This window comes from Paenibacillus sp. JGP012, assembly GCF_014203995.1.
GTDB lineage: Bacteria > Bacillota > Bacilli > Paenibacillales > Paenibacillaceae > Paenibacillus > Paenibacillus silvae.
Genome location: NZ_JACHKG010000008.1, coordinates 1 through 226,440, shown reverse-complemented (window position 1 = coordinate 226,440; position 226,440 = coordinate 1). Strand labels below are relative to the sequence as shown.

At 43.3% G+C, this 226,440-nt stretch carries 208 protein-coding genes, 3 pseudogenes and 2 riboswitches; of the genes and pseudogenes, 34 read left to right on the top strand and 177 right to left on the bottom strand.

The window, feature by feature from the left end:
* Positions 1 to 233: 233 nt before the first annotated feature.
* Together HNR77_RS13135 and HNR77_RS13130 are read right to left on the bottom strand one after the other, a co-directional pair.
* Positions 234 to 1,088 carry an NAD-dependent epimerase/dehydratase family protein gene (locus HNR77_RS13135; RefSeq protein WP_184184748.1) on the bottom strand — a complete coding sequence of 285 codons (855 nt, stop codon included), beginning with the start codon at positions 1,086 to 1,088 and terminating at the stop codon, positions 234 to 236.
* A gap of 57 nt (positions 1,089 to 1,145) precedes the next feature.
* Positions 1,146 to 2,384, bottom strand: a complete 1,239-nt coding sequence (locus HNR77_RS13130; protein ID WP_184184745.1) for an MFS transporter — start codon at positions 2,382 to 2,384, stop codon at positions 1,146 to 1,148.
* A 165-nt stretch (positions 2,385 to 2,549) separates the two neighbouring features.
* Between HNR77_RS13130 and pdxR the strand changes: the two genes are divergently transcribed.
* Positions 2,550 to 3,941: a MocR-like pyridoxine biosynthesis transcription factor PdxR gene (gene pdxR / locus HNR77_RS13125; RefSeq protein ID WP_184184742.1), complete on the top strand. Its 1,392-nt coding sequence runs from the start codon at positions 2,550 to 2,552 to the stop codon at positions 3,939 to 3,941.
* A gap of 336 nt (positions 3,942 to 4,277) precedes the next feature.
* Here pdxR and HNR77_RS13120 read toward each other — a convergent pair whose 3' ends face one another.
* From HNR77_RS13120 to HNR77_RS13100, 5 genes are all read right to left on the bottom strand, one after another.
* On the bottom strand, positions 4,278 to 5,111 hold the full coding sequence (locus HNR77_RS13120; protein ID WP_184184739.1) for a DMT family transporter: 834 nt from the start codon (positions 5,109 to 5,111) through the stop codon (positions 4,278 to 4,280).
* Positions 5,112 to 5,157: 46 nt separating this feature from the next.
* On the bottom strand, positions 5,158 to 6,132 hold the full coding sequence (locus HNR77_RS13115) for a hypothetical protein (RefSeq protein ID WP_260410556.1): 975 nt from the start codon (positions 6,130 to 6,132) through the stop codon (positions 5,158 to 5,160).
* Positions 6,133 to 6,499: 367 nt separating this feature from the next.
* Positions 6,500 to 7,030: a DinB family protein gene (locus HNR77_RS13110; protein WP_184184797.1), complete on the bottom strand. Its 531-nt coding sequence runs from the start codon at positions 7,028 to 7,030 to the stop codon at positions 6,500 to 6,502.
* Between the two features lie 42 nt (positions 7,031 to 7,072).
* Positions 7,073 to 7,756, bottom strand: a complete 684-nt coding sequence (locus HNR77_RS13105) for a TetR/AcrR family transcriptional regulator (protein WP_184184736.1) — start codon at positions 7,754 to 7,756, stop codon at positions 7,073 to 7,075.
* Positions 7,757 to 7,809: 53 nt separating this feature from the next.
* Positions 7,810 to 8,982 (bottom strand): FAD-dependent oxidoreductase, encoded by a 1,173-nt coding sequence (locus tag HNR77_RS13100; RefSeq protein WP_184184733.1) that lies wholly within the window; start codon positions 8,980 to 8,982, stop codon positions 7,810 to 7,812.
* Between the two features lie 268 nt (positions 8,983 to 9,250).
* Here HNR77_RS13100 and HNR77_RS13095 point away from each other — a divergent pair, with 268 nt between their 5' ends.
* Entirely contained in the window at positions 9,251 to 10,105 is an 855-nt protein-coding gene (locus HNR77_RS13095) for an oligosaccharide flippase family protein (RefSeq protein ID WP_184184730.1), read from the top strand.
* A 357-nt stretch (positions 10,106 to 10,462) separates the two neighbouring features.
* Here HNR77_RS13095 and HNR77_RS13090 read toward each other — a convergent pair.
* From HNR77_RS13090 to HNR77_RS13075, 4 genes and pseudogenes are all read right to left on the bottom strand, one after another.
* Positions 10,463 to 10,981 (bottom strand): annotated as a pseudogene (locus HNR77_RS13090) (RCC1 domain-containing protein); the annotation flags it as partial.
* A gap of 150 nt (positions 10,982 to 11,131) precedes the next feature.
* Positions 11,132 to 11,563 (bottom strand): universal stress protein, encoded by a 432-nt coding sequence (locus tag HNR77_RS13085; RefSeq protein WP_184184727.1) that lies wholly within the window; start codon positions 11,561 to 11,563, stop codon positions 11,132 to 11,134.
* 5 nt (positions 11,564 to 11,568) lie between these two features.
* Positions 11,569 to 12,795, bottom strand: a complete 1,227-nt coding sequence (locus HNR77_RS13080) for a CynX/NimT family MFS transporter (protein WP_184184724.1) — start codon at positions 12,793 to 12,795, stop codon at positions 11,569 to 11,571.
* A 216-nt stretch (positions 12,796 to 13,011) separates the two neighbouring features.
* Entirely contained in the window at positions 13,012 to 13,572 is a 561-nt protein-coding gene (locus HNR77_RS13075; RefSeq protein ID WP_184184721.1) for a helix-turn-helix domain-containing protein, read from the bottom strand.
* 75 nt (positions 13,573 to 13,647) lie between these two features.
* On the opposite strand from HNR77_RS13075, the gene HNR77_RS13070 reads away from it, so the two are divergent.
* Entirely contained in the window at positions 13,648 to 14,595 is a 948-nt protein-coding gene (locus HNR77_RS13070) for an NAD(P)-dependent oxidoreductase (RefSeq protein ID WP_184184718.1), read from the top strand.
* A 68-nt stretch (positions 14,596 to 14,663) separates the two neighbouring features.
* The gene (locus HNR77_RS13065; protein ID WP_184184715.1) at positions 14,664 to 15,722 is read left to right on the top strand and encodes a MerR family transcriptional regulator; all 1,059 of its coding nucleotides are present in this window, start codon (positions 14,664 to 14,666) and stop codon (positions 15,720 to 15,722) included.
* A 110-nt stretch (positions 15,723 to 15,832) separates the two neighbouring features.
* On the opposite strand, the gene HNR77_RS13060 is transcribed toward HNR77_RS13065, so the two are convergent.
* Positions 15,833 to 17,266, bottom strand: a complete 1,434-nt coding sequence (locus tag HNR77_RS13060; RefSeq protein WP_184184712.1) for an alpha/beta hydrolase family protein — start codon at positions 17,264 to 17,266, stop codon at positions 15,833 to 15,835.
* A 100-nt stretch (positions 17,267 to 17,366) separates the two neighbouring features.
* Positions 17,367 to 17,756, bottom strand: coding sequence for a winged helix-turn-helix transcriptional regulator (locus HNR77_RS13055; RefSeq protein ID WP_184184709.1), 390 nt, complete (start codon positions 17,754 to 17,756; stop codon positions 17,367 to 17,369).
* Between the two features lie 137 nt (positions 17,757 to 17,893).
* Here HNR77_RS13055 and ahlS point away from each other — a divergent pair, with 137 nt between their 5' ends.
* Positions 17,894 to 18,742 carry an AhlS family quorum-quenching N-acyl homoserine lactonase gene (gene ahlS, locus HNR77_RS13050; RefSeq protein WP_184184706.1) on the top strand — a complete coding sequence of 283 codons (849 nt, stop codon included), beginning with the start codon at positions 17,894 to 17,896 and terminating at the stop codon, positions 18,740 to 18,742.
* A 94-nt stretch (positions 18,743 to 18,836) separates the two neighbouring features.
* On the opposite strand, the gene HNR77_RS13045 is transcribed toward ahlS, so the two are convergent.
* Together HNR77_RS13045 and HNR77_RS13040 are read right to left on the bottom strand one after the other, a co-directional pair.
* Positions 18,837 to 20,231, bottom strand: a complete 1,395-nt coding sequence (locus HNR77_RS13045; RefSeq protein ID WP_184184703.1) for a sensor histidine kinase — start codon at positions 20,229 to 20,231, stop codon at positions 18,837 to 18,839.
* The gene (locus HNR77_RS13040; protein WP_184184792.1) at positions 20,228 to 20,944 is read right to left on the bottom strand and encodes a response regulator transcription factor; all 717 of its coding nucleotides are present in this window, start codon (positions 20,942 to 20,944) and stop codon (positions 20,228 to 20,230) included. Before HNR77_RS13040 ends, HNR77_RS13045 begins: the two co-directional genes overlap by 4 nt.
* A gap of 183 nt (positions 20,945 to 21,127) precedes the next feature.
* Between HNR77_RS13040 and HNR77_RS13035 the strand changes: the two genes are divergently transcribed.
* Positions 21,128 to 22,570, top strand: a complete 1,443-nt coding sequence (locus HNR77_RS13035) for an alpha/beta hydrolase family protein (RefSeq protein WP_184184700.1) — start codon at positions 21,128 to 21,130, stop codon at positions 22,568 to 22,570.
* A gap of 35 nt (positions 22,571 to 22,605) precedes the next feature.
* Here the strand turns inward: HNR77_RS13035 and HNR77_RS13030 are convergent, their stop codons facing one another.
* Positions 22,606 to 24,900 (bottom strand): PAS domain S-box protein, encoded by a 2,295-nt coding sequence (locus HNR77_RS13030; protein ID WP_184184697.1) that lies wholly within the window; start codon positions 24,898 to 24,900, stop codon positions 22,606 to 22,608.
* 264 nt (positions 24,901 to 25,164) lie between these two features.
* Here HNR77_RS13030 and HNR77_RS13025 point away from each other — a divergent pair, with 264 nt between their 5' ends.
* On the top strand, positions 25,165 to 26,922 hold the full coding sequence (locus tag HNR77_RS13025) for a methyl-accepting chemotaxis protein (protein ID WP_184184789.1): 1,758 nt from the start codon (positions 25,165 to 25,167) through the stop codon (positions 26,920 to 26,922).
* A 97-nt stretch (positions 26,923 to 27,019) separates the two neighbouring features.
* Here HNR77_RS13025 and HNR77_RS13020 read toward each other — a convergent pair whose 3' ends face one another.
* Positions 27,020 to 28,639: a sensor domain-containing diguanylate cyclase gene (locus HNR77_RS13020; RefSeq protein ID WP_184184694.1), complete on the bottom strand. Its 1,620-nt coding sequence runs from the start codon at positions 28,637 to 28,639 to the stop codon at positions 27,020 to 27,022.
* Between the two features lie 345 nt (positions 28,640 to 28,984).
* On the opposite strand from HNR77_RS13020, the gene HNR77_RS13015 reads away from it, so the two are divergent.
* Both HNR77_RS13015 and HNR77_RS13010 read left to right on the top strand, forming a co-directional pair.
* Positions 28,985 to 30,340 (top strand): DJ-1/PfpI family protein, encoded by a 1,356-nt coding sequence (locus HNR77_RS13015; RefSeq protein WP_184184691.1) that lies wholly within the window; start codon positions 28,985 to 28,987, stop codon positions 30,338 to 30,340.
* Positions 30,341 to 30,545: 205 nt separating this feature from the next.
* Positions 30,546 to 30,811: pseudogene (locus HNR77_RS13010) on the top strand (alpha/beta hydrolase); the annotation flags it as partial.
* Here HNR77_RS13010 and HNR77_RS13005 read toward each other — a convergent pair.
* From HNR77_RS13005 to HNR77_RS12995, 3 genes are all read right to left on the bottom strand, one after another.
* Entirely contained in the window at positions 30,812 to 31,924 is a 1,113-nt protein-coding gene (locus HNR77_RS13005) for an L-dopachrome tautomerase-related protein (RefSeq protein WP_184184688.1), read from the bottom strand. It lies immediately after the preceding pseudogene.
* A gap of 174 nt (positions 31,925 to 32,098) precedes the next feature.
* On the bottom strand, positions 32,099 to 32,566 hold the full coding sequence (locus HNR77_RS13000; RefSeq protein WP_184184685.1) for a phage tail protein: 468 nt from the start codon (positions 32,564 to 32,566) through the stop codon (positions 32,099 to 32,101).
* Between the two features lie 23 nt (positions 32,567 to 32,589).
* A complete protein-coding gene (locus HNR77_RS12995; protein WP_184184682.1) occupies positions 32,590 to 33,069 on the bottom strand; it encodes a GyrI-like domain-containing protein in 480 nt (159 codons plus the stop codon).
* Positions 33,070 to 33,206: 137 nt separating this feature from the next.
* Between HNR77_RS12995 and HNR77_RS12990 the strand changes: the two genes are divergently transcribed.
* Positions 33,207 to 34,175 carry a helix-turn-helix transcriptional regulator gene (locus HNR77_RS12990; RefSeq protein WP_184184679.1) on the top strand — a complete coding sequence of 323 codons (969 nt, stop codon included), beginning with the start codon at positions 33,207 to 33,209 and terminating at the stop codon, positions 34,173 to 34,175.
* Between the two features lie 38 nt (positions 34,176 to 34,213).
* On the opposite strand, the gene HNR77_RS12985 is transcribed toward HNR77_RS12990, so the two are convergent.
* Positions 34,214 to 35,035, bottom strand: coding sequence for a GNAT family N-acetyltransferase (locus HNR77_RS12985; protein ID WP_184184677.1), 822 nt, complete (start codon positions 35,033 to 35,035; stop codon positions 34,214 to 34,216).
* Positions 35,036 to 35,335: 300 nt separating this feature from the next.
* Here HNR77_RS12985 and HNR77_RS12980 point away from each other — a divergent pair, with 300 nt between their 5' ends.
* Together HNR77_RS12980 and HNR77_RS12975 are read left to right on the top strand one after the other, a co-directional pair.
* Positions 35,336 to 36,082, top strand: a complete 747-nt coding sequence (locus HNR77_RS12980) for a YqcI/YcgG family protein (RefSeq protein WP_184184675.1) — start codon at positions 35,336 to 35,338, stop codon at positions 36,080 to 36,082.
* Positions 36,083 to 36,263: 181 nt separating this feature from the next.
* Positions 36,264 to 36,905, top strand: a complete 642-nt coding sequence (locus HNR77_RS12975) for a LysE family translocator (RefSeq protein ID WP_184184786.1) — start codon at positions 36,264 to 36,266, stop codon at positions 36,903 to 36,905.
* Positions 36,906 to 37,292: 387 nt separating this feature from the next.
* Here HNR77_RS12975 and HNR77_RS12970 read toward each other — a convergent pair whose 3' ends face one another.
* The 4 genes from HNR77_RS12970 to HNR77_RS12955 are packed head-to-tail and all read right to left on the bottom strand — an operon-like array spanning position 37,293 to position 40,055.
* Positions 37,293 to 37,571, bottom strand: a complete 279-nt coding sequence (locus HNR77_RS12970) for a barstar family protein (protein WP_184184673.1) — start codon at positions 37,569 to 37,571, stop codon at positions 37,293 to 37,295.
* Between the two features lie 28 nt (positions 37,572 to 37,599).
* Positions 37,600 to 38,019 carry a phosphate-starvation-inducible protein PsiE gene (psiE, locus tag HNR77_RS12965; protein ID WP_111271958.1) on the bottom strand — a complete coding sequence of 140 codons (420 nt, stop codon included), beginning with the start codon at positions 38,017 to 38,019 and terminating at the stop codon, positions 37,600 to 37,602.
* Between the two features lie 25 nt (positions 38,020 to 38,044).
* The gene (locus tag HNR77_RS12960; protein ID WP_184184671.1) at positions 38,045 to 39,373 is read right to left on the bottom strand and encodes a HAMP domain-containing sensor histidine kinase; all 1,329 of its coding nucleotides are present in this window, start codon (positions 39,371 to 39,373) and stop codon (positions 38,045 to 38,047) included.
* Positions 39,360 to 40,055 carry a response regulator transcription factor gene (locus HNR77_RS12955; RefSeq protein WP_184184669.1) on the bottom strand — a complete coding sequence of 232 codons (696 nt, stop codon included), beginning with the start codon at positions 40,053 to 40,055 and terminating at the stop codon, positions 39,360 to 39,362. Before HNR77_RS12955 ends, HNR77_RS12960 begins: the two co-directional genes overlap by 14 nt.
* Positions 40,056 to 40,335: 280 nt before the next feature.
* On the opposite strand from HNR77_RS12955, the gene HNR77_RS12950 reads away from it, so the two are divergent.
* On the top strand, positions 40,336 to 41,556 hold the full coding sequence (locus HNR77_RS12950) for a DUF418 domain-containing protein (RefSeq protein ID WP_184184666.1): 1,221 nt from the start codon (positions 40,336 to 40,338) through the stop codon (positions 41,554 to 41,556).
* A 299-nt stretch (positions 41,557 to 41,855) separates the two neighbouring features.
* On the opposite strand, the gene HNR77_RS12945 is transcribed toward HNR77_RS12950, so the two are convergent.
* The 3 genes from HNR77_RS12945 to HNR77_RS12935 form a co-directional block, all read right to left on the bottom strand.
* Positions 41,856 to 42,746: an aldo/keto reductase gene (locus HNR77_RS12945; protein WP_184184663.1), complete on the bottom strand. Its 891-nt coding sequence runs from the start codon at positions 42,744 to 42,746 to the stop codon at positions 41,856 to 41,858.
* Between the two features lie 210 nt (positions 42,747 to 42,956).
* Positions 42,957 to 43,730: an SDR family NAD(P)-dependent oxidoreductase gene (locus tag HNR77_RS12940; protein WP_184184660.1), complete on the bottom strand. Its 774-nt coding sequence runs from the start codon at positions 43,728 to 43,730 to the stop codon at positions 42,957 to 42,959.
* Positions 43,731 to 43,789: 59 nt separating this feature from the next.
* Positions 43,790 to 44,278, bottom strand: coding sequence for a GNAT family N-acetyltransferase (locus tag HNR77_RS12935; protein ID WP_184184657.1), 489 nt, complete (start codon positions 44,276 to 44,278; stop codon positions 43,790 to 43,792).
* A gap of 291 nt (positions 44,279 to 44,569) precedes the next feature.
* Here HNR77_RS12935 and xerS point away from each other — a divergent pair, with 291 nt between their 5' ends.
* Positions 44,570 to 45,661, top strand: a complete 1,092-nt coding sequence (xerS, locus tag HNR77_RS12930; protein ID WP_260410552.1) for a tyrosine recombinase XerS — start codon at positions 44,570 to 44,572, stop codon at positions 45,659 to 45,661.
* Positions 45,662 to 45,972: 311 nt separating this feature from the next.
* Here xerS and mobB read toward each other — a convergent pair whose 3' ends face one another.
* Together mobB and HNR77_RS12920 are read right to left on the bottom strand one after the other, a co-directional pair.
* Positions 45,973 to 46,578: a molybdopterin-guanine dinucleotide biosynthesis protein B gene (gene mobB, locus HNR77_RS12925; protein WP_184184651.1), complete on the bottom strand. Its 606-nt coding sequence runs from the start codon at positions 46,576 to 46,578 to the stop codon at positions 45,973 to 45,975.
* A gap of 6 nt (positions 46,579 to 46,584) precedes the next feature.
* The gene (locus tag HNR77_RS12920; RefSeq protein ID WP_184184783.1) at positions 46,585 to 47,853 is read right to left on the bottom strand and encodes a molybdopterin molybdotransferase MoeA; all 1,269 of its coding nucleotides are present in this window, start codon (positions 47,851 to 47,853) and stop codon (positions 46,585 to 46,587) included.
* A gap of 177 nt (positions 47,854 to 48,030) precedes the next feature.
* Here HNR77_RS12920 and HNR77_RS12915 point away from each other — a divergent pair, with 177 nt between their 5' ends.
* On the top strand, positions 48,031 to 48,327 hold the full coding sequence (locus tag HNR77_RS12915; protein ID WP_184184648.1) for an HNH endonuclease: 297 nt from the start codon (positions 48,031 to 48,033) through the stop codon (positions 48,325 to 48,327).
* A gap of 111 nt (positions 48,328 to 48,438) precedes the next feature.
* Here the strand turns inward: HNR77_RS12915 and HNR77_RS12910 are convergent, their stop codons facing one another.
* The 5 genes from HNR77_RS12910 to lpdD all read right to left on the bottom strand — a co-directional run bounded on the left by HNR77_RS12910 (position 48,439) and on the right by lpdD (position 51,426).
* Entirely contained in the window at positions 48,439 to 49,188 is a 750-nt protein-coding gene (locus HNR77_RS12910) for a DUF4247 domain-containing protein (protein WP_111271967.1), read from the bottom strand.
* 11 nt (positions 49,189 to 49,199) lie between these two features.
* Positions 49,200 to 49,706 carry a DUF4178 domain-containing protein gene (locus tag HNR77_RS12905; RefSeq protein WP_184184645.1) on the bottom strand — a complete coding sequence of 169 codons (507 nt, stop codon included), beginning with the start codon at positions 49,704 to 49,706 and terminating at the stop codon, positions 49,200 to 49,202.
* A 23-nt stretch (positions 49,707 to 49,729) separates the two neighbouring features.
* Complete coding sequence (locus tag HNR77_RS12900; RefSeq protein ID WP_145401887.1) at positions 49,730 to 50,131, bottom strand: DUF350 domain-containing protein; 402 nt, start codon at positions 50,129 to 50,131, stop codon at positions 49,730 to 49,732.
* 96 nt (positions 50,132 to 50,227) lie between these two features.
* Positions 50,228 to 50,899, bottom strand: coding sequence for a PspA/IM30 family protein (locus HNR77_RS12895; RefSeq protein WP_111271969.1), 672 nt, complete (start codon positions 50,897 to 50,899; stop codon positions 50,228 to 50,230).
* Between the two features lie 149 nt (positions 50,900 to 51,048).
* On the bottom strand, positions 51,049 to 51,426 hold the full coding sequence (gene lpdD, locus HNR77_RS12890) for a prenylated flavin chaperone LpdD (protein WP_184184642.1): 378 nt from the start codon (positions 51,424 to 51,426) through the stop codon (positions 51,049 to 51,051).
* Positions 51,427 to 51,581: 155 nt separating this feature from the next.
* Here lpdD and HNR77_RS12885 point away from each other — a divergent pair, with 155 nt between their 5' ends.
* On the top strand, positions 51,582 to 52,388 hold the full coding sequence (locus HNR77_RS12885; protein ID WP_184184638.1) for a polysaccharide deacetylase family protein: 807 nt from the start codon (positions 51,582 to 51,584) through the stop codon (positions 52,386 to 52,388).
* Positions 52,389 to 52,501: 113 nt separating this feature from the next.
* On the opposite strand, the gene HNR77_RS12880 is transcribed toward HNR77_RS12885, so the two are convergent.
* From HNR77_RS12880 to HNR77_RS12870, 3 genes are all read right to left on the bottom strand, one after another.
* Positions 52,502 to 53,173, bottom strand: a complete 672-nt coding sequence (locus HNR77_RS12880; protein WP_184184635.1) for a 3D domain-containing protein — start codon at positions 53,171 to 53,173, stop codon at positions 52,502 to 52,504.
* A 2-nt stretch (positions 53,174 to 53,175) separates the two neighbouring features.
* A riboswitch (cyclic di-AMP (ydaO/yuaA leader) is annotated at positions 53,176 to 53,369 on the bottom strand.
* Between the two features lie 229 nt (positions 53,370 to 53,598).
* Positions 53,599 to 54,321 (bottom strand): amino acid ABC transporter ATP-binding protein, encoded by a 723-nt coding sequence (locus tag HNR77_RS12875; protein ID WP_184184632.1) that lies wholly within the window; start codon positions 54,319 to 54,321, stop codon positions 53,599 to 53,601.
* Positions 54,308 to 55,744 (bottom strand): ABC transporter substrate-binding protein/permease, encoded by a 1,437-nt coding sequence (locus HNR77_RS12870; protein ID WP_397366725.1) that lies wholly within the window; start codon positions 55,742 to 55,744, stop codon positions 54,308 to 54,310. Before HNR77_RS12870 ends, HNR77_RS12875 begins: the two co-directional genes overlap by 14 nt.
* 228 nt (positions 55,745 to 55,972) lie before the next feature.
* Between HNR77_RS12870 and HNR77_RS12865 the strand changes: the two genes are divergently transcribed.
* Positions 55,973 to 57,148: a M20 family metallopeptidase gene (locus tag HNR77_RS12865; protein WP_184184626.1), complete on the top strand. Its 1,176-nt coding sequence runs from the start codon at positions 55,973 to 55,975 to the stop codon at positions 57,146 to 57,148.
* Between the two features lie 229 nt (positions 57,149 to 57,377).
* On the opposite strand, the gene glgA is transcribed toward HNR77_RS12865, so the two are convergent.
* On the bottom strand, positions 57,378 to 58,808 hold the full coding sequence (glgA, locus tag HNR77_RS12860; RefSeq protein ID WP_184184623.1) for a glycogen synthase GlgA: 1,431 nt from the start codon (positions 58,806 to 58,808) through the stop codon (positions 57,378 to 57,380).
* Positions 58,805 to 60,844: a 1,4-alpha-glucan branching protein GlgB gene (glgB, locus tag HNR77_RS12855; protein WP_184184620.1), complete on the bottom strand. Its 2,040-nt coding sequence runs from the start codon at positions 60,842 to 60,844 to the stop codon at positions 58,805 to 58,807. Before glgB ends, glgA begins: the two co-directional genes overlap by 4 nt.
* Positions 60,845 to 61,040: 196 nt before the next feature.
* On the opposite strand from glgB, the gene HNR77_RS12850 reads away from it, so the two are divergent.
* Positions 61,041 to 62,267: a glucose-1-phosphate adenylyltransferase gene (locus tag HNR77_RS12850; protein ID WP_184184617.1), complete on the top strand. Its 1,227-nt coding sequence runs from the start codon at positions 61,041 to 61,043 to the stop codon at positions 62,265 to 62,267.
* A 131-nt stretch (positions 62,268 to 62,398) separates the two neighbouring features.
* On the opposite strand, the gene HNR77_RS12845 is transcribed toward HNR77_RS12850, so the two are convergent.
* The 5 genes from HNR77_RS12845 to HNR77_RS12825 all read right to left on the bottom strand — a co-directional run bounded on the left by HNR77_RS12845 (position 62,399) and on the right by HNR77_RS12825 (position 67,965).
* Complete coding sequence (locus HNR77_RS12845; protein ID WP_260410551.1) at positions 62,399 to 63,931, bottom strand: sensor histidine kinase; 1,533 nt, start codon at positions 63,929 to 63,931, stop codon at positions 62,399 to 62,401.
* Positions 63,928 to 64,626: a response regulator transcription factor gene (locus tag HNR77_RS12840; RefSeq protein WP_090916668.1), complete on the bottom strand. Its 699-nt coding sequence runs from the start codon at positions 64,624 to 64,626 to the stop codon at positions 63,928 to 63,930. The genes HNR77_RS12845 and HNR77_RS12840 overlap by 4 nt, the downstream gene beginning before the upstream one ends.
* Complete coding sequence (locus HNR77_RS12835) at positions 64,619 to 65,938, bottom strand: hypothetical protein (protein ID WP_184184614.1); 1,320 nt, start codon at positions 65,936 to 65,938, stop codon at positions 64,619 to 64,621. Before HNR77_RS12835 ends, HNR77_RS12840 begins: the two co-directional genes overlap by 8 nt.
* A gap of 27 nt (positions 65,939 to 65,965) precedes the next feature.
* Positions 65,966 to 66,691 carry a phosphonate ABC transporter ATP-binding protein gene (locus HNR77_RS12830; RefSeq protein ID WP_145401876.1) on the bottom strand — a complete coding sequence of 242 codons (726 nt, stop codon included), beginning with the start codon at positions 66,689 to 66,691 and terminating at the stop codon, positions 65,966 to 65,968.
* An 83-nt stretch (positions 66,692 to 66,774) separates the two neighbouring features.
* On the bottom strand, positions 66,775 to 67,965 hold the full coding sequence (locus tag HNR77_RS12825; protein WP_184184611.1) for an MFS transporter: 1,191 nt from the start codon (positions 67,963 to 67,965) through the stop codon (positions 66,775 to 66,777).
* Positions 67,966 to 68,177: 212 nt separating this feature from the next.
* Here HNR77_RS12825 and HNR77_RS12820 point away from each other — a divergent pair, with 212 nt between their 5' ends.
* Positions 68,178 to 69,098 carry an ArsR/SmtB family transcription factor gene (locus HNR77_RS12820; protein WP_184184608.1) on the top strand — a complete coding sequence of 307 codons (921 nt, stop codon included), beginning with the start codon at positions 68,178 to 68,180 and terminating at the stop codon, positions 69,096 to 69,098.
* A 46-nt stretch (positions 69,099 to 69,144) separates the two neighbouring features.
* A complete protein-coding gene (locus HNR77_RS12815; RefSeq protein WP_184184605.1) occupies positions 69,145 to 69,909 on the top strand; it encodes an HAD family hydrolase in 765 nt (254 codons plus the stop codon).
* Between the two features lie 137 nt (positions 69,910 to 70,046).
* On the opposite strand, the gene HNR77_RS12810 is transcribed toward HNR77_RS12815, so the two are convergent.
* From HNR77_RS12810 to pdhA, 9 genes are all read right to left on the bottom strand, one after another.
* Positions 70,047 to 72,356: a type IA DNA topoisomerase gene (locus HNR77_RS12810; RefSeq protein ID WP_184184602.1), complete on the bottom strand. Its 2,310-nt coding sequence runs from the start codon at positions 72,354 to 72,356 to the stop codon at positions 70,047 to 70,049.
* A gap of 126 nt (positions 72,357 to 72,482) precedes the next feature.
* Positions 72,483 to 72,974, bottom strand: coding sequence for a ferric iron uptake transcriptional regulator (gene fur, locus HNR77_RS12805; protein WP_221443823.1), 492 nt, complete (start codon positions 72,972 to 72,974; stop codon positions 72,483 to 72,485).
* Between the two features lie 319 nt (positions 72,975 to 73,293).
* A complete protein-coding gene (locus HNR77_RS12800; RefSeq protein WP_145401870.1) occupies positions 73,294 to 74,781 on the bottom strand; it encodes a glutamate synthase subunit beta in 1,488 nt (495 codons plus the stop codon).
* A 608-nt stretch (positions 74,782 to 75,389) separates the two neighbouring features.
* Positions 75,390 to 75,884: a dihydrofolate reductase gene (locus HNR77_RS12795; RefSeq protein WP_184184599.1), complete on the bottom strand. Its 495-nt coding sequence runs from the start codon at positions 75,882 to 75,884 to the stop codon at positions 75,390 to 75,392.
* 95 nt (positions 75,885 to 75,979) lie between these two features.
* On the bottom strand, positions 75,980 to 76,774 hold the full coding sequence (gene thyA, locus HNR77_RS12790; RefSeq protein ID WP_184184596.1) for a thymidylate synthase: 795 nt from the start codon (positions 76,772 to 76,774) through the stop codon (positions 75,980 to 75,982).
* A 251-nt stretch (positions 76,775 to 77,025) separates the two neighbouring features.
* Positions 77,026 to 78,441, bottom strand: coding sequence for a dihydrolipoyl dehydrogenase (lpdA, locus tag HNR77_RS12785; protein WP_111271696.1), 1,416 nt, complete (start codon positions 78,439 to 78,441; stop codon positions 77,026 to 77,028).
* 3 nt (positions 78,442 to 78,444) lie between these two features.
* Positions 78,445 to 79,767: a dihydrolipoamide acetyltransferase family protein gene (locus HNR77_RS12780; RefSeq protein WP_184184593.1), complete on the bottom strand. Its 1,323-nt coding sequence runs from the start codon at positions 79,765 to 79,767 to the stop codon at positions 78,445 to 78,447.
* 176 nt (positions 79,768 to 79,943) lie between these two features.
* Positions 79,944 to 80,921 (bottom strand): alpha-ketoacid dehydrogenase subunit beta, encoded by a 978-nt coding sequence (locus tag HNR77_RS12775; RefSeq protein ID WP_111271698.1) that lies wholly within the window; start codon positions 80,919 to 80,921, stop codon positions 79,944 to 79,946.
* 105 nt (positions 80,922 to 81,026) lie between these two features.
* A complete protein-coding gene (pdhA, locus tag HNR77_RS12770) occupies positions 81,027 to 82,094 on the bottom strand; it encodes a pyruvate dehydrogenase (acetyl-transferring) E1 component subunit alpha (protein WP_145401862.1) in 1,068 nt (355 codons plus the stop codon).
* A gap of 256 nt (positions 82,095 to 82,350) precedes the next feature.
* Between pdhA and HNR77_RS12765 the strand changes: the two genes are divergently transcribed.
* On the top strand, positions 82,351 to 83,082 hold the full coding sequence (locus HNR77_RS12765; RefSeq protein WP_184184590.1) for an alpha/beta hydrolase: 732 nt from the start codon (positions 82,351 to 82,353) through the stop codon (positions 83,080 to 83,082).
* 218 nt (positions 83,083 to 83,300) lie between these two features.
* On the opposite strand, the gene HNR77_RS12760 is transcribed toward HNR77_RS12765, so the two are convergent.
* A complete protein-coding gene (locus HNR77_RS12760) occupies positions 83,301 to 83,768 on the bottom strand; it encodes a low molecular weight protein-tyrosine-phosphatase (RefSeq protein WP_184184587.1) in 468 nt (155 codons plus the stop codon).
* Between the two features lies 1 nt (position 83,769).
* Entirely contained in the window at positions 83,770 to 84,465 is a 696-nt protein-coding gene (locus tag HNR77_RS12755; protein WP_145401858.1) for a trimeric intracellular cation channel family protein, read from the bottom strand.
* 189 nt (positions 84,466 to 84,654) lie between these two features.
* On the opposite strand from HNR77_RS12755, the gene HNR77_RS12750 reads away from it, so the two are divergent.
* Complete coding sequence (locus tag HNR77_RS12750) at positions 84,655 to 85,296, top strand: thiamine diphosphokinase (RefSeq protein ID WP_184184584.1); 642 nt, start codon at positions 84,655 to 84,657, stop codon at positions 85,294 to 85,296.
* A 303-nt stretch (positions 85,297 to 85,599) separates the two neighbouring features.
* A complete protein-coding gene (locus HNR77_RS12745) occupies positions 85,600 to 86,100 on the top strand; it encodes a C40 family peptidase (RefSeq protein WP_184184582.1) in 501 nt (166 codons plus the stop codon).
* A gap of 213 nt (positions 86,101 to 86,313) precedes the next feature.
* Here the strand turns inward: HNR77_RS12745 and HNR77_RS12740 are convergent, their stop codons facing one another.
* The 26 genes from HNR77_RS12740 to metH all read right to left on the bottom strand — a co-directional run bounded on the left by HNR77_RS12740 (position 86,314) and on the right by metH (position 113,949).
* The gene (locus HNR77_RS12740) at positions 86,314 to 87,054 is read right to left on the bottom strand and encodes a response regulator transcription factor (RefSeq protein WP_184184579.1); all 741 of its coding nucleotides are present in this window, start codon (positions 87,052 to 87,054) and stop codon (positions 86,314 to 86,316) included.
* Between the two features lie 76 nt (positions 87,055 to 87,130).
* Complete coding sequence (locus tag HNR77_RS12735) at positions 87,131 to 88,180, bottom strand: ThiF family adenylyltransferase (protein ID WP_184184575.1); 1,050 nt, start codon at positions 88,178 to 88,180, stop codon at positions 87,131 to 87,133.
* Entirely contained in the window at positions 88,177 to 88,944 is a 768-nt protein-coding gene (locus HNR77_RS12730) for a thiazole synthase (RefSeq protein WP_184184573.1), read from the bottom strand. The genes HNR77_RS12735 and HNR77_RS12730 overlap by 4 nt, the downstream gene beginning before the upstream one ends.
* Before the next feature lie 53 nt (positions 88,945 to 88,997).
* Positions 88,998 to 89,201 (bottom strand): sulfur carrier protein ThiS, encoded by a 204-nt coding sequence (thiS, locus tag HNR77_RS12725; RefSeq protein ID WP_111271708.1) that lies wholly within the window; start codon positions 89,199 to 89,201, stop codon positions 88,998 to 89,000.
* Positions 89,198 to 90,475, bottom strand: a complete 1,278-nt coding sequence (gene thiO / locus HNR77_RS12720) for a glycine oxidase ThiO (RefSeq protein WP_184184570.1) — start codon at positions 90,473 to 90,475, stop codon at positions 89,198 to 89,200. The genes thiS and thiO overlap by 4 nt, the downstream gene beginning before the upstream one ends.
* 27 nt (positions 90,476 to 90,502) lie before the next feature.
* On the bottom strand, positions 90,503 to 91,231 hold the full coding sequence (locus tag HNR77_RS12715) for a thiamine phosphate synthase (RefSeq protein WP_221443822.1): 729 nt from the start codon (positions 91,229 to 91,231) through the stop codon (positions 90,503 to 90,505).
* 228 nt (positions 91,232 to 91,459) lie between these two features.
* A riboswitch (TPP riboswitch) is annotated at positions 91,460 to 91,569 on the bottom strand.
* 45 nt (positions 91,570 to 91,614) lie between these two features.
* Complete coding sequence (locus tag HNR77_RS12710) at positions 91,615 to 93,168, bottom strand: ABC-F family ATP-binding cassette domain-containing protein (RefSeq protein ID WP_184184564.1); 1,554 nt, start codon at positions 93,166 to 93,168, stop codon at positions 91,615 to 91,617.
* 217 nt (positions 93,169 to 93,385) lie between these two features.
* On the bottom strand, positions 93,386 to 94,408 hold the full coding sequence (locus HNR77_RS12705) for a hypothetical protein (RefSeq protein ID WP_184184561.1): 1,023 nt from the start codon (positions 94,406 to 94,408) through the stop codon (positions 93,386 to 93,388).
* Positions 94,395 to 94,949 (bottom strand): hypothetical protein, encoded by a 555-nt coding sequence (locus HNR77_RS12700; protein ID WP_184184559.1) that lies wholly within the window; start codon positions 94,947 to 94,949, stop codon positions 94,395 to 94,397. The genes HNR77_RS12705 and HNR77_RS12700 overlap by 14 nt, the downstream gene beginning before the upstream one ends.
* Positions 94,942 to 95,343 (bottom strand): hypothetical protein, encoded by a 402-nt coding sequence (locus HNR77_RS12695; protein ID WP_184184557.1) that lies wholly within the window; start codon positions 95,341 to 95,343, stop codon positions 94,942 to 94,944. Before HNR77_RS12695 ends, HNR77_RS12700 begins: the two co-directional genes overlap by 8 nt.
* A 16-nt stretch (positions 95,344 to 95,359) precedes the next feature.
* A complete protein-coding gene (locus tag HNR77_RS12690) occupies positions 95,360 to 95,845 on the bottom strand; it encodes an ABC transporter permease (RefSeq protein ID WP_111271715.1) in 486 nt (161 codons plus the stop codon).
* 75 nt (positions 95,846 to 95,920) lie between these two features.
* A complete protein-coding gene (locus tag HNR77_RS12685; RefSeq protein ID WP_184184555.1) occupies positions 95,921 to 97,987 on the bottom strand; it encodes a hypothetical protein in 2,067 nt (688 codons plus the stop codon).
* Positions 97,984 to 99,810, bottom strand: a complete 1,827-nt coding sequence (locus tag HNR77_RS12680) for a P-loop NTPase family protein (RefSeq protein WP_184184553.1) — start codon at positions 99,808 to 99,810, stop codon at positions 97,984 to 97,986. Before HNR77_RS12680 ends, HNR77_RS12685 begins: the two co-directional genes overlap by 4 nt.
* A 7-nt stretch (positions 99,811 to 99,817) precedes the next feature.
* The gene (locus HNR77_RS12675; protein ID WP_184184551.1) at positions 99,818 to 100,648 is read right to left on the bottom strand and encodes a CpaE/TadZ family protein; all 831 of its coding nucleotides are present in this window, start codon (positions 100,646 to 100,648) and stop codon (positions 99,818 to 99,820) included.
* Positions 100,645 to 101,361, bottom strand: a complete 717-nt coding sequence (locus HNR77_RS12670) for a hypothetical protein (RefSeq protein WP_184184549.1) — start codon at positions 101,359 to 101,361, stop codon at positions 100,645 to 100,647. Before HNR77_RS12670 ends, HNR77_RS12675 begins: the two co-directional genes overlap by 4 nt.
* Before the next feature lie 29 nt (positions 101,362 to 101,390).
* Positions 101,391 to 102,407, bottom strand: a complete 1,017-nt coding sequence (locus HNR77_RS12665; RefSeq protein WP_184184546.1) for an SAF domain-containing protein — start codon at positions 102,405 to 102,407, stop codon at positions 101,391 to 101,393.
* Positions 102,408 to 102,433: 26 nt separating this feature from the next.
* The gene (locus tag HNR77_RS12660) at positions 102,434 to 103,918 is read right to left on the bottom strand and encodes a serine/threonine protein kinase (protein WP_184184543.1); all 1,485 of its coding nucleotides are present in this window, start codon (positions 103,916 to 103,918) and stop codon (positions 102,434 to 102,436) included.
* Positions 103,919 to 104,103: 185 nt separating this feature from the next.
* Positions 104,104 to 105,153 carry a 23S rRNA (cytidine(2498)-2'-O)-methyltransferase RlmM gene (locus HNR77_RS12655; RefSeq protein WP_184184540.1) on the bottom strand — a complete coding sequence of 350 codons (1,050 nt, stop codon included), beginning with the start codon at positions 105,151 to 105,153 and terminating at the stop codon, positions 104,104 to 104,106.
* Positions 105,154 to 105,159: 6 nt separating this feature from the next.
* Positions 105,160 to 105,939: an ABC transporter ATP-binding protein gene (locus tag HNR77_RS12650; RefSeq protein WP_221443821.1), complete on the bottom strand. Its 780-nt coding sequence runs from the start codon at positions 105,937 to 105,939 to the stop codon at positions 105,160 to 105,162.
* The gene (locus tag HNR77_RS12645) at positions 105,936 to 106,253 is read right to left on the bottom strand and encodes a thioredoxin family protein (RefSeq protein ID WP_184184537.1); all 318 of its coding nucleotides are present in this window, start codon (positions 106,251 to 106,253) and stop codon (positions 105,936 to 105,938) included. Before HNR77_RS12645 ends, HNR77_RS12650 begins: the two co-directional genes overlap by 4 nt.
* Positions 106,250 to 106,591 (bottom strand): cyclic-phosphate processing receiver domain-containing protein, encoded by a 342-nt coding sequence (locus HNR77_RS12640; protein WP_184184534.1) that lies wholly within the window; start codon positions 106,589 to 106,591, stop codon positions 106,250 to 106,252. The genes HNR77_RS12645 and HNR77_RS12640 overlap by 4 nt, the downstream gene beginning before the upstream one ends.
* 19 nt (positions 106,592 to 106,610) lie before the next feature.
* Positions 106,611 to 107,459, bottom strand: coding sequence for a deoxyribonuclease IV (locus tag HNR77_RS12635; RefSeq protein ID WP_184184531.1), 849 nt, complete (start codon positions 107,457 to 107,459; stop codon positions 106,611 to 106,613).
* Positions 107,449 to 108,270, bottom strand: coding sequence for an Fpg/Nei family DNA glycosylase (locus HNR77_RS12630; protein WP_184184528.1), 822 nt, complete (start codon positions 108,268 to 108,270; stop codon positions 107,449 to 107,451). The genes HNR77_RS12635 and HNR77_RS12630 overlap by 11 nt, the downstream gene beginning before the upstream one ends.
* Positions 108,271 to 108,277: 7 nt before the next feature.
* The gene (locus HNR77_RS12625) at positions 108,278 to 109,087 is read right to left on the bottom strand and encodes a TIGR01457 family HAD-type hydrolase (RefSeq protein ID WP_184184525.1); all 810 of its coding nucleotides are present in this window, start codon (positions 109,085 to 109,087) and stop codon (positions 108,278 to 108,280) included.
* A gap of 395 nt (positions 109,088 to 109,482) precedes the next feature.
* Positions 109,483 to 110,433: a ribonuclease Z gene (rnz, locus tag HNR77_RS12620; RefSeq protein WP_184184522.1), complete on the bottom strand. Its 951-nt coding sequence runs from the start codon at positions 110,431 to 110,433 to the stop codon at positions 109,483 to 109,485.
* A gap of 75 nt (positions 110,434 to 110,508) precedes the next feature.
* On the bottom strand, positions 110,509 to 113,949 hold the full coding sequence (gene metH, locus HNR77_RS12615; RefSeq protein ID WP_184184519.1) for a methionine synthase: 3,441 nt from the start codon (positions 113,947 to 113,949) through the stop codon (positions 110,509 to 110,511).
* Between the two features lie 178 nt (positions 113,950 to 114,127).
* On the opposite strand from metH, the gene HNR77_RS12610 reads away from it, so the two are divergent.
* The gene (locus HNR77_RS12610) at positions 114,128 to 114,673 is read left to right on the top strand and encodes a cupin domain-containing protein (protein WP_145401808.1); all 546 of its coding nucleotides are present in this window, start codon (positions 114,128 to 114,130) and stop codon (positions 114,671 to 114,673) included.
* Between the two features lie 157 nt (positions 114,674 to 114,830).
* Here HNR77_RS12610 and HNR77_RS12605 read toward each other — a convergent pair whose 3' ends face one another.
* On the bottom strand, positions 114,831 to 115,505 hold the full coding sequence (locus tag HNR77_RS12605) for a GntR family transcriptional regulator (RefSeq protein WP_145401806.1): 675 nt from the start codon (positions 115,503 to 115,505) through the stop codon (positions 114,831 to 114,833).
* Between the two features lie 461 nt (positions 115,506 to 115,966).
* On the opposite strand from HNR77_RS12605, the gene HNR77_RS12600 reads away from it, so the two are divergent.
* Positions 115,967 to 116,467, top strand: a complete 501-nt coding sequence (locus HNR77_RS12600) for a DUF4830 domain-containing protein (protein ID WP_260410550.1) — start codon at positions 115,967 to 115,969, stop codon at positions 116,465 to 116,467.
* A gap of 176 nt (positions 116,468 to 116,643) precedes the next feature.
* On the opposite strand, the gene HNR77_RS12595 is transcribed toward HNR77_RS12600, so the two are convergent.
* From HNR77_RS12595 to HNR77_RS12565, 7 genes are all read right to left on the bottom strand, one after another.
* A complete protein-coding gene (locus tag HNR77_RS12595; protein WP_397366688.1) occupies positions 116,644 to 118,287 on the bottom strand; it encodes an ABC transporter substrate-binding protein in 1,644 nt (547 codons plus the stop codon).
* A 40-nt stretch (positions 118,288 to 118,327) separates the two neighbouring features.
* A complete protein-coding gene (locus HNR77_RS12590; RefSeq protein WP_184184516.1) occupies positions 118,328 to 119,200 on the bottom strand; it encodes a carbohydrate ABC transporter permease in 873 nt (290 codons plus the stop codon).
* A 12-nt stretch (positions 119,201 to 119,212) separates the two neighbouring features.
* Positions 119,213 to 120,142, bottom strand: a complete 930-nt coding sequence (locus HNR77_RS12585) for an ABC transporter permease (RefSeq protein WP_260410554.1) — start codon at positions 120,140 to 120,142, stop codon at positions 119,213 to 119,215.
* Positions 120,143 to 120,785: 643 nt separating this feature from the next.
* Positions 120,786 to 121,577 (bottom strand): HAD family hydrolase, encoded by a 792-nt coding sequence (locus tag HNR77_RS12580; protein WP_184184510.1) that lies wholly within the window; start codon positions 121,575 to 121,577, stop codon positions 120,786 to 120,788.
* Between the two features lie 28 nt (positions 121,578 to 121,605).
* Positions 121,606 to 122,118: a vitamin K epoxide reductase family protein gene (locus tag HNR77_RS12575; protein WP_145401804.1), complete on the bottom strand. Its 513-nt coding sequence runs from the start codon at positions 122,116 to 122,118 to the stop codon at positions 121,606 to 121,608.
* Between the two features lie 132 nt (positions 122,119 to 122,250).
* Positions 122,251 to 122,460 carry a DUF896 domain-containing protein gene (locus HNR77_RS12570; protein ID WP_110896779.1) on the bottom strand — a complete coding sequence of 70 codons (210 nt, stop codon included), beginning with the start codon at positions 122,458 to 122,460 and terminating at the stop codon, positions 122,251 to 122,253.
* Between the two features lie 96 nt (positions 122,461 to 122,556).
* Positions 122,557 to 122,934 carry a LysM peptidoglycan-binding domain-containing protein gene (locus HNR77_RS12565; protein ID WP_184184507.1) on the bottom strand — a complete coding sequence of 126 codons (378 nt, stop codon included), beginning with the start codon at positions 122,932 to 122,934 and terminating at the stop codon, positions 122,557 to 122,559.
* A 475-nt stretch (positions 122,935 to 123,409) separates the two neighbouring features.
* Here HNR77_RS12565 and lexA point away from each other — a divergent pair, with 475 nt between their 5' ends.
* Positions 123,410 to 124,036, top strand: a complete 627-nt coding sequence (gene lexA / locus HNR77_RS12560) for a transcriptional repressor LexA (protein ID WP_090916776.1) — start codon at positions 123,410 to 123,412, stop codon at positions 124,034 to 124,036.
* 148 nt (positions 124,037 to 124,184) lie between these two features.
* On the opposite strand, the gene HNR77_RS12555 is transcribed toward lexA, so the two are convergent.
* The 14 genes from HNR77_RS12555 to HNR77_RS12490 all read right to left on the bottom strand — a co-directional run bounded on the left by HNR77_RS12555 (position 124,185) and on the right by HNR77_RS12490 (position 145,686).
* Positions 124,185 to 125,486, bottom strand: a complete 1,302-nt coding sequence (locus tag HNR77_RS12555; protein ID WP_184184504.1) for an aldehyde dehydrogenase — start codon at positions 125,484 to 125,486, stop codon at positions 124,185 to 124,187.
* 193 nt (positions 125,487 to 125,679) lie between these two features.
* Positions 125,680 to 126,024 (bottom strand): hypothetical protein, encoded by a 345-nt coding sequence (locus HNR77_RS12550; protein ID WP_184184501.1) that lies wholly within the window; start codon positions 126,022 to 126,024, stop codon positions 125,680 to 125,682.
* Between the two features lie 373 nt (positions 126,025 to 126,397).
* Positions 126,398 to 127,876 carry a family 43 glycosylhydrolase gene (locus HNR77_RS12545; protein ID WP_184184498.1) on the bottom strand — a complete coding sequence of 493 codons (1,479 nt, stop codon included), beginning with the start codon at positions 127,874 to 127,876 and terminating at the stop codon, positions 126,398 to 126,400.
* 274 nt (positions 127,877 to 128,150) lie between these two features.
* The gene (locus HNR77_RS12540; RefSeq protein WP_184184495.1) at positions 128,151 to 131,195 is read right to left on the bottom strand and encodes a family 78 glycoside hydrolase catalytic domain; all 3,045 of its coding nucleotides are present in this window, start codon (positions 131,193 to 131,195) and stop codon (positions 128,151 to 128,153) included.
* Between the two features lie 124 nt (positions 131,196 to 131,319).
* The gene (locus tag HNR77_RS12535) at positions 131,320 to 132,402 is read right to left on the bottom strand and encodes a hypothetical protein (RefSeq protein WP_184184492.1); all 1,083 of its coding nucleotides are present in this window, start codon (positions 132,400 to 132,402) and stop codon (positions 131,320 to 131,322) included.
* Positions 132,403 to 132,467: 65 nt separating this feature from the next.
* A complete protein-coding gene (locus HNR77_RS12530; RefSeq protein WP_184184489.1) occupies positions 132,468 to 134,981 on the bottom strand; it encodes a discoidin domain-containing protein in 2,514 nt (837 codons plus the stop codon).
* Positions 134,982 to 135,099: 118 nt separating this feature from the next.
* Entirely contained in the window at positions 135,100 to 136,818 is a 1,719-nt protein-coding gene (locus HNR77_RS12525) for an extracellular solute-binding protein (RefSeq protein WP_311768615.1), read from the bottom strand.
* Positions 136,819 to 136,847: 29 nt separating this feature from the next.
* Positions 136,848 to 138,515, bottom strand: a complete 1,668-nt coding sequence (locus HNR77_RS12520; protein ID WP_184184487.1) for a response regulator — start codon at positions 138,513 to 138,515, stop codon at positions 136,848 to 136,850.
* A 16-nt stretch (positions 138,516 to 138,531) separates the two neighbouring features.
* Entirely contained in the window at positions 138,532 to 140,265 is a 1,734-nt protein-coding gene (locus HNR77_RS12515; RefSeq protein ID WP_184184484.1) for a sensor histidine kinase, read from the bottom strand.
* Between the two features lie 66 nt (positions 140,266 to 140,331).
* Positions 140,332 to 141,219, bottom strand: a complete 888-nt coding sequence (locus tag HNR77_RS12510; protein ID WP_111271746.1) for a carbohydrate ABC transporter permease — start codon at positions 141,217 to 141,219, stop codon at positions 140,332 to 140,334.
* An 18-nt stretch (positions 141,220 to 141,237) separates the two neighbouring features.
* The gene (locus HNR77_RS12505) at positions 141,238 to 142,095 is read right to left on the bottom strand and encodes an ABC transporter permease (protein ID WP_111271800.1); all 858 of its coding nucleotides are present in this window, start codon (positions 142,093 to 142,095) and stop codon (positions 141,238 to 141,240) included.
* A gap of 316 nt (positions 142,096 to 142,411) precedes the next feature.
* The gene (locus tag HNR77_RS12500; RefSeq protein WP_184184481.1) at positions 142,412 to 143,167 is read right to left on the bottom strand and encodes a hypothetical protein; all 756 of its coding nucleotides are present in this window, start codon (positions 143,165 to 143,167) and stop codon (positions 142,412 to 142,414) included.
* 261 nt (positions 143,168 to 143,428) lie between these two features.
* The gene (locus tag HNR77_RS12495; protein WP_184184478.1) at positions 143,429 to 144,022 is read right to left on the bottom strand and encodes a copper amine oxidase N-terminal domain-containing protein; all 594 of its coding nucleotides are present in this window, start codon (positions 144,020 to 144,022) and stop codon (positions 143,429 to 143,431) included.
* 758 nt (positions 144,023 to 144,780) lie between these two features.
* Positions 144,781 to 145,686 (bottom strand): LysR family transcriptional regulator, encoded by a 906-nt coding sequence (locus HNR77_RS12490; protein ID WP_184184475.1) that lies wholly within the window; start codon positions 145,684 to 145,686, stop codon positions 144,781 to 144,783.
* Positions 145,687 to 145,824: 138 nt separating this feature from the next.
* On the opposite strand from HNR77_RS12490, the gene HNR77_RS12485 reads away from it, so the two are divergent.
* Both HNR77_RS12485 and HNR77_RS12480 read left to right on the top strand, forming a co-directional pair.
* The gene (locus HNR77_RS12485; protein ID WP_184184472.1) at positions 145,825 to 146,415 is read left to right on the top strand and encodes a LysE family translocator; all 591 of its coding nucleotides are present in this window, start codon (positions 145,825 to 145,827) and stop codon (positions 146,413 to 146,415) included.
* 695 nt (positions 146,416 to 147,110) lie between these two features.
* On the top strand, positions 147,111 to 147,317 hold the full coding sequence (locus tag HNR77_RS12480; protein ID WP_397366680.1) for a tyrosine-type recombinase/integrase: 207 nt from the start codon (positions 147,111 to 147,113) through the stop codon (positions 147,315 to 147,317).
* A gap of 636 nt (positions 147,318 to 147,953) precedes the next feature.
* Here the strand turns inward: HNR77_RS12480 and HNR77_RS30850 are convergent.
* Positions 147,954 to 148,205, bottom strand: a pseudogene (locus HNR77_RS30850) (fibronectin type III domain-containing protein); the annotation flags it as partial.
* An 873-nt stretch (positions 148,206 to 149,078) separates the two neighbouring features.
* Here HNR77_RS30850 and HNR77_RS12470 point away from each other — a divergent pair.
* The 4 genes from HNR77_RS12470 to HNR77_RS12455 all read left to right on the top strand — a co-directional run bounded on the left by HNR77_RS12470 (position 149,079) and on the right by HNR77_RS12455 (position 152,683).
* Positions 149,079 to 149,711, top strand: a complete 633-nt coding sequence (locus HNR77_RS12470) for a TetR/AcrR family transcriptional regulator (protein ID WP_184184469.1) — start codon at positions 149,079 to 149,081, stop codon at positions 149,709 to 149,711.
* Positions 149,712 to 149,744: 33 nt separating this feature from the next.
* Positions 149,745 to 150,641, top strand: a complete 897-nt coding sequence (locus HNR77_RS12465; protein ID WP_184184466.1) for an alpha/beta hydrolase — start codon at positions 149,745 to 149,747, stop codon at positions 150,639 to 150,641.
* Positions 150,642 to 150,748: 107 nt separating this feature from the next.
* Complete coding sequence (locus HNR77_RS12460; RefSeq protein WP_184184463.1) at positions 150,749 to 151,420, top strand: SOS response-associated peptidase; 672 nt, start codon at positions 150,749 to 150,751, stop codon at positions 151,418 to 151,420.
* 144 nt (positions 151,421 to 151,564) lie between these two features.
* Entirely contained in the window at positions 151,565 to 152,683 is a 1,119-nt protein-coding gene (locus HNR77_RS12455; protein ID WP_184184460.1) for a fibronectin type III domain-containing protein, read from the top strand.
* 323 nt (positions 152,684 to 153,006) lie between these two features.
* Here HNR77_RS12455 and HNR77_RS12450 read toward each other — a convergent pair whose 3' ends face one another.
* On the bottom strand, positions 153,007 to 153,663 hold the full coding sequence (locus tag HNR77_RS12450; RefSeq protein WP_184184457.1) for a stalk domain-containing protein: 657 nt from the start codon (positions 153,661 to 153,663) through the stop codon (positions 153,007 to 153,009).
* Positions 153,664 to 153,780: 117 nt separating this feature from the next.
* On the opposite strand from HNR77_RS12450, the gene HNR77_RS12445 reads away from it, so the two are divergent.
* Complete coding sequence (locus HNR77_RS12445) at positions 153,781 to 153,987, top strand: hypothetical protein (protein ID WP_184184454.1); 207 nt, start codon at positions 153,781 to 153,783, stop codon at positions 153,985 to 153,987.
* Positions 153,988 to 154,672: 685 nt separating this feature from the next.
* Here HNR77_RS12445 and HNR77_RS12440 read toward each other — a convergent pair.
* From HNR77_RS12440 to HNR77_RS12115, 66 genes are all read right to left on the bottom strand, one after another.
* Positions 154,673 to 154,831 (bottom strand): aspartyl-phosphate phosphatase Spo0E family protein, encoded by a 159-nt coding sequence (locus HNR77_RS12440; protein ID WP_184184451.1) that lies wholly within the window; start codon positions 154,829 to 154,831, stop codon positions 154,673 to 154,675.
* 125 nt (positions 154,832 to 154,956) lie between these two features.
* Complete coding sequence (locus HNR77_RS12435; protein ID WP_184184448.1) at positions 154,957 to 155,109, bottom strand: hypothetical protein; 153 nt, start codon at positions 155,107 to 155,109, stop codon at positions 154,957 to 154,959.
* The gene (locus tag HNR77_RS12430; RefSeq protein WP_184184446.1) at positions 155,106 to 156,479 is read right to left on the bottom strand and encodes an XRE family transcriptional regulator; all 1,374 of its coding nucleotides are present in this window, start codon (positions 156,477 to 156,479) and stop codon (positions 155,106 to 155,108) included. The genes HNR77_RS12435 and HNR77_RS12430 overlap by 4 nt, the downstream gene beginning before the upstream one ends.
* A 242-nt stretch (positions 156,480 to 156,721) precedes the next feature.
* Positions 156,722 to 158,023, bottom strand: coding sequence for a competence protein CoiA family protein (locus HNR77_RS12425; RefSeq protein ID WP_184184443.1), 1,302 nt, complete (start codon positions 158,021 to 158,023; stop codon positions 156,722 to 156,724).
* Positions 158,024 to 158,077: 54 nt separating this feature from the next.
* Positions 158,078 to 158,578, bottom strand: a complete 501-nt coding sequence (locus HNR77_RS12420) for a hypothetical protein (RefSeq protein ID WP_184184440.1) — start codon at positions 158,576 to 158,578, stop codon at positions 158,078 to 158,080.
* A 340-nt stretch (positions 158,579 to 158,918) separates the two neighbouring features.
* Complete coding sequence (locus tag HNR77_RS12415) at positions 158,919 to 159,875, bottom strand: DUF4238 domain-containing protein (protein ID WP_184184437.1); 957 nt, start codon at positions 159,873 to 159,875, stop codon at positions 158,919 to 158,921.
* 363 nt (positions 159,876 to 160,238) lie between these two features.
* On the bottom strand, positions 160,239 to 160,724 hold the full coding sequence (locus HNR77_RS12410; RefSeq protein ID WP_184184434.1) for a hypothetical protein: 486 nt from the start codon (positions 160,722 to 160,724) through the stop codon (positions 160,239 to 160,241).
* Positions 160,725 to 161,032: 308 nt separating this feature from the next.
* The gene (locus tag HNR77_RS12405) at positions 161,033 to 161,353 is read right to left on the bottom strand and encodes a hypothetical protein (protein ID WP_184184431.1); all 321 of its coding nucleotides are present in this window, start codon (positions 161,351 to 161,353) and stop codon (positions 161,033 to 161,035) included.
* Between the two features lie 14 nt (positions 161,354 to 161,367).
* A complete protein-coding gene (locus HNR77_RS12400; RefSeq protein WP_184184428.1) occupies positions 161,368 to 168,129 on the bottom strand; it encodes a polymorphic toxin-type HINT domain-containing protein in 6,762 nt (2,253 codons plus the stop codon).
* 48 nt (positions 168,130 to 168,177) lie between these two features.
* Positions 168,178 to 169,713 (bottom strand): fibronectin type III domain-containing protein, encoded by a 1,536-nt coding sequence (locus HNR77_RS12395; RefSeq protein ID WP_184184425.1) that lies wholly within the window; start codon positions 169,711 to 169,713, stop codon positions 168,178 to 168,180.
* A 688-nt stretch (positions 169,714 to 170,401) separates the two neighbouring features.
* Entirely contained in the window at positions 170,402 to 171,601 is a 1,200-nt protein-coding gene (locus tag HNR77_RS12390; RefSeq protein ID WP_184184422.1) for a vWA domain-containing protein, read from the bottom strand.
* A gap of 171 nt (positions 171,602 to 171,772) precedes the next feature.
* Positions 171,773 to 172,867 (bottom strand): AAA family ATPase, encoded by a 1,095-nt coding sequence (locus HNR77_RS12385; protein WP_184184419.1) that lies wholly within the window; start codon positions 172,865 to 172,867, stop codon positions 171,773 to 171,775.
* An 80-nt stretch (positions 172,868 to 172,947) separates the two neighbouring features.
* Complete coding sequence (locus tag HNR77_RS12380) at positions 172,948 to 173,844, bottom strand: DUF6744 family protein (RefSeq protein WP_184184416.1); 897 nt, start codon at positions 173,842 to 173,844, stop codon at positions 172,948 to 172,950.
* A gap of 82 nt (positions 173,845 to 173,926) precedes the next feature.
* On the bottom strand, positions 173,927 to 174,478 hold the full coding sequence (locus tag HNR77_RS12375) for a hypothetical protein (RefSeq protein ID WP_184184413.1): 552 nt from the start codon (positions 174,476 to 174,478) through the stop codon (positions 173,927 to 173,929).
* 232 nt (positions 174,479 to 174,710) lie between these two features.
* Entirely contained in the window at positions 174,711 to 175,151 is a 441-nt protein-coding gene (locus HNR77_RS12370; RefSeq protein WP_184184410.1) for a hypothetical protein, read from the bottom strand.
* A gap of 592 nt (positions 175,152 to 175,743) precedes the next feature.
* Positions 175,744 to 176,277 (bottom strand): hypothetical protein, encoded by a 534-nt coding sequence (locus HNR77_RS12365; RefSeq protein ID WP_184184407.1) that lies wholly within the window; start codon positions 176,275 to 176,277, stop codon positions 175,744 to 175,746.
* A gap of 20 nt (positions 176,278 to 176,297) precedes the next feature.
* Positions 176,298 to 176,708, bottom strand: a complete 411-nt coding sequence (locus HNR77_RS12360; protein WP_184184404.1) for a hypothetical protein — start codon at positions 176,706 to 176,708, stop codon at positions 176,298 to 176,300.
* A 334-nt stretch (positions 176,709 to 177,042) separates the two neighbouring features.
* Positions 177,043 to 177,459 (bottom strand): gas vesicle accessory protein GvpU, encoded by a 417-nt coding sequence (gene gvpU / locus HNR77_RS12355; RefSeq protein WP_184184401.1) that lies wholly within the window; start codon positions 177,457 to 177,459, stop codon positions 177,043 to 177,045.
* 190 nt (positions 177,460 to 177,649) lie between these two features.
* Complete coding sequence (locus HNR77_RS12350; protein ID WP_184184398.1) at positions 177,650 to 178,159, bottom strand: hypothetical protein; 510 nt, start codon at positions 178,157 to 178,159, stop codon at positions 177,650 to 177,652.
* Between the two features lie 6 nt (positions 178,160 to 178,165).
* Positions 178,166 to 178,423 carry a hypothetical protein gene (locus HNR77_RS12345; RefSeq protein WP_184184394.1) on the bottom strand — a complete coding sequence of 86 codons (258 nt, stop codon included), beginning with the start codon at positions 178,421 to 178,423 and terminating at the stop codon, positions 178,166 to 178,168.
* 18 nt (positions 178,424 to 178,441) lie between these two features.
* Positions 178,442 to 178,981: a hypothetical protein gene (locus HNR77_RS12340; RefSeq protein ID WP_184184391.1), complete on the bottom strand. Its 540-nt coding sequence runs from the start codon at positions 178,979 to 178,981 to the stop codon at positions 178,442 to 178,444.
* Positions 178,982 to 179,189: 208 nt separating this feature from the next.
* Positions 179,190 to 179,678, bottom strand: a complete 489-nt coding sequence (locus HNR77_RS12335; RefSeq protein ID WP_184184389.1) for a JAB domain-containing protein — start codon at positions 179,676 to 179,678, stop codon at positions 179,190 to 179,192.
* A gap of 108 nt (positions 179,679 to 179,786) precedes the next feature.
* Positions 179,787 to 180,146 (bottom strand): hypothetical protein, encoded by a 360-nt coding sequence (locus tag HNR77_RS12330; protein ID WP_184184386.1) that lies wholly within the window; start codon positions 180,144 to 180,146, stop codon positions 179,787 to 179,789.
* 133 nt (positions 180,147 to 180,279) lie between these two features.
* A complete protein-coding gene (locus HNR77_RS12325; RefSeq protein ID WP_184184383.1) occupies positions 180,280 to 181,161 on the bottom strand; it encodes a hypothetical protein in 882 nt (293 codons plus the stop codon).
* 15 nt (positions 181,162 to 181,176) lie between these two features.
* A complete protein-coding gene (locus HNR77_RS12320) occupies positions 181,177 to 181,854 on the bottom strand; it encodes a PD-(D/E)XK nuclease family protein (protein WP_184184381.1) in 678 nt (225 codons plus the stop codon).
* Positions 181,851 to 182,282, bottom strand: coding sequence for a hypothetical protein (locus HNR77_RS12315; protein WP_184184378.1), 432 nt, complete (start codon positions 182,280 to 182,282; stop codon positions 181,851 to 181,853). Before HNR77_RS12315 ends, HNR77_RS12320 begins: the two co-directional genes overlap by 4 nt.
* Before the next feature lie 36 nt (positions 182,283 to 182,318).
* Positions 182,319 to 182,777 carry a single-stranded DNA-binding protein gene (gene ssb, locus HNR77_RS12310; RefSeq protein WP_184184375.1) on the bottom strand — a complete coding sequence of 153 codons (459 nt, stop codon included), beginning with the start codon at positions 182,775 to 182,777 and terminating at the stop codon, positions 182,319 to 182,321.
* Positions 182,771 to 183,124, bottom strand: a complete 354-nt coding sequence (locus HNR77_RS30300; protein WP_260410547.1) for a hypothetical protein — start codon at positions 183,122 to 183,124, stop codon at positions 182,771 to 182,773. The genes ssb and HNR77_RS30300 overlap by 7 nt, the downstream gene beginning before the upstream one ends.
* A 322-nt stretch (positions 183,125 to 183,446) precedes the next feature.
* Positions 183,447 to 183,779 (bottom strand): hypothetical protein, encoded by a 333-nt coding sequence (locus tag HNR77_RS12300; protein ID WP_260410546.1) that lies wholly within the window; start codon positions 183,777 to 183,779, stop codon positions 183,447 to 183,449.
* Positions 183,776 to 184,687: a hypothetical protein gene (locus tag HNR77_RS12295; protein WP_184184369.1), complete on the bottom strand. Its 912-nt coding sequence runs from the start codon at positions 184,685 to 184,687 to the stop codon at positions 183,776 to 183,778. Before HNR77_RS12295 ends, HNR77_RS12300 begins: the two co-directional genes overlap by 4 nt.
* A gap of 14 nt (positions 184,688 to 184,701) precedes the next feature.
* Positions 184,702 to 184,881 (bottom strand): hypothetical protein, encoded by a 180-nt coding sequence (locus HNR77_RS12290; protein ID WP_184184366.1) that lies wholly within the window; start codon positions 184,879 to 184,881, stop codon positions 184,702 to 184,704.
* Between the two features lie 108 nt (positions 184,882 to 184,989).
* Positions 184,990 to 185,325, bottom strand: a complete 336-nt coding sequence (locus HNR77_RS12285; protein ID WP_184184363.1) for a helix-turn-helix domain-containing protein — start codon at positions 185,323 to 185,325, stop codon at positions 184,990 to 184,992.
* Positions 185,318 to 185,800 (bottom strand): hypothetical protein, encoded by a 483-nt coding sequence (locus HNR77_RS12280; protein ID WP_184184361.1) that lies wholly within the window; start codon positions 185,798 to 185,800, stop codon positions 185,318 to 185,320. The genes HNR77_RS12285 and HNR77_RS12280 overlap by 8 nt, the downstream gene beginning before the upstream one ends.
* A gap of 400 nt (positions 185,801 to 186,200) precedes the next feature.
* Entirely contained in the window at positions 186,201 to 186,905 is a 705-nt protein-coding gene (locus tag HNR77_RS12275) for a hypothetical protein (RefSeq protein ID WP_184184358.1), read from the bottom strand.
* Between the two features lie 14 nt (positions 186,906 to 186,919).
* On the bottom strand, positions 186,920 to 187,738 hold the full coding sequence (locus HNR77_RS12270) for a S1 RNA-binding domain-containing protein (RefSeq protein ID WP_260410545.1): 819 nt from the start codon (positions 187,736 to 187,738) through the stop codon (positions 186,920 to 186,922).
* A gap of 65 nt (positions 187,739 to 187,803) precedes the next feature.
* Positions 187,804 to 189,336, bottom strand: coding sequence for a type IV secretory system conjugative DNA transfer family protein (locus tag HNR77_RS12265; RefSeq protein WP_184184352.1), 1,533 nt, complete (start codon positions 189,334 to 189,336; stop codon positions 187,804 to 187,806).
* Between the two features lie 9 nt (positions 189,337 to 189,345).
* A complete protein-coding gene (locus HNR77_RS12260) occupies positions 189,346 to 189,831 on the bottom strand; it encodes a hypothetical protein (protein WP_184184349.1) in 486 nt (161 codons plus the stop codon).
* A gap of 42 nt (positions 189,832 to 189,873) precedes the next feature.
* A complete protein-coding gene (locus tag HNR77_RS12255) occupies positions 189,874 to 190,923 on the bottom strand; it encodes a replication-relaxation family protein (protein WP_184184346.1) in 1,050 nt (349 codons plus the stop codon).
* Between the two features lie 265 nt (positions 190,924 to 191,188).
* Positions 191,189 to 191,818, bottom strand: coding sequence for a hypothetical protein (locus HNR77_RS12250; protein ID WP_184184343.1), 630 nt, complete (start codon positions 191,816 to 191,818; stop codon positions 191,189 to 191,191).
* 116 nt (positions 191,819 to 191,934) lie between these two features.
* Positions 191,935 to 193,188: an FtsZ/tubulin family protein gene (locus HNR77_RS12245; protein ID WP_184184340.1), complete on the bottom strand. Its 1,254-nt coding sequence runs from the start codon at positions 193,186 to 193,188 to the stop codon at positions 191,935 to 191,937.
* A complete protein-coding gene (locus HNR77_RS12240; RefSeq protein ID WP_184184337.1) occupies positions 193,185 to 193,556 on the bottom strand; it encodes a hypothetical protein in 372 nt (123 codons plus the stop codon). The genes HNR77_RS12245 and HNR77_RS12240 overlap by 4 nt, the downstream gene beginning before the upstream one ends.
* Positions 193,557 to 193,622: 66 nt before the next feature.
* Complete coding sequence (locus tag HNR77_RS12235) at positions 193,623 to 194,009, bottom strand: hypothetical protein (protein WP_184184334.1); 387 nt, start codon at positions 194,007 to 194,009, stop codon at positions 193,623 to 193,625.
* Between the two features lie 93 nt (positions 194,010 to 194,102).
* Positions 194,103 to 194,591: a prepilin peptidase gene (locus HNR77_RS12230; RefSeq protein ID WP_184184331.1), complete on the bottom strand. Its 489-nt coding sequence runs from the start codon at positions 194,589 to 194,591 to the stop codon at positions 194,103 to 194,105.
* A gap of 368 nt (positions 194,592 to 194,959) precedes the next feature.
* Positions 194,960 to 197,395, bottom strand: a complete 2,436-nt coding sequence (locus HNR77_RS12225; protein ID WP_260410544.1) for a CARDB domain-containing protein — start codon at positions 197,393 to 197,395, stop codon at positions 194,960 to 194,962.
* A 57-nt stretch (positions 197,396 to 197,452) separates the two neighbouring features.
* A complete protein-coding gene (locus HNR77_RS12220; RefSeq protein ID WP_260410543.1) occupies positions 197,453 to 198,409 on the bottom strand; it encodes a copper amine oxidase N-terminal domain-containing protein in 957 nt (318 codons plus the stop codon).
* Between the two features lie 168 nt (positions 198,410 to 198,577).
* Entirely contained in the window at positions 198,578 to 199,099 is a 522-nt protein-coding gene (locus HNR77_RS12215) for a hypothetical protein (protein ID WP_184184328.1), read from the bottom strand.
* A gap of 62 nt (positions 199,100 to 199,161) precedes the next feature.
* Positions 199,162 to 203,928 carry a fibronectin type III domain-containing protein gene (locus HNR77_RS12210; RefSeq protein WP_184184325.1) on the bottom strand — a complete coding sequence of 1,589 codons (4,767 nt, stop codon included), beginning with the start codon at positions 203,926 to 203,928 and terminating at the stop codon, positions 199,162 to 199,164.
* 39 nt (positions 203,929 to 203,967) lie between these two features.
* Entirely contained in the window at positions 203,968 to 204,708 is a 741-nt protein-coding gene (locus HNR77_RS12205; protein ID WP_184184322.1) for a CpaB family protein, read from the bottom strand.
* Positions 204,709 to 204,722: 14 nt separating this feature from the next.
* On the bottom strand, positions 204,723 to 205,148 hold the full coding sequence (locus HNR77_RS12200) for a hypothetical protein (RefSeq protein WP_184184319.1): 426 nt from the start codon (positions 205,146 to 205,148) through the stop codon (positions 204,723 to 204,725).
* Between the two features lie 15 nt (positions 205,149 to 205,163).
* Positions 205,164 to 205,586 carry a DUF4320 family protein gene (locus HNR77_RS12195; protein WP_184184316.1) on the bottom strand — a complete coding sequence of 141 codons (423 nt, stop codon included), beginning with the start codon at positions 205,584 to 205,586 and terminating at the stop codon, positions 205,164 to 205,166.
* Between the two features lie 36 nt (positions 205,587 to 205,622).
* A complete protein-coding gene (locus HNR77_RS12190) occupies positions 205,623 to 205,883 on the bottom strand; it encodes a hypothetical protein (RefSeq protein WP_184184313.1) in 261 nt (86 codons plus the stop codon).
* 19 nt (positions 205,884 to 205,902) lie between these two features.
* The gene (locus HNR77_RS12185; protein WP_184184310.1) at positions 205,903 to 206,796 is read right to left on the bottom strand and encodes a hypothetical protein; all 894 of its coding nucleotides are present in this window, start codon (positions 206,794 to 206,796) and stop codon (positions 205,903 to 205,905) included.
* A 15-nt stretch (positions 206,797 to 206,811) separates the two neighbouring features.
* Positions 206,812 to 207,678 (bottom strand): type II secretion system F family protein, encoded by an 867-nt coding sequence (locus HNR77_RS12180; protein ID WP_184184307.1) that lies wholly within the window; start codon positions 207,676 to 207,678, stop codon positions 206,812 to 206,814.
* Between the two features lie 4 nt (positions 207,679 to 207,682).
* Positions 207,683 to 209,029: an ATPase, T2SS/T4P/T4SS family gene (locus HNR77_RS12175; RefSeq protein WP_184184304.1), complete on the bottom strand. Its 1,347-nt coding sequence runs from the start codon at positions 209,027 to 209,029 to the stop codon at positions 207,683 to 207,685.
* The gene (locus tag HNR77_RS12170; RefSeq protein ID WP_184184301.1) at positions 208,977 to 209,708 is read right to left on the bottom strand and encodes a hypothetical protein; all 732 of its coding nucleotides are present in this window, start codon (positions 209,706 to 209,708) and stop codon (positions 208,977 to 208,979) included. Before HNR77_RS12170 ends, HNR77_RS12175 begins: the two co-directional genes overlap by 53 nt.
* Before the next feature lie 103 nt (positions 209,709 to 209,811).
* Positions 209,812 to 211,098 (bottom strand): DNA-binding transcriptional response regulator, encoded by a 1,287-nt coding sequence (locus tag HNR77_RS12165; protein WP_184184298.1) that lies wholly within the window; start codon positions 211,096 to 211,098, stop codon positions 209,812 to 209,814.
* Entirely contained in the window at positions 211,076 to 211,501 is a 426-nt protein-coding gene (locus HNR77_RS12160) for a hypothetical protein (RefSeq protein WP_184184296.1), read from the bottom strand. The genes HNR77_RS12165 and HNR77_RS12160 overlap by 23 nt, the downstream gene beginning before the upstream one ends.
* A gap of 147 nt (positions 211,502 to 211,648) precedes the next feature.
* Positions 211,649 to 213,358 (bottom strand): M23 family metallopeptidase, encoded by a 1,710-nt coding sequence (locus HNR77_RS12155; RefSeq protein ID WP_184184293.1) that lies wholly within the window; start codon positions 213,356 to 213,358, stop codon positions 211,649 to 211,651.
* Between the two features lie 18 nt (positions 213,359 to 213,376).
* The gene (locus HNR77_RS12150; protein WP_184184290.1) at positions 213,377 to 215,569 is read right to left on the bottom strand and encodes a hypothetical protein; all 2,193 of its coding nucleotides are present in this window, start codon (positions 215,567 to 215,569) and stop codon (positions 213,377 to 213,379) included.
* A 1-nt stretch (position 215,570) separates the two neighbouring features.
* Positions 215,571 to 217,556 carry a VirB4 family type IV secretion system protein gene (locus tag HNR77_RS12145; protein WP_311768614.1) on the bottom strand — a complete coding sequence of 662 codons (1,986 nt, stop codon included), beginning with the start codon at positions 217,554 to 217,556 and terminating at the stop codon, positions 215,571 to 215,573.
* Positions 217,557 to 217,572: 16 nt separating this feature from the next.
* The gene (locus tag HNR77_RS12140; protein ID WP_184184287.1) at positions 217,573 to 218,391 is read right to left on the bottom strand and encodes a hypothetical protein; all 819 of its coding nucleotides are present in this window, start codon (positions 218,389 to 218,391) and stop codon (positions 217,573 to 217,575) included.
* Positions 218,392 to 218,719: 328 nt separating this feature from the next.
* The gene (locus HNR77_RS12135; protein WP_184184284.1) at positions 218,720 to 219,121 is read right to left on the bottom strand and encodes a hypothetical protein; all 402 of its coding nucleotides are present in this window, start codon (positions 219,119 to 219,121) and stop codon (positions 218,720 to 218,722) included.
* 179 nt (positions 219,122 to 219,300) lie between these two features.
* Positions 219,301 to 219,759, bottom strand: coding sequence for a metal-dependent hydrolase (locus tag HNR77_RS12130; protein WP_184184281.1), 459 nt, complete (start codon positions 219,757 to 219,759; stop codon positions 219,301 to 219,303).
* The gene (locus tag HNR77_RS12125; protein WP_184184278.1) at positions 219,756 to 220,298 is read right to left on the bottom strand and encodes an HD-GYP domain-containing protein; all 543 of its coding nucleotides are present in this window, start codon (positions 220,296 to 220,298) and stop codon (positions 219,756 to 219,758) included. Before HNR77_RS12125 ends, HNR77_RS12130 begins: the two co-directional genes overlap by 4 nt.
* 30 nt (positions 220,299 to 220,328) lie before the next feature.
* Positions 220,329 to 220,775 carry a hypothetical protein gene (locus tag HNR77_RS12120; protein WP_184184275.1) on the bottom strand — a complete coding sequence of 149 codons (447 nt, stop codon included), beginning with the start codon at positions 220,773 to 220,775 and terminating at the stop codon, positions 220,329 to 220,331.
* A 9-nt stretch (positions 220,776 to 220,784) separates the two neighbouring features.
* Complete coding sequence (locus tag HNR77_RS12115; RefSeq protein WP_184184272.1) at positions 220,785 to 221,096, bottom strand: stage V sporulation protein S; 312 nt, start codon at positions 221,094 to 221,096, stop codon at positions 220,785 to 220,787.
* 484 nt (positions 221,097 to 221,580) lie between these two features.
* Here HNR77_RS12115 and HNR77_RS12110 point away from each other — a divergent pair, with 484 nt between their 5' ends.
* Positions 221,581 to 222,621, top strand: a complete 1,041-nt coding sequence (locus tag HNR77_RS12110; RefSeq protein ID WP_184184269.1) for a beta family protein — start codon at positions 221,581 to 221,583, stop codon at positions 222,619 to 222,621.
* On the opposite strand, the gene HNR77_RS12105 is transcribed toward HNR77_RS12110, so the two are convergent.
* The 5 genes from HNR77_RS12105 to HNR77_RS12085 all read right to left on the bottom strand — a co-directional run bounded on the left by HNR77_RS12105 (position 222,597) and on the right by HNR77_RS12085 (position 226,073).
* Positions 222,597 to 223,466, bottom strand: coding sequence for a sce7726 family protein (locus HNR77_RS12105; RefSeq protein WP_184184266.1), 870 nt, complete (start codon positions 223,464 to 223,466; stop codon positions 222,597 to 222,599). The two genes, HNR77_RS12110 and HNR77_RS12105, sit on opposite strands and share 25 nt — an antisense overlap.
* Before the next feature lie 153 nt (positions 223,467 to 223,619).
* The gene (locus tag HNR77_RS12100; protein ID WP_184184263.1) at positions 223,620 to 224,036 is read right to left on the bottom strand and encodes a DUF5348 domain-containing protein; all 417 of its coding nucleotides are present in this window, start codon (positions 224,034 to 224,036) and stop codon (positions 223,620 to 223,622) included.
* A 140-nt stretch (positions 224,037 to 224,176) separates the two neighbouring features.
* Complete coding sequence (locus HNR77_RS12095; protein ID WP_184184260.1) at positions 224,177 to 224,638, bottom strand: DUF2538 family protein; 462 nt, start codon at positions 224,636 to 224,638, stop codon at positions 224,177 to 224,179.
* 346 nt (positions 224,639 to 224,984) lie between these two features.
* Complete coding sequence (locus HNR77_RS12090; RefSeq protein ID WP_184184257.1) at positions 224,985 to 225,191, bottom strand: hypothetical protein; 207 nt, start codon at positions 225,189 to 225,191, stop codon at positions 224,985 to 224,987.
* A 228-nt stretch (positions 225,192 to 225,419) separates the two neighbouring features.
* Positions 225,420 to 226,073 carry a hypothetical protein gene (locus HNR77_RS12085; protein ID WP_184184254.1) on the bottom strand — a complete coding sequence of 218 codons (654 nt, stop codon included), beginning with the start codon at positions 226,071 to 226,073 and terminating at the stop codon, positions 225,420 to 225,422.
* Between the last annotated feature and the right edge of the window lie 367 nt (positions 226,074 to 226,440).

Genomic DNA, 226,440 nt, shown 5'->3' with positions numbered 1-226,440 from the left:
AGCTTCTCCATCACGTATACGCCATCTTGAAAAAGGGCGAGCCCTATACACATTAATACCCATAATTATCCAAATAACCTCCACGCCAATGGAGGTTATTTGGGGTACAGAGAAAATTATATCAGTTTCTTGTAGTCCAGCCAAGACAATAAGGCTTGACAAACATTAGCTGGTTTTTTGTAATATGTTTATTCGGATTAGGATTCAGGGCGTCGCTATTCACGACGGTATTTCTATTGTAATGACTTGGAAAAACCCGATCTCCAAGTAGGATATTGAAGAATCCATCCACGTTCGTTTTTGGCTTTATGATTCGAAGCCCCTCTCTCCCACGGGGCTGCTCCCGATTGAATGTCTGGTACTGGTGCACCCAAGGCTTGAGCGTATACAGGGAGCCATTCTATCCCTTTGGCCGGTTCATCATCCACAATGTTATACGTACCCGTTGGCCAATCCAGCGCCAGCAAAGCAGCATTCGCAGCATCTTCGACATGAACAAAAGAAGATACCCCATCCGTTGCCTTCATTTCTTGGTTCATGACCTTTTTTGCTGTATCCCCATTTTTATCATACCAGGTTGCAGGTCCATATAAGGTACCATATCGTAAAATAACATACGCAGGAATTTCTTTTACAGCTTCCTCCAGGGCCACAACACCGTTAATGGTTGTATTTCTAGGCATAGGAGCAAAACTGTCCAATGCTGTTTCTTCTGCCGCAGGAGTTGGACCAGGTTCATATGCCCATGAGATACTCTGTGCGATGATTTTTTGAACTTTCACCTGTTTTGCTGCATCTACCAGATTTCGGGTTCCTTCAATGCGAATGCGCGCATTTTCTGCCGAGCTGCCTTGACTTAATGAGGTTAATTGATGAATTACAACATCAGGTTTAACTTCTGTTAGAATATTCACCATTTGCTCACGATCGAACACATCTGCAACAATGGCTTTGGCTCCTGTTTGTTCAATAGCCCCTCTTTGCTCTTCTTTCCGTGTCATGCCAAAGACATCGTGACCAGCCTGTACGAGTTGCGGCAGCAACAATCTTCCGATAACACCACTTGCACCAGCTACGAAAATTTTCATAAAAATAGACCTCCAGATTCTTTTTTTGCGTTCTATTATTTTGACATTTCTTAACCTTTATTTTGATAAAATCAATGAATCTTCTTTAGACATCATCGTTAGGGAAAGGATTCCCATCGCTATAGAGATGAATACCATTGCCAATACTCCTGCATTAAAATGACCCATACGATCATGCAAATAACCAGTCAAGAATGGCCCGGACGCTCCAATCAGAAAGCCTATGCACTGCGTCATAGCCGCCCATGAGGCCGCCTCTTCAGGCGAAGTAGTCAGTTCAACCGGAAGCAAGTTGAGCAGTGCAAACAGCATCCCCGATCCCAAACCACAAATGAACACAGCAAGCCATAAATAAGTGGAAAAGAAAATAAGCAACAGACCAGCAGCTTGCATCATGGAGGATACGATGAGCCAGTTTCGTCTTGAAGCATGCCTTTTAAGAAGCTGCTGCACAACGGTACCACTCGGAATTTGTATCAATGCGAACAAGGTAACCATAAGCCCGGCGTGAAGTTTGGATGCACCTGCTCCAATAAGGATTAAGGGAAGCCAACCTAAAAGGGAATAAAATACAAGGGATAACATTCCGAAATGCATAGCCAGAATCCATGCTTTTCCCTTTTGCCAAGGTAGTTCTAACGATTTTCTGTATGAAACGGTTGAGTTCAGTTTAGAGCTAGTAGGCCGTCGCTTCAGTACATTAAACCATAGCGGCAAAGCGAGAATGGCAGGTATCACCCAGAACGATAATGACATTTGCCACGAATGAAACCTCCAATGCAAGGGTGAAGTAAGGCTCGAACCAAGTGCCGCACCCAATGCTAGAGCCATAGAATAGATTGCAATCATGGAGGGTGCCCTGTCAGCCATATGCTTTTTAATAAAGCCGGATAACAAAGGTCCCATCATAGCAACACCTATACCGGATAACAATGTAGTGAAGAATAACAATGAAGCGGAATGGATAAACAGGCGTAAAAGTGTACTGCCTCCGATCAGCGTCAGGGAGAAGGTGATGACCTGTTCAATCCCCAGTTTTTCACTCAATTTTACAGAGAACGGAGCAAGTATTCCCATACATAACACCGGAATTGAAACGAGCAAGCTGGATACAGCCCCGCTTAGGCCGAGATCATGTTGAATGCTTCCCAAGACAGGTGCAATAGATGAAACAATGGGTCTCAGGTTTAGTGATGCCATAAACAGTGCGGTAACGCATAGCCAACGATTCAATTCGTACTCTTTGTCATTTGATATGATTGGTATGGGAGATATACTCTCAGCTGCTGCGCTCATCGTTGGTGCTCTAAGCCGGTTAGTTCTACGGTTTCTCATACGATTCGCTTCTTTCTATAGGAATGGAATTTGGCATGACTTATAATATCATGATATATTGGTCATCATTAGATCCATTTTTGATGCATTTTGACCATACCACTTTATAATAAAAGGAGATCTCTCATGCAATCCGGACGGAATGAAACGAAAACCAGACAGGTATACTCGTGGATCAGAGACCGAATTATGCAAGGCAGCTACAGGGCAGGAACCTCTCTTCCCTCCACCCGGGAGCTTGCTAAAGAACTTGGGGTCTCACGCGCCCTTATTGTGGAGGTGTATGAGCAGTTAACAGCTGAAGGATTTTGGGAAGGTAAACAAGGCTCGGGAACCTTTGTAAGAGATATAGGTGCAAGCAGACCGCTGCATGTACAATCTGAGGAACTTGTTGACAGGCATGAAAGTGTCTCCCCAGTCTGCGAGAATCATGTATCCTGTATTGATTTTCGTCCCAGCTTTCCTGCTCTCGAGCATGTACCCCTACAGAAGTGGAAAAGAGTTGCACTGGATGTGTATCATGATCTTCCTCCTTCTATGCTTGGATACCCGGAGGATATGGCTGGCGATATTGAGCTTCGACATGCCATTTGTGAACATCTTCTCCATATCAAAGGCCTTCACTGTCAGCCATCGCAAATTATTATTACGGCTGGCGCAACTCAGGCTTTTTCGATACTTGGCAAGCTTTTATTAACGCCTGGTGAAACGATTGCCATGGAAGACCCGACGGCAACATTCATTCATAATCTTTTCGCTGAAACGAACGCCCGGATTATCCCTGTGCCCGTCGATGCCGATGGTTTATGTGTAGAGCGGCTGCCAACCGATGTAAAGCCCAAATGCATCTTTGTAACACCTTCTCATCAATTTCCGTTTGGGAGCATTCTGTCGATCAGCAGGCGCCTCCAATTACTTGACTATGCTCGAAGCACAGGTGCCTACATTATAGAGGATGATTATGACAGCGAGTTCCGTTATGGGGGAATGCCTGTTCATGCCCTGCGAGAGCTGGATGCTGAGCGGGTAATCTACGTAGGAACGTTTAGTAAAAACATGTTCCCTGCACTAAGGCTCGGTTATATTGTAGCCCCGAAAGAGCTGGTGAAATCGATCGTGCAGCTCAAACGTACGACCGATATGCAGTGTCCTGCTTTATCACAATTAACATTGGCCCGATTTATGAACGAAGGGCATTTGAAACGTCATATTTTGCGAATGAAACGAATCTATCATAAACGAAGAACTCATCTGATTCATGCGTTGAAGGATACGTTCGGAGAGAAGGTTCAAATATCGGGTGATGCTGCGGGTTTGCATCTGATCGCAACTTGGCCAGGACGAAACGCCGATCTTTTGACTGCACTGGAGCTTGAGGAGCATCGTATCAAAATCTACCCGGCCGAGCGATACACGATTCGCAAGGATCAGTACAATGATAGCCTTATCATGGGGTTTGGCAATGTGAACGAGGCTCAGATTTCCGAAGGAATTCAAGCTCTTGCGCGATTTATATAATACTGCAAGCCGTTATTACAGTTCAGACGATCTAAACGTTGCAAGCAAAAAGGAAGGGCCTCTGCCCTTCCTTATCTAAAATTCGTTTCATTGTACAATCAGATGATCCCTTCATCGTAATAGGATACCTGCACATTTTTTCGGACGATCTCTTGCAGGCTTTCCTCGTAAAATGGCATCAGTGCATCCGCTTCTTCAAGACGAATCCAGGCTATTTGTCTGATCTCATCAGGTCACGTCTCTGAGCCTGTATTTTGAACCATTAATAGATGTGAATCATTCGCATCGGTAATTAATGAATAGACGGTGTATACTCTGTTCATCCTATAATCCTTTCTAGATGCTTACGATAATGACCCCGAGAAGAATAATGGCAATGCCCGTCCATTGACTCTTCGTCAGCTTTTCTTTTAAAATCCAGCCAGCCATAAGTATGGTAACGACACTATATAAAGAAGTAAGGGCCGTGGTGCTTGTGGTATAATCAACGGTTTGTCCCATATTAAAAGAGAGTAAAGCTCCTGTATCCAGCAGTGCAGCTACAATGAGAATCAAACTGGTAGACAGGTTTATGCGCGGGAGTTTAATTTTTTTAACCCGTAGAAGTATAAACGCACAAAAAAACTGTATGATGCGTGTGACGAGTACAGGAAGCATTACACCCAGATGAGGAGTAATGTATCCGATCGCCCAAAAATAAAAACCGATGCAGATTGAGGCGATAATGGCCTCGGGTATGCCCGATAATGTCACTTGTTGTCCGATGCTTTTGCTTAATCTCGTAACCGTCAACACACCAGTAACCAGCAGCAGGACACCGATAATCGAATTGATCGGCAACCGCTCACCGCCTATAAAAGCGAGAATAGCAGTCACCACTGCAAATCCCGAGCCGATCGGTGAAACGATGGATAAGGTCCCCTTTTCAAAAGCTCGATATAACAATAACGTGCCTGCAAAGTTGACTACAGAGATGCCGGCTATTCCAATCCAAACCATAGCGTTTTGGTCAATATGAGGTGATTGCGTAAGTACATAGCCTCCCAGCAAAAGTGAAGCAACAAGCTGAATCCCGAGCAAGGCAGGCAACGTTTGCACCTTTCTGGTGGCCTGGGTAACCATAAAGTCCGATAGACCAAAACAAAGTGCTGCAATCAAGCCAAATATCATACGTTTATCCTCCAAATTTTGCTTTCTGCCAATGCACCCGAGTTATTTATGATTTAAATTGACGACACAGATTTCTGGTCGCAGCCCTCATTTTGTTCCGGCTTATGTCTACGGTACAAAGTCCTCTTTCCCCGTATTTGTATAACAATATAAAGCTGAACATAAACAAACTTGCAAAAAGTGTGACAAGAGGTAAACTCCACACTTTTTCTTCGGGAAATACAAAGGTCAGTAGCGGTATAGCGTACAAGGCAGGAATTCGGGCATGAAAAAGACGTGATATCACGACGACTAAAATCATATCGATGAATGCAGCCAGCACCTGCGAATCCACCTGTATAAAAATGAGAGTGCCAACAGCAGCAGATATCGTTAGCGTAAATCCTTGCTTAAACGCCATTTTTGCTGTGTAGATCGGCTTTTGGAGCGATTCGTAAACGACAACAAAAATAGGTGGAATCACTGCCATGTGTTCATAACCCAGTAACCAGCAAACACTGAGCCAGCATAGTGAGATAGCCAGGAAGATCACCATGTATTTGTATTGGATTATCGACTTTGCTGCGAGATTTTTATGAAGCTGAAACACGACAACTCCGGCCATTAAGGTCAATGTGAATGCAAAGACGATCGATACAAATGACCAATCCTGTGTATGAATGGCGAGTGGTAATAGACCTGTAGCAATGGCGGGAGCGAGGTTAGAGCGTATTAAACTCAGAAATAACATCATTATAAATAGGGTAAGCATTACCTTTATCGGATAAATGATTTGGAACTGATTCATGGTCAGACCGATCGCAGCTGTCACCGTCGGTGCAATGAAAATGACGGAAGGACGTCTGATCCACCCTGGTTCTCTGTATACCCACATGGCTATAGCCATCGCTGCAACCTCTGGTAAAATAATCTCTGCATGTTGTAACCATACGGATAAACTAACCATCAATAGAATAAATGATATCGCAAGAACGTAAGGCAGCTTGCCTATGTTGTTCGTTGCGGGATTTGCTGCATTCATATGCTCCCCTTTCATTCCAACTTCAAACGATTGCTGCTGTTGGATCATCATAGCTATGATTAATGTGCAGTTGTACAGCATGCTGTTAGATTTATGCTAACATGAACATTTTGAATGTTTTAAGTACCACTCTATGCATTTTTTTGCATACCAATTTTTGAATTACAGCAAAAGAAAACTCATGAATATAATGAGCTTTCTCCTTTATCTTTTGAGGAAAGTGATGTTGTGATAACGAAAAATAAAAAAAGTCGCTAAGTTAGCGACTTTAATCGAAGTATGTTCATTCCTCGTATGTTCATTCCTCAACAAAATTCTCTATATTAATTCTAGTCTCTGCCTCACGGTCTAACCTGAACTGAAGAAATCAACTTCTTCTGTTCAAAATGCCTAAATATGCACTCCAAGGTCCAACATCCGTCCTGTATCTCTCCGCCATGACCCTAACAATTTGCGTAATATGTGTAAAATCATGAACGACCCACGCAGAGAGCAGCTCCCTCAACTTCACGCTGCCGAATTCCGGATGCAAGCCAGTCTTCTCCAGATCAGGATTAGAATAAATGATATCCTTGAGTGTGGAGATATTTTTCATTCTGATGCTACTGAACTCCTGTAGTGCTTCTTCAACGCTTCGTTCAGGTATCTGCTTCAAGTGGGAGAAACGGTCAAAGGCAGGGAACTGATGAGGTTCACCCTCCAACACGATGGATTCCACTCGCGGAATCCAGTTATGCTTCTCCGCTTCAATGAAATGTTCAATCACTTCGTGTGCATTCCAGGTTCCTTCACCTTCATTACATTGCAGCCATGCTTCCGACAGACCAGATAAGAAACGCTCCAGAGTTTGCGGCGTGCGCTCCAGAATTTCAATAGCTTCATTTACATGAAAATTAATGTTAATGCACCCCTCTGTTTGACATCTGCCATTTTTGGATTTTTAACTGCTGCCTCTCTGCTGCATCTGCAGAATTCCTTGTAATATCACTTCAATTCCCCAGAAGAATCTTTCCTTAGAGTCAATATCCCCCGAGAAAAATTCTTTTTTAAGACTATTCATCAGTGGAAAACGAACCGGATCTGCTTCATTATAGTAATTCTGGGTGTTTTCCATTTGCTCGCTTGATCTGGCAGCCTTCTCCAAAGCAACAGAAGAAACATACAGAAGCAAAAGATCTGTTCCCCAAGCCGCGGAGGCAGAAAAAATTCCACCCTTTTGCAATACGGCAAGCAAATATTCATTCAGGCGAAAAGCATTATCACCGATAGGAATCGTTCGAAGAGACAGCTCAGCCAACCCGGGTTGTTCAATAAGTAACATGGCATAGCCATATAACGTTTGGGACAATTGCTCCTTCCAGTTATCGTCCGTAAGCTCAGGCAGGTGCAGCTCTCCAAGACCAAGGTCAAGCACATACGAGCTTAATTCCTGTAAATTTTTAACGTAAACATAGAGTGAAGATGGGCCTGTGTCCAGCTGCTTGGCGATCTTCCTCATGCTCATGCCAGAGGTTCCTTCCTCCTTTAACAAATCATAGGCGGTCTTTACAATCAGTTCATGACTCAATGCTTCTTTCGCTGGTCGGTTACGTCGACTCACAATTTCACGTTTAGGTTTCATCATACTTTTCTTATAACATGCCAGAAGACAATAGTAATACATAGCGTAAGATCACATTATGCCTGCTGCTCATACTTGTCGTGATAAGACTGCATTAAATGAGACAGGTTTGGTGCGGCATGATCCGAGAAGCAAAGGATGAGATTTTGATTGGATTCGTCTGCTTTTTCTGAGGAATACTTGAACATTTTCTCCTCATATTCTTCAATGGCTTCCGCTGTATTCTTATTTCTTACAAGGGCAAGAGCTAGCTCCAATGCATCCAGCATAGCCAGGTTCACACCTTCTCCGGCAAATGGTGACATGACGTGAGCCGCATCTCCGATCAACGTGACACCAGAGTTTCGTTCCCATCTGAAGCCGACTGGCAGCATATAAATCCTTCTTGGTAAAATAACATCCTCCGCATACCGAATATAATTTTGAAGCGATTCATTCCAATCGTGAAAAAGCTCAAGCAATGTTGCTTTCATTTCCTGCGGTTTATCGTTCCGAATGTGGTCTAACCAGTCTCGTTCGACCTTGAAACTTGCATATACTTTGATGCGTCCGTCACCATTCAATTGCCCTAATATGCCTTTATGATCGTCCAGTGCAAACATCTTCCCACGTGAATTGAACGCTGCTAAATCCGGGTGATCGTCTGCAGTAACGTTAAGCTCCAGCATAGTCAGACCTGAGTATTCTACATCGATATCCGTAAGCAGAGGACGAACACGTGAAAATGCGCCATCTGCACCAATGACAAGGTCGGCTACCTCTACATTTCCATTCTCAAAATGAAGCTCGGTCTTGCCTGCGCCTAAAGAAACAAGCTTCTCAAGTTTATAGCCATATCGTATTTTAGACTGATCTAATTTGTTTAAAAGCAAATCACAAAGCACACCACGGTCAATCTCAGGTCGATGGTGTCCTTCCGACATATCTTCATCGGCCACTTCATCAATATAAATTTTCCCTGTTTTGTCCATTAATCTGAAATCTTCACCCTCAACCCGTGCGGCTTGCTGAAAAGCTTCATATAAACCAGCTTCTTTCAACGCTAGCTGCCCGGAGTCTTCATGAATATCTAGAGATCCTCCTCGTTCATGACTTTTGTCCTCTTGCTCACGCTCGTAGATAACCGATTGAATTCCATGTTTCTGTAAAATAAGGGCAAGCGTTAATCCTCCGGGTCCACCTCCGATTATTGCGATACGACGTTGTTCTTTTGAATTAACTGTTTCCATTTGTAAACATCTCCTTAGTATATTCTCTTTTATTGTGTCAGCTTAAGTTCAACATTCGAGCAATCTGCTTTACCTCCGATCATGGGAATCAGGACAGCATCTGTGCGCTTATCATTTGTTATATTTATAACATTACGAACACTGTTCGTCAAGAACGGTGTTCGTAATAGGTGATCGATAGTTACACAAACTACAACCATTTAGGCGGGGATTGTACCAATTTTTGCCTCTCAGGTTTTGGGTGGCACGCGAACATGGGTACAGACCGATGCGTTCAAGCACTTCCTCTTGGTATGCTCAACGCATTGTTTTTGGGAATACAAACAGCTATTATTTTCTTCGGGCTCTTGCTCCAGCACTTGTCATCGTACCCCTGCTGGCTCTGTTTCGAGGGTATCTTCAAGGTCTTGAAAAATATGAAGCGATTGCGTTTTCCGAAATTGCTGAACAATTTGTCAGGGTTACTGTTATGCTGGCGTTATGTATCTTTTTACTTCCACAAGGGGCCATGTTTGCCGGAGGTTTAAGCATGCATGGCACCAGTTTAGGCGGGATTACTGCTTTTCTAATACTTCTTGTCTTATACACTAGAAATACAGCCAGCTCTACATACAAGGAAACCATGCCTGTACCATCTAAAGGGGAAATGTCATGGTTTGTTCGAAGTTCAATAGCCATCTGTCTTACACGTTTGCTGATTCCGCTTTCCGATATAACTGATGCCTTAATTATTCCCGCCAGATTACAGCAAGCCGGTTATTCTTCCAATAAGGCAACTGCCATGTTTGGTGTACTCACAGGTATGGCGCTTCTCATTGCTTACATGCCGACACTGGCAACGGCTGCCCTCTCACACACCATGACCATGAAACTGGTATCCGCTTGGAAAGAACAGCAATACGTTTTATTTCAGAATCTCAGTTTAAAGACCGTTCGATTCGCCTGGTCCTGGGGCATCGCCTCTACCCTCTTCTTATCGGTGTATGCGGAAGAACTGGCTTTTTTTCTATTTCATTCAACAGAGGCAGGTCGCTTGATCAAAAGCTTATCTCTCATCCCTTTTATAGTAGGAGTGAGAGAAATAACGACCAGCATCCTCTGGGCCAAAGAGCAAAAAAAATAACCTTTGCGGCTACCGCCATCGGGATTTTTTTCGCTATATGCTGTCATTATTTCCTCATCCCGCTCCCTTATATGCAGCTGTATGGAGCCGTTATAGGCATTCTGCTAGTGGAGCTGATTGTACTGGGTGCCAATGTTTGGGCACTTGGATCATTATTGTGTAGGATGCGTATTGGAAAAATGATTGCTTCTGCTCTATTCTTTATTTCAGTAGGCATTCCGCTAGGATATGTGATTCGTGCTTGCAGCCTTAACTTTTACCCGGGAACCTTAGGTGGAGTATTAGGCATGCTGATCTACGGAGGAGCGTTGCTTCTCATACATGTTTGGATGAATCAGCGGACATCGACATCCGCATAACTGCCAAAATATCGCTCCAGTCGTTTACGCTGCATTGGTTATACTTATTGTTACCAACAGCTGTTACTGTACCGTCTAATTTTAGACCAACGGTATGCCAGTCCCCCGCAGTGACCGTTACAATATTATGCCAGCTGCTCACGTTGCATTCACCTTCATTATTTCGACCTACCGCAACCACCGTGCCATCTGATTTAACTCCAACAGTACGGCACCAACCTGCAGAAACGGATACAATATCCCGCCATTTGCTTACATTGCATTGGTCATGCTTATTCCAACCTGTAGCTATTACCGTACCATCTGATTTAAGACCAACGGTATGGGCATTGCCTGTGTTTGTAGCCATGTGAACATTACCAGCAACCACTGCTACGATATCGCACCAATCGCTTACGTTACATTGGCCGTATTTATTATCACCAACAGCTGTTACAGTACCATCGGACTTAAGACCAACGGTATGACGGCGACCAGCCGCTATAGTAGATGCACGGAACTGTATCGTCTCAATCACCCCTCCCGTGAATTATAATCGCAGGCATCTAAAAGATTTAGAAACAGCGGCATCGAAGGATACGAATATCCTGAAATGCCGCTGCTTGATTCATACGATAAACGCTGCTTCATCAGTGTAACAACGCATATCTCAGTAGTTCCTAAGGAGTTAATGCACAATGAGGACCGGGCAACTTGATAATTGTGAAACCTTGTGGCTGACACTTCCAAGCATCATTCCTTTTACGCCCATTAGTCCACGGCTTCCGATAATAATAAGTTGCTGCTGGGTTTCCCTTGCATAATTCAATATTTCGTATGCAGGATCTCCCTTAAGATGAACAGTTTCCGGATTTATCCCCGCAGACTTTAGTTTAGATTTGGCTTGGTGCAACAGCTCCAAACTTGCCTTTTCCATTTCGTTCAGCAGGTCTTCCAAAAAATTCTCAGGTACATATGTCATTCCGTTCGACACATAATCCTGGCTTACATTAACCAAGGTAATTTGAGATTGTTTATTTTGAGCTATTTCAATGGTTGCATCAAGGAGTTTATTTGTTATTTCAGCTTTATCAATGGCCACCATAACTTTGTCGAACATCGTTATCATCCTTTCCGCGGCAGCTCGTTACGATTCCGGCTACCTACAATACGACTACTTGCTGCCCCTATACCAACTAAAAAGAGCAGAACCGAAGCTCCCAGCAAAATGAAAAGTGGCAGGTTCCAGCTATTTGTTGCATCATGCAGATATCCAATAAGGGCTGGACCCATAGCGGCAAGAAGATATCCGATCGATTGCGCCATGCCAGATAGTTCCGCTGCCTGATGCGCATTTTCAGTGCGCAACCCGAAAAACATCATGGACAAACTAAAGGCGAAGCCTCCACCAATTCCGAGCATGATGATCCATAACAGAATGATATTGGAGTTTCCGTATAAAAGTCCGAGTGTTCCCGTTAAAAGCAAAATGGTTGTGATGACCACTAACAAACGTTGATTAGACATACGCCCCGCAATAACAGGAACAATAAAAGTAAATGGAAGCATCGCTAACTGCATGATGGATAGGAACCATCCTGATTGGTTGGGGTCAATCCCCTGCTGCTTTAAAATTTCAGGCAACCAAGCGATTAAAACATAGAATATCATGGACTGTATTCCCATAAACAAGGTTACTTGCCAGGCGAGCGGGGATTTCCAGACATTCACATCGTAGCTGGCCATCCTTTGACTCGTCGTGGCTGTTTGCTTTGTTTGTTTTCTTATTTGGGGCAGCCAACAGAGGATCGATACAAAGCTTAGAATCCCCCATATTCCCAATGCTCCCTGCCATTGTAGACCGGCGTTCACGGCCAGGGGTACACTGATTCCCGATGCGATTGCTCCGCATAAATTCATTGAAATAGAGTAAACACCTGTCATAGAGCCAATTTTATCTGGAAAATCTCTTTTGATTATACTTGGCAATAATACATTACATATAGCAATTGCGAATCCAAGAACTGCTGTCCCGATAAACAGATGAATTGCGCCAGATAATGAACGTATAACAATACCAGCAGTCAGAAAAATCAGGGCAATCAAAATGATACGCTCCACCCCATATCTTCGTCCTAATTTTGGTACTAGGGACGACAATAAAGCAAAGGCGAGCAAGGGTACTGTTGTGATCAGGCCTGCTAATGTATTTGAAATATGAACGTCATCCCTTATGAGACTCACTAAAGGACCGACTGAGGTCAAAGGAGTACGTAAATTAGCTGCAATAACTATAATGCCGAGAATGATCAGCGCCATAGAAGACTGTACGTTTTTTTGTTTAATCGGCATTCTTCATTTCTCCTTCCTGAATGGTTACGTATGATATGCTTCATTCTGATGAAACTTTGCTATAACATTCGCGCGAATAACGAAAGTATATTATAATATACTTATTTAAACAATAAGTAATTTAAAATATACTAAATTTTATGTGTGAAAAAAAATACAACTCTGAATTTCCGTCATGGAAATCAGAGTTGTATTTAACAAGCGGATTTTTGAAATTTAGAAACCATATTTTAAGGAGATATGGAGAACGGTTTGGCTATTGGTATGATTGGTATAAGAGTGAGGAGAATCTGCACGAAAACTGATCGTATCATATTGATTCAGTGTGTAAACCTCTCCATCGACTTGTATCTCAATGGAGCCAGTCATCACTGTTGCAATTTCAGTTGTATTTACGTGATGCCCTTCAGGGCAATACGAGCTATTTGGATGTAAGTATGCCCGACACATTTCAATGTCATTGCTTTTAAAGACCGGTTCAATCATCCAATTTTTTTCATCATCAGAAAACCGTAATCCTTCGCCTGCTCGATACAAACTAACAGGGTTCTCTGATTGGAACAAAGCCAATAGCGGTAAAGATATGCCTTTTGAAATTTTCCATATCATTCCCAAGGTTGGATTTGTCTCGCCACGTTCGATATTTCCCAGAGTAAGTTTGCTTACGCCTGTTAATTCAGATAAGTCGTCTAAGGTTATGTTTTTTTCTTTTCTGTACTTTTTCAATGCTCCACCGATTTGTAATACCATTTGTTTTGATTCATCGATTTCATCCATTTGATATTCACCTCAACAATAAACTGTTATAACTAGTATATGGTTTATCTAGATATTATGAAAGGTGGTTCAGCAATGAAGATTCTAATTGTTGGGTATTTTAGCGAGACCTCAAAATCAAATATTGTAAGGTATTTTCCGCAAGAATGGAACGTTGTCATTGTCCCGCCTGGAGAAGAAATTCTGCATCATATTGAAGAATGCCATGTGCTCATTCCTGAACATATTCAAGTGAATCACAGCCTGCTTTCTATCGCCAAAACATTAAAATTGGTACAGACAGGCGCAGGATTTGATAATGTAGATGTCCCTGCCTGTACAGAGCTCGGGATTTGGGTAGCCAATGCAGCAGGCGTGAATGCACAGGCAGTGGCCGAGCACGTCATGGCGCTGATATTGTCTTATTATAAAAACATACCGTTACTTGATACCTTCATGAAAAACAAGATGGATGAAAATCATTTGGAATATAGAGGTAGTGAATTAGAAGGCAAAACAATCGGCATTATCGGTTTGGGCGCTATCGGAAAAAAAGTAGCTGCATTTTGCAAGGCTTTTGACATGAATGTTCTGGCTTATGCGAGAAATGCGAATGTACAATCGGACGGTTTTGTGACAATGACGGATTTCGATACTCTTGTAAGCACATCGGACATCATCAGTGTACATATACCGTTGAATCAGCAAACCAAACAGCTGATCAACAAAGCGGTATTCAAGAAAATGAAGAATACAACTCTGTTTATCAATACCTCCCGCGGCGGGGTTGTCAACGAAAGAGACTTGATTGATGCATTAAAAAACGGGGATATTTCAGGCGCATGCCTGGATGTGTTTGAATCTGAACCACTTCCTGTGGACAGTGAGCTCCGGAATATGGCTAATGTAATACTTACTCCTCATACAGCCGGAATGCCTGATGGTCGGAAATTTCATAAAAAAAGATATGAATTTTTTATAAAGAATATAAAACGTGTAGAAAATGGTGAAGAGCCTGAAAGCAAGCTCAATCAGTTATTATAGTTTTGCAGTTATCAGAGCTCAAAAAGTTGTCGTATTGAGTCTCCCCTAACAGGAGATGATATACTACAATGACAGAGGTGAAGTTTATGCAGCATAAACAAAATGAGCTATCTAGTATGCAAACATTAAAACAAGAAGCAGCAGACAGTGATTTATTCTCCATTGGAGAGACTGCGCAAATGATAGATTCTACAGTAAAAACGGTTCGTTATTATGATGAAATACAACTAGTAAAAGCATCCTTTGTAAATAACCGCGGGTACCGCTTTTACACAACAGAGACCATATGGCGTCTACAGCTTGTTAAAACACTTCGTGAACTAAGATTCGGAATTGATGATATCAAGAAACTGCTTTCCGGGGAAATATCGATAGAGACCTCCCTGGATTGGCAAATAGAAACGTTACAAACGGAGGTTCAAGCACTGAATGGCATGATTGCGATATTGAATAATGCCAGAAGTATAGTTAATGATTACAGTAAGGATTCCAAGACAACCCCCTCCCCTTTTCTTTCGCACATTCATGAATTAGTTCATATCCAGAAGCAAAATCAACAAAGCAGACAGCAATTTGTTTTAACCAAAATAGAAGAAATCGGATTTATGTCAGATATTCCAGCAGAATGGCAAGATGCTTTTTTCCATTACTTCAACAAGTACATTCTTCATCCGGAAAATTTGTCTGCCAAGCAACTCATGGCATGGAAGGAGTTAAAAGAGCTGATTAGCTCCCCTGAATTTATTGCCGATCTCCAAAGTGTGGAGTTTCTGTTTGTTAACATCGCTCAGCATCCAATTTACGAGACTAAGGAATGGGTCCGGCTCATGCAGAGCATTCAGAAACGATTAAGTACTGCCTTGAGAAACAACTACGAACCTCATAGCAGCTATGTTCAAGCCGTCGTTGACGATGCAATACAGCTATATTCCCATTCTAATGCGGCGTCTAACAGCCAGGAGATTCTTCAAATGATAGAAGTCCATATAGAAAAACTCGAAACCAAAAATTTCAAACGATCTGTTATGCTTTGCTCCAACCTTAGTCCAGAATTTGAACAATTGTCCCAAAGAGACAACTTATTATTTCGGGGCTTGAGATGGAAGCTTCAGCAGATTAACCTGTAAGAAACCATAGAGAAGTCAGTCACCGTCAACTGAAAACCATTGGTCAGAACAACTTCTGACAGCTCGGTTGCAGTTTAGAATGACTGGCTTTTTACTTCCAGCTTTTCAGCTTATTTCTCGCCTTTTTCTAACGTAAACAGCGTATGCTCGCCTATATTTTGATCAAGCAGCTTCAATGGCTCCTGCTTCAAAAAGTGATTAAAGAAATCCAGCGTGTATGCATTGATAATCGGATATGATTTGTTCAAGCTTGTACCTCCCATCCATTCAAATAATGGCGAGGTCAGATACAGATCGGAAAAGCCCATATGCGACATATTACGCAGTGTTAGCCAGTAATTTCCGCCATCTGTAATATGATCATATCGTTTGAACAAATCTGTCAAAGAGGCAGTGAGTGCAGGATCTTGAATATATTGCTCAAAATATCTGGATTGATCCGCACTCATCATAAGAAACGGTTTATTAAAGCCCCCCTCAGGCACTCGCAGCTTTCCATAAAGCACACCATCCATATTCAAAGCTGCCTTGATTCGAGGATCGGACATTAACATTTGTGTACTTGTTGCCCCGCCAAAGGAATGTCCAAACATTCCGATACGCTGCAAATCCATTCGGCCTGTAAAACGAAGATCTGGATCATGAGCAGCCAGTTCTTCCACCTGATCTAAAACAAATTTGGCGTCCTCTACCCATATTTTATTGGTTTGATCCATCATCTCGACCGTCTCATCCTGACCTGGAGTAAAGTAAGCAACCGTACCGTCGGAAAATTGGGAAACCGTACTGTTATAGGTATGGTCAATACCTACGACAATATAGCCGTGACTGGCAATTTCCTCGATTTGGAATGTATTTTGATTTTTATGACCATTAAAGCCATGTGAAAAAATCAAGACGGGGTAAGCTGCTTCCTGATCTGAGATGTCCACATTCTCAAGTGAATGCGTTTTTACATAGCGTATACTGTTAAATAACTGCTTTGGCATACCTAAAAGTCGGTGATAACCTTCCGCCAATAATACCCCGTCTTGTACGTATGGGCTTATTTCTCCCTTTGAATCCTTATTAGCAGGGTACCAAATTTGTATCTTAAGTTTACGCTTATCACCATCTTTTGGAGTAAACGTTTCCTCTCTTGTTGCGTCTGTCCACTCGTAAGATGTGGTTCCTACCTTATAAACTCCTGTTGGCTCGGAAAAAGTAAAAACCGGCAGTAGCATTGGCAGCGCTACAGCTACAAAAGCATAAATGACAGCTGCCGCCATTCCAATGATCCTTTTCATTACGCTTGATTTAGAGTTTTTTGGCAGTGTAGACCATGGGAGTCTAGCTCGCACAAGGATATAAAGAGGTACAACAGCCAGGGCGTAAGCAGGAATGAGCTGCCAACGCATGCCTTCCAGTATTCCTTGAAGAAGAATGACAATAACCGATATGCCAAGGCTAATAATTAAGCCTCGCTCCTTTTTCTCTTTTCCAACCAAAATCCATCCCAAAACCGCAATGTTCCATAGGATGACGATAGCCTCCAGATTTCTCATATACCCAGCTCCTTTGTCGTGTTGCGACTAACTACTTAAGAGCAAGTATATGGTCTCCTGTAAAGGGAGACTCAACCCCTGTTTTGAGCGATCACTCAGGCTATCCTTGATAGGTATAAGCAGAATCATACTGAACTCGCGCCTCTACAACTTGAGTGTAATGTTCTCTTCCCCACTGTCTTAACTCTTTCATCGGCTGAAGCAGGGTTTCCCCTAATGTTGTTAGAGAATACTCGACAGTTATAGGTACTGTAGGTGTAATGTGTCGTTGAACCAAACCATCACGCTCCAGCTTGCGCACCGTTTGGGTAAGCATTTTTTTAGATATTCCCTCAACTCTCCGCAGCATTTCTCCATATCTGATTTTACCGTTTTCCATGGCATATATAACAAGTGCAGTCCATTTGTCAGAGATAATGTCAAGAACTTTGCTATAGCCGCAATTGGATAACGAAATATCAGATTGTTTCGTTTTTGCTGAATGTGCCAAACCGTTCCCCTCCTATGCACGCTGAAGTTCCCAGGACACTTTAAAGTGCCTACTTATATCATTTTATTTTTTGGATTAATGTATGTCTATACCAGGGGTTGCCCTGTACTATATTCCTTCAAAGGCAGGTAAATAACATGACAAACATCATTAATAAGCGTCCCAAGTTATATGTATTGGATAACGGTCGAATGAGCATGGATAAAAACTGGATCATCTCCATGCATAATCCGGCAACCATCCATAATCCGAATGCCCAGACACAATTTGTTGAATTTCCAATCTATACGGTACTGATCGATCATCCTGAAGGTAAAATTTTATTTGATACTGCCTGTAACCCGAATTCGATGGGCGCTCAAGGGCGCTGGGCACAGTCGACCCAACTGTCGTCTCCGTGGGCAGCAAGCGAGGAATGTTACCTGCATAATCGTCTGGAGCAGCTTAGGGTTAGACCGGAGGAAATCAAGTATGTCGTTGCCTCCCACTTGCATCTGGACCATGCAGGATGCCTCGAGTTGTTCACAAATGCGACCATTATCGTGCATGAGCATGAATTTAATGGAGCGCTGCAGACCTACGCCCGTAATGAGAAGGAAGGAGCCTATGTGTGGGACGATATTGATGCATGGATCAAGAACCAGCTTCAATGGAAAACAATCAAACCGGGAGAAGACAATCTCGAATTGGTAGATGGTATCAAAATCTTGAATTTCGGAAGCGGCCATGCATGGGGAATGTTAGGTCTCCAGATCGATATGCCAGAAACCGGCGGAATCATTTTAGCTTCCGATGCCATCTATACTGCGGAAAGCTTTGGTCCTCCAGTTAAGCCCCCCGGAATAATTTATGATCTGATCGGCTACCGAAACACCGTGGAGAAAATTCGCACTCTGGCCGCTCGCACGAATTCCCAAGTGTGGTTCGGGCATGATGCGGATCAATTCAGCGGCTTGAGAAAATCTACTGAAGGATATTATGAATAAATCAGGCGTGGAAAAACACCTGAATTGTTGGAAAACAGCAGCTTATCACATTGATCAGCTGCTCTTTCCAGGCATATTCAGACAGCCAGAACGCTTAGAAAGGGAAGTAAATGGAGATCACTGTGCCCTTTGCCTTGCGATCCATGCAAACGACGCCGTTATGCTTTTCAACCGCGCTTTTTACAATGGACAGACCTAATCCGGAACCACCGTCATTGCGGCGCGCCCGGTCTCCGCGTACAAACGGCTCGAATACCGAACCCAATAAGTCTTCAGATATCCCTGGGCCATCATCCCCTACTATCAAAAGCAAACCTTCCGCCCTTTCTTCCAAGCCAAGCCATGCATGCGCTCCGTGAGTATTGTACTTTAAGGCATTCGCGAGCAAATTATGAATGATTCTTCGGAATAATCCCTCATGAAAATGAAATAAAATAGGCTTATCAGGTATCGTAATATCTAAATGAATGCCTTTCTGCTCAAAGAAATCGTACATATCAGCCGCTTCTGTGCGGCATATTTCGGCCAGATCACCCTTTACTCGTTGATAAGAGAACGATTCGCTTTCGAGTTTGGTCAACTCCAACAGATCATTAACGAGAGCACCAATAAAAAGAGCTTTTCGATGTATGTATCCCGCATATTTTTTGCGCTGAAGATCGTCCTGCTCGAGTCCTGAACGCAAGACCTCCGCATATCCCTGAATGGTGGTAATGGGTGTTTTCAAGTCGTGCGAAATGTCCATAAACATGCGTGTACGGTCATTTTCCAACCGCCGCTTGTCTTCGCGAGCTTTTTGCAGCCTGGTTATCATCCGGTTGAAATTCAGCTGAATTTCCATGAGTTCCTTATTGGCCTTGATTTGAAGGAATTCCCCTTGCTGCTCTTCAGATACTGCCGCCAGTCTACTCGAGACGGCTCGGAGTGGGAGCGTTATTTTTCTGGCGGTAATCCAGCTGTATAACCAGAGAATAAGACAAAATGCTGCAGTAAACACAACAAATCCAATGACAATCAGTCTGACGAAATATGCAGTCTGTTCCCGATCTGTTCTGACCATTCTGCTTTCCTTCATGATCCCCCCTCCGGGGATGGAAACTAGCAAATGATACTTTTCTCCTGTTTTTGTAAATTGCGGTGCAATGGAGTAATAACCTGAATCAGAAGACTCATAGAACAGACTTAACAGTTCTTCTTCTGTGTAACTTTTAGGAGATTCTGCATCTGTATGTCCTCGAGTAAAAACAACCTGGTAATTTTCATCCAGAACCTGAACATAGCCACCAAAAGATGCTGCGGTTTCATAGGGGATTTCTTCCCATTGGTCCCGAACCAGATTGTCCGCCTCCACCATGGGCAAAGTTTGATTCATATATTCATCCCGGGCATCGTACATAACGCTGTACACCAGATAACAAATCAGAGCAAACATGATGGTAAACCATACATAATGGATCATCAGGCTCGAATGCATGCTGCGCGTTCTCATGTGTTGGTCACCTGGCTGATCCATTTATATCCCAATCCCTTGATCGTCTGAAGATAGCGAGGATGCTTCGGATCGTTCTCAATCTTATCTCGAAGTCTGCTGATTTGAACCATAACGGTGTTGCTATCCTCAAGGTACGGCTCGTTCCATACCGCTTCATAGATTTGTTTCTTGGTATAGATTCGTCCCGGTGAATTCATGAACAGGTTTAACAACTTATATTCTAGGGGCCCAAGCACAATGCCCTGATTCTCTCGGTAAAGCATGCAGGAAGCATGATCCAACTGTAATGAACCGCATACGCTTCGAGCAGGCTTTATTTCAGCGGCAGGTTGAGCACCAAGCAGGTCATAATATCTCCGCAGCTGTGCTTGGATTCGTGCCACAACCTCAATCGGGCTGAAAGGTTTCGCTATAAAATCATCCGCACCAAGTCCGAGTCCTGTAACTTTGTCTACATCCCCGGTTTTAGCCGAAATGATGATGACTGGCAGCCTCAGCTTCTCGCGAATACGGCTGATTAACTGATAGCCATCCATTCCAGGCATCATAATATCCACGAGTGCCAGGTCTATATGTTCCCGCTGGAGAAGGGCCCAAGCTTCTTCCCCGCTGCCCGCTTCCCTCACAGCATAATCTTCCTTTTTAAGGAAAATTCTCAGCAGTTCCACAATCTCTTCTTCGTCATCTACGATCAGGACTGTGCGTGTCATATTTAGGTTATGATTCATCTCTGTGTTCCTCCAAGCTAACTTTCTCCTACCATTACTATACATGTTTATTATCGGTTGAGGTTCTCTGCAATTCAATTGTAAGGATGATGTAAGATTGGCTACAGGGTCTTTACAGTTATGTGTAGTAATCTTTAATTTACAATACATATTCCAGGAGGCTTTATGCGAAATATTGAAATGGTGCTTTTCATTGTTAATATGATTTTACTCTTCGTTTGTGCATTCCTGCCTCTCCCCAAAAAGGCTCTGCTGCAAACAATGGGTGCCGGAATTTCGATAATATGTGCAGGAGTCCAAATTCTAGTTGAAGGCTATCGCTGGCAAAATATTGCTCTATACGGATCAGCTTTAATTATCGGTTTAATGGCTTTCCAGTCGTACAGGGCTAGAAAATCAGGACAACCGATACAAAAATCATCTATATCAAAAACAAGAACGTGGTTGAAACAAGTGTTCATCGTTCTGGCCCTGGCTGTTTATACCGGCGCCGCCGCCCTCTTGCCAACAATTTTGCCGGTCTTTGCCTTCTCAGAACCGACTGGCTTCTTTCCAGTAGGAACAACAACACTCTTCATGGAAGACATGACGAGAGGCGAGCCAGCAACGGACGACCCCGATGATCATCGGAAGCTCATGGTTCAGATATGGTACCCTGCTGAAGCTTCTTCAGAGGTACCAGACGCAGATTATATCGAGAATGTGCCAGTTGTATTATCCGGAATTCGGGAAGCCATGTCTTTGCCGCCCTTTTTACTTTCTCAACTTCGTTATGTAAAAACACATGCCTATACAGATGCCCAAATATCATCTGCGCAAGAACGTTTTCCTTTACTGTTGTTTTCTCCGGGTTTAACCGGTTTTCGTAACCAAAACACATTTCAAGTGGAAGAGCTGGCCAGTCAGGGGTATATCGTGGTGGGCATTGACCATCCTTATGATGCGGCAGCCGTTATATATCCTGATCAAACGACGGCTTTGCTCAAATTGGAAGGTTTATCGGGCTTTGAAGATTATAAAACGAAAATGAGTTATTGGGTGGATGACACCAAATTTGTTCTCGATCAGATCGAGGCCATGTCCTCGACAGCAAAGTCGGGAATTTTCTCGGGAAAAGTGGATATGAATCAAGTTGGGGTATTTGGCCATTCGTTCGGAGGTGCAGCGGCAGCTCAAATGCTGATGAAGGATTCTCGGATTCAAGCGGCTCTGAATATGGATGGAATCCTTTACGGTGATTCCGTTCCCGAACGAGGTTTCAATAAACCGTATTTACAGATGAATGCAGCGCAGAGCATCGACTACGAATGGTTTGCGCAATCTCTGGATCAAGCCGTTGAAGCTTCCGGGTATGACCGGAACCATTATGAGCGATTTTGGGCTGAGTCTCAGGAAAGACGCAAAAGAGCAGCTGTGGGAAAGGACGCTTACTTTGTCGTTTTTGACCATGCCAATCATATGAGTTTTACGGACTTTTATCTATTCTCCCCATTACTGCCGCCGGGCGGGGCTGAGCCAAGACGTGTACAGACCTGTATTAATGAACTGTCGATTGCATTCTTTGATAAATACCTGAAAGGAAAGAAAGCATCCATCTTCCATCGATGAATGCTTTCTTCCTTTTTTTTATTTTTGTATTGATTTCATCTATTCATCTGTTTCTTGTTATAATACGTCTCTATCACTTGATAAATAGATTCACTTTTGATGGGTTTACTAATGTAATCATCCATTCCTGCCTTCAAGCATCGATCCCTATCCCCTCTTAGAGCATTTGCAGTCACTGCAACAATATAAGGACATTCTTCAGAAGACAGATTCTCTTTGATTGCTCGAGTCGCTTCAAATCCATCCAAGTTGGGCATGTGCACATCCATAAACACAATATCATATGCATTCCGCTTGACTGCATCAATAGCTTCTTTTCCGTCCACGACATGATCTACGAAGTGTCCCTTTTTTTCAATCATTTTACTAAGGACAAGCTGATTCATTTCATTATCCTCAGCAATCAGAATATGGAGAGGGGTGCCTCTGCTCATTTGTTGAGAGAACTCTATGCGTTGGTCAACTTCCTCATTGTTCATTTTAAAGCAGGCTGTGAATATAAACGTTGTGCCAGGTTCAACTGAATCCTCAATCCATATATCTCCATGCATGAGTTCTATCAATTTTTTGCTGATCGCCAGTCCCAATCCCGTTCCTTGCGTTTTGCGTGTCATAAAGTTGTCCAATTGATAGAATGGCTCAAATAATTGTTGCCGTTTCTCTGCTGGAATCCCCACTCCCGTATCTTTGACTTTAAACTTGAGATACACGTTTTCCTCACATTGCTCTTTAACTCTTACTTCAATGTCTACGCTGCCTTCCGGAGTAAACTTCACAGCATTACCGATGATATTAGTAAGTACTTGTTTTAAACGAGATGCATCACCATACAGCGGAACTGGAAGCATCTCATCTATACAAATATGAATATCTAACTTCTTTTCGCGGATCAAAGGTTTTACGATTTGCACCGTTTCTGTCACAATTTCTTGAAGATCAAAAGGATCAACTGCTAAATCGGTTTTCCCGGACTCGATCTTAGAAAAATCCAGGATGTCATTGATAATAGTAAGCAAGGAATCTCCACTTTTTTGGATAATCTGTATATATTCCTCTTGCTCCTGGCTCAGTCCCGGGGTATCTAGAAGAAGATCTGTCATTCCGATCACACCATTCATAGGTGTTCGTATTTCATGACTCATCATCGCCAAAAAATCGCTTTTCGCCTGATTCATCCTTTCAGCTGTTTCTTTGGCAACGAGAAGCTTTTTCTGCTCCGTAATGTCCTTGGCTATTAAATAGTAACCGACATTGACATTATTAATAATAATTGGAGCAAGCGTTGCCAATACTTCCGTTTCACGGCCGTCCCTGTGCAAAACAGCGTTCATTTTCTTCTCAGCCAAATCATAGCGACTCCGCAGAATGAGGCCCAGATTACTGGCTCCAATAAATCTTCCTATACTTTTCCCAACCATTTCGTTTACTGTACAACCTGTCATCTTTACGGCTGCAGGATTAGCGTTCATAATGTTTCCACTCATGTCGAATGAAATAATAGCGTCATGATTATATTTTTTGAGCGAGGTGTAACGTTCAATGGTTTCTTGAAGCCTGAATTCGACCTGCTTCTGTTCGGTAATATCCTGAAGTACACCTTTTAACTCTATGGGCTGTTGGTGTTCGTCATAAATGATTAGTCCACGTAATTGAATATATTTTACTCTGCCTTTGGACCGAGCGTATTTAAATTCAAAAACAAAAGGATCTCTTTGCTCTTCGTCTCTTATTTTTTCTCGCAAAGATGCTGCATCTGCCGTACTCATTACCTTATAGATATCTTTTGCGCAATAATATTGGTTTGTACGGTCAAGTTCAAAGATTTCCAGTACCTGTTCAGAAATGGTGATCTGATCATGAACTACATCCCATTTCCAACTTCCAATCTTCGCCAAGCGTTCGGCATTTGCTCTAATGCGTTCACTGTGCGAAAGTTTCCGTTCAGCTCGGATGCGATCAGTGATATCTACAATAAAGCAAATGAAGTAATCGGGTTCAGACGTTCCTTCGTCACTGACTGGAGTTACATGCAATGAACACCATAATTCTTCGCCATTCTTTTTAATGAAGCGCCTTTCATATATGTTTTCTTTTACTTTGTTATCCAAAAGTCCAGCTTCTTCAACATTATCCTTCGAGGAATCCTCCGGATGCGTTAAATCCTGACAGCGGAGCTCCATCAATTCTTCACAAGTGAAACCGGTCATATGGCAAAAAGCAGGATTCACTTTCAGCCAATTTCCTGCCGGAGCTATGAGAGCAACTCCAATCGGTGTTTGGTTGTATACTTGCTCGAAGAATTCGTGATGATTAACCCTCTGAACCGGCATTGAAAGCTCTCCCCTATACTTCATTTTATGATATAGAATCATTTTCCCAAAAACATTATTCTTTGTAAATCAAAATTAAACGGGATAACACTTTTTAGAGTGATACTTCGTTATCTCATTTCCAATTTAATCTCCATTAACGGACAAGATGAAACTGAATTTAGCTTTGGACTACATTTTACTCCTCCATTTTACGATAAATAGTATAGATTTATATATAATTATGCTTTATTTACTTCCGAGGGGGAACAGAACGTGAAACACATGCGCAACAAAAGAATGGATTTACGCCTCAAACTCTACTTGATCATACTCGTTCCGTTATTGGCTATGGGCGGTTTGATCCTGTGGGCCACGATCCACTCCAGTGAAAATGCCTCATTAATGACGATGCAGTATAACAACCAGCAGCTCGCAGTGAATATCGCTGCCCAACTGGGAGAGGAATCGACATCAATCAGGTCCTTATATACAACTTCTTCAGAGCAGAGTTCCGAATACAAAAAGTTAAGGGATCAACTCATTCAAGCTCGTCATCAATCAGGTGCTCTGTATATTTATATGTATAATAAAACATCCGATGGATGGATCTACACTGTTGACGGAGCAGATTGGGGAGATCCGGAATATAGTTCTTACGGGACAACATTTGAACTTGATTCCCAGATTCTAGAACGCTTGGCACGTGGCGAAGTAGTAACCACAGGCATTGTAGACGTCCCTATTTGGGGACAACTGATGTCCACTTTTACACCCATAAAGGATTCGCAAGGTGTAGTTACGGGGTATTTGGGCATTGATGTCTCTGCTGCTGAAATTAATCGCGTTTCCGCAACAACGCTGAACAATACGTATCGTAGTGTTATTCCTATTTTTGTAGTTGTTCTTGTTTTATCACTGTTAGTGATGCTCTTTGTCGTAAGAGGTATCCTCCGCCAAGTAAATGATATTAAGTTAAGTCTGGATCAGGTATCGAATGGAAATCTAAACATTGTATCCAGACATATGACGAATGATCAGCTTGGTGACATCAGTAACTTAATTAATGTTATGGTGAATCAATTAACGAACATTTTGAACGGAATACAACAGGGCTCCAGCATGCTGCAGCAATCCTCAAAAGAAATTGCAGGAGCATCCCTGACAAACCATCGTCAGTCTGAGGAGCTTTCCAGAGCCATCGAGGAAATTGCCATAGGCTCCATGAAACAAGCTGAAGAGACAGAACACTCCGTCCAGCATTCAGAGAATCTTGGCAATATTATGAATGAAGTCGGTTCTTATGTGGAACAGTTCACCGGTACATCCGAGCAGTTATCTGCATTGCAAGTACAAGTGACACGTCAACATGAGGTTCTGCTTGAAAAGAGCCGTGAGAACGCCAAACTTGTTGAGGATCAGCATAATATTTCCAAGTTGCTGACGACTCGTTCAGAACTCGCTGCTTCCATCAGTGGACAGATTTACAACATTTTAAAACAAACTCAAATTTTATCGTTAAATGCTTCAATTGAAGCGGCTCGTGCTGGTGAAGCGGGTAAAGGTTTTGGAGTTGTTGCTAATGAGATGGGACAGCTGGCTCAGCAATCCGAACGTTCAATTCAGGAGATTGATGGCATACTCAGTTCATTTGTTCAAGAAATCCACCGTATGGAAGCTCATCTGGATACCAATATGTTGGCTGTCAAGGAGCAGGAAGAACAAATCGCTGAATGTCTTCAAAGCTTCAGACAAGTAAGCCAGTTATCCACTGAAGTGCGCGAGCTTGCTCAGCGTTTGGAAAATCGCACGATCCATATGCAATCCATTCGCCAGGAGGTAGAGCAGCATTTGAGTTACATTGCTTCCGCAACCGAGGAAACATCAGCCATGTCCGAAGAAGTGTCTGCCAGTGCTGTCGAACAGCAACGTTCCGCCAATGAGTTATCAGACATTTCCGGACAGCTAACCCTCCTTGCTGACAACCTCAAATCGTATTCAGATCAATTTCAGATTGCATCTCACAAATCAGATGCGGAATAGAATAGAAAACCCTGTAGCCTGTTGAAAACAGGCCGCAGGGTTTTCTTTCGTGCGAGATAAGGGATATCGATCTTCCTTATAAATTCAACTCTTAAGTTTATGATTTAGAAGCCTGTTGAGCTATGATTGTTCGATTACGTCCTTCCTGTTTTGCCTGGTATAATGCATTGTCTGCTAATTGAAAAAGCTCAGTCGCTGACAACGAGTGAAGAGGAAACTCGGTGATGCCTGCGGATATTGTAACCAAATGATTAGTAACCAGAACACTTTCTTTTACCGATATGCGAATGTATTCTGCTATTAGATAAGCCATCATCGAATTGCTATCATGCAGCAATATAACGAACTCTTCACCCCCAAAGCGGGAGCAGATATCTTCTGGTCTGACAGATGCCTGAATTAACTGGGCTATCTTTTTTAGAACCTCGTCTCCAACGGAATGACCGAAGGTATCATTAATTATTTTAAAGTGATCGATATCTAGCACAATCATGGCAAAGGGAGTTTCATCCTGAATCCATTGCTGAATGACTTCCTCGAATGTTCTACGATTATTCAGGCCAGTTAACACATCCGTTCTCGCATCAATCACCAACTGATTTGTTTTGTTTTTGAAAATTTCCATAAATGCAAAAATTTTAAGATTGAGCATGTTTGCTTCTCTGTTCCAGTGTGGTTTCACAGGAGGCAGCTGCGTTTGCCCCGCGGCCACTTGGTTTATGAGATTAGTCAGAAATACAAAAGGTTGGGTTAGTTTTCGAGCGACCCTTAAAACAATCAAGATCAATATTAAAAACGGGCCCAAGGTGTAGAGCAACAGCAACTCAATTTGGCGGTTTAACTGATCAAATACGGTTTGGGTCGGGGTAACGATCACCATGCCCCAATTGTTCGCTGGAACTTTGTAATAGCCAGCAAGAGAGTCGACACCTGATAGATTGACATATCGTTCTTTCCCGGTCTGATCCTTTATTAATTTCTGCACGACTTTGTTCTGGCTGATATCTTCCCCGATAAGGTTGATATTTGGATGAAAAAGCAATGTTCCTTTATGATCAACAATAAAAAAATAAGATCCATCGCTTCTTTTCAGCTGGTTTCCAAATGAAAGGTTCAATATGTTATTTTGTTGCAAAAGTATGCTTCCACTCAATATACCTTTATACTTCCCCTCCTTATCAAAGATGGGTTCACTGAGAAAGATAATCCTGTTTTTTGTATATGGTGTAATGTAAGCTTCCGATATGTAGGAGGCTCTGGCCTTAATTGCAGCTTTAGCATCTTCTGAACGAATATGTTTACCCACACTGACCAAAGAATACGGAGACATGCTTAATAAAAGTCCCGTCTCATCGGTCAAGGCTACGCTGTTAAAATAGTCACTGCTATTCTGAATCAAACTGAGTGTGTTATTCAGCTTCAACTTGTGTGTGAAATCGGTATCTTGAAGATGTGAGGCACCATACTTCAAACTTTGTTGCATCGACTGGAATAGTAAATCCAGGGTTTGACTCATCTGGACTGCACTTTCATAGTTCAGCGCAAGAACGTTATTGATAAGGGATTGCTTCTGTGAAGTATATGAGGAGATAACCATGATCGTCAGGGTCATCAGAGTTGAGATGATAACCAGTCCACTAAGTAATGTAGTAAGGCTGATTTGTTTAAGATTATTGATTTCTGTACGCAACCTGTTTTTTTTGTTCTGTATAGTCATTTTGCTTCTCCCGGTTTACTAAAACGATTATATTTATAGTGTTATAATATAATATTTCTTGTTGAACATGGATTAAAAAAGTATGCTAATCATACCATTTTTTAAGACTATAAAGATAGCCAAGTCACTGTTTCACGTTCGCTGTTCTTCACGTAAGAGCTAACATCTCAAACGAGGAGTATAGCTCTAACGGGTCTTGCAGAAAAAACAGAACAGACTTAAGTCCAGTATCTCTTCCACCCGCAGCCCAGGGCTGCAATCCGTCCTTGGGCAGGTGTGTATTTGATCCTCGATTGGTATATTTTTTGAGGTAAAATATTATTTAGTTGGAAGGGGAACGGGTAAGTGAAAGTTTTGCTGCGCATTTTTATGTATGTTTTTGTAGTTATCATTATTGTGGGAGGAGCGGGTGTGTTCGGTTTCATTCATACATCCAATGCTGGAATGTCCTTATATAATCAAAATAATCCTCCTGCACTGGATCAGGTAAAGATACCTGCATATGATGCTAACAAGCCAACAGTAGCTGTTCTACTGTCTAATGAAGTAACGGAAGTTTTTGATTTTCTAGTCCCGTATGAGATGTTTGCTCTTACAGGAAAGTACAATGTATTCAGTGTTGCACCGGATTCGGGAATCAAATCGTTAACCGGAGGATTGGATGTCATTCCCCATTATTCTTTTGCTGATATGGACCAAATGCTTGGCAAAAGTCCAGATATTATCGTTATCCCTTATATGCCGATCCTGGATGAGAAAAAATATGCTCCCGTCCGTGAATGGATTCGCAAGCATTCGAGTGAACAAACGATTCTATTGTCCATATGTAATGGCGCAGAGAATCTGGCCGATACCGGATTGCTGAACGGTAAAAGTGCTGCGACACACTGGGGAGACATTCAACGTTTGATTAAAAGTTACCCGGAAATTCAGTGGGTAAAAGATCAGCGTTATGTTCCCCAAGGTAACATCGTCTCTTCAGCTGGTCTTACATCCGGAATGGATGCAACCCTTTATGTCATTTCGCAGCAGTTAGGTGAGGCAGCCGCGAAGCAGGTAGCGAATGAACTCAATTATCCTTCCTACCATTATGTCATTGATCCGAAAATGGAACCTTTCACGGCAGGATTGAGTGATATTACGTACATTTTGAATCAATCCTATCAATGGAACAAGACCAAAGCAGGCGTACTGCTATATCCAGGTGCAGATGAATTAGATTTGTCGGCTGCCTTTGATACCTATGGAGCATCCGGAACAACGACAACTTTAACGATATCACGTGAAAATCAACCGATTGTAACCAAGCATGGCTTGAATTTGGTTGCGCGTTATCAGATGAACGAAGCTCCCTCTCTATCCAAGATGATTGTGGTCGGCTCTCAAGCCGAGACAACAGCTGCTGAGGATATTGGGCAATGGAAACAATTGAATAACGATACCGAATTGTTATTGTTACACAAAAATATGCAGGGAAGATTTGCAATGGACCCTGCGTTTGAAGATTTATCTAAACAAGAAGACGTCATGACTGCTCAATTTGCTGCCAAACGTCTCGAATATCGTGCGACAGACCATTTAAAACTGGAAGGAGCACCCTTCTCTAAAGAATCGTTTGGAATACCCGTTATACTTGTTGTGCTCTCACTGTTGGCAGGTTATTTCCTGGATCGGCAATTATTTGTTAAAAAGCGAAAGTAGCTTGGGGAGTTCGCATCGCATTTAGGTAGACCTTACAAAACAGAATGAAGGCTATCTTCATATAGTCCTTTTTAGGTATTCAATCGGTATAAGTTCATGTTCTTGGCTCGGGACACGAACTTGTACCGATAGATAAAAATGCCGCTGAAATAGCGACTTCAATGGGCAAAAAGGGCATTTTTCCTCTAAGACAATTTTAAAGCTGTGTTATGACGACCTTGCTCTCTTCGGGGAACAGAAGCGCTATCCGGTTTTGTTCTATGTTTGCGGCGGTGGCGGTTCTCCGGAATGGGATTTCCCATCTTTAAGGACAGATTGTTGCTAGACATTGGCATGGGCATCGTCGAACATTCTTATGGAGGGCATACGACAGCGATGGTTTGCCGGAACGACGACCGGTTCTCCTGCGGGATTGGCCTGGATAGTGGTGCGTTTGGCCTTCTTGACAGCGACCTTAAAGGCTTCTATTTATCATAAGGTCGGTGCAGGTAATTCATCAATTCTCAAACGTAATAAACTATACGGTTTTTTGCGCAGGTCTTTTCCATAATGAAATCTTGCCTGTCTATGTAACTGGTTCACAATTACATATAAATATTGATCCGGACCAATAGAAAACGTATCTGGCCATAAAATTCGGGGATCATGCGCGATGGTTTCCATGATTCCATTCGGCAATATTTTTCGAATACTATCGTTTTCATAATCTCCAGCATAAACGTTTCCTTGCGCATCCGTGATCATGCCATCCGATGCACCCTTTTCTCCCCAATACTGCACAAAATCACTTAACTTGAAATCCGGTATTGCTCTGTCTCTTAAAGATTCTGTTGAAATCGAATATAACTGGCGGCTGCTTAAAGGACAATAGAATAGCATTTTTCCATCAGGGGAAATGGCTATACCATCAGAGGCCAATCGAAAGGGAGATGTCGAACCATCTGCGTTTCGATTCATCAAAATTCTACCTTCCACTTTCGGTACAAAATACGGATCGGGTGAGGTTGAGCTTGCTCCATTCAACCGTCTATACGCATTTCCGTTTTCTAAATTCACGACGATAATAGCGCCTGGACCATTGGAAGAAGAATCGGTTATATATGCGTAACCTGCTTTACCTACACGAAAGTCAAATCGGACATCATTCAGATACGTTGTCGGCAAGACTACATCTTCTTCAAATGTATATACCTTTCTTATCGTATTTGTTTTTAGATCTACAGCAACTAATTTTGCCCCTCCCTTAATAGGCTCAGAAAAATTTGGTGCAGCCGGATCCAGTACCCACAGGGTTCCCCTTCCATCTGCAACTACACTTTGCACACTGATGAAGGACATCGTGAGATTCGAAGGATTGAACAAATTCGTTTCTAAATCAGGATAAGGCTGTAACTGACTCTCAACAATCTCCGCTACCGTAAATCTGACATCATCTCCCCACTTCGGAAAACAAATAAAAATACGCCCGGTTTCGGATACACTAACGCCTGTAGGCATAGCCCCATAAAATGAATGAACGAGTTCTAACTTACCAAAATACTCCTCCATAGGTAACATTGGTTTTATGATGTCCTCCTTAACCATAGTTAAATAGATATTACCTATAATATGTTCAAGACTTTTTCTAATACCTGGCCTTTAATCATTCTTTTTCCGCATGTTTTTGAAAAGGTCCGAGAAATCTAAAAAATAAAAAAGCCGCTAAAATAGCGGCTCTGCCATCAGATAAAACTGTATTTTCGAACTTCGAACTATGTTTTAATACTCTCCCTTAATCACAAAGAACGTACCACGAATTGTTCCAGCCAGTTTGGACTTTTGTCTAGCGAATTTAAACTTCTTTTCTTCCAGCTCTTTAGGCACGTCCATTCTTTCTGAAAGCTTGAAACCAACGGCCCGCTTTTTCGGGCCATCCACCGTATACAAGACATTGACTGCTAGACCATCCTCATAAAAGACAAAGGCCCACCTGATATTTTCCACTTGAAAGCGAGATGTCTCCAATGGTTTGGCCGCAAACTCAATACCACGTTCTTCTTTCAAAATTCGACTTACATACTCCAGCGTCTCTTCGCTCTCGCTGGCTGGCACGACCGTAAACTCATGCTTATATTTGTTCATAAAATAACGAGCTTCATTTGCTCGCAGGCCAGCAAGCTCTTCTGCAACTGGTGAAGATTCCAGACCAACGGTGGACACATTTTTAAAATCTACGATAGCGGACATGCTCGTTCCTCCTCTGATTTCATTTATTTCTTCACAACCGGAATCCACATTTCACCGAATACAAGGCCGTCTCGATGCTCCATCTCAACAGTTGTATTGGGCCCGCCAACATAAGCAAAATCGTCAGCTGCTGGCAAGACTTGACCAAAAGCGATACCGGTCAGCTTGTTACTCAACTCATCAGCCGTCCTCCCTTCCCCTTTAACGACGAGATATTGTCCCTTGGGGAATTGAATTACTCTGTGTTCTTCTTGTAATGATGCTTCTGTCATAACACCTGCATAATACATCATCTTATGATTTACTGCCTCGCTCACGGCAAAGATATAGTCGTTTGTTGCGATAGCCTTTAATTTGTCCAGCCTTCCATCCTCCGTCACAGTCTGCCAAAACGCCATCTTCTCTTTGTTTATACCCACGTAGTCCGTGTAATCGCTCTTCAGCTCCGTTCCGATCCCTAACACAATAAAGCCGTCTTTTTCCTCAAGAGTGTATGCTGACATTATTCAAGCTCCTTTTATGAAATGGATTTTTCAACGGATGCACACTGTCATGTTTCTTTAAAGATTTGTTTTTCCGCTTGATACGTTTATAATAGCCATAAATCATGTCAAAATATGATACTGTTTAGAGGGCCCCTATGAAAAAAGTGGAACGGATTAACATAATAATGCGGTATATCAATAACCGTGCTCATTTTACCATTTCGGAGATCATGCGAGAATTTAACATCTCTCGATCAACGGCTATTAGAGATATTCGGGAAATTGAAGCCATGGGAATGCCTCTTGTCGCCGAAGTAGGAAGAGACGGGGGCTATTTTGTCATGAACAACTCTGTCCTCCCGACTGTCCGCTTTACGGATAATGAGATTAAAGCGCTGATTATTGCTTTCATGGCTACCAAAAATCAACAACTGCCTTACCTCAAAAGTCGTCATTCTTTAGCAGAAAAATTATTAGGACTCATCTCGGAAAGTCAACAGGATGATCTCGTCTTGTTAAATCAGGTTCTCTTGTTTGAGGGGACCAACCCCCACAATCCTGATCTGCTTGATTTGTCTGATTTGCCCCATCCTATGTTGGAACAACTGATCCAAATTATTCTTGCAGACCGCTATTTATTGCTTTCCACCGAGGAAGCCGATGAAGTAAAGTCATATCCCATCTATTTGTTACATCTTTATCGAGAAAAAAACGCATGGCAAATTGAAGGCTTTGATCTCGAACAGCACAAGAGGCGCATTATTCCAGTCGACCTTCTCACAGATGTCAAACCCTATTCAGAGAAAAAAAGAATCCATGCAAAGAAGATTGCAGAACGACTAAACAAACGGGAAGAAGCCATCAACCTTGTCTTAGAACTAGGGCCAATGGCGATTGCGCAGTTCAAAAAATACCATCCCTTAAAAATTTCAATGGCATACACCAACCCTTTTCAGACTACAGCAATTTTAAAAACTTTCATCAACGTTCATCATCCGGATGAGTTAGCCGAAATCACAAATTGGATTCTTTTCCTGGGGCGGGATATCCGGATCAGGGAAATGCCCAAAGAAGTTAGGGAAAGTATTCATGAAACGATGTTTTCTTTATTCGGGGAATCTTAAAGCTCTTGATCCATAGCACTACGGCTGCGCCTTTCATATTATTTAAATGGTACCCAAACAGATCGGGTCCACGCGATTTGCATGCCGACTCGTTCCATATTGTTTTGACTGGAGCTGCCAAAACTTGCTTGAGCAACAACCAGTTCACAGTTCGCTTTATATGCTTCGTACATTCGCCACATCAGCAGGGCAGTTTGTAAACCTTTTCGTCTATACTCAGGAGCGGTTGCGGCTAATGTGAAAGAGGCAATATTGCTGCCGCTGCCGATATGCATAACAGCAACAGCGGCTGGTACGTCATCCCATGAGGCTAAGAATAATTTCCAACCAGGGCGATGAAGCAAACCGATATTGTTATTTACAAAATGATGTTTATGGACGATATCCATCCCGGACCCGACACAATGTATGCCTGCAAAGAGATCAAAATCCGCCTCATGTTCAATTGCACGAATGGTTATATTGGAAGGCAGGTTCGGTAATTCGCTTCTTGGCAGACCATACAGAACGGAATGAAAGCTTTCTTGATATAATCCTTTTTCCGTTAACCGTCTAAACATTGCAGGATTAGTACCCGCAGGGTTGATATCTAGCTGAAATGCTCTATTTCTTTGATCATAGAATTCCATGATTTCTTCCAGCTTGTCAATATCGTCCTGCGAGAAGCCCTTTACTGAATTGAATAAGCCCCAAGGCATCGATTGGATATAAAAAGCAGTAGTATCTCCGAGCTGTTTAATCTCCACTCCTTCCGGATTGCCACTTCGTTCGCCAATTGATCTGATCCTTGAGGTCAAGTAATCGGTTTCACAATTCACAATACGTTTAGCAAGTTGTTCATTAATCATTGGCAATTTCACTATTGCTCACATCCTCTTCATGTATTCATTTCAGCTTAAAATAATCAGCACTATGCTCAATAAGCATTTTCGCTATCTCTACTAATGTCATATTACTATTAAATTGAAACGAATGTCCAAAGATTCTTCACGGTGTTCCTTTCCTGTTCATCCATTAAACAAAGCCTCAGAGAGAAACGGGCAGATCGGGATGCAGAGTTGTTATATCTGTTGCTCCAATTGAAAAAGATCCCCCTATGCAATGGACAGTCACCAATTTGCTTCCGGGCCGATATCCTGTAAGTAAAAGGAGGACTGTTGATGCAACTGTTGTTTTCTTCTGCTGACATTGAACATAACGGAGACACTCTTGATCTCTGGAAAAAAGATGCTCACCATCTTTTCTCCAAGAAGATGAGTGACCGGGAAGCCCGTTTTCCATGCATTCCTGCTACACAGGCATATGCATTAGGCCACCTGCGCTATGGATTTATAACCCGATCCGGCAAAGCAACCCCGGCTGAGCAGCTGTCTCGTATCGTGCAGGAATACGGAGCTTCCTCACGTACATTCGGAGATTACTCATCACTGGTCATTTTTTTCGAGCAAGAGGAGCATACCCAGGATGTTCTTACTTATGAAATGTCGTTCTGGAATCTGTTAAGTGAGCTTCGAAGCATGGACAACACACCTTGGCCAGAAGACATTCCAGAAGACCCCGAAAATCCGCTCTGGGAATTTTGTTACAACGACGAACGTTACTTTGTGTATTGTGGTACACCAGCACATGCTGCAAGACAAAGCAGACATTTTCCATACTTTATGCTGGCTATGACCCCGCGCTGGGTACTCGATTTGTGGAATGAGCAGCCGCAGCGAGCTGCGGCAATCGGGCCTAGAATTCGTGCTCGTCTGGCTGCGTACGATACAATTCCCGCACATCCGGAATTGAAGCAATACGGAGCCGAGGGAAATCTGGAGTACAAACAGTATTTTCTTCGCGACGATGATACGGCTCCCACTAAATGCCCTTTTCTGCGATCCCTGCAGCAGCAGGAAAAAGAATAATATCATTCGTAAGCCAGGTATTCTGGTATTCTAAACAAGCTCTTCCCTGAATAAGCTGTATACCAGCCGATGGCATAAGGAGAGCTTGTATTTTTTTACTAACTACTTAAACAGTCATTATCTTTTAACTGTTGGACAAGCTTTCTTTTCGTCAGCTCATCTCACTGGAAAGGGTATGACTATGGAAATCTATATCAAGTTCATTCTTATTGGTTTGGCTGTTGCCATGCCTGTCGGAGCAATCACCGTTGAGATGACCAAGCAGGGATTAAGAAATGGATTTACACATGGATGGGCTGTAGGTCTGGGTGGTATGACCGTGGATGCCGCTTTAATCCTGGCTATGTACTTTGGTTTTGCTTCCCTGCTATCGCTTCCCTACATACAGATACCGCTATGGCTTGCGGGTGCGGGGGTTCTTGCCTATCTGGGCTACGATTCCATCCGTCACTCGGATCTTCCTCTGAACAGTGCAGCGGATAAGACAGGCAAAACCAATGCATCTTTTTGGCGAACCTATCGGAACGGTTTATTTGTCGCTGTCTCCCCGGGTAATCTCATTTTTTGGATTTCTGTTTTCGGTACAGTTCTGTCGGATTCCTATCAATCCACGGGTCAGCTCAGCTTTATGATCGCGGCAATCGGCATATTATGCGGTATTTTACTTCATGATCTGGGGCTGCTCTCCATTGTGTCCGTTACTCGCAAAATGATGAGCTCGCGAATGATTCAGCTCGTATCCAGCCTGGCAGGCGTACTGTTAATCGGTTTTTCCTTTTACTTTTTGTACAAGTTTGTCATGGCCCTCTGGCAGTATATTTAATACATCTCTTTTCGCTCATCTATGTCTCAACCTTTGCCAATCTCCCATCGTTTGTACATGGTTTATTTAGAGGGGCTGCTCTTTCATCTTGAAAGAAGCAGTCCTTTCATTATGGTTACTTTCGAATGAAGCTAAGCTGAGCCGTGGATAAATAGAGGTTGACTCTAGCTTCTGAGTGTGAGACTTCCTTTTTACGAGTTGTACGAAGATATGGAGAGCTGCAGTTTCTTTTTGGTGTGAAGAAGCAAGGGAGATTAGCGCTCAATTATTGTGAATTTTTCATATATTGAAATAGCATAAATAAACTGCATACAATTAAAAAGGCAAGTCTTTTAAAATCGACTTTGCCTTTTCGTTGATTTATTATTTTTCCAGTATACTCTAATGCTAAAATTTCAGTCGAAAAGTAAACAGTTCCTCCAACTGGTCCTGCACTTCATAGAACACATTCAATACTTGATCGGCATAAGCACCAAGGGCATATCTGCAGACGGTATAATGTGTCCATTCTACTGTTATTGGCACTGGAACATGCCACATTAACCCATCTCTTAATGTATCCAAATTTTCAAAATACAATTTCTCCAGACCAAACTGTTGTTGAAAAATGCTGTACAGCTCTTCCCGTGAGGTTATGTCGCAACCTTGAATAATAATCTTCTTCATATCGTTTGTCCTCTGATGTTATTCAATTCTAGTCATGTTCTCCTACCGTTTTTCGGCGATTGGCAATAAAGAGCGCAGCAATCATGACCAGGATGGCAATAGACCACCAGAATGTTTTGAGTGCATCATCATAATCAACGATGATTAATCGAATGACGGCTGTAATGCCAATGTAAATAAAGTAACGGAGCGGAAAATGAAAACCGGACTTGAAGTATTTGATAATTAACGCGATGAACTCGAAGTATAAGAAAAATATAAGCAATTCGGACAACATTTCATAATAACTATCCGCTCTGTTAAACAAGGACTTATATACGAAGGTCACAATGTACCACGTCTCACTGATTAGAAGTACGCTCAAAGCAATGGCGAGAAAGAAGAGACATAAGTTTAATAAACCTTGTAACAACTGTGGCACTTTCTGGAATTGGAAAGGAATCTTCATCATTTTTGCTCCTATATTCATTTTTTCATGGTGTCTTTTCAGCAAGCTGAATCCGGGTATTCCAGAAACGAAGCACGGTCTTATAGATCGTATTGTCCTGTGAGCTATAGAATTGCCCCTGCATCCGCGACATCATCCTAGCTATGCTTCGTTCACCAAGACGGGTGCTTTCAGTGGTGCTGTCTGTTGCTTTAATTGTATTACTAATATGAATTTCGAATTTTTCCCGATCAGAACCAAAGGTGATATTAATCGTTTCCTGCCGATCCGCATATTTCAACAGATTGGACATGATATTATCGAAGACACGGCCCAGTTCCTCCATATTTACATCGATAAACGTATCTGGCAGCTCCCCCGTAATATTGACTCGAAATTGCTCCTGGTGAAGAATCGACATCTGATCCGAGATCAGATCATAGATCACTTCCTTGACCGCAACACTTTCCAGATCGGCCGCATGTTCTTTATCCAGCAGGAAATAATCAAAGAGATTATCGGATAACGTCTTTAGCTGCAAAGCTTTTCCATATGCACTCGCAATATAACGTCCTTGATCTGTTACGATCGGAACATCCTCTTGCTTGGCGAACTCCAGATACATGATCAACGAAGTCAGCGGTGTACGCATATCATGCGACATTTCTGTAACCAGGCTTCTGCTCTCTGCTTGCAGCTTCTCAATAGCCAAAAGTTTGTCCAGAAAAGCTTTACGCAATTCTTCGATGCTTTCGGCAATCAGCGCGATTTCATCATGGCCTTTGACCGTCATCTGGTAGTCCATTTCTCCGCCCTCCAGCATGTGAATCTCCTGATTGATTTGCCTCAAATAACGAACTCTGCGGCGAATGCCAAGTAAAACAACAGTTAAAAAGATAAGGGTAGCCCCGATCAATTCTGCTGTAAAGGCCAGGTCATAGTAGCGAGAAGAGTAAAAGCCATCAATGATAACTCTCCCTTCACCATCACTGAATTTAACCGGATGTGAGTGATTCTGCACGTATTGATTGACCTTCTCTTTTCCGTACGCTGCTTCATCTGCAGTCATGTAATTGGAGTCATATTGCAGCAATTGGTCTTTAAAGATCGTAAGCATAATGTAGTTTTCCTTGCGCACCCACTCGCCAAAAGCTTTCCGATCCGTCGAAGCCAGCTCATTCAATGAAACATACTGGCTGAACCGCTTAATATATCGTGCAGATGTCTCTTGATAATACTCGTCAGAGTTCATATAACTGTCGATTAAGTCATTGCTGATCTTTTGCAGGGTCAGAAAAACGATACCACTTGCGAAGGCAGCCACCACAATCAGTAAAGCCAGTTTTTGATTCAATGTAAATTTACGATGTGCCAAAGCGGTAGCCTCTTCCCCATTCCGTTAGTATATAAACCGGTTGTGCCGGATCATCCTCGATTTTTGCGCGCAGCTTGCGAATATGAACCATCACTGTGTTATTGGAGCAATAAAAATAGGGCTGGCCCCACACGCTTTCGTATATATTTTGTGCGGAAAATATTTTGCTCCGTTTGCTCATCAACAATTTGAGAATGCGATATTCCAGATCAGACAGCCTGAGCTGCTCGTTCTCCTTCCAGACTTCATTAAACTGATCACTCACTCGCAATTTGCCCGCAACATGAAAAGTCTCCTCATGATCCGTTTTTTCCTGATATACGGTATATCTTCTTAACTGTGCAATGACCCTGGCATGCAGCTCCTCTTCCGAGAACGGTTTGCTCATATAGTCGTCACCACCAGCTAACAGCCCTTCCGTTTTGTCCAATACGCTTGATCTGGCTGTCAGGAATAATATAGGCACATTGGATGTCCTTCGAATCTGCTTGCAAGTATCAATGCCCGACATACCAGGCATCATGATATCCAGAATAACCAGTCCTAGTGAACTGTCCACGAATTGCAGAGCTGTCTCCCCATCTGTTGCTCTTAACACCTCATACCCTGCTCTTCTAAGCGATTCCTGCAGCAGATCCCCGATATCCCGATCATCTTCTACGACTAATACTCTATGGCTCATACTTTCTCACCTCATGCTCTTGATGATGCAATTGATTGTGTGTCCTAACTATATTTCGTCAATACGATAGGTATTCATTACAGGTTACATCGTAAATCTTAACAGTTTATGAAACGGAGAGATTGACATTGATCTGTCACAAGTTCTGAGAAAAATATGGAGCCTTCATAAACGGTTAAGATTTTTTTCTTATATTTACCATTGTAAGGGTCTTGCTTACGCCTCTAGCAGATCCGAACAACCCTTTTCAATCATAATAATATAGAAAGGAAGTATGGATATGACTTTATTGAAAGACGGCCATGGACAGCCCATGGGTCTGCAGGAACGCCTTCATTTTCTGGATATCGTACGTGGCTTTGCCATGCTGGGTATCATTATTGTTAACTATTTTCTCATCGTCGATTCTGTAAAAGGGTTCGAGATTTCGTCGGATGATCCAGTACATAATCTGGTCTCCTGGTTTGTTGAAGGTAAGTTTATTACACTGTTTTCTTTCCTGTTCGGGGTTGGATTTATGATTTTTATGGATCGAGCAGCACAGAGGGTAGCGCATCCAAACAGGCTTTTCATCCGCAGATTGATGATTCTGTTCGGTTTTGGTCTGTTGCACATTACTTTTGTATGGGTCGGTGACATATTGAGCTATTATGCGATTGCAGGTTTGCTGCTGCTTGTTTTCTACAACCGTTCAGCACAAACATTGCTGCGCTGGATCATCGCATTCATTGTTGTTCAATGTCTGGCCCCGGTGCTTGGTTTGATCCTCAAAGCGTTCAATAGCAGCAATCCCACTGATCTGAATTTTGCAGATTTTTCCCTGAACAGTCATAGCAGCGGACTTTCCTATTTCCAATCCATCGGTGCTCGCTGGGCTGACATGTCGTTTATGGCTTCAAGTTCTTTTTTTACCGTCTATTCTATGTTCATTATGTTTCTGCTGGGCATGTATTTTGTCAAAATGAAATTGTTTCAGAACATGGAGCAAAAAAAACAGACTTGGAAGCGAATTTTTCTTATTAGCCTCATCGCTTATCTCATTACGCTGAGCAGCACACTGCTCGGCACACTTGTTCCTTTTGACAATACACTTATGATGGAGCTTTCCTCTGTACAAGTTCAAATCAGTGGATTGACTGGAAGTATGTTTTACATGAGCACACTTGCCATGCTCTTCCTGTATGCTCCCTTACTACGCCGTGGACTCATGATTTTTGGCCGAGTAGGACGGATGTCGTTAACATGTTATCTACTTCATTCGATTATCGGTACGATTCTTTTTCTGGGTTATGGCTTTGGACTTGCTGAGAAGGTTCAGCCGATTCATGTACTGTTCATTAGCTTTGGAGTATACGCCCTGCTGGTCGCCTTCAGCACGTTCTGGCTTAATCGTTATAAGAGTGGCCCGATGGAATGGATCTGGCGCAGATTAACATATGGAGGTGTGAAAACAAGTCCCTCCGCCTCCAGACCTCATGTCATTCCGTCCATTCACAAATAAGCGTTACAGTGTGCGAACACGCCCCCTCTTCTGTTCAGGGGGCTTACTCTTTATAGGTTTGCTGAAATGGATTTGATTCTTGGTGGAGAAGGTGGAAAGGACCTCCTTATAACGGATTATATTTTTTGCTATATTATTGTGAATTTTTCATATGTTGAAAATAAACAATATTGTATGACGTTTAAGCTTAACATGTCGTTTGGCGTTTTAACACATAAAAATCCCCTCGGCCTTATTGCCAAAGGGATTTTGCACTTGTTCATATACTGTTTGCCTTTGTTTCACGCCACTCTGACCGTTCAGATCCGGCCTGCCCAATCCTTGGCTGCAACCTGCTTCCATCGCGCTCGGATTGCATCATATTGTTCCTGTGGAAGCGGCCCTCTCGCCGTCAATGCGGCATTCTGCTGCCAGCGATCCGGCTTGGCTGTACCTACAATTGCAGTATCGATTCCTTCGGTGCTCAGTGTGAAGCGTAGTGCGATTTCCACCACTTTCTGTGTTTCTTCATTCAGGAAATCATACTGCAGCTTTTTTAACCGCTTCCAATAGTGATAAGCATAGTCTTCCTCTGTGACTGAATCATAGGTCCATGCCGCATTTGCAATGGGTCTTTTGGCGATAATGCCCATATTTCTTTTACGTGCCTCAGGCAAAGTCAGCTCAATGGCTTCCTGATCTGCAATATTTAATGAGGTCTCCAGGCTGTCAAATACACCTGTTTGAATTGCATATAAAGCATCTGTTGTATCCCCGCTGTATCCGATAAACCGGGTTTTGCCTGCCTCCTTGGCACGCTGTAACACCTCGATTACTTCACCCTGCCGCAGCACTTCCTCCGAGCAGCTGTGCAGGTGCACCACATCCACATATTCCGTCTTCAAACGTTTGAGACTGCGATCGATGGTTTGCGCGAGCACTTTAGCATCCCAGTCCGGGCCATCCACGCCCGCTGCATGTCCACATTTGGTAAAAAGGTAATATTCATCGCGGCGATGGGCCAGCACTTCACCAATCTTCTCCTCGCTATCTCCGTAACATTCCGCCGTATCAATCACATTCAAGCCCGCATCCAGCGCACGGTTTAACAACAGCTCGACATCTGCTCTCGATGCATCACGAATCTCAGATCCGCCAAAACCAAGTGTACTGACTTTCATGCCGGTATTTCCATAATTACGCAGCTCCATCGTGATCGTCCTCCATATCAAATTAGTGAACTATGCAGAATCCATGCATCATGTAATACAAATTACGTTGAAGTCACCATCGTTTCATGACTTGTCTCTGTCTCATCGTTGTCATATGTTATTAACCTATTATACGCAACGCGGCACAACTTTTTATTTATCTTTTTTGGGCTATAGATTCATAAGGTTACGCTTTCCCGCTTCTCTACCCTAAAAACCATAGATCGACATCCCGCCATCCACCAATAGGGTTTGTCCTGTAATATACCCCGCTGCATCTGAAGCAAGAAAAACAACGGGCCCCACCACTTCTGGCAGCTCACCCACACGGCCAAGTGGTGTTCGGCTGACAATCTCCTGCAAATACTGGGCATCATCGAGCAGGTTCTCGGTCAGCGGCGTTCTGAAATACCAAGGGCCAACTGAATTCACACGAATACCGTATTTCCCCCACTCCATCGCCAGTACCTTTGTCATATGAATGAGCGCCGCTTTCGTGGAGCCGTATACTACGCCTGTTCGAAGCGCGGTATGTCCTCCTACCGATGAAATGTTGATGATTTTACCATCTCCATAAGCCTTCATATGCTGACCCGCTAATTGCGAAGCAAAAAAAGCCGATTTGAGGTTCGTTTGCATAATGGTTTCCCATTGCTCCTCTGTCACGTCCAGCGCAGGCGTGCGAATATTCATCCCCGCATTGTTCACAAGAATATCAATACGCCCCATCTCGGAAATAGCCTTCTGAAATGTGACCTCCAGCTGCTCTTTGCTTGTCACATCAGCGCTTAGCGCCAGAGTTTTACGCCCTGTTCTCTCCGCAATGTATGCTGCTGTTTCTTCAATTTCCTTCATTGTACGGGATACAAGCACCACATCGCTTCCCGATTCCGCCAGTCCGATGGCAATTGCTTTACCAATGCCTCTACCTGCACCCGTCACCAGTGCGGTTTGTCCATCAAGTTGAAATGCCGGCGCATTCATTGTTTATAAGCTCCTTTTATCTATAGTTCGATAACCGTTTCATCACAGGTTCATATGTATCAGGTCAGAAAATACTGGCTGGGATTACCAAGCTCGGGATGAAACTTTTCACGGAAACGTCCCCCGGTATAATCTCCAATAATCTTACGCCAGAACGCCTGCGCAATCACATTGTTTCGTACTTGTGTGACTTTCCATCTCCCCGGAAAACGTCTGAATAATTCGTACGCTGCACTGGTCCCTACCCCGCTCCGTCTGTACTTTTGCATTACAAAAAACTCGGTCAAATAATAATCGTTATCCTTGCTCCCCGGATCTAATTTCTCTACGAGGGCGAACCCTGCCGGTGTTCCATCACTTGTAATCAGAAAAGGATATTTACGATCCTTCTCTGTCCAAAAAGCGTCCAAACCCGGATACTCTGGAAAAATACCATCCTGATCTACATCAATATTCAGATACTTCGTAAAATCATACAAATAAAACTGCATGAGATGCCGAATGACCTGACTACGTTCACGGGGAACCAGCTCGATCTGTATATTCATTAGGTCCGCCTCCTTTTGTGTCTGTATATTTACAACTGTAAAGCTTAATTGGTTGAAGGGCAACCATGGGCCAACATTAACGCTGCAGAGCCTGATTCGCAAAGCATAAAAGACTGATCATTCTTGACCTGGAAGCAAATCAAGCCAGATGATTCATGTAAATTATGGTACACTAAATAGAGCTTGCCTCATTCGACTGGTTTAGATTTTCCTCTTAGCGAATAGTCTTGATAGAGGAGTACGTTTTCATTTTTATTTGATAAAAAACATGTACACATGGAGGTGCCGAACTTGACCAACGTGCAAAAAGAGATTGACCGACGCAAACTGGATGAAAAGCTGCCTTCTATGCCCTGGTTTGTTCAGCAATTCATTGACTATAAATTACCCGATCTGTCGCCGTCCACGCTGCTTGAATATTTAAGAGACTATGATACTTTTTTCACCTGGTTACGTGCGGAAGGTTTGTCTCAGGCTGACTCGAATCAAAACGTGACCTTAACCGAACTTGAGGTGCTGCGTATGGATTCCGTTACGTCCTATCGGTTATATCTCACCACCAGACGCGAGGGAACGAACTCGAGAATTACCGTTTCACGTAAATTGTCCTCTCTTCGCTCCTTATTTCATTATTTAAGCCAGATTGCGGAGGATGAAGACTTCTATCCACTGCTTAAACGGAACATCATGGCCAAAATCGAAATCAAGCGCACGCATAAACCGAAGGACACCGCTGCTAAACTCAAAGGCAAAATTCTCGAAGAAGACGAGTTGCTTGAATTCATCGGTTACATCCTGGAAGGCTATGCGGCAGATATGCAGAAGAACAAACAGGCATTATATTCTCATGAGCTAAACAAGGAACGCGATGCTTGTATTGCCAGCCTCATTTTGAACTCGGGTCTGCGGGTATCCGAAGTGGTCAACCTGAATGTGGACGATCTGGACCTGGGTAACAAGCTGCTTTATGTTTACCGCAAAGGTAACAATGATGAAACGTTCAAAACGCCCGTTTATTTCAGGGAGCAAGCCAAAGATGAGCTCGCAACCTACATGAGCCTGCGACAGACACGTTACCGCACCCCTAAACGGGAAAAAGCACTGTTTATCGCGCTACGCAATGGAGAATCCGAAGGCAGCCGCATGACCAAACGCGCGATTCAGGCCATGATTATGAAATACGCCAAATGTTTTGGCAAGCCTTACCTGACGGTTCATAAATTACGTCATTCCTTCGCAACAGACTATTATTTGCAAAATGATATCTATAAAACAAAAGAGCAGCTCGGACATGCTTCCACCGAAACAACCGAGATTTATGCTCATCTGACCGATAAAACGATGTCTGAAGCGATTGAACGTCGTCTGGAAGATAACGCGTAATGCGTTATTCTTCCAAGCTTGGACGTAAACATGTGAATCTACTCTTTCGGTTTACTCTGAAACCTGAACATTTTGTATTATCTAATTTAGTCAGCATATTTGTTTACATAACAATAGTTACGTATAATTTTGGTTTAATTCGTTTAATTCAGATCAATAACCGCTTATCTGCTCACAGTATCTGGCACATCCAACTTCATATTACTTTTCATAACCCGTTCGGCATGAAGTGTGAAGTTCCCCACTCGCGTATTATGGGACACAAAACTCCATGGCCGTCAGATCAATACTCTATGCTCCATCATCTTTATCTATATCATATCATCATCTTCATTAAAAGCGTGCATTGTACCCGCTTCTTTACCCGCCAGCCTATTCAGTTGAAACACTGCTTCTACAATGGTCTGCTTGTCATTAAACAAGAAGCTTGAGTGACTCTTATCCCCTCTGCTTTCGGCTTCCTCCAATAAGTTCGGTGACCAAAAAACAATGCCAACGACAGATTGAAGCTGGCTCAGCAGCTTCAGGTCATCCTCATGTCGCACCATCACCAGTTTGGGATAAGCAGCTTGCTTGAACCCTTCCACCACAACCCAATCATATTGAGAAAATTCCTTCAGCATGTCCTCCAGGCTGGTGTGCTCTTGTTTCAGAATTGCCGTTCTATTGGGCGACATTACAGCAACGGCAGTCGCACCGGCATGACCAAACTGATCCGAGTCCGTGCCCTCCTGATCCATCTCAAAATGGTCATGGCCATCATGCTTGACCGCGGCAACCTTCAACCCTTTGGCGGCAAGTCCCGCGATGAGTGAAGCGGTCATTGTGGTTTTACCTGTATTTTTGTACCCGACAATTTGAATGATTTGGGGTGAGCCAACATCTATTCCAGCGTCTGTTCCCTTCTCCTTCATCATCACCAGCTACCTCGCTTGCCCGGCGGGAAGCCTGAGGATGGTCACCTGTTCTCCTGCGGCAATGCCTCTTTTCTCAGGTGGAACAACAATCAGACAATCGCTATCTTTAATCGTAATCATGACGCTGGATTCATCTACACGAGCAGCAGCCGGCACAGCGTAGACTTTGCCATCACGAATGATCGTACGTCCGCGTACAAAACGTGTGAAATTGTTGACTTTATCGTAGCCATCCTGCAGAATTGCCGTCCATTCCTCCAGATAAGGTTGAGCATCCGCCTGCATCGCACGCAGAGTCGGACGAACAAACAGATTAAAACCGACAAAACAGGCCCCCGGATTACCTGATAATGCAAATAATAGCTTGTTCTTATACACAGCAGCCGTGGTCACACTTCCGGGTCTCATGGTGACTTTATTGAAAAGCATCTGCATCTGCTCTTCCAGTACAAGCTCCCCCATAATATCGTAATCGCCAACAGACACACCGCCCGTTGTAACAACAAAATCATTGTCGCGGATCGCTTCCTCCAGCTTGGCTCTTGCTGTGTTCACATCATCGGCAATCGCTCCGTACATCACTGGCTCTCCACCAGCTTCAACCACAAGAGAACGCAGCATGTAACTGTTACTGTTGCGTATCCGGCCGGGCTGCAGCGGCTCATGCACTTCAAGCAGTTCGGTTCCTGTTGCAAAAATTGCCACCTTCGGGCGCTCAAACACAGGTACATCGGCTACCCCAAATGTCGCCAGCACAGACTGTTCACCTGCCCCGATTACCGTACCCGCTTCAAGCAGCAGCTCCCCCTCCTGAACCTCGAGCCCGATCGGGGTAGTATTCGCTCCCGCCTGAATCTGACGTTTCAAAGCAATCCAGTGCTCACCTTGCTCCTGTTTGCTTTCGGTCATCTCCATCATCACTACGGCGTCCGCACCTTCCGGCACTTGTGCCCCTGTCATGATTCTGGCTACTGTTCCAGATGTAATGATATGTTCAGAAGTGTATCCGCACGGAATCTCATCAATTACACGAAACCATACTGGACGCTCACTTCCAGCCTGGACAGTATCTGCGCTTTGAATCGCAAAACCATCCATACCTGATCTGCGGAAAAAAGGATATGCATGTGGTGCTGTAATCGTATTGGCCAGCGTGCGACCGTGCGCATCTGCAAGGGAAACATATTCGATTCGGCCTGTTGCAACATGGGAAGCAATTCTGGCCTGTGCCTCATGTACTTGTACAGCTGTACGCTGGAATTTTGCGGTGGTCATCTCATAGGAATGCGAACTTGGTTTCACTGTAAAGTACCTCCTGAAGTGGTGATCTCATTTAAGAAAGTGTATCCCGAATACGTGTGGATGACAAGTCGATACCTCACTGCATCCCACGCCAAAATGAAAAACGATCGTACTGCACATAATAGCATTCGTTAACAGGAGGTGAATACCATGAATATAAGCAATCATTGTGAGTTATGCGGCAGAGAGCCCGTCGAGACAACGGTACATCATCTGACTCCGAAGGAGATGGGCGGTACGTTTATGCCTACAGCCAATCTATGCATCCCTTGTCACAAGCAGATTCACTCGTTATACACCAATCGTGATCTGATCACACTCGGTCTGACCACACTGGAGTCACTGCGAGCGGATGATCGTATCGTTCCATACCTGCGCTGGATACGTAAACAACCCGCTTCCACGATACCTCGTGTACGGAAGTCTCATCACGTCCGCAAAACATAAAAAAACAGTAACACGATGCTTGCTGACACATTTGTCAGCTCACCATGTTACTGATCCTTATTTTGCTCTTAGCTTTATGCTGACTCTCATCAGCGCCCTGGTCTCAGACCGTCATCTTCGCCTCATAATCCGGCCGCCGCCAACGCGAGTTTTTGGCTTTTTATAGGATTTTTTCGGAGAATCAAACAAACCGCCCAAGCCGCCGCTGCTTTTGTTACGATCGATGCTGCCTCTGCTCTGCTCCTTCTTTCGGTCGAACAAACCGCCGCCAGAACCAACGCTTGTATCCTTGTCACTTCCACGTCTCGTAATTGAACCTTTGCGTTCAACGGTGAGTGGCGGAGCCAGTTTTTTATCATTGCTCGTAGGTGCCCGGTATGATCCGGCGCTCGGTTTATACGTATCACGTTCCGTATAACCCCGATAGTTGCCAGACCCACGCCCGCCGAAAGTATCAAACAGATTACCGATTAGCGTTGCTGTCAGATACCCTTGTAAAAAGGAAGAGCTGTAGTTCTGCCGAACATATTCCTTGGAATCCACCTCAACCAGTGTATCTTCCGGTTTCTTGGGGTCCTGCTGCAAATGGTAATATTGATCCGAATACACCAGGAACATTCGCTCCGTGCTCTCGGCCGAGATTTGATCCGGCTTCCGCTGATCGGAAAGCTCCTGAGCAACCTCTGGCACGGTGCGGTCAGCAGCACGGTACACATAAGATGTGGATTGGCCGCTGCCGCTGACCGATTCAAGCGGGTAGTTCTCCTGAACCGAAGGGGCTGCCCCGCACGCAGACAGCAGAGACATCACAAGGCTGAGGACCAGCATTAATTTTAATCCATGTGCCAAGCGTTTTTTCATTGGAACCTCTCCTAGTTCGAACGAATCACTTTGATATCCGCAGGAAGAATGGACTCACCCTCATACAGGTTAAACCTTCTGTCTTGCCATTCCACACGAAGAAGTTTGTTATCATCCGATTGATACTGCCATACCAGCTGTTCGCCAGCCTGACCATAAGGTGTTCTGCCCACCGTTTGAACCATTCCCCCATACTCCTCCTCCAAATGACATACATGATCATCCAGCTCAAGAATGGTCGGCACTTCATCTGGAGCATCAAGCCTGCCGTCAATAGGAATGTACAGAGCATAACGCGTGATTTCCCGCTCTTCCACATGCAAATACCGGAATGAACTGCCATCCTGCAGCGTAAGCACGACGGCATTGCGTGCCCGATTCTGCACCCTGCCAACAACTTCGTACGTAACGAGGGACACTTCACAGATATCGCCAGGTCCGAGCTGAAGCATCGTTTTCTCTGCCTTAGGCGGTTCAGGTTTAGTTAGTATTCCTTTAATGCGTTTCCATACACTCATGCCAATTACTCCTGTTCCTTATCTTATAGACAAGCTGCAATAATCAGTGCGCCCACGATATGTAAAGCGCCTGAGAAAAGTCCATATCCCGTTTTGCCCTGCTGAATCCCCGTATCCAGATCCAAAGCAGCCCACCTGCGAATGACGAAATGAACAATACTTTCCAGAATCAACAAAATAACAAAGGAAACGACAGAAACGAGAAGTGCTTCCCCAAGATGTCCAGCCGTAGAGATGGATGTTGCAAGCACATACCCTTGTGCAAACAGCTTCATAACCATCCGGGTGGTGACTGCCATATTGCCAGCCTTTACCTCAGCAAAATCTTTATATTTTGTAAAGAGTGAATCCACGTACATCAGCAAAAAAAGCAAAACCGAACCCGAAGCAGTCCAGACCAGCATCGCCAAAATGTTCAAATCCATTTACACAGCCTCCACTTATCAACATGATTCGCATTTAAAAGCGAAGGAGAAACTTTGTTCTCCTCCGCTGATTAACCCTGCTGACTGCCAAGGTGTTTAGTTTTTGTTTTCGTACTGCTTCATCAGAGCAGCAAGTTCGTCTTCAACTGCGGCATCCTTGCCCAGCTTTTCGAACTCTTCATCCAGTGATTTGCCTTTGGAAGACATCTCGTTGCTGGCTTCCGCCTGAGCTTCCATTTGCATCATTTTCTCTTCCATACGTTTCATGCCTGCACTTGCTGTGTCAGAGCTGAATCCGTTCAGCGCTTTGTTGATCTCGGTTTGAGCCTTCGCCGCATTGTAACGGGCAACCAGCGTTTCACGTTTGTTTTTCATTTGTGTCAGCTGTTTACGCATCTCATCCAGTTTGCCGCGAAGATTGTCAGCAGAAGCTTTGTTCTGATCGTAGCTAGCTTTGTACTCCACCATTTTTTCTTCAGCTGCTTTTTTCTCTTCCAATGCCCGGCGCGCCAGATCCATATTCTGTGCACGAGCTGCTGTGTGGGCCTGCTCTTCACGTTTTTTCACGAGAGCTTCCTGCTCTTCATACAGCTGCTTGAACTTTTTCTCAATGGCAATCTGAGCGGCTACTGCCTTCTCGGCATCCTCCAGATCTTCTTGCATGTCACGGATATATTGATCGGTCATCTTGATTGGATCTTCAGCTTTGTCGATAATCGCGTTAATATTGGACATCGTCAGGTCACGTAATCTTTTGAAAATGGACATTAGGTTATTCCTCCTAGTGATAGTTCATCGTATATATAGATACATACGCAGCATTCTGTAACTCGTTTCAATTTTAGCACAAAAAAATTAAAACAAGATGAAAGCCTGGTTACCAGAAGCAATTTCTACATCCTATTTATATTCGTTTGTTAGTTCGGCTGCTCTTCCTGCAATTCCTCGGACAGCTCCGTTTGCTCCGGCATCCTGCTCAGATGTTCGTCCATAAGCCTCTCTGCAGTGTGCACGATTTCGTCGATTTGCATGCGTGTGATGCTGTCAAAATGAATGCCCATAATTACCGTAACGGTTACCTTTAATTGAAGAGCTGCCTTTCGGGCAAGCCGCTCACATAGCTCCTGCTCCTTATGACCCGGGATATGCACCGTCGTGCCGCTTACGCGCTCCTGCTCCACATAGAAGGTCGATACAGCCCCAATATGAGCTTTCCCTCCAGTAACCAGAAATACTTTGTCCACTCCGGCTTCAATAACCTCTAATCGAATGGATTTCAAATCATATGTATTCATCCCACTCCACCTGTCCTTCTCTATATGTGATATATGGTGGAATTATGACTTTCAATACATCTACTGTGCAATGAGACTTCTCACACACGCATAAAAGCCCCTGTCACAGGGCATACCATAGAGAACGTCATTTTTGAAAAAGGAGGCCGTCACATATGCGTTTACGCCTCATCATTCTTGTGTTTATTACGTTTATGAGTTTTGGAGCTTTGCAGCTTTCCCCAGCTCATGCTTACATGCCAACAGAAAACACTGAGAAACAGTCACATACCCCTGCATCCACTTCGGATACCGGAGAAGAGCAGCTGACCTTGGGACAACTGCGGCAGAAATATGCGGACACCTTCAAAACAAACGGTCCATCCACCAAGCAGGTTGCGCTTACTTTTGATGATGTTCCCGATCCGCGATTTACCGGTCAGGTGCTGGATGTATTAAAAAAATACAAGGTGCGCGCAACATTTTTTGTTGTAGGCAGCCGGGCCGAGAAACATCCAGATCTGGTGAAACGTATGGTGAAGGAAGGGCATGTTATAGGCAACCACAGCTATAATCATCCCGAATTCAGCAAGTTATCCATGACCGCTTTCCGCAGGCAAATTTTACATACTGGAGACATCATCCAGCGTCTGACCGGATACACGCCGAAAATGATTCGTCCCCCATATGGGGATATTAACGAGGAACAGCTTCGCTGGGCTCGAAAGCAGCGTTACAGCATCGTCAACTGGAATGTTGATTCTCTGGATTGGAAGGGCCTTCCGAAAGAGCAAGTGAAACACAACATTCTTTCTGCGGTCAGACCCGGCTCCATCGTACTGCAGCATGCCGGTGGAGGCACAGGGTCCAATCTGAATGGTACCGTTGAAGCTTTGCCTGAAGTGATCGAGGAACTGCGGAATCGAGGATATGATCTCGTTACTTTGGATGAAATGCTGAAGCTATCTAAGGAAAAGCAGTAAATATAGCTGACTGCAAATAAACAGGGTGTTCCTTGGCGTTAACATGACAACATATCATGATAACACCTGAGAACACCCTGTATCTGTTCGTTATTCAAGTCCGATGCAAGCAGCTATTTTAAAATGTAAAGCTCAACATCCTGAAAACCAAAAGTATTTACAAACTGCTTGCTGCCCGGAATGAAAATATCAATGCGATTGCCTTTAATAGCACTTCCTGCATCGAGTGCCGTAGCTACGAAAGCTTGCTTTGGCAGCCCCGGATGTGAATGACCCGTTACCAGTACTTTTGTGCCAAAAGGAATGACCTTCGGATCTACCGCAATGGTTCCAAGCTCCAGTGGATTGCCGAAATAATCGACAGCACCCCATCCTCCATTTTCAGAAGCATCCGCGGAGTATGCTGTAGCCTTCACATTGATGGTTTTGCTGTAATCAAAGGTTTTACCCCAGGCTTGTACAACTTTATTCTCGGCATTCACATCCAGACTTGCGGCTTTAACCGTATTTTCTTGAGCTTTCATCTGTGCTGGTGCCGCTCCTGCTTTATTTTCCTGCCCTGGAATCGTAATTTTCAAACCACCATAGATGTTATAGGGTGAAATATTTTTATTGGCATTCATTAATTTGTCTGTGGAAACGCCATACTGCTTCGATAACGTAAAGAACGTATCTCCCTCTTTAGCGACATGTACAGATTCTGCGTGAGCGGGAACAGCTTGAATCAATAATACGGATGTCAGTAGTGCAATGGCTGCTTTTGATATGCGTTTGTGGTTAAACATGGTCTTCCTCCTCATTATGCCTGCGAAGTTAGTTGTCGGATTCGGATGGAGGAACCCACCCTATAGGCTGTACTGAACATGCTGATGCATTATGTATTCCTAATTCACCCCTAGCAGTGTGCTGTCCATATGACAGGACAACTGCATTGTTACATCCCCCGCATTTCCTCTCCGGAAATTTCGGCCGCATTCAATATATCACAATTTTGTAACCATGAGCTGTAGTAAATGTTACCATTTTGCGATTCACCAGCCTGATCTAGTCTGCTTTTCATAAGAAATTTACTGTTTTATAGCCCTTCCCACAGTATTTTCATTAGCGTCCAGGTAACAGAAACGTTACATTTCTTGATCGAAAATTTAAAAAAGCGTTACCGACACATCAGGTCGATAACGCTTTGATTCGAATGGAATATAAAAATCAATCAGAGAACTTTTGCAAGAAAATCACGGGTCCGTGGATGCTTGGGAGCGCCAAACACCTCATCAGGTGTACCTTCTTCAACAATAACTCCGCCGTCCATGAACAGGATGCGGTCACCCACCTCACGTGCAAAGCCCATCTCATGTGTAACAATCACCATCGTCATGCCACCTTCGGCCAGTCGTTTCATAACTTCCAGCACCTCTCCGACCATCTCAGGGTCCAGAGCTGATGTAGGCTCATCAAACAGCATTACATGCGGCTGCATGGCCAGTGCTCTTGCAATCGCAATCCGCTGCTTTTGTCCACCAGACAGCTGATTGGGATACACCTCTTTTTTGTCAGCCAAACCGACCGTCTTTAGAAGATCCTCGGCGATTTTGTTGGCCTCCTCCGTCGATTGTTTCTTCACCTTAATCGGGGCAATTGTGATGTTTTGCAGCACCGTTTTATGTGGGAACAGATTAAAATGCTGGAACACCATGCCCATCTTTTCACGAGTTGTGTTGATATTGTGCTTGGGGTCGGTGATCGACACACCCTCGAATTCAATCTGGCCTGAGGTTGGCTGCTCCAGCAGGTTCAGACAACGCAGAAACGTACTTTTCCCTGAACCGGAAGGACCGATTACCACAACAACCTCACCTTTGGCGATGGATACGTCAATTCCCTTCAGTACATCATTTTTTCCATAAGATTTGTGTAATTGTCTAACGTCTATCACTTGCACCCAACTTCCTTTCCAATCGACCCAGCAGCTTGGACAAAATAAATGTCATTACAAAATAAATCGCTGCCGCAATAAGGAATGGATTCATTCCCTGGTACGTAATGTTTTTGACTACACTTGCCTGATACATAATATCCACCATACCGATGACCGAGATAATGGAAGATTCTTTAATGATGGTCACAAACTCGTTACCGATCGCCGGCAACACGGCTTTGAAGGCCTGTGGCAAAATAATATAACGCATCGCAGCGCCTCTGCCCATACCAAGTGAGCGGGCTGCCTCCAATTGACCACGGTCCACGCCTTGAATCCCTGCACGGAAAATCTCCGCAAGATACGCCCCACTGTTAATGGAAAGTGTCATAATACCTGCTTGAAGTGCCGAGAAATTAATGCCAAAAGTCAAGGAAACACCATAATAAATAATCATGAGCTGCACCAGCATTGGCGTACCCCGAATGACTTCAACATAAGCTGTACCGATCCAGCGCAATACTGCCATATTATGAAGACGGAAGAGACAGATAATCAGACCGATGATCACCCCGAACAATACACCCAATGCCGATAACAGCAGCGTATAACCGATACCTGTTGCATAGAAGCTTTTATACTGCCAGAATACTTCAAAAATATTTTGTGATTTGTTAACTCTGTCAGCCATCAGGAGACTTGCGTCCGTTACCATCTGGTTGATCTTGTCTTCGCTTTTCAGTCGGTCTAACGTTTTGTTTACAGCAGTTAACAACTCCGTATTACCTTTACGAATCCCGATTGCTGCCTCAGCCTGTTCCTCGTCCGGAACCGCCGGTGCAAGACCAATCATATCATCAAGATATCCGGCAGCTACGGTATCCTCCACAATCGCCGCATCCACACGTTTCGTTTGCAGCTGAAGCACGATGTCGGAGATTTTATCCAGGGAAGTCAGCTTCGCACCTGGGATCTTCTGTCCAATCGTTTCCTGGATGGAGCCCTTTTGTACGCCGATTTTGGCGTTTTCCAGCGCCTTCATATCCGGGTATTTGTCCTTGTCAACGTTACGGACCATAATGACTTGCTTTGATTTATAATATGGCTCTGAGAAATCAATGCTTTGCTTACGCTCATCTGTCGGTGTCATACCTGAGATGACCAAATCCACACGACCACTCTGCAGCGCAGGCAGGAGTCCGTCAAAGCCCATATCCTCAATGACAAGCTCTGCCCCCAGGTCCTTGGCAATTTCTTTGGCAATCGCAATATCAAAGCCAACGATTTCATCTTTACCATTAATTACTTTGTGAAATTCATAGGGTGCAAAATCGGCACTCGTCCCGAGCACCAGCTTCTTGCCGCCTGAGCTGTTTGTAGTTCCGCTCGCCAGCGCCGCAGGTGCAGCCGCCGTCAGAAAAAGAAGAAACGTCAACAGCATTACGGTATAACGACTTATTAATTTCAACCTTGTTCTCCCCTTACAATGCTATAATTACTTTTACGTACTGATTCGTCAGTCAATGTGTTGATGACTGAGTCATTATAAAGTACAATGCATGATTATGCAATGCATTTTCGAGATTGAATTTTGATGTGTTTCTGAAAATGACATTGCAAATATGTTATGATTACAAGATCATTTTCATTTTACCAAAGGAGTTTACCTATGACACCAGATAAAACCCGAATATTTAACGTGATTGATCAATATGCTTCCCGTTTCAAAGACATTTCATCATATATCGGAGCACATCCTGAACTTGGAAATGAAGAATATTTGGCCTCTGCCCGTCTGAAGGAGGAACTGTCCTATCATGGATTTGAAGTTCAGGCGCCGGTGCTTGGACTGGAGACTGCCTTCATCGGAACTTACACTGCTAGCAAACCCGGCCCTACGATTGCGCTGCTCTGTGAGTACGACGCCTTGCCTGAGATCGGCCATGCCTGTGGTCACCATCTGATCTGCATGATGAGCCTTGGTGCAGCTGTCGGCTTGAAAGCTGTTCTTGACGAATTGGGCGGGACAATTAAAGTTTTTGGTACACCTGCGGAGGAAACACGTGGAGCGAAGGTTCCAATGGCGGAAGCCGGTTTATTTGAACCATGTGATGTAGCCCTGATGGCCCATCCGTTCTATGCGTATGAAAAATCAGGCAGCTCCCTTGCGATTGATGCGGTGCAATTCGAGTTTCACGGAAAAGCTTCCCACGCTGCTGCCAGCCCGCATGAAGGTATCAATGCACTGGATGCCGTCATTCAAACCTTTAACGGAATTAACGCGTTCCGTCAGCAGGTCAAAAGCACTGTTCGCATTCATGGCATTATTAACAGCGGCGGACAAGCGGCAAACATCATCCCGGATTATGCTTCCGCTCAGTTTTACGTTCGCGCTGCTACCCGCAAGGAATTAAACGTGCTAACCGAACGTGTCATTCAAATTGCACAAGGAGCCGCTCTCCAGACAGGCTGCAGGCTCGTAACATCCAATTATGAAACGTCTTATGATGAGATGGTAACCAATGAAACCTTTTCTAACGCGTTCAGCCATAATTTGATCGAGCTTGGCATTCCGGAAGAAGAGATTATTAGCGGAAACGATCATGGCTCGATGGATATCGGCAACGTATCGCTGCGTTGTCCAGCCATCCACCCTTACATCAAAGTGGTGGACGAAGTGCATACGCTGCATTCGATTGAGTTCCGTGATCTCGCCTTGCAAGAACGGGCCCTGGATGGCATGATTCTTGGTGCCAAAGCACTTGCCGGAACTGCGTTTGACGTTATCAACCAACCCGAGCTGCTGCAAGCTATTCGCGCAGAATTCGAGCAGGCCGTTCGGTAAGCAGCCACCTCACTAAGATCAGAGTTAGCTTGAAATGAACAGACAAGAATTATTCAATTCACAGCTGTTCTCATCTCAAGCTGACTCTTTTCAATTTTCACCATTCCGACTTCGTCAAACAGACCTCTAGCTCACTCTAAACATGCTGTGAAATGGAAAAACCGCAGTTTCAACACTGCGGCATTACTAAGCTCTCTGAGCATAAACAAGACAAGCCCAACGAGACGGTCTAAACCTGAATACGACGGTAAATTTCCATGTATTCCTCTGCTGACACATCCCAGCTGTACTCTCCACCCATTGCATTTTTAACAATCTTCTTCCAGTGATCCGGCTGACGATAGAACTCCTCTGCACGGCGAATGGTGTTCATCATGTCGTGGGCATTGAAATTCGTAAAGGAAAAGCCGTTCCCTTCCCCGGTAAACTCATTATAGGCCTGCACTGTATCGTTTAGTCCTCCAGTTTCCCTTACCAGCGGTACACTGCCATAACGCAGTGCCAGCAGCTGGCTGATACCACATGGCTCAAACTTTGATGGCATCAGGAAAATATCACTGCCTGCGTAGAAGCGGCGAGACAAACCATCGTTAAACGTAATTTGCGCAGACATTTTGAGAGGATACCGATTGGCCGCTTCCCGGAACCAATGCTCGTATGCTTCATCTCCAGTTCCCAGCACCGCAAATTGAATATCATCATAATAAAGCAGTTCATCCAGCACACGACATACGAGATCCAGACCCTTTGAATCCACAAGTCTTGTCACCATCACCATCAGAGGAGCATCCGGGCGAACAGGAAGCCCCAGTTCCTTTTGCAGCTCGATTTTATTTTCAACCTTTTTGGACAGGCTGGTTCTGTATTTAACAGCAATTTTATTATCGGTTGCCGGGTTATAACTTTTGGTATCAATCCCGTTCACTATGCCACTAAAACGGTCTCCCAATGAGCTGAGCAGTCCATCGAGACCGTATCCGTAATGTGAAGTCTGTACCTCTCTTGCGTATGTCGGGCTTACGGTAGTCACATGATCCGAGAACACTATGCCTGCTTTTAGAAAATTCACATTTCCGTAATACTCGGCACCATCCATCGTGAAATAACGGTCATTCAGCTCCATAATCTCACTAAACAATTCGTGCGGGAACACACCTTGATACAGCAAATTATGTATAGTGAACACCGTTCGCATCTCACTATAGAACGAATCGTGGGCATAATGTGCCTTCAAAAGCAGAGGGATCATGCCCGCATGCCAGTCATGCGTGTGCAGAACATCTGGCTTGAAGCCGAGCTGCGGCAGCACCTCCAGCACAGCACGATTAAAAAATGCAAACCGCTCACCATCATCCATATATCCATAAACCCCGTCCCTTGCAAAATAATACTCATTATCTACAAAGTAGACCGGAATTCCATCATGCTCCAACATTTCAATCCCGCAATAAGGTCTGCGCCACCCCAGTGGAATATCCGTTACAAGCACAGGTTTCATCGCCTGTTTATATTCGTCAGGAATACCTTTATACTTCGGCAAAATCACACGTACATCTGCTCCATTTTTTTTCAAGGCCTGAGGCAGAGCACCAATGACATCGGCCAGTCCTCCTGTTTTGATAAACGGATGTGCTTCCGCTGCGGCAAATAAAATGTTCATGCTTTTGTCCCCCTTTTCGGTTTAAGCGTGCTGTCCTCCGGGATAGCTTTCACTTTGGTCATTTTCTCTTTTTTTTCTGTATTTTTTTTCGATTTCACGGAAGCGCTACCTTCAGCGCTGGGCTCCGTTTTCCGACGTGTCATCTTCTTTAAAATGACAACGCTGAGCGGCGGCAAATCCAGTTCCAGGCTGTGTCCATGCCCGTGAAAAGGAATCTTTTGCGTAGGCAACTGCATATTATTAGTTATCCCTGAACCACCGTAATCAATATGATCACTGTTCAGAACTTCGGTATACATACCGGGACGCATGACGCCAATCCGGTAACGCTCCCTTTTGACAGGCTGGAAATTAATGAGCACCAGGAGTGTATCCGCAGGTTTTTTTCCTTTGCGTACGTATGAAATGACACTTTGGCCCTGATCATCCGGAGTGATCCATTCATAACCGTCAAAGGAATGATCAAGCTCCCACAAAGCTTTTTCACGGATGTACAGATTAGACAGCTCCCGTGCAAACCTGTGCAGGCTGCGGTGACTGTCATAATCGAGCAAAAACCAGTCCAGTTGATCCTCATCTTTCCATTCGATGAACTGGCCGAACTCTCCGCCCATGAATAACAGCTTTTTGCCCGGGAATGTCATGAAATAACCGAGAAACGCGCGCATACCCGCGAATTTCTGCTCATAACTTCCTGGCATTTTGTTCAGAAGTGACTTTTTACCATGCACCACCTCGTCATGAGACAGAGGAAGCACATAATTTTCAGAAAAGGAGTATACAACCGGGAATGTCAGCAAATGATGTTTGGAAGCACGTTCATGAAAGTCAGATTCCATGTAGTCCAACGTATCGTTCATCCAGCCCATGTTCCACTTATAGTTAAAGCCCAGACCGCCTTTGTCCACCGGCATCGTAACCATCGGCCATGCACTGGATTCTTCAGCCATCATTAAAGCATAGGGGAAATATTCAAAAACCGTAGTATTTAATTGCTGTAAAAAGGCTACCGCTTCTTTGTTTTCCAGTCCGCCTTCATCATTGGTACGATACTGACCGGGCTGCTTTTCAAAATCAAGTCTCAGCATGCTCGTTACCGCATCTACCCGAAGTCCGTCAAAATGATACATTTCCAGCCAATACAATGCATTGGAGATGAGAAATGAACGAACCTCCGGTTTGGAATAATCAAAGCTGAGTGTGCCCCATCCCGGCTTCTCGGCTAACATCGGATCTGCGTATTCATACAGCTGTGTTCCGTCGAACAGACGCAGACCATGTGCATCTTTGGCAAAATGAGCAGGCACCCAATCCAGCAATACGCCAATACCCGCCTGATGTAAAGTATCCACCAGATACATCAGATCTTTTGGATGCCCATAACGGCTGGTTGGCGCGTAAAACCCGGTGTTTTGGTATCCCCATGACAGATCATACGGATGTTCACTGAGCGGCATCATTTCGACATGAGTGTAATTCATCTCCAATAAATAAGGAACGAGCAAGTCTGCCATCTCACGATAGCTGTATAAACTTCCGTCGTCTTTCCGCTTCCAGGTGCCCAGATGCATTTCATAAATATGTAAAGGCTTATTGAAGATCGTGCGCTGCTTGCGTCTCCACGCACCGTCATTCCATTTGTAGCCTTGGATCGAACTTGTAACAGATGCCGTTTGAGGGCGTACCTCGGCCTGGAATGCATAAGGGTCGGCTTTGAGCATTTCGGTGCCGTCTTCCGTTAAAATGCGAAATTTGTATAAAGTACCTTCTTCAATTCCCGGAAAAAAACGACTCCAAAATCCTGATTCGGGTATCTTATATAATGGTTCCATTTCACCCTTCCACCCATTACGGTCCATAGCCAGTCCAACTTCTACGGCGTTTGGTGCCCACACGGTAAAGCGGAACCCTTGACGGTGATCGCGAGTCTCAGGCTGCGCGCCCAACATTCGATAACTGTGATGAAGATTACCTTCATGAAATAAATAAATATGCTCCGGCAAAATATCCGGATGTGTCAGCGGTTGAATAGCCAAGAGATCACCTTCTTTTCTGCAGAAAATAGATATAACGCTAACCATTACCCCATTTTAGCCAAGTTGAAAAGAAAAATGCGTTATTTAAAAAAATGATGTAGTTTTTCAGAATTTTTACAATAACAATAGTTTCACAGGCCCTGCTTTCGTTTACTAATGTACTACAATGCACAAATATTTTGGGAGGGAAACGATCATGTTTAATAAAGATTGCATCGCTATGCTGTTGGCGGGAGGAGAAGGAAAGCGATTAGCTCCTTTAACCTCGAGAATTGCAAAACCCGCTGTACCGTTTGGCGGGCACTACCGTATCATCGATTTTCCTCTCAGTAACTGCGTTAACTCAGGAATCGACACTGTAGGAGTTCTGACGCAGTACCAAGCGGAATCGTTGCACGAACACATTGGTCAAGGAGAACCGTGGTCACATGGTGATTCAAAAAAGACCGGAATCTCCTTGCTTCCATCTTATCATACAGGAAATGACGAATACTTGGGAACTGCGGATGCCATATTTAAAAATATGGACTATATTGACCAGCAAAACCCCGAAAATGTGCTGATTTTGTCGGGTGATCACATATATCATATGAACTATCGCGAGATGCTTGAGGCACATCAGGCTAACAACGCTGCTGCGACGATTTCCGTTATGGAAGTGCCGTGGAACGAAGCTCATCGTTTTGGCATTATGGCCGCAGATGAAAATCTGCGCGTAACTGAATTTGCCGAGAAACCTGCTGAACCAAAAAGCAACCTCGCTTCTATGGGCATTTACATGTTTAATTGGCAATATTTGAAACGACATCTGCTTGAAGATGCTGCGAATCCAAACTCAAGTCATGATTTTGGCAAGGATGTCATCCCGCAGATGTTAAAAGAAACAAACTCTCTTTACGTTTACAACTTTGATGGATATTGGAAAGACGTGGGTACGGTGAAAAGTCTTTGGGATGCACATATGGATCTGCTGTACAACGAGGAGAACTGGAGCCTGCAGCGAGAAGACTGGCCGATGTTTACCCGTGAATGGCGCTCTAAACCGAGTGCAATCAAAACAAGACAACCACAAGTGGAGCATATCTCCTCTATGGTTCACGACTCATGTGCCATTGAAGGTCGTGCAGAGCGCTCCGTCATTTTCTGTGGTGCAGAAGTTGGCAAAGGCTCCGAAGTGCTTGACAGTGTTATTATGCCAAATGCACGCGTAGGCCGCGGCGTTCATATTGAACGTGCCATTATCGGTGAAGGAGCGATCATCAAGGATGGTGCCATTGTTAAAGGTACAGCTGATGAAATTGTTGTTGTTGGACCAAATGAAGTCGTAGCACCTAAACCAGCTGTTCGCACACAGCCGGTGCGTATACTGAAAGAAGTTTACGAAAAAAGCGGTCGTCTCCGTACAGGTGGATTATCCTCATAATGTATGGATTTAAAGGATTCAAACATAAATAACAACTTAAGAACATGCGATATGATAAAAAGGCGAGCCATGACGGCTCGCCTTTCGTTTTTCACTATATCATCCTGGTAAGTAAGATTAACCCACAATGATCATTTCTTCTCTTGACCAGACCAATCTTGAACTGAACGCTGCTGCTCCGACTGAGCAAGAGCATTGCCCGATTCAGGCTTCACTTCCGGCTCTGTACTTGTCACATTTTGTTCAGCCAGCGAATTCTCCTCGTTAAGCATAGGCAAGGTTACCGTAACCGTTGTTCCTGATCCAAGCTCGCTTTGCATCGTAATGGTACCCTCATGAAGCTCCACAAGTTCTTGTGTGATGGCAAGCCCAAGCCCGGTTCCACCATTTTGATGGTTGACCTGAAAAAAGCGATCTCTTACCTTGATCAAATGCTCCTCGCTAATACCGATACCCGTATCCTGAACGGAAGCAACAATCTGCCCGTTCTCCTCTCTGACAGACAGAAAGATCCAGGAATTCTCATGCGAGAACTTGATCGCATTGTCCACGATATTCAGAAAGACCTGTTTCAGACGATTCCCGTCGCCATACACATTGTAGGCACGCGTCTCATCCGTCTCCAGCTTCAGATGAACCTGCTTTTGCTCTGCTTTGGCCCAAACATTCAGCATTGTCTCCTGTACAATCTCACGGATATTCACTGTACCTTTAACCAGCTTCATCTGATTTTGCTGCAGCTTGGAGAAATCAAGCATTTCCTCCACAAGCCCAATCAACCGCTCGGTTTCCTTGGCGATGATTCCCATACCAATGCGTGTTTCTTCCGGGTCATACCCGCCCGAGTCGAGTGTCTCACTCCATCCCTTGATACTGGTCAGCGGCGTTCGCAGTTCATGTGATATGGAGGAAATAAAGTCATCCTTGATCTGGTTACTGCGCACAATCTCATGGGCCATGAAATTCAGCGTTGAAGCGAGTTCGCCGAGTTCGTGTTTGTAATTGCCCTTGACTCGCACATCCAGTCTGCCTTTCGCCATCTGTGCGGATACCGCTGTAATGCTGTTGATTGGACGTACAATCGAGTTAGCCATACCTATACTGATAATTAACACGATGGCAAGTACGCCAACACCGACCGCAATAGCCAGCAGTCCCATGACGAGCAGCTTCGAGTTGACTGATTCCAGAGAGGTCAGATAACGCACAATGTAAGTGTTCTCCCCGCCCAGATCGAATTTGTTAGCCACCGCCATGACCGATTCACCCGTATTCGGCTGCCTGCCGATCCAGCGTCCCATATCGCCGTTCAGCGCCTGCATAATATCACTTGTCTGCAGTACTGCCCGATCTGATTCAAATGCTGTCGAACTTGCTAACACCCGCCCGTTCAGATCCAGAATCTCCAGCTCCGTGTTGTCTAACGCAAGGCGAACGAGCAGTGTGGACAAATTGTTATTGCCGTCCTCCCCATTGTTCGCTCTGGCAATCGGCTCAAGAAAATCTCTGTTGTTGGTGATGTGGGTGCTAATCGTATTGTAGATACTCTCGTAATAAAACCGCTGCACGGCCAGCATAAATACAAATTCAACCAGTACGAGTGCGAGAAATACTACAATAAAATAATGCAGCACAATCTGCCGCGTAATACCTTTTTTTATCATTGATCCCGGCCCTTCCATTTGTACCCGTGACCCCATACAGTTTGCAGGTATTCAGGCTCGGAAGGATTGTTCTCGATTTTTTGACGCAGACGACGGATGTTAACATCCACAATTTTAGGATCACCCATGTACTCTTTGCCCCATACGTGATCCAGCAGCAGATCCCGGCTCAGCGGCGTATTTTCTTTTTCAAGGAAGAACTGTATTAAAGAGAACTCTGTAGGCGTCAGCTCGATCGCTTCATTATTCTTTTTAAACTGTTTGGAGATTAAATCCAGAGAGAACGGTCCGGATTGGAACGTTACCTTGGCGGCGGTTTCGCGATGTACGTTGACCCGGCGCAGCAAGGATTGAATACGTGCAATCAGCTCGGTCGGACTGAACGGTTTGCTTACGTGATCATCTGCCCCGACTGACAGAGCGTATACTTTATCCTGTTCCTGAACCTTTGCCGTCAGAAAAATAATGCCAAGCCGTTCGTTCGTTTCACGAATGCGTCTGCATACTTCAAACCCGTCAATTCCCGGCACCATAACGTCCAGCAGCGCCAGATCAATATCCGGAACGGATTGTAGAATGCGCAGCGCTTCATGCCCATCCCCGGCTTCCAGCACTTCAAATCCGTTTCTTTTCAAGTTAATGACGATAAAACTACGGATGGATTCCTCATCCTCAAGAATAAGTACTTTACTCATTAAGTTCTTCCTTTCTATTCAGCTGAGAAGTTTTACTTAATGCATCCTTGCCCGCCTCCGCTTGTGCAACACGTGATGCAATTACCCGATCTTTCGTTCGCGTAATTTCCTTCCAGCTTTTCCCCTTTTCAAGATCCCACTGTGAAAATGTAAAATATTTGACCTCGGCCACGGTTTCATCCGTTTTGATCATTTTGAACCGGATATATTTTTCCTTCTCCGATTTGGTGTCAATTGTGATCTTGCCGTACCATTCCGGCTTCAGGTTCAGATGGAACAGGTCTGCATCATCCCGGAACTGGAACGACACAAACTTCTTGCCCTCTTTGCCATCCCACTGGTAGAACGTATAGAACCACATGCGTGAATCAAACACGTAATGCTCCCAGCCCTTTGGTGTTTCTTTTAATCCAAACTCAATAATACCATCATTATTCACATCACCGCTTAAAATTTTGTCATCTCTGTACGTTTGATCCGGTGATTTAAAAGCGCTGACGAGTTTGTTGTCCTGAACATACATAATTTGTGTGAAGGAACTGCGATCATCGAGGTCTGCATCCAGCACGATGCCCATTTTTCCGTCAGTAATCTCGCCGCCTAGAGCATTGTATACTTCTTTCACCGTATAGTCCGTAACAACCTTGTCTATTTCCTTAAAGCTGTCGTCCTGATACTGGTACAAAGCAATCGTGGCGAATCCACTGGCATTCAACGAAACAACGACAAAATCACTTTTGCCGTCACCGCTTAAATCAAGCGCATCGCCCTGCATATCATCAATAATCACCTGATTATATGGAACGCCACCCAGTACCTGCTCCAGAACGCCTCCCTTGTAGGAATAAGCCGTCAAGGCTTTCTGATCCTGCAGGCTGACTCCCACCACGATGTCGGGATTGCCATCATTCGTAATATCCATTACTTTAAAAGATTCCAGTTCGTTACCCGGTACATCAAACGTCAGTTTTTTGACCCAGGAGCCACCCTGCTCCTCCAAAATCATGCCATGGATACGCACATTTTCATTCGGCGTCTCATAGAAAACACTCGCCTCGCGAATACCGTCGCCATTCAGGTCCTCGACACGAATCATGCTCGTGTTGCTCATGTCCTTAGGACGAATCAGCTTGCTTTCGGGCGGAGTTTCCTTTTGCACAATATTATACAGCTTCTCTTTGTCCGTAGACATCATCGGCGGCTTCATCAGAAGCTTGGGGTCGCTAATTACTGTACAGCCACTCAGCACCGCTCCAAGCAGAACAGCCATTGAACCTGCTGCTACGCAGCGCCCCCAACGCGAATTAAGCAATCTCATCACTCTTTTCATTTATATCGGTTAAATCTGATTTTTTTCCTGCTGTGTCAATCTGCGTCCGCGTATATCAAACACAATCCGGCCTTCCGCAATGCCCCAGATTCGTGAAGCATGCTTCTCCGCGAGTTCAATCGGAAGCACGGTAATTATGGTGGCTCGTTCCTCTTCACATAATTTGCGCAAAGTCTCCAGTACGGCGTCAGCGGTGTGGGGATCAAGCCCGATGACCGGTTCATCCGCCAGAACAACCTTGGCCCCGTGTGCAAGAGCACGTGCAATGGCAACACGCTGTTTCTCTCCGCCGCTCATCTTCTCGGCAGTCTGATGAGCCTTGTCCAAGAGACCAAGGCCTTCGAGATGATCCATCGCTCCCATGTAGTCGTCTGAACGCACCATGCCTGTTGCCATCCTCCATAACGGCGTCTGACCAAAACGTCCAATAAGTACGTTTTTAAGCGCCGTTTTTCTCGGATACAACTGCGGGTTCTGCTCCAAGTATGCCCATTCTCTTCTGATTTTCTGTTTACCGGACCAGCCCTCTTTCAAAATATCGATGCCATCGACCGTGAAACTGCCGGAATCCCACTTTTCTTTCATCGCCAAACATTTCAGCAGCATGCTTTTGCCGCTCCCGCTGGAGCCGACCACCGCAATCATCTCTCCTTGCTGCATATCAAAACGAATATCACGCAGGATGGGAATACGATCCACTCCAACGGATTTACTCAAGTTCTCCACTCTGATCATCGCGATGTCTCCTCTTGTCCATGTTTTTCCCTGCTACTAGTGTACTCGGAAATGGACATCAATTTCCATGCGAACACCCGCTTCTATTTTAACACAAATTCCGCTTCACGTTTACGCTGAAATAATACACCCGTGATGCCAAAAATGATATAAAGGCAGCCAAGCATCGTAAACATGCTGCCAGGGGACACCCAATTAATCAGCTGCCCTCCCAGATTGGGGCCAACGATGCTTCCGATCGTAAAATGAAATGAGGCGACTACATTAGCTGCTGGCAGCAAGGCTTTCGGCAAAATATCTGCGGCATACGCCAGACCGAGAGAAAAAAAGGAACCGACAAGCCCGCCCGCAATGAGTATGAGTATAAGCGTTAACCAAAAATGCGTGCCTACAAAAGGAACTAGCATAAACGCAAGGCCTCCTCCTATACCGGCTGTCATCAGAACATGTTTTCGACCATATCGGTCACTTAACATGCCAAGCGGAAGCTGAAGAAACAATCCTCCGATGCCTATAAAAGGAAGCAAGGAAGAAATCTCGTTTGCATCATATCCGATTCGGAGCCCATACACCGGGAAATTGCTGTTCATGCCAGCCTCCATATAACCGTATAATAGTGCCGGCAGCAAGGCATACCATGCCCAGGCGAAGCTACGGCGAAAACGCCGTTCTGGCAAATGACCATGCTCTGCTTTTTCTGGCCTGGTATCTGGCAGCTTCAGCATGACCAGAACAAGCACTGCGGCCATACCTGCAAACAGCACCAGAAACGGAACAGCATCACCGAACGTGAGCAGTTTAATTCCTAGCGGGCCAATACTGAAGCCCAGTCCATAAGACATACCATATAGCGATATGTACCGCCCCCGCTTCTCAGGTGCCGTGACCAGCAGCACCCATAGCTGGGCAGCATAATGCAAGGCACTATCTCCAATGCCAACAATCAGGCGAAGCACAAACCATATTTTCAGTCCAGGAAAGTAAGGAAACAACAGTAAAGGCAGCATGACCAAAATCAAACCGCCAACAATCAGCTTTTTAAATCCCAATGCCCCAAGCAGACGCTCGGCAACCAGTGTCATGGCAAAGGAGCCCACATAGAGCGCTGCAGCATTTAGCCCATTCACCCCGGGGGAAACGCCCTGCTGCTCCAGGAAAATGGATAGCACAGGCAGCAACAGCCCTTGGCTGACTCCTGCTGCAACAATCACTGTAATCAGGATCAAATAGTTTAATGTGGAAGGTGATATTTTAGATTTGAATAGGGATGTCACAATAATTTATTCCTCCTGCAAGCGCAAACAAAGAAAAATCGCCATCGCTGACGATCTTTAGTCTGTCTTTATATAGGTGTATACTTTAACGATTGTGTCGCTATATAACCCCGAACTTGAACATTATAGTGGACAACGCCCTGCAAAACAAGCCATAATAGTACATAAGTCGCTGTGTATATCTAGATGTGACGGGAGGATTCTGCATCATTATGGCTTATCACGTTAAAATTGATGTCTCACCGATATATGAGATGCTTAACAGCTTTCTGGTCTATGTTACTAAGAAATGGATTCAGCACTTGGACATTGGTCCTGAATGGATTCAGGACGTTGAAGGCAAGCTAAGCTCCAATGTGAGAGCCGCACTTGCACCAGCCGCAACGTGGCCCTTTGACGATTTCGATGTTCTGTTTGCATGGGCAGCTTATCAGAATACAACCTCGGAAAACCAGGACTTTCTGAATATGCTCTCTGAACTTTCAGCAGAAGAATTGTTTGCACGCGTATCTCCTTTAATGCCTGAGCTTACAATGGAAGAATCCACGCGTATTCGGAACAGCTATGTCCCATTATTGCGACTATGGGATCAGCATTACTGCCAGAATATAAGCGAGGATCATCGTGTATGGCTTGAAGAAGACGCTGAAGAAAAACGTATTTTGCTTGAAAAGATGGGGCCTGAATTATTAATTGAATATGCCACAGCAGGCGTAATCGTCGAACCGATGCCCGGACTTAACGAAGTTATTCTGTTCCCGACCGTGCATAACCGTCCAATTAACATGTACTGTTTCTATGAAGGCATGATGATTATACAGTATCCTGTAGATACACCCGAGGAGAGCGAGGACGAGCCGCCAACATGTTTGCTTCGATTCACGCATGCGTTGGCAGATCCCGAAAGACTTCGCCTGTTAAGATATGTATCGGACGAGCCCAAGTCGCTTGCAGAGATGTGTGAAGAGCTTGGCAAAGATGAAGACCCTGTGAAAGATCAGGTCATGGCCCTTCGTATTGCAGGTCTGCTGCGTACGCATCTGCTTGGAAGCAATCGTAAAGAAAAATACAGCATTCGGCCGGACGGCGTATCTGAATTAAATATGTTTCTGGAATCCTATATTCGCATCTGAATGATGTGAGCAAGAGAAGTTTGCCGGCTGCAAGGAGTGAGTAACTATGGCTTTAATTAAACAACATATTTTGTTTGATCTCGATGATACCCTTGTGTATTGTAATAAATACTTTAATCTGGTTCTGGGAGAGTTCTTTGAGAACATGATGCAATGGTTTGATGGACATCCCCTGACCACACAGCAGATTCGGGAGAAACAGCTTGAAATAGACGTGACTGGTGTAAACAAGGTCGGGTTCGCAAGCCACCATTTTCCACAGTCCCTGATTGATACGTATCGTTACTTTTCCAAAAAGTATGCCCGGCCTACTTCAACCAAAGAAGAAACATACCTGAGCAAGCTGGGCATCAGTGTATACACACAGGAAGTTGAACCTTACCCCCATATGGTAGAAACGTTAGAAGACCTGAAGTCCGCTGGACATTCGCTCTATCTGTACACTGGCGGGGAAACGGTGATTCAGCAGCGTAAAATTGATCAGATGAAGCTTTCCATTTATTTTGATGACCGCATTTATATTCGTCAGCACAAAAATATCGAAGCACTTGAGGGTATTCTCGCGAGCGGCACATTCGACCGGCGTGCAACCTGGATGATCGGCAACTCGCTTCGCACAGACATTATGCCTGCCGTGAATGCCGGAATCCACAGCATTTACATTAAACAGCCCAATGAATGGCAGTATAATATCGTTGAGCTGCAGCCAAATCCCGAAACCTCCATGTATACGATCACTGCGCTGGAAGAGGTCCCTAAAGTGATTCATGAAAATATACAACAGCAGCAGAAGCAAAGAACCCATGGTTAATGGGTTCTGCAAATGACAAGAAACCCTGCTTTCTGGCGAATGCATCCTTTGCCTGAGGACATTTCACCGGAAACACGGGTTTCTTTTTCATTGTGTATACGGACGGGATTTTCAGATTTTCAGATTTTCAGGATTTTTCAGGTTTCCTGCTTCTCCCCTGATAACTCGCCCGTCGCAGCATTCTTCAAAATGATACGTGCCTTCACCGTGCTGCCGTCCTTGCGTTTGAACGAGAGCACCTGCGTGCTGCCCTTCTCCACTAACGACTTCAACATGCTGCTTGTAATCTTTTTACCCGCATACTCTTTCCAGATGACAAACGTACAGCCTTCTTTGAAACGAGAACAGCCATACCCCTTCTTGCCTTCTATGATTTGCCCGCTGCACCCGGGAGAAGGGCATGAAGCAAGAACCTCTCTCACACCTGATTGCGGTGAAGCGCTTGTTCGTACAGCCGTTTGTGTACTTGAGCTTGTGCTGGCTGCGGAAGCTTTCCTGGAACCGGCACGATTCGTGGAAGTGTTTGCTGCCGATGACTTGCGAGCCGAATTCCCTTTTCCCCTGCCCTTACCTCCACGTGTATCTTCACCAAAAGCATTGGCCGCAGCCGGAGTCTGAACACGCACCTTCTCAATAATGGACAACGTAAATTTTTTGACGTTTTCCATGAACTTGTCCTGTCCTGCCTCACCTTTGGAAATCTGGTGCAATCGGCGCTCCCACTGCCCGGTCATCTCAGGGGAAGTCAGCAAATCTACACCTGCACGACGAATTAGCTCGATGGCTGTTCTCCCTTTCAGAGTCAACTGCATCTTTTTCCCCTGCATCGTGATATAGCCTACATTTTTGAGTCGCTCAATCGTTGCGGCACGTGTCGCCGGGGTACCCAGACCGCTGTCCTTCATCGCATCCCGCAGCTCTTCATTCTCGATCTGTTTGCCTGCACTCTCCATCGCCTTGAGCAGCGTTCCCTCCGTATAACTTTTGGGCGGCTGGGTTGCTTTCTCTTTAAACTCACTCTTTGTACAATGAACAGGCAAGTCAGGCTGTACGGCAAACGCTTTGTCCGTCCACTCCTCGGCGTCCTCTTCTTCATTGCCGTTTTTTTTGCTTTTTTTCTTGCCCGAAGCCCCTTGCTCCGAATCATTGGAACCCAGGACGACTTTCCAGCCAAGCGACAACAGCTCTTTGACAGACGTTTTGAACTCATGCTTTTCAACTTCCGTCAGCACGGTATGCTGCTTGTACTCCGCTGGTGGATAGAAATGAGACAAAAAACGTCGCACAATCAGATCGTAAATGTTTTGTTCATCCTTGGACAGCGTTCCCGGGCGTTTCAACGTTGGCAGAATCGCATGGTGATCCTCCACCTTGGTCGGGTTGCAGACCCCTTTATTGTTCTTGTGCACCAGCTCAGGCTTTGCACCCAATGCCAGCTCGCTGTAGGTTCCATTTTTGAGCAGCTGCAACGTTTTGTACATGCCTTCGATGTTCTGCTCCGTCACATAGTTGGAATTGGTACGCGGATACGAAATGACTTTATGTTTTTCATATAACGCCTGCGCGATATCCAGTGTTTTTTTGGCCCCGTAACCATACTTCGCATTCGCCTCCCGCTGCAAAAGAGTAAGGTCATACAGCCGATACGGATACTCCTTCGTTTGTTTGGCTTCATATTTCACGATGTGCCCTGTCTTGCCCTTCACGCTGACCGCTATGGCCTCTGCTGCTTCAGCATCCGTAAGCTTGTCGCCTTGACGTACCCCCCGATACTCGACACCCTCCTGTCGAAACCAGGCTGCTACTTCATAGAACGTCTGTGATTGAAAAGCCTCAATCTCGATCTCCCGATCGTAGATCAGCGCGAGCACAGGTGTCTGCACACGACCTACAGACAAAAGAGCATTATGCCTTGTCGTGAACGCCCTGGAGGCGTTCATGCCAATCAGCCAGTCCGCTTCACTTCGCGCACGAGCTGCATGTGTCAGATTTTCAAATTCAGATGCATCTTTAAGCCCGTCAAATCCACGCCGAATGCTCTCGGCCGTTAAGTCCGATATCCATAAACGTTTGACAGGCTGGCGCAGCTTCAACTGTTGCTGAATGAGGGCAAAAATATACTGCCCTTCCCGCCCGGCATCGCAAGCATTCACGATAGAAGAAGCCCGCTTTGCAAGTTCCCCGATCGTTTTGAGCTGGTCCTTTGTCCGTGGATTGGGCACAATTTTGAATTGCTCCGGGATGATCGGCAGGTCCGCAATGTTCCAGCGCTTGTACTTCGAATCATAGGCATCCGGTTCAGCCAATCCGAGCAAATGTCCAATCGCCCAGGTGATGATATAATGCTCACCTTCCAGATATGTCCGATTATTTTTGGCTTTTGGTTCTATGACGGCGGCAATGGTTCGACCCATGTCGGGTTTCTCCGCGATAACCAGTGTCTTCATCCGTCCATCTCTCCTCCTTCACCGCCTTGTATGACGGCAAAAAGGGGCCTTCCGCCGACGGAAGCCCCTTGCTTCTGAAACTTATTATATCAGATTTTGGATTCAAGATCACCTACCGGAAATGAATTATCCAGCCGCTTGCTCATCCAGCTTATGTTTTTCTCTGCATTCTTTGCAGACTCCCTGAAAATCAAGCCGATGATCTGTGACCGCAAATCCATACTGGAGCAGCACCTGCTGCTCCAGTTTAAGCAGCCCATCTTCCATAATTTCCTCGACACTTCCACATTCGGTACAGATCAGATGGTGATGATGATGAGAGCCGTCTGTGCTGCGCAGGTCGAAACGAGCCGCTCCATCCCCAAAATTAATTTTCTCAACAACCTGAAGGTCACTCAGCAGCTCCAGTGTTCGATAGACGGTTGCAAGCCCGATCTCCGGGAACTTCTCCTTGACCAGCAAAAATACTTCCTCTGCGCTGAAATGATCCTTCTCATGTTCAAGCAGCACACGTACTGTCACTTCACGCTGCTGCGTTAACTTATAACCTTTATCAACCAATTGATTTTTAATTTGATGAATTTGCTCTGTAATGGACTTGTCCCGATTGCCTGCCATGCGGGTGCACCTCCGTTAATAATTCTCACCTTAATTTACTTAAACGTATGTTGATCGATATACTCACATTTTTATCATGGTCATGGTTCATACAACTTATCATCTTATTTATAATAATTATAATCTAATAATAAGTCTTTATCTTGTAAAAAGCAATGCTTTCAATCACACTTTCACAACAAATAAGGCAAAGATTGCAGTGTTATATAATGAACGACAAACAGCCCCCGCATCTGCGAGGGCTGATCTTTTATGCAATATCTATTTACTTTGACTTCTTAATAAGCAGTAATAATAACAGCTCATTTATGGAGCAGTATTAAGCAAGCACCGTTGCACCCATCAAATATTTATCAACTTCACGAGCTGCTTCACGGCCTTCATTGATTGCCCATACAACCAGGCTTTGACCACGGCGCATATCACCCGCTGCAAATACTTTGTCCACATTGGTGTTGTACTTGCCATAACGCGCTTTAACGTTTGTACGGCGATCTGTTTCCAGTCCAAGCTGCTCAACCAGCGTTTGTTCCGGTCCATCGAAACCAATTGCAATCATGGCCATCTGAGCAGGGAATACACGCTCTGTACCCGGGATTGGCTGGTAGATTTTGCGGCCAGTCTCATCAACAATACGCTCGATTTGAATCGTGTGCAGCTCTTTGAGATTGCCCTCATCATCACCCACAAATTTTGTAGTCATGATCGAGAACTCACGCGGGTCTTGACCAAACAAAGCTTTTGCTTCTTCTTGTGCATAGTCCAGCGTATATACGTTAGGGAATTGCGGCCAAGGGTTGTTGATACGATCACGCTCCATTGGAGCTTGCGTGTGTGTACCAAATTGCGTAATGGTACGGCAGCCATGACGAAGCGATGTTGCAACACAGTCAGAACCTGTGTCCCCGCCACCGATTACAATCACATCTTTATCCTTCGCTGAAATATAATTGCCATCTTCCAGGTTGGAGTCCAGATAACTCTTGATGCTGCCATTCAAGAAGTCCATGGCGTAATGTACGCCCTTCAGCGTAGAACCTTCGATGTTAAATTCACGTGGTTTGGTCGCTCCGCCACACAGAACCACTGCATCATACTCATCAACAAGCTGCTGAGCAGGAATATCTTTTCCGATCTCGGTATTCGTAATAAACTGAATGCCTTCCGCTTCCAGCAAATCTACGCGACGCTGTACCACTTTTTTATCCAGTTTCATCGTTGGAATTCCGTACATCAGCAATCCGCCGACACGGTCCGAACGTTCATATACGGTTACCGAATGTCCGGCTTTGTTCAGCTGAGCTGCTGTTGCAAGTCCCGCTGGACCTGAACCAACCACAGCTACACGTTTGCCTGTGCGTTTCTCCGGCGGCTGTGGAACTACCCAGCCTTCTTCGAATCCTTTTTCGATAATCGCTTCTTCAATCGTTTTAATGGTTACAGGCTGACCAATGAGTCCGACTGTACAAGATCCTTCACAAGGAGCTGGACAGATACGACCTGTAAATTCCGGGAAGTTGTTCGTTTTGTGAAGGCGTTCAAGCGCTTCTTTCCACAAACCACGATAGACGAGATTGTTCCACTCTGGAATCAGGTTATGAACCGGGCATCCCGACGTCCCGCCAATCATATCTATACCTGTATGACAATACGGGGTACCACAATCCATACATCGTGCACCTTGTGTTCTGAGCTCTTCCTCAGCCATATGTTTATGAAACTCTTCCCAATCCTTGATGCGCTCCGCTGGCTCTCGATCGGCAGGGAGCTGCCGTTTGTATTCCATAAATCCAGTAGGTGTAGACATCTTACGTTTCCCCCATCCGTTCTTGTCTTAATCCCTTCATGCGCATGGCTTTATATGAAATGGATTACTCGTTTACCTGAGTTTTTGTCTATTGTATCACAAAATCTACTCAAAGATATTTCAATTATAGTAGCATTTATGGCAATGAATATTAAATGGATTATCCGCATAATTATTTGTATTTTATTCATCATAGCGTTCAAATCAACATATGGTCAATAGCAGAAATTTGGTCTTAAAACAGAAGATACCCTGTGTGATAACCGATAGTTTCAGAGATAATTCTTAAGAACGTTATATAAATGTAAGATAAATTACCATTAAAATCAACAGTTTTGAAAAAACAAGCTCAATTACCGAAACGGAAACATGATTTAAAGCTTTACAACGTTGAAATCCATTGTTTTTACACTTTTTAACCAAAACCGCAATCAAAGCTACTGTATATTATGCAAATTCACCCAGTCCACGTGTCACATTAATGTCATATGATAATGCTGCTTCAATTTTAACTATCCATGAAAAATAAAAAGGCACCGTTCACGAAAAATTCGCAAGTCGATGCCTGTTGTTCTAATTGTATTCTGGACGCAGATCACACGATACTTTCACGCCTGTTGTTTACGCTCGTAAAATTCAAACGTGAAGGGATAGACGTTTTTCTCATCCTGCTCGCCTTCGATCTGCTTCTTCAATTCCCATTCCGACCAATCCACTTCAGGAAAGAAGGTATCGCCCTCAAATTGCGCATGAATTCTGGTCACAACCAGACGGTCGGCAAACGGTAAAAACTCCCGATACACCTGGGAACCACCGATAACACAGAGCTCCTCGCCCCGAGCAGCAGCAAGACCTTCTTCAATCGTATGTACGATCTCCGCCTGATCCGCTTTGTAATTCAAGTCCCGGGTCACAACAATATTACGACGCTGGGGAAGCGGCTTGCCGCCAAAAGACTCCCATGTATTACGCCCCATAATAATTGTTTTGTTAATCGTTTGCTGTTTGAAGAAAGCCATATCTTTCGGTAATCGCCAGGGGAGCGAATTGTTAAGCCCGATAACACCGTTCTCTCCCATAGCCCATACAAGTTCAATACTCAACAAACGTCCCTCCTTCCATTGAATGAGAATAAGCAAAAATTTATATCTGCTCTTGCTTAATGCTGCATGTTCACTCCAGTCTGCACAGCAGCCTGTTATACCGCTATTGGTGCTTTGATGCCCGGGTGATGCTGATAGTTCTCGAATTCGAAATCTTCAAACTTGTAGTCAAAAATGGAATCCGGCTTCCGCTTGATAATCAGCTTAGGCAGGGCCAAAGGCTCACGCTCCAGTTGGGTTTTCACCTGCTCCACATGATTGGAATAGATATGCACATCTCCACCCGACCAGATAAACTCACCAACCTCAAGGTCACATTGCTGAGCAATCATATGTGTCAGGAGCGCATAACTGGCAATGTTAAAGGGAAGTCCAAGGAATGTATCCACAGATCGCATCGTCAGCATACAGGATAACTTACCCTCAGCTACGTAAAATTGAAACGCAAAATGACAAGGCGGTAATTTCATGTTGTTAATCTCGGCCACATTCCATGCACTTACCAGATGACGGCGGGAATCCGGATTATTTTTAATGGAATCCACCACAGCAGCAATCTGATCTATTTTCTCCCCGTTGGGCGCTTCCCATGTACGCCACTGTGAGCCATACACCGGGCCAAGATCACCGTTCTCATCGGCCCAATCATCCCAGATCTTCACACCGTTTTCCTTCAGATAAGCGATATTCGTATCACCGCTCAAGAACCACAGCAGCTCATGAATGACCGATTTCAGGTGAATTCGCTTGGTCGTCACCAGCGGGAATCCCTCGGACAAGTCATAACGGAGCTGTCTGCCAAACACGGATTGCGTGCCTGTTCCGGTACGATCCCCTTTATGAACGCCGTTATCCAATATATCTTGTAATAAATCGAGATAGTTTTTCATGTTGGTATCTCCTCGCATCTCTATATATGTTGCTCACTAATAACCAAATGGGCTACAGACGTTTCAGGTCTGATCATTTTAATAGTGTACCATACTGCGCAGCATGTAAAAAGACTTGAAACATTCTGCGCTCCTACAACCTTAAACCGTATATCAAATACCTAAAAAAAGAGACGAGCTACGCAATTAGCGCCACTCGTCTCTTTCAAATCTATCATATGATGCCGGACGAATCCGAGCTTTAGCTGATCTTAGCGGGAGATGATGTGGATCGGGTGACCCATTACCAGTTCCGCTGCTTCCATTACGATTTCGCCCAAAGTTGGGTGAGCGTGAATAGTAAGCGCCAGATCTTCCAAAGTTGCACCCATCTCGATTGCAAGACCAAGCTCAGCAATCAGGTTGGAAGCTTCCAGACCAACGATTTGGCAACCCAGTACAAGGCCGCTTTCTTCGTCAGCAACGATTTTCACGAAGCCTTCAGCATGGTTCAAAGATACCGCACGGCCGTTACCCGCATAAGGGAATTTGCCTGCTTTTACTTTGTAGCCTTTTTCTTTTGCTTCTTTTTCAGTGTAACCTACGCTGGAGCACTCAGGATCTGTGAACACAACAGCTGGCATACATTTGTAGTCAACTACAGACGGTTGTCCAGCGATTGCTTCAGCAGCCACTTTACCTTCGTAAGAAGCTTTGTGTGCCAGAGCCAGACCAGATACGATATCACCAATTGCGAAGATGTGTGGAATGCTTGTGCGACCTTGGTGGTCAACTTTAACGAAACCACGCTCGTCAACGTCAACACCGATCATATCAAGACCCAGTTCTCCGTCTGTGTTAGGACGACGTCCAACAGTAACAAGCAGGTAATCTGCAGTTACTTCTTTGGACTCACCATTTACAGAATATTTAACAGTAACATCTTTATCTGTTTGCTCAGCGCTTTCCGCTTTTGCACCCGTTACGATTTCGATGCCTGTTTTCTTCATGTTTTTAGCAACAAGGCTAGTCATGTCTTTATCGAAGCCTGGCAGTACAGTATCCAGACCTTCGATGATTGTTACTTTTGCACCGAATTTGGAGTACATTTGACCAAGCTCAGCACCGATGTAGCCGCCGCCGATAACGATCAGGCTTTTAGGTACTTCAGGCAGGTTCAATGCTTCTGTCGAAGACAAGATACGTCCGCCAAACGGGAAAGGTTTCAGTTCGATTGGACGGGAACCTGTTGCGATAATTGCATTTTTGAATTTGTAACGCGGGGATTCGTGATCGTTGAATACACGCGCTTCGTTTTCGTTGATGAACATGCACTCACCGTTGAAAACTTCAACTTTGTTGCCTTTGAGCAAGCCAGCTACGCCGCCAGTCATTTTCTTAACAACGCCGTTTTTGAATTCTTGCGTTTTAGCGAAGTCTACTTTTACGTTCTCAGCGGAGATACCGAAAGCATCGCCGTGAAGTGCAGACTCGTATTGGTGTGCAGCAGAGATCAGAGCTTTGGATGGGATACATCCGCGGTTCAAACATACGCCGCCCAGCTCGGATTTGTCTACGATCAATACGCTTTGGCCCAGTTGTGCAGCGCGGATGGCAGCTACATAGCCGCCAGGTCCCGCACCAATTACTAATGTGTCGATATTGAGAGAAGCGTCGCCTACTACCATATCTTACACCTCCATAACAAGCAGCTCAGGGTTAGCGAGCAGCTGTTTAATGTAATTCATAAAGTTTTGTGCTGTAGCGCCATCGATAATACGGTGGTCGAAGCTCAAGGACAGTGCCATTACTGGTGCTGCAACAACTTCGCCGTTTTTGATAACCGCTTTTTCGCTGATGCGTCCTGTGCCCAAGATTGCGACTTCTGGGAAGTTGATGATTGGAGTAAAGAACATACCGCCAGCAGAACCGATGTTACTGATGGAGATTGTGCTTCCTTTCATTTCGTTCGCGCTCAGTTTGCCTTCGCGTCCACGAGCTGCCAGATCACGGATGGAATCAGCAATCATCCAGATGGATTTGCGATCAGCATCTTTGATTACAGGAACGATCAAGCCGTTGTCTGTATCTGTAGCGATACCGATGTTGTAGTATTTTTTGTATACAATTTCATTTGCTTCTTCATCGATCATTGCGTTCAAAGCAGGGAATTGACGGGAAGCCGCAACCAATGCTTTAACGATGAATGGCAAGTAAGTAACTTTTGTACCTTTTTTCTCTGCAATTGGTTTCATGCGAGTACGGAAAGCAACCAGCTCAGTTACATCTACTTCGTCCATGATTGTAACGTGCGGTGCAGTGTAAGCCGATTTAACCATCGCATTGGAGATTGCTTTACGGATACCTTTGAATGGTACGCGCTCTTCTTCAAGGCGTTGATCAGCTGCTGCAGCTGCAGGTGCTGCGGATTTTTTCTCTTCTTGAGCCGGAGCTTCGGAAGACACCGCTGCGGAAGAACCGCCACCGTTTTTGAAGGATTCCACATCTTCTTTGGTTACTTTACCGTTGTTGCCAGTTCCGTTAACCTGAGCAATGTCTACACCTTGCTCACGAGCAAATTTGCGAACGCTTGGCGTAGCCAGAACGTCTTTTGCAGGTACAGCAGGAACACTGTTGCTGCCACCTTCTTGCGCTGCATTGGAGCTGGAAGCTGCTGCAGAAGAACCGCTAGTATCAGCTCCGCCTTGTGCTGCGTCTTTTTCTTGTGCACCTTGGTCGCCAGCAGGAGCATCGTCTTGCTCAGGCAGTTCGCCTTCTGCATCGATTACCGCTACAACTTCACCAACGTGGCAAATTTGACCGTCTTTAGCGAAAACTTCAGTTACTGTGCCGTTTACCGGACAAGGAACTTCAACAACCGCTTTGTCGTTCTGTACTTCCATGATGATATCGTCATCAGTTACTTTGTCCCCGACTTTGATGTGCATCTTGATGATTTCGCCTTCGTGAAGGCCTTCGCCCAGTTCAGGGAATTTATATTCAAATTTAGCCAACTGAAAAACCTCCTTGATTATTTGCTCAATCCTGAAAACAACCCTTAGCTCCAAAAACCAACTGTTACTGCGAGTGCAAATAACTGTCAATCAAGGGGCTAATGGCTGTTTACAGTGCAGCCTGAGCTGCGATGTGAATCACCATACTGCGCCTTGCGGCATGTCAGATGATTGAATTAGAAGTTCATGACTTTGTTAACCGCTGCAACGATACGCGCAGGGTTAGGCAGCCATGTATCTTCGATTTGTGCAAATGGATATACCGTATCCGGACCAGCTACGCGCAGAACCGGTGCTTCCAGATGCAGGATTGCTTTTTCATTGATTTGTGCAATGACTTCAGCAGCAACACCTGCGCTCTTCTGAGCTTCTTGTACAACAATTGCACGGTTTGTTTTCTTAACAGAAGCAACTACCGTATCGATATCGATCGGGCTGATCGTACGAAGGTCGATAACTTCAACTTTGATGCCTTGTTTTTCAAGCTCTTCAGCAGCTTTTACAGAAGTATGAACCATCATACCGTAAGTAATGATCGTAACGTCAGAACCTTCACGAACAACGTTTGCTTTACCAAGCTCAACAACGTAGTCTTCTTCAGGCACTTCTGCACGGAATGCATGGTACAGGTTCAAGTGCTCCATGAAGAATACCGGATCGTTATCGCGGATGGAAGCGATCATCAGACCTTTTGCATCATACGGGTTCGAAGGAACTACCACTTTAATACCCGGAGTTTGCGTGAGCAAACCTTCCAGAGAGTCTGTGTGCAATTCTGCCGCTTTAACGCCGCCACCGAATGGTGTACGGAATACGATTGGAGAATTGTATTTGCCGCCAGAGCGGAAACGCATACGAGCTGCCTGAACCACCATTTGGTCAAGGGCTTCGAAGATAAAACCTACGAATTGAATCTCAGCTACCGGACGGAAGCCTTGAATACCCAGACCTACAGCCAGACCGCCAATCGCGGATTCAGCCAGCGGTGTATCAAATACACGCTCTTCGCCAAACTCTTTTTGCAAACCTTCCGTTACACGGAAAACGCCGCCTACATTACCTACGTCTTCACCGAAGAGCAGAACGTTAGGATCACGTTTCAGCTCTACGCGAAGCGCATCACGAATTGCTTCTTTCATGTTCAATTGTGCCATTTGCTTCATTTCCTCCTTAAACATTGACAGTTCACATTTGAATTCATACATGTATACCGAGACACCAGTGCCGGTGCCGGATGTTTATGCTTTATCGGAAAAAACTTATTGGAAATCAGCTTTTTGCTCTTCCAAGTGCTTAGGCGTTTGTTCGAACATGCTGTCGATCAGGCCTGAAATAGTCATTTTCTCGGTTTTTTCCGCTTTTTTGATCTCTTCGTTTACTTTTGCTTTTGCTTCTTCTTTCACACGTGCTGTATCTTCTTCAGTCCACAGACCTTTTTTCTCCAGATATTTAGCAAAACGTGCGATTGGGTCTTTTACGCTCCACTCAGCCTCTTCTTCTTTCGTACGATACTTGGAAGCATCATCAGAGAGGGAGTGTGGACGGAAACGATAAGTAACAGCTTCGATCAACGTTGCGCCTTCGCCATTACGTCCGCGTTCAGCAGCTTCCTGAACCGCTTTGATAACAGCAAAGATGTCCATACCGTCAACTTTAACACCTTTGATACCTGCTGCTACCGCTTTGTGAGCGATGGACAGCGCTGCTGTTTGTTTAGCAAAAGGAGTTGTGATGGCATAACCGTTGTTTTGTACAAAGAAGATTACAGGCAGTTTATATACACCAGCGTAGTTCAGACCTTCATAGAAGTCACCTTCGGAAGAACCGCCATCACCTGTGTATGTGATAACTACTTGTTTTTGTTTTTTCAATTTGTAACCCATAGCAATACCCATTGCGTGCAGAATTTGTGCACCAATGATGATTTGCGGCATCAATACGTTAACGCCATCTGGAATTTGTCCACCATGCTGGTGTCCACGGGAGTACAGGAATGCTTGATAAAGAGGAAGTCCGTGCCACACGAGTTGCGGAATGTCGCGATAGCCTGGAGCGATGAAATCTTCTTTTTCAAGGGCAAACTCACTACCTACCATTGTAGCTTCTTGACCAGATACTGGAGCATAGAAACCAAGACGACCTTGACGGCCAAGGTTTACTGCACGGTCATCCCATGTACGGGTAAATACCATGCGATACATAATTTCTTTTAATTGATCGTCGGAAAGCTTAGGCATCATGTCTTTGTTAACAATTTCGCCGTCAGGAGACAGCACGGACAGAGCTTCTACATCCTCCGTGTATACTTCATAAGGAACCTTGCTCATTTTTTTCTTCACCTCAACAAAAAATTTGAATATCAAGTTCCGCTGTTATATTATTATTATACACCTGTTTCACTGCATACGTCAAAGAAATCCGTAATATTTTTATGTTTCCTTTTGGATTGTATGTATAACAGGGGTCTAATATTGGTATAACAGCATAATACATGATTTGCGTGTTTGACCCATCCCCGCACCAGGTTAATCTTACCGTATTGCGCGGTCGAATGCAAAAAATAACCCGGAAAGGTGACGTTTTATGACGGATTCCCGCTATTTGAAACGGACAATTGTTAAGGAAGAGATTGAAAGTCGTTACCTCGGTGAGAAACGGACCCTTCGCATCTATCTTCCTCCAGGCTACAACGAACTGCTTAGCTACCCTGTGGTGTACTGCCAGGATGGCGAGGAATTTTTTAACTTTGGACGAATCGCCACAACAGCCAACCGCATCATTCTGGATGAAGGTGCCGAACCTTTCATTATAGTAGGGGTTCAAGTGGACGTATCCGTAAGAACTCAGGAGTACGCTCCTTTCGGCAGTCGATTCACAGCCTACACCAAGTGCTTTGCAGAAGAGATTATTCCCTATGTGGAAGAGAAATATCCTGTAAGACGTTCTCCGCAGGAGCGTGTTCTTGCTGGCGATTCGCTTGGTGGCAGTGTTTCACTCCATTTGGCACTGCTGTATCCAGAACTGTTTACCCGCGTAATCAGCATGTCTGGCGCATTCTACTCCGCTTCTCAGGAAATCTATGCTGCGGCCGAGGATCTGTCATGGCTGTCGATCTGGATGATTGTCGGTTTACAGGAAACGGCCTTCGAAGCCGACACTGGAACGTATGATTTTGTACAGCTGAACCGGAATACTCGTGATCTGCTGGAGAAACGCGGGGCTAACGTCTCCTATCAGGAGAAGGACGGGAATCACCAATGGGGCTTCTGGCAAAAGGAACTGCCGGATGCTTTGCTCTACTTTTTGCAAGAATAATAATGCAAGATCTAACCCATTCATTGATCAGGCGGCTGCATAGCCGCTTTTCTTTTTTTAAACTTGATTTAATGATTTAATGCCTCGCCTAGTTGAACTTGATTTGATCACACACCCCATTGTTACCGCTTACATTAATGCCCTGAAAAAGAAGCAGGAGCTTCTGAATCATTCTCGTTTCCTTCCTGCTTCTTTGCCATTTCACTAATGTTTAATGTTTATAACGAATGCTCTTGCTCAATTCTGTTTAACAACACATCACAGCCAGCATTCACCAGCTCGTACACTTCTTCAAAATTGCCCGTGTAATAAGGGTCCGGGACCTCTCTCAGCGTTTCATTCGGAAGCAAGTCCATAAATTTAAGAATCTCTGCCTCTTCTCCTCCTGGCAAGCTTCGCACATTATCCGCATTCGAGTTATCCATACATATAATGTAGTCAAATTGAGTAAAATCTTCACTCGCAAACTGTCTCGCCGTCATATTCGCATATGAAATTTGAACCGAATCAAGCAATTTTCGCGTACCTTCATGCGGAGGTTTCCCTATATGCCAGTTGCCTGTTCCCGCCGAATCCACTCGAATCTGATCTGCAAAGCCTTTCTGAATGACCTTGTGGCGCATGACCGCTTCCGCCATAGGTGATCTGCAAATGTTACCAAGACATACAAATACAACGTTAATCATGTTAATCCCCCTTGCTTAAAGTTCCTTGGATTGCGGACGGTGTATGCTGCTTGATCAGATTCTCCGACTTTACGACAGTACTCTCGCCTGCAGCCAGTGAACGGCGCGGCAGCTTCCATTTATAATGCACCGAGCACATCCGGAAAAAGACTACCGTCACGAAACAAATAAGGAGACCAACGTTCGTAGTAAACCAGCCCATACCGATTGCAAACCCGGCTGTCATCGCCCAAACGGCATAAATTTCATCACGCAGCACAAGTGGTTTCCGCCCGGCAAGAAGATCACGAATGATTCCTCCCCCGATGCCCGTCATCACAGCTGCTACAATAACTGCACTGATCGGATGGCCCATATTGGCTGCGTACAATCCCCCCTGGATCGCAAAGGCAGCCAGTCCTATCGCATCAAACAAAGCCTCTGTGCGTTTCCAATGACCAATCCATTTGAGAGGCAGTACAAAAGCAACAGCTACGGATACCAACGCAAGCATAATAAGCGTGCCCTGACTCCATAGCGTCGTTACTGGCACACCAATAAGCACATTGCGGATAATACCTCCTCCGAATGCCGTCACCAGCCCGAGCACCAGCACACCCAAAATATCATATTCCTCTTCCATTGCCACAAATGCACCAGACATTGCAAACGCGATTGTACCGATAATGCTGAATACTTCAAAAATGTGCAAGTCCAACCTGTTCAAACCTCACTTTTCAAGTCATCTCCATGTCGCTCTTCCCATTGTATCCGCGAGTGTAGAAATTGTGCAACCACATTTTGTCGATTATACTGGTTTTGTGTACAGTTGTATCATTTGTTTTATTGTAACCTACTATAAATGTAAATGGTTTTCCTCTATATAATAAGGAAGGATGAAAATAGAATGGATTATAAACGTATCGTGATTTTTACAGGCGGTTTGCTCGCTAAAGAGTTCCTTCAGGAAATCAAGGCCGATGACATCGTCATCGCAGCTGACCGCGGAGCCCTGTATTTAATCGAACATGGAATTAAACCACATATCGCTGTAGGTGACTTTGATTCTATCTCCGAAGCAGAACGGGAGATCGTCAGCCGTAATAGTGTAGAGTTTATTGCATGTGATCCTGTGCATAAGGACCTTACTGATACAGAAATGGCTTTTGAAACAGCTCTGGATCAGGAGCCTACCCATATTCTCATCTTTGGAGCAACAGGTACACGAATGGACCACACACTTGCGAATGTTCATATTATGGTTCGGGCTATGCAGCATCATATTACATGTGCACTGCAGGACGAGCATAATTATATGACGCTGACCACCTCAAGTGCTGTTGTAGAAAAGCGTGGATATACATATGTGTCACTTCTTCCTTTAACGCACGAGGTTACCGGCATATGTCTTGAAGGATTTATGTACCCGTTGGATCAGGCAACAATCCGCATGGGACAGTCCCTGGGGATCAGCAACAAGCTGTTAAGTGATTCTGGCACAGTGACAATAGACAGTGGTCTTCTGTTGATTATCCAAAGCAAAGACTGATTTTTCGCTCAATCACCTGCTGAGCCGTCTTTAATTATTACGTTTTTGTAACCTGTATTTTGGAGATAAAAACATAAACAAACAACGAAATCCCCTTGATAATCAAGGGGATTTTTAATTTCATTCTATTATATCATTCGTCAATGATTAATTTTTTGACATTTTTAATCGTATTTTAATAAACGTAGTAAAACTACTGATCTATCAACCTTTTCGCTTATGTATCCAATTTCTAGGTTGTTACAAACCTGTTATACTCGCTCTAGCAACTTAACGAAAACGAATTTTGGAGGTAATAACAACATGAAAACAAACTTCTTGATCCAAAAGGCCGTAACCGTCGGGTTGTGCGCTACACTAGGTTTTGGAGCTGTACTAATGACAAATGCACCTGTGGCACAAGCCGCAACAGCATCTGTATCGACAGGACAACAAATTGTTAATTATGGTAAGAAATTCACAGGAACTCCATATAAATTTGGTGCTTCGACTACAACTACCAAGTACTTTGACTGCTCTTCATTCATGAAATATATTTTTAAAAAGTATGGTGTAGACCTTCCGCGCACGTCCGTAAAACAATCCAAGGAAGGCAAGTTTGTCTCAAAAGCGAATCTTCGTGTAGGCGACCTGGTCTTTTTCTCTAGCGGTAGCCGCTCCACCGGTTCGAACATTACTCATGTGGGTGTTTACGCTGGCAACGGAAAGATTCTTCATACGTATGGCTCTCCAGGCGTAACGCTGTCGGATCTGAACTCTGGTAATTGGAAAAGAACTTACATTACAGCTCGTCGCGTACTTTAGTACGCCTTTACCTTACAATTGAATAATGATACGTGACCGGGTCATATTGACCCGGTCTTTTCTTATTTAACTGAAAACCGGAATAGATTAATTCTGTACCCATTTAGTCCAGTGTTTCTGTACTATATATTTACCCGATATGCCGTTCCGTTCAAACTGGATAATGGTGGATGCTCTCCTTTTAATACAGAGATCCATTATCCACTGATTTCATTATCCGTATAGCATATATCCAACCCCCCGCACCGTCTGGATCAGTTTTGCATCTCTCCCTTTATCAACTTTGCCCCGCAGATGTTTAATATACACGTCTACGACATTTGTATCCATCGCAAAGTCATACCCCCATACCTCACGTAAAATATCACTGCGCGTGCAAGCTTCATTCAGATGTGTCGCTAAATATTCCAATAATTCATATTCTTTGGGAGTCAGATTCAAGTACTGCCCCGCACGGCTCACTCTGCGTGAACGAAGGTTGATTTTGAGGTCCTGCACAACGATGATTTCCTCCCCATCATACGAAGAACTGGCAAAAAGCCGAAGCAGACTGCGTATTCTGGCTAACATTACCTTCGGATGCAGTGGTTCCTCCATGACGTCGTTTGCTCCAAAATCAAGCCAGTCAATAAATCGCTGCGGAGAAGCCTCGGGAATAATAACAAGAACAGGGGTCACGTTTCCTTGATTCATCCATTTTTTCAAAGTCATTCTATTCTGCACGCTTCTCTGAATATCTGCTGTATCCTGATCCACAAGAATGATTAACTGTTCCCGAGCAGTATCTGGTTCCCGCGACTTTCCTATTTCAGACCAGTCAAGCTGCCTCACTTCATAACCCTCTTCTTGCAAAATATGCTCTATGCGTTGGGCTGTCTCACCCACACCTGCTAACACAATCGCTGTTTTCATACATCTCACCCGGCCCGTCTGTTTTCCGCCGCTCTCTGGCATGCATTGTACCGTTAGGATGCCTTAAAAAGAAAAAGTCCATTCCCACCGGGAACAGACTTTAAAACTTTATCATGTTTTAGCCAAAATAGCGATGTACCAAAGTACGCGCCTCGGCCGTGTCTTTTGTACCGTGAACGAGAACACGACCATCCTGAAAAATGACCAATCTATGCTTACCTGTTGTCAATGACACCAGAAAAGGATTGCTCTCCACTTTTCCTTCTTCAAGCCGAGTCAGACGATCAGCTGTCTGCTGAAGATCAAGCCGCATGGGCCGCGCAGGACGAATCTGCACAGTGTCCCTGCCGCAAAGTACATCCGTTTTCTCCAGATTGGATGCCGAAAGAAACGGATACGTTGCAGATGAGCCGCATGAAGCACAGTCCTGCTTTTTCGCTCCATCCACATTAATGGATATGTACTCGTTGCGCCACACGTCAAAGGACAACAGCTTTCGTCTAAGAGCAGCTGTGTTGCCACTAAGCAGCTTCATCGCTTCCGCTGTCTGATTCGCCGTTACCATCTGCACCGCTTGAGGAATGATTCCCGACGTATCACAGGTATCTCCGCCAAGAGGCACTTCACCCAGCAGACAGTTCAAACAAGGTGTCTCCCCGGGCAAAAACGTATACGTAATCCCGTAGCTGCCGACACAGCCCCCGTAAATCCATGGAATCTGATGCTTCTGAGCCATATCATTAATAAGTAACCTTGTATCAAAATTATCGGTTGCATCCATAATCAGATCGGCATCCGGGATGAGCTCTTCCAGTTCGTCTACGCGTACATCCATCACCTTGGCTTTAATGTGAACGGTCGAGTTAATCGCAGTTAAACGTTTAACTGCCGCCATAGCTTTGGGCATGCGATCTATTGCATCCTGCTCAACATAGAGCTGCTGCCGCTGCAGGTTGCTCCATTCCACATAGTCCCGATCGACAATGGTAATCTGCCCAACACCAGAGCGAACAAGCGTTTCGGCAATACCTGTTCCAAGTGCGCCTGCTCCAATAATTAATACCTTGCTTTCCTTTAATTTGGCCTGACCCTCTGGGCCGAGAGGTGCATATCGCTCCTGTCTGGAATAACGATCGGCCTGCTCTGCTTGGTATAACTGTTCTGTCATGTATGAACCATTCCTTCCGCCGGACTGCTTGCTGCCGCATAACGCTTCACAGGGATCATGCCTGCCGTATACGCGAGCCTTCCTGCCTCCACCCCGAGCCGCATCGCTTTGGCCATGCTGACCGGATCATGAGATCCGGATACCGCCGTGTTCAGCAGTACACCGTCCGCTCCCAGCTCCATGGCATAAGCAGCATCCTTAGGTGAGCGCAAACCTGCATCAACAATGACGGGCACAACAGCCTGCTCAATAATGATTTCCAGGTTATACGGATTAATGATACCTCGGCCCGCACCGATCGGAGAAGCACCCGGCATCACTGCATGAACTCCCAGCAGCTGCAGTCGTTTAGCTAATATAACGTCGTCCGAAATATAAGGCAGCACGGTGAAGCCCTTTTCCAGCAAAATGCTGCAAGCCTTGTACGTTTCAAGCGGATCAGGAAGCAGTGTTACCCCGTCTCCGATGACTTCAACTTTTATCATATCACAAAGTCCTGACGCCCGTGCAAGCTCCGCGATCCGCACCGCTTCATCTGCAGTTGAGGCACCTGCCGTATTTGGCAGGAGTGTATATTTACTTAAATCCAGCGTGTCCAGAAAATGCTGCTTACCCGCCTCCTCCAGATTCAAACGGCGTACCGCAAAGGTCAATATCTCTGTACCCGAAGCTTCTACAGCCTGGCTCTGAACTTGCAAATCCGTAAATTTGCCTGTTCCCAGCAGCAGTCTTGAATTAAATTCATATTTTCCGATATGAAGCATATCATCACTCTCCCAAGATTAATATGATTATCTATGCTGCGATCTGTCTTAAATTAGCCTCCACCGACAAAATGAACAATTTCGATTCGATCGCCTTCTCTCAGCGCTGTTGTTTCATGATGATCCTTTGTCAAAATGTTACGATTCAGCTCTACAACAACCGTTTTCACTTGCAGGTTAAAGGATTGCAGCAATTTGTCCACCCGATTCAAATCATCATCAATCTCCATCTTCTGTCCGTTCACGATAATGTTCAACGCACAACTTCCTTTCTGTTCAATCGATTAGGCGATAAGGCTTCAATCCCAATATCCTCAGCACTTTTGCCCTCCAGCATGTCTGCAATCCAGCGTCCGGTTACCGCACTGAGCAATATTCCGTTACGGTAATGTCCATAGGCAGTAAACAAACCAGGCATGTTTTCACATTCTCCTATATACGGAAGACCATCCGGGGTTGAAGGTCTTACACCTGCCCATGTCCGCAAGAAATGAGCTTCTTTGATTCCCGGTACCCAGCTGCTTGCCGTACCAAGCAATCGTTGCACACTATAGGCTGATACGCTGTGATCTTTTTTCCCGGGCCAACTCGTAGCCCCGATCCACACCTCTCCATTCGCTTTTGGAACGATGTAGACATCCTCCGCATAGAGCGTGCGATCCGGTTTGTAAGCTGTTTGGTCCGCCGGAAATTGAATCGCAACTACCTCTCCTTTGACCGGAGTTGAAGGCAAGTTGATACCAGCCTGCTGCAGCAGCGTTTCACCATCCAAGCCAGCAGCTATAATTACGTGTTTACAAGTGACATTTCCCTTCGGGGTAGCAATTCCTTGTACACCAAGTTGATTCACTATTAATTGAATATCCTTGACGCCTTCCCATATCCGGGCGCCCATCCTGTGTGCTGACCTCACATAAGCTCTGGTCAACGACACGGGCAGAATTTCACTCTCCAATGATCGGTAATAAGCACCATACGTATCCCGATTAAGCCAGCCAGCTTCTCGCTGCACCGTATTTCTATCCCACCAAAGCTGTTCCGTCAGTGGAAAAGCCCTTCGATTTTCCTTATAACGACTTAGTTCACTGTATGATCTGAACGGTGTGATGAATCCGCTCTGCCTCAACCCAAGTTCCATGCCCGATAGAGTAGATAATTGATCCTTTTGACTGTGCAGCAATGCTCTGCTTTCAAGAGCAGCCTGAGCAATAACAGGATGAGTAAATTCCTCACTATCCGCAGCAAGCATTCCCGCTGCTGCACAGGAGCTTCCGCTGGCAATCTCGTTTTGCTCGATCAGAAGCACATCGTGTCCTCTTCGTGTCAATTCAAAGGCAACAGCGCAACCTATAACGCCTCCGCCAACAATAATGGTTTCTGCATGAAGCTTGCCTGATGATACATATTGCGGGATACTGGCAGTTTCATATGAAGTATCGGATTCAGAAGTTTCATCCGATCCATAGCATGCATTCCATCTGGATTGATCATCAGAACCTTGATCCGGTGAGACGGTTCCTCGCTTTTGCATGTGTTCATCTCCTTGATTTCGAAACATTCATATTACTCTTTCTGCAGCCTGTTTTATAAGACGGATCGCATGAGCCGGGTCCTCATGCTGAAATACACTCGAGATCACAGCAGCGCCACGGGCTCCCGCTAACCGCACCGCCTGAATGTTGGATGCCTGGATACCACCAATTGCAATGACAGGAATGTCAACGCCTGAGCATACTTCAGCCAGCGCCTCCAACCCCCTGGGCGTTAGATCAGGCTTGCTGCGGCTTGTATACACATGCCCGAAGAACAGGTAATCTGCACCGTAATCCGCTGCCACACGTGCCTCATGTATGGAGTGCACCGATACTCCCAAGCGCATCCGTTCCCCCTTATTCACAGCATTCATGCTCTCTTCCGCCTTCGTCAGCATCTTCTGGCTCCAGTGCGCCCCTCGGCAAAATTCGCTGGGCACAAACGGATTGGCCCCGTTGATGACAATACGTGAGGATGGAACTCCTGACTCTGTCATGTGCCTGGCCCAGATGAAATGCTGCTGCAGCGAGAGCTGTTTTTCCCGGATATGAATGTAATCCACCCAAGGCCATATCTGCTTGACAACATTCAGTACAGTGGTTCGCTCACCTTTATTGGTAGACACAATATGCATTTCAAAGGAAGAGTCATCTTGGCAACATGTCGGGCTGCATGTGTCTATTTGTTTTGGAGAGCGATCGATCAGCCGTTTATTCTTTTCATTTCTTTCTGCCGCAAGCCCTGTTGTGTTCACGTTGTCCTCCCTCTCATCCGTTCAGCATTAAGTACGGAAATGACATAACACAAAAAAGCCACTCCCGTAGGAGTGGCTGCGTATAAACAAAGGTTCAGGTTAAATAACGAGCGTGCAGCTAATACCTGTTAAACAGTTAAGTCCATAACCGTTCGGCGGTAACTCATGCCTGCATCACTGTATAGTAAGGTTCCTGTTCGTTCATAAAAGGATCACTTACTGTCATTATGCTGAAACGCGCCACTTCCCTACGCTGGTATGATCCAGATCAGGTGCAAAGGGTCCGGAATCGCATTCTTCCATCTCAGCCGCATCGTGCGGCCCCCCTAGTGTTCATATGAAGTTGAAGTTGTAGCCTATATTACCACAGTCGGATTTTTTTGTCATCGTGCTTTTTCAGACCATTCTTCCACATTCCACGTTTTGGTGACCCAGCCTTCGTAAAAATCTGGTTCGTGGGATACAAGCAAAACGGTTCCTTTGTATTCCTTCAATGCACGCTGAAGCTCGGCCTTCGCAGTAACATCCAGATGGTTCGTCGGCTCATCAAACAGCACCCAGTTGCTTTCACGCATCAGCAGCTTGCATAAACGGACTTTAGCCTGCTCCCCACCGCTCAGCATGTTCAAAGGACGTGTAATATGTTCATTTTTGAGACCGCACCGGGCCAGATGTCCCCGTACTTCATTTTGAGTCAGATGAGAAAACTCATTCCATACATCGTCAATCGGCGTGATATTTGCAGCACGTACTTCCTGCTCGAAGTATGCCGTCTCCAGGTAATCGCCGAGAAAGGTTTTACCGCTAATGGGCGGGATTTTACCCAGAATTGTCTTGAGCAGTGTTGATTTACCCACACCGTTACAGCCCACAATAGCAATCTTCTCTCCGCGTTCGATGGTCATCGTCATCTTTGGCAGGAGCGGATACGTATAACCAATTTCAAAATCAACACCTTCAAACACGGTTTTGCTGCTTGCACGGGCATCCTTGAATTTAAAAGTTGGTTTTGCCGCTTCGTCCGGACGATCAATCCGCTCAATTTTGCCAAGCTGCTTTTCCCGGCTTTTTGCGCGTCCCGAGGTGGATGCACGAGCTTTATTCCGCTGAATAAAGTCCTCCTGCTTTTTAATATATTCCTGCTGCTTTTCATAGGCGTCAATATGCTGCGCCTTCTGCATATCCGCCATCTCCAGAAACTTCTCATAATTGGCAGCATAGCGTGTGAGTTTGGCAAATTCCAGATGGTAAATCACATTCACAACTTCATTCATAAATTCTGTATCATGTGAGATCAACAGAAAGGCGTGCGGATAGTCTTTCAAATAACGCGTCAGCCATTCAATGTGCTCTACATCAAGATAGTTTGTCGGCTCATCCAGCAATAAGGCAGTTGGCTTCTCCAGCAGCAGTTTTGCAAGCAACACCTTAGTGCGCTGTCCACCGCTCAGGGCAGCAACGTCCCGATCAAGACCAATCGCATTTAACCCCAAACCGTTTGCCATCTCTTCCACTTTGACATCAATCAGATAAAAATCGCCCTGCTCCAGCTGCTCCTGAATTTCACCCATTTCCTCCAGCAGCTGCGCAAGTCTGTCCGGATCTGCATCGGCCATCTGATCGGTGATCTGCATCAGCTCCTTTTCCAGCTCAAGCAGTGGCAGAAAAGCATCCTTCAATACATCACGAATCGTTCTGCCAGGGGTCAGCTTTGTATGCTGATCCAGATATCCATAACGGACTTTAGGCGTCCATTCTACTTTACCACTGTCTTTCAGCAATTTACCCGTAAGGATATTCATAAGCGTTGATTTGCCTGCACCATTGGCTCCGACCAGGCCGACGCGCTCTCCTGCAAGCAGACGAAAAGAAACATTTTTAAATAATGTACGGTCTCCAAAATTGTGACTGACATTCTCTACAGACAATAAACTCATAAGATGAGGCTGCTCCTATCTATTTACATTACTTTAGGGCGTGTCTTGAAACCTACTGAAGTGCATCTTTTACCGCCTTTTCGCCCCCTGCTGCGTCACTTTCCCTTGACGTGCCCCGGCACGCCTGCGGAAAACTTCCTTTCTTGGAATGAAAATTCAGCAAAATCTGCTTCCTTCAGAGTTTTCAGACACGCCCTAGTTAACTTTTTTTGAACCTTTATTTTAGCACAGGTTCTGTCTTTTCTGAAAGTAATGAAAATTGTGCAGTGCAATTATATTCAAAATAACCTTGAGCCGCTGCCTGCCTCGCAGTTGTAAACACCTCTTGAGCAAGAAAGCCAGGATTGCAAGTGGCAGGATAATGATATTTAATGCCTGTTGCGGGATCAAGCCCACCAACAACTGCTGTTTTTTTGACCAGTCTGCCCCCGCCAATCGCAAAATTGTTCATTCTCTGATCCCCAACTGCAATTCCCTGCATAAAAGCGATAAAACCGATGTCATTGATCGAGTTGTACCACTCTTCCTGCGAAATCAGGGGCATTGTGAATACATAGGACACACCATTTTTTCTTGCAAACTCATTATGCCGATTAATGACCTCTGCAAGCTCGTCCTGAACACGAGTCACGATTCGACTACGCCGTACCTGTTCAAATACAGTTGAATCCTGAAGCAGTCTGATCGTGCTGTTGCCAGCCAGTTCTTGCTGGAAGCCCTCGATCCATTTACCTGTGCCAGCATCATATGCATACACATAACGATCAAGTGTAAAATTAATGCTGTTCCCATCCGAATCTGTATATGTATAAGGCCTTTTGGGGCTCCACACCTGTCTGAAGGACTGCTGCATATCCCCGGTCATCTCGTTTTCTTTGGCTAAAATATAATAACCGTCATAATCCAGTACAACGATGGCTGGAATGTAATCAAACATATGCTGAATAGCCGGCAGATCATCCTGAATTCCCATATTTAAAGCCATCGTTTGTGTAAAGGTGGACAATGCCAGCTCCTTATCCGCTCTGACAAACTTGGCAGAATCATAAGCTGCCTCCGCATGCGGTTTCTCGTTCTGATGCATAACTGCACCTGCATCCATCACTGCGGTTTGAAGTGCTTTTTGGTAACGGGTTGCAAGCAGACTCGCCTTTTGTGCATCATTCGTATGAAGTGTGAGCATGTAAAAGAACGGGAAGAAAATCAATACAAACACGATGCCAAGCTCAGTAATCTTCATTCAGCACCATGCCTCCATGTGCAGTAAAAATCGCGGCCGCCTGCGCCGTACCACCTTGCAGCCATTCCCGAATAAGCATGAAAGGTGTACGATTGGTGCTTTTAAGGCTTACAGAGAAAAAATCTCCCACGCTTAGCGTATATCTGCGCCCCGGATCATCCATTGTCAATGTGCCTGACACCGGAAAGAGGCGTTCCCGGATCTGGGATAAATAATAGCCGTCATGAACGACCTCATAGGTTCCCGTAAAACTGCTCTGATTCATCGGGTCTGTATAACGCGGTACATATTTTTTATGTAAATGCTCCATGGAGAGTTCATAATTGTTACCCGTCTGCGCTAACTGCTCTTCAAACTCTGCCAGCATTTGAGGAGAAATATATCCTTTGGTCCGCACAGCATCAACGAAACGAGTGACACTCTGGGACGCAGTCATCCGTGCAATGTCATCCTGACGTTGAGCCGTCTCGGCTGCAGGATAAATATAAAGCAGCAGGACGGCCAGCAGCACAGCCAATAATTTGGACGCTGCATTAATCATTGCCTTCTACCTCCTTCCGAAAAGAGAGCTTTAACAGTTCTCCGGCGGCGCTTCGGTTATACACAGGCAGGTAACTGCCTTCCAGTTCAACCGGAATTGTGGCTGACGGATCAGCAAGCGGATCAATGACATATTCATGACCATCTACCTCCACCTGAACCCCGGTGCCTGTCATTTGCCGCACAGTATGCAGCACTTCAGCTCCAGTGTACCGACTCAGCTGACTTGAATGCAGCGTCGTATGGATTCTGCCATCCATTGCTGTAACGCTTGCTGCTCTTTCATTCAGGACGCCCATTAAAATAGTGATGTTTCGCTGCCCGTACAGGCAGGCTGCCACAAAAAGCACAACCGCCGTACAGAACAGCATCAGATGCTGTGTATTGCGTGACATGTTATACCAGCTCCAGTCAAGACTGCTGGAAAATCAGCCCTCTCACAACGTTGGAGCGGTCCTTGATGATAATAGCCTTGAACTTACCACTCGGATTAACATATTGATTGTCTTTTTCACTCATCGTCTGATTGATGCTGCCTACCTTCTCATCTGGTGCAAGCACAGAGCCATAGTCCGCGTTGTTAATGTCCTGAGAGATGTTGAGCTGATTGCCATACCATTGTCCACCTCTATTTTTTCCTGTAATTACTTGAATGCCGAACTGGTCTTTGTCCGCGTATTTACGCAAAGCGTTTGTCACCTGTGATCCGCTGATGGTTGTCCCGTCATATACGGTAAATGCAGCCTGGGACAGCTCTGTTTGAATATCTGCAAAGTTATTTTGCGCTGTTTTGGTAGCCTCCTGCGCTGATATAAACAACAACACCACAATCGTAATCAAAGCGATGGTCAAAAAGATTCCTGCGGCTACCTTCAAGGCACTTGATGCATTATTCATAAATGAAATACCCTCCTGTAATTTATATTGGTTAATTAACCTGTCTCCAACTGCTTCGCGAATCAGATCCGTATGCTACAGCTTCTGAATTTGTTCATAGTACATGTTCATCTGCACAAAGCTCATACCGACCAGCGGAATGACCAGATACAGAAAAATCAAGGCATACATCGGTGCGAAACCGATTGTTCTTCCCCAGCCTGCTTTAATATCAATCATTTTGCTGTACTCCTGTTTACGCTGTTCAAAATAAAAGGACATCATGCTCTCCAGATCATCGAACGCTTCACGGATAGAGATTTTACCCAGCGCAAGCTGCAGCTTATCAATCAAACGCTGAAACTCAGGCAACCCCACCTCCTCTTTTAATTGCTCAAGCGCGTCTTCGGGACCATGCTCGAAATGTAACAAACACTTTTGCAGCGGCCTTTTGAAAATGACAGCAAATCGATTCAACCATTCAACCATTTCCTCTACAGACATGCGATCCATCTCACGCAAAATCGAAATCACCGTTTGAAACTGATAGATTTCATGCCGCATGTCCATGCTTCGCATCTTACGCTGGAACAACATAAGCCAGATCGGCAGATGATAACCGCATAGAGCAATACATATGGCCAAAACCACTTCCCACCAGCGCATATACTGCTTGTTATACGATTCGATCTTTTCCATAATGCGTGTAACTGCTTCCGTCTGGGCATCGTGATTCTTTGCAAGCGGTGCAAGCTGCTGCATTGCTTCGGAAATATCCTCGTACGAAACTCGGCGCTGCATCCCCACGTACCCCATAACCGAACGGTCCAGCTGCGTCTTGTCTTCAGCCACCTTCCGATCTGCTTCAGACATCGCACCGAACATGCGGTCATCCCTGATGGGATCATACAGGATGTGATTACGCTGAACCTGGTGCAGCAGAAGTATAAAACCTATAGTCAGAACCAGACAGCTGACAAATAACATAAGTCTGCGTATCGCCAGCCATTCGTATTTCAACTCGGTACTGCTCTCTCTCATGAGCCGGATGGTCTGATGATATGAAGCAGTGCCTGGCTTGGGGGTGAGCAGCATAGCCAGTCTTCGTAAAAAGAGCTGCTTATACAAGAAGCGATCCAGTCTGGAATGCTTTTGCCCGGAACGATAACGAGTCTCATCGTACTGCTGAAGCCGCTGCAGCAGCAGGTAGGCAACAATGATGATCACGTAAATGGATATTTTCGTGATAAAACCAAGCTTGCTCCGATAAAACTCATCCATAGTAGGGAAACTGAGCCTGGCCCATCGCTCAATCGGACCTGTAAACAGTACAGGAGCAAGTGCAATCACATTTAATCCTTGCAGCATATAGTCGAGTCGATCACGTCTCAAAATCTCCAGATGAATCTCCTGAGTCAGATGACTTAATCCTTGAAGATAAATAGATCCCTGCTCCTTGTCCTTGTCACCAAACTCCATAACCATATAAGAAATACCAGCGAATCCTTTCAGAAAACGATTGGGCGCAATCTCGTAATAACGCTCCAGCGCTTCATTGGGATCGGGAGAAGTCAGTGCTTCATAGATCAGCCTTACTTGCTCAGCAGCTTCCCCTGTTCCCGCCTCGGCGGCTTCATATAATGCTTCCTCTACCATTCCATGCTGATGATACCGATGTCTCACATCTGCAAACAGATCAAGCATCTGTACAAGCAGCTTCTTCTCCATCCGGCTCAGGCACATATCGAGCACAAGACTATTTAAAACAACGGCGCAGAGAATGGACAGGATAACAAAAGCAAGTCCCGGCTGCAGCCAGAACAGCACAATACTAACACTTCCATACCCGCCTAAAATGATAAGCACAATACTCATCGTTAGCCGTCTGAGCGTAGGTTCATCCCTGGCATAGCGATAGGAGATTCTTTTTCTGACCTGTAAAATATAAGTCGATATCCCAGGCACCTTTATGCCAAGCTGATATGCCTTCAGCAGGAGGGAACCCCAGCCTTTATATCTCTTGCCACGAATGGGAATGACAAGGGCAGCAGCATGTATCGGTGGTGTCCCTTTTCTCCGCAGTGCATACAGGATCATCTGGGTAATAACCAGGCCAACTGAACAGACACCTAATACCAGCAGCAAGAGCCACTTAACACTCATTGGCCTTCCCCCCAATGCTGCCCGATGAATCGAGCGAAATGTTCCGCATCCTGCAGTGTCATCTGCTCCCGCATCTCCGTTATGCTTGAAAGGGAAAGCGCCGCATTAGCCACATATTTCCCGTTCCGATACTCCACAACATTACGAGATGCAAAGCCATTCCTCTCTTCGGCAATTGCTGCAGGGCCAGCATGTGGAATACATTCGGTGATTCGTTCAATATATCTGCGTCCTTCTGCATCCTTTTTCATGTGAACATCGAAATTAATCACACTGACGACCTGTTCCTCTGCAATATGTTCATGCTGGAACATGCCTGTTTTCAGCAGTGAATTGCGAAGTGAAAATACCAGATCACGAAATGTTTTGGCATGATGCGTAAACAGGGTAAACAGGGAGGCCACTTGAGACATCTGGATCATCCATGCAGCCACCTCATCACTTGCTACCTCACCGAGAATGTTCACTGTACCATCTGTTTTTTTCTGCAAATCCAGTCCCTGCTGTCCAGATATATGCTCTGTCTCACGAAAACTGAGAATGTTACGGCGGCTGTAAATCCGTCTTAATTGCAATTCAAACGCCATTTCCTGTACCCTGAGGGTGTATGAAGCATAAATGTGCTTGACCATAGCCATCAGTAATGTCGTTTTGCCAGACCCTTGTGCACCCGTCACTGCTGTAATCCGGCTGCCTTTCATCAAATATTGAAGCAGTTGGATTGGTAACTGCGCGTTGTTACCTGTAATCAGCTGTTCAAGTGATGCATTGGGGATATCAAATTTTCGTACAAAGAAAGCCCAGGATTCGGCAAACGGCGGACGAACCACAACAACACGTGAGCCGTCTTTCATTTCATTGACTTTATAACCACTAGCCTCCGACAATTGACCAGGATAGTTGTATTTGTATATGTTTTGACATACACGCTTCAATTCCCGGGTGCTGCCAAAGCTTAAAAAGGACAAATGAATCGACTTTCCTTTATAAAATATCCAGACACTTTGTACGCCGCTGAGCGGTTCTTCATACTGCTGATCCTCGAAAGCATGCTCCAGCAGGTCATTCCAGGAAGCAGGAGTATAATGATAATGATTCATATGTGGAAGCACATCTGGAATCCCGCTTACCCCTCCGCTTACCCCGTCAATCCGTTGGTCACGAATCTCATCTACAACCGAGAATCCTTTATAGCTCTGGTAGATACGTTGCACAATAATTTCGACCTTTTCTCTGAATTCCAGCTCGCGATACTCACATTCAAAGACATACTGGATATCCTGCTCGGAAATATAATAGCTTCCACCATCTTCAGAATTCGTTTCCAGCCTGAGTTTACCCAGATCATACGTGTCAATCATTCTGGAGAGTGCATCCGTACCAAATTGCTGACGATATAAATAAAAGATAATTTCAAAACGATCCTGTGCAGTTAAGCGTTCAGGCTCTGCAAACATCATAACTTCATCAGCATTAGACTTGTTCAGACCAATCGTTCTTGTCAGCAGATCTGCGATCAGGTTTTTGACATACGTTTTGTCACTGATGCTTCCCGATACACACCCCTTCAGTGCTTTTCTCATCTCGGCACGCTGATTTACTCTGCGGCGATACTCCTCTTCATGTAAACCCGCATCCGCAAGCTGACTGTGGCTTATTTCATGTAATGAATGTTTAACCTGATTAATTAATGATTCAATGGTAAGAGCTTCTCGTTCAGGTAATGCTTCACTTTGTTTCCGAAGTACGGCGCGATACTTAAACCAGATAAAATACAAACCGGCTATAACAATCATCGTTATGCCTATCGAATTCATGAGCATTGGAAATTCAAGCTCCCCTTTCCAGCCTCTTCAGTACAGTACGCATCTCCGCACCATCCATCATCAGGCGGGCAAGCTCACCCAGACCAGCGGCAAAACTCCCTTTACGGGCATGTTTGCTATCTCCCTGAATCTCAAGCTGAAGATATCTGGCCGCATCTCTGCGATTCATAGCATCCAGGCAGCTGGTAGTGTACGGGATCGCAGACAAACTCCCCTTATATTTGAAGCCACGCTTAATATTAGAGAGAGTTGCACGGGATTGTGAGTCATATTTATTAATGAGCACATGCACTTTCTTTTCACGAAGCTGATCCGGCATAATCTGCCCAAAGAACTTTTCCAGGTTCCTCATATCCTGATTCAGCACAGCAACAATACAGTCTGCTTCCCTTAGCATTAGCGGTGTATCAACATGGTCATGAGGCGCATCCAGAAGAATCAGATCGTAACATTGATTAGCCGTATGCAGCAGTTTTTTGAGCATCTCCTCTTTGAATCCGGCGGAACGCTCGCCCCTGTTCTGACTTCCGGTGAGCAGATCCAATCGATCCTTCAGAAGCGGCTTGGTGTAGTCTCTTAAATTGTGTTTGCTCAGATTACCGCTGATAAACAATCGCTCTACAGCATCCAGACCGTTCTCTTCAAAAGAAAGCAACACATCGGATGAAAATTTTTCCTCCTTAAACAAACTTGCTTCGATACCCTCGCCTGCCAAGCCTGTATTCACCAGCAGCACTCTCGTTCTATACTGGAGTGCCAGCGCGTAAGCACCGATTAGAGTACTTGAGGAGCAGCCCGTTGCAGGAAAAGGGCTCCAGAAGGTGATTATGCTCATGCCCTCATCCTCCCCGCTGCTTTCATTGCACGGCGACTGTGCATGCGCTCCCAGCCAGTGAATTGCTGCACAACACGACATAACGTTTTTTTGTAGTTTCGCGATAAATGCCCCAGTTCTACCCGTTGATAATGCTCATTTTCCAGCTTAACGGCTGCACTCAGCTCGTCCCACGGAAGGATCAGCGATTCCCCGGTCCAAGTGAAGGGACTTCCCTCCAGATAAGCCCACAGATAATGCGCTTCAAGCTTGCAGTCCACGCCATTGATCAGCATGCGCTGGAAGGTCAGCTCTGGAGGCAGCTCCTGTTCAGCAAGCAGCTGCTCCAGCCATGCTTTGCCGCGTTCCAGATTGTACCTTTCATAATCACTTACCCAGACACGCACCTCTGCCGCAAGCCACAGATTTCGCGAAGCAAAGTGTAACGTCTCCAGGTCGTATAATACATAATCATATCCTTCCATACTGTCGCCGTTTACCTGTAAATGCTGCTCTACTGCCGTTGAAGTCACAAATTGACATGCAATATCAAAGCCCTCAAATTCCACAATTCGCAGTGACTGATGACGATGATCTCCAACACTGTGTCCATATTTTTGCTGCAGCGTACCATCGACAAGCAGAACACGCTTACCCGTTGAAGCAAGTATTTTGCACAGGTATAACATTAAATCATGTTTCTCACATAAACCTGCCAGCATCCATATATGCACGAAAAAGCACTCCCTTCTTGGCTCAAAATCTACTCATTTCCCGTTAACAGTTGCTGCTGCTCATCAAGTGTCGAGGAATCGAGAACATTTGATGCGTTCCCCGCTTGATCCGATGTACTTCCTGAACCATCGTTCCAAAAGGTTCCCGCCGATGATGACTCTTGTGCGGACGGTCTTTTGTTATATGTAACCGACGATTGTGCAACATCCTGTTCTACGCCTTTGGATGGTGCAGACATGGAAGCAGCTAACGAGCTTTCGAGCGAGCTGCGGACCTGTCTGGTTAACTCCTGTTCGGCATGCCGCACAATGTTCGGATCGCTCTCCAGCAGCTTTAACACTTCGGAATTGGCTGGATATGTGGGAATAGCCGCTGTCTGGAACTGTGGTTCAACATACGTCAGAGCATAGATTGAAGCTTTATGTAAGTAAGCATCTACGATTGCGCTGGACAGTGACAAAATCTCTTCTTCAGTCATCGTAACCCATAAAGTTGCTGCATTTAGCCGCTCCACTTTTTTCTTGGATAACAGAATATAATCCTGTCCGGTTGGAAACTGAATCCGTATATCGATCATATCTCCTTTAGCCAAAGAGGAAGGCAGCAGTACCACCTGCAGCTCGCGGTTTCTTAAATCGGATGGAGCCGGCGTATCTTCATAGACCATTTCGGTCGTAATCGCTGTTCCTTTTTTCAGCTCAATCTTGGCTACCTGACCCTGCAGCTTCTTTGTACTGGACCACAGATTTCGAGGGGCCTGCGCATCAGGTATTGCTACCAGCTTCAGATCATCGGGCAAGACAGGCTCACCAGCTTCAATATCCCTGATTGTTACCCAGCCCTGAGCTCCTGAATTCCACTGCTGTAACAATTCAGCCTGCTTTTCCTCGTATGCTGACGCGTAACGGGCTTCAATCACTGACCTGACATGCTCGGCAGTTTTGACCTCATATATCACGTATCCCGCAAAGAACATACCCACCGCTCCAGCTCCAATCAGCCCTGCGTAAATCCGCTCACGACTTTGTTTTCTTAATTTGGACAAAAGAGGCTCTCCTTTCGTTATCTTCTCTATTCAACTGGTCTTCTTCGTGAAAAAAAAGAACGTTTTCTGGGCTGCCTTGCCAGCAGATGTCCCAGAATATGTGAAAACACCTTATCCATATGTGAGTCCTTGTCAAATGGGTCCAGCTGCAGCGGCAGTCCGTAAACACTGGACGTATCCAGATTTCTGCGTACACGCTCCACAGCCTCTGCTGCAGCAAGCGGAAGACAATATATCCATTTATCTTGGGGATAGCGGTGATGTGTGCGGACAAAAGCAGTAATCTCGGCCTGTTTCCATTCTGCACCCGACCCGACAACGATGGGCAGATCCGCACGTAGAAACTCTTCCAGCCGATTCTGGTCCTGACCGCTCCCGAGATCCATTACAATAAACTGGTAGCTGCCACCCAGCAGGGATAAAATATCCGCTCGGCCAGACTGCTTCCAATAATGCACACCGTCCACGGCAAACTTCCTTCCTGTCGATACAGCTTTCCCACCTTGCACGACTTGCTGAATGCGAGCAAACGATTGGGAACGTGGTGACATCTCAATCACAGCAACCTTATAGTTCTGCCGCTCCAGAAAATGGCTGATGGCTATTGCGGTGTGGGTCACTCCTGCTCCGGCAGAGGTTCCTGTTAATGCTATAACTCTGGTCCCTCCACTAAACATCAGCTGTGAATCAGAAGCAGAGGCAATAACTGCCGCTCCCGGTATTCGCAGAAGCTCCTTCCTCACCTCATCAGCCGTTTGGAATCGTTCCTCGGCGTTATGCCTTAACAGTCGCCTTGCTACAGGAATATAGGTGCGAGGCACATCACTTCGTATCGAGCTTTCGACCCCTTGAATCCATTCGGTATAAGCTCCGCTTGTCATCAGATATAACATTAAAGCGCCAAGACCATACAGATCAGAGCGGGCATCCGTTTGCCCTGAACCATATTGTTCGGGTGCTGCAAACCCTGCGGTTCCCAGCTTGATCGTATCCTCTGTATGCTGCCTTTTGTAGCTGCGAGCGATGCCAAAATCAATTAAACGCACTTCATGCTCTGGTGTAATCATAATGTTAGACGGCTTCATATCCCTGTAGATGACAGGCGGGTTCAGATTATGCAGGTAACTCAGTACATCGAGCAGCTGAAGCAGAAATTCAGCAAACTGCTGTACCGGGATTTGACCCCTGCACTGCTTGATGTAATCGCTAAGCGTCAAACCCTCGATGTACTCCATCACCAGGTACGTATACCCTTCTTCATCAGGTGCGAAAAAATCAACAATTTGCGGAAGTCTCGGATGACGCAGCGATGTGAGCAGCGCCGCCTCCCTTTCCACACTCCCCTCGTAAGGCATCTGCGTTATACTCTCTTTCACAGCCCAGATTTTCCCTGGCAGCTTCAGATCCTCTGCCTCATACACGTGGCTCATCCCGCCTGATGCCAGCACCGACAGGATACGATATCTTCCTCCCAGCAGGCTTCCGCGTTCCAGCCTGACCGGATATCTCATAGGTTTACCTCCTTCCACACAGCACAAAAAAGGGAAAGCTTCACCGAAACGAACCAACCAGCATGCTGGTTAAGTTCACTTCGGGATGCTTTCCCTCAAAATTTGTAACGTTATGGTTAATATTGGTATCATTATAGTATACAGCATCATTCGTTGTAAAGCAGAAATTTCATAACATATACGATTTAATATTTAATCATATAGAGCGTGATCTCCTCACGGTTATGAAACAGCTGCTTCGAACGCTGAATCTGCATGCGTGAACGCTCAAACGTATCAATGACTTCCTTGATCAGCGCGAGCGGTTTCTTATGCAGCAATTTTACGGTTACAATAGCGGTCCCACCAGATTGCAAGCTGTATAACAAATCCGATACGAGCCTGCTCATCAGCTTGGGACTCCAGCTCATATCACATACAAGCAAGTCGAATTCTCCTTCGCGGAAGCGGACATCGCCTGCATTTTTTTTCAAAAACGTCAATTTGGGCGAAGCCAGCAGAGTTGCATCCATTTTGGCAGGATCAACAGCAGTCACTTCAAGTCCGCGCTCCAGCAGGAACGATGTCCAGCCTCCTGGCGCTGCCCCGATATCCAGTGCTTTGTGAAAAGAAGTAAAATCAATGCCAAACGTTTGCTCTGCTTCAAGCAGCTTGAACTTGGCGCGTGAAATCTGTCCTTCTTCCTTCTGGAAACGAACGGCCCCGCCGCTCCAGTCGGACAGATTCTGTTCAGGTCTGGACACACCGGCATATAACATGTCATCCGCAGCAAATACCGAGATAACATACTCGGCGTCCCGAATAACCCACTCACATCGGAGTTCATCCAGCTTCTCTGTCAGCGCTTGTTTCAAGGAAGCCGCATTTTCGCGCCAGAAAGAAGCTTCTGTTTTACGCGTTTGCAGAACGACCTGAGCACCGAACAATTGCTTATGATTTAGAATGAAGGCCACCAGTTTTTCCAGCGACTGCGCAGCATCTTCTGTATTCTCCTGAAATTGCACAGGCTGAATATGACGTAAAAACGTTGGAGACTCCTGCAGCAGCCTGACCGAAACCTCTTCCTCTCCAGCAGGCAGGCCAGCGAGTAGAATCTCACCTGGTACCAGCACAGTGCTCTTCACTGCTCCGAATGCTCGGCGCAGCTCCTCCTGAGCATAAGGCGCAAAGCCATGATTGGCAGTGCATATGAAACGGGAAAAGTTGCCTTCTCCCCATGACGATTGTTTACTCAACTTGTGTTACCCTCCAGAACGTACGCGTATCCACGGCCGGCCTTCATGCCACTGTATATCCACCGGGATATCATACGTATGCTTAATTGTTTCTTCTGTTAATACCTCATGCTTCGGCCCCGCAGCCGCAATCCGTCCGTCACGAATCAGAGCAACATGTGTGAAAAGAGGTACGATCTCCTCCACATGGTGAGTAACGTATACCACCGTCATATTTCGCTGGCGCAGACGATCAATCTCGATCAGCATCTTCTCGCGTTCATACAGATCAAGACCGGCACAGGGCTCGTCCATAATAAGCAGCTTTGGCTCAGCCATCAATGAACGTGCCAGCATGACTTTTTTGCGCTCTCCCTGGGATAACGTGCCCAGCGGCTGATTCGCCAGCTTGGTAAAACCCATGTCGTGCAGCAGCTGCATGGCCTTGTTCTTTACTTCATCAGGAATCGTCTGGTAAAAGCGTAAAAAGGCATAAGCTCCTGTAGCGACAACTTCCCACACCGGATCACGCAAGGTCAGCTTTTCAATCAGCGTTTGACTGATATAACCAATCTCTTTGCGAACCTCCCTGACGTCGCATTGTCCATAAACATTGCCGAGCACTTCAATACGACCTTGACTTGGGAAAAGATATCCGTTCATCATCTCCAGCAGCGTGGTTTTGCCTGAGCCATTACGGCCCAGAATCACCCAATGTTCACCTGGTTCGATTCGTAAATGTACGTCTTCCAGAATCTGATGCTCTTCACGGCGCAGCGAAATTTTCTCCATAGCGACAATACTCATCTCACTACCACCTTCCGAATTTCATTCAGCAGATGCTCCACCGAATTCATGCGATACACCATCGAGGGTACATCCATTTCCCCATTAAACAGCATCAGCGCAGGTACGCTTGAAATCTGGAACTGCTGCACGAGTTCAGGAATGTCATGAATGTTCATCTCATATAAAATGTTGTCAGGAAGCATATGCTCTGTGACCTCCAGCATACGGCGAGCCGCCGCGCACGTTCCACACAACGGAGTATAGATAAAAACAGCCTGAGGCACGCCTTCCCATACACCGCGCATTAGCAATTTCGATGTGATCGGCTTCATAACTTCTCAGCCTCTGCAGCCACACGCAGCATTACTTCACCCGTCATCGGCCCGTTATGAATAACCACCGAATCAGGTTTGTTGCTGTAAAGCATCTCGTACATCTGACGTTTTCCATACATACTTGAAGTATGTAAATAGATTTGACGCGGATACAGCCCTTCTCGTACAATCGCTGCAGCCACTTCACCACCGTTCATCGAATCCGGCCCAAGCTCATAATCCAGCGACAGAATGTCTACATCCCCTTCTCTCAGGAGCATAAGACATTCCTCAGCATTGGTTGCCAGTACGAACCCTTTTGGACAAGAACGATAATCATCCAGAAAAACATGCATCGTCTCGCACCTCCCCAACTTATAACCAGGAACGCATGATCTTTATATCCTCACGATGCGTTCCATCTTCTCCTGCTTCTGTCTCCAGCACAACAACCGATTGATGAATCTCCGGAGATTGCAGCAGACTTTGCATGGAAGAATAACCGATCTCTCCCTGACCAATCCTCGCATGCCTGTCTTTGTTCAAGCCGGAGGCGTATTTGGAATCATTAAAATGAACAGCCGCCAGTGCATCCCAGTACCCAAGCTGCCTGCCCTTATCCAGTAAAGCCGCCTCATCTCCGGCAGTCCACATCCCTGAAGCAAAAGCATGACATGTGTCGAAACAAAAAGCAATATGTTCCGGGTACCGGCTTAGCTTGCGAATCTGTATCATCTCTTCCATCGTTGTTCCCATAGGCCCATGATCGCCCGCTTGATTTTCCAATAAAATCTTGGCTTCACCCTGCCACCGTTCGAGTACAGTATCCAGACAGTGAATCAGATTGTGGTACCCTTCCAGCGGGTCTCTGGCCTGAAGATGTCCAAAATGAACAACCGTTCCCACCGAGCCGCACGCATCCGAGATTTCAAGATCATTACGTATGGAATCAACTACAGCATGAAAACCCGCCTCTCCACGGGTCATGCCAAGCGCCGGATTCGTAGGATAAGGTGAATGGGCAATGGAGGCAAGTCCATGCGCTTCACACCAATCCCGGCACTGAGCAGCATCCTTCGGGTCAAAGCGTTTCAAGCTGAGACTGCGCGGGTTTTTCGGAAAATACTGAAAAGCCGTTGCTCCCATCTCATATGCCCGTTTGGCCGCTTGTACAAATCCCCCTCTGGTGCTGACATGTGCCCCGATGCCGGTTTTAGGCCTCATGCTGACAGTTCGGACAGAAAAATGCTTTTTTGCCCGTAATTTCAACACGCTCAATGGTTCCCCCGCAGCGCGGACAAGCCTCGCCTTCCCGATCATACACCCGACACTGCTCGTCAAACTTTCCGGTTTTAGTATCTCCCTGCATCAAAGGCATCTCCATATAACCACCCTCGGATGCGGCTTCACGCAGCACGGACTGCATCGCATGATACAGACGCTCCGTCAACTCGGGCGAGCTCGCGATATTCTGTGTTTTGGAGCTTGGTCTGAGACTCGCTGCAAAAGCAATCTCATCGGAATAACAGTTGCCAATGCCCGCAATAATATGCTGATTCACCAGCGTTGTTTTGAGTGTTCCCCGGCGTCCTTTGAGGAGGGAAGCGAAGCGTTCCAGATTCATTCGCCGGTCCAGCGGCTCCGGGCCCAGATCAGCCATGGCTGCTTCCGTTTCTTTCGAAGTCATCAGATGCAGATATCCGAGACGCAAGCCGATGAAAAACAGAATATGATCTCCAAATTGAAGCTCTACCTGTGTGGTGCGGTCAGGACGCTCGTCCTCCGTGCCCCAGAACAGCATGCCGCCCAGCATCAGGTGAAGCACCAGACGTTTGCCGTTCGCGAGGTGAAAAATCAGATGTTTTGCCCTGCGTTCGACAAAAATAATGCGGTTACCCGTCAGTTCACTTACGAAAACGTCCGTTGATGTATTAATCGTTTTCTCCCGATTCACAACGACACCGGTAATCAGTTTATCAAGTATATGCTCGGACAGTAACGTCCGGTAGTTTTCCATTTCCGGCAACTCTGGCATTCTTTATCTACTCCTTCTTGGAAGCTGGGTCTGCCTGTTCGGTCAGCCATGCAATCAGTGTATGCAAATCTTCAAAAACATGATCAGGACGTGCCTTGGCCGCCTGAATATGACCATCCATATTATCACGTGTTGTCACACCCGTCAGCACAAGCAGTGTCTCACAGCCGGCCGCTACACCTGCAGCAATATCTGTACGCATATTGTCACCAATAACCGCCGTTTCGTCAGCCTTCAGGTTCAGACGGCGAATGGCTGATCTCATAATGATACTTGAAGGTTTGCCGATAACGACGGGTTGTACACCCGTTGCCGCCTCGATCGCTGCTCCAATTGTACCTGCACCTGGCGTTAGACCGTCATCAGCCGGAAGCTGTAAATCCGGATTCGTCATAATAAACTGAGCTCCGCCATTAATCCAGCGAAGAGCCTTCGTTAGTTTTAGATAGGAAAAATCACGGTCAATCCCCTGGATTACATAATCCGGGTTATCCTCTGTCAGAACCAAACCAGCATCCTTAATCGCCTGAATCAGGCCGATCTCCCCGATACACGCCACCTTCGCTCCCGGAGCTTCTGCTGCAACATATTCAGCCGCGGCCACCGCAGAGGTACACACCTGAGAAGCATCAGCGGTAATGCCCATGCCGTTTAGATGATCCGCCACACCTTGAGGTGTACGCGAGGAATTGTTGGTCACAAACAAATAAGGCACACCTTGTTCTTGCAGTGTGCGAATAAGCTGATCAGCTCCATCAATTCGATGTCTGCCATGATACAGTGTACCATCCAGATCGATCAGATAAGCTTTGATCATACAAGCACTTCCTTTCTTCAATCCATTAACCGTTTATGCCATTAAAAAAATGCATGAAAACAAACCTATATCATATGTATTCAGGCATACAGGATGAATTTTGTTAACAGAGACACATAACGAGTCGAACCAAATCGAACTCAGACGTTTTCTCGCGCGCGCCTGCTGTACAAGCTTGTCATTTCCTGCGCTTTCCCGGAAAATAATTCAGATCATTTCCCTGCTCATATTGCCCATCCTACACGCTTTTTGACCAGATTGCAAAAGGGACCTCGGGAACAATTCTCCCTCAGTCCCGTCTCATTCGCCGGTTCTTGAAATCGTGCATTTCGCGCATCATCACATACGGTTCAGCTCCGCGTGTTGCACCATGACTTGCCTTTAATCCCCAGCCCTCAGTCTGAAGGTAATGAGTGCTGCTCACGATGAACAACAGGAATAAGCTGATGCTCATCAGCAAGCCTTGTGTTCGGGAAAATAGATTTAGCCTCTTCCAAAAGCGGTTGAAGCTGCTCTTCATCTTTGTAGCGTGAGCTGAAATGAGTCATGATAAGCTGACCCACATTAGCCGCTCGGGCCGCTTCCGCCGCTTCTATGGATGTACTATGGTAGTACTCATGAGCAGTATCCGCAAGATCATGCATGAACGTCGCTTCATGAACGAGGACATCGGCATTCTGTGCCAGGGGTTGAACATTAGCGCAAGGACGGGTATCGCCCAGTATGGTGATCACCATTCCGCGTTTGGGTGCTCCCAGCACATCCTCGGGACGCACGGTCTCTCCGCTATCCAATAAGATCGGTTCCCCCCGCTTTAATCTTCCAAACAAGGGACCCGGCTTCAGGCCAAATGCTGCTAGCTTTGCAGGATCAAGACTGCCAGGACGATCCTTCTCTGTCACGCGATACCCGTAACTGTCAATCCGATGCTCAAGCAAGGCGGCCTCTACAACAAAGCTGTCATCTTCAAAGACAATGCCGCCCGTATGCTCAACAATGTTCAGATCATAGTTCAGATGCGACTGACTAAGTTCCATCGTCGTTTTGATCATACGCTCTGTCCCTGGCGGTCCATATATCGTGAGTGGAGTTGTTCCGCCTTGATATGCTCTGCTGGAGAGCAGACCTGGCAATCCAAACACGTGGTCACCATGCAGATGAGTGATAAAAATCTTTTCCAATTTGCTTAATTTAAGCGGTGAGCTTAAAATCTGATGCTGTGTTCCTTCCCCGCAGTCGAACAACCACAAAGCTCTGCGTTCATCCAACATACGGAGCCCAATAGACGTTACATTCCGTTGCAGCGTAGGTACACCAGCATTCGTTCCCAGGAAATATAGTTCCATTCTGGATCGCACCTCTTTCTGTTGCCAGCAAAAAACCTCCGACCATGCGGAGGGCTTGCTTGACGACTAACGATTTTATGCTTTTTCGACGTTAAAATATTTGGCCTGAGGATGGCTGAATACCATCGCAGACACCGATGCTTCCGGTTCCATCATGAAACCTTCCGTTAATTCTACTCCAATATCTTCAGGCTGCATCAGCTTGAACAGCGGTCCCTGATCCTCCAGATCCGGGCAGGCTGGATATCCAAAGGACACACGAATACCCTGATAACGCGCACCATGACGCTGCTTCATGGTCATGTCGGCCGGGTCCGGGAAACCCCATATATCCCTCATCATATGATGCACGCGTTCTGCCAAACCTTCCGCTACTTCAAGCGCTACCGATTGCAGAGCGTGTGAACGGAGATAATCCCCTTGATCCTTCCAAGCCGTAGAAAGTTCACGTACGCCATGTCCCGCAGTGACAACAAGGAAACCAACATAATCCATTTCACCGGATTCAACCGGCTTCAGGAAGTCGGACAAGCACAGGAAAGGCTCTACCTTTTGACGCGGGAACGTAAAGGTATGCAGAATGTTGCTTGTATCTTGCGGATCATAAATAATGACGCTATTGCCACTCGACTGGGCCGGGAAGAAACGATACATGGCATGCGCCTGAATAATTCCGTCTCTAACCGCTTCCTGCATAATGCCATCCACAACCGCTTTCAGATCGGTAGCCTTGGGATCGCCTGAAGCCAGAAGCTGCTCAACCGAGCCGCGCAGCCCCAGATGATGTCCCAGCAGCATCTGCATATTCACATACAGCAGGATGTGAGACAGCGGATAATTGCGAAGTGTATGCCGCTCCAGATCAGGCGGCACAAGCACCGGATGATCAGCGGAGATCGCTGAGCGCTCCACCCGTGTAAGCTCAGGCAGTGCCTGAACTTCACCTGCACTGGAAGCATCGGCTTCTTTTTCCGCATCCATCTCGGCCTGCATCGCTTCTCGCGTAACAGGATTCATCAGCTTATTCGCCAGATCGAGACCATCCATTGCATCCTTCGCATACACAACCATACCATTATATTCAGGACGAATGCGGTTTTTGGTGAACTTGCGTGTTAACGCTGCTCCCCCGACCATAATCGGCACATCAATGCCAGCTGTACGCAAATCCTGAGCGGTGAGAATCATCTGTTGAGCCGATTTAACAAGCAGCCCTGACAGGCCGATCGCATCAACCTTCTCTTCTCGATAAGCCTCGATAATACGCTCTGGTGGTACTTTTATACCCAAATTAATGATCCGGTAACCGTTGTTGGACAAGATGATTTCCACCAGGTTTTTGCCGATGTCGTGTACGTCCCCTTTAACGGTAGCCAGAATGATCTTTCCTTTTACGGAAGTTTCATTTTTCTCCATAAACTGCTCCAGATACGCTACGGAAGCCTTCATCACTTCTGCACTTTGAAGCACCTCTGCTACAATTAACTCATTGTTGTTGAACAGACGTCCGACTTCCTCCATGCCCCGCATCAATGGACCATTGATCACTTCGAGCGCGGAATATTTGGCGAGAGCCTGCTCCAGATCGGGCAGCAGCCCTTCTTTGCTGCCTTCCACCACATAGGATGCAAGCCGTTCTTCCAGCGAAAGATTGGAGATTTTCTCTTTTTTCTCGACCTTTTTGTTGCGGAATGCCGCTACGAAGGCTGCAAGTGTATCATCATTTGTGTTATATAAAAGCTCTTCCGAGAGTCTGCGCTCTTCTTCCGGAATGGATGCATAACGCTCCAGCTTTTCGGTATTTACGATGGCATAGTCCAGTCCAGCCTTGGTACATTCGTACAGAAATACGGAGTTCAACACCTCACGGCCCGCTTCGGGCAGACCAAAGGAGATGTTGCTGATTCCGAGAATCGTGTGACACTCCGGCATGGCTTCTTTAATAATACGAATGCCTTCAATCGTTTCTTTGGCAGAACCGATGTATTGCTCGTCTCCTGTGCCCACCGGGAATACCAGTGTATCAAAAATAATATCCTCCGGCTTCAAGCCGTACTTGTTCACCAGCAGGTCATACGAACGCTTCGCCACTTCCAGCTTGTCCTCACGACTGATCGCCTGACCGCGCTCATCAATGGTTCCGACAACCACTGCTCCGCCGTATTTATGCAGCAGCGGGGTGACCAGCTCAAACTTTTCTTCCCCATCCTCAAGGTTAATGGAGTTAATGATCGCCTTCCCTTGAGAATATTGAAGAGCCGTATCAATAACTGCCGCATCTGTGGTGTCAATCATGAGCGGCACCTTGACCTTTTTGACAACAAGCTCAAGGAACTTGATCATATCTTCCGTTTCCTCACGGTCAGGGTCCTGCACGCAAACGTCAACGATATGTGCTCCATTTTTCACTTGAGCCCGAGCGATCTCTGAAGCTTCCTCGTACTTGCCTTCGACAATCAACCGCTTGAATTTGCGTGAACCCAGTACGTTGGTACGCTCACCAACCATATAAGGGCGATTATCCTGCTCGACATATACCGGGTCGATCCCGGACAATGCGGGCGGATGTGTTCCGTTCAATTCTCTTGGGGGGTACTTGGCAAGCGTGTCACGCATAGCCCGAATATGAGCCGGCGTTGTTCCACAGCACCCGCCTGCAATGTTCAGCCAGCCTTGTTCGGCAAAAGCCCCGATCTTCTGTGCGAGCGAATCCGGAGATTCGTGATAGTTCCCGTTTTCATCAGGAAGCCCTGCGTTGGGATAACAACTCACAGCGACAGACGCCATGCCAGACAGGGAACGAATATGGTCACGCATGAATTCCGGACCTGTCGCACAGTTTAATCCCACCGAAATCGGGTTAAGGTGTTCTAGGGATATATAAAAGGATTCAATGTTCTGACCTGCCAGCGTCGTACCCATCGGTTCAATCGTTCCTGAGATCATCAGAGGCAGCTTGATGCCACTTTGATCAAAAGCTTGCTGTATGCCAATGCTTCCTGCCTTGACATTGAGGGTATCCTGCGAAGTTTCGAGCAGTAGCGCATCAACGCCTCCCTCTATTAAAGCAAGAGCCTGCTCGAAATAGCTGTCAACCAGCTCCTGGAACGTTACGCCTCCCGTCACGGACAACGTTTTGGTTGTTGGCCCCATTGCGCCAACGACATAACGTGGTGACTCTGGTGTGGAAAAACGATCCACGGCTGCTTTTGCAATTCGGGCTGCTTCCAGATTAATTTCGCGTGCACGATCTTGAATATCGTATTCAGCAAGAACGACAGAAGTCGCACCAAATGTATTGGTCTCGATTAAATCGGCACCGGCTTCCAGATAATCCTCATGTATTCGTTGGATTAAATCCGGGCGTGTCAGCACCAGCATTTCATTACATCCATCCAGATCTTCACCGCCAAAATCTTCGCTGGTCAGATCCACCTGTTGAATCATCGTCCCCATTGCGCCGTCGAGGATTAATATTCGTTGTTTTAATGCATCGTGTAGACTAAGCTTATCCAATATCTTCACCCCCGCAAAACGTTAAATCTTAGTTTAACAGAAACTTACTTATTGTGAAAGATCGGTTTTGCTCCCGAATGGCGGCGAATTCACAGGAATACAGGCCAATTGTGAATCGACAAAAGTCAGGCAATCCGATATAATATCAATTAATCCAAGTGGAAAAGAGGGAAAGATCATGGCTGAAATTGTTATCCGAAATACGAACGAACGCATCACTGGAGACGAAAACGTTCGAAATTTCTTGAACAAATATGATGTATTATACGAAAAATGGGACGCTTCCAAATTAAGCCCGGAGCTGCAGAATAACTTCGGCTTAACGGATGATCAGAAGCAGCAGGTATTAGAAACCTACGATTACGAAATCAAGGATTTGGCCGCACGCCGCGGTTATCAAATCTGGGATGTCATCACTCTTTCAGAGCAAACACCCGACATCGAAGAAAAGCTCGCTAAATTTGAAGAAATCCACACCCATGCAGAAGATGAGATTCGTGCAATTGTCGCAGGTAAAGGCATTTTTGTGATTAAGGCGACAGATGACACAGGTTACTTTAATGTAGAATTGTCTCCTGGAGACGTCATTTCTGTTCCCGAGAACACACCGCATTTCTTCACATTGATGGAGAACAAACAAATTATTGCCGTGCGCCTGTTTATCGAAAAAGACGGCTGGATCGCCGATCCATATCCTGATCCAACGTTTATCAAGAACGCCTAAGATGACTTCGGCTCTCTTAGCGATATGATTCCATCTCTTTTTATACCGTACAACAGAATTTTTGCACCTCATTATATAATTTAAGAGTTCTATGTATAAATCTACCCCCTGCTCTTAGGAACAGGGGTTGTTCTGTGTCCGCTAGATAATGTGTTGGCTAGATAAAATAATGAGGATATTTTGCCTTTAGCATCTCCTGTTCAACCACGACAAGCCGCAGATGTGCTTCCATCACCTGAACAGCTTGCTCCGTCTTACGCTCCGTCACCAGCCGCAAAATCTCTTTATGCTGAGATATAACGACTTCAAGGTTCGAATCCTCTGCAAGCCGCAGCAAACGAAGCCGATTAAACGGCATATTCAGCTGCTGCAGCATCTTCCAGGTTCTCAGCTTCCCGGTTCCCTGAAACAAGATTTGATGAAACTCCTCGTCCAGCTCAAACAGTCGATAAAAATTGTTTTTACCTACGCACACTTCCTGCATCGCAATGTTCGTTTCCAGTCTGAATACGTATTCTTCCGGGAATGAAGCGCATGCCAGGGTGACAATCTCCTTCTCCATCTTCTCGCGCATAAAGCGGCCTTCTTCCACATGCTCCAGGTTAATGTGTGACACAATCGTGCCGCTCTGCGGGATAATATCGAGCAGCTCTTCCTCTGCTAGCTTCATAAAAGCCTCTCTTACCGGAGTTCGGCTGACTTGCAGCTCATCTGCAATTTCTTTTTCTGAAATCTTGGTACCGGGTTTCAGCTCCAGATGCAGAATCCGTTCTTTGACCAAATTATAGGAATAAGCCCTTGTCGAGCCTCTCATTTTCTGATTAAGTGACATGCCTTGACCTCTTTCTCTCAGCCATATTCCTTCATATTAGCACAAACTGCCGTTCCACTTAAATATCTTTAGCGAAACGGCAGTTTGGCATAAATATTTCAAGTTATTTTTTCAACTATTGCAGCTCAGCTCCAAACAAACCCTTGATGTGTAGAAGGGTAATAACTCTCGGTGACTTAAGTGTACAACCGCATCAAACTTTGGGAAAAAGACTCCACCCAGCGTTTGGATCCATGGCTGCGCTTGACGAGATAGGAAGCCATTTCGCAATAACGATTGGCTCGTTTGGCGGAAGACAGCATGACAAAATCCAGTGGACAAAGCTAAAACATAGATGTAAAAATAATTTTTTTAAAAAACAAGGCAATCCAAAAACGGTGAAAGTATTTTGTTAATACATTTATAGGGTGAGTGCAACTCTGCGTTGATTCGAGCCGTCAACATTTATAGGAGGGGATGAAATGATGCGTATTACAAAAATAAGTGTTCTTATAGGGCTTTTGTTTTTGCTCCTTTCTGCATGTGGAAATGGGGCTACAGATGACGATAAAAACGCTGAACAATATCTTGAACAGTATGGTTATCAAATAACTTCTAGGCAAGGTCAAGTTGAGAAATATATCTTAGAAAAGAGCAAACTTAGTGGGAGCACCGAAAACATACCTTATCAGCAAAGCTGGGGGGTTCAATCTGTTGATCCTGATAAATATTTTGGAAAAGAAATTACCATTTATCAGTTTACAGTGAGTAATCATCCTCTTGAAAAAAAATATAATACGGAGACTACAGTCAATGTCATGCTTTGTGAAGGGAATGTCATTGGAGGAGCTTCCATGCCAGCTCGAGGAAATGCGGTTCTGATGGGAGCTCCTTATTCACTTGAAGGACAAACGTTAGAGGAAGTAAATAAAATGAGTTTTAAAGAATGGTCTGAAATATGGAAAATGAAATATGGTAGCTAATTGAACTAAATGGAACATGTATGAAAAAAAAGCGCCAGTTTCGGACAACTCGTCCTAGGCTGCCGCTTTTTTGACTTATACCAAGCTGAAAAACCAAAACTTGTCCCAAGACTTGACAACGGGTATCCAGTTCTCAAACGTTTCATTCCATATTAACTTATGCTGTTAAAGTTGAGTTATTTTTTGTTTTCTTTATATGTCTTGTAAGTGTCATTGGCCAGCTTCACATAGTTCGACAAGCCCTGACTCTCCAGCTCTTTGATAAATGTATCGTACTCAGACAATTTACGTTCACCCAAAATAAATTTCAAGGTATTCTGGTCTGTATAGTCTTTCAGCGGTGTGCTAAGCAGGGTGACACGCTCCCGATCCTCGGATGAATACGGAATTGGCGGTTCAGCTGGAATAACCTCTTTTGTTTCCTGCATGTTTTTCTGGAACACAAGCTCCTCTTCACTAAACATGGATTGCAGCAAATCTGTTGTTCCGCCATAAGCGAACACCCCGCCAGAGAAACCGAAATCAATACGAAGGTCTTTGGTTCCCTTTGGATTCAAACCGTTGTAGTTGATGTCATCTGCTAATTTGCGTTTTCCACCTTCTTTGGTGAAGGTCTCGTTCTCTACACCCCACTTGGCGAATTCCTGTCCTTCATCACTGTAGTACAACCAATCAATGAATTGTAATATAGCTTTGAAATGGTCGCTATCTTTAATTTTACCCGAGATCATCACACCGTTTTCAAGTCTTGAACCAGACATTAACTGTCCTTTGGGTCCTCCCGGAACAGTAATTTTGGCAATCGAGAATTTGCCTTCACCAAGCGTTTTGTTCATATCATTCCGATGCAGCACCAGCGTCTGTGAGTTGCCGTTAATCATAAAGGATTTACCCGATACGAACTTCTGAATAGCCTGATCATCATCTTGTGTGAAGCTTTCTTTATCGAGCAGCCCTTCTGCTACCATCTTGTTAAAAAACGTGAGCAGTTCCTTGTACTCAGGTGTCGTAGCCGTGTATACGAATTCGTCCTGATCTGCCTTATAAGTCAAGCCGTTTCCATAACCCCAGCCAGCCTTGGTGCCAAAACCGGTAGCTGCAATGCCGAGCGTACTTTTAAACTTGAAGCTATCCGAGAACGGAATGGAGTCGGGATAGATTTCTTTTAACTTTTTCGCAGCCTCATATAGCTCATCCCAGGTTGTAGGAATAGCAATATTGTTGTCTTTAAACAAATCTGTTCTTACAATCAGCGTATAATCCGGCCATACGGCCTCATGCAAGCCCGGCAGCACGTAATACTTGCCATCCTCTTGGCGAAGGCTTTCAAGATCAGGCTCCAGATTCCACTTTTCCACCTTATCCTTGAAGTTAGGCATTAAATCAATGTAGTCGCTAATCGGAAGAATCGCTCCCGAGGATACAAAAGCAGCCTCTTCCCCCGGGTAGGTCTTCGGAATAACAAGCGGTGCATCACCCGAGCTGATCAGAAGGGATCTTTTTTGTGGATAATCACTCATCGGCACAATTGTTGGTTCCAGCGTGACACCCGTCAACTCTGTAATTTTTTCGAATAACATCCAATCTTTTTTGTATGGGTAGATCGGGTGATCACTGTACAAAATAGACAGATTAAACGGCTCCGTTGCTTTGAACGTATCACCGACGTTATAACTCTCCATCGCGGCTTTTGTTGACACCTCCGAGACATCCGGCCCTGTTCCAGCACCGCTGCTGCACGCAGCGAGTACAGCAGACATTGTCATTGCCAAAATCATTTTGCCAAGCATTTTTCGTGGCTTTCTGCTCAAACCGTTCATCCCCTTTAATCTATTTTGTTTTGAACCAGGTCTACTGTTGTTACTGCTTAACAGAGCCCAGCATGATACCGGTTACAAAATATCGCTGTACAAACGGATAAATCGTCAAAATCGGCAGGATGGTCAAAACCATGGTCACCGATTTGATGTTGGCAGCAATCTGGGTCAAGTTATCCGCAGAGGTCGCACCGGCAGTGGCCCCGCTCGTCGCTCCGGCAATCATGTTGCGCAAGTAGATCGTAACCGGAAACAGCTCTTTTTTGTCCAGATACAAGAAAGCCGGAAACCAGGAGTTCCAGTGTGCAACCGCGTAAAACAACACCATCGTAGCCATAACCGCTTTACTGAGAGGCAAAATGATACGCAGCAAGATGCCATAAGTGCTCAAACCGTCAATTGCAGCAGCTTCCTCTAACTCTTCAGGCATGTTTTCAAAAAAGGATTTCATAATCAGCATGTTATATATGCTTATTGCACCCGGGACCACCAGGGCCCACATGGTGTTATTGAAGCCAAGGGAATTAATCAGCACGTAGTTTGGAATAAGCCCGCCGCTGAAGAACATCGTAAATACGGCAAACATCGTTAGAAATTTACGTCCCATCAGTCTCTTCTTGGACAGTGCGTATGCAAAGATCGTTGTCATAAACATAGAGATTAATGTACCTACCACCGTATAAACGACCGTGTTTTTATAGTTCATCCAGAACATGCCGTCCTTGGAAATGGTTTTATACGTATCCACATTGAACCCGCGTGGGAACAGACTCACCTTGCCTGAGTTGATATACGCTTCACTGCTGAAGGATTGCGCAACAACGTTCAGGAACGGGTACAGCGTAATAAAAACGATAAACAGCAAAAATGTGACATTAAACACCTTAAACACCTTGTATGATCTCGATTCCTGCATGATGCTCCTCCTCTACCACAAGCTTCGCTCGGTCAATTTACGTGAGATGGCGTTTACAGTGAACACCAGAGTCAGCCCAATCACTGATTCAAACAAACCAATGGCTGTAGCGTAACTGAAGTTACTGGATTCAAGACCCACACGGTACAAATAAGTCGATATTACATCGGAAGTTTCATAGATCAGCGGATTGTACAGGAGCAGGATTTTCTCAAAACCTACTGCCAGGAAGTTACCCATGTTCAGGATGAGCAGCGTTACAATCGTTGGCAAAATGCCTGGAATGGTGACATGAATGGTTTGCTTCCAGCGATTCGCTCCGTCAATCCGTGCGGCTTCATACAACGAATCATCAATGGTGGTTAGCGCCGCCAGATACAATATGGCTCCCCAACCCATGCCCTGCCAGATTTCCGATGAGATATAGATTGTTCTGAACCACTCTGCTCGCTGCATAAACGGAATGTTATCCCCTGTAAAAAAAGCAACAAGCCCGTTAATTGAACCATTCACGGCTGTCAATTGCAGAATCATACCGGCCACGATAACGATGGACAGGAAGTGTGGCAGGTACGAGGCCGTTTGTACAAACTTTTTGAAGCGTTTGCTCTTCACCTCGTTGAGCATCAGTGCAAAAATAATCGGCATCGGGAACGTGAATAACAATGCAAGCCCGCCCAGCATCAGGGTGTTACTAAAGACTCGCCAGAAGGTCGGGTCCTCAATGAACATTTTGAAATAACGTAAACCTACCCAGGTCTCTCCAAATATACTGCCTCCCGGGACAAATCGTCTGAAGGCAATAATATTGCCCAGCATCGGACCGTATTTGAAAATAATCAGATAAATGATGGGAAGAACTAACAGTGAGTACAATTGCCAATCTTTACGAATCAATATGAGCGCTGTTTGCAGCCTGCTTTCTTTACGTGAAGATATCATTGGTAACGTTGCCTTGGATGTTTCTGACTCCATGTGTCATTCACTCCGATCCATAACTTGATTAACTAGATTCTGTGCTGCACCTTGTGACGTCTTTCTGCCTTACTTCAGTACGCAGAGACCGGGTCTGTTGTACATTTCACCCCACTACAAAACCAAGTGTAAGCGGCATCAAATTATCTTTTATGTACACTCAAACATATCTGCATGTGCTTCTGAAGCAAGTGAAACATGCTGATGTTTGAATGAGTCCAACAAGTACAATTTTTATAAAGCGCTTACAATTCATTGAAGTAAAACACAGCAATCATTGTTACTATTCATGTTGCACTCTGTTTTTCCATTCACAGATTGTCTGCTACTGTACTGTTCAGATGAGCTAGATATTTAAAACGACATTGTCAACGAACCTCTTCTGAAATACTAGTCATACTAGTATGTTAGTTTTATTTTAAAACAGAGCCTTCTTAATTTCAATATTTTTCCCAATAAATCATACAAATCACTTCTAACAGTAAGCAAAAGATACTCATAAATTGGATGAAAATAAAAAAACACTGGTTAATGCATGAACGAAGTCGATATCATTCATGTCATAACCAATGTTTAATTTAAAGAGAAAAGAAAGAAAATTTAATCACACTTAAAAATTAGCAATCAGCTCTTCTAATTCAGATAAGTGCTTAATTTCGTGATCTGGGGAATAGGTTTCATTGTTGATTTTGTTTTCGCGATTAATCCATACTGCACGAATACCTGAAGACAACGCACCACGGATATCCGTAGTTAGTTTATCTCCAACCATCATGCCTTCTTCTGGCTTCACACCCAGTTTGCTTAAAGCGTGTTGAAAAATGGACGGATCGGGCTTGCCTCTCCCAAAGCTGCCCGAGATGATAATCTCATCAAAGAACGGAGATAACTCAGGAACACCATCCAGCTTCTCCTGCTGTAACGCAGGACATCCATTCGTCAGAAGCAGTAATTTGTATTTTCCATGCAGATGACGCAGTGTATCCATTGTTTCTTCATAAACATGAGGTCTGGATCGGCGCTCTGCCCCGAACTGCGAAGCAAGTCGCTCTGCAAGTTCTTCCTGATCTACACCAAGCTTTAACAAGCCACGGCGCCAGGACTCCTTACGGTAGATTGGAGCCAATTGTTCCAGCTGGCGGAATTCCGGCTGCTCTCCAGCGGTGAAATTAGCCCATAGGCCTTCAAAAGGATTAATTCCAATCATTTTGGTAAAAGGAAATGTCTCATAGGACTCATAAAGCTCACGTGCTTCATTACGAACAGCCTCTTCGAGCGCTTCGGCGTCAACCCCGGTCTCGTTCGCTGCAACTAAACAAGTTTCATGAAAAGCCTCTCGAACACTGCGTTCGTCCCACAATAAAGTATCATCCAGGTCGAACATAATCGCTTTCAACGCCATGCTGCTCATCTGCCCCTTTATACATTAATTACTTATCAATGGTTTCTACGGTGATCTGGTGTGCTTTTGCAAATTTCAACAATCGCTCTGTCATTGCATCCGTATCGTAACGGTTTAACAGCTTGGTGAAGACCCATCTCTTGCCACGGCTGTTATGTTCAATCACTACAGTGCCCGGTTCAAATCTGAATTTGATAATGTCATCAACCCCGATGGAACGTTCACGATTGCCCTTCGTTGTAATGATCCGGTTACTGCTGATTTTAATGTAAGGACGACGAAGCATAAAAATGACTGCCAGGAATACATAAAGCAGCATCGTTACCCAATCCCACGTTGTCATAGGCGCCTTCACTAAAAAAGTGCTCATGAACAGATACAAAAAGGCAAGACCAATTAGAAAGATAGGAAATAACAGGCTTCTACCCTTGAAAATATCTTCACCTGGATTTCCCGTAATTGGCTGACCATTTTTTTTACGCTGCTGATTCAATTGCTTCGAATTTTTCCGAACCGTTCTCTCGAACGAACGCCGTGACATGTAAATCCCCCTTATGTGTCTTGTATCGGCTTACATAACAACACGCAAACCGATATTCCCCCTTTATAGTAAGCAGCCTCAAATAGCATGAAGAAACCTAAATATCATTAAGATATGTTTAGGTTTCTGGAATTAATGTTTGAGTTTGCCTTGGTGGCCTTTGCCCTTGTCGTCATCTACAATTTCAATTGAATCCAGCTGCTGTCTGAAATTGTTACGAATGTTACCCAAATAAATCTCTCTTAGCTTGGCACGTTCAACAAGTTCTTCCTCTGACAGTCCAGTGGATTTCTGCTTGCGAGCCAATTCATTAATACGTGCTACCAGACTATCTATATCCAAGCTTGTCCCCTCCAAAAATACAAAGTCATATTAACTTTGACATGATAAGGGCTGCTTGTCAAGTTGGTACGCAGCAATGCCTGTTGATACGAATTTCTATTGAGCAAACTGAGGTAATATCAGAACTTGTCCAGTCTGAATTGTTGTTGATTCCAGCTGATTCACCTTTTTGATTGCTTCTATATATACCCTGGTGTCCATTGCTGCTGGCTTATGCTCCAAAGAGATGCTCCACAGTGTTTCCCCTTGAGATACAGCGATCTTTCCCCCTGGAAGTAAATCATTTTCGTTGCCGGCAAAAACGGTCAGTACTGTGCTGCAACCTATAAATATGATTAATGAAGCTATAGCTAGTTTGATTAATCCCGAGGAAAGCTTGAAACGCGCCATAAATGTTCTCAATTGCCCTATGTTAGACTTCACAGCTGCTGAATTTACCGGTTCATAAATGCTTTGATAAGTAGAATATCTCATGTGTATCCCGCCTCCAAACGTTTGTTCCTATCTCATGGAATCAATATAACACGAACATTTGTTTTGTTCAACAACTTTTTAGAACAATTGTTCGCTCTTTTTTCGATAATTTAACGACCTTTATCAGACAACGGAAACTTCTCCCATTATTAAGTCTAAATAAAGCAGCTTTTTATTGAAGTTTGATAACACAACTCAATATTTAAGTTTGAGAGAACGGATTCATACTGAGTCCTGGGAGAACAATTCTATATTAAGCATCTGCAGAACCATTTTTTTATACCGAGCATTGGCAGAACAATCGACAGCTATCAGAATTCATAATCTCAAGGAATTGCATATGTTCTTATCAGATCATGTCTTAATTTCGAAAAAAACACTGAAAACATGCGATTTGTTTAGAACTTATGTTTGTACGAACGGAGGTTCTATGTTATAATTTTCCCAAACGTTACTAAAATGGGGTTGATACGGTATGTCGAAGATATCCAGCAGGCAGCAGGCAATTCTGGAGTTTATACGAAATGAAGTCCGGTTGAAGGGGTATCCTCCTTCCGTACGGGAAATTGGCGAAGCTGTTGGACTGGCTTCCAGCTCCACGGTTCATGGTCATTTGGATCGTTTGGAGAAAAAGGGACTGATCAGACGCGACCCTACCAAGCCAAGAGCGATTGAGCTTTTGAGCCAGGAGGAGTCGGAGCATTCTCATCAATTTGCCCACAGCGTTGCACGAATTCCAGTTGTAGGTAAGGTTACAGCCGGGGTTCCGATTACAGCAACCGAGAATATCGAGGATTACTTCCCGCTTCCAACTCACTATGTTGGCGAACAGAAGGTGTTTATGCTTTCCGTTGTCGGGGACAGTATGATTGAAGCAGGAATCGTGAATGGAGATTATGTCATTGTTCGTCAACAGCAAACTGCGGATAATGGTGACATTGTCGTAGCTATGACTGAAGATGATGAAGCAACAGTGAAAACGTTCTATAAGGAGAAGGATCACATCCGCCTGCAGCCGGAGAATGCTACACTTGAGCCGCTTCGTTTGAAACATGTCAGCATTTTGGGCAAAGTTATCGGTCTTTTCCGTGATATTCATTAATACAACTAGTTTCTATATTTGTTATATTTCACGCCATATGAAAGAGGTTGCCCTGACTACAGGACAACCTCTTTTATTCACTTTCATAAGTTACAAACATGCGCATGTATAATGAAGTAAATTTATCTACCTTTTTGACAATATAAAATTATTTATTGCGTTTAAGTACGCTTTTGTGATGGGAGAATACTTCAAAGCTTTGCTGCCCATGATATGAACCCATACCGCTCTCGCCAACGCCGCCAAAAGGCAGATAATGCGAGGTCATATGGGACAAAGTTTCATTAATGCAGCCCCCGCCAAAGGAAACCTGTTTCAATACTTTCTCCTGCAAAGCCTCATCCTCCGTGAACAGATACAATGCCAGCGGTTTCGGACGACGTACAATTTCATCAAGCATCGGATTCAGGTCACTATACGTGAAGACAGGCAAAATAGGACCAAAAATCTCTTCCTGCATTACGGGTGAATCCCAATCGATATCAGTGAGAACAGTCGGTTCAATCATGAGCTGGTCGCGGCTCGAGCGGCCTCCCAGAACTGTTTTCCCATTTGCAAGAAAAGCAGCTAAACGATCAAAGTTACGAGTATTGACGATATGCGGGAAATCGGCATTTTGCATCATGTCATCACCAAACTTATCGTGCACCTCCGTCTGGATCTGTTCCATCAATTGATCATACACCTGCTCATGAACTAACAAATAATCCGGTGCTACACAGGTTTGTCCCGCATTCAGGAATTTACCTCGTACAAGACGTTGTGCTGCCCGTTGCAAATCCGCGTCATGATGCACAATCGCCGGACTTTTACCCCCGAGTTCCAGCGTTACCGGAGTCAAGTGCTCTGCTGCAGCTTTCATGACAATGCGACCTACTCCTGTACTGCCTGTAAAGAAAATATAATCAAATTTCTCATTCAGCAGCGCTGTGCTAGTTTCAACCTCGCCCTCCATAACAGCAATATACTCCTCTGGATATACCTCCTGTATAAGATCATAGATTAAACGAGACGTTGCAGGTGTAAGCTCAGAAGGTTTGATCACTGCACAGTTCCCTGCAGCAATAGCACCAATTAAAGGTCCAAACGCCAGCTGGAACGGATAATTCCAAGGGGCAATAATCAGAGCAACCCCGTATGGTTCAGGATAAATCGTGCTAACTGCATCCGGCATAACCGAGCTTGTTGGTACTGTACGCGGCGCAGCCCAGTCACGCAAATGCTCCAGCGCATGATCCAGCTCCCCCAATACAATGCGAATCTCGGAACCGTAACCTTCAGCTTCAGATTTATTCAGATCCGCTCGAAGAGCATCCAGAATGCGTTGCTGGTACTTTTCAATTCCTTGTCTCAAGTCTTTCAAAGCCTGAATGCGGTACTGCACTTGTTTCGTTTGTCCTGTATTAAAAAACATACGCTGTGTATCAACCAGTTGTTTTGCTTGATTCATATGAACATCTCCAAATCAATTATTTAAAATTATATTGCTTCAAATTTAAAATCAGTATACTCCTTATATATGAAACTATCAACATATATTTGAAACATAATTGATGTAAATTTCTGAAAACCCACTTTTTGAATGCACAAAGAAAGGACCAGCAGCCCTGCCACCCGTCCTTCTCGCTCGCGCGATCTCTTTATTATTTCCACTCTCTCTGTTTTATGTACTGTGCACCGTAAGCAACAATGAGGGTTGTTTCTTTCGTCACCTGCTGCACATCATGCGCAACCACCATCTCGCCGCTATAGTCGATATCAGACTTTTTACTTTTCACAAAAACACCGCAATCATTAACATAGATTTCATCAGGATGCTCACTGTCATATGCCAAGCTTGCAGGCAGTGGTTCCATTAAATCCGTGTAAGACCTCCTCATATCTTCTTCGGAAGCTTGCATTTTTGAAGTGCCATCAATTGTAACAGTCAATAAAGTAACACTGAATAACACAGCAGTTAAAGTAGAAAACATCCATTTTTCTCGCATAAGTACCCGCCTCTCTAGATTGAACTATCCTAGAATTTGATATGATTTGTTGAGTGCTTCACCAAAATTAACAAATAGACAAATGATTAGCACCATCGTTAAAGCTGCAATGAAGCCAATGATGCAGATTTTCCTCCAAAATGTATTGTTCATCGCTTTCACCCTTTACTCGTTGATATGCCTAGGATATAAACTCAGCTTCACGGTAGAAGGTTTGCTTTTATTTGTAAGTTCAATAAAAAATACTTTTATTAATGAACCGATGGCCTACTTGCGCTAAACACGTCTGCAGTTCCCCTCCCCCTATTGATCTGATTTTCACGTCTTCACAAAAAAGGACGGCACAAAACGCCGCCCTCACTTGATTCAAGCTTTAGTATACCTCAATTTCTGATAGCTGCATCAAGTAACCATCATTACCTACAGTTCTTAGATTGGTTGCTTGTACTCGAATCCGGTTAGTGGTATCCGAGAAGCCCCATGTAAACTCTTGGGCTGAATGATCCGGCTTTGTATAGTTGGTCTTACTGACTCTATCCAACCATGTGGATCCGTTCCACACTTGAATCTTGAAATCAATTGGGAAACCGTCCCCTTCATGTCCGCTGTCATTGCGAGGATAAAGAACAACTTTGGAAAATGTCTTGACATCTCCAAGATTGATTTCTATCCATTCTGTATGATTGGAGCTTTGACCAAGTTGACTGGAATAACCCATGAATCCACTGATTGAATTTCTTCTTTCGTCAACCGCTTTGGCTTTACCCCATCCGTAATTCTCAAGTGAACTTGATGCCGTTACGGCTTTAAATAAAGCTTTATTATTTGACGTATCGCTCCAAGACCAGTCAGAAGAATTCAAGCTCCAACTATCGTAGTAATTTGGAATGTACATGGTTTTTGCAGAGCTATTCACGGTCATTGGAAGCATGATATAGCGTGAATCAGCAAGATTACCTTGAGCCCATCGTCCACCGACATAAATAAAAGTATTACCTGCCCTGATGATATTCTGTGTCTGGGTATTGTAGGTATTGGTTTCAGGCGGGGCGACATCTACTCGATCTGACCAAGGACCTGCGAGCGACGTGGCCGTTTGGTACTTATTCCGATTAGTTGCCCAACCTGTCAGTTCCGAGCTGAGTAAATAATAGACTCCATTCACCTTCTGAACAGCTGGCGCCTCGATGTGTCCCAACGATGCGACTTCTGAATCCAAGTCGGTGTAGCTAGAATTCATTTTAAAAATCTTCAAGTTTCTAGCACCATTAACATCATCATCCGCAAACAAGTATCCAGTCCCATCATCATCTACCCAGGCTGTTTGATCACGTAATAATTTTCCAAGCATATTAGAGCTTCCTTTGTACGTATATGGCCCAGTGATAGAATCGCTCGTAGCAATGCCGACCTTACCTTCACCATATGATTCATTATCAATGTGAAGCCACATGACCCACTTTTTAGTTTCATTGTTATAAATAACATCACCGTTCTCAACAACTCGATTGGGCCCTAGATCACCAGATGTTTGATTAGCAAGAGCCACACCGACATATTCCCAATTCACAAGATCCGTAGATCGATAACAATTCATTCCTTGAAAATTATTATTCCCCCCCGTATTATTGCCTGTCCAATTCAGGCCAAACCAATAAAAGTAACCATCTGACCATGTAAAATTAGAGCCATACGCTTGAATCTGATTCCCATTCGTATCATACCAATGCGGGCCATTATTTATTGTATTTGTAGAGGCTTGTGCTTGAGTTCCGCCAAATAGCCCCCAAATTAATATGAACCATACTACGAAAAATGATGTTTTTGAAGCTTTGCTGAACATAAGATTCATCCGTTTTCCCCCCACTATAAATTAATATTTTCTCTCCCAATTAATGAATGTTCACGTTCATACTCAGAATCCCCATGCTGCCACTCTCTTGAACCTCCTCCCTCATTCATTAAAGCGCTTACATTTAAATTTTAAGCTTATCCATTGATTTACCATAGTGTGTAATCTTGACCTTAGGTATCTTTTATTTACTAATTATTATATTCCTGACTATAAAAGCAGAAAAATAGAACATGCCATCAAAGGCATGCCCTATTCCCTTTACATTTAATGGTTACAGCCATGACTGGATGCATTCAGCCTGATAGCCTTCCGGCACAACTAGCTCTACTTCAATTCCCTTGGGTGCAGTGACCTCCAGCCTGAATATACGCTGACCATTTTCCTCCCTAATGCTCCAGTTCACATCCATTCGTCCTCCTCCTGGCATAGGCACAGTTCCTTTTGCCCAATCCAGATTTCCTGGCTGAGGTGCAATCTGAACTGCATCCCAGCCGACTTTCGTTGGTTTTATCCCAAGGACATATGCCCCCATAAAATACCCGGGTGCAGCCGACCAAGCGTGACAATGGCTGCGAGTCAAATCTTTAGGATTAGGGCGATTTTCAACAAAACCAGGGTACAATTCCCAACAAGTTGTAGCCTCGTATTTGATCATTTCCCCAAAGTTTTTCCTTATGTCTTCAAGCACCAAATCTGTTCTACCGATCCGTGTCAAAGCTTCATAATAGAAAAATGCCATAAACGGACTACCGATTGCCACAAAATCCTCTGGAGGTGATATCATATAACTGCTTAATTGTTCACAACGCGAACCTGCAGCCACATTTGTAATCAGTGCCATGACTTGGGTCTGCATACTGAAGGAACAAGAGTAGGCTCCATCCGCATAAATGCAATCCACATAAGCTTGTCTCTCTTCACTCCACAAATACTGATTAATTGCCTTGGATAAACTCTCAGATGCCTGACGATAAACCTCTCCCGCTGCTTTCTCTCCTGCAAGCTCGGCCAATGAAGCGGCATCCGCTAAGGTTCGAGCAAATACAACGTTTTGATGAGTTACTGTTCCCTCGTTAGGTTGTTCCATAGGCGACCAATCCAGAAAATTCCAGGATTGAATCGTAAGTAGTCCCTTTGAATCTACATGCTGCAGATAGTGATCGAGTGTAAAACGAACTTTCGGCCAAATATCGCTGGCAAACTGCTTACTGCCTGTATAGTTTACATATTCAAGACATGCCGTTACCCAAAAGAAAGTCCAGTTGGGAATAACACTGCTCCACCCACTGGGCAATTGATCCATATAAAGAGGTGTCTGATAACTTGATCCCGGAACAAGCTGTAAACAACGTTTTACGATATCTTTTGCTCCAAATAAATAATAATTGATTAAGGCTTCATTACGACTGTCACCAACCCAGAATGCCTGTTCATATGCCGGACAATCCACAAAGGTGTCCTCCATACAAAGTTTGGCCGTATGTTTACTGATTTTCCATACCTCATTCAATAAAGGATCAGAGCTGTTGAATCGCCCAATTTCCGACAACGGATAATTACTTTGCAGCATTTGAACACCAAATAGTCGAACAGCTCGAGGGGCTCCCTGCACTGTTACCATTAAATAGCGAAGACCACGACGGATGGGTGACTCGTAAATCTGACGTCCCTCTCGGCATATATAACGCAGCGTATTGTCCAGGCCGAAGGTATCTTGTCGTCGCTCGTTATCCATATACTCCAATCCGTATAGGTCGATAACTGTCCCCTCTGGTGCATCTACTTCAAATCTAAGGAACCCTGAGTATTCCATTCCAAAGTCGAGCATAAGTTCGTAACCGCTCTCCATACAAGCGGGAAGTTGTGTACATTGCTGATTAGAAAAGCAGACACGATGCAGCTCTTCAGATACCGGTTTTGCTATGGAGTATCTTTTCCAGATACTCGAAACAAACACGGAGGCTTCAGAGATTAATTCAACAGGGAATGGACTCAGCCACGCTTTTGCTAATTCCAGCTCTGAGGCAGCTTCCATCGTGCGACATCTCAGAAAGATGTCAGCCCCGACAAATGCATTCACATCCAGCTCCTGATCTCCTCCAAAGATTCGGTAGGATTTTAAAGACGTATCGTCTTTCTCAGGCTTATGGTCAATATGAATTCTCTTAACAAAAGGGCCAATTAATGCAAAGGCAGAATTAGTCAAAGCAGCTCCAAGTGGAGATACAAGTTCAAATTTTACTAAGGAGTCAATACCAAAATGTAACCCACCCCCATGATCACTGCCAGCCAGTTCAAAAAGAAGTAAATTTTCTCCTTCATTCAGTTGTACACGCTGAAAACGTTGGGGCTTCTCCCCCTCCATTGCCGTAACAGGATAAAATACTCCATTTAGAGCAATCCCATTTAGCGCAGGAAAGCCAACAAACCCAATGGTTGCCTCTCCGGCTTCAAAAGAGTGGATTATAGTCACAGCATAGCCGGCAAATGTAACCGGATTCGCATGATCTGCACCCGCAGGCTCCATAGCCTGCCTTATATCCAGAAAACAAGTTCGCGAGATCGGCGTTACTTCTTTAAAAGATTCCACCCTAACAGGCCATACCTCCTGCTCCGTAAGATCAGGAATATCACTTGGCTTTAAATTCAACCAGGGAGAATCACCCGGTTCACCGATAATTATTGCATTCTCCCATAACACGTCAGAACTGCTGTTTGTTTTATTAAAACCGGCTTTAAGCCACTCATTATTCCAATGGCGCCCATCCATCTGCTCAGAAAAAGCTAGCTGACAAGACATGCGTGGTGACCTTTGCACATGTCCAGCATGAATAGCTGTCTGCCATGAGCAATCGGTAGAGATGATGTTGTTTCGATATTTCACTTGTTCCTCTATGCCATAAACAACCGAGTCCAGTTGTGCTAACAGACCGCCTCGTCCCGGTACATAGGAAAACGTAGCCACACCATAACTGATTACGATAATAGCCAGCGTATTGCTACCAGCATGGAGTAGATGACCAACTTCATGCACATGATAGTCAAGTTCAAAAGGCCAGGAGCGATTGGGTCCTCGTCCACATTGGATACCATTAACATAAAGGACGTATCTTGCATCTGCTGTAATGGTTACCTGAGCTGAGCTCCCTTCCCATTCTTGCAGCTCGAATTCTCGACGAAAGCAGCGCCATTCATTACGCGGCAGCTCTTCCGAACCGCCCCATATCCAATGAGCTTTCCAATCAAAAGTTCTCTCCTCTTTGTGAGGATAATCCACGCTATTCTGACAGCAAGCGGCTGTTTGGTCTGTTTCCATACTGCTCTCATCTCCTTAAATAACGGTTTGCCCTTGATTTCGCTGGCTACTTAGTTCGCCGAGCTTGATATCTTTACGAAAATGGTTTTATATTTTTAGGAATAACATGTGATTGCCAAACATCTTAGTTCAAAAGAACATCGTATACAGGCGCGTTGATTGAAATTTTTGTATGGGCGATTCCTTCGCTGATGAGATGGTCTATTTTTTCTGAGGCTGATTTTGCTGCCAAGTATTGTTTTACATCACTTAACGGCTTGTACCCTCCTTTAACTTTACCTATCACCTTGTACATGATGAGGGAATGGTTCCAATCCACAATTTCACTCACCTGGTTCAGTTTCAGATTACTTATCACACTCAAATAAGATCCTCCCAAACGTCCATCATTCTGCTGATGTGCACCATCAAAAACCTCTTTGTTAACATTCACCTCGCTAAACTGCCGCGTGATCTCCTCCCAGCCCTCGCCATCATGAATTCTTTTTTCAACTTTTTTAATAGTCATCTCCGCTTCCTGCTTTGTTTTATCAGAACTATAGGGAATAGAAATTTTTTTCACTGTTATCGTGTCTGGCTCCCGTAGATAGAGGTCACTGTCTTTCAATTCATCATACTTTTTTTCAATTTTAAAACTGCTTTGTTTCAAGAATTCCATTTCTAAAATTTGCTTTAGCTTGTTTAATCCTATACTTCGAAGATATTCATAATAGACATTACGGGTATACTGCTCCGGGCCATAAACAATGCCGCCTTTTTTTAATATTTTTATTCTTCTTTTATTTTCATTTTGAAACTCCATCATAAAATTGGAATAACTAATATCCGTCACAACACCATATGCCTTCAATAGAATCTGTTCATATTTAATTCTTTTTAACTCATCCAATGTGGCATTTTTGGCCAATTGAATAGGAGTATCCAAGCCATGAGAGCTTTTAGTCCAGAAGTCGCTTGTCATCTCAGCACCATAAGTATTTTTCATAAAAGAGATCGTTGCAGCCTTATGTCGCTGAAAGTACATATTGAACTCCCCTACCGCAATTGGTTCATCATTGATCCAGGCAACGATGTCGTCATCATTAATTACTTCTTTTTTGGAAGGGACAATACTTATTAGAACTACTACACTAAACAGCAAACCAATTGTTAGAGCCACTATAGCAAAACGTTTTTTTTCAGTCTTTTTTCCAAGCTTACGGATCATCATTTCTCTCCTCCTATGACTAGATGCCTCCAAAATTCGGAGGCATCTATCTTTATCACAGAGAATTAATCCTGGGTAACTTCAATTTCAGCCAATTGAAGCATGTAACCATCTGAACCAATTTTCGGCAATCCACTTGCCGAAATACGTATTTTATCAGAGGTATCTGAATAGCCCCAGGTAAATAACTGTCCTGCCGTCTGATTCAAAGAATATCCCGATTTGCTAACACGATCTAACCAGTTAGAGCCATCCCATACCTGGATCTTGAATTCCTTCGGAAATGAGCCATTTGAATCTGATCTAGGAAATAAGGTGACCGTATTAAATGTTTTGGCACTGGGTAATGTGATCTCTATCCATTCGGAGTGATCACTGTTTTGTCCCAGTTCACTTGAATACCCCATTGCTCCACTTGAGCTTTGACGCTTTCCATCAACAACTGCACTCTTGAACCACCCATAATTTTCAATGGAGGAGGAGGCTTGTACGGCAGCATGAGAAGATAAAGTGTTTTGAACATTTCTTACTTCAACTTCTGCCAATTTCATCATGTAACCGTCATTTCCGAGATTCTGCAGACTTGTAGCATAGATTCGAATTTTGTCTGTAGTATCCGCATATCCCCAACTGAACACTTGACCTGCGTCATCATTGATCGAATATCCTGTCTTGACCACTCGGTCCAGCCACTCAGAACCATTCCAGACTTGAATTTTGAAATCTACCGGGAAACCGGATCCCTCTGCTCCGCTTTGCGGAAATAAGATGACCGAATTGAAGGTTTTACGCGCTCCCATATTTAATTCGAGCCATTCCGAATGATTCGCAGTTTGTCCCCAAGCGCTTGCGTAGCCTTTAGCATTACTGATACTGCTTCGCTGTCCATCAACTACAGCTGCCTTACTCCAGCCCCAGCTTTCCAGGGAGGATGAAGCGCTTACTGTACTGCCAATCGCCAAATTCAGCGACTGTCCAGGTGTATACGAGGCAGGGGCTGTGCCACCAGACGTTTTTGTATCGGATGCTCCGATATCTTGAACATCATCCAATAGATTCCCCCAGTAATCCTTGTCTGTTCGATCGGTAATCTTGACTCCCTTGTTAATTAGGGGCGAACCCGATTTAAGTTGGTAACCGGTTGGAGTTGTCAGACCGACTGTGCCATTACCAGGTGATTCCATTAGCGGATCATCCATGATTTTATAACTATCGTTCGGTGTAGAATTAAGATTATAATAACTGTTTGCCATATAATTAGCGCTGCCCCAGGATGAAATTTGTAATGCTTCAGGAGCATAAAAAATGTTATTAATAAAGGTTGCCCCACTATCTGGCCCGGAGCCTTGTCTGGATAAATTCGCCTTCATATAAAAGGTGTTATTATTGAATAATGCGGATGAGGCCCTATAATCCAAAAGAGCTTTATTGTCATTTTGGCTGATATTATAACGAATAATTGGAGCATGTGCAGTTTCCATTAACAAGAGGAACCCGCCCTCGTTATCGTGTGAGTAGTTATACTGTAAAATTGCATTGCTGCAATTGTAATCTACATCGAATCCCTGTCCATCTGATGTATTTCTTGTATTGTAGACTTCATTATATTGCATCACTGTGTTATCGCTATTGTGTGGCCAAATACCCGCGTTTGGATCAGTAGCTGGATTACAAAACTTGTTGGCGTCCTTAACTATATTATTCTCAACCAATGCATGATCGGTTGTATTAATGAGAATTCCGTCACCTGCCATTGTATCCAATGAATTCCCTCTAATAACGACGTTGGTTGAGGCTTTGTATGCTCCCACCGTGTTATGAAATCCGATGGCTCCATAATAGGTCGGTCCTCCCTGGCGATCTTCCCATTGGCTCCATATGGAAATACCCGTACGGTATATATTTTTAAGTGTATTCCCTTCGATCAGGATATCGTTAAAATTGGTCTGAACTCCCTTCGAGTCTGTACCAGTAGATACAAAGATTATGCCGTCTCCCTGGAATCGTTGTCCTGTATAACCCGTGGCTACAGTATACTTTCCGCTGATATCATAGATATCACAGTTTTTGATATAGACATGCTGCCCTGTTCCATAGTCATGCCATCTGACTAATACACCGAATCTTGGTTGCTCATCCGTTGCTTTGTTCGTAATCTGAAGGTTATTGATTTCCCAGTAATCTTGATTGTAGAGCAAGACAGCTGCTCCATTATTATTGAGATCACCAAATCGGCCATTTCCGTCAATTAAGGGCTTAGCTCCGTCACCATACATATCCACAATAATCGGATTTCCATTTGCACCTGATCCCTTGGGAGCCAATTGGCCGATCCAGACTCCTCCTGCTTTAAACAAAACTTTGTCTCCAGGCTGAAAAGTTGTCCCATTTACTTTATCCAGGCTTTTCCAAGCAGTTGAGGGACTTGTTCCGTCAGAGCTATCATTTCCCTCCACATCATCAATGTAATAAGATGTGCTACTGGAACTTGCTTTTACAGTTCCATCTACCATTACAATAGATATGGATATGATAAATAGGAGTAACATGGAAACGGATTTTTTTATCACAGTCTTCATGGCATTTCAATCCTCCTTTTCATTTTGAAAATTGCAGAATCTATTGTTTTTTCAAGATATTATTTGAAAATGCCATCAGAAAATCCGAACGACTTTTCAGCCGCCCGGGTATTCAATCTTATTTGGACAAAATCGTATTAACTTCTTCTGTAATCGCATCTCCACCCAACTTTTTCCAGTCACTGACAAACTTATCGAAGTCGTCGATTGATGAAGCCCCGTAAATAATTTTGGTGAACGTTTCCAACTCCAGCTTGTCCAGCGTTGCCTTCTTGCTATCCATAGCATCGGTCGGCGCATAAATGAAAGCATCATTAATCAGCAGATTGTTATCCCGATAATATTTAAGCACTGCCTGAGAACTGTCAGGACCGAAGATCCGTTCATTCCACCATTGGCTACGATCCCCATTACGGAACTTGAGGATATTATCATAATACCCTTTTTCCTCGACATTTAGCTTGGAAGGATCTTTTGATTTCAATGCCTCTGTAATATGCTCTTGTGCGGCTGTGTTTTTATTTGGCGGAAGAATGGAGACCACCGCACCTTGCCAGCCCTGATCGTTATCACCAGTATATTTCTTTCGTTCCGTGGCAGAATTCTCTCCATACATCTTATCGACTTGAAAATTAAGGAGCTTTATCAAAGCTTCCGGATGTTCATAGCCCTTGCGAACGACATAAGAATTGGAGTTTGGTGCAGGCTCCTGTGCAAGAACAGGTTTGCCATCGGCTGAAACAATCGGGAAAGCTGCCCAGTCTACCGATTTATCTTTACCCACAAGTTCACCGACCTGAAATGGTGCGTACATCGGACCAAAGAACATGCCTGCCTTGTTGGCATTGGCTGCTTCAAAAGCTTTAGCAACGTCCTTGGTACCAAACTCCTTATCAATTAGTCCATCCTTGTACATTTGCTGCATTTTATATAGTGCTTCTTTAACTTGTGGCTGCGTGCTGCTGTAGACATATTTCCCAGAGCTGTCTTTTACCCAAATGCCTAGTTGAGCATGGAAACCGTTAAAAAATCCGGTTGGTTGAAGATTGCTCTCCTGCTGCAAACCTTTAGAAAGAATAAGGCCTTGCGTATCGTTTTTGCCGTTACCGTCTGGATCCTGTTCGACGAATGCTTTGGCAATCGCAATCAAGTCATCTGTCGTTTTGGGTGCCTGAAGATTCAACTTTTTCATCCAGTCAGAACGAATCCACAATACCGGGGCATTGTCAAGAATTCCCGTATAATTCGGGATACCATATAACTTGTCGTTAATCGTAACCGATTTCATCCCAATTTTATCATCCGCTTCAACGTACTTTTTTAACAAAGGGGTCGCATATTTGTTATACACCTCTGTCAGATCCTCAACCTTGTCCGCATCGATGAGCTGTTTAAGTTGCGTTGTGGTTACGGTCATAAGATCCGGAAGATCACCCGATGCAAGCGTCACGTTCATTTTGTCATTTACATTGCCAGGAGCTACAATCCAGTCGTACTTAATGTCAATTCCCAAATCTTTGCTATATGCTCTTGTCCAAACATTTTCTTCTGTAGTATCGCCACTTTGCAACAGGCTTTTATCGACTTCCGCCTTCACTGAGCGCAGCTCGATTGGAGGATCATATTTAACGAGAGGCCCATCCTCCACAGCGCTTCCACTTATTGACGTGTTTGACGCTGTGCTTTGTTTTGAATCGCTGTTGCTGCATGCTGTAACCGTGAGCAAGACCGCAGCAGCCAATACAACCAATAGTTTATTTTTTTTGTACATACACCCTGACCTCCTGATTATCATTGTAATTACTTCTTTAGTGTAAGGGGCGATTTGTTCCGTCACTAGTGGACTGTGTTTACTTGGAGTATCTTTTAAGGTGAAAACTTATTAGTATCCAATGATGAACGCTCACGGAATTCAGTTGGTGTACATTTCTCGATTTTTTTAAAAAATCTGAAAAAATAGTGGGGATCCGTAAAACCAAGCTTGGAAGATATGTCTGAAACTCTCATTTCACTTGAAACAAGTAATTCCTTCGCTTTGGAAATACGAACACGATTGATATAGTCAGACAGAGCTTCACCTGCATTTTTTTTATACCAGCGAGAAAGATACGACGGATTCAGTCCCACCTTGCCTGCAAGAATGGCCAGAGACAGGTTATCTTCAAGATGATTGTGAATATAATGGTGGATCAGATCCAGTTGCCGTGATACTTCTGTCGTTTCTCCCGTCTCTTGCTCTCGGTAATCCAGCAGCCTGTTTATCCATCCCCTAAAAAAAGTTAATAAGCTAGTCCAGTTGGTACCCGAATCAAACTTCGTCAACAAACGCAGATCTCCATCATCCAAGTGGTCTAGCTCTACATGTATCATCTCTATAGCAAATAACAAATGGTTGGATAGTGCATGCAGTATTTGCATTTTGTCAAACGAGTTCGTTGGTCCCTGGCTAGAGTATAGGCCACGCAAAGTCTGGAAGTGTTGTTCGGCTTCAATCCGATTCGGTTTGAGAATGGCCTGAAATAACAGATCAAGGACATACACTGCTGCCTTCTTTCGATCTGGTTCCTCTATCGCTGCAGGTATGTCCACAAGAGATACAACCATCCATTTTTCCATCCCGACAGCAGGACCACGAAGTATCGCTTTGCGCAATCGATTGACGCCCTTGGCGGTTTCTGCCCAAGGAAGGGCATGCTCGAGAGAAGCCACAGAGACAGACAAACCCAGGAAGCTTCGGCAAGTCTCTTGGAAGGACTCCAGCGTTCCATGAACGTAAGTGAGAAGTCGTTTTTTTTCACCAAAAGCATGGGTCTGAGTTGACTGGACTAGAATGGCGATGGCATCTTCGTTTAATTCTGCCGCTTTGACTACTGTGCGCTTGCCAAGGAGTTCTTCCGCTATTTTCCCAATGCTGTATAGTATTAAATGTCTGTCTTCCTTAACATACTTTCCCCAGTCCTCTACCATTGCAAGACTTACTAATACATTTTCATCAGCTCGAAACCCAAGCTGCAGCGCATCGAAGTATGCATCCATCATGCGTGAGGCCCCTCGCTCCGGCTCTAACAATCTTTTGAGGTATGTCTTTTGTAAATCGTATAACACTTTTGGCATCTTCTCTTTGAACAAAACACTCTGGTGACTTGTTTCAAGTTCCTCTGTCAACCTCGACAACGAAGCTTTAACGGTTTGTTTGACTCGATCCATCCCTTCTGTTTTTAGCAGATAATCATGGATTACCGGGCTTCTGATAGCACGCTGTGCATAATCGAATTCAGTATAACCGGTAAGCAGAATGACCTTACAACGCGGCCAGTTTGCCTCGATTTCTTTAACCAAATCAAGTCCGTTCATTTGTGGCATGCTAATATCACTTAATACAAGATCAATACGAAATTCTTGCAACCAGTCAAGAGCTTCTTTTGCAGAATGAGCTTTTAATATATCCAGTTCCAAGGACTGGTCTTTACTAAAAAATTCATATAAACCTTCAACGATATGGGCTTCATCATCCACGATCATCATGCGGTACATCTGATTCCCCTCACTTCTATACAGGAATTCGAATTGAAACTTTCAGACCACCTAGTTTACTTCTACTTACATAAATTCCATAAGAATATCCATATCGGATTCGCAATCTCTGATGTACATTAAGCATCCCGGTCACTTCTTGTTCAATCGCCTTGTTATCCGGATCTTTAAGGAGCGCCATTATTCGTTCCAACTTTTCTTCGTTCAAGCTACCTCCGTTATCCTCTACAGCTACTTCAAGAACACTCTCTGATTGGATGACTGTTACAACCACGACTCCCTTCCCGCCTGTGTCCTTTAAGCCATGTTCAAAAGCATTCTCAATCAATGGTTGAAGAACCAGCCTCGGTACAGGCAGCTTTTTCGTTCCATCAGGGAGCGCCTCCCAGCTTACTTTGATCCGTGGAGCAAATCTCATTTCCTGCAGTCTCATATACGTAATGGCATGTTCATATTCTTCCTCCAGAGAAATCTCCTGAGACTCATTTCGAGTAATGAACCGGAAGTAGGTTCCTAAATATTCTGAAAACTCCTTTATGCTATCCACATCTTCCATCTCAGCCATTTGTTTCACTGTAAACAGACTATTGTATAAAAAGTGAGGAGTTATTTGTGATTGTAATTGCTTAAGAATAGCCTCTTGCGAACGAATTCGCTGGATATAATTGTCTTCAATAAGTGTTTGTAAACGAATGAGCATCCCATTATATCTGTCATAGAGATAACCAAACTCATCTTTACGCTCATGTGTAAGCAAAGTGTCGGTTTGCCCATCCTCCAGAAATCGAAAAGCACGTATCAATTTCATTAGTGGTCGATGAATAGCTCTCCAGATGTAGTAGGAAAAGAGAATGATAACCCCAAATGCAATTCCAGTAATTATCAAAAGCCACTGAAAATAACTAACAGCAGGCTGATGCAGCAGTTTCAACGGAACCGATTCCACAAGACGTATGCCGAATCCGGGGTTGTCAGTATAATAAATAACAGAATTATCTATTTCGAGTCTCTTCGCCTTTCCAGCAGAATTAGTTAATTCCGATCGCTCCTGCATTGCTGGCAATTTTCCATAACTCTGGCTTAAAGCACCTTCGGAAGCAAGAATCACTGATCCCTCTCCAAAAATTATCGCTGCTCCGCCCTCTTCTTTATTATTAAAGCTATTCAATGTATGAAACAAAGCATCGGAGTCCAATTGAACTGCGAGCATGAAATTGGGTTGTACTGAATTATTGAGATTGAATGGAACACTTATTAAGAAATACAACTGATTTTGATACACCGAAATCGAGCTTTGCAAATTGCCCCGGCTATTTAGGAGAGCAGAGGCTTCCTCACTTTTATAATCGGAAATATAATTGGTTGCACTGATCGTTTTATGTGCAACTGGCACATAGTAGATAACATCCTTGATATAAGGACTAGAAACAAGAATTTGCCTTAACTCAATATAGATTTGATTCATAGCGCTTGCGACTTCATAATTGTTCAAGACAGGATAGGTCGTTGGAAAAAAATTTAACAGGTTATTGTTTGAGGCCTCCGTTACTTGTTTTGATATCCTTGACATCTCAAATTCGATGTGACTGTAGTGGAATTGAAGCTTGGATATGTTTGCTGCATCAATTTGGGCTTTCATTTGATTCATTCCCGTAAAGATAGATCGAATTCCTAGAATGTAAAGTGGTAACATCACAAGTACAAAAGCTACAAACACCTTAATCATTATTGAATTCCATTTTAGTCCCATGTAATCTCCATCCTGTCTGCAATGACAAAAGAACCTTGCGGAGCTTGTCTAAAAGTTAATTACAAATTATCCTTTTACACTCCCGATGACAAGCCCTTTCACAAAATACCTTTGAAAGAATGGATAAATTAACAAAATTGGGACTGAAGCTATAAAAATTTGAGCTGCTCTGGCCGAGCGATTCGATACGTGTTCAAGTAAGCGAGCTTGCTCAAGACTCATATTCATTTGACTGAGATTCATCATCGAAAGCCAGGATTGCAAATAGGTTGATAATGGATAATGCTCAGTACGATTCATATAGATCATGCCATCAAACCAGGAGTTCCAATGCCAAACGAGTGAGAATAAAGCTATTGTTGCCAAGCTAGGCATTGTAAGAGGCAGGTAAATACTCCATAGTGTTCGGAAATGTCCAGCTCCATCAATATGGGCGGATTCCTCCAGAGCTTTAGGTAAGGTTCGCAAGTAGTTCATGATCAGCAGCATATTAAATACCGGTATTGCCCCCGGGAGAAGTAAAGCCCAGATTGAATCAATAAGTCCGGTTTCTTTTACGATTAAGAACGAAGGAATAAGTCCCCCGCTGAACAAAATAGTAAATACAAAAAACCAGGCATACCATGTACGACTTGGAAAATCTGTTGCCTCCTTGGACAGTGGATAGGCTACAAGCACAGCTAAGCTAACATTCAAGAAAACTCCGAGTGCAACTCTTTCCAAACTAATCAAAAACGAGGTCAGAAATTCCTTGTTTTCGAAAACATAGCTGTAAGAACTTAAAGAAAAATCGACAGGCCATAAGGTTACAAGTCCTCCATTTACTGCAGCTTTTGAACTAAAAGAAATGGCAAGAACATGTAAGATAGGAAAAATACAAACGAATGAGAGCAATGTTAGTGCAATAGTATTAAAAATTAGATACATGCGATGTCCAGTTGATATAAAATTCATCTAACCTCGTCTCCTTTGCTAGAAAATACGATAGTTGGCAAATCGATAAGCTAGCCAATACCCGGTCCCGATTAAGCCAAGTGAAACAACCGATTTGACAAACCCAAGTGCAGTAGCTACCGAGTAGTTTGCATCCACAAGCCCGATTCGATATACAAGCGTGTCAAGAATGTCACCTGATTGGTAGACCATTGGACTGTACATGTTGAACACCTGATCAAAGCCGCCATTAAGAACGTTGCCGAGACTCAAACATGCAAGCAATACTATGGTCGGTCGAATTCCGGGCAATGTGATGTGCCAGGTTTGACGTCCACGGCCAGCTCCATCAATCACAGATGATTCATATAATGTAGGGTCAATTGAACTTAATGCAGCCAGATAGATAATTGTACTGAACCCTACTTCTTTCCACTCATTCGTTATAACAAGGACATAAGGAAACCACTTGTTATCTGCCATAAATGCAATAGGATCTATCCCCATCGCCTTTATGACCATGTTCACAATTCCTTCAGAGGGAGATAATAGGTCTACCACAATCCCCCCAAGAATGACCCACGAAAAAAAATGTGGCATGTAGATGATCGTCTGAACAAAACGTTTGAAAAAGGCTTTGCGAACTTCGTTTAACATCAGAGCAATTGTAATGGGACCTATAAGATCTGCGATAATCTTCATGATTGAAATCAGAAAAGTATTCCAGACCACTTGATAGAACGAAGGCAACTCCAACATATATCGGAAGTTATCCAATCCAACCCATGGTGATTTACCAAATCCTTTGAGAGGAGAGTAATCCTTAAAGGAAATCAAAATTCCTGCAAGAGGAATATAGTTGTACACCAGCACACAGATAATAGCTGGCACTAACATGAGGTGCAATGGGATATTTCGCTTAAACCTGCTCTTCACAACAATTCAACCTCCTTTTTTTTACTATTATAAAAAGTAATCCTCCTAAGGGACGAGTATCCTGTTTTGACAAGAGGTATCTTTTTTTTACATGGCAATGGAATTGCTAAAGTTTGATCTCATAAATTCAGCTTTTTCTTTCGAGTCAGCATGGTTAATAAGAGGAACTTTGGTTCGTTTCACCACATGCGAATATACGTTCTGTATATAACAAGAAAAAAGCCCCATCAACATAGGCTGATGGAGCATAGCTCATTAGTCATCTTTTTCTGTAAATCTAAATTGCTACCAAAACATCCTTAGTTACTGCTTCCACCACTTCCGGAGTGATCTTTTCCACATCTAGCTGGTAAACGATATTAAGTCTAGGGTTGTAAATTCCTAAACGACGTACCTTCTGGAACTCCTTATGAATAGAGCGAAGGCCCAAAATATAGTACATTAAAAGCTGTAAGGTGTGCTTATTGGTTGGTCCATTTTTTGATACTTTGAAGTCCCACAAAGTGTCCTCTGTCAGATAATCTCCATCACCAGTACTCACAACTTCAGTGTATCCGAATTCGAACGTAAAACTATCTTTAACAATTGGTCCAAACTCTTCCCAAAAAGCAAGACTTCTACTTACCATTGTACGAATATTACTTACCGTTTCGTCGTCAGCATAAATATCTTCCACAGGTTTATACATGGCTGTTCCAGCACGAACGCATACATCGTACCCTACGAGTTTACAGGCATTGCGTATAGACTGGTCATCTAAACCTTTAACCTCTTGTACAAGAGATCTTGCCAAAGCATCTTCTCCTACCAGAAACGAACCGCTCAAAGATATCTCGAAGGCTTCCTCTGCAGAAGACCCGGACAAGTATCTGGTCAAATAATCGACAGCCATACCCACTAAACTTGCGTGAAGGTTTTCTTCTGGGTGAAGCTCAATCCCATCACTCAACACGATCTCCTCAAATTCTCTGGGCCGTATGTAGCCTCCTCTAGGCTGTTTAACTTTGCTTACTCTTTGCGTAACTGAAACCATAGCAATCCAGCTCCTATGTATTATTTATTGATTCCCGCTGATGGACTCCACCGCAGCCTTCAGATCCTCTCAGCTAGCGTTTGTAGATAATGGACATTTGATTTGGCTAGCCAGTTTGTTTGAAATGATCTTTGATTTCCAAAAGCATTCATGGCAGAGTGTGTATCGTAGGGTATGGCAACTTTATAATCCAGGTGCTCAATGTCTATTTAATATCTTGATTCAATGAGAATGGAGAGCAATTGCTCTCCACGGTGTAGTTTAAATTGTAATATTTAATGTGTTATTGCTTGAATCAAATTCCATAGATGCTCCTACGCCTTTGATAGCCTGTACTGGAATGTATGTAATGCCATTTATGACTTTTGGAGCTACGCTTAACGTACTGCTGCTACCATTGTAGAAAACCTTTTTACTTCCTAAGGTCAATGTAACTTTGTGTTTATCTTTGGTAATGCTAATTGTCCCACTTTCAGGGTAGAAAGCAAACGTTGCTTTCAATGCTTCAGTAATATCACGTAGCGGGACTAGATTATTCCCCTCATACTGTAGAGGTTTATTCGTAAATTCGACTTTTTTATCATTGATAAGAACCTTTAGATTAGATTGCGTATACTTTGGTTTAGAGTCTTTAGGTTTTGTGGATTTTGATGTAGATGATTTAGAGCTTTTTGAAGAAGCGCTCTTAGAAGACTTAGTAGAACTGGAACTAGATGACGACTTCCCTCCATTATGATAGTGATATTCCCCGTATTCCAGTCCCCATTTGGCGCAATTGGTCCAACACGTATGACCACCATTTGCATCGGTTCTGCCTGGATGAGCTAACACACTTGATGTACTTGATAAAAGCAAAACATACTAGAGAACTAACCAGCAACTTTTTTCTCAAGATTTACACCCTCTAACTGGTACTTTTTTCCTGATTATCATATCATACAATATCTGATAATTGAATGTAAGTTTAACAATTTCTATAGATACTTTTCGATAAGAAGACTCATCAACGTGCTATCTGATAGTAGTTTTAGTTGAATGGTGTATAACCTTGATCATTACTCAACCAGTGTAAAGCCTCGAAAACGCCATAAGTTCGTTTAACCATGAAGCAACGAAAACAAAAATGAGCTGTCAGAAGCCATTTTAGAGATGTTTTGCATATTTTCTTTATTTCTTGTACCTTCCGGCAATCAGTATAATTCCTGTCCTTGGATGGGACAAGAAATTTGTTCCTTAAAACAAAAAGCCGCTATAATAGCGACTTTGAATGTGAAACAATGTTCTATTTTAGGACGTCTAAAAAGATCCAAAAAAATCACCTCTTTAGAACAAAAAACAAATTTTGATAACATGACAGTCCGTCAGAAGACAAGAACTTGTATTCATCATCATTTTTTGTTGTCTATTTTTAGCTATCCGATTACATTAAATATTCGAGGTGTTTAAATTAAAATACCTTTGCTCAACTATCCTGCCCGTTAGTTGAGATTATAAGATTGGAACTATCCTCCTCCCGTTAACGTAATGAGGCTGCCCGTTTTGAGACCTTAAACGGAGAACTTACAATGTCATCGTCTTTACTTTTCTTAATCTCGATTCTCATCATAATCTTATTAGCTACTATTTACTATCGAGATACCATCCGCATTCCATATCCTATCCACTATTGAGCCTATTTCAAGGAACACAGCATCGCTCTTTTTATCCTTTAGATAACCAAAATGTAGATCAATATTGAGATCGATACCCTCCCAGATCTGCAACATGTTTTCATTAGCAAACCGCGTAGCTATTGGCTCCGCCAGCAATGAACAACCAATTTCTCCTTGAACCAATTTCCCTATCAGAGATTCGTCATCGACATACATGATTTTTTGCGGAACCATATCCTGTTTCAGGAAGTAATCGATGGATTGTTTATAGAAGGGGCAACCTTGTGTTGTCCAAATCCACGGCTTTTTTGCAAAATACTCCAAGGACAACCTCTTCTTCGGTGGTACATCCCAACTGTTGGGATAGACCACAACCATCTTGAAGGAATGGAGTTTAATGGAGTATACGGACGGATGTGCAACATTCCCATAATAAAAACCTGCGCTTATTTTCGCGCTGGTCAAATCCTGGGTGAAATCTTCACTTTTAATATCGATAAAATGTAATTCTACCTGCGGCAGGCATTCCGAAATAAACCTGATCAATTTCTCTATTCGAAGAAGCTGCCCGTTTGTATTTAACCCGATCCGAATGGTTTCTGATTCTGCGTTCAAATCACTCGCTTTAAGATAGAAATCATCTAGGGAGGTGAGTATTTTCTGTGCTTCCAACAATATCTTCGAACCTTTTTCTGTAATAGTCATTCCTTTGGAAGTTCGATAAAAGAGAGGAAAACCAACTTCTTTCTCCAAGGCTTTGATGTGTGCACTTGCAGCCGGCTGACTTGTGTTAAGGTGTACTGCCGCTTCGGTCAAATTGCCAGTTCGGGCAATTTCTATAAAGGTTTTCAATTGATACAGCTCCAACTATCCTAGACCTCCTCAGATGTATTTGCATGAATCATTCCGTTTTCCCGATGGGTCCGATCAGAACTTGAAATTGGACGGTTTTAATCATGATCATCTATAGTAATGCCAGACAAACTATATAAGGAGTATGCAATCATGTCTCTTTTCATTGCAATGTGCTTTTTTTCATTATCCATGTCGATTTCTCCAGGCCCTGTGAACATAACAATTCTTTCTTCTGGAGTGAATTATGGTTTTAAGCACTCATTACCTTTCGTATCCGGTTCAACAGTCGGGTTTACATTCTTGTTAACTGCTGTTGGTTTAGGGGTATCCAATCTCGTGGCGCAAGTCCCTATATTCTATGAATTGCTAAGATATATAGGAACAGGATACATGAGTTATATTGGCTACAAAATTATGGTCTCACATACAGAAATCGAGTTAAATAAGGAACAACTGCCACGTTTTCGTCACGGTTTTCTTATGCAGTGGCTTAATCCCAAAGCTTGGATTGCATGTCTTTCCGGTGTTTCTGCCTTTGGTTTGAATACTTCCTATTCGATGCTTCTTGTGTTTGTGTGTATTTATTTTCTCATTTGTTATCTTTCACTTGCCTCCTGGGCCCTTTTAGGATCGAAATTACAATTTCTTATGAAAGTGAAGAACGGCACTAAGGTTTTTAATTTGGTGATGGGCGGATCATTGATTATTGTAGCAATTTTTCTTTTATTTTCGAACTATTAGAATTAAGAAGATCCTCTTGTTTTCTTACTCCGATTTCTCGAAGGTCTCGTCTCCCCATAACTTGATTCATCATTTTTGCACTTTCATATCACTATCCTGCCCGTTAGCTTAATGAATTAACGGGCTAAAACGATTAAGTATACTCCTATTTGTGAATAGGAACATGTTCCTGTCAAATATGGTATAGGTACAGGTTTTTGTCCCAGATATCAGCACAAAGTAAGATAGTTCATATGTTTCTCCTCCCTTGACCCAGAGTCACATTCAGCATTCACCGTATCCCCCTAGTGTTGAAGCTGGCCTCTTGATCATAATCCATCCTTTATCGTGTTAGCAGCTCAAAAGAGACTTACTTCTCAAACGTGGATATACATCTAATCGGAAATGGGAACATGTTCTTGTGAATTCCAGCAATCGGTACAGCTCCTTTCCTTGGATGGGACAAGAACTTGGTTCCTTAAAAAAAAGCCGCTATAATAGCGGTTGAACGCATTGTTTACCACCGATAGTGACAACCCAAGCAGTTCCATTACATATAAATACACTAAAGATTACTATCTATTAAAAATGTAGAATGTTACATATTCGGTTGATATGTGTTAGCAAATGTTAATTGCCAGATAAAAGTGGTCGGATATCAATTTCAAAGAAAAGACGATCCATGTTGATGAAACACTCGTTTTTCAAGCTATGCCGTGATCATGCTTGAAGCTGGGGCGGACATCAAATTTGTACAAGAGCAGCTCGGGCATGGCAGTGTGCAAATTACATCCGATGTGTATGCTCATATTTCTAAAAAGCTAGAAAAGCGGAACATTGATAAATATGAAGAGTACACTTCCCGTATTTTTGGATCAGAAAATCAAAAACCGGGGGACGTTTGGGGGACGCAACCTCAATAGAAGTGCAATTCCCTCAAAACGTCCCCCGGTTCATCTCTTCAAAACCCCGTAGTTACAAGGTTTTTTCGATTAATACAACGTGATATATTGATCGCGTTCCCATTGATGGACTTGTGTTCTATTTATGTTCCTTGCTTTCAAATGGTATCATTTACTGCACTAAACCCGCATAAAATCAGCTTTTTACTTGTTCATTTTTCAAAGGATTTCTTATTTTATTTTAGTTTTGTGGGCATTTTGTGGGCGCTTTTGTGGGCGCCCTTTCTCCTTACTATTATAATGAAGAAACTCAATAACAATATTCTTCAATACATATCAAAATTATAGAATTGAGCAGTTTTACCTAATCCTTATATAACATATCATAATTGAAATTTCGAAATGTATCACTAGTTATTCACAGCTTAAACCTCAGAGAATGATATCCAACTTTCTTCCTCTTGTTTGATTAGAGTTTGACTTGCCAGCTTTGCCTGTCAATTGATGCGACTACTCCCTTTAAAAGTTTCAAATACCATCAGAGTGTAACAAAGCAACATTCTTGGGAGCTTGAAAGATTACTTTCTCAATGAGTTGTACCTTATGTTCAATACAAAGAAAAAGCCCCATCAATACAAACTGATGGAGCATCCCTCATTAGTACTCACTTACTTCAAACGTCAGAATCCGATCAAATAGAATGTAGTCCTTACGGTTCTTGAAAGGTCCTTTGTTATTTTCATGCTTATCAATTGCATAAGATGCCTTTCCGCTTCCAGCTTGTTTTGTTTCATACCAGTCAATAAAACTGTTAACTTCTTGCATGCTCAAGTCAAATTCTTTCTCAAGACAAGTAGTCATTGTAACAACGAGGATTGCACGATTGCTAGAAGGTTGTTCAGGTTCTGTTGGTTTCTCTGGCTCCGTTGGCTCATCAGTTCCAGGTTGTTCTATGCTTGGAACTTCTGTTGTTAATTCACCGATAACATCAATGCTATATAATCTATAGTCATTTCCTAAAGTATTTGTTGACGGCTCAACAGTCCAAATTTTTACTTCATGTACTCCCATTTTTAAGTTTGTTTTCTCATATATTAAAATATTGTAGTTATAATCTTTTATTGATTGATTATACGGACTAAAGTATTCAACGTTTCCGTCAATGCTGATTGCTACTTTCTTCGAGTATGAATAATTCACAGAAACAAGAAGACGAAGATCAGTCCCTTTAAAGTTAAAATTCAAATCTCCTGGACTACCGGTTTTTGCACCTGAATAAGCTATCTTTGCTTTTTCATCTGTCATAGATCCCAGAGATTTCCGTAATTAAAAAGTTTGTTGTTTGCTGAATATCTTATCCAACCCTCTTTAGGAGATTTTAGTTGTTCACCTAATACAACACATGCGTAATCGATTGAGAAAAACCTATGTACAGTAAAAAAGAAAATGTAAAAATTAAACCTAACCTAAGAAATTTATTCATAATATCGTTCCCCCTACAAACTTTTTATAAATTCAAAGATAAATTAAGTTGATAAAACTGTCTAAACATTAACTTGCTGATCTATAAATATCATCTAATTAGATGTATTCGACAATGATGAAGTAGTGAAGGGTCTTTGTACAGAAAACCCCTTATTTTGAAGGTATGAATTCAACTTGAATGTGCTTCCCTTAGGGTCTATATCAAGTTGATAAATGATTTAACAGACACAGTGTTTATTAATAATGGACACTGTGTTAGATAAATGATATCATATGTTCTGTCAGGAGGTAGTTGCAATGTTTGAACGTGCAAGAACGAAAGAACAAATAACTAAGCGAAGCGAGGAAATTATCAATGCTTGCGATACTTTATTTTCACAAGGAGGATATGACGCCGTACATTTCAAGGCTATATCCGAACTAACTACATTTACCCGCTCCACCATTTATAAATATTATCAGACGAAGGATGAAGTGTTGCTGGATCTGCTACAGCGTGAAATGTTGCTCTGGCAGGATGAATTTGTGGCATTAACGAAGACAAGCAGTCCTCTGCCCAAAGAGCAGTATTGTAAGTGCATGGTAAATAGCATGGTATTCCACGATAAAATGCTTCGTCTGGCATCCTTGCTATGGCTTTTTCTCGAAAAAAATAGCCGTGTTGAAAAAATAGCCGCATTTAAGAAGATTATGTACCAAATCTATGCAGCCCTGGCAGAGAGTCTTGATTACCATTTTCCTGATGCGTCTCGAGAGGAAAAAGCGCCGTTGCCGAATGCCATATTTGCCTACGTTCTAGGACTGCATCCGATGACTTATTTAACCGAAAAGCAGATTGCGGCAGTCGAGATGGCAGGCCAGGCCTATACGCCTCCAGAGTTCCAGACGCTGTGTTATCAAGGAGTGTATTTACTGCTTGGCAATTTGTAGTCCTATAGATACAACATACTGGAGTGAACAATTATGAGTTATGAGTACATAAGAAAAAATATTGTATTTCAATCTGAAGGAACAAATTGTGCAGCATGGTTATATGTTCCTGATACTCCTACACCTCCCCCTGTCATTGTCATGGCGCATGGACTGGGTGGCGTTAGAGAGATGAGACTGGATGCTTATGCGGAGCACTTTGTGCGTGAAGGGTATGCTTGCTTCCTGTTTGATTACCGTCATTTCGGCGCAAGCGAAGGCAACCACAGACAGAAAATCAATGTAAAGCTGCAGCTTCAGGACTGGGAATCCGCCATTGATTGGGTTAAAAAGAGTGAATGGGTCGATGGAAAACGGATCATCCTGCTGGGCTCCTCCTTCAGTGGCGGTCACGTTATGACGATGTCAGCAAGACACCCGGAAGTGAGCGCTGCTATTGCACAATGCCCGTTTACGGATGGTAAGGCATCAAGAAATACTGTGCCGATAACCTCATTGCTGAAGCTAAGCGGACTTGTGGTCCTTGATTTGCTTTCTTGTCTGACGGGATATCATCCGGTTAAAGTGAAGCTTGCAGGCAAGCCAGGCGAAGCGGCTCTTATGGCCGTACCGGACTATCAGGAATACTTGGCCCTGGTGCCTGAAAAAGCGAGCTTCCATCCGAAAGTTCCTGCCCGAACAATATTGGAGTTTTTTAAATATTCACCTGGCAAGTACACAGCAGAAATTCAATGTTCCATTTACTTCGGGGTTTGTGATCTCGATACAGTAGCACCTGCCAAAGAAACGCTGAAGCATGCTGCTTTGGCACCAAAAGGAACTATTAAGCGTTATCCCTGTGGTCATTTTGATATTTATAGGGGGAAGCACTTCGAGGTCGCGATTCAAGACTATATTGCTTTTTTAAAGCAGGAAGTCCCTGTTCACTAATTGCATTTTTATTTTATATTGGATGCGCTTCTCCACAAATTACCCGTTTCTATTCTTAAAAATCTGAGTAAAATTACATAGTATAGAGTCTCAAAGGAGGCGTTAATATGTGCGGAAGATTTTCAATTACAGACCCTTTGGATGAGATTATGGAACGGTATATGGCTTCCATTGCTGATGGATTCGAATACAGACCAAACTACAACGCAGCTCCTATGCAGTACATTCCGACAATCATCGGTAGTAAGAGCGGAAACAGATTGGGTGCACTGCGATGGGGCCTCGTACCTTCTTGGGCAAAGGATGATAGGATTGGTAACAAGATGATCAATGCTCGGGCTGAGACATTGGCTGAGAAACCAGCCTTCAAACGCCTGATCAGTTCCAAACGTTGCATCATACCGACAAACGGATTTTATGAATGGAAGAAAGAAAAGTCGGGAAAACGCCCAATGCGAATCTTGATGAAGGATGACCGCTTATTCTCGCTTGCTGGCTTGTACGATACCTGGACAGATCCGGACGGAAACAAATTGAGTACGTGCACAATCATTACAACGGAACCAAATAGTCTTATGGAGGATATTCATAATCGTATGCCGGTCATCTTGCGATCTGAGGATGAGGCTGAGTGGCTTGGAAGAGACAATGATGATGTTCAGTCACTACTTGGTCTACTTAAGCCATATCAAGCTTCAGTGATGCGAGCATATGAGGTATCGAAGGAAGTCGGTAATGTGCGGAATAACAATGAAGGATTGCTAAAAGATATAGGATAGAAAGCATAAGCTTTATCGACTCAAGAAAGTCGGTAGAGCTTTTTTATTTCATCTAACAATCACTTGAATATATAGGTTTATTTGTTTAGACATTACATTTCGTGCGCTTTATGATACATATTATTCTATGAAAAGGGGATTAACATGAAAAAATATCTATACTTTCTTTTAATGTTTTTGATGATAGGAGTTCTGTCTTTAAAATTCAATGTGAGCATATCACATGCTGAAGAAACATTTTCCGAGAATCTTATCCCTATAATGACCTCTGCCACTTCTCCGTCAGGTAAAGCAACCTCAAGCGAACAATGGCAAGGTACGAATGATTGGAAAGCATTTGATGGAGTTGAGCAGTACTCTACCTCTCCAGGTATCTACACTGCTTGGGGTACTACTAAAACAACGGGCTGGTTAGCTTATGAATTTCCTAACCCAAAGAAAGTCGCTAAGTACGTAATCGGTTATGGGGGCTTTGTGGGTACATCAGAGTTCGGATCGCAGCCTAAGGATTGGACATTTGAAGGATCAGACGATGGTTTAGAATGGCATATTTTAGATACTCAAAAAAACGTGACATCATGGATCAAAAATACTTCTAAAACTTATATAATTGAAAATAATAAAGCATATAAATTTTATAGAATTAACGTAACTGCAAATAACGGTTCCTCGTCCCAGGTAGTTAATCTTACTATACACGAACTAAAAATGATGGAAAGAACAGCTTCTATACCTAATGAGTCCATTAATCTTATTGCCTCTGCTGGCGATTCAAAAGTCGTTCTTAATTGGAACTACTCCAACGACTCAAATAATGAGTCATATACAATCTCCAGAGCAGATAGTAATGGTGGACCTTATACTGTTATATCTTCAAACACAAAAGGTTCTAGTTTTACAGACAACAATGTGATAAATGGTAAAACATACTATTATATTGTCTCTCAAACCGGAACGAATCTAGTTTCTAACGAGGCTAACGCTACACCACAAAAAGTAATTACACCCGATCCAGAACCCAGCGGCAACCGTGCTATTTTGAACGTAATAATGACAACGGGTCTGGAAAAAGAATATGATCTTCCAATGACCGATATTAATGCATTCCTCAACTGGTACGATGCTCGTGATATAGGAACTGGCCCAGCTAAATTTGCCATCAATAAGTATAACAATAACAAAGGCCCCTTTAGCAAGCGTACAGAGTACGTGATCTTCGATAAGATTTTAACCTTTGAGGTAAGTGAATACACAGCTAATTAAAGTGAAGAGCAGTGAGGTTATCCCTCCTGCTCTATTTTAGTACCCTTATTCAAACGTAATACGGAAGTATCTTTCCTTCGGTCTATCTTATCGATACCTGACTATACTCTCCTACTCGTCCTCCATACTCACTGATATGTTCACGATCACCATCCGATTGAATATCCTAAACGGTTAATGCTGCTGTAAGGCATTCCATATCAGTTTCCAATAACTTGTATGCACAATCCATTCGATCACCATATATAGTTCAACAAATCAAGTGGCAATTCGTCCAACAAAAAAGAAAGAACCCTGACAGGTCCAGGATTCTTCAGTAATACTTATTTATAGTGTGATGTAGGAAGAACTACAAGAGCAGTACCTTTACTATAATTTTCAGCTTCCATTGTTAATCTAATGCCTTTTCCAGTTATATTTGTAACATTAACTTCTACCTGCTCGATTTTCCCCTCTTCCAAAAAGAGAGTTTGAACTTGGTTACCTGTTTCTAAATCTTTTAAAATGATTTTCCCAGAACCATCAAACAGTTTAAGATCAAGAATCATTGTTTGATACTTACCATCTGGAAAATACTCAATAAAACCTAAATTATTTATCAATGATACTTCTTTGTTCTTACCTTCGGTATATTTAGCATCCCTTGTTAATGCAGCATAATTCCCAGTATGATATATCATTTTTTCCTTATCCAATGGTGTTTTCGTAAGCTTTTCTCCAAAACTCATTTTTCCCGATTTCGAATCTACAGTGATATTAGTCTTTGTTGCTTCTTTTGCTAGACTAACTGGTATGTAAGTCTGTCCATTGATTACTACTGGTTGCGTTTTTGATTGAGGTATCCAATTGCTACCATTCAAAACGTATTTGAAATTACTCACTGTTGCTTGAACTGTTTTACTTTTTGTTGCTGCATATGCTCCTGTTCCACCAACCATCAAGAATGCCATTAATAGTAATCCCGCTTTTTTAAATCTCATTTTTTTCCTCCTCAGAACTATTTTAGTTTCATACTACAACATTATCTCAAAACTTCCCTATATAGTAAATAAGTAATATAATCAGGTAGATAAATAGTTCTTAAGATGGAGGTTGAAATGATTAAAGACTTGCTTATTGCAGAGAAAAAGGGATACTCAGTTTGTTTGGTTTTTGAGGATAATTCAAAGTACATAGGGAAAATTGAAATGTCCGCTGATAAAGAAAGAGTTAAAATAAAGCACCAAAAAGCCACAGAGTGGATTCCATTACATGATATCGTTAGTTGCTCTACCGTTATAAACAGTTCTTTTAAAAAAAACTAAGTATGTCACAAGGCGTATCTTATTCCGAAACGCCTTTTTCATTTTCCATCTACATCTATACTTCCCTCTAAGCCCAAACTTTCTCCATTTTCAACATAGTCATTGGAGTTTCCAGATCGGCAAGAGGAGCGACTTAGTTTTCTCCTAAATTGCTTCATCCCGCTTGCCCAAACGCAGTAATACAAACTACTTTCTAGCAACAAATACTCCAATCAAAATATAAACACTTAATAATTCTACATAGAACATTCTATCCACTTTACAAACTTAATGTTCTATTTCTAATATATACTTTTTTGAAGGCAAGATTAAGTTAATCTTTAAAGGGAGTGGTAGTTCAAACTCTTTTATGATTGCTCTTACATAGCACTCTGCACTTCGCTTCTGTATGTCCCACGGAAAATAAATAGTGTGATTCTTCATTTACTGTCCTCCATGATGCCAGGCTTAGTATTTGAATTTCTTTACTAGTCACGAGAGTGGTAATTTACTGTGAAAAAAGTCTTAACTTAATTAAATACTTCAAATGAATCAAAGCATTTATGCTCAATTTATGGAAATGAAAGTTGTAAGCAAATTAAATTCTATGTAACTAGCCCTAAGCTAATAGTATATTCAAAAGATATACATCCAGATACATGAGTAGTAATTCATGAACCTTTCCATTGTTTTATATCCCAATTCACTAAGTAGACTTAGTCTTATTGTGTTGATTTATTAATTCATCTAGCAGTTCAGATTGTTTGATAACCCGAGGATGTTCAAAACCGTAGATGCTAACTAACTTGTTTAAGACATCCCTCTCTTGTTCTATTTTTTCTTTAATTGTAGGATTAGTTGACATCGCCAATCACCTCTATAACTAATCCTATCTCTTTCTATTCAAATTTAAGACTGGTGAATTTATACAAAAAAGACAATTTAAAAAAACCTCCATCCCAGGAGGTTTTGGACATTATTATTCTGTTTTTACCAACCGCCAGCACCGTGTGAGCTCGTTTTTATTATGGAAATATCTTTTTTTGGAATAACTTCGTTGTTATCAGCTGATACCTGATTAAGTGGAGCAATTACCAAAATCGCTAAAGTCACAGCCAAAGAAATGATCTTCATCTTCTTCATATAACTAATTCTACCTCCTTTAAAATTGCTTTATACTTATCAAGTTGATCCTCTGTCGCTAAATGCCTCAATTTCTCAAATAAGCAGAAGCATCTGACCAGATAAGTATCATTATTTAGTTTAGCAGATATTGCCAAACTATCTAACACAAAGATTATACCAATACTAGGGCGCAGAGATCTAATATAATATTCAGCTAAATCAGCTAAGAAAATTACAAATCTGTCGTTAATTACTTGCGAGGTGTACGTTCCTACCCCTTTTTGGGAGATTACCTGATTATGAATCATTTCATGATAACGCTCTAAAATGTGGTCGATATTACAGGAATATTTCAACGCTGCTCTAACAATTTTGAATAGGCCTAAAAGTATTTCGTTATCATTGCTAGCCAGAGAATCAACATACTTATCAATAAGATCGATATCCCCTGTCATTATTCTATAAAGCATTCTATTAGCAGTGGCCCAGACTAAAAATTGTTTCTTAGTATGTTCAGCAGCAGCATCAGTTTCAACGATCCAACTGTGATCCTCATATTTTTCTAAATGATAAAAAGCTTGATTAAAATTTTGAGCCTCTTCAGCAACTGTACCTAATATCAAATGTGAGTACAAAATATATCCAAACAGCATTTTCTTGGGAGCAATTAATTTCACCTTATTGCCTGTTCTTTGATGTTTTAAATCGTATTGTATTCTAGCTATTCGTCCCATTTCAGTGCTTAGTTGTTTTGCCTTTTCCCACTTCTGCAAAGAAACATACAAGTTAACAAGATCTTTCAATGCATCTAACTGTTCAAATTCACTTAGCCTTTTGACAAAAGGCTCAAATACCAGAGCAAGCTCATAATTGTGTTGCTGATCATCCCCAAGTGATAATTTAAAGATTCTATACTGGCACACGGCCAATCTTTCGGCGTGTTGGTAACGTTCTCCTTCTGAGACTTTTTTATAGATAAGAAGTGATGCTGCTGTATTGCCTTCATCATACAAAGATTCAGCAAAATCAAATAGCGAAGAAATATAGTAAGACTTCTCCAACATAAGATCAACAATTTTTTCAATACAGGTTAGCTTATTTAACTGTGAGCATCTAATTAGAAACGGCCGTAACCTTCTCCAATCTGTTGATGGATCAATCAGCAGCTCATCTACATATAAATCATAAAAAGTGCCCTCTTCAAGTCCCATTGTGTATGTCATTCTATCAAGAGCTTTGATCGGAATGAGCTGAGAACCATTTATAAAGCGACTCAGAGTTCCAGAATTTATACCCGATATTTCAGCAAAATGATAAACAAGCATTTGATTTTCTTCTATGTAATTTAACAACTCTTCCCGAATTGATTTTTGAGTTATCACTTCCAAGGATGATTTCACCTCCACTGATAAAAATCCATTTTTTATGTCTTTATTATCTATATAGGTAATCATATGGATTATTCTACCATTGGTCAATGCTTTTTATGCGAAAATACTTAATCAATTGAATTTCGCAGAATTTTTCATTAACTTTTAACAACAAAAAAGGGTGCCTGGCTAACCTGGCCCCTTTAAAATCATCATCCAGTATATTTTGATACGATTTCTTCAATAAATCTGTATAAAGTTTATAATTCTTCAATCTCAACTAAATGAATCCTTACTTTTGGATCATCTATTCTACCTAGTGCAGAAGTTGCCATTGCTTGTATATCCCGAAGTTCCCATCCTTTAAAAACAACCAGTTCTCGGTTATGTCTCAGATAATATTCTAGCTTTATAACATCCTCCTCTGTGATGTAACCTCTCTTTAATTTATTTATAAGATAAGATACTGTACCATCATCCCAGTGAACCACTTCCAGATCTTCTTTAATCTTTCTCACTGTTTTCTGTTTAGCAACTCTCGTTTGGGGTGAGAGTGAAGCAGACTTCTGAATAATATTTGGTACATAGGTTTCTTTGTATTCTTGCATCATAATATGGAGGGCATTAGCAAAATCAGATCTAAAAAGTGCCATATGACGTTCTTCTAAATCATCATTTGCTAACCGTAGTTGATCTTCTATTACAAGGGCTTCCGATAGCTGAATATTGTATCCTGTTGATATAGCAAATGCTCTATAAGGTGAGTTTAACTCATCTAAGATCATTCGATAAACAGAGAATGTTATCTCATCTTGATTAGAATTTACATAGTAAAGGCTGCGTACATCATTTGTTAGTTCTGTTCTTCCGTGGTAATTAAACACTTCATGTAAAGGATATGTATCGTTAATTGACAGTTCATGAACCAAATTCTCCCACTTACAATCCCAAGGAGTTTTACTTGTAAGTAAAATTTCAGATTCCCAGAGAAACAATACACGATATGTTAAATCAACACTTAATTCTCTGTCCTCAACAAACCAGATAACATCTAGTTCTTTTTCTTTAAAGTATTTTTGTCTTTTTCGAATTAACTTTACAAGATTTTCGTCACCCTTCTGATGTACATTTGTAAGTATAGATATTCCAAACTCTTGAGATCCTTTTTTAACTACAATATCGGGTACAATTTTCCAATTTTCTTTTAATTTTGCTTGGAAACCATGTTCGACTTTAAGATCAGGTTTGTATTTCCCTTGTGTACTTAGATCATCATAAATCACGTCTCTAATAACTGAATGGTTGGACGATTCTCTATTGATCTGTTTTTCATATTGCTCATAGGCTTGAGACATTAAACATGACTTGCCTCTTATATGAGCAAAATGAGGTTCATTCATACTACCAGCACGCAAAGTCAGAAATTCTTCACAGAAGGGACAGGTGTATGCTCGCTTTTGCCCCCTCTTTTTAATTTGATCAATAGCTATTTCTCTACTTGTGAATTTAGGAAACTCCTCAGTAAGAGAAATTCGTTTCTGTTCATACATAGCAATCTGCAATGCATTTCCTCCTTTCAATGGAATTATATTAATTTATGGGTAGGATGCTCGTCATTATCTAAATCTCACTACACACCTAAGAACCGGATACGACCGTTTATCATCCATTCCTATCGTAACTATATGTGAGTTAAGCAGGTATACAAATTTTTGGAGCTTATTTGCAGGTTTAATTTCGATATCAAACTTAAATGATTCCGCTAATTCTTTCAGTCTTGTCTCTTCATAATGATTCGTTAAGAAGAGAACAGGTTTATTCAATTCTTTGGCTACTCTCCTTAGCCTTGAGACTTTTTTAGCAAAGTTCCCCCAATTTTGGGTCCTCGTTAGATGGAATTCAATCACACCAAAAAGCCTATTGTAAACGATTCCTCTACCATACCTTCTTTCCGAGAATACCATGACAACTGTCGGGTAAACAGCGTTGATCAGCAGTAGAAGAAAACATACTACTGCCAAGCTTATCGCATTTCCTGTTGCTGCAACCAAAAATACTATTGGCGCAAATATCAACAAAGCAATAATTTGAAATTCTGTTAGTTGAACCTTCATCATTTGTTCCATCCCCCGATCATAAGCATTAGCAAAAGTAATCCCAACTATCTGAACTAACTCATAATCTGCAAAATTGGAAGAATTTCATTCAAACCGTGTACAATATTGGCAGCTCTTTGTGCTAGTTCATCTTCTTCCAACCTGGTATCCGAATTAACTCTGACATTTCTGTTTATGTAATCTTCTGCACCATCCTTTCGAGAACAAATTGATGATGACCGTGTATAAGAACCAGTGATTTACGCTTTGCTCTTTTACAAGATCGTTCATTGATAATACTGCAATTTACTATCCCTCCTCTAAACACGACCTGGGTTCAGTTCTACTTAAGACAAGATAATTAACCTAAAACACAAAATGATCCACTGTTATGTGTGTAACTACGAGGATAACTATTGAAAAATGATTTTATTTTTTTCTCATTGCTCTTTTTGTGATATATCACTTTTCTTGAAGAAAAACGACATTGGTATTCATTATAAATCCTTATGTCATTTACACTGATAGTGTAAATCGATTTTTCAGGTTTAGAAGGGATATTTTTATCTTTCAATACTAGTAGATGCTTTGGTGTCAGGGGCAAAGCCATCTCTCTGTAAGATTCCTGCTTGTTCTCAGAAAGATGAACAAAATTTACAACAGGATTATCTGAAATCAAGAATTCGTCGGTTACATAACTAATTCTAACAGCAGCATACTTCGCTTGTTTTTCTTCTCCAATGATAGCTAAGCTCCAATCGAAATTATCCAGTAAATGCTTACCCACTCTTTCAAGCGTCCCTGTACTCAGTTGCATTAATAATTTTACATTGTCGTCTACATCGTCAAATGATCTTCCTAAATTCTGATCTATTGATGACACAAATTTCGCTCCTAACTCCCTATAAGCAGGAGTTCTAATGCTTTGAAGTGCAATGAAAATTGACAACCCTACTTTTTCTTCTTCAGTGAATACTTCATCGAACTGCTTTTGGATTATATCAGGCGTATTTAACTTCTGATTAACTACCTCAAACACCTTTGATATTCCTCCCTCCAGCCCAGCAAAATAATTTTCAAGAAATTCTTTTTTTATAAAACTTGCAGTAGGAGAACCTAGTATCTCTGCTTCCTTTTTAGCTTCTAGAATGAGCTCATCATCCAAATTGTAGAAATATTTTTCAACTGCAACACCTTCTGGTTTAACATTGCAAATCGTTTTAGATTGAACTTTATCAAAATACATTAATTTACTCTTTGAATCTGCAAATAATTTAAGGTAAGATCTCGGAACGTAATGTTGTCTTTTAGTGGTCATATATTTTCCTGCTTTCCAAAAATAGAAATACAAACAATGCCATGCCTTTTAATAGCTCTACTTATAAAAATAAGATTATTATTTTTCAGTATTTTTCATTACAAACTTCTGTAAACTGTGAATTTACTACATTATACGACGAATTTTTTATACTTACTACATTATATTCCAAATTCAATCATGTTTTTAGTAGGTTATGCAAATGCCCCTGCAATCCTCTTGGTGAATATCATCAGATGCCTTCTAATCCCCATTCCGGAAAATGCAATACACTTTTCACTGTGGAATATGTTTCAGCAGTTTTTGGACTGATAAAAGAGTCGTGCATTTTCATGTGGCGACTCTCTTCGCAAACTCCTTCAATTATGACATAGGCAACTCCGTATGTAACGGAAACTGCTCCATATCCGCTATCATTAAACTAATTCTTTTTTCGATGAACGCTCTGCTTGTCGCACCTTTCTGACAAAGCTGACCATACGCTGTATCCACGGAATATAGATCAATCAAAAACGATTGTGTCCATGCTCCAAAATGATCCTCAGACCAGTCATGTTGAATTGCATAGTCGACTACTTGAAATAGGCTTCCTACGTGAACCTTTTTCAAAACCTTGCGTTTGGCTTGATCCCAATTACGAAAAGCTGCATCCATAAAATCTACCTTCTGCTCGATCAACTTCGTCACCGGGGTTGGAACCTCTTCCAAGTTCGAAATGAACTTGTTTAAACTTGACCCACTGAAATCTATGTCCTGGTTAGAGGCTGAAGCAATGAACTGCCAGATCAGTTGCTCATCTACATACCGATTGCGATCTGCTTTTTTAGAAGCAAACTTCTCAAAAAACAAGTGCTGCGCAAGTTCCTGAACCGTTTTCCTAACAGCAGGACTTACCTTGACCTGGTTTTCTCTGTAGATGTCAAGGGAACGGACTGATCCACACGATAGAACATCTCTTCCACTTCTCCAAATGTACATTCACTAAACTCGGTCACCGTGAAGTTATACGTAAGGTATTCAAATTGTGTATCAGATGATAACTGTGATTAATTGTACGAAACAACTTATATATTTGAATTCTACCTTAGTGTGTATTTATACACTAAAAAACCTTGAGGATTGTAGCCTCAAGGTTAAAGTTTGATAATAATGCTTTGCTATTCGATAGTAAAATAGTCATCATCAATTTTTCCGTCCAACGTAAATAACAATCGATATAACCCTATTCTTGTTCCATTATAGATTATTGGAACATAAGATATTACATGATTATGATTACATTCAGGGTAATCCCCTAGCATCAATGCTATTTGAGTTATTTTAACATCAAGCTTATCTTCACTAAAATTCTTAAAAAAATGGTTGAACTCATCAGAATCTTCTCGTTGATAGTTGTCTAAGTTTAACCAAAATCCTTCTAATGTTCTCTTTTCAACCTCTTGTTCGACTATCCACTTTTTAAGCTCATCGATAGGCATTTAATCCCCCTTGTCTAATGTTTACCTTTGTCAAATAAATCAAATACTACTTGACCTGATTTTTTGTCAAAATTACCATATAAACGCCAATCGCCATATTGACCTTTAATCTTAACTTCATATTTAAAATATTTATTACCAACTTTCACACCATCCCCAGCGAGCAATTTCACCCCATTAGCACCTTGAGCAGAGACCAAGCCTTTTTTCATAGCATTACTAAATTTATTTGCTGCATCTTTTCCAAACCGATCTACAATCGCCCCATAGGTATCACGTTTTATCCAACCTTCAAAGCAATTCGTATTGTGCACCCAAATTCCTAAATTGGTTACATAATACGTATGGAACTCCTCAACCGTGAAGTTATATACTGTTACTGGCTTATCGAGCTTAATAAACTCTACTTCATCAATCGTTAAATTAGTTCCATCAGCCTTTTGAAGTTTGTCGCCAAGGTGAAGTTCATCAGCATAAACCCAACCTCTACCTTCTACCCAAAACGGGTGATTGTTCGTTGTCTCAATGATTTGTTTTCCTACATGCAACTTAATAATATCATCACGTTGGTTACGATATAAAGCTGTAACTTCTTTGTAAGCCAAATTTCCTTCAGAATCATATTCCGACTTTGCAAGAACCTGATCCCCAACTTCAACGTCCTCGATATTTTTCTCTCCTTCGGCAGTTAATACCTTGGTTCCTGCAACAAAGCAGTTACAAGAATTGAACTTTCCGCTAAGAACATTGGAGGCGGCCCCTTTTACTGATCCTACAAAAAATAGCGCTGCTAGATTCCCCATATCAACTTGTCCGTAAGTTCGAGCTTCATTATCTGCTCCATATACTGCCAATTTAGCCATATTACGATACAAATCTCGAGTATTTGCATCAAAAATTAAACCTGCTTTTTTCTGCTCAATATGAATGGTTAATGTACCAATATCGTAGGCGAATTGATCCACATTATTGTACGAACCATTCTGAAGTTTGTTGTAAATGAAGTTCCGTAACTTCGTTTCGACCGGATCACCGTCACACGTCGTTGCTCCTTCGCATTGTTTGTTCCCGGTCGGATCGACATAGCGTAACGGATTATTGAGCACATACGTATACAAATTTTGGGTCAGCGGATCATCGAGTTCGCCGTTATACGCATCCTCATTCAGAAACCGACCTTCAGCAGGATTATACCAACGAGCTCTCAAATATTGCAGTTCAGTCGTGTCGTCCCATAACTCACCCGCATATCGGAACGGGTTGTGTACTTTCTCTTCTTTGGACTGTATATTTCCCCAAATGTCGTACACGTAGCGGTTGAGAACCTCTCCGTTTACATCACGAAGCTCTGTCACATCCCCATGTCCGTTCACTTGCACATATGCCTTACTGCCATCCGCATACTGGATTGCTTCCAGTTTCTCTCCCCGGATATAGCTGGCTTTCAGCGTTGGGGTACCATTGCTTACTTCAGCTTCCGCAATAATTTGTGCACGATCATCGTAGTAGTAACGTGTAGTTTTGCCATGTTCCAATCGTTCAACTAACAGATTATCGCCATTATACGTATAACCAACCTGCTTGTCGCCTTTTTGCACATTCGTCAAGCGATTTCTTAGATCATACGTATAGGAAGTATCTGAGATGTTAGATTCCGCTTCGGATGCCAGAGTCAAGCGGTTGCCCTGTTTGTCGTATTGATAAGCCTCGTTATTCACACTTGAGGTCAATACCCGATCCAAGTTGTCGTACGTAAATGTATCCTTGGAATCAACCTGATTGAGTGACACTATGTTTTTATTATTATCATAAAGATAGCCATAGTTTTGCAGTGTCACTTCATTTCTCTTTTGTGACAGTTCGATCAAATCAAGACCATTATATTGTTTAGCATAACGCACGCCATTCTGTAATGCCGCTTCTTTGCTTAATCCATTCAAGTAGTAGCTGTACTGCGCATCTAGACGATCTGGCGTTGTACCTACAGATGTTAGACGGTTCATCGTGTCATATGCATAGTAGACTGTTATCCCAAACGGGTTGGTCATCGACGCCCGATTCCCGTTCAAATCATACGTAAAGGCTGTAGCCATGCCATCCGGATAGCTAATTTGAGTGAGCTGTTCGGTTGCCGGATCGTACTGGTAGGTCGTTGTTCCGGTCTGATCCACCATGCTTGTACGTTTGCCTACAAGATCCACGGTATATCGAATCGTTTCTTCCGAGCTACTTTTGCTCACCAGATTACCACGAGCATCATAAGCGTACGTAAAGGTATTTCCATTACGATCTACAAATTGGCTAAGGCTGCTGTCTGGGTTGTAGAGACTCCGTGTAGACTGCCCTAACTTGTCTGTGGTTTGAATCCGGCGTCCCATTTCATCATAGCGATGTTTTTTAACTTGACCAGCGGCATCCGTGGTTTGGATGAGATTCCCTACACGATCATACGTGTATGTCGTTTGTTCCGCGTTAGGGCTGGTTACCTTGGTGAGCCTAGAGAGAATATCATACGTATAGCGCTTCGTATTCCCATTACCATCCGTTTGCTCTAGCAAGTTACCGCTAATGACATCATAGCTATTTTTCTCTATCGTACGCCATGAGTTCTCTTGTTGAGTTTTCTCTTGCACCTGCAAGAGGTTGCCCCACATATCCGAGGTTTGAGTACGAGCGTATCCTTCGGCATCGGTTGTCGTTGCACTCCGTGCTGCATCATTATACTGTGCGTTAATGGCAACACCATCGGCTCCGGTACTAGAAATAATACGGTTCCAACTATCATACTGTACTCGAGTCCGATTACCTAACGCATCATCAGACCATATGGTACGTCCGTAAGGGTCGTATCCTGTACGGCTATTGACCACGTAGTTTCCTCCAGAATAATACCCAGACTCGATTTGTTGGCCGAGTGCATTCCATTGGGTTACGCGTTGCTGCCCGGTTTCATCGGTAACCGTGATTTTATTGCCGATGTCATCGTAATTGGCACGTAACACACTCCCATCTGTTTGAACGACTTCAATGGTTCGACCCAGAGCATCTTGCTGATAACGAGTGGTCCGACCTTCCGCATCGGTTGAACTAATTAATTGTCCCGTTGCCGGGCTATATTGAGCTCCTGTTGATATGTTACTTAACTTACCGTCGACGTCTGTCACAGCAATACTTGTTCGAGTTGGATATGCTTGCTGGTACCTACTATCATACTCCACGGTAGTTACTTGATCCTGTGTATCATTTGCAATGCGTTGGGTCAGAACGTTGCCATAGGTATCATAGGTATAATTCGATTGGTGCAAGAGCTCACCACTATTACTTCCCTGCCGACTGACAATGCCGGTAATATCCCCTTGCTCATTACGCGTGAGCGTTGTAACTTTTTTATTGCTCTGATCTACCATTTCAGTAACACCAGTTAGCCATTGATGTGTACCGTCATACGTACTGGTTACGGTTTTTCCAGTTGAATCCGTCATCGACGTTACGTTGCCGTAATCGTCATATTGTACAGTAGTGGTCAAAGAATCGTTTGTTTTATTATCTTTAACAGTAGTTACTGTAGGTACAGTGACCGGAAAGGATCGGTTTTTTACGGTTTTGCCATACGTATATGTTGACGTTTCCACACGCCCTTCAGCGCTGACGACAGTTCGGTCTCTATAAAATGCGATCGATGTATCATTATTCACAAATACTTTACGATACGTTGACTGACTTTCAGTCAAACCGTTACTGATTATCGAGCTAAACGTAGCATTTTGACCATAGCTTGCCCCTAGATCAGATGTATAACTTAAAGTTTGTCGATTGTAGTCCTCAACTTTCCCATTTTCATACACGACTTGGTCTTTGCGAGTCAGTACACGGTACGCTTCATTTAAAGAGTCTGGACCAATATAACGACGCACTGGTGCATTTTCGTATTCATATACCGTTTTGGCTCCAGTGGTATGTTGTACCCCGGTTAATAATGCGTAGGGGTTAAGAACGGCACGCTCTGGGCTAAATCCAAGCAAATTAAATTTGGCATCGGCGAGTTTATAAGCATAAGTCGTCTTGCGTCCAAGTGGATCAATTACAGAATCAAGTAATTCTACACCGTTTTTTATTTGTTTGTTATAGGTGACTGTACGCTCACCTTGTGTGATCGTCACAGTAGATGGCGTGTATGAAATTTTAATCGTGTTGCCAAGTGCATCTTTCACAGAGGTTAACAGCTTACTTTGATAGGATGAATTAAATTCGTATAAGAATTCAATATCATTATTTCGAGAATCCGATAACTTTAACAAACGTCCATCTGAAGTAAAATACTGTTTACTCAATCCATCCGTTGAAACAATGACTTGCGCAGATACATCGCTCCCTACCGAAACTGTAGTATCCGGTCTAATAGTGATTCCTTCCCAATCATAACCTTTAAGCGTATTACCTACAATTTCGTAGCGTCCACCATCTGTCATGACCACATACGATTTGTTATTTTCAGTTTCGATGTACGGGAGTTTCCAAGACCACCCTTTGCCGAGAGGTGCCCGTTTATCTACAGCAGCAGGAACTGTTTTGTTAAAGTATGTTACATCAAAGTTGCTACCGATTTGATAAGCTCGAATTTCCGCTGATGGATTAGAGGCCAAGTAATAATTATAACTTCTGTCCTCCATTGAAGCAGAGATATCCATTCCGGGATTACTATTCACATTACTTTTTAAATTATTTACCTCAGACCAGTCAGGTGTGCCATCCGTGTAAAGGGTGATCGATTCAGCCGGACCTTCCGTAATTTCCTGCTCTACCCAAGGCTGCTCTCGCACGGAATAAGCATAACGATACTGATATGGAGCCTTACCTGCAACCCAAGAATCATAACGCTGTTGAGAATATTGCCCAGGCTTAACGACACTTCCGATATAAGATTGGGAATATACTCGGGTGTCTGATTCTGGAATGGATACGGACCCGTTATAACGTGCTTCCCATGTTTTGGTACATACATAGTTCGCTACCGATTTATCTGGTGATGGACAAGCTTTCGTAGCCGTCACCGAGGAACGGGTAAGCGTAATCGTTTTGCCCTCAACGGTCGCTGTTTTCGTATCTGGACATGGGCTACCTGAACCTGTCTGAGTCCAAACACCTTTGGAGTCATATTTTCCTGGAATGGAGTTCGTGCACGTCTGTGTTGGAGCAGTAATTGTACGCGCTGGTTGATATTGGCCAGAAATGACTTGAGCACTACCTGATTTATTTAATGTTCCGCTAAATCCACCACTGTTATAGCTTATACTCGAAGGTAGACTACTCAGACTTCCACTACGGGTTTGTTGTTCTGTGCGGCTTTCCGATGGATTCCAAAATGCAATTTGTGTACTTGCCGCTTTCCGAGCATCTGCTTCGGTCGAATACGTACCTTGCAGGATAGTCGGTGTTTCCACCACGATCGTGTCATTATCTTTTATACCGTCGCCATTGTAATCTTCTTGAACCCACTTGTTAAGTTTGTATTTGACATGATATTTGGTAATAATTTTTTTCTTCACTGCCTGATAGGTGAGAAAGTAATTGTAGACCGGATACTCATATGTATTCGTTCCCACGGCCGGATCATAAAACTGAGCTGAATTCGAGTTATATTGCCTTTCCAATGAAAAGGACATTCCCGCAAGTCCAGGCAAAGACGCATCGACATGCTCTAACATAAGACCACCACTCATAGTCGAAATGGTTTCTCCGTTTTCACCTACGCTATAAGGAGCCTCGTTAAACGACTTTTTACTATATACTGGTGCTTTTTCTGCAATATGTTTCCCTGGATCTGGGATACTTGTTTCTCCTGCAAGTGGTTTTACTTCTGATTTTGATTTTTGCTTCGATGGTGATGATGAATCGGATTGCTTTTCATTCGTAATTGAAGCGTCATTGTTCTCCTTAATCTGTCCCTTTTCAGCCACAGATTTGGATGCTTTTTCCGAGATATTCTTCGGTTCTGACTTCGATTCCATCGACGTAGGAGATACACTTTCTGCACTTCCTTGTGATGAGGGTGTTTCCTTGGACTCAACAGCCGGCTTTCCTTCAAGAGTAGAAGTATTTTCGCTTGAAGGTACTGTCGGTTCTTGACCTACATCCTGATTCGTTTGAGGGGCGTTTTCATCATCAATTGTAGTTTCTGTCGGTGGTGCTGATTCTTCAGGCTCTTTTTCACCTTCTGCTTGATCATCTGGATCAACCTGTTCTTTCTCCTCGCCCTCAGCTTTTTTGTCTTCCTCTTCTTTCGGTTCGTTTTCTTTCTCAAGGTCGGTATCTGGCGGGGTAGTCAGTTCCTCTTCCACTGCGAACGTTTCATACCGCTGCATAATGCTGGATTGATCGGCTTCCACACCCGTAATTGGAGTTTCTTTAGCTACAGCGGAATCCGTATAAACATCACTCGTGACCGTAGCGGATTCATTAACTTCCTGCGGGCGTACTGCCTGCAAGGCTTCATCAAATCCAATCTTTTCGTCTCTAGCTTTATAAAGAGCTGAAATCACTTCATTCAACGTATAGCCCTGATCGAGGTAACCTTGTATAAAGCCTTCTGACCTGTCAAACTGATCTGCAATAAGAGAAACGGACTCCAGGGGAGAAGGATTTTGGCCTGTAGAAACATCTTGTTCATTTTGCTCTTCTGCATATGTAGTAGCCGGTATCCAGTTTCCGAAAAGACTTAGCACTACTGAAAAGATAAGAATAATATTCACAAACTTCTTCATTTTAGAATGTTTCAACTAAGTTTCGCTCCGTTCAATAAGTAGTAGCTGCAATGTGCTTATAGTCTATGGATTGACTACTGTTGTCTTTTTCAAATTCCCATTTTTATCGTATTCATAAGTTATTTTCTTACCCGATTCATACAAGATACTCATGAGTTGACCTGAAGAATTATAGACGTAAGTATATTTTTCAATCCCTTTCTTTTTTACCGTGTTACTTGCTTCTGATTCTTGACCTGAGATGGATTTTGCTTTGATATAAAAATTGTATTCTTTCGTTACATCGAGATTATTAATAATATAGCTTTTATCTTTAGTATCTCCGATTAACACGTTATTCTGATAGATGTTGTATCCATCTTCAGGTTCATTTTGCGACTTGGCTTGATCCCATGACAGTTGAACAGAAGAAGAGTTTACTACTTTAAGTTTCAGATTCACGGGCTTGTCGATGGGAGCAGTCACTTTGGGTTCATCATCAATAGTTATTAACTGAGGTGTAGTCAATATTCTTTTCGTATCAAAATCCGACTCTGATCTTACTGCCTGTCCCCATATATAAATTTGAGAAGATTTACTGACTGCACCACTGATGAATTCACTTCCAGCTGCTATAGAGTCCACCTCGGATAAATCAGGTACTTGAATAGGAAGCAGGCGATCCACCGTAGTTCCGTCACCTAGTTGTCCGTGCGTATTGTTGCCCCATGCCCAAACGGTTCCATCTTGTTTCAGAGCAAGAACATGAGATCGTCCTAAGGCAAGTTGTTTAACTTTACCCAAGGATTCATTAATTGCTGGAAACTTTCTATATTCTCTCGTTCCATTTCCTAGTTGTCCATCGTAATTACCGCCCCACATCCATACATCGTTGTTTACGTCAATCGCCGCAACGGTATTAGTATTAGTATTTGAGTAGATATGCTTAATCTTTGCTGGAATTTCAATCCGGACAGGAACTAAACTTTGGGTAGTATTTCCATTACCTTGATAAACATTATTCCCCCCCCACCCCCATAACGTACCGTCTTCTTGAATTGCAAATGTAGATTGTAGTACAATAGCTATTTCAGTGATTTTCTCTAAATTCGGCACTAATGTAGGTACATCACGTCGCTTACGATCTCCCTGTCCTAATTGTCCAGAATCATTCTGTCCCCACGTCCAAACGGTTCCCTCCCTAGTCAGAACTGCATAAAAGTTAAGTCCCTCGACTATCTTTTTCACGTTCTCTAATGAAGAAAAAACAGAAGCTGAATTCCCAATGGATATTGGTTTTTGCCAGCTTACCACCTTACCATTCTTGGTAATGCCATAATTGCTGAATGGTCCTGCATAAATACCAGCTATGTCTGATGAGGTAGAAATAGCCTTTAAGTCGATTACTTTACTAGATTCACTACCCATTTGACCGTTATTCGCTCCTGCTGACCATATTGTTCCATCCCTCCCCAAGACGGAGAAATGTAACCATCCTATTGATATCTGATTAACTGGCTTTTCGTCTTTGTTTTCCTCTGCTTGAACGGTACTTATAACACTCATTGCCAAAATCAAACTTAGAGAAATAAATAATTTAACTGCCACTTTAATTTTCATTATTTAGAATCTTCACCCTTACTATAATAATGTCATTTACTTTCCATGATACGAAACCTTTATTTCACGGCCATAAGATTTCCCCCTTTTTTTTGAATAGTTGCTACATAGCTTTATCATTATCGTTTATTGATCTCCAATAATAAATAGGTGTATTTTGTAACTTTTCATCTTATTTTGTCGAAAAAAATCCATTTTGTTCACTAATTTATAAATATTATATTAACTAGTTTTAATTGTAGTATGTAAATCATTTAATATATAAGCACATATTAAATGATTCTATACAAATTCAAATGAGAACTAGTGATTTTCAACTTGCTAATATAACCAATTATCTTAACATAATATGGAAGTTGTATTTCAAATCATTCCATCTGTAAGAGGAATTGCTTCATATCCGCCTGCATCAAACCACCCCCACTGTCAATGAACGCTTTACTCGTTGCACTGTTCTGACATAGTTATCCATATGCTTTATCCACAGAGTACCGCTTAATTAGTAACGATTCTGTCCATGCTCCATTATGATCCTTAGACCGGTCATAGCTTGGGACGGCATATCAAATCGAATACGGTCACGCATGTTTAAAAGGCTTTTTGTTGTTCTCTGAATACTTGATCTTTCATTATTTTATCCTCCTCATATTAAGAAAACAGGACGCATTGTGCACGTCCTGTTCATTGGTCATATATCAAAAGCATGCTGTATAGATTGATCCTCAAAAGACGAGGCTCGAACGATTCGATCAGAAAATCCTTCCACTCCACGAATGGATTCTTTCCCTAATAACAAGGACAAGACAGAAAATCCTTTTTGTTCCTTTAAGCTACTCCATGCTTTTAAGAAATCATGATTTACATGCGCTTCCCCATCAGTAACAAAAATGATATCCGCTTGATTAAATCGACTTTGTTTAATGACCTCACTTGCTTTGTTTAAGGGTTGTACAAAATTCGTACCTCCATCAAGAAAAACAGTTGCAAGCTGAATCATATCTTGAACTTCAATTTTTCCCCGTGCATAGATGATGGCATCAGATGCATGTGAGGAAAACGGAATCCACGCAAAATCCCTTCTCTGTTTTCGAGCGATGCTCATGAGAGCCAAAGCAAATCCCTTGGAAATCGTATCCTGACCCTTCATACTCCCGGATTGATCGAGACACAGGATAATGGGCCCTTTGCCAAGATGTTCTTTTCCCTTGGTATCATACTGAAGGGTTTGGCCTTCCGCATATCGGCGTAAGAAATCCAATTTGCTAATGGGGCTGGCGTAACTGCCTAGCTCCATCGGCAGCAGTTGCTCAATGTCACTTCCTTGCCGGATTCCATTCCGATCAATCGCATCCTTATGTTTAGAACGCTGTTTACGATTCGCAATAACTTTCATTCGTCCTGCCCATTTTGCGATTTCCTTCAACTTTTTATCATGACTCAACTTTTCAGCAAGAAATAATTGCTCTTTTAAAGGAATCTTCTTCAGCTCACTGTCACCACTTCCGGCCTGTATTCCACCTAAAATAGATTTCACATTTTCTTTAGTCTCTATCGCTTCATCCGTAGCCTGAGCGAGCATTTGAGATAATTGAGATCCGTTCTGATTAAGTGCTGCGGACAAAGCATCTGTAGCTTGCTGAGAAGCTTTCTGTTCCCCTTGGATGAGCTTCTGCAAAGCTTCTGCCAAGTCTTGATCTTGCTTGGCTTGCTCTTTCACCCATCTAAGAACGGTTTCACTGTATTTCGTTGTTCCAATGGCTGCCGCCAGATCATCCAGGCGAGTAAATTCACGAAAATCCAGATATCCTTGATCGGTCATGACTCTTTCCATGAGCTGACGGTTCATTCCAAGTTCTTCAGGAACATCATTAAGCAGCTCTGGCTTCATTTTGAACAATCCGGCCCATAGATCACTCATCAAAGGCTGAATCAAGGGGAAGATCTCCTTCCCCTCTTTTCCAATCTTCTTCAGCTTGTCTGACATCTCCATTAACTGTCCAAATCGTCTGCGATCATATGCATCTGTGTTTAAAACAGATTTCATAGCTTCCTTCATCTGCTACACTCCCAACACTTGTGATGCAATACCACTCAGAGAGCCTTGGACAGTTGCAATTGCGCTCTCAATTTCTATCCTGTTTGGATTGTCTTTTTGAAGTTTTTTTAGTTCATTGACCAACGATTTCAGTTTCTTCGTACTTTCAACAGCGATATCCGTAGAATTACTGGACTGATCCAAAGTTTTCATGATCTCTGCTGTTTCGGCTTCAATCTCTTGAATACGTGTCTTCACCGCATCCTGAGCATAGTTTCGCACGATTTTCATGACCTTTTCGTGTTGTTCCGGTTTCTCCCACAAACTGTTCTTGAGAATCATGAGGTCTTCCAAGGTCGCCTTATCTCTACCAGCAAGTACGGCCTTCGCGCGGATCACTGAGAGAGTTTGCATAAAACGTCGATCTGAAGGACGAATCCCTACATCCATCAGTTCTCTCCTAATTTTGCTCAAGGCATCAAAAACCTCATCAGGAATCACTACGGTGTCACTAAAAAATTGAAGTTGAAATAGTTCTTCAATATTCATATCCGCAGGAACTGGTGGAGATCCTTTCAACATAGATACAAAAGACTGATCTTCACCGATGTAGTTCACCTCAAACCTTAGTAGAAATCGGTCAAACAATGCCTCCAATCCTTCCCCTTCTTCAGGGTACTCATTCGAGCTCCCAATGAGTGACATGAGTGGAACTTGTGCTGGCGCGCCATCATTGTAAAATATCCGTTCATTGATGAGTGTCAAAAGTGCATTCAAAATGGCACTATTCGCCTTAAAAATTTCATCTAGAAAGGATGTATGTGCGGTTGGCAACTTCCCAGTTGTGTTCCGCTTATACACACCCTGTTCCAATTCCTTTAAGGATACAGGTCCAAATAGCTCCTCTGGTGTACTGAACCGTGTCAGCAGCCATTGAAAATAATTCGCTCCTGTAATCCGTTTGGTCAGATCACTCACCAATGCACTCTTTCCTGTTCCGGGCGGTCCGATCAGCAAGGCATGTTGACGAGCAATCATGGCTACCATAAGCCCTTCAATAACTTCTTCACGTTCTGCATATTGCTGTGACAACGCATTTTGAATATGTTTAATTTTCATATTTAAGTCCTCCATATCTTAGTTTTAGAAATCAAAAAGAGCTGAACCTAAAAATCCGTTTCAACAAGAATATGTGAAAATCAGTCGGCCATATTTGCCAAAGCTTCCGCCACTCTCTTACGGATGAGCGCAACATAAGCCTCCATTTCTTGCAAATTCCCTGTAACAATACTTTCGTAGTCTTTAAAGTTGCTCACCACATTTTTCGCATCTTCAAGAATAGCTTTTAGATCATTCTTCTTGAGCTGATTCTCTACCCCGTTTTCACAAGCAGCAAGCGTTGAACGGAGATGATCCATTAATTTCCGAGTCACCATGTTTTTCATATCCAATGTGTTCATGACAGGTACTTTCTCTGCTTCTCCTTTTTCAAGAGAAACAATAAAGCGGATCAGTGCATCCAAGTTCCCATCAAATTGTGCCGGAACAAAGTAGACACCTCCAGATGGCCTTACTGGGGTAGGTGACATGCTCTTTAAAGCATTTGTAATCACAGTTCGCAATGTCGTAGACCCATAATTGTTTCGGAAGATATCAAATTGCAGGGCAGCATTACTAACAAGTTGCTGCGCCATGGAAGAGATGTAACTGGCATCTACCTTCTCCGTTTTCCGATCCAATACTAGCGATCCTACATCCGGGATGTAGTTCAACCTTCTCCCTTTGGTATCGACCGTTTCGCAAACCAAATTACGCTGCACGAAAGAACTCGTCGATGCCACCTCTCTAAACATGTAGTTTTCATACACACCTGGCGACATCTCCCGTTTAAACTTTTCACTGGTCGCTCTTCTAAAAGCGTCTGGTAGACGGATTGCATTTGGCATCCACCCTTCTCCCAGCCCTGAATCAATGAGTTTCTGTTTCAAGTCGTCTGGAGTGATTAGCATATTAGATAACGAGTTCCAGGTTAAGAATCCAATTGCATCTCCTTGACCAGCCGGAACCACAACAGCATTTTTTAAAATAGAGTTCATTGCAAACGCCTCCTCGTTTTTTAAAAATAAAGAAGAACACTTGAAAGTTACTCAAGTGTTCGGATAGACATTATATGCTTGCTTAGAGATAGTCTTTAGCTGGCTTACTACCACCATAAAGTTCAAAGTTGGTTGTGATAAAATTCTCCAACTCCTCACGGGTGACCCCCTCAAACTCTTCAAGCCTTTCGTAAATGTACATTTTTTCTAGTGCCTTCGCATATCTCGGGTAAGACTTTTCCACGATATGTTGAATCGTACTCCAGTGCTGGACAAATTCACAATCGTAGAAAATGTTATTCCCGACATCAAGTACACCAAGACCGGTAGCCCCAAATCCTCTTTTCTTGAAGTCGATTTCCAACTGCCTATAATCCTCTTGTTCAAAAATAATCTCGAAGATGAGTTCCCCATCCTGTTTCCAATTTTCCAACGTAATGAACTCAAGATTGTGTCGCTTCGTGTACTCTCTGAGCAAATTTTCCAAAGACTCATCCGACAGTTTAGACAAGTATTCATAGCAAGCGAACTGCTTTGCTTTATAAAACTTTCCTTGAATATTCTCTTCAACATGCCGCTGAAGGACAATACGTACAAGCGCCAGCGGATCATATGTAAATTTCACTGTTTTCATCCTACCTTACCTCCCTTATCTGCAACAGATATCCTACACGCTGGCAATATTCTAAACGACTCATCCTACCTAACATGTAGTTATCAAAAACACGTTCGATTGAATGTGAAACCGATTCTGGACAAACTCTCCAATGTTTTCTCATTTCTTATCACTCTCCTTATTAAATTGAGAAAGCCGATTTCAACGCATAGGTTTCATGCATGAAATCGGCTTTTCTTTATTGTTAAAGCTATACACGAAACATTTTTACTCTCGGTATAACGATCGAACTCTCATTCATTTGTTGTGTCAGGTCAGCAATATTGGATACCAACTGCTTCCGACCTTCTTCTCGTTCTTTAATATCATCCAGCAAGTCTTGTCCAAAGACCATTATTTGCTGCACGCTTTGCCAAAAAGGTTGTCCTTTAAGGGCCTGCACATTCATTTCATTTCCGTCCGTTTTGTAGAAGAAACTTTGAGTTGCCATATCAAAACGGACGGTATCACTGATTTTCACTTCTGGATCGGCTGCTCCCCATACTTCTTCAGCGACGTAAACCGTAACGCCAGCCATCATCTGAAGAAAGTCCACAGCATTTTTATGGCGTTTTTTCTCTTCATGAAGGAACCCACCTACTGCTGTATGAATCGCACTTTTCGCATTTTTACCTCTGAACAGATTAAACATTTTAACCATCCTCTCCATTTTTAATGAAACGCAAAAAAGCCGATCTCCGCACGGACGAATCCATGCAAAAATCGGCTTTTAGAACTCAAGTAACAATGCTTTTCCAAGAGCCTTTCGGTACTCTTCATTCCTTGTCTCCTGCAAACGGGAGTGACGGAACTTCATTGGCATTTGCCTTTTGTCCTACGTTTTTCCTCTCTTCATTTCTGTCTTCAACATAACGAAGGTATAGGTTGAGGTGTTACAAGTTACCCTGCTGTTATCTACTTTGTGAAGTCCAAAGTCAAAGCGTAGGGTATGACCCTTGTCTCCAGCGAATGGGAGTTTAGGATTGAAGAATAATTACAATTTTACTATACCACTGGAGCACATGTTAGTACAATAGTAAATCAAAAATCATGATCAATACGGTGTTATGGACCTTGGCAATATTCTGAACGTTTGGCATGATTCTGATGTTCATAACAACGACCCCCACTTTAAATAATGTATAAATAAAAACTTTAGTTTTTTCTACTTTTAACCTAGCTTGCAGTATCTTATAAAACAAAGAACCCAACACCATCTGGTGTTGGGTTTTAATTGTTAATATTTATTGAGCTGGTTGAAGTTTGACTTCATCAACAAACCAAGAATTATCACTCTTAGTTTTCATATCGAGAGTTATGAAATTTCCATTTGCCTTCTCCCAATAAACTATAGCTTGCTTTTTATCAGGACTTAAAAGCACAGCAGACATATAATCTCCCTGCTCAAGATTCTCTTGTCTCTCTTTACCATAAAATGCTTCTAAGAAAGAAGATTTTTCTTGGTCAGAGAATGATGACAATAATTTATCAAGATTAGTAATATCTCCAAAAGTCCAATCAGACAAATCATTATTAACGCTCCCACGCGCACTATTTAATGCGAATGTATTAGCATTTGTATTTCTTTCTAGTACTTCTTTACCTTTAGCCCAAGACTGGTTTAACCGATTTTCGACTTGTTTGGCTTGGATCTGGTGCTCAGATTCTACAGTAGGAAAAAGCTCAGATATAGTACCACTAGCATATGCACTTGCCCCAGCGATCAGCATAAAGGAAGCAATTCCCAAGGTAATAACTTTTTTATTTATTTTTTTCATCGTTAATTCTCCTTGTTAAGTTAATTTTTATAATAAGTCTTCGATCCAGCGTCTGTCCAGTCTCCGTTGAATATTGTGTATCCCGTGACTCGTGCGGACCATGTCATAGTATACAATCCAGATGCGCTATGAAGATTGTCTGTAATTTTAGCATGCGCATATGTATCAAGATAATAGTTTGTAGTAATATCTTGCTTTGATCCTAAGTATGTTCCATCCCTATACAGCTCTAAATATGCGCTTATTGAGGTAACAAAATCATAGCCACCGTGAACTAAAACTCCCCCCTCTATATAACCTCCTGATTGCCCCAAGCTTGGATATGCGGCTGCTCTATCTCCTGCTGAAGCTGGTGCTACGGAAGTTAACATACACGTACTTGCAAGAGCAATAGCACCGAATACTTTAATTAAATTTTTTTTCTTAAACATTGTAGTAATTCCTCCCTAAAATACTATTATGTAACATATTGTAATTATATATCATTTTTTGTGAGTATAGCATAGTTCTTTATATTTATTTTTTTTTGGCAATAATAGTTCTTATTATCCAAAAAAAACATTTAGCCACCAATTAACACTCCTAATTTTGTAGTTATTTGTGTTAACTTGGTTTCAACGTTCGGGTAACCCTCATATTCGTGCGTACGTACGCTCGCTCAGTTGCCGCCCTCATGCAAACATACATTCTCATTATAAGGAGCTTAAAACGGCTTCTATTCCATCATATAAGAGCAAAAGAAAAAGCCGCCATAAGGCGACTCGGTTATTTCTTTATTTTACCGATTGAAAATCCATCCACACTGTTAATTTTCCCGCGCCAATAACCGACGTTGAAGTCTGTATTGCCTTGAAAAATAACAGCTTCTTTCAAATGAACGAATTCTAAGCTCAAATCTGACAATGGCAAGGCTTCTCCTGAATACATACTCTCTGAGATTCCGCGATAAACAGAAGCTAATGTATCACCCTGTTTACTAACCCCCTCAAAGCTTTGGGCAACAGTTTCCATATAATCTTTACCCGAAGTCAGCAATCCCGATATAAGAGTTCCATTGACGTTTAATGTAATTGAAACAGAATAACCTATGTTTGCAAATCGAACTAGATTCTCCAGAGTAAAGTCTCTATCCACTGAGGTTAGCTCTGGAAACTCGATTTCTGCCTTATTAGCCTCACTCATAGTTCTACACCTCCCCTAACACTTTGAAAACGTGCTAGGTTTATTTTACCTCTTTAGGACAAGTGGGTCTACTACAGAACTGTTTTATCCCGTCGAAGCGCCCCCTACACAATCTTCGCAATTTCTTCATCTGACATTTCAACGATATTATCCAGTATCTTGAGCAATTCATGCCGTTTCAGCGTTTGTCTCATGCTTCTGCTCCTTCTTTATCCGCTTGCAATGCCATTCGCGCTCGTTGTCCACCATCCTGAACCACTGGGATCTCCGGCCCCCAACCAATGATGTGTTCAAGGTAATTGCCGTATTCCGCATAAAACTCCAATGCTTCAACTAAGCGATCCCTCGTCTGTTCCGCCTTAATCAATCCTCTTTGCAGGTTTTCTTCTTTCGGCAAAAGAGCTTCTCGTGAAACTAGACTATCCGAATTCATTCCAATAATTTCTGGAATAATCGTTTGAGGATCGAGTATTAACGTATAAACTCCCTCCTGTATCTCCTCCGCACGTAGCTCTATATCAATAGATGACTCGCAAAGTGGGCATTCTTCAATCTCATGATCAAATATTTCGTGAAATATTTGATTGCAATGAGGACACCGCATCTTGCAAACATCAATCGAGATACTGCTCAATCGTTGGAAATTGATCTCTCTTTGCCCCAAAACTGCATTTAAAATGACTTTTGTTTCATTTACCATTTTGAGTTATCCTCCCTGATTTTGATGTATATTTTTCTTACTTCTTGATTCCGTTTGTAGTCCGACACGTTTATATAAGCTTTGGAGTTCTTTCGCACTTAAAGCAATGCAGCTCGTCACTTTTCCATCTTCGATCTCGGCCAGCTTTATAAACTTCTGACTGTAAGGCACATAGGCGAGAGTAGCGTTGTGACCATCATCTGTGATTACCTCATAGCCAATTGCTGTGTATCCTTCTATCTTCCGACCATGCAATGTCGTCATCTTACTTTCCACCTCTCTTCAAGACTGCCTAGCTGCACGCCACTCTGGTTTGCCGAATAACATAGCCGACCAATCGCCCTCACGCTCACGTAACCGTTGTGCTCCAAGTCTCCCTGATTGCTGTGCGCTCCACAACGGTTCTGTCGCCGCCCGTTCCATATCCCAACCGCAGTTTTTAACACGGTTATGGAAAGTCGAATAAGGTATGCCGTTCTGATCAGCAAGCTGAATGTATTCTTTGGGAAGCACACGTATGCATTCTGTTGCTCTAAGAGCTTGTTCTCGTATTTCTTCTGAAGTTTGTAGAGGCTTCATTGCTGCCTGCTCCATCTTCCACCCTAATCTGATCCGATTGTAGAACGTGTTCTTGTTTATTCCGTTTTCTAATGCAATCTGTAGCCACTTCCGACGATCCGTGACTCCTCGCGGTGGTGTTGTCATCGCACGTTCTTTCGTCCAGCCTTGTGCTCGTATTCGACGATCCAGCATGGCGGGCTTTATTCCGATTTTCTCAGCCTCAACGTATTCTTCAGGTGTGATGTAAAACCAATGATTCACCGTCTCGTCCTCCTTTTAAACTAAATAAAGCCCCAGTCTAAGCAACTGGGGCTTTGTACAATATTTCATCTTCATTTCACCTGTTTTAATTGACTCAATGTAACACTCTTTAAGACTTCAGAAGAAGCACTAAGCATCAAACTAGCAATCCAACGTTCCTTTGTTGTTTTACTCAAAAGTTGTCTCAAATACCGCTCCTTTGCTGACATCACATCATCCCCAATTGCTTCAGAGATACAAATCCTTCAACACCAACGATAATATGGTCCAGTACATTGATATCAACAATTTCACCAGCATCATATAACCGTTTAGTGACCTTGATATCTTCCTGGCTTGGCGTCGGATCACCTGAAGGGTGATTATGCACACAGATAATAGAAGCAGCATTCTTTAAAATTGCTCTTCTAAATAATTCTCTAGGGTGCACTATAGCTCCATTTAATGTCCCAATCCCTATCGTTTCCTTAGAAATAACACGATTCTTAACATTCAACATGATTGCAACAAAATGCTCATTAGGAAGGGATGACATCTCCGCAGCCACGAGCTGATACACATCTTCAGGCCTTCTAATCTCACTAGGAACATCTTCTTGCAATACTCGTTCAATCAGATGTAATAACTTTTCAGCGTGTTCACGTCTTCGACGAGGCAAAGAAGCCAATTGCGTTTCGTTTACCGAGAAGTTTTTCATATATTCCCCTTTCCGTTTATCCCGACCCCGCAATGGCGGTGTCGGAATTAAACACCGCCATTTAGTGCCAGGCGAAAGGCTATTTTGAATTAGTTTGCCGTGACACAACTACACTTTGCGAGAAGCAAAACGTTTAGTCTCTTTCAACGTACCGTACCCGGACAAAGAAACGGCTTCCCAACCCAGCTTTTTCAGCGCGGTTGAAGAAAGACTCAGGTAATCCCATGCATTTTTCCCTTCCGCTGTGATCGCCACCGCAAGTTCACGCAATCCATCAGGTTTAAAAGACCAGCTTCTGGTATTACTGTACTCCCAAACTTTATCCGCAGCTTGAAGCGCTCCATGTTCATCGACATAAGTTTTCAAACGCTCTTTCATCTGTTTCAATGCAGCCTCGGTTCGTTCGATTTCTAACGCAATCTGGATTGCTTCTTCTATTGTTAATTTTTCATGTATTGTATTTGTCATATAAAATTCGCTCCTCTATAATTCTTTTATGGATTTTGAAGTGGCCATCATCGTTTCAATTTTTATAAAAATGGTACCTTGTGAGAATTTAATTTCTTAGAGATAATCATTCGTCCTTCAAAAACAACTCATTTTATATATGGCAATCTACAATGACTAAATAATGTTCTGGATTGGCCTGTTTGATGAAACTATCGAAGTAGGACTTGCTAAATTCCTTCGCTTCTTCAGGACTCTCGGAACTCATTCCAAACCAGCCCATTTCCCCTTTGGCATGCCATGTTCCATCTGAGGTAATTACCGCATACGTAGAGAAGCTCAACATTTCAGCCAAATACGACTGCTTATCACCATATCTTTCTATATAAAACTCAGGCTTATAAAAGCCTTTGCCTTCAATAACTTCATTCCATACTTGAGACGCCTCAGCCACCATAATCTGAAATATAGGCGCAAGAGAAGCTGGCACTTGGTAGCCCTCAATTTCAACGTTCAGACCCTCATGATCTGTTTGTTCAATAAAGAAAATGTCTTTGATCTGAGCAGCATTAGCACGCTTCCCTGATATGAGTAAAAGTGAGTCGGACCATCTTCCTCCGATTGTCCACCAATCCCATTTAGCATTGGGATTTTCCCAATATCCCCATTTACCTGTTTCCTCATCAAGGGAACGGAAACCCTCAGACTGAATCATGAAGTCATCAAACGAAGAATACTTCTCTTTATGGGGAACACGGACCCGCTTTAATTGAGATGGCACTTCGTAACCAATGACAGTTCCACTCGCTGTTACTTTTTTAAATTCTTCATCGTAAGGTGAGACAATTCGACCATCTATCAATTGGACACCTTCTGAAGATCCATTTTCATATTCCTTCCGATACTCTTCCTCCACATCATTGAAAGCCAAAAATTGCTTTGGGCAGTCTCCCATATTGTTTTCTTGATATGGCGCTAACAACTCTTCCACTTTCTCCAATGACTCCGTAATTACGGCAACTGTAAAATGACTCATATTAAAAACATCCTCTCAATTTTTTATACATTCCAAAACAAACGGGCAATGTTTGCAGTGACTGCCCGGTTTAGGTTGAAAAAACGAAGAAGCCATATCCGGGAATGATTCCAGACATGACTTCTTCATTTCAATCTGCTCCGCAAGCTGAATGGCCCATTCTCTAGCTTCGTTTCCAACAGATTCGTTGTAAATAAACGATTCTGCTTTCCGAAACCTAAGAAAATACAATGTGCCTTTGACTTGACGAAGACCTCTCATTTTCATAATGGCCCAAGCGTACAAAGCAAGCTGCCTTGTATCATGGACTCGGTAAGGTTTCCAATTCGACTTCCAATCCCAGAAATGAACATCTTGAAGCAAATCAATATACCCCTGGAGCTGGATTCCTGATGAAGAGTCCAACAGAAGGTTAAAATGAATTTCCGTCTGACCCTTTACATCAGGCGCTCGCTGAAGCAACTTTAAAACTTCTTCAAAAGTCACTTCGGGATGAAAATCCGCTTCAATTATAGCTGCCAGGGTCGCTTCATTTTCAGACATACCATTGATTTTTTGCTCAATCGCCTTATGCACTGCTTTGCCTAGAGCGAGTGGTTTTGTAACCGGCTCTGACCTACCCAAGATATACTTCATATAGAAGCGAAATGGGCAAGTTTCATACAGAGAAAGTCGTGAGTATGAAAAGATCATGAAAGTCCCAAGGATGTTCGGCATAGCTTCTTTACAGCTTCTAACTTTTCAATACCTACATCACTTTGAACAGTAATATCCTGCTGCAAATGGTGCTTGGCAATGAGTAAGAAGGCAATGACGGCCTGATCATATGGATATGCGCTTGTTTTGCAAAACTGAAAATAATGGTCATTTTCATCTGACTCATTCCATTCACGCAGCACAAGTACCCGTGAGAAAACAAAGTCTTCATACCTTTCCGAACCCACACCATTAAAGAGCACATGTTCTTCGTTTATAACTGGATCTCCTTTCCCTCCTGATCCAGCAAGCCGCACTCCTTCTTCTGTAAGTACAGGTAACAGACGTTTAAAATCAGTTAGAATTTTAAAATACACATCGAGTTCGATCTCCCTTACTCGATACCAGTAATGTGTATATCTCATGTTCATTCACTCCTCTACAAATAAGAGTTTGTTCATTTAGAATGGTAAGTCATCATCAGATATTCCCCATGCATCGCCTGCCGTATTCGTTCCCCGGATGTTTCCATTGTTTCGATTCTGTGGATTTCCTGTGCCCGGTCTTGAATCGTTTGAAGAACTAGAACCACCAGACTGAGACTGAGGAGTGAGGAATCGAACGTTGTCGGCAATGATTTCAGTCACGTATACACGTTTACCCTCATTATTTTCATAGTTTCGTACTTGAATTCGACCTTCGACTGCAGCCATATGCCCTTTTTTCAAATGATTTGCACAAGCCTCAGCAAGTTGTCTCCAAGTAACAACAGGAATGAAATCCGCTTCTCGTTCTCCACCTTGACTCGTAAAAGGTCTATCCACTGCCAAAGTAAATTGCGAAACAGCAACTCCAGCGGGAGTATATCGTAGCTCAGGATCACGAGTCAGACGACCAATCAAAATTACACGATTCAGCATTTGTATCCTCCGTCCATGCCTGCCTTTTTAGGTTCAGGACTTACAGGTTTCGTTTTAAACTGGTCCACAAATCGCTCGGCATCCTCTGTCCACTTCGGACGGGAAGCACAAGAGTAGATTTGTAGTACACTTTCAAGGAGAGGCGACTCAATCTCTCGCTCTCGTTGTCTGATCTTTTCAATGTAGTTCTGATACGTACAGGTTTTGATCCCCACAATTAATTGAAAATAGGCATCTCGCTGTTCCTTCATCAGAAACTCTTTCCATGAGTCCCAAAACAGATCCAGGGAACGCATATAATACGAGAAATCTCGTTCCCTCATCTGCTTCCAGTTTGGTTCTCTCACGCCAGTATGTTCTCTCAGCAACCTTCGCTGATTTTGGCTGAGGCGTTCGGCAGGATGAACTATTCTCCGTTTTCGGAATCGTTGTTTTACGTTCTCCTCCGGGATATTTTCCAAAAGAGAAATAAAGCGAAAAACACCACCACTCTCTTTACAAAACCAGCATTTGAACACTTGGTCTTTGCTATTGAGAGAAAGATAGTATCTTCGCTTTTTACCTGGCTTTGAATCCTCATGACAGAAAGGACACTTACAAGCCACTTCTTCCCTTGATCTGGAGTAAGGATTGATCTGCAGGCCATGTTGTTCAGCAATGCCCACAATATCAGGAAGCATGATCAATCACAGCTCGTATCATTTCCTCTGGGCTGGGTGGAAGCTGAATCTGCTCCCAATCCGGGGCAAGAACAATTTTGCGTGTAACGGTGTGAATCGTTTTTTCTGGTTCCCACCATTGCCAACGACGATATAGATCGGCTGCCATCTGAATATGTTTACATTCCTTCTGTCCATAGTGACAAGCTGGGCAATCGTGAGTGATGATGAGATCATTGAAATGAGGTTCAGCTTTGACCAAATAAACACCATTGTTTCGACTGGATGGGAATACACAGATTAGTGCGTTTCCGTCTGTAAACGTAGTGCTCACTTTCGTCATGCTGCTTCACCTACAATCGCAATTGATTTCACCATCTTGAATCCATTGTTCATTTCAAATTCAATTTTGAATTGTGAATTATTTGATAGTGCATTAATTTGTTCAATCGTCTCTGGCGTATTGGCAAGCACCACAGACTCTTCGCCCGTTGCTATATTAACCAATCTTAGTTTTGCGAAGGTAACGCCTCCTGGAGAAGTTCCTGTTCCCATATCCAGCATTCTATACAAGTCTCTTGAACTCGGCGTAGCAGGCTTAGTCGAAGTCGCATTTTTCTGTCCTTTGTTCGCTGAAGAACCTGATGGCTTACTTGAAGTGCTGCCCGAAGAAGGTTTTCCTTTATTGGGCTGAGAGGATTGGATAGGTTCCCCTACTTCGATTCGCTCCGCATCTTGAACTGTTTCAATCTCGCTTTCATCCATCATGCCGAGACCCGATAGAGATAGCGTTACTCTTCGTTTCGCCTTCGTTTCGGCCTTCATGATGGCGTTGGCAAGTTCATCTGCAGTTAATGGGAGAATTCGTCCTGTAGGCACTTTTCGATTTCTCATTTCATCCCATAACTTCTCTTCTTTGGTCAGCGACACAGCACCAATGGATTCATCGGTCCGGCCATCTTGAGTTGTTCCGCGCGCGGTCACACAGTAGACATCACCAACTTTTTCACGGCTTGTGATCGTAATACTGATATTTTGTATTTTACGAAGCTGATCTGTAGCGTCACGCTTGGCATACAGTACAAGCTTCCCGTCCAGCTTCAAATAATCAAATGGTTTTGTCAGGGGATTCAGTCCTACACTCTCACAAACCTTGGTGTAGTATACAAACCGTTCCTCTGATTTAAGTGATGATAAATCGCCTTGAATAACGACCTTTTCCATAATTGACAAATCCATAACTTCAGCCATCGTTGCTCAGCTCCTTATTTTAATTTGGGATTTACAAACGTCTGTTGAACGAGCTTATCTAAATTGCTCCAGATCGTTGTTACCTCATGTTTTAACGATTCAGGTGCTTCCGCAATCACATCATCCAAGAGCGAAAGGGCTTCCTCCAAAGTAGCTTGAACATTTAAAGCAACATTAGTATCAGGTTTCAACATAAGATTCATCGTCCTTTCAAAGGTTTTATAAAATGCAAAAAAACCGAGCTTCACATGAAATAACTCATGCAAAAATCGGTTTTTAAATCAACATTATTCTATTTTGAACTAACCCAGCATTGAGGTTGCAGCTTGCTCATCTATAATGGGCTGCACTCCAATAATCTTCAAGGCTTTGAATACTTTAGACATTGAATCAGGCTGAATGTCACATCCGAAATTCGAATGTACAAGTCCAGCTTGAATCACTTTAATGTCTTCTAGTGGAACATCTGCAAGATCAGCGAGTTGCTGCTGCGTGTAACCCAATTCCAGTTGTCTTGCTAGAATCATCTGTCCAACCGCAACTTCAGGACTATCCAGATACTCTGTCACTCCTGGAAGTTCTCTAGCCTCAGCTTTTAACTCTTCAAAGTCCCTTTTTAAATGACCGTATTTATTCATCCATCTCATCCCCTTGTGAAAAAATATGTTTCTCTGGAGATTTCATAAACGTAATATACTGTTCTTCTGATTTCTTTATTAAATGTTCAAATTCATCAGAGTAGGTACTGGTTTTTACCATAGATTGCGTGAATACCAGCATCTGAACATCTTCTAATGAATATTCAAAACATATCGCTCGAAATGCTCCAGCCCCTCTCCAATTCACACGGAACTCAAGTAGTGGTGGGTGATCTCTAAGTTCTTTGATGACTCGGATACTGTATAACGAGTTGCCTTCAAGGGAAGTTGTAAAAAATTCAGTCATGGAATGAATCATTCCCCTTTTTTCCACAAACTCAAGGGCTTGAAAAATAAGCTCAACCAGTTGTGTGAAAAGTGGATCGGCCTTTGCTCTTTGAATCAATTCCTGCAAGCAAAGCTTAACCTGAGCCTTCCCTTCTTCATCCTTTAAAAACCAAATGACTGTCTCCATTATACCATCCTCTCAATTTTAATTAAAATGCAAAAAAGCCGATCTCCGCACGGACGAATCCATGCAAAAATCGGCTTTTAAAACTCAGTAACAATGCTTTTCCAAGAGCCTTTCGGTACTCTTCATTCCTTATCTCCTGCAAACGGGAGTTACGGAACTTCATTGGCCTTTTGCCTTTTGTCCTACATTTTCCCTCTCTTCATCAGAACGAAGCTGTAGGTTGAGGTAGTACTAAACTTGTTCTTTCGATACAAGTTACCCTGCTGTTATCAACTCTGTGAAGCGCAAAGTCAAAGCGTAGGGTATGACCCGTGTCTCCAGCGAATGGGAGTTTAGGGATGGAAAAATTAACAATTTCATTCTAGCATATGTTTATGAGTAGTACAAGCGGTCATCTATTTTAAGATCGCTGCCATTCCCCTGCTCGCTGACGCATAAATTTATAATCCTCTCTTAAATCCTGATCGAGCAACAAATGAGCCACGGTCAGTACATGATTGTATGGGGTCACGTTCTCCAGATTTTCCGAAAGGACAATGACAGGTTGAGAGCAATGTCGTAACTCTCTTTCTAGCGCAGCAACATCCTCTGTACCTCGCAGTACAAGTACGTATCGTATATGCTCACCCATTTGTAACTTTCCAGTGAAAGGCCATGCTGCCGGAAGTATTTGAAAGCCCTTTTGTTTTTCTTGCAACGCACAACAAAATTGAAAAAATACCAGTTTAGACAATACCGATTCAATGCTCCAGTGCCGCCAGCTATTCATAGGCTGATCCATTTTAAAAAGATCAACACCGCGTGGGCCGAGTGTAAAAATGGGAATGGTGTTCTTATTCTTTTTCAACTGATGTTGAACGAGCTTTTGCTCAGCCAACATTCGCCGGATCTGATGCCGTTTCCAGTGAAACAGACGTGCCAGTTGCACGCTGCCAATACAACCAATATGTCCAATGGCTTGCAAACCCAATCCCTCTGTTGGTAGCCTGACAGGAGCATAGCCTGCAACTATGGGCTCCTCCAGAACAGTCGGTACAAATGTCCAATCAAAAGATAGAGAAAAAGGAGAACGAGCCAGTGCCCGATCCCCCGCCATGTTATCCATATGGTTTCCTCCTCTTATCGCTTCCGCGTAATTCTCGCCATGATTTGTTGTTTTTTCAGATCCACTCTAATGACTTTAATAAACACCTTATCTCCACGTTTGACTTTATCAAAAGGCATATGACGTACTAATGCGTCTACCCCCCGTTCCAAATTAACAAAAACTCCGTATTCCGCAACCCCAGAGACAGTTCCAATGTACTCTCCACGAGTGTTGTAACGCTTGCTGCAATCCGGCCACGGACTCTTATCCAATGCCTTTTTGCTGATTACAACTTTCTTCTGTTCTTTGTCCAGCTCTACAACCTTAACCTTAAAATGATCACCAATTTGAACTACGTCTCGCAAATCATCGGTCCATCCATGGGCAAACTCTTGAACCGGCATTTCGACTTCAATACCACCAATATCTACTGTCATGGCTTTCGTATGAACAGCACGTACCACGGCCGTTATTGCCGCCCCTAGTTCGAGCCATTTCCACGTCACCCCTTCCATTTGTTCAATCGCAGCTTGACGGGAAGCGATAAACGTATCTCCGTCCCGATCATATGTTACGATTTTGAAAGCGACTGGTTCACCAAGCAAACGCCGAAAAGCATGAGCATCCGTTGTACCCGAAAATTCTTGCGGAATGAATCCTCGAACATCACCGACTTGAACTACGCCGCATAACTTGTTCAATTTCACTTCTACACCAACCATGTCCGCTTGTAAAATCAAATCATTTTGTTTGGCACTATAAATCTGCGCCCAGCCTTCGTCATAACTGTTTCGCTCCAGTTTTTCTTCGTTGTAGCCTTCAATCAATACTCTTTTCAACTCTTCACTCATGTGTAAAACCTCCATAGCATTCATTTTGGCAATATAAATAACCTCACTGACATTCAGTGAGGGTGCTACTCAAACGGATCAAGATCATCTTCATGTTCATGCATTGATTCATCCTGAGAAGAACCGCCTTCTGGCTTCGCTTCTTCTAGATGTGGATTAGGAGGGTCGGGGATCATTTCGTCAGTCAAGTCCGCAGGAACAAACTTCAGTTTCGAAGAAATGCTGTCTTCCACCCCAGACTGCTCTGGATTTGAATCTGAAACTTTAGGCTTGCGTTTAAAATCAAATTTAACCGCCCACAACTTCTTTCGTACCTCCCACTCCCGTCGTTCCTTCCAATCACGGGGCACAAATGCCCCTTTTCCAATTTTCGGCGGCAACGGAGTTCCATCATCCAATAGCTTTGCTACGTAATGAAATTTGGGTAAGCCATCCATCATCTGTGTGTAAAAAATCCGATCTTCCTCTTTTTCCGTATCTCTATAATTCTCAGGTAGCAAATTCGGTAGTAATATCTGCTGCTTAAACGTGCTTTGTCTGCTGATAATCTGCTTTTTACCAAACTCCCGGCTGAATTCAAGTGCATCCTGGTAAGCAAGGCCTCCAAAAGCAATTTTGTTTCGGCAGCTTGTTAAGATGGATTGCTTCATCGCTTTGGCATTGATTTTGCCTGCTTCAACCTCCAGTTGGCCAAGGGATTGCGTAGCAAATATTCCGGCTGTCCGATATTCTGCTGCAATGGATAAGAACAACTCCACATCTGGATTAATGTATCTGGAGTATTCATCCACAATCATCACATGGGGTACACGCGTGCGCTCGGTTCCCGGTCTGCGAAACGTTCCGCTCTGCAAATGCATAACCACAAACTGCCCGAAGGCATCACCCGCTTTACGTAACTTCCCCATCGCTGTATTTACAGCCAGCACACCACCCGTTTCAAAATGTCTGTCCATATCAAAATCAGACTGTCCCATGAGGATCGGCTCCAAATGACGATTAGAAGTCAGGTTCTCCAACTGCGCACGAAGACCAATAACAAACTGCTGGTACTTTTCCTTTTGTGCTCCAAGTAGCTCCGATTGAAAAAATTGGACCAGATCGGATTCACCTTCTTTGAAGCGCAGCTCCTGCACCTTGTCTTCAAGAATACGTTGATCTCGCATCGTTCGAAGAACATCCCCCAGGTTTACATCATCTAGGTACAAACGTTTCAACAATTTCGTGATGTTACGACCAGCCAGTTCTTGGACTGTGGCAAAAAAGGCTTCTTGTTTGCCAAACATAGATTTCAATACCGTTACCGTTGCTTCAGCCACATCGTCTTCATCGCCTTTCATGACTGGGAAACGAGCGCTGTGATCAGATGTAGGATCAACGTGTACGCATGACATGTCCATTTCACCGCACATCTCATTGACCATCTCTGCGACATCACCTTTTGGCTCGACAACGGATAGTCCCAAGGGGATACCCTTTTTCTTCATCAGGAGGAGCTGATAGATTATCGGCTTGAGAAGAGTCGCCGTTTTCCCGCAGCGTGTCGGACCTACAACCAGCATGTGGGTGAACATATCACTCCCACCCCATTTGATCATTCAATCACCTCAATCCTTCATTGGAATTTCTTCGCCCAGATTTAATACAATCTCCTCGTTGTGAACAAACAGACGTTTAAACTTTAGATAGTAATCTTTGGATGTCGGACGGACATGGACGAGTTGCTGTTTACTGACGTTCCCCCTTCGATTTAACAAACTCTGTGCGAGTCTATAATTGCTGAATGTGAGGAAAGATGCGAAAAATATCGTTACGATCAAAGAGGTATGAACTATCCCGCTCATTGAAAATGGGAAATCCTTTGATGCGAGAACATACTCTCCGAGCTGTAGGCTCAGACCATTCCCCGTCCACAATAATCCTCCAAAGAAATACATGAGCTTGTTATTTCGTTCTAACATCCAGCCATAGATGTACATAACAAAGTTGATACCAGCCGGAACATACATCCAAAATGATGACCACTCCGGCGTGCGCCAATACAAATAAGCCCACCCAATGAGGGTAAGCAAGAACCATATGAAGCGAATCATAGTTTAAAACTCCTTTTAAATGCTTCTTATCTAAACCTACAATTACGTTATAGCATCACGCCCTTCAAATGAGCTTTCCATGACCAGCTTCGGAACACCTATAACATCCACATAGGTCACACTCAATAGTTCGTCTCTATACCGCTGCACCTCATCTTCATGACAAAAAAGAAGGACTCTTCGCCCCTCCCTATGATATGCATCTACGTTGTAATTTCGTAAACAGCGTTTCAAAATCATGATGTCGCCTGTGATCATTTCAACAACATATGGTGTTAGCAGCCCATCTTCTCTTCGCATTCCATATAGGAATCCGTGCTTATTACTGCCCTCTTTGACTCTGGTCAGCGTACCGTAAGAAGACAACAGCTCTTGCAGGTTTGAAAACGCGTTTGTTGATAAAATATACTGCCTCGTTATCTCAATACCCTTCGTATCAAACGGAAGCATATACAGCGGCACGCCCCCAGTTACTAATGCCTGCTCATGACAGAGTGTTTCAAAAGCTCGTTTAACGGACGGACTCTTGTAATATACGAGATACCCGCTAATGTACTTCTTTGCCTTGATTTCCATCAGAATTTTTTGCAATGTCGTTTCCTTCGCATCTGCGTTCAGGATAAAGATCATGTAATCGCCATGCTCATTACTGAAACCACCGACTGTTAAATTACCTCGGTTCAGTTTATATTTTCGTTTGATCACACGGGAGTCCATATAAACCACTTCCGGCAAGCGTATATGAAGTTCATTCGCATCAATGATGTACTGCCGCTGCTGAACCGTAAGTTCCAGATCCCGCGCTCGGTACTTACTTTCTTCTACGACTCCCTTCTTCCGCAGCAATTCCAAACCGCGTGCTGTCAAACGATAGTACGCGGTTCGAACTCGCTTTCCCCCTGGTCCATTTCCTCCGTGAATTTCGGATGTAACCAGTCCTTCCCCTCGTAGCACATACAACCTCTTGCTCCCATAGCGTTCGTTTCCCTCAAAGTACGACTGCAAAATCTGCTGTTTTGTCATCTCTCTCACTTTGTACAATTCGTACAATATATCTACATCCCGCTTTGTCCACTCACGCTGCCTTGGCATGTGACAACCTCCTTTCTGCTGGAAATTACTTTCGCGGTATTGGCTCTGTTTAGCAAGGCTTGGCTTGGATTCAGACTGCGTGCTGGGGACGGTCATTCCGAGTCTACCTTTCAACTGCGTTGTGCGGTAGCCTCTCCATGACTTTTCCCAGTTTGGCCCGGCTTTAAATCAAGAAAAACTCAATAACAGCAAGGTTTTCTCCCTTGTTAAACAACTTCTTTATTGGGTGGTTTTACTCCACCTCGTCTATCGGGTTGTATACCACCTAATTTTCAGGGTTATTTCTCATCTTATCCCTCACATATTCAACCAAATTCATGGCGTTCTCGCGGCTTGTTATGAACAGTTCAATATGATTCCGTTTCTGAGGATCGAGATAACCCGAATCCATGATTTCTATGAATTCCCATCTATCATCTTCAATAATTTGTGCTGATCGTATTGCATTAATCAGATGTCTTCGATTGCGATTATCCAAGTCTCTGATTTGTAAATTACTAAAGAAATGACATACATAAATAAATGCCTGGTCAAATTTCCTTAAACTTCGTCCAGCAAGAGACTCGATCATTGCCCCTTGATAATAAGCTCTGATTTTATCTTCATACGGCTTATTTTTCATGTAGAGTGGAAGTGTTCCCTCATAGTCAAATTGATAAACAAGATTTCCACCAATACTCAACTCCTGAAAATAACATGGAGGATATATCACTGGATCGACATTGTTCCCTTCCCGATCAGGCAATAAATGACGACGTTGCGATAGTTCCCATCCCAATGCTTGAGACATCATCACCGCTTGGCGGTACAATTCTTCTATGGTTTCAATGTTTAGGTAATGTCTGTACATCTCATTCACTGATAATCTGACATTTTCTTCTGGCGTAAGGTTCATCTGAATCACTCCCATTCTCTTGATGATTTTTATGTGCATCACTTGTTTATGGACATTTGAAAATATTCATTTGTAAACACCCTGTATCCGCCGCACATGTCTTTTGTTGAAGCGTATCACTTCAAATTGTCTAAAAAACTGAACGGGTCTTTTGGAATATCTGTGTCGGGGGCTGAGGAAGAGGCTTCATCCGACAGCAAAGCTTCCAAGTCAATTTGCTCTTTCTTCCCTTGTGACTTAAATCCAGCCAAAGCTACTGCAATCGTATCTGTTTGCTGGCTGCGCTCTTGTGCCTTTCGTTCCAGCTCTGCCAGCTCCTCTGTCAGCTCCGTTACGCTGTTCGGGAAATTGAGTCCGGCAAATACGGTATAGATCGTCACCTGACCTAACTTATCCCCGACATAGGTTGCTACAGGGTTCTCGTCCAGAATCGGCGTGCATTCATGAAGGAAGGATTGAATCTGTTCCACAAAAGAGTGCGTAAACAGTCGTTTTGCCGCTGAGCTATCGGCTACGATACTCACTGCGCTACTGGTGGCTCCTTGCAGATCATACCCGGTCGAAAGCTCTCCATGAAGCACACTCTGCTTCAACACATCCATGTAAGTCACAGGAGATGCCAAATCAACCGCTTGGGCAGATAGTGTGCATTTCCCAATATGCAAACACCCTCCTGTCTTGAGCATATTCAACCACTCTGAGGCATCGAAGTGGTAACTGCCATATGGCTTGTAGCTGGCAGTCACCGTATTCAGATCATGGAGAAGCCGAGCCACATGACGGTTGCTGGACCTCATGAAATCCTCCACACTTTGATTCTGATTCAAACCAGTTTGAAATAGCTTTTCATTATCCACGACGACAATAGCTCCAAGTCCCTGCATTGCTCTTTTAATGACTTGCAGACGTTGCAACGCATTGTCTAATACCTTGCGGCCTTCATTCCGACGTGGCAAGGTAAGCAGCAAACCAAATCGTCCTGCAAAACCAGTTGTATGCAATAATCGAATCGCTTCAATAACTGCTCCTGTTCCTGTTCCACCACCGAGGCCACAAGAGATAAAAATATAGTCCCGATCACTAAAATAGCTTTGCACCATCTCCGATATGATGACTTTGTGAGTATTAAAAGCTTCTTGTCCGAGCTGAATATCTCGACCTACACCACGCTCATATCCCAACAAAATCATCTTCTTGGTGTTCGGATAATCTGGCAGCTTCAGGAGATCCATCTCATTACTATTAACGAGTAAAGCAGTATACGGACGTTGTGGATTTTTAGCAGATAGTTTAATACCAGCACAGGCATGTGCAATAGATGTCCCTCCCATTCCCAATCCCCAAAATCCATACTTCAAACTAATGTTCATTGTTTAACTTCCTTCCCCTTTAAATTTCGCTCATGCCTGTAATGCAGCACTTCTTGTCCAAGTAGCGACAATGTATATCGCTTAGATTTTGCCACTTCAGCGACATGAACGAGTGCTGCCCCTTCCAACATAGCGGCAGCTTCATCCAGCAAATGTCGTGATCGGATAGGGAGTTCCTCAACTTCTGGATGAATCTTTTTATAAAGCTCATTGGTAACATCACGCAATTGCTCTTTCTGGACGGGACGATCTGCCATTTTTAAAGCCGCAAGCATCCACATCATATTTTCATTCGCAATGGTTGCTTTTAAGAGCTCTTCTAAAATAGCTTCTCTAGTCATTAAAGCCACTACATCATCTCCCTTCATTCTTTACTAACAAAAAAAAGCTCCCGTCTTATTTTGACGGAAGCTAAATTAATCTCATTTTTCGATTTAGTGAGGCCCCTTAACAGCCACGTTAAACCAATCAACTTCGTTTACAACTGTCATTTTAATATCACCAGTGAACCCAGCCCCAGCGCCTCCTGGAAGATCATCCGGCGTCAAACGATGCCCCACATGGACACCTCTTGGGACTCTGTACATCCCTCTGTCCTCAATGTATGGACGAATATCAGGCGCACCTTTAGTATTATGATCAGATGTCGTGTGAGTTTCAAAATCTACAACTACAGTACCATCTGGGGCTTTAAAATCTTCACCGTAATTCTGTCCACCACGCATTGCATCTCGATGAAATTCCCATCTAGCGGTGAATTCATGTTTCTTACTTGCATCAAAATCAGCCCCATCAGGAAAACCAGGTATTTTGTCACTCATATAAATCGCTCCTTTATTAATATTTTTGGTTCACAATGTATGATTATCTTAACAAATTACAATTATGTTTGTTAATTACATCCAGTGCAATTCTCAAGAGTATCCCTTAGAGAATAGCCAAATTACTATATTAACTAGAAGATAAAATGGAGATAGGGGAATTAGACTGTTTTTATTCTTCCATATGAGATACTTTATTACAGCGAACATACCTGCCATGAAAAAAACTAAGCATAGAAAAATCAATGATATCTGCCATCCATGCGCAACCCCGACAACAGCCAGTAACTTGATATCCCCGCCACCAAAGGAACCCGGTCGAATTAATGCACAGATATATAAGATGCCCGCTCCTGCAATCACACCGAGCAAGTAATGAAAATACGGTTGATCAGCATACCCTATCCGTATTACAAGGAAGTAGCACAATCCGCTAAAAACCAATCTATCAGGAATTATCCGGCTCTTTATATCGGTATACGTTGCCCATATCAAAATCACGAATAGCGGTAAGTCAATCCACAACAGTTCCAATGCTTCTCTCCTTCCTCTTCGTTTAAAATATGTTTCTACTTTATGCATAAAAAAAGCAGCCTCCTAAGAGACTGCTCCTAAATGATTATGATATAATTGGAAATGCAAAAGAATGGCATAAGGGCGGTCGGCTAGTCTCCCTGAAGGGAGGTGATGCCTGTTGAGATGAAAGATGTACTGACGTTGATGGTTACCATCGTCATTGCACTGAATAATCAAAACAAAAAGAAATAGACCGCCCCTGGTAAGGTAAGTCTATTTCAATTACCTACTTACAGCCACCGCCCTTAGAAGCGGCTGTTGCAAGGGACGGGTGCAACCGTCCCTTTCTTATATTCTTATTATACAAACGAAAAATCATACATGCAATATTATTTTATAGTTATAGCCCCTATAAAAACTTTAGACTACTTGTATTAATACCACGCTGATGTATCCCGTTTGGTTTGCCAATCATCGTACATACTACCGAATATCGTGATCTTATTCGTGAAACACGACGAAAGATCATGCTGACCCGCATGCATTGCAACGATCTTAAATGTGTATTCTCCATCAGGTGCTTTTACATCCGTATAAAACTTGCGCTCATAAATATCCAAGAACTTCGATTTAAAACGCTCCCTTGGCAGTTCCCAAGTTGCTGTCTTATTATCCCCGCTGGTTTTCACCAGACCGATACTTGTCACATACTTCCCTCGGCTATCCCAAATATATGCTCTCACTTCTGTTGGACCCTTAAGTTCTCCACCAATCGGCTTTGCGGTTCCTTCTAAACCTTTAGGCACTTTCGTTTCCCAGTCCGTGGTATACGTTGTCTGAACTTTGATTTCAACACCATAACCAGCACGAGTAACCTCATTAGGATTCAGCTTTTTCTCCTTTGCCCAAGGGATGATCTCCCAGCTTCCACGGCTCTCCCGATCTTCATCCTTCGGATTTTTAGGGTCCGTAGCAATTCCTTGCTTCGTATCCAGTTCTGCCTTAACAGTTAATTTCTCGTTATACGTCACCTTCCGATTCTCCCAAATCGGATCGCTGTAATCGACATAACTTTCGCTACTTGTTCTCGTATTCCCCTTTGAATCCGTCCAGCTTACTGTTCGTGTCTTGGTTGGATAACCCGTAATAAGCGGATACGTAACGTCCCAACTTGCTGTAGGCTTGGTCGTATCACAATAGGCATCGCCACCATTCTTGCTCACTGAACAGCCTGTCATGGCAACATTGTTTGTACGGTCTTTATCAGGCTTCTCCTTATCGGGATCAACCACCACAGTTAAACTGTGTATTCCAACATCTCCTGTCCATTTAAAACCACCTACAGTGATCGGTGCATTGGCTGGCATGGTCTTACGTGTCTCATAGATCGTCTTCTGACCATCTTCGATAAATCGAATCAAGACATTCGAGACGTCTGTACCTCCGACATTTTTCACCTTAGCCGTTACGGTGGAAGATTGTCCTAATGTTAGTGCAGACGGGCTGGCGGTAATGGATTGGGCAATGAGGTCATTTTCTGGTCCCTTTCGTTCAATGAGCCATTCTCCATGAATACCGTTGTTATCATACGCTTTGGAAGGCGCTTCTAACGCCCGATCCTGATGATTGGGATTGTTAATCATTGCATCCACTTTAATATAATACTTGCCTGGTGCATCACTGATTTCTATTTTACCAAGCAAATAGCTCATTTCTTGTCCATCTTTAAGGCTCTTCGGAATGCTTTTGTTCATGGATGGCAACGAAAATTCAGCAGTTGCAGCTCCCCCTATCTTTACCTTGGCTATCATCGGCATTCCCCGCTCACTCATATAGTCCGATGGAATAATCTCCTCTCCATTGTATCTATACTTGACCCAAAGCTGCCCTCCATCGGTAAGTGTCAATTTGGTCGGAACGTAGTCCATGTTCTGATCTTCTTTTGGTAAGGTAACGGACTTGATTGCTGTTCGACCATAGCCGTCTTCGAGAATGATATCCACTTCTGTACCCAACACTTTAACAATGTCCTTAGCGTTGAATTTAATCGTATCAGTATAGGTTGGATCACTGGCCCGGAGTAGTTTCCCATCCGTGAGACTTACCACTTTACTCATTTCGGGAAAATCACCCTTTTTCACAGCGACCAGCCGGACATTACGTTCCGTGTATCCATAGGCAGACAGATTCATGACGAGTTGCTTTCCTTGTGTTACTGTAAGTTCCGGCCATGGGGAAACATCGAAGTGTGCACGATACGAGTTGTCATTGACCTTTTCGGTTTTGTTGAATTTAATGCCCATGCGTTGCACAATTCCCGCAGTACGGAGAAACTCATTCCTATACTGCACTCGGTAATAATATTCATGACCCTCTATAAAAATTGGATCATTCGCATTCGATGAAAATTTAGTTTTAAAATATTCACGTTGCTTGGATGATATAGATTGTCCAGACCAGACGGTATCAAAGAAATCCCCAAGTGCCGACTCACTTTTGAAGATCAAACCAAAACCATTTTCCTTCGAGAAATTTTTGTCTTCAGGGGTTCTCTTGACGTTAAAAACATCATAGTTCGGGACAATTCTTGTCTTACCATCCGAGAAAGTAAACATCCCCGCCCATTGATCCAATTGCCAAGGATTACTACTGACCTGTTTATCTAGGGCAGGAACATAGCCTGTAAATCCGTTTATTTCCTCCTTTCCATACTCCCATTTCACATGATCATACAACATTGGAATTGCTGCCGCTGAAACCGATAGAACTGATAGCATCAAAGTAAAACTGGCGGCAAAAACCAATAATCCTTTCTTGATGATTCGTTTACTCAAATAAATGCTCCTTTCTCTCAAGATGGTTGTGTTCATCTTTAGACAAAAAAGCCCGCCCCTTTATAAATCCAGGACAGGCTTTAACTCTTCTGATTATTTTAATTTCTTTGCATCATTAATTACTTCAGACAATGGAGACACCCCTTGCCCAACTCCCGCAACAACAACCCCTTCCTTAACAGTCCCGAATAGTGCCTTGATATCATCAACATAGTTTGCATCTAGGAATATATAATACCCTTCCCACTGATCGCCTTTCGATTCAGGCTTTGATATGGATAAAAAGCCAGCTCCTTTCCCAATTTCAAAAGTATATGTTTTGCCAGGAATGAGCTTCACCGAAGATCCATCGTCTGTATACTTGCTGCCTCCTTCTGCATTTTTAGGCAAAGTAAACGTCAATTTTCCGTTCTTCACTTGCACATTGTTTACAAATAACGTTTTTCCCAATTCTTGCTCACGTGGCCACTCAAATCCTACTTTGTACATCCCCGTGCTAGGAGTCTTCGTCTCTTCCTCCGGCTCAGTAACTCCAGATCCCGTGCTAATACTCACCAGCTTCTGAGCCTGATTCCATTTAACCTGTGTTCCTAGCGCTTCAGATACAAACCGTAATGGAACGTATACACGTTCTTCCTGTAAACGAGCCGGCACATCTAACGTAATGATTTGTTCACCAACCAGCACCTTCGAACTGTTCACCGTCATATAGATCACCTTGTCACCCAGCTTAATCGTTACAACACGATTAACCTTGTTACCTGAAGACTCTTTGCCATAAGATACCTTTGCCCCAAGAGACTCGCTCACAAATCGTACTGGAATCATGACTCTGCTACTCTCAAAATAAGGTTGAGCATCAGGGAAAGAAACCCGCTTACTATCGACCTTTACGCTCACATTTTGTTGAGTTGCCGATGCTGAGACAGCAGTTCCAAACAACATCATTACTGACAAAACCGCAATAGATACTTTCTTTTTCCACATATTCTTCACCTCATCAATGTATTTTAAGTATGAATGCTTTATCCAGTGTTCTTCTAATTGCATGCCAAACAAGGCAAATTCAAAATATCCCTATAAACTAAAAATAGCCCCTGTCAAGGGGTTACTGAACTAGAATATATGAAATTGGTTGAATTTACTTTTTGGGCTAACTCCATTATACTTCCAAAATCAAGAAGCAGCAAGAACTTTTGTTCGTTCTTTTTTCATTAATTATTCCTCATCTTCAATCTTCTCAACTCTCCTGAATGAACGTAGGCGTGAAAAAGAGAAGCATGCTACCTTCACTCCGTATTTAATACTGAAGAAAAGGTCTTTCCATATCCCGTAATGGCGGGATTCATAAACTTGTGCCCACATGCTAATTAATACAAACAGCAGAATTACTGTTAGCCACAAAAACTCATACAGACAAAGAATTGATATCAGCACAAGTGGGGCCAGAAAAGTAAATCTCAAAGTTAGGAATATTTTTCTTATTAACGGTATCGGTTCTATTTGAAGCGCAAATAAGAGAATTGCATAGATTCCAAAAGCAACACATGCGATAGAGGAATAAAGTACTGTGACACGACTCCAAAATTCGTCTGGTGCTTCCATATAGAATTCTTTCAGAGAAGGAATTGCCAATCCAATCCCTATAGACAAAAGTAAGCACATTACAAAATAATTGACCCGTCTCCAGTGCCTAACCGTAACATCTGACATACCTTTTCCTCCAATATTTTTTTTCATTACAATATGGAAAACCGCCCCGCAACAGGACGGCTCTTCAAAAGAATCTTCAAAAGAAATGACTATTTAGAGAATACGCTGAGTGCTCTGTAAATCAATACAGAACACTCTGCACGAGTCAGATTGCGCTTAGGTTTAAATGTTTCGTCAGGATAGCCAGTAATGATCTTCTCTACAGTGAGGGCCGCTACCTCTGGTTTAGCCCAAGAAGCGATCACATTACTGTCTTTGAAGTTGACTTCGGCAGTAGGCACATGATCGTATGCTGCATTAGAAATCATTTTAGCGGCTTGCTCGCGGGTAACCATATCGAACGGTCTAAACTCCTTATCACTGAAACCATGAGCTACTCCATTCATTACCGCTGCTGCCAACTCAGGAGCGTACCATGCTGTTCGCTGAACATCCACAAAGGTAAGTTTAACATCTGATGACTCTTGCAGTTCCAATGCCCGGACTAGCATTGATGCAAATTCAACACGAGTGACTTGTCTTTCTGGTTCAAACTTCTTATCTGAAACACCTTTCACGATACCTTTCTCGAAAAGCGCAAGAATCGCCTCTTTCGCAAAGGACCGATCAATATCCTCGAACTTAGGTGTATCCTTTACTGGGAGCTGAGTCTCGCTAGAAGGTTCTTGCTTTGGCTGTAGTAGTTCCTCTTTCTTAACCGGGACAGTCTCATTTCCACCATAATAAGGAGTTAAGGTTCTAAACGAAGGAATAGGTGCAGGAATTCCCTCGCCAGCATCGTTGAGTGGGATTAATACCCATCCTGAATAATCTGTACTACTATTCAGTCCAGACACCGTATAGGATGTTGTAGGAGTTGCAGCATGCCCCAGTGAGTTGCCTTTGGCATCTACAATTTTATACTGTTCCGCACCCAAGGCTGCTTTCCAACTCACTACTACAGAGTCCAAAGTGACTCCAGATACTTGTACCACTTGGTTCAACTCACTGTCAGTGCTTCCCCATCCACCAGGTAACATTTGTTGCGTTACCTTAGTCTTGGCCCCTTCTCCACTCTCATTGACAACTGAAACATAAAAAGTATACGTTTTCCCCGCTTCAAGCTTAGCCCACGTATAACTCAATTTCTCTGTTTCAGCTATACTCTTCTTATTTTCATCATAAATCTTATACTTCGTCGCATTGGGCTTCTTGCTCCACTTTACGATCATAGTATTAGATGTTACTTTATCGACCTTCAATTCGGGAGCTGACGGTAGGGTAACAAATTTAAACTCGGTGGCCTCTCCATAGCCTGACTCATTCCCAGCCTGAATCGTTGCTGAATATTCCTGATCTCCAACCAACCCTTCTAACTCAAGTTCGGGTTTCGAAATTTCATACACCTGATCATCAAGCTTTAACTTATACTTATCCGCTCCAGTCATGGTATCCCAATGGAGCACAGCAGATGTTTCCTGTATTTCTTTAACTGCAGTATGCGTAGGTGAGGCAGGTAAAGTTTTGACATGAATAACGTCTGGTACACTTTGTCCGCTCTCATTTTGTGCTACTAGAGATAGTTCATAGTTAGTGCCTGCTTCTAAATCCCGAACCGTAGCATAATTTTGATCTGCTGAAGTTTCAAGCACGGGATCTCCTTTTAACATGACGATGTACGTATCAGCCCCGTGAACAGCTTTCCAACTAAGCTCAACGGATGAATCCGTTACTTTTTCTATTGTGACAGCTACCTTGCTCGGCAATGTGAGTACATCCAAATCTGCAATGTCGCCAAATCCACTGTCATTTTTAGCAGCTAATTGATAGTCATATGCTGTAGCTGACTTCAAATCCTCATCAGTGTAACTTAGCTCGGTTCCTTCGTATATTTCTTGTAGCGAACGTAGCAATTGATAACGTGTTGCTGTTTCAGAGGGTAGCCAGCTCAAATCAACCTTGGTATCTGTAACTTGAACAATCTTGAACTCTCCCGGCGCAGAAGGCAATGAGATAAACCCGTTGCTAACCACTTCACTGTAACCCGATTCATTTTTCGCTACCAATGAAGTGAAGTATTGAGTCCCTGCTTTCAAATTACCAATAACGTGTGTCCCTGCCTCCTGCCAAGTCTGCTCAGATACTTTTTCGGGTCCATTTTTCGAAGACTCATACAAGACAAAAATATACTCCGTAGCTGAAGGAACGGGATAAAATGAGACCGTCGCTTTACCACTCTGATGATCTTCAAATCCGATCTTGATCCCATCTACCTTATTAGGAAGAGTTACTACCTTTAAGGGGTCTCCTACCGTCTCGCCAACATGATTTTTCACTTTGATTACGTAGTTATATTCCGTACCTGCTTCTAACTTCTTATCTGTTAACTGATCTGTTGGATAATCTATTGTCCAAGCTTCTTTCGTTGTTTGATTGATGATCTCATATTGAATACCATCTGTAGCCGTTGTAGAAGGTAATGTCCAGCCAAGAGCAATAGAATTGGTTGTGACTTGATTTACCTTTAACTTTGGTTTTTCAAGTCGATATTGAATTTGATACGGTCCACCAACGGATGTAGTCACTTTACCCGCCAAATCTTGTGCCTTAGCGTGGATATACCATTGCCCTTCACGATTTAAAGTAACATGTTGAATACCGGAACCTACGGTATCCCATGTGGAAGGAGACTCTTCGGACGAAGTAACTTTATACCATGTATTAGCTAAGCCGCTATCGTCAAAATAGGTAAGAGTTATATCCATCGGCTCACTTGTCCAGTTTAACTTAGTAGGGCTGAATGAAATCGTCGGCGCTGCTAAATCCTCCGTTACTGTGACATTTCTTTGAAACGTGTCTGACCACAGATTGCTATCATTTAACACTTTAAGCGATACTGTATAATTCCCTGATCCCAAACTCCGAAAATCGTTAATCATCGTGGAACCCGTGTACATTTCTTTGCCATCTTTTGTTATGCTCCAGATTTTCTGAGTAATCACTCTCCCTCCTGGGTCATAGGACTGCTCTTCAATATTTAAAGGTTTAAACGTTGTCACCTGAGTAGGTAATTTGAAGTCTGCAATAGGCTTCAGTGCATTAGAACCTGTAGAGACATAACGTGCTACAGGCTGACTCCAAGCCCCTTGTTCATCTAAAACTCGAAGCTGTAACAAGTAATCTTTACCTACGGGGAGATTGGAAGGGATTAATCCGTCATTCCATGTAGTTGCCGTTGTTTCCCTCCACTTCCATTCCGTTTGTGAAATCCCCTTGTTCGATGAAGATTCTTTATCTGGATCATAGGATCGATCCTTAACATCAATAGAGTAATTAGCTGAGCCTTTGGTGACCTTCAAAGCAAAGTCTGCCACTGGCCTACGGTGAACGTACAGAAACTGTGGATTAGGATGATCAGTGCCAAACCACAATTCATATCGGCCGGGCTTATCAAACGTTAAAGGTAAATCCTTCTGCCATTTTCCGCTCCATGGAACTTGACCTGAGCCGTTCTCAAAATACGTACTATCATGTTCTATTTTCCAGCGCCCTTCAGGATAATCCGCTGTTTGAGTGTTCTTTTGTAAGGGAGAAGGATTGACTTCAAGATGGTTGTCTTCATCCAAAATCATGTATTGCTCATTTCCAACTCTTCTAACCTTAGAAGCAATGTAGTCTGACAGCTGATCCATAGCCGAGCTATACACGCTGTTATTAATGAATGTTCCATTGCTGTTGTTACGCGCTACCAAGCGTTCCACTTGCGTTTGATTTGTAGTTGTTCCCAGCCCTACATAACTAACCTCATTGCTGATCATACGGGTCAGGATTTCTGCTGAAGCTTGAGCGTCATCCAAGTCTGAAACCACGTTATTTTCAAGGTTTACGAGGAAGCGATTAGAGCCTTCTCTCCAGATCGGTTGACGAATGACCTCGGTGAATTTCTTTGCAGTTTCAGTCGTAATGCTTACATTCTTGAAATGTGAGTTCGGATTACTGGCCGCATAGGGTCCGTAAGAGCCTTGTAAGAATGGAGAAGACGTATCCGTAAAATCAATGTATTTTGTTCCATTGACCCAAACCTGAGTATTGTTCCCATTCGCTATAATCTTAGCGTTATCCCACTGTCCTGACGTTACCGCATATGGGACTCTACTTAATATTTTGCCACTTGCATTCGATAACGAACCACCGTATCCGTTCTCATAATAACTTCCAGTATAGTACCCGTCGGATGCATTAACTACGCCATGATATAAGGGACCACCATGCATAGGATCAGTTGCACTTGGGGTCCAGTTCGTGATTTTGGCTAAAGCTAGTATCTTATGATTTGGGTCCCATTCCAGAGCATAAAACGAATAGCTATCTGAACCCGTTTGCTTCATACGGAAAGTGAATCCCCATGGATCATGATCCGTTGACATTGTAGAAAATTGAATGGTTTGATTCGTTGTTTGTTGCTTTGTCGAATCCCAAAAGCCTGTCCAATGCACATTGGCTGTAGTATAAATCTCATCCCCACTTAGTTGCCAGTTTGCTTTAAATATATCTCCTGAATTAAGAGGATACTTTTGCCACGAATTAAAGATCGTTGCGGCATCAGCATCTTTACTGGATACTGTAGATGTTTGAACAGATTGTATTTGAATCTGTTCAGTATTAATGCCTTTGTTAGCGAGTCTACTGAGTAAGTCTTGAGTGAAGTTACTCAAGGACCACGAGTTATTACCAACGGCAAGAGCAACATCAATCTTTGGATCAGCTTTAATACTGATCTGCACGTTTTCATCCGCTAATACTTGAGTAGTTGTTCCAAATAACAAAGACACTAGCACGATAAATGACAGAAATAAATTAATCGTTTTCCTGAACATTTACTTTCCTCCTATCAAAATGTCATGAAAAAAGCTCTGTCATTCGACAGAACCTTTATCATCCTTTTTCTTTATCATGTCGCTATCCAGCGCTACTCCAGTCGGCGTAAAATACACTTTCCCTTCTTCCTGATAACGAATAAGCGCTGCTGCAACTTTAGAGTCGGTAGTTTCTACTACAGCGATAGATGGGATCGGGTTTTGATTTCCTGTTCCTTCTCTTTGAGGCTCGTAACCATTTTGATTTTGCCGTTCTTTAATGAGAAGTCCCTTCAGAAGAGGATCATCTGCTGGAGTAATTAGACGTGCAGGCTCCCGATCTGCCCCTTGAATGTAGACATAAGCATCCGCTACTGTTCCTGGCTTGATCATGTCACCCGCACTCTTCACTTGGTCGGTCTGCACCCCTACAAACATCGCTCCATCCTTCAATTCCAGGCTTTCACCATATTTGCTATCTTTGGCTGGGACAAGAAGGGATTTCGATACCGGCACTCCAGCGGGAATACCAACATCTGACATTACCCATGCTTCGCCGTTCAATTCTTTCAAATCTCGAATTGCATCATCCGGAATCTCGCTTTGCACTACCTTACGCTGAACAAACATCCCTTCAACCAAGCTATAGGGAAGCAAGTTCTCTTTTGCCACATAAATAAGCTCCGTTGTTGTTTGACGTTTAACAATATTGCTTTGAATAACTACGGCAGTTCCAGCCAATATCAAAGCAACAGCCACAATAAAAATTCGGCGTGTTGCCTTATTCCACAGTTTTTTCAATGACTCCCACTCTCCTATTTAAATTCACCTAAATATGGCGTATGACGTGTAATCGTCAATGGAAACGAGTCTAGTCCAAAAATCTTTCCTGCAATTAGTTGCACCTTGGTATCAAATTGAGCTTCGATTCTTGGGATTACTCCTAAGTACGTCACAGTGGCCTTCAATACACTATCCGAAAAATGCTCATTCATCAGATTTACATTCAGCTTCAAATTGTCTTTGAGAATATTGTGTACCGCTCCAACTGCTACATTTTCATTCAGTTCTAAACGTCCCCGCTGATTCTCGATTTCCTGTGTGCTGGCTATGATTGCTCCGTCCAGTGCTTGTTCCACTGCCTTTTCAATCTTTAAATGAGCGTTGTACACCACAAGAAAATCAGTCAGAAAAAATAAAGCAAAGGCGCCGAATAAAATCAGCGCCAAATTGCGGAACATAGGCCATCCCTTCCTTCATCGGAAAAATGTATGGGCCAAGCCATTCGCTTGTACACGTATAGGAAGCTTTACCGTCTTCCCTAATGGCTTCAGCCCGATACACTCATACACCATACTTGCTTCCACAGTAACCGGGTCCCCTCGATCTACACGCTTAGGTGTAGCTATTAAGGTTACTTGGGCTGGATCAATTCCGGTCTTCTGGAGCAAACGATCAAATTGTTCACGGTTCACGGCATCAAATCCATTTTCAGCTTTGATGACTTCAAGTAATTCATTGCTGGCAATGGTCAGCTTCTGCTGCTGTGAGATATAACCGTATACATCAATACCAAGATAGAGAAAGACAGAGGCCACCATCACGAAAAAAATGAGTGGAATGGAACCAACAGCTCCTCGGTTATTCCGAAGCGGGGCTAACCATATCTTGAATTTCAAACTCTCCCCTCCTTCTATAGTTGCACGTATGAAGTATTAAGACAGGTTATCTAATTTGCCTGTGATGGATTGGAAGAACGTAGGCAACCAGCCTTTGATAAGACCCCACACAACGACAATGGCAAGCACACACAGTAACGCATAGCCTAAAATTTCAACGATAGAAGCCCCTTGCTGATTTTGCAAAGGACGCATCAAACGAAGAACAGTACTTTCAATCCGATAAGCTACCTTTGATTCCACACCCTGTCTCCAACCTGCTACTTTTTTCACCATATTGTTCATGGACTTTTTCATTGTCTTGACCTCCGAATAGTTATAAATTTTGGATTTCTGAAAAGATATCAATAAATGCGATAATAACTGCGGCAAATGCATGAACCGCTACGAGAACGTACAACAACTTAATCTTTTGAGGCTGGCTGCGCGTCACTTCTTTCAGTGCTGCCAACCGTAACTTTCGAAGATCACCTTTAATGCTGTCAAAATACTTCTTCGCATCACCATATCCATTGTTTACTCCGATCTTGACGGCAGCTGCGAAGTCCCTCATCACGGGTACATCCGTTTCAGCCGCAAATAAGTCGATGGCATCTGTGAGCTTCATAATGCGAATGTTTGCATTCAAACGAGAGAGCATCTTCTTCATACGAGGGCCGCTCGTATCTTCTAAACGATGAATTGTCGTCATAAACGATTTACCTGTTTCCAGAGCAATCATCATTTTGCTTATAAGCTGGGGTAAGTCCCTTGTGATCTCCTCTTGTCTTCGCTTGTAAGCTTTAGTGATCTCACCCAGTTGAGCCAAGAAAAAAACGAGCGTTGCTAACGGGATCGCTAAAAATAATGCAGGCATTTGAAGTAAAAAAGGCAGCACTAAAAAAGGAAGACTTCCGGCAAGTGATTTCATCACTTTGTCAGCAAGTTCTTCCTCGAAGGTGTTTTCTTTTCCTAGTAAGTTGTACATACACCGAAGTTTCCCGTTAAACACTGGAATTTGTACATTCATAAGCCTTGGCATCAATCGGTTTGCAAAGAACTGAGTCACCGGGTCCATCTTCAATTGACGCAATTCTTTATTGTTTTTCTGTAACACTGCGGCCTGGTTTGCATAGCGCTCCTCCAGCTCAAAGCCAGGCAACCAGCTCTTCATCATAAATCCAGTCAAAAGCAACACAGATACAAACAACAACATACTGGATACAATCAAGAAGCATCCTCCCCTTTAAATTTTATCAAGATTGAGTGACAGATAATCGTCACCCTTCCCTATCGCATACAGCGTAGCTGCCGCAAAAGAAACAATGTAAATTTGACCATGCAATGTATTTAGAAATACATTGGCGTTTCCGTTGTTCATCATACTCATCATAACGGGCATCATCCACGACATACCTATAACCGTAAAGAGCTGTCTCCTTTTGCTTTTCGCTTCAAGCTCCAGCTCTTGAATCTGTGTGATATCCTCCCCGATCTCTTCGACCGTTTCTTTCAAGCTATCCAGCGACTGAGCATGAAATCCTTCCATTTGGGCCAATTTCAACTTGTCTAAAAAGTCCTCCATTTTTCGGATTCGGAACTCACCAACCATTTCATCAAAAACCCGATCAACAGGTAGCCCTACACGAAGTTGATTAGATGCTTTTTCAAACACGGGCTTCGTCACCCCATCCATTTCAAGCACTGCATTCTCCAATGCCTTCTGCACATTTGGGAAGTCGGTGAGTTTGCTGATAAACAGGCGCAAATTTGAAGGAAGATCGAACAAAACGTTTTGTCTGATCTTCCGTTTCACCTTGAGTACAATGGTTCTCGGTACTGTAAAACACAAAACTGTGCCTAAAGCGATGAAGAAGTAATTACCTGTAAATAAGGCAATCACCCCAATCAAAGCAATAGAGATCAGTATCAAAAAGCTGAACTCACGAAAGGTCAGCGACCACCCCACGGTTTCAGCCTCTTTCCGTATACGCTCGTAACCAAGTACCTTCGATAGTGAAAAACTCTTACTCTGATTTGTTTTGGGAATAACCAAGATCAAGGTGATCAAAGCAAGGACAAAGAAATAACTAAAGCTCATCCATAGTGGCATTCTCTCACTCCTCCCCGCACCAGCGAGAAATAATATCCGTAGGAGCACCTTCAGTGGTGAGTTTTCGTCTGAGCTTCGTTAGCTTCCCTGTTTGACTAAAACGACGATGAACAGGATCATATTGAAATATTGGGTGAATCACGGGCTTCTCTCCTTCAAAGTGGATTAATTCGCCAATTTCAAATACAACCCGTTTACCCGTCTCTGCTTCATACTTCTGATAAACAATCAAATCAAACGACATTGCGATCTGAGATGCAGTCATTGGATTGTTACCAGAAAGTTGTAAGAAGCGTACCGCTGCTTCCTCCGTTCCATTCGCGTGAATGGTGAGATGTACAATATGCCCAGTATTGGCTGCTACCAGTGCTTGGCTGGCTGCATGTTCGTCCCGAACTTCCCCGATCAAAATGACATCGGGATTCTGGCGTAAGCTTGTCTTCACCAGTTTGGGGATCAGATAAGCCTTTCGTTCATCTTCATGCTCTTTAACAATGACACTCGCAATGTTGGGGTAGTCCTGATAGGACGTTTTCGATTTCAGTAACATTTCCTCCGAATCTTCAATACAAAAAAATCGTGTTAGTCGATCATAATATTGCGGTAGTCGAATAAGCTGAGTTGTTTTCCCGCTGTTTGTTCCTCCTGCAATGATAACTTTGGCTCCATACGGCAAAATATCTTCAAGGAATTGTGCCATCATATCCGACATGTTTCCATAGGCAATGCAATCCGCATCTGAAAAAACGTCTGGAGGAAATTTACGAATGGAGATGATCGGGCTATGGGTACTGACACCGCCCTTGGTTACATCCATGATGACGTTAATTCGAAAGCCACGATAATTCGCATCAATGACTGGCTCATTCGCAGTGAGTGTTTTGCCAATCGGCATAAGCATTTTATCAATCGTCTGATAAATATGGTCATTATCTCGGAACCGGATTTCTGTCATATGAACAGGAAAACCGTTTTGTTCAACAATGACCTCTGCGGGGCCGTTAATCTCAATACTACTAATGGCTGGATCATCCAGCGCGGGTTGCAGCACACCCATTTCCGTAATTTCTGTACGGATGTAGTCAATAACGTCTCCAATGTCCATCGTAAACTTTAAGTCCCGTTGATCTCGAATGTAGTCTGAGATGTGATATCTAACCCGATTTCTGGCCTGTTCATCAATAATTGCTCGTACAAATTCATCGTTGTAATTGGTGATAAGGTATTGTTGAGTTCGTTCCAACAATGTTTTTAAGCTTTCATCATCACTCTTACTACGAGCGCTTGAGGCTTTGATTTCAGGTCGTTGGTACTGCACGTACTCTGCCGGATTGATTACTCCGATTACCATGATCTGCCTCCCTCCATGCTAACAGCAGTTGTTCAGGCCGATGAAGAATGGTTTCCTCGTTAAAGTTACTGTTCTTCGACTCACTGAACAATTGAATGCTCTGCACCGCATAATCTTGACGTAATGCTTTAAACGCAGCATATGCCCGAATCAATTCAACAGGCTCATCCATGTTTAATACCACATGATTCGCTTCTCGTAATGAAAAGAAGCTCATCGGATGAATTAACTGTCCCTGCAACACAACGAAGATATAGTGATACCCTGACAAATGAACTTTCAAATATGCTGGCAATTCGCTCAACGTCTTGTCCTGCTGAAGCTTAATCAAGGTAGGACTATCTACTTTGCTTTTCGGCTGAATGAGTAATCCATCAAACCCCTCAAAATGTTGCAGATAATCATGAACCCCTGCTAACATTCCCCGATCATAGTCGATTAAGAGTTGGTCCACTGTCTGTCCGTGTTTTAGCTCCGAAATGCCCAAGCGATATGCCACTCGTGGTAAACCAATACATGGAAGCTCCACGACAACAGCAGTCTCTTCCTGTTTATTCACCAGATTCAAAAGACGCTGGAGCAGCAAGGTCGGATCACTTCCTGCCGGATTCCACAGAGCAACCATTACGCCTTTAGCCGGATTCGCCAATCCTTTCTCTTTCTTCTTTCCAAATAACACCGATCTCTCTCTCCTTTCTGTATCATGATCAAAGAGGCACACAACTTCCCCCTCATTCTTTAGACAAAAAAAGCCCCTGCTCAGGAAAGAGCAGAGGCTTCGGTTAATGAACAAACCAACGTTTTCTTTTTTCCTTCGGACGTTCCAACCAGTGGGCCAATCCACCTGCAGAGGTAAAAGGATTGGCTTGTAACGGATTTAAGATAGAAGTCACCGCTGGGAACATTTCTCTAAACTCCTTAATCATGTTCTCGTCCGCGAAGTTAATTACCAGAGATGATTTCCGCATGAGCATCGCAAGTTGACTTGAGTTTTGGACAATAAAATGTAAATCCCACGGTGCTGCCGAAACGGTCATGTACTGGAAGGGAGCACGCAGAAACTCTTGCGCTGCCGAATTTAACTCAAGTCTGTTTTCCAATTCATCGACCATAACCCCTAAATCAAGTACAATGGCTTCGTACTCTAGCGTATAGATTTCGGCTACATCCATTGGGCTTCGATTCGGAAAAAAGTCGATTCCCTGATGATGAAATTGTAAGCCATCAAAGTCGGTTGCAAAACTCACGATATCCGAGGTTTTCGGTTTACTACGATATTCAATAAATGCCGTTTTGATCCCTTGACTGGCGATTTCGTAAGCAATTTGAATTGCTGTATGTGTGTTGCCACTCCGACTTGCCAAACCACCTACAGCGACGATATAGGGCTGAGGAATTTGTAGCGAACGGGTTTGTTCGGGTTGATGCTCAGTTCGTTCAACCATTGCTTCCTGAACCTCCAACGTTCCAGACGATGCTTCCACTTCCTCTTTTTCCTGTTCTTCGGGTAGTCGTTCTTCTTCTGATGTTGGAGTCGTTTCAATCGTGGGCCCGGGCCTTCGATCAGTACGTTTAAACCCTTTCGTCCAATCTGCCAAAATGGTCTGTATCTTGCCTTTATTTTTTTCTAGCGAGAAACCCACCTTATGTTCAGCCTTGTGTCCAGCAACGGTCGCGTGAAGCTGCGGAACATCTGCTAAGGTCTTCTTCGTCTGTATCCAATACTGTACGTCTTCCAAACGAAATTTTTCCGCTAGGTATACATCATATATTCCATACATGCCCAAACTTCGCTGCCAATCGAGATCCGCTTCTGGTAGAACCACAATCACTCGCATGTCGGGTATGCGCATACGCACTTCTTTGAGCCAACCGACACTTTCTTGCTTGCGTAGTACACCAAGACTTCCATCCACAATAGCCACATCTGCATCAATCTGTTTAGCAGTTGCCGCAATAGCAAACTGCTCCAGTGTCACATCAGTTCCTGAAACCGAGTAACCTTGAGTATGCAGAGCCTGTACAAGAGGCGTTAAGATGGAAGGCTCAAACACCAGATGTAGCTTCACCCTTCGCTCCCCCTTCAAAGAACCATGAAATGATTGCTAAAACAACGTCTATGATCTGTGGCCAATAATTTAAAATGAGGAAACCTAGAATAGCAACGAATAGAAAAATAAAGGCCCAGGTTAACAACTTCTTGAAAATCATGCCTCCGAATAAAAGAAGAAAAAACACGATGAGTGCTACCGCAATGTACAGCTTGCTTCCTGAACGAACCATTCCGAATAGCTCGGTCCCTTTTTCCTCCATGCGGCTGCCTATTTCTTCAGGGCTAAATGTTTGTGAACCCTTCTTTATTTCTTGTGTCACCGATGATGGCTCACTTGATCCAGCATGTATGAGATGTTGTGGAATCATCACCAAACCTAATATAAGAATGAAAAACACCATCTGTATTTTTGATTTCATTGCTGACCTCCTCTGCTTTCAGGCAAAACAAAACAACCCTCATATTAGAGAGTTGTTTTTTTGGTATTTATTTACATGTTCAACCGTAAAGCTTCGCCATCTGTTCGACCTATTTGAAATTGATATTACCGGGATAATCCTTATTTGTCAATCTCTTAATTCCGATAACATCTGATAAAAGTTAGATACATTCCCTACCCAATCTCCACCTTCAGCATATACACCACTTGGATTCATTGGATCACTTAACCAGGCAATTGAATTTGCTGTAGCCGGTTTGCCTTTAGATAATTTCACAATCGTTTTGGCTGCAATTTCAGCGGCTTCTTTCGTTGTAAGTGTGGACCCTTTGCCCTCTTTCCAACTCCCGAACACATTCCATGGATTTTTAACAATTTGATTGGCATACTTGTTCGATTTCGGTACAAATCCCTGCTCTGCACCTGTAATAGCAATAAGCAGATAGGGATCAACCCCCTGTGCTTTAGCCGCATCATCAATCATGGTTAAAATCTCTTTTGTAGCCAACATTGAATTTCGTTTGTTTAACCATTCCAACATGACAGAAATATTAAGCGAACGATAGGTCAAAATATCTGCTGTTACAGTGTAACCAAAATAAAGAAGCGGATTTACCGGGTTTCCGTTCACACGTACTTCGAAATGAAGATGTGGTCCTGTGGAGCCACCCGTATTCCCTGACTCCGCAATTTCTTCACCAGCTTGTACTTCTTGTCCAGCTTCGACCTTAATTTTATTCAAGTGGTAGTATCTCGTTTCCATATCCTCATGCTGGATCATAATGGCATTCCCTGCTTTACCCATGTAATCCGCAAAAATTACTGTTCCTGCTTTTGCAGCATAAACAGGCGTGCCGATAGGCACACCTACATCTACACCCGCATGGAGTGTCTTTTTCCCCGTAATCGGGTGAATTCGATAACCAAATGACGATGTGATCCGATCACCCTTGGTGGGCCAAATTAAATCTCCTGAAATGGGTGTCCACCCCTCGTTCAAACCGCCGCCCTCACCATCATAATCCGAGAGATAGGACAGCCAGTATTCTAAAAGAAAATCCTGATCTTCCAACCGTTTAGCACCATGGGCGATTAAAATCTCGCGTAAAGGCTCCCAATCCTCCTTGTGCATTGGCTTGATCTGCTGTAACTTGTCCTGCGTCACCTTCGTTGTCAGCGTACCGCAGGGGGAGGATACTGTCTCCGTCAATGTCTCCGAAGCATACGTATAGTTGTACTCATTTTGAATCGTTCTTGCCTGCTGCAACAAGCGTACAGGCTGCCGCTCCGTCACGGTTGACTTCGCATATTCAACCTCCCCCTCCTTCCCTTCTTTCTGCACACAGACTTCTTTAACAGTAACGATCTCAGCGTCATTCCATTTAAACTTGGGGCGCACTTCTTCAAAGGTTTCCTCGGGTTTCAGTACGACTTCTTTCGCATAATCGTCCAAAATGGTATTCAAAAAAGAAGGATCGTTCAATGAACGATCCACTTGCGCCAGCCATTCCCAATTGAAGGTATAGGGTTCCACTTGAAATTCTTCTTCGGCGGTTAAACCCTCACGCCAACGTTCAGCGAGACGCTGATACGTTTCAAAAATCTGTTGATCCTCTTCTTCCTTCGTTCCATAAAAGAATCCAGCCACCTGATCTTTGGCATGTTCATACGTCTCCATAATCGCTTGTTTCGGCATTTCAAAAATAATGAAATATCCTAACATCAGGACCAGAATAAAAGCAACGATGGGCAGGACATAAGGCGCAAGCACCTTTAACAATGCAAGGCCTGCTTTTCTTCCTGCTCGTTTTACAGCCTGTTTAATCCATTGATCCATGTGCTCCTCCTCTCCGTATCAAACATGATAGTTGTAATGCCTTCCACCCGGTTTTGGAGAGTCAGACTGCTGTTTAGGGTTTGATGCGGATGAAGGAACTGAGTTGTTGTTACTGGCTGAAGATTGTTCTCCCTTTTGATCAACTCTATGACCATGCGTTGTTTCTCCTGTGATCGTAACGTTACCATCTGAAGATTTAATATCTCCTTTAATAGTTCCTCCGCTAATCTTGATCCCTTGATTCACATGACTAGCAGAACTTTTGGTAGAAGAGGATTTGCTCTGGGATTCTTTATTTATTGAAGTAACATCCCCTTGAGTATTACCTCCGTTAACCTGAATCCCGCGATTAACAACATCTGTATTCATTGAATATATTTTCGATCTAGCCTGCATACTTTCTTCTGTGCGAGAATCTTGTGATTTTTCCATAGAAGGTCTGGTGTACATCACATTACTTGCAGTAACAGGCGATTTCCCAACTGAAGCTGTCTGGCTGTCTCCTGAAAATGTAGATTTAAAAGGTTGCTCCGTCTGTTTTGGAATCGTTCTTTTCATCGTGGGTTGTTCCTGATAAATTCCTACGCCTGCGCTAGAACTTGAACCCCCTTCCCCGGAGGACGGCGACATCCGATTTGTTTCTTCCAATACCTCCTGATCTCCCGTTCGTTCAGGGTGTAAGCGCTCTTGAATCCCAGCATAGGCTTCTCTTCCGAGATGAACTGCACCCCTGCCTACTCGCTTGGCTCCAACTCCTGCATAAGCCATCCCTTTACCAGCCACCCCACCGATAAATCCACCTGCGAGTGCACCTTCAACGGGTCTGCCCGCCATCAACCCTACCGATGTTCCTAGAGCCACTCCAACTCCCTTTGTGCCTTGATTCAAAGCAAAGCCAGCTACACGTTTCCCAGCTTTAGACGCTTTATTTTTCCAGTTCGGGACAGGCGCTATGACGTTAGAAGAAGATGTACTCGCTGCCGAACCTACCGATCCCAAGGATGCATTGTCGCCTCCTACTGCATCCGTTAAGCCAGCTCCGTTTCCTGTCCCTCCCTCCTGACGATCTTTCATTTTGCTTCCTTTCCCGTAGCCAGTACCTTTGCCAGAGAGCATCCTACTCATCGCAAATATCGTACCTAGACCAAGCGCTCTCCCCATTCTGGAATCTGGCTGTTCCATGCCCATTACACGCTGGACTAAAGTCTGGATGGAAGAAAAGCCGAATAAATAGGCAACAATGACCCAATTGGAAACACCATCATTACTAAAGTAGAGCAGCAAAAAAAAGAGCCCTAACGCAAGAGCGTGGGCACAAGGTAGAATCATATTATTGACAAATTGATCCCACCACGTTTGTAAGGCGTTACGGTATTTCGGGAAAATGGTTAGTACGCAACAAATCACAAAGGTTGATATCAACACCATCAAGTTAATCAATCGCATGGTGTAGTCATAGTTTAATTTTGCAGTCATGAGTGCTGCCAAGAGTACGAGTATAGCAACTACAAATCCACGGTAACTGACCATATTTTCATATCCGGCTGAGCCTGTGCCCCACACCGTATTCAAAAACAACCCTGGATTTAATCCTGCATCCACCATAGTCGCCCATATCAAATCCGTAACGAATTGAACAATATCCGCAACGAATTTCCAAATATAGAAACCAAATCGGAAGGATAATAAACCAACTACAAATGCTGTAGCATAATCCTTTCCTTTGGATCTTCCCTCACTACTAAAAGCCCCATGCCATAGTAACAAAAACGCGATAAGTATAAGAGCCAGCATAACAGGATAAGGCATAAAATGCTCGAACGTAGCATAGAGAGCATCGATGGCATTCATCATGCCTTCTGTAAATACACCCAAGTATAACCCTGACCGCGTATCCGGGTTTGTGTTTCCTCCTTGCAGAAACCCATCGTCCGTCGGGGCAGGATTTTTTCCGAACACAAGCAACGTTACGTCTTGCATATCAAAGGATTTAATTAAAAAGTTTGCAAAACTGATGATACCATCTGAAACGGTTCTTTCAAGCAAACCCGGTTTATTATCTTCGTCTTCATAATACGTATTCACTTGCTTACCAATGATACCTGTATCTACTGACTTCTCATCCTGTTTTTCTTTTTCAGCATACACAGGAGCAGCTAAAGCTTGTACAAAAAAAAGAACCAAAAAAAATAAGACAGCAATTCGGCGCATATTAGCTCACCTCATTATTGACTAGCTCTTTAATATATCGTTTCCGCTCCGCGTACAATGGGTCATTCGGATCAGTGGTAAATAACATTTCTTCAAACGGAGAAGCGTCAACATGCACAATCGCTGACTGATTATCCACTTTTACCAACATATCTCCTTTACGGGCTTGGTAAACCAGAAAATCAGCTTCCCCTTCCGTTAAGGCAAGCTTATCCCGTACCGCCTCAATATCGAGTGCCTCCTGAATGCCGATAATTTTGATCGGGCTATTTTTAATTGCTGCCATTCCTGCCTGAGAACGCGTAAACACTTCCAGCCCTTGTGTGACGGGGACTATTCCCGTATTGGTAGCACGCCCCTCACGAAAGACACTTTCTGCCCATACCGCACCAAAGTCCTCATCCAGAAAAATGTTCTGACATTCTTCGATGACCAACAACTTCTGAATGTCTGGAAGCTTTTTGGCCCAACATTCCATCATCCAGCGTTCTGCTACGAATAAGCCAATGGGACGCATGATCTCAGGATCAAGTCGGTTAATGCCAAAACCAAAGATAGGTGCATTCTTCAGTTCAATCGAGGATTGTCCATCAAAAATAGCATATGAACTCATTTCACCTTCACGAGTAAAAGGCTGGAGCAATTCACTTGCCTTACGAATGGCTTCGCTTTTATGTTTACTCATTTTCTGATATAGACCAACCAATTCAGGCATGGTCTTTTTAACTTTACCTGTCTTAAACACGCCTTCTTGCGCCGCGGGATTGGTGTATAGACTTTCAGGAGAGGACGTAATATCACATTCTGAATACTGCTGCCGAATTGCACGTCCAATATAGACCTTTACCTCTCCAGTAAGGGCAGCACGATCATAGACAGAAATCATTTTAAATGCTAATGCCTGGACCGCATTTGCTGCTTCTTCAATATCCACGTACCGTGTTCCATCTGCCAGCTCGGTAATATCGACATCATAGGGATTGATCCGATGTTTAGAGTGTTCATGAAATTCAATATAGGGACATCCCATTGCGCGAAGAAAGTCTCCATGTTCACCCTTCCAATCAATAATGCCAATTTGTCTGCCGATATGAGCAGAACGATGAATAATTAGCATCGTAACAAACGTTTTCCCTGCACCTGAACGACCAATAACGCACATGTTATAGTTTGCGAGTTCGGGATGCCAGTTGTCTAACCATAGAGGGCGACCTCTTTTATTCTTCCCCAAAATAATGCCTGATCGATGATTTAAACTGCCGCCGCCAAAAGGGAAGAGATCAGCCAAATTTGAACTTTCAAGAGACAAAACATGTTCTTTGGAGATCGTATCCTCGGATGCTGTAGGTATAAGAGACTTCAACGCTGAGAGCTGTTGTCCGTCAGCAGCACGAAGATAAATGGACTTCCCTGCAAAACGCTGTACAAGCGAACGACACAATTTCATCAGCTCTTTCCATTCAGGAGCGCTCACAGTGACTTGCACACATACACGGAAGCTACGCTCCACATTCAAACGGATACGCTTTTGTTGTTCCTTTAAGTCCTTAATTTCATCACGCATCGCATCAATTTTGCGTACATCTTTTTCATCCTCTAAATCCGAAAGCAACCCTGCAATCCGTCTCCCGATTTCATTGAGTTCCTCATCATTTGAGGTGGGATGAACGTGAATGGCTAAGTCTACATCTCCTTGCCCATAATCCCCACGGATCAAGGAATCCAACATGCCTGACCAAGTATTCCCCGAAGAAATTTCAGCATAAAAACTACGGAAGTATCTTGCTGGCGTAATCGTTGTTCCGATCTCTACAGCATAATCGTCGATCTTAACCTGATTTGCAGTGATATCCCCCGGAACGGTTTCACGAACAAAAGAAGGTGATGCGAAGTCAGTCCCACTTGCTTTCCCCGAATCAAGTAGAGGTTGCTCATGGTCAGCTCCTCCCTTCCCGAGTCTTTTCTTCCATATCATTTTAAACTTCACAAGTTCACCTTCTACCCTATACTAAGTTGCTCTCTGATTGGATTTCATTCAAAGTCAGCGAATGCTTTATACGATTAAAGCTATCCATGTGTAGCGCATCAATCATACGTGCTTGTGGAGCCAGCTCACGTTGTAAGGTTTGATAGTTGTAATTCCACACACCGGCCTTATCCAAACGCTGATACCTCATGCCAACTTGCTCACAGAATCCGTACAACAGCTCTTCCGCTTCTTCAAGCATCTGCATAGCTAAATCCGATCGTTCTTCCACTGATAAATGCTCTTTTCGTGGCGCAGCCTTGTCCAATAATCCATTTAGTTTACTTGAGCCAACCTGGATACTTGCACCTGATGTCATTGGACTGTACTCGAAAATAATGTACCCATGGTGATTTCTAATGGATTGCTGATTCATACTATCCATTAAATAATCGCTAACCATCTCACCCGATTTTTTCAATAACGAATACTCTTCAGGTAGTTCCTCAATAGATTGCTGATAGTCATCCATGTAGTCTTTCATTTCAAATAGCTGAGATTGAGTAATTAATTTATACGGTAGTGAAATCGTATTGATTAGGCTAAGAAAATTGATCCACACCGTTTTATTCTCTTCTACAGATGCATGATCCAAATTAATCGGCTCCACTTCAACCACTAAACGGTACTGGTTCTGATTTTGGGCAAGCCCTTCCCATTCCACGTTGGATGCTGCTCCAATCATCTCTTGTACAGTCAGCGGACGATTAACTGTCTTTTTGCTTCGAATCCAAAACCAGTAAATTGCCACTAGCGCCAGCACCACGACAAAAAGACCTACCATTTTACGAGCCACCTTTCTTGTATAAAAATGTTCTTTGTCTCAGATGCAAACGTATCGTGAAAAAATAATATTTCCATACCGGGAGATTCGTCCCGGTATGTTTTGCATAGCAAAGGTACATGCAGATCAAGAAGGGGATAGCGTAGTGTATCCTGGAATACAACCAATCGGTTCCAATGCGGGGAATAACTTTGGACATCTGCACCGATAAGTACCCTCCTACGCTCCACCAAACTGCTTGGCTAAAACTTAGCCCTATGCCAAACAGCGTAATAAACTTTTCTTTGATTCTGCTTTTATACGGTATCGGATGATATTGCCCCCACACGTTCTCACCTCATTACAATTTACTGAGATCAATCCCAAGGAATTTAAAGATCATGCCGAGAATGGATTCCGTCCAGAATGACAAAATCAAAAACAGAACGAAAAACATAATCCTCCCCTTGGTCTCCCGTAAGGTTTCTGGCGAAAAACCCGCTCTCAAGTAACAAATAGCCAGCCATAATCCAAAAACAATTGTGATGGTTACAAAAATACGTCGAGCCATATCGACCCCGGCTGTTGTTGAATCATCAACCTTCTTTTCCAGCTCCGTTGTAGCAGTACCGCCACTTCCCTGACTTGCCTTAATCTTTTCCTTAATGGTCTGGGCATGAGCAACATCCCCAGTCTGCGTAACACTGAGCAGCCCCAACACGCAAACCATAATCATCACAATAGCCTTCCATGTTTTGAGCAATGTTGGTCCTCCTCATTTCAAAAATCCAGTTCTTTTGTCTTTCCGAAAAACACTAACTGACCATGCTATTCGATGTTTTTCACTGATCCATCCAGCAAACATTTCTACACCCCTCCTTTCTTTTGTTCCTCATAAAAATGAAAAAAGCCCCTACCTATTCCGGCAGAGGCAATATACATTCAAAAAAGATTCAGAAAATACGTATAACCGTCTAGCACCATCCATACGCCCCAAAGAGCAATGGCAGCCGTTTCAACAAGCACAGGTGGAATACCAAATAAGGGTACACCTACTCTCCATGGGATCGGCCAGAGGAAAGCGATGTATCCTGTAAATAGATCAAGGATTAAATGTGAAACGTAACCAATACAGAACGCTATCGCCAGTTCGGGGAAAGTTCCTTTAAGTAATAGCCATAACCCGAACCCCATAATAAGCGAATGAGTCACGGTCCTCTTTCCAGGTATTTTTTCTAAGAGACTTGGCAGCACAGGAACAAACCTTCCTAATAGACTATTAGGGCGATCTATATCTGGCAGTAAGGCAGAAAAGGCAACCATAGCAAGCTGAGATGGAGAATGGACACCAAATATGACGGCAGCACTCAACCCTCCTATAAGATGTGAAACGCCATTCATACCAAAGCACCTTCTTGTATCATTTGCAAGAACACTTCGGTCAGGTAAGGATCAAACGCCTTCCCCTTCTGATTGTTGATATTTTCCAAAGCATCACCTATAGGCCAAGCTGACTTGTATGACCTTTTCGAAGTGAGCGCATCGTAGGTATCGCATATGCTCACGATCCGGCCATAGAGTGGAATTTCCTCTCCTTTCAAACGGTTCGGATAACCAGTTCCATCCCAGCGTTCATGATGAGTTCCTACAATAACCTTCGCAGCATCCATTTTTTCACTCGTTTGAACTGAAAGAATAGAAAGGCCATATTCGACATGCCGCTTCATGATTTCAAATTCGACATCAGTGAGCTGACTTTCTGAATCCAAAATGGATGCTGGTATCGAAATCTTTCCAATATCATGATAATGTGCACCGTAACCGATCCGTTCAACATCTTGCTCACTGAGATTCAAAGCGCGTGCGAGATCCATCGAAAGCAAGCTCACACGTCTAGCATGTTCCGGGTCTAACATGTCCAACACATTTTTCAAAATCACATCTCAGCCTCCTTCAAAATTCGTTTTAACTCATCCGGAATCCAAAACTTTTTGTACCGATGACAAAACTCGCTCTGCCTTTTTCCGTTCCTCCTGATCTTCCTGTTGGACAAGTTGTTTGGCTCCTTCCTGCTCCAAAACGAGCTTCCTCAGTTCTCGTGTACTCATGGCCTCATCACTAGCTTTAATTAACGTCTCAGACGGTGAGCTTGAATGACTGGCTACACGGTGGTGATACCAGCTTAGTGAAGGGATGCGTGACGTTGTCGTAGGAAACGTGCGATACACATGAACCAGCTCCATGATCTGCGCTGGACTCACACCAATTTGTGACGATAGGAACTTTTGCTTCGCCCCTGCGGTCAGCATAGCATCCAGAAGCTGACCTTTGATAAACCGTGTTTCCTGCTCTTGCTCATCCACCTGAATATACGCTTGCAACAATTCCTCAATCTTCGGCTCAATGACCTCTGACATGGCAATACCCTAACCGATAGATTCCACGATCAACTTCATTGCCGTACGTTCCTGTCCATCAATCACAATATCGAAAAAGCTTGGTGCACAAATCAAGCTCTGCCCGTTCGGCGCAACTAAACCTCGCGCTACGGCTATAGCTTTCACAGCTTGATTAACAGCCCCTGCTCCTATTACATGCATTTCAACCGTGCGGTCTTTAGTATTCACAGTGGAAGCAATGGCCCCTGCCAAAAAACTAACTTTTGATTTTGCAGACACCTTCAAAATTTTGCTCTCGGAAACTACTTTCTTACCGTGTGATACATGGACAATAGACATATACGTTCCTCCTCAATTTCAAATAGTTTGGACTATGAGACTACGACGATATCTTCCCCGCGGCTCCTAAAGCCCTCACTTTTTAAATGAGAAAAGCCCCTGCCTTGAATACGATATTCAGGCAGAGGCTTCGAAAAAAAATTATTATGTCATTCTAAAAATAAAAAAAGTCTATCCTGTATGCTTTATTCATACAAAATCAAACTTCTAAAAGTAACTTGATATGAGTGTACAGAAGTAAAATACTCCTTTGCAGGAGTAATATTGATTCATCTGAATCTGCTTCTATTATACATCATGAAGTAATACATGACAAGAACATTAGTTCGATTAGCAACAAAAATCTACACGAAATTATAAATTAGGCGCTTAATTCAACAAATTTAGTATAGGTGGAAAATATTCGGATGTGATACACTAGGTTTCTAAGGAGGTCTTAAGAACTAAAAGTACAGTTTGATTACATATGAGAGGAGTATTTCAAATGAAGTATATGCCAATATTCAGATATCGTGCAAGCGAGAAAAAAAACCTAGAAACCGTTAATTATTCTAACAAAATTTTACCACTCGTCGAAATTATTCAGGAAAAAAGAAAAAGCAACATGAAAACCACATGCTTTGAAGATATCATAAAATACTTAAATGAGAATGATAAACAACTGCTTATTGATTTTCCAATGTACGTTAAATTTAAAAAACGAACTGTTGCTGGTGTTGTGAATTTTCTAAGTCCGATTCTGGCAAATCCTTCATTAAGACTATCATATTTCGACAAGTTTAAAGGGCAAAATATCATCCCTGTTATAAGCTATAACCCTAATGTTCCCCTTTATCAGAAAGGCTACCTCTCCAAAGAATTCACTCATCTTAGAAGTTCTTTTCAACAAATTGCTCTTAGAATTTTTCTGTCACATGCTCAGGAAGCTTTAAATGAAGCAGCAACTCACCTAAAACCTGGAGATATAATTATTGTCGACTTAGATAACACCAATCATGATGACCCAATGCTTGTAAATTTTCATTCTCAAATAGTAAGTTACGCTAAGAAGCATATGTGCAAAGCAGTTATCGTGCGTTCAGTTATATCCCCAGACATAGCTAACACCAAACTTACTAACAACAGTATTGTTAACAAACTTGACAATAGTCTGTTAATTGATTATAAAAAATTTGGGTTTGACGCATTTGGTGATTACTGCGGTATAAAAAAAGATGAATTAACAGATGGCGGCAAGAGCAGTCCGGGATGCATATTCTTTCATTGGTGGACGAACTCTTACTATGGTCATAAAGGTGTTTTTGAACAACCCGATACATTTACGACCATGGTCGCTCCATCACTCGTTTCTTCAAACCAGTGGATTGACTATCAAACTAAGAGTTTACTGCAACATAAAGACTTTTGTCCTGGTTGTAAAACTGTCTTCAATATAACCAAAGCACGTGAAAAAGGTAATTCAGCTCCAAAGTGGAAAATAATCATATCCAGTCATTATCTTCATACTATGGAAGAATTCTTATAGTATATCCAAAATGGGTCGACATTTGAATTGAAAAATGCTTGAATATCAATAGGTTCTATTTTAGTTATGTTATCACAAATAAAAACCCACCTTTTTTGGAATCGTTCCTTAACTCTTTCCTTGAAATGGTGGTTTATTTGTTTATTAGATAACAAAGACATTATTAGATCTTCTCGACATTTACGATTTTGAGGAATACTTTCAACTCTTTGATCTTTTAGAATTTTCTCAAGTTCTTTTGTTGTTAGAGAAGAAATCTGAATAACCGGATCAATTTCATAATTAACCGATCTCTTTTGCTTGAAACTGAAAGGGAGATTCTCTTTATTGCTATTATAAGTCACGATCCCGCAGTAATCAGGAACCTTTTCTTTAACCTTATTATAATGGTCTGGATGACAAACAACTTGTACATATTCAAAAGCCTTACTATAATCAGCTATTTGTTTTTCTAACTTGTCCAAAGAATCAAGTTCTGTTTTGATTTCGTATGCATAGGAATGTCCATTTATGCGAGCAAAGTCTAAGCGACTAGTGCCAATATTCAACTCAAACATAGAAACTTCTTCTTTTCTGTTCAAGTATTTTAACAACAAGTGATACTTCACTTTTTTCTCACCAAAATATAGGTTCATAACAATGTCGTTTACTAATTTGTGCCCTACCATATGTTCTTCATACTGTAGAAGCAATTCTCTATAGATATCCTCGGGAAAAGATCGTTTCAATAAATCCCAAACTTGGCTATCCAAAAGAAAAGGCTGATAATTATCATGTATTTTCTTTACTATTCTTGATAACTCCTTTGTTTCAACATACCTTTTTAAATCACTATGAATATTCATAACAGCTCTCCTTCATTAAGGCCAATTATAAAATATCCCTTCAGGAAATGCACTATTTTAAATCAATAAATTCAAATTCATCCATAATCATCCTCGAGAAAAACTTACATTACTGAGATGTAAGACACAGCTACTACCTAGCTTTTAATCACCTTACTTTACACGAGCGTATAGACCGTCCAGCGTCAGTTCCGGGTAATTGACAATGTAATAATCATCACCATTATGTTCAAAGCGACTGGCTACCCAACGAGGAAACTCACACTGATCGTTCAAAAACTCGATCCCTGCTCCAGACGTAAACTCAATTCCCCCTAATGAATAACGCCCATTATCTCCTTTCGAAAGTCGTCCTACGATTATAGGATCTTTAAATACTTTTTTGAGCAACCTTCCGGCATCATCAAGTAAATCAGCAGTCTGATAGAACATATGACGAACATACTGATCATCCGGGTCGTTCTGGTCATAGTCTGCTGTCCAGTTCTCCTCAGACTCTTTAATCATGCTTACGACTTGCTGGATTCGAGGAAGTAGTGCATTAAGTTCCTTTTCTATCTGCTCCTTCATGTAATTCGCTCCTTCTCCATTATTCAAATAACGACATTCTAAGTTCATCATCTGTACATTGGGCTGAGAGATGAGGATGCAGCCTATTACTTCACATAAAGCTACGTCACTGCCTTGTCATGACTGTATTTTCTTTGATGTCATATGAATCTCAGTTGCTCTTGCTGATCCAAATACTGTACCTTCGAACTTTTTCGTCGTAACTGAATGGCCTGTACCGCTACTTCATACATTTCCTCATCCCACACATCAATGCCATAGGAAAGATCAAACCCACGCCAAGTCCACAGACTTAGCGCTAGTTCAATCAACGCTACCATGGGCTTATTTAAGGAATAAATACTGCCTGTGGTCTTCCCTTGATCACACTGTTTCTGAAATGTATTAGGATCATCCAGATATTTGTAATACCAATCAAAAGGACTTTCCTGCTGTATTTCCAGCTTGAAGCACTTAAATATCTCAGGGTGAGCAGCAATATAGCACACAGCCTGATAATCAGGACTACTCTTTGCCAAATTAAATTTTTGTACAAGTTTTTCAAAGTTTGTTTGATGTTCAGTATCTACAAAATGCATTTTTGACGCTCCCCCTTCATTCATTTTTACTTCCTCATACTATAGAAAGCCAAACCCCCTACCTGATTTATCATGGCAGAGGCTTTCGGAATTCAAATATTTATCGTTCTTACATTCCCTATATCTAAACCCTCTCTTGCACATCCACAGGCAATTCAAATGAACGTTAGATTCAGACTTACGCTGAGCAAAGGGGCTGACTGGATCGGAATGGATAGCTTCATGTTAAGCTGATGCCCCTATTCTGTGTTCCGTCTCTGATCTCTCTCCCCAATTCCTTCAGCCCCCATTCAACAGTAGTAACAACATTCACTTCCGGCGCTTCCTAACTGATCAGCTTGGGCACGCGCATACCCTAAGAGCATGTTATTTACTCTTCCTCCTGTACCTCTTCCCAATGATAGCTCACATTCTGCTGAACCCAGTTCTGTATAGCAGTATCTAATGGCAATGCAGATTGTCCAGTCGCTTTCGAATCAGTCCAAGAAATCTGTAAATCAACTTCGTGAATATCCTCTTCATCCATATCCGGTTCACCAAATCTGAAATAGATGCGTACATTTTTGGTCATCTCCATGTTGATCCCCTCTGTTTCTACTCAGTATTCGAAGCAGACAAACGATTAAGCACACCAACGTCTTCGTAATTTATATAGATTAAGAAGAACGACCACCGAGAAAAACGTCATAAACCCTTGATCCATAACGTTTTTTAGCCGTTTTTGGGTGTCACCTTTTCGTGACACAGGTGTCCCTTTTTGGTGACACCCCCTGCTCACACAACACCTAGGAATTCTCAAACCGCTTTATTTTTTATTCCACTTCTTTTGTAATTCCAAGTACGTCTTTCGCCTAACCAATTTCCCATACTTACTATAAGGTTCAACAACCGCTTTAATTGGCAGCTTGATCCCGGCCCTCTCCAAAATATTGAAGTGAATCATAAGCTGGGTGATCCCGCTCTCTAACTTATTTTTGTCTCCACAACAAAGGATTTCAGGGTTCAAGAAAAACGGCCGCCGGGTAACATGGCGACCGTGGATTTTCAGTTCATGCGTATTCGCAAACTCGTACATAATCCCTTTTTCAATTAGTGCTGAGATCATTTCACTTGTCTTTTGCCGACTACGTTTCAAGAATGTGGCGATTTCGGATACCGAGCAATATTGCCCCGTTTGAGGGTCTACAATTGCATTTGCACCTATCTTCAGCATAGGAGCAAGTGTGAAGATGAAACTAAACTCCGCGCTGGTTAGATACTGTGCCTGACACAAATAAGATATGTTCATATCAATGGTTTGAGAAAACCTAGTCTGGTTTGAAGGCTTCTGTTTTTTTCGGACAATCATAAATCCTTGTTCATTGGCCTTAGCCTCTTCCATATTTACAGTACTCAGGTCAATTTCTAACCGTCTCTTGGTCTCTAATTCAGCCTTTTGCAAGTTCTGCTTTAATTTCATAACTCTCTCCATAGTTTAAACCTCGCTTTAATCCCTAAAGCATATTGTAATGATGAACGGCTTCAGTATGTCCAGATGCTTGTGTATTGTAAAAGAAACTCTTATACCTCGCTTCAACCTTATTCGCAAATGAACTCGCCAAGCTGTACTCAGCAAAAATCATAGCATCACGTTTCGAACGTGATATATTCAGTTGCGTGTCAACGAGGTAATACACCGTTTGAGTCCGTTGAATTTTTAGCACTACAACGTAAAAAGACACCTCCTGTCTCGAGGCCACTGAAAAAGTCCATTCCATGTTAAAGGTACAGCTCTCAAGAAAATTGTGGAGACTGTACCTTTTTCGCTTATAATTAAAGTATCATGG

Bases quoted from the DNA above. Each gene is read 5' to 3' on its own strand.
- HNR77_RS13135 (WP_184184748.1), bottom strand. From the start codon at position 1,088: ATGAAAATTTTCGTAGCTGGTGCAAGTGGTGTTATCGGAAGATTGTTG.
- HNR77_RS13130 (WP_184184745.1), bottom strand. From the start codon at position 2,384: ATGAGCGCAGCAGCTGAGAGTATATCTCCCATACCAATCATATCAAAT.
- pdxR (WP_184184742.1), top strand. From the start codon at position 2,550: ATGCAATCCGGACGGAATGAAACGAAAACCAGACAGGTATACTCGTGG.
- HNR77_RS13120 (WP_184184739.1), bottom strand. From the start codon at position 5,111: ATGATATTTGGCTTGATTGCAGCACTTTGTTTTGGTCTATCGGACTTT.
- HNR77_RS13115 (WP_260410556.1), bottom strand. From the start codon at position 6,132: ATGAATGCAGCAAATCCCGCAACGAACAACATAGGCAAGCTGCCTTAC.
- HNR77_RS13105 (WP_184184736.1), bottom strand. From the start codon at position 7,756: ATGATGAAACCTAAACGTGAAATTGTGAGTCGACGTAACCGACCAGCG.
- HNR77_RS13100 (WP_184184733.1), bottom strand. From the start codon at position 8,982: ATGGAAACAGTTAATTCAAAAGAACAACGTCGTATCGCAATAATCGGA.
- HNR77_RS13095 (WP_184184730.1), top strand. From the start codon at position 9,251: ATGCGTTCAAGCACTTCCTCTTGGTATGCTCAACGCATTGTTTTTGGG.
- HNR77_RS13085 (WP_184184727.1), bottom strand. From the start codon at position 11,563: ATGTTCGACAAAGTTATGGTGGCCATTGATAAAGCTGAAATAACAAAT.
- HNR77_RS13080 (WP_184184724.1), bottom strand. From the start codon at position 12,795: ATGCCGATTAAACAAAAAAACGTACAGTCTTCTATGGCGCTGATCATT.
- HNR77_RS13075 (WP_184184721.1), bottom strand. From the start codon at position 13,572: ATGGATGAAATCGATGAATCAAAACAAATGGTATTACAAATCGGTGGA.
- HNR77_RS13070 (WP_184184718.1), top strand. From the start codon at position 13,648: ATGAAGATTCTAATTGTTGGGTATTTTAGCGAGACCTCAAAATCAAAT.
- HNR77_RS13065 (WP_184184715.1), top strand. From the start codon at position 14,664: ATGACAGAGGTGAAGTTTATGCAGCATAAACAAAATGAGCTATCTAGT.
- HNR77_RS13060 (WP_184184712.1), bottom strand. From the start codon at position 17,266: ATGAGAAATCTGGAGGCTATCGTCATCCTATGGAACATTGCGGTTTTG.
- ahlS (WP_184184706.1), top strand. From the start codon at position 17,894: ATGACAAACATCATTAATAAGCGTCCCAAGTTATATGTATTGGATAAC.
- HNR77_RS13045 (WP_184184703.1), bottom strand. From the start codon at position 20,231: ATGAGAACGCGCAGCATGCATTCGAGCCTGATGATCCATTATGTATGG.
- HNR77_RS13040 (WP_184184792.1), bottom strand. From the start codon at position 20,944: ATGACACGCACAGTCCTGATCGTAGATGACGAAGAAGAGATTGTGGAA.
- HNR77_RS13035 (WP_184184700.1), top strand. From the start codon at position 21,128: ATGCGAAATATTGAAATGGTGCTTTTCATTGTTAATATGATTTTACTC.
- HNR77_RS13030 (WP_184184697.1), bottom strand. From the start codon at position 24,900: ATGCCGGTTCAGAGGGTTAATCATCACGAATTCTTCGAGCAAGTATAC.
- HNR77_RS13025 (WP_184184789.1), top strand. From the start codon at position 25,165: ATGCGCAACAAAAGAATGGATTTACGCCTCAAACTCTACTTGATCATA.
- HNR77_RS13020 (WP_184184694.1), bottom strand. From the start codon at position 28,639: ATGACTATACAGAACAAAAAAAACAGGTTGCGTACAGAAATCAATAAT.
- HNR77_RS13005 (WP_184184688.1), bottom strand. From the start codon at position 31,924: ATGGTTAAGGAGGACATCATAAAACCAATGTTACCTATGGAGGAGTAT.
- HNR77_RS13000 (WP_184184685.1), bottom strand. From the start codon at position 32,566: ATGTCCGCTATCGTAGATTTTAAAAATGTGTCCACCGTTGGTCTGGAA.
- HNR77_RS12995 (WP_184184682.1), bottom strand. From the start codon at position 33,069: ATGTCAGCATACACTCTTGAGGAAAAAGACGGCTTTATTGTGTTAGGG.
- HNR77_RS12990 (WP_184184679.1), top strand. From the start codon at position 33,207: ATGAAAAAAGTGGAACGGATTAACATAATAATGCGGTATATCAATAAC.
- HNR77_RS12980 (WP_184184675.1), top strand. From the start codon at position 35,336: ATGCAACTGTTGTTTTCTTCTGCTGACATTGAACATAACGGAGACACT.
- HNR77_RS12975 (WP_184184786.1), top strand. From the start codon at position 36,264: ATGGAAATCTATATCAAGTTCATTCTTATTGGTTTGGCTGTTGCCATG.
- HNR77_RS12970 (WP_184184673.1), bottom strand. From the start codon at position 37,571: ATGAAGAAGATTATTATTCAAGGTTGCGACATAACCTCACGGGAAGAG.
- psiE (WP_111271958.1), bottom strand. From the start codon at position 38,019: ATGAAGATTCCTTTCCAATTCCAGAAAGTGCCACAGTTGTTACAAGGT.
- HNR77_RS12955 (WP_184184669.1), bottom strand. From the start codon at position 40,055: ATGAGCCATAGAGTATTAGTCGTAGAAGATGATCGGGATATCGGGGAT.
- HNR77_RS12950 (WP_184184666.1), top strand. From the start codon at position 40,336: ATGACTTTATTGAAAGACGGCCATGGACAGCCCATGGGTCTGCAGGAA.
- HNR77_RS12945 (WP_184184663.1), bottom strand. From the start codon at position 42,746: ATGGAGCTGCGTAATTATGGAAATACCGGCATGAAAGTCAGTACACTT.
- HNR77_RS12940 (WP_184184660.1), bottom strand. From the start codon at position 43,730: ATGAATGCGCCGGCATTTCAACTTGATGGACAAACCGCACTGGTGACG.
- HNR77_RS12935 (WP_184184657.1), bottom strand. From the start codon at position 44,278: ATGAATATACAGATCGAGCTGGTTCCCCGTGAACGTAGTCAGGTCATT.
- mobB (WP_184184651.1), bottom strand. From the start codon at position 46,578: ATGATGAAGGAGAAGGGAACAGACGCTGGAATAGATGTTGGCTCACCC.
- HNR77_RS12920 (WP_184184783.1), bottom strand. From the start codon at position 47,853: ATGACCACCGCAAAATTCCAGCGTACAGCTGTACAAGTACATGAGGCA.
- HNR77_RS12915 (WP_184184648.1), top strand. From the start codon at position 48,031: ATGAATATAAGCAATCATTGTGAGTTATGCGGCAGAGAGCCCGTCGAG.
- HNR77_RS12910 (WP_111271967.1), bottom strand. From the start codon at position 49,188: ATGAAAAAACGCTTGGCACATGGATTAAAATTAATGCTGGTCCTCAGC.
- HNR77_RS12905 (WP_184184645.1), bottom strand. From the start codon at position 49,706: ATGAGTGTATGGAAACGCATTAAAGGAATACTAACTAAACCTGAACCG.
- HNR77_RS12900 (WP_145401887.1), bottom strand. From the start codon at position 50,131: ATGGATTTGAACATTTTGGCGATGCTGGTCTGGACTGCTTCGGGTTCG.
- HNR77_RS12895 (WP_111271969.1), bottom strand. From the start codon at position 50,899: ATGTCCATTTTCAAAAGATTACGTGACCTGACGATGTCCAATATTAAC.
- lpdD (WP_184184642.1), bottom strand. From the start codon at position 51,426: ATGAATACATATGATTTGAAATCCATTCGATTAGAGGTTATTGAAGCC.
- HNR77_RS12885 (WP_184184638.1), top strand. From the start codon at position 51,582: ATGCGTTTACGCCTCATCATTCTTGTGTTTATTACGTTTATGAGTTTT.
- HNR77_RS12880 (WP_184184635.1), bottom strand. From the start codon at position 53,173: ATGTTTAACCACAAACGCATATCAAAAGCAGCCATTGCACTACTGACA.
- HNR77_RS12870 (WP_397366725.1), bottom strand. From the start codon at position 55,744: ATGCTGTTGACGTTTCTTCTTTTTCTGACGGCGGCTGCACCTGCGGCG.
- HNR77_RS12865 (WP_184184626.1), top strand. From the start codon at position 55,973: ATGACACCAGATAAAACCCGAATATTTAACGTGATTGATCAATATGCT.
- glgA (WP_184184623.1), bottom strand. From the start codon at position 58,808: ATGAACATTTTATTTGCCGCAGCGGAAGCACATCCGTTTATCAAAACA.
- HNR77_RS12850 (WP_184184617.1), top strand. From the start codon at position 61,041: ATGTTTAATAAAGATTGCATCGCTATGCTGTTGGCGGGAGGAGAAGGA.
- HNR77_RS12845 (WP_260410551.1), bottom strand. From the start codon at position 63,931: ATGATAAAAAAAGGTATTACGCGGCAGATTGTGCTGCATTATTTTATT.
- HNR77_RS12840 (WP_090916668.1), bottom strand. From the start codon at position 64,626: ATGAGTAAAGTACTTATTCTTGAGGATGAGGAATCCATCCGTAGTTTT.
- HNR77_RS12830 (WP_145401876.1), bottom strand. From the start codon at position 66,691: ATGATCAGAGTGGAGAACTTGAGTAAATCCGTTGGAGTGGATCGTATT.
- HNR77_RS12820 (WP_184184608.1), top strand. From the start codon at position 68,178: ATGGCTTATCACGTTAAAATTGATGTCTCACCGATATATGAGATGCTT.
- HNR77_RS12815 (WP_184184605.1), top strand. From the start codon at position 69,145: ATGGCTTTAATTAAACAACATATTTTGTTTGATCTCGATGATACCCTT.
- HNR77_RS12810 (WP_184184602.1), bottom strand. From the start codon at position 72,356: ATGAAGACACTGGTTATCGCGGAGAAACCCGACATGGGTCGAACCATT.
- fur (WP_221443823.1), bottom strand. From the start codon at position 72,974: ATGGCAGGCAATCGGGACAAGTCCATTACAGAGCAAATTCATCAAATT.
- HNR77_RS12800 (WP_145401870.1), bottom strand. From the start codon at position 74,781: ATGTCTACACCTACTGGATTTATGGAATACAAACGGCAGCTCCCTGCC.
- thyA (WP_184184596.1), bottom strand. From the start codon at position 76,774: ATGAAAAACTATCTCGATTTATTACAAGATATATTGGATAACGGCGTT.
- lpdA (WP_111271696.1), bottom strand. From the start codon at position 78,441: ATGGTAGTAGGCGACGCTTCTCTCAATATCGACACATTAGTAATTGGT.
- HNR77_RS12775 (WP_111271698.1), bottom strand. From the start codon at position 80,921: ATGGCACAATTGAACATGAAAGAAGCAATTCGTGATGCGCTTCGCGTA.
- pdhA (WP_145401862.1), bottom strand. From the start codon at position 82,094: ATGAGCAAGGTTCCTTATGAAGTATACACGGAGGATGTAGAAGCTCTG.
- HNR77_RS12765 (WP_184184590.1), top strand. From the start codon at position 82,351: ATGACGGATTCCCGCTATTTGAAACGGACAATTGTTAAGGAAGAGATT.
- HNR77_RS12760 (WP_184184587.1), bottom strand. From the start codon at position 83,768: ATGATTAACGTTGTATTTGTATGTCTTGGTAACATTTGCAGATCACCT.
- HNR77_RS12750 (WP_184184584.1), top strand. From the start codon at position 84,655: ATGGATTATAAACGTATCGTGATTTTTACAGGCGGTTTGCTCGCTAAA.
- HNR77_RS12745 (WP_184184582.1), top strand. From the start codon at position 85,600: ATGAAAACAAACTTCTTGATCCAAAAGGCCGTAACCGTCGGGTTGTGC.
- HNR77_RS12740 (WP_184184579.1), bottom strand. From the start codon at position 87,054: ATGCCAGAGAGCGGCGGAAAACAGACGGGCCGGGTGAGATGTATGAAA.
- HNR77_RS12735 (WP_184184575.1), bottom strand. From the start codon at position 88,180: ATGACAGAACAGTTATACCAAGCAGAGCAGGCCGATCGTTATTCCAGA.
- HNR77_RS12730 (WP_184184573.1), bottom strand. From the start codon at position 88,944: ATGCTTCATATCGGAAAATATGAATTTAATTCAAGACTGCTGCTGGGA.
- thiO (WP_184184570.1), bottom strand. From the start codon at position 90,475: ATGCAAAAGCGAGGAACCGTCTCACCGGATCAAGGTTCTGATGATCAA.
- HNR77_RS12710 (WP_184184564.1), bottom strand. From the start codon at position 93,168: ATGAGTTTATTGTCTGTAGAGAATGTCAGTCACAATTTTGGAGACCGT.
- HNR77_RS12705 (WP_184184561.1), bottom strand. From the start codon at position 94,408: ATGAAGATTACTGAGCTTGGCATCGTGTTTGTATTGATTTTCTTCCCG.
- HNR77_RS12700 (WP_184184559.1), bottom strand. From the start codon at position 94,949: ATGATTAATGCAGCGTCCAAATTATTGGCTGTGCTGCTGGCCGTCCTG.
- HNR77_RS12695 (WP_184184557.1), bottom strand. From the start codon at position 95,343: ATGTCACGCAATACACAGCATCTGATGCTGTTCTGTACGGCGGTTGTG.
- HNR77_RS12690 (WP_111271715.1), bottom strand. From the start codon at position 95,845: ATGAATAATGCATCAAGTGCCTTGAAGGTAGCCGCAGGAATCTTTTTG.
- HNR77_RS12685 (WP_184184555.1), bottom strand. From the start codon at position 97,987: ATGAGTGTTAAGTGGCTCTTGCTGCTGGTATTAGGTGTCTGTTCAGTT.
- HNR77_RS12680 (WP_184184553.1), bottom strand. From the start codon at position 99,810: ATGCTCATGAATTCGATAGGCATAACGATGATTGTTATAGCCGGTTTG.
- HNR77_RS12675 (WP_184184551.1), bottom strand. From the start codon at position 100,648: ATGAGCATAATCACCTTCTGGAGCCCTTTTCCTGCAACGGGCTGCTCC.
- HNR77_RS12660 (WP_184184543.1), bottom strand. From the start codon at position 103,918: ATGAGATATCCGGTCAGGCTGGAACGCGGAAGCCTGCTGGGAGGAAGA.
- HNR77_RS12650 (WP_221443821.1), bottom strand. From the start codon at position 105,939: ATGAGTATTGTCGCTATGGAGAAAATTTCGCTGCGCCGTGAAGAGCAT.
- HNR77_RS12645 (WP_184184537.1), bottom strand. From the start codon at position 106,253: ATGAAGCCGATCACATCGAAATTGCTAATGCGCGGTGTATGGGAAGGC.
- HNR77_RS12640 (WP_184184534.1), bottom strand. From the start codon at position 106,591: ATGCATGTTTTTCTGGATGATTATCGTTCTTGTCCAAAAGGGTTCGTA.
- HNR77_RS12635 (WP_184184531.1), bottom strand. From the start codon at position 107,459: ATGAGGCCTAAAACCGGCATCGGGGCACATGTCAGCACCAGAGGGGGA.
- HNR77_RS12630 (WP_184184528.1), bottom strand. From the start codon at position 108,270: ATGCCAGAGTTGCCGGAAATGGAAAACTACCGGACGTTACTGTCCGAG.
- HNR77_RS12625 (WP_184184525.1), bottom strand. From the start codon at position 109,087: ATGATCAAAGCTTATCTGATCGATCTGGATGGTACACTGTATCATGGC.
- rnz (WP_184184522.1), bottom strand. From the start codon at position 110,433: ATGGAACTATATTTCCTGGGAACGAATGCTGGTGTACCTACGCTGCAA.
- HNR77_RS12610 (WP_145401808.1), top strand. From the start codon at position 114,128: ATGGCTGAAATTGTTATCCGAAATACGAACGAACGCATCACTGGAGAC.
- HNR77_RS12605 (WP_145401806.1), bottom strand. From the start codon at position 115,505: ATGTCACTTAATCAGAAAATGAGAGGCTCGACAAGGGCTTATTCCTAT.
- HNR77_RS12600 (WP_260410550.1), top strand. From the start codon at position 115,967: ATGATGCGTATTACAAAAATAAGTGTTCTTATAGGGCTTTTGTTTTTG.
- HNR77_RS12595 (WP_397366688.1), bottom strand. From the start codon at position 118,287: ATGAACGGTTTGAGCAGAAAGCCACGAAAAATGCTTGGCAAAATGATT.
- HNR77_RS12590 (WP_184184516.1), bottom strand. From the start codon at position 119,200: ATGCAGGAATCGAGATCATACAAGGTGTTTAAGGTGTTTAATGTCACA.
- HNR77_RS12585 (WP_260410554.1), bottom strand. From the start codon at position 120,142: ATGATATCTTCACGTAAAGAAAGCAGGCTGCAAACAGCGCTCATATTG.
- HNR77_RS12580 (WP_184184510.1), bottom strand. From the start codon at position 121,577: ATGGCGTTGAAAGCGATTATGTTCGACCTGGATGATACTTTATTGTGG.
- HNR77_RS12575 (WP_145401804.1), bottom strand. From the start codon at position 122,118: ATGTCACGGCGTTCGTTCGAGAGAACGGTTCGGAAAAATTCGAAGCAA.
- HNR77_RS12565 (WP_184184507.1), bottom strand. From the start codon at position 122,934: ATGAGATATTCTACTTATCAAAGCATTTATGAACCGGTAAATTCAGCA.
- lexA (WP_090916776.1), top strand. From the start codon at position 123,410: ATGTCGAAGATATCCAGCAGGCAGCAGGCAATTCTGGAGTTTATACGA.
- HNR77_RS12555 (WP_184184504.1), bottom strand. From the start codon at position 125,486: ATGAATCAAGCAAAACAACTGGTTGATACACAGCGTATGTTTTTTAAT.
- HNR77_RS12550 (WP_184184501.1), bottom strand. From the start codon at position 126,024: ATGCGAGAAAAATGGATGTTTTCTACTTTAACTGCTGTGTTATTCAGT.
- HNR77_RS12545 (WP_184184498.1), bottom strand. From the start codon at position 127,876: ATGAATCTTATGTTCAGCAAAGCTTCAAAAACATCATTTTTCGTAGTA.
- HNR77_RS12540 (WP_184184495.1), bottom strand. From the start codon at position 131,195: ATGGAAACAGACCAAACAGCCGCTTGCTGTCAGAATAGCGTGGATTAT.
- HNR77_RS12535 (WP_184184492.1), bottom strand. From the start codon at position 132,402: ATGATCCGTAAGCTTGGAAAAAAGACTGAAAAAAAACGTTTTGCTATA.
- HNR77_RS12530 (WP_184184489.1), bottom strand. From the start codon at position 134,981: ATGAAGACTGTGATAAAAAAATCCGTTTCCATGTTACTCCTATTTATC.
- HNR77_RS12520 (WP_184184487.1), bottom strand. From the start codon at position 138,515: ATGTACCGCATGATGATCGTGGATGATGAAGCCCATATCGTTGAAGGT.
- HNR77_RS12515 (WP_184184484.1), bottom strand. From the start codon at position 140,265: ATGGGACTAAAATGGAATTCAATAATGATTAAGGTGTTTGTAGCTTTT.
- HNR77_RS12510 (WP_111271746.1), bottom strand. From the start codon at position 141,219: ATGAATTTTATATCAACTGGACATCGCATGTATCTAATTTTTAATACT.
- HNR77_RS12505 (WP_111271800.1), bottom strand. From the start codon at position 142,095: ATGTTAGTGCCAGCTATTATCTGTGTGCTGGTGTACAACTATATTCCT.
- HNR77_RS12500 (WP_184184481.1), bottom strand. From the start codon at position 143,167: ATGGTTTCAGTTACGCAAAGAGTAAGCAAAGTTAAACAGCCTAGAGGA.
- HNR77_RS12485 (WP_184184472.1), top strand. From the start codon at position 145,825: ATGTCTCTTTTCATTGCAATGTGCTTTTTTTCATTATCCATGTCGATT.
- HNR77_RS12470 (WP_184184469.1), top strand. From the start codon at position 149,079: ATGTTTGAACGTGCAAGAACGAAAGAACAAATAACTAAGCGAAGCGAG.
- HNR77_RS12465 (WP_184184466.1), top strand. From the start codon at position 149,745: ATGAGTTATGAGTACATAAGAAAAAATATTGTATTTCAATCTGAAGGA.
- HNR77_RS12460 (WP_184184463.1), top strand. From the start codon at position 150,749: ATGTGCGGAAGATTTTCAATTACAGACCCTTTGGATGAGATTATGGAA.
- HNR77_RS12455 (WP_184184460.1), top strand. From the start codon at position 151,565: ATGAAAAAATATCTATACTTTCTTTTAATGTTTTTGATGATAGGAGTT.
- HNR77_RS12450 (WP_184184457.1), bottom strand. From the start codon at position 153,663: ATGAGATTTAAAAAAGCGGGATTACTATTAATGGCATTCTTGATGGTT.
- HNR77_RS12445 (WP_184184454.1), top strand. From the start codon at position 153,781: ATGATTAAAGACTTGCTTATTGCAGAGAAAAAGGGATACTCAGTTTGT.
- HNR77_RS12440 (WP_184184451.1), bottom strand. From the start codon at position 154,831: ATGTCAACTAATCCTACAATTAAAGAAAAAATAGAACAAGAGAGGGAT.
- HNR77_RS12435 (WP_184184448.1), bottom strand. From the start codon at position 155,109: ATGAAGAAGATGAAGATCATTTCTTTGGCTGTGACTTTAGCGATTTTG.
- HNR77_RS12420 (WP_184184440.1), bottom strand. From the start codon at position 158,578: ATGATGAAGGTTCAACTAACAGAATTTCAAATTATTGCTTTGTTGATA.
- HNR77_RS12415 (WP_184184437.1), bottom strand. From the start codon at position 159,875: ATGACCACTAAAAGACAACATTACGTTCCGAGATCTTACCTTAAATTA.
- HNR77_RS12405 (WP_184184431.1), bottom strand. From the start codon at position 161,353: ATGCCTATCGATGAGCTTAAAAAGTGGATAGTCGAACAAGAGGTTGAA.
- HNR77_RS12395 (WP_184184425.1), bottom strand. From the start codon at position 169,713: ATGAAAATTAAAGTGGCAGTTAAATTATTTATTTCTCTAAGTTTGATT.
- HNR77_RS12390 (WP_184184422.1), bottom strand. From the start codon at position 171,601: ATGAAGCCAGAGCTGCTTAATGATGTTCCTGAAGAACTTGGAATGAAC.
- HNR77_RS12385 (WP_184184419.1), bottom strand. From the start codon at position 172,867: ATGAAAATTAAACATATTCAAAATGCGTTGTCACAGCAATATGCAGAA.
- HNR77_RS12380 (WP_184184416.1), bottom strand. From the start codon at position 173,844: ATGAACTCTATTTTAAAAAATGCTGTTGTGGTTCCGGCTGGTCAAGGA.
- HNR77_RS12375 (WP_184184413.1), bottom strand. From the start codon at position 174,478: ATGAAAACAGTGAAATTTACATATGATCCGCTGGCGCTTGTACGTATT.
- HNR77_RS12370 (WP_184184410.1), bottom strand. From the start codon at position 175,151: ATGTTTAATCTGTTCAGAGGTAAAAATGCGAAAAGTGCGATTCATACA.
- HNR77_RS12365 (WP_184184407.1), bottom strand. From the start codon at position 176,277: ATGAAAAAAATAAATAAAAAAGTTATTACCTTGGGAATTGCTTCCTTT.
- HNR77_RS12360 (WP_184184404.1), bottom strand. From the start codon at position 176,708: ATGTTTAAGAAAAAAAATTTAATTAAAGTATTCGGTGCTATTGCTCTT.
- gvpU (WP_184184401.1), bottom strand. From the start codon at position 177,459: ATGAGTGAGGCTAATAAGGCAGAAATCGAGTTTCCAGAGCTAACCTCA.
- HNR77_RS12350 (WP_184184398.1), bottom strand. From the start codon at position 178,159: ATGGTAAATGAAACAAAAGTCATTTTAAATGCAGTTTTGGGGCAAAGA.
- HNR77_RS12345 (WP_184184394.1), bottom strand. From the start codon at position 178,423: ATGACGACATTGCATGGTCGGAAGATAGAAGGATACACAGCAATTGGC.
- HNR77_RS12335 (WP_184184389.1), bottom strand. From the start codon at position 179,678: ATGAAAAACTTCTCGGTAAACGAAACGCAATTGGCTTCTTTGCCTCGT.
- HNR77_RS12330 (WP_184184386.1), bottom strand. From the start codon at position 180,146: ATGACAAATACAATACATGAAAAATTAACAATAGAAGAAGCAATCCAG.
- HNR77_RS12325 (WP_184184383.1), bottom strand. From the start codon at position 181,161: ATGAGTCATTTTACAGTTGCCGTAATTACGGAGTCATTGGAGAAAGTG.
- HNR77_RS12320 (WP_184184381.1), bottom strand. From the start codon at position 181,854: ATGATCTTTTCATACTCACGACTTTCTCTGTATGAAACTTGCCCATTT.
- HNR77_RS12315 (WP_184184378.1), bottom strand. From the start codon at position 182,282: ATGAGATATACACATTACTGGTATCGAGTAAGGGAGATCGAACTCGAT.
- ssb (WP_184184375.1), bottom strand. From the start codon at position 182,777: ATGCTGAATCGTGTAATTTTGATTGGTCGTCTGACTCGTGATCCTGAG.
- HNR77_RS12300 (WP_260410546.1), bottom strand. From the start codon at position 183,779: ATGACGAAAGTGAGCACTACGTTTACAGACGGAAACGCACTAATCTGT.
- HNR77_RS12295 (WP_184184369.1), bottom strand. From the start codon at position 184,687: ATGGCTGAAGTTATGGATTTGTCAATTATGGAAAAGGTCGTTATTCAA.
- HNR77_RS12290 (WP_184184366.1), bottom strand. From the start codon at position 184,881: ATGTTGAAACCTGATACTAATGTTGCTTTAAATGTTCAAGCTACTTTG.
- HNR77_RS12285 (WP_184184363.1), bottom strand. From the start codon at position 185,325: ATGAATAAATACGGTCATTTAAAAAGGGACTTTGAAGAGTTAAAAGCT.
- HNR77_RS12280 (WP_184184361.1), bottom strand. From the start codon at position 185,800: ATGGAGACAGTCATTTGGTTTTTAAAGGATGAAGAAGGGAAGGCTCAG.
- HNR77_RS12275 (WP_184184358.1), bottom strand. From the start codon at position 186,905: ATGGATAACATGGCGGGGGATCGGGCACTGGCTCGTTCTCCTTTTTCT.
- HNR77_RS12270 (WP_260410545.1), bottom strand. From the start codon at position 187,738: ATGAGTGAAGAGTTGAAAAGAGTATTGATTGAAGGCTACAACGAAGAA.
- HNR77_RS12265 (WP_184184352.1), bottom strand. From the start codon at position 189,336: ATGATCAAATGGGGTGGGAGTGATATGTTCACCCACATGCTGGTTGTA.
- HNR77_RS12260 (WP_184184349.1), bottom strand. From the start codon at position 189,831: ATGATTCGCTTCATATGGTTCTTGCTTACCCTCATTGGGTGGGCTTAT.
- HNR77_RS12255 (WP_184184346.1), bottom strand. From the start codon at position 190,923: ATGCCAAGGCAGCGTGAGTGGACAAAGCGGGATGTAGATATATTGTAC.
- HNR77_RS12250 (WP_184184343.1), bottom strand. From the start codon at position 191,818: ATGAACCTTACGCCAGAAGAAAATGTCAGATTATCAGTGAATGAGATG.
- HNR77_RS12245 (WP_184184340.1), bottom strand. From the start codon at position 193,188: ATGAACATTAGTTTGAAGTATGGATTTTGGGGATTGGGAATGGGAGGG.
- HNR77_RS12240 (WP_184184337.1), bottom strand. From the start codon at position 193,556: ATGAAGGGAGATGATGTAGTGGCTTTAATGACTAGAGAAGCTATTTTA.
- HNR77_RS12235 (WP_184184334.1), bottom strand. From the start codon at position 194,009: ATGAGTGACAAAATACCTGGTTTTCCTGATGGGGCTGATTTTGATGCA.
- HNR77_RS12230 (WP_184184331.1), bottom strand. From the start codon at position 194,591: ATGCATAAAGTAGAAACATATTTTAAACGAAGAGGAAGGAGAGAAGCA.
- HNR77_RS12225 (WP_260410544.1), bottom strand. From the start codon at position 197,395: ATGAACACAACCATCTTGAGAGAAAGGAGCATTTATTTGAGTAAACGA.
- HNR77_RS12220 (WP_260410543.1), bottom strand. From the start codon at position 198,409: ATGCAATTAGAAGAACACTGGATAAAGCATTCATACTTAAAATACATT.
- HNR77_RS12215 (WP_184184328.1), bottom strand. From the start codon at position 199,099: ATGAAAAAAAATATTGGAGGAAAAGGTATGTCAGATGTTACGGTTAGG.
- HNR77_RS12210 (WP_184184325.1), bottom strand. From the start codon at position 203,928: ATGTTCAGGAAAACGATTAATTTATTTCTGTCATTTATCGTGCTAGTG.
- HNR77_RS12200 (WP_184184319.1), bottom strand. From the start codon at position 205,148: ATGTTCCGCAATTTGGCGCTGATTTTATTCGGCGCCTTTGCTTTATTT.
- HNR77_RS12190 (WP_184184313.1), bottom strand. From the start codon at position 205,883: ATGAAAAAGTCCATGAACAATATGGTGAAAAAAGTAGCAGGTTGGAGA.
- HNR77_RS12180 (WP_184184307.1), bottom strand. From the start codon at position 207,678: ATGCCACTATGGATGAGCTTTAGTTATTTCTTTGTCCTTGCTTTGATC.
- HNR77_RS12175 (WP_184184304.1), bottom strand. From the start codon at position 209,029: ATGGTAATCGGAGTAATCAATCCGGCAGAGTACGTGCAGTACCAACGA.
- HNR77_RS12160 (WP_184184296.1), bottom strand. From the start codon at position 211,501: ATGAAATCAAAAATACAGATGGTGTTTTTCATTCTTATATTAGGTTTG.
- HNR77_RS12155 (WP_184184293.1), bottom strand. From the start codon at position 213,358: ATGGATCAATGGATTAAACAGGCTGTAAAACGAGCAGGAAGAAAAGCA.
- HNR77_RS12150 (WP_184184290.1), bottom strand. From the start codon at position 215,569: ATGCGCCGAATTGCTGTCTTATTTTTTTTGGTTCTTTTTTTTGTACAA.
- HNR77_RS12130 (WP_184184281.1), bottom strand. From the start codon at position 219,759: ATGAATGGCGTTTCACATCTTATAGGAGGGTTGAGTGCTGCCGTCATA.
- HNR77_RS12120 (WP_184184275.1), bottom strand. From the start codon at position 220,775: ATGTCAGAGGTCATTGAGCCGAAGATTGAGGAATTGTTGCAAGCGTAT.
- HNR77_RS12115 (WP_184184272.1), bottom strand. From the start codon at position 221,096: ATGTCTATTGTCCATGTATCACACGGTAAGAAAGTAGTTTCCGAGAGC.
- HNR77_RS12110 (WP_184184269.1), top strand. From the start codon at position 221,581: ATGAAGTATATGCCAATATTCAGATATCGTGCAAGCGAGAAAAAAAAC.
- HNR77_RS12105 (WP_184184266.1), bottom strand. From the start codon at position 223,466: ATGAATATTCATAGTGATTTAAAAAGGTATGTTGAAACAAAGGAGTTA.
- HNR77_RS12100 (WP_184184263.1), bottom strand. From the start codon at position 224,036: ATGAAGGAGCAGATAGAAAAGGAACTTAATGCACTACTTCCTCGAATC.
- HNR77_RS12095 (WP_184184260.1), bottom strand. From the start codon at position 224,638: ATGAATGAAGGGGGAGCGTCAAAAATGCATTTTGTAGATACTGAACAT.
- HNR77_RS12090 (WP_184184257.1), bottom strand. From the start codon at position 225,191: ATGGAGATGACCAAAAATGTACGCATCTATTTCAGATTTGGTGAACCG.
- HNR77_RS12085 (WP_184184254.1), bottom strand. From the start codon at position 226,073: ATGAAATTAAAGCAGAACTTGCAAAAGGCTGAATTAGAGACCAAGAGA.